A 197529-nucleotide genomic window follows, 5' to 3' on the forward strand; every position below is an offset into this window, starting at 1 on the left:
CAGCCGGGCACAGATGGCACTGGCCGAGTCCGAGATCGCCGCGGGCCGCCACGCCGAGTGGCCGATGGTGCTGGGCGCGCTCCCCCACGTCGCCGACGCATCCCGCATCGATGACGCCGACCGGCGCCCGCTGTGGACCTATGTCCACGTACCCAACAATTCGACGCGGGACATGGCCACGGTGGTCACCGACATCTTCGAACGATTCGCCCCGGGCTTCCGCGATCTGGTGGTCGGGGTCCGCAGCGTGCCCGCGTCGCGGATGGACGAGCACAACGCCAACCTGGTCGGCGGCGATATCGGTGTGGGGGGCAACAACATGGCCAGCGCGCTGCTGGGGCCCACTCCACGGTTCGACCCGTGGACCACCCCGATCCCCAAGGCCTACCTGTGCTCGTCGGCCACTCCGCCGGGTGGTGGCGTGCACGGGATGGCCGGGTTCTACGCCGCCCGCACCGTGCTCAAACGCGAGTTCGGTATGCGGGATCTGCCTAAGCTGGCACCATGACCACTCCTGCACCCAAGGTCGCCGTCATCTACTACTCCGCGACCGGCCACGGCACGCACATGGCTCAGCGGGTCACCGCCACCGCCGAGGCCGCAGGTGCCGAGGTGCGGTTGCGGCCCGTCGCCGAGACCGCCGATCCAGAGTCCTTCGCTCACAATCCGGCCTGGACCGCGAATTACGAAGCCACCAAGGATCAACCGAGCGCCACCGGTGACGACATCGTCTGGGCAGACGCGGTGATCTTCGGCTCCCCCACCCGATTCGGTTCTGTCGCTTCGCAATTGCGCGCATTCCTCGATTCGCTCGGCGGCCTGTGGTCACAAGGCAAGCTCGCCGACAAGGTCTACGCCGGGTTCACCTCGACCAACACCGCGCATGGCGGGCAGGAGACCACGCTGCTGACGCTCTACGTGACGTTGATGCACTGGGGCGGGATCATCGTCCCGCCGGGCTACACCGATCCGCTCAAATTCGTCGACGGCAACCCGTACGGCGCCAGCCTGCTGGCCAACCACGACAACATCAGCGAGTTCGACGACACCACCTACGACGCGCTGGATCACCTTGCCCGGCGGGTCGTCAGTGTGGCGGCGCGACTGGGTTCGTAGCCGCCGACGGCTGGGGCCGGGAAAACTGCTGCGCTGCAGCACTGCCGAGGCCGCTTAGATTTGATGCGTGAACTTTGGGGGCGTCGCACGGTTGGTGGGATCAGTCCCACACCTGGATCCGGTCATGAAGTTGTTCGCGGTGGGCGACCTGGAGCTCTATCACGTGAGCCCGCCGCTGCACGGGTACAACGTCGTCGCCGCCGCGCAGACGATGTGGGCCATGCGAGCGCAGTGCATCTACCCGGACGGCCGCATCGAGCCGCCGGAGCCCGACGACCCGGTGTCGACCGAGCTGTTCGGCGTCGTCGGTGAGGGCCTGCAGATCGACAGCACCGAGAAGCTTCCCGGCAGCGCCGAAGGTAGAAATGTGGCCCGCACGCTCGCGGCGATCGGCTACCGAATCGTCTAGAAACGCCGAAAGGCCAGTTACTGCACGCTTTTAGTGATTCGCGTGCAATAACTGGCCAGTGAACGCAGCAGTTATGCCGTTTCGGTGATCGGCCGGTCGACCCAGCTCATCAGGTCGCGCAGCTTCTTGCCGGTGACCTCGATCGGGTGCTCGGCGTTGGCCTTGCGAAGACCTTCGAGCTCCTTGTTGCCGCCCTCGACGTTGGCGACCAGGCGCTTGACGAAGGTGCCGTCCTGGATGTCGGTCAGGATGTCGCGCATGCGCTGCTTGGTGTCGGCGTCGATGACCCGCGGACCCGACAGGTAGCCGCCGAACTCCGCGGTGTCGGACACCGAGTAGTTCATGCGGGCGATGCCGCCCTCGTACATCAGGTCGACGATGAGCTTGAGCTCGTGCAGCACCTCGAAGTAGGCCATCTCCGGGGCGTAGCCCGCCTCGACCATGACCTCGAAGCCGGCCTTGACCAGCTCTTCGGTGCCACCGCAGAGCACGGCCTGCTCGCCGAACAGGTCGGTCTCGGTCTCTTCCTTGAAGGTGGTCTTGATGACGCCGGCGCGGGCACCGCCGATCGCGGCGGCGTACGAGAGCGCCAGGGCCTGGCCCTCGCCCTTCGGGTCCTGGTCGACGGCGATCAGGCAGGGCACACCCTTGCCGTCGACGAACTGGCGACGCACCAGGTGGCCGGGCCCCTTGGGGGCGACCATGCCGACGGTGACGTTGGCCGGAGCCTTGATCAGACCGAAGTGGATGTTGAGGCCGTGGCCGAAGAACAGCGCGTTGCCGTCCTCAAGGTTGGGCTCGATGTCGTTCTTGAAGATCTCGGCCTGCGCGGTGTCGGGCGCGAGCACCATGATCACGTCGGCCCACTTGGCGACCTCTGCGGGGGTGCCGACCTCGAGGCCCTGCTCTTCGACCTTGACGCGGGACTTCGAGCCCTCTTTCAGGCCGACCTTGACCTGGACACCCGAATCGCGCAGCGACAGCGAATGCGCGTGCCCCTGGCTGCCGTAGCCGATGACGGCGACCTTGCGACCCTGGATGATCGACAGGTCCGCGTCGGCGTCGTAAAACATCTCAACTGCCATGCGAAATTTTCCTTCTCTTTCTAGCTCTACAGCCGACTAACGCTACTTGACGTGCTTACTTCACTGCGCTGATACCACGGGGTCCGCGCGAGACCGACACCATGCCGGACTGTGCGATCTCACGGATACCGTAGGGCTCCAGGACCCGCAGCAGGGCCTCCAGCTTTTCCGAGGTCCCGGTGGCCTCGACGGTCAGGGACTCGGTCGAAACGTCAACCACCTTGGCGCGGAACAGGTTCACCGCTTCGATGACCTGACCGCGGTTGCTCGCGTCGGCGCGCACCTTGATCAGGGCGAGTTCGCGGGAGACCGAGCTGTCGTCCTCCTGCTCGACGATCTTGATCACATTGACCAGCTTGTTGAGCTGCTTGGTGATTTGCTCCAGCGGCGATTCCTCGACACTGACGACGATCGTCATCCGCGACATGTGCTTCTGCTCGGTGGCACCCACAGCCAGGGACTGGATGTTGTAGCCACGACGGGAGAACAGTGTGGCCACCCGGGCGAGGACACCGGGTTTGTCCTCGACCAGCACCGAAAGCGTGTGGGTGGGCGTGGTGTTGCTCATCAGGCGTGCCCCTCGGCGTCGTTTTCGTCGAACAGCGGCCGGATGTCCCGAGCTGCCATGATCTCGTCGTTGCTGGTGCCGGCGGCGACCATCGGCCACACCTGCGCATCGGCACCGACGATGAAGTCGATGACCACCGGGCGGTCGTTGATCGCCCGGGCCTGGTTGATGACGTCCTCGACGTCCTCGGCCCGCTCGCAGCGCAGCCCGACGCAGCCCAGCGCCTCGGCCAGCTTGACGAAGTCCGGGATCCGACGCGAGTGCGTGGCCAGATCGGTCTGGCTGTAGCGCTGGTCGTAGAACAGCGTCTGCCACTGCCGCACCATGCCCAGGTTGCCGTTGTTGATCAACGCCACCTTGATCGGTGCGCCCTCGATGGCACAGGTGGCCAGCTCCTGGTTGGTCATCTGGAAGCAGCCGTCACCGTCGATGGCCCACACCTCGGCCTCGGGGCGGGCGAACTTGGCGCCCATGGCCGCCGGGACGGCGAAGCCCATGGTGCCAAGGCCACCGGAGTTCAGCCACGTCTTGGGGTTCTCGTACTTGACGAACTGCGCGGCCCACATCTGGTGCTGGCCGACCCCGGCGACATAGACCGCCTCGGGTCCGGCGATCTGACCCAGCTTCTCGATGACGTACTCGGGGCTGAGGCTGCCATCGCTCTGCGGGCCGTAGCTCAGCGGGTAGGTCGACTTCAGTCCGGACAGGTACTCCCACCAGCCGTCCAATTTCAATGCGGCACTGGTCGTTCCATCGCGGCGCAGCACCTCGATCAGATCGGTGATGACGGCCTTCACGTCACCCACGATGGGGACGTCGGCGTGCCGGTTCTTGCCGATCTCGGCGGGGTCGATGTCGGCGTGGATCACCTTCGCCTCAGGGGCGAACGAGGACAGCTGACCGGTGACCCGGTCGTCGAACCGAGTGCCAAGAGCGATCAGCAGGTCGCTCTTCTGCAACGCACCCACCGCGGCCACGGTGCCGTGCATGCCCGGCATCCCCAGGTGCTGCGGGTGGCTGTCCGGGAACGCGCCGCGGGCCATGAGCGTGGTGACGACCGGGATGCCGGTCAGCTCGGCCAGCTCGAGCAGTTCAGCGCTGGCCTCACCACGGATCACACCACCACCGACGTAGAGCACCGGCTTGTGCGCCGCGGCGATCAGCTTGGCGGCCTCACGCACCTGGCGGCTGTGCGGCTTGGTGTTCGGCTTGTACCCGGGCAGGTCCATCTGCGGCGGCCAGGAGAAGGTGCACTGGGCCTGCAGGATGTCCTTGGGAACGTCGACGAGCACCGCGCCCGGGCGCCCCGAGCTGGCGATGTAGAAGGCCTCGGCCATCACCTGGGCGATGTCGTCACCGTTGCGCACCAGGAAGTTGTGCTTGGTGATCGGCATGGTCATGCCGGTGATGTCGGCTTCCTGGAAGGCGTCGGTGCCGATCAGGCTGCGGCCCACCTGCCCGGTGATGGCCACCACGGGGATGGAGTCCATCTGGGCGTCGGCCAGCGGGGTGATCAGGTTGGTCGCGCCGGGGCCGGAGGTAGCCATCATCACGCCGACCTTGCCCGTGGCGTGGGCATAGCCGCTGGCGGCGTGGCCGGCGCCCTGCTCATGGCGGACCAGCACGTGGCGCAGCTTCTGCGAGTCGAACAGCGGATCGTAGACCGGCAGCACGGCGCCACCGGGGATCCCGAAGACGACGTCGACGCCGAGCTCTTCCAGCGACCGGACGACCGCCTGGGCGCCGGTGAGCTGCTGCGGTGCAACCCGGTTGGGCTGTCCCGAATCTGATTTGGCGGTGGTTGCGCCGTTGGCAGGCGCGGTTCCCGACCGGGCTGGCGGTCGCGTTGTCGGTGCGCTCACGATGTCCTCTTCACGGTCTGCTTCACATTCCTCTTCAGGAAGTTTCAATTTTTCATTGATTACGGCGCGCTTGTGGGCAAATAAAAAACCCCCGTCAGCCGGTAGCTGTACGAGGGTGGCGCGTCGATGCGGTTGGCTATGCCCGGCAGAGGGCCAGCGCGGCATCAACGCGCCAACCAATTACTACGAGCAATCCGGGGTTCTGCATAGCACCCGACGGTAGCTGCCGTACAGGTTAAAGGTCAAATTGGTTCCGCTGAGCGCCGGACGCCCGGTGACGCCGGCGGGGCCGCCCGCCGGGTGGTGCAAGGATGAACCTGTGAGCGCACGATCGGCAACCGCCCCTGTCGTAATCCGGATATCGCCCATGGCGCACCTGGCAGTCGGATTCCTGACGCTCGGCCTGCTGACGCTGGTCCTGAGCAATCCGACCTGGTTCTCGGTGCTGCTGGTGATCCCGATTGCGTTGTCGGCGGCCATCATTCGGTACCGCACGACCGCCGATGCCGACACCGTCACAGCGCGGTCGCTGACGCGCAGCCGCACCGTGTCGTGGACCGAGATCAAGGGATTGCGGTTCGACCGGTCCTCTTGGGCGATCGCAGATTTGAGCGACGGTACGGACCTGCGCCTGCCTGCCGTGACGTTCGCAACACTGCCGTTGCTCACCGAGGTGAGCGGCGGCCGCGTACCGAATCCGTACGCCTGACGGTTCAAACGACGTTCAGCGCCGCCTCAACCCAGCGGGTTGCCGCCGTTGAGCAACACCCAGATGGCGATGCCGCCGGCCACGCCGAGCACCAGGGCCACGAAGGAACCCACGAAGGGGCGTCGGGCCCAGCCGCGGCCGGCGTCGAATCCGTAGCGGCCCGGCCCGGTCAGGATGATCGCGGCTGCGGCGACGACGACGATCATCCGGTATTCGGTGCCGTCGGTGATGACTTCCGCGAGGCGGGCCTGCTCATGCGCCGCCATCGCGGTGGCCAGCACCCCGTTGATCAGGTAGGCCAGTGCGCCGGCCGCCGCGATCGGGGTGAACAACCCGAGGACCAGCAGCACACCTGCGGCGATCTGCCCGCCGGTGGCGGCATAGGTCAGGATGTCGGCGTTCTTGAAGCCCATCTCGTCCAGCGACGAGTTGAACCCGTCCAGCCCTGGGCCGCCCCACCAGCCGAAGGCCTTCTGCAGGCCGTGGATGATCATCAGCCCGCCCAGCGCGACGCGCAGGATCAGCAGGCCGAGGTCCTGGGTGCCGCGTCGGCCGGCCGCCCGGACCCGGTCGTCGATGAAGTCGTCGCGTTCGATCTCGGCCGGTTCGGCTGAGAACGGGGCCATGGGGGCCGGCCCGCCGGATTGCACGTACGGCAGTGGCTCGGGGTCGGAGACCAGGCTGAATGCGGACTGGTCGCCGGCTTTCGAATCGTAGCGGGGAATGGCGGTGGTCTCGAAGTCGCCGCCGTAGTTTTCCGACGGCAGGTCGTCTTCGGGGTCGACCAGGCTGGCCCCGGCCGGCCTGGCGGAATCGTCCGAGTAACCCGGTCGTTGCCAGGCTTGTGGGTCCTGTGGGTGGCTGGTCACAGCTGCCAGGGTAAGTGCAAGTTCGGTCCGATCCGGGTATTTACCCCGGCGCTTCCGCCTGGTATCGACCTGCTACGGATCCGACGCGCGGTCCCGACGTGGCGCGCACCGCCGAGCGATCCGTAATCTGGCGGCATGAAATCGCGCCGGCTGATGGGGGTGGCCGCCGTTCTGTGTGCCGCGATGCTTGTCGGGTCGGGCTGTGCCCGGTTCGACGCGGCCCAGTCCGAACCTTTCACCACCGAGCCCAAGATGGCACCGGGGCCGACCACCACACCACCGCCGCCGCCGCCGCTGCCGGCCAAGCCGTTCCCCAAGGAATGCAAGGCGACAGGTGTCATGCAGGGCTGCCTCGACAGCACCAGCGGTCTGATCATGCTGCCCGACAGCCAGTCAGCCCTGGTCGCCGAGCGGCTCACCGGCGCGGTCAAGCAGGTGTCGGTGAAGGCCGAGCCGAAGGTCAAGGTGACGATCCCCGTCGATCCGTCCGGCGACGGCGGACTGATGGACATCGTGCTGTCGCCGACCTACGGCCAGGACCGTCTGATGTACGCCTATGTCAGCACTCCGACGGACAACCGCGTGATCCGCATCGCCGACGGCGACGTGCCGAAACCCATCCTCACCGGCATTCCGAAGGGTGCCACCGGCAACATGGGGGCGCTGACGTTCACAAGCAAGACCACCCTGCTGGTGCAGACGGGCGATGCGGGCGACCCGGCATTGGCCGCCGATCCCGCATCGCTGGCAGGCAAGGTACTGCGCATCGAACAGCCCACCACCGTCAACCAGGCCCCGGTCACCACAGCGCTCAGCGGCCTGGGTGGCGCGGGCGGAATGTGTGTCGATTCGTCGGACGGCTCGCTCTACGTCACCGACCGCACCCCGAGCGCCGATCGACTGCAGCGCATCACCAAGGATTCTAATATTTCCACGGTGTGGACCTGGCCGGACCGGCCGGGCGTCGCCGGGTGCGCCGCCTTGGAGGGCACGGTGTTGGTGAACCTGGTCAACGTCAAGAAGACCGTCGCCGTACGCCTGGCGCCCGATACCGGCGCGGTCACCGGTGACCCGGAGGTGGTCCGGGAGAACGTGCGCGGTCATGCCTGGGCGTTGCAGCTCTCCCCCGACGGCAACGTGTGGGGCGCAACCGTGAACCGGACCGCCGGAGATGCCGAGAACTTCGACGACGTCGTCTTCCCGCTCTTCCCGCAGGGCGGCGGCTTCCCGCGCAGCAATGCTGACAACACCTAGGACACAAGACATTTCGGCCTAGATCGACTCCCCGGCCCGGACCGGGACCGGCAGCGTCAATCGGCTGATATGAATACAACGCCCACAATGTGCCCTTAGAAATGGTTCGCCTATCACGTACCATTACCCGGGTGCCTGACCGCCAGCGCCGCAGATACGCACCGCGGCTACCGCGTGAAGAGCGGCGCGAGCAACTGCTGGACGCAGCTTTGACGGTGCTCCACGATTGCCCCCTGCACGAGCTGACCATGGAGGGGGTCGCTGAGGCCGGTGGCGTCGGCAAACCCGTTCTCTATACCGCGTTTCGGACCCGCACCGAACTGGTGGCTGCGTTGCTCGTCCGGGAGCACCAGCGGGGCCTGAGCCAGGTCCTGACCACCCTGCCCGAGAATCTGTCGGTAACCGGACCGGCAGATGCCTACACGGCGACGGTCACCGGTTTCCTACGCTGCGTGCTGGAGAATCCGGCCCGCTGGCGGCTCATCCTCACCGAACCCGACACCGCGCCGCGGGATGTCCACGCAGCGGTCCGCAACGCCCGCAACCAGATCCTCGCGGAGCTCAAGCAAATGGCAAAGGCGGGCATAGCCGTGGATCCCCGGCTGTCCGCACTGGATCCCGAGCTTCTCGGCCACACCTTGCTGTCGTTCGCGGAGATGCTCGGCCGCCTCGCCGTGCACGACCCGGCCAGCTACCCACGCGAACGGCTCGAGCAATATGCCGCCGCCGCGATGACGATGTTCGCCGGCGCCGTCAAGTAACGCGCGGTTACCCGCTCTGGCCGCAAGCGGCCAGCACCAGCTCGCGTACCCGGGCCGCGTCGGCAGAACCCTTGGTCGCCTTCATCACCGCACCGACAATCGCCCCGGCGGCCTGGACCTTGCCACCGCGGATCTTGTCCGCGACGTCGGGCTGAGCCTCGAGCGCTTTATCAACGGCAGCCTGGATCACCGAGTCGTCGCGCACGAGCGCCAGCCCACGGTCGGCCATCACCTGCTCGGGTTCGCCCTCGCCGGCCAACACTCCCTCGATGACCTGTCGGGCCAGTTTGTTGGACAGCTTGCCCTCGTCGACGAGCTTGACCACGACGGCCACCTGGGCCGGGGTGATCGGCAATGTCTCGAGCTCGACCTCGGATTCGTTCGCCTTCTGCACCAGGAAGTTGCCCCACCAGGCGCGGGCGGCCTCGCTGGAGGCGCCGTGGGAGACGGTGGCTGCCACCAACTCCACCGCACCGGCGTTGACCAGGTCACGCATCACCTCGTCGGAGATGCCCCAGTCCTGCTGAATCCGCTTGCGCGCCAACCACGGCAGCTCGGGGATGGTCTGACGCAGGCGTTCGACGAGCGCTGCGTCGGGGGCGACAGGCTCGAGGTCGGGCTCGGGGAAGTACCGGTAGTCCTGCGCGGTCTCCTTGCTGCGGCCCGGAGAGGTGTAGCCGTCCTCGTGGAAATGCCGCGTCTCCTGGGTGACCGTGCCACCGGAATTGAGAACCGCTGCCTGGCGGCGCATCTCATACCGGACGGCGACCTCGACGCTCTTGAGCGAGTTCACGTTCTTGGTCTCGGTACGGGTGCCGAACTCGGTGGCCCCGACCGGCTTCAGTGACAGGTTCGAGTCGCACCGCATCGACCCCTGATCCATCCGGACATCCGATACACCCAAGCCACGCAACAGATCTCGCAGCGCGGTCACATAGGCGCGGGCGATCTCCGGTGCCCGTGCCCCGGTGCCCTCGATCGGCCTGGTGACAATCTCGATCAACGGAACACCGGCACGGTTGAAATCGGCGAGCGAGGTCGTCGCACCCGCGATACGGCCGGTGTCGCTACCCAGATGGGTCAGCTTGCCGGTGTCCTCCTCCATGTGCGCACGCTCGATCTCGACGCGGAAGGTGGTGCCATCGTCGAGCGGCACGTCGAGGTATCCGTCGATCGCGATCGGCTCGTCGTACTGCGAGATCTGGTAGTTCTTCGGCTGGTCGGGGTAGAAGTAGTTCTTCCGAGCGAACCGGCCCCACGGCGCGATGTCGCAGTTGAGCGCGAGGCCGATCCGGATCGCCGACTCGACCGCCGCCTCGTTGAGCACCGGCAGCGACCCGGGCAGCCCCAGGCACACCGGGCAGACCAGGGTGTTCGGCTCGGCACCGAACCGGTTGGCGCAGCCGCAGAACATCTTGGTGGCCGTGGACAGCTCGACGTGAACCTCCATACCCATCACGGGCTCATAGGTGGCGATGACGTCGTCGTAGTCAACGAGTTCGGCGGTAGCGACAGACATGGTGTCGATCCTAATGGGGCCGTTTCAGGCCAGTCCGGGGTGGACGCCGGGGATCAGGCCGGCCGCGGCCGACAACCGGCGCAGCAGGTGGCGCAGCGCGGTGCGTTCGTCGTCGGACAGTGACGCCGTCACCTCGTCCTCAAGTGCACGACCTGCGGAGTCCAGGGCTGGGACCAACTCGCGCGCCCGCCCGGTCAGAGATACGGCGAATGCCCGCCGGTCATCGGGATGCGCCCGGCGTTCGACGAGGCCCTCGGCCTCCAGCGTATCGATCAGCGCGACCATGACATTGCGGTGCAGCCCAAGGCGTTCGCAGAGCTCGCGCTGCGACTGCCCGTCGACACCGGCGAGTGCCAGCAGAACCGCGGTGGCCCTGGGATGCAGACCCAACGGCTCCAGCTTCGCTCTGAAGCCATCGGCCACATATGCGCCGAGTTGGGACAGCAGGAACGGGATGCGCTCGTCGAGAGCGGACACACCGGACGGTTCCTCAACCATGCCGCCGACACTAGCACTGTTAGTGATTGTCATATAACGTGATTGTCACTATTAGTGACTAATTGGGAGGCAACATGCGAATCGCCATCTTTGGCGCCAACGGGGCAACCGGACGTCTGCTCACCCGCCGGGCCCTCGACGCCGGGCACGACGTCGTGGCGGTCACCCGCCACCCCGAGGCGTTCCCCGTCACCGGCGCCGCACTCACCGTGGCCGAGGCCGACGTGCGGGACGCGGACGCGGTCGCCGCCGCCGTCGACGGCGCTGACGCAGTCCTGTCCACCCTGGGCGTCACGTTCACGATGGATCCCGTCGACACCTACTCGATCGGCGTGAGCAACATCGTCACCGCGATGCACCGGACCGGGGTCGAGAGGTTGGCCGTCGTGAGTTCGACCGCGATCGCCGACTATCCCGGCCGCACCGCTACGCCGTTCGCGCTGCGCCTGGTCCAGCCCGTCATCAGCCGCATCTTCGGCAGGACCCTCTACGCCGACATGCGTCGCATGGAAGAGGTCGTGACCGCCAGCGGACTGGACTGGACGATCGTGCGGCCGTCCGGCCTGTTCGACCTGCCGAACGTCACCGATTACATTGCCGGCCAGTGCGACCCGGTGGGCGCGTTCACGTCGCGCACCGACCTTGCCGACTACCTGCTGAAGCTGGCCGATTCACCGGAAACCGGTGCGACCGTGACGGTTTCGACGACTGTAGACACGCCGTCCATGTGGCAACTGTTACGCCGCGAAGCGCTCAAGAGCGCATGACGTTCCCGCGCGCGCTCAGCCGAAGAACTCGGCGGCGTCGTCGTAACGGGACTGCGGTACCAGTTTGAGGTGGCGGGTCGCATCGGCCAGCGGTACCCGGCCGATGTCCTGCCCCTGCAACGACACCATCATCCCGAACTCGCCGGCATGCGCGGCGTCGGCCGCGTTCACACCGAACCGGGTGGCCAGCACGCGGTCATAAGCCGTCGGGGTACCGCCGCGCTGGACGTGGCCGAGGACCGTGACGCGTACATCCTTTTTGATGCGCTTCTCCACCTCGAGCGCCAATTGCTGTGCCACACCGGTGAATTTCTCATGCCCGAACTCGTCCATGCCGCCCTGACGCAGTTGCATGGTGCCCTCGGCCGGCTTCGCCCCCTCTGCCACCACGCAGATGAAGTGTGACGATCCGTGCTGGAACCGCTTCTTGACCAGCCGGCACACTTCCTCGACATCGAAGGGCTGCTCGGGGATCAGGGTCATGTGCGCGCCCGACGCCAGCCCGGCGTTGAGCGCGATCCAGCCGGCATGCCGGCCCATCACCTCGACCAGCATGACGCGCTGGTGGGATTCGGCGGTGCTGTGCAGCCGGTCGATGGCCTCGGTTGCCACCTGCAGCGCCGTGTCGTGACCGAAAGTCACGTCCGTGCAGTCGATGTCGTTGTCGATGGTCTTGGGCACCCCCACCACCGGGACGTTCTCCTCGGACAACCAGTGCGCGGCGGTCAGAGTGCCTTCACCCCCGATCGGGATCAACACGTCGATCCCGTTGTCTTCGAGGGTCTGCTTGATCTGATCCAGGCCCGCCCGCAGCTTGTCGGGGTTGACCCGCGCGGTGCCCAGCATGGTTCCGCCCTTGGCCAACAACCGGTCATTGCGATCATCGTTGGCCAATTGGATTCGGCGATCCTCCAACAACCCTCGCCAGCCGTCGAGGAATCCGACCACCGACGAGCCGTAGCGCTGGTCGCAGGTACGCACCACCGCCCGGATCACCGCGTTCAGGCCAGGACAATCACCGCCGCCGGTGAGAACTCCGATGCGCATGGCCCCATCTTGCCCTCCGGCGACCGTTTCAGTGGGCCGAGCAGACGCACAATTGCACGAGACACACGATTTTCATGTGACTCTGCGTCTGCTCGCCGGGAATTACAGAGCGCTGGGCAACGGGCCGCGGGCGGCCTCGTAGGCCGCGCCGACGCGGTACAGCCGGTCATCGGCCAGGGCCGGCGCCATGATCTGCAGACCGACCGGCAGGCCGTCGTCGGGCGACAGCCCCGAGGGCACCGACATGCCACAGTGGCCGGCCAGGTTCAACGGCAACGTGCACAGGTCGAACAGGTACATGGCCAACGGATCGTCGACCTTCTCCCCCAGCCGGAATGCAGTGGTCGGCGTCGCCGGCGACACCAGGACGTCCACGCTCTGGTAAGCCTGCTCCAGGTCGCGGGCGATCAGGGTCCGCACCTTCTGCGCCTGGTTGTAGTAGGCGTCGTAGTAGCCCGCCGACAACGCGTAGGTACCGATCATGATCCGGCGCTTGACCTCCGGCCCGAACCCGGCGGCCCGGGTCAACGCCATGACCTCCTCGGCGCTGTGCGTGCCGTCATCACCGACCCGCAGCCCGAATCGCATCGCGTCGAACCGTGCCAGGTTGCTCGACACCTCCGACGGCAGGATGAGGTAGTAGGCGTCCATCGCATGGTCGAAGTGCGGGCAGTCGACCTCGCTGACCTCGGCGCCGAGCGCGGTCAGTTGGGCGACTGCGGCATTGAACGACTCCAGCACGCCGGGCTGGTAACCCTCGCCCCGCAACTGCTTGACAACACCGACACGCACGCCCTTGAGATCGCCTGCCGCACCGGCCCGGGCGGCACCGACCACGTCGGGCACCGGGGCGTCGACGGAGGTGGAATCGCGGGGATCGTGGCCGGCGATCACCTGGTGCAGCAGCGCGGTGTCGAGCACCGTGCGCGCACACGGACCGCCCTGATCCAGCGACGACGCGCAGGCGATCAGGCCGTAGCGTGAGACCGTGCCGTATGTCGGCTTGACGCCGACGGTCGCGGTCAGCGCGGCCGGCTGACGGATCGATCCGCCGGTGTCGGTGCCGATCGCCAGCGGAGCCTGGTACGCGGCCAGTGCCGCAGCGCTACCGCCGCCCGACCCGCCGGGTACCCGCTCGGTGTTCCACGGGTTACGGGTCGGTCCGTAGGCCGAATTCTCGGTCGACGATCCCATGGCGAATTCGTCCATGTTCGTCTTGCCGAGGATCGGGATGCCCGCTGCGCGCAGCTTGGCGGTGACGGTCGCGTCGTACGGTGCGCGCCAGCCTTCGAGGATCTTGGATCCCGCGGTGGTCGGCATGTCGGTGGCGGTGAAGACGTCCTTGAGCGCCAGCGGAACCCCGGCCAGCGGCGAGGGCAGCGTCTCGCCCGCGGCCACGGCCGCGTCGATCCGGGCCGCGGTGGCGAGCGCCGAATCGGCCGCCACATGCAGAAAGGCGTTGAATCGCTCGTCGGTCTCGGCAATCTGGTCCAGGTGGGCCCGGGTCACCTCGGTCGAGGAGACCTCCTTGGCCGCGATCTGGGCACCCAGGGTCGCCGCATCGCGACGGGTCAGCTCACTCATGCTCGTCATTCACCCTCTCCGAGAATCCGCGGCACGGCGAAGCGGCCGTCTTCGGCGCGCGGCGCCGCGGCCAGCGCCTCCTCCTGCGTCAGGCACGGCTCGACGACGTCAGGGCGACTGACATTCACGTCCTTCAGCGGGTTGCCCGTCGCCTCCACGCCGGTGACGTCGACGGACTGGATCTGGCTGACATGGCCGAGGATGGCATCCAGCTGGCCGGCGAAACTGTCCAGTTCGTCGTCGGTCAGCGCCAGACGCGCCAGACGCGCCAGATGGGCAACCTCGTCTCGGGAGATCTTCGACACGACAAAGCAGCCTAGTCAAAGCACCAGAGGTGTCATACAGCGGCAGCACCCGCCGCTGTGTGGCGCTAGAGCGTGCGCGTGACCGCCACGACTTTGAATGTCGCCGACTTCATTTTTTCAACAGTCGATTTGTCATGGACCGACCCGAACGCAGTTCGTTTCTGGATGGCATGCGGCCCAAGGAGAGCTCCTGCACCCGAGTCCGTGGCGATCTGGACGCCACTGCTGTCGAATGCACCGAGCGTCACGAAGAAGCTGCGTGTCCGGTCAGTTTTATTGGTCAGCGTGAGGGACAACTTGGGTGATCCGGACGGGGTGACGGAGACCTCGCCGAAATCGACCTGCAGCTCATTCGCGAGAACGTCTTCGAGGTTTTCATTCATGAACTCCTCGCCACCGAGCTCAGCAGAGGGACCTGCCGCATCGGACTTGGTTGTCGGCGTCGTGAGTGCCGGTGCCACGAGCATGACAACGCTGACCGCGACCGCGAGTGCGGATATCACCGTGCCCGTAACGGCCGGTAGCGGGTGGGCCGCGGCAGTGCGGAGCAGGGCGACGATGCCTGCGGCAACGCCGATACCGGCCACGACGGTGGCCGCCGGAACCAGTGAGAACAACGCCAGCGCCATGCCGATCAATCCGGCGATGGTCGCGGCAGCCGACCACAGGTGCGGTGTGCTGCCACCGGAGCTCGGACCTGTGGGTGCCGCGGGAATCGGTGTGGCGGTGTACATCGTCTACCTCTCAGAGACCTGGTGTCGTGACATCGATAACCCGGAAGTTGGCGCCCTTGAGCTCGTCGGCTCGTTCCTTGCTCACCGGCCCGGTGAACATCTCGATGTCTTGCGAAGCACCCGGAACCAAATGCAAGACAGTCCGGTCGGCCTGGATCTGATTGTTGGAGTCGCCCTCATAGGCTCCGATCGACAACGAGAATTGTCCGCCGGTTGCCGACCTACTCGTCACCTTCACCTTCAATCGGTTGTTCACGACTCGATCCGCGTAGCCGTCGGAGGCGGGTTGGAACTCAAACTCATAGTTACCGATTTCGACGTCAAGGCCGTCGCCGGCCGCTGATACGACCTCGGACCCGCCGTAGACGAACCCCATACCGATGGCGATGGCGATGGCGATGGCGGACAAACCGCCGCCGAGAACCGATGGAACCACCGATTCGTCGTGTACGCGTTCCCGCCGCAGCCATCCGATGGCGGCGGCAATGATCCCGAAGACACCGGCAACCGCACCCACCCAGCCCGCCGGTGGCGGCGCGAAGGCCAGTCCTATTCCGCAGGCGCCGACCACCAGGGAGACCAGCGGCCACCTTCGCCGCCATCCGGTCCCGGCGCTCCGCGCACGGGGCGCTGCGCCGTACCCGGCCATCGGGACTCCGTAATCCGGGGTCAACTGCGGTGCCCCACCGCCGTACATAGATGGGGGTGCGGCGTAACCCCACGATGGACCACCACCGGAATTCGGGGCCCCGGGCGTGGGTGGGAACTGTTGCCCGCCAAAGCCACCCGCCGACGGCGGATAGTCGGGCGGAGTGCCCCACGGATCTGGCCCGGTCATCGGATCGGCTCCCCACAGTGCATGAACGTCTCGTCTCGGCTATTTCGGTTCACGGGAACTCGCCTCGATCACTCGGAAGGTCGCGTTCTTGATCTGGTCGTAGTCCACGGGACTCTTGGAACCGTCAAAAGCCTTGGTTTTCTTCGTCTGTCCAGCGTTCAGCGTTTCCTCGATCGAAGACGTCGCCAATTGGGTGGTTCCTTCGAAGGCCCCGATCAGCACATAGAACGTCCGTGCTTCTGTCAGGCGATTCGTCACGGTGACCGACAACTCACCTTTCCCGCTCGACATCACAAAGTCTCCGACTGCCACCTCGAGCTGGTCGGCGAGCACGTTTTGTGTGTTCGCTCGGTCTGCTCGCGGGGCCGCCGTCTGCGCTGGGGGCGTCTCGACCCCATCGCCCGAACCTGAATAGACGAGGGTCATGACGATGCCCATGATGAGGGCGAGCGCCGAGGTGGCAGTGCCGATCGCAGCAAGAGTCGGCCCGTCGGTTCCCCGTCGTACCAGAGCAACGATTCCGACTGTCAGTCCGGCGATACCGGCCACCGACGCAACCAACCCGACGTAATAGGGCACAAACGCCAGTAGTAGTGCACCGACACCCACGATCACCGAAATGATCGCGAGTACCGATGTGGCACCGTGGGTTTGCTGCGGAGCGGGCGATACCGGTTGGCCGGTTTGTCCGAGGATGTTCGGCGGATGCGCGCCGAATCCGCTTCCGAATTCAGGCGGTTGCCCGCCGAATGGTCCCGTCACGTCAGACCTCCCTGCTCCGGGCGGCGACGACCTTGAACTCTGCCGACTTGAGCTTCTCGGCGACTGCAGGATCGGTTTCGAAAGTGAAGTACTCCACCGTGGTGGTGGCGTCGCCTTCCAACGTCCCCGGATTTCCGCCCTTACTGAAGAAGGTGCCACCAATCTGGGTGCGCTCGTCGACGAATGCTCCGATGTCGACCCCGAAGTCGCGAGCAGTGCTCGTCTTGTTATGGAACGTGACCGGTATTTTGTTGCTCCACACCTTGTTAGCGCCGCCGTCGAGCGTGTACTCGAACGCCCCGAACGTGACGTCGAGTTCGTCGCGCAAGACAGTGTTGGTCGCGCCACTCTCATCCGCCCCTGCTGACGAGGCGGGTGAGCTCCCGCTGGGCGAATTGACGTGAACCAGAACGGAACTCACCGTAAGAACAACGGCAACACCCGCGGCCACCACACCGGAAATCGCCAGTGCCGGAACCTGTTCCCGATCGCGACCAGCCTGGCGTATACCGACGATCCCCGCAGCAAGACCCGCCAAGCCGATGACGGCCCCGATCAGGCCGAGCCAGAACGGGGCGTCGCTGTAGAACGGGACCAACACGAGTGCTACGCCGATGATTCCGATCACCACGGACAGGATCGGCCACAGCTCACCGGCCGAGTCGGCTCGCGGCGACAACGGCTGACCGATCGGCGGCGGTGCTGCCAACCCAGCATCGGGATACCCGTGCTGTTGTCCATGGGCCTGGCCACCCGCCGCGAACGGATCACCGAACGGCGAATCGAACCCGCCGCCAGGCGGTTGCTGCCCGAAACCGGTCATCGCATATCCCTCCACATGCTCAGTAAGGCGAGCAACTTGCCTTGGTCACTTCGAATGTCCCGGTCCGCAACCGATCTGCGTCCTCGCGTTTGATGCTGCTCTGGCCCAGACTGAAGATGTTCTCGCGAGCGGTGGTTCCAGGATTGAGCCTCATGTCCAGCAGGTATCCACCCCGGATCTCGGCTCCCGCACCGTCGACCGCCCGTACGGTGAAGCGGCACGTGCGGGGGATGTCGCGCTTGCTGACCACCGTCATCTCGGCCACCGGATCCCGCACAATAAAGTCGCCGCCGTCGTCGCTGTACGGGCCGAAGCTGACGTCGACTTCGTCTTTGAGGACCGATTGGATGTCGTAGTTGTTCTCCGGGATCACCGTCGCCGGGGCCAACTTCTTCGAGGTCGTTGTCGTGGGGGCTGCGGATGCCGGTGCCGGTGCCGGCGTCCGATACACGATGAAGAACATCACCGCGGCAAGGGCCATCGCCAGCACCGACACCACGATTCCGGTGATCGCGCTGCCCGCGCCGCGCCCGTCGCGCTGTGCTGCCTGCAGGCCCAAGACGCCCGCGACGATGCCGAAGATCCCGACGGGTATCGCCACAAATCCGATACCGGCGGGAAAGAGCGCGACGGCCAAGGCGCAGATCCCGACGACCAACGCAATCAAGGGCCAACGGGACCCCGCTGTCGGTGGTGGCTGCGAGGTATCCGGCGGTGTACCGAACGGCTGCAATGGGCTTCCGAATGTGCCGTTGTCGGCGGGCCAACCGCTTCCCCACTGCGTCATCGCGCGACGAGCCCCCCGATCACGGTGAAAGTTACCTGTGAACACCCCTGCGCGAGCATCGTAACCGGGCCTGGCCTGGGGAGCTGACACCAATTTCCCCTCGGCTCGGCCCGCGTCGCGACGTCGCCCGGCGGCCTACCGGCATGCCCTGAGACTCCCCCTGTGCAACAGTGATGCGTGTGCCTTCGTATCTGCTCCGGGTCCAGCTAGAGGACCGACCAGGCAGCCTCGGCTCGCTCGCCGTGGCGCTCGGGTCGGTCGGCGCCGACATCCTGTCCCTCGACGTCGTCGAGCGTGGAACCGGCTACGCCATCGACGATCTGGTCGTCGACCTGCCGCAGGGTTCGATGCCCGACAGCTTGATCACCGCCGCCGAAAACCTGTCCGGCGTCTATGTCGACAGCATCCGGCCCCATACCGGGCTGCTGGAGGCGCACCGCGAACTTGAATTGATCGACCACGTCGCGGCGGCCCGTTCGAAGGCACAGCGGCTGCAGGTGCTCGCCGAAGAAGCGCCACGAGTTCTGCGGGTCGGCTGGTGCACGGTGGTCCGGTCCAATGGTGACACAGTGGAACGGGTCGCCGCGAGCCACGGCGCACCCGAGACCCAGGCACAGTCGGCGCCGTGGCTGCCGTTGGAACGGGCTTCGACGCTCAACGGCACCGAGCCATGGGTGCCACAGGTCTGGAGTGACATGGACACCACGCTGGCCGCCGCGCCACTGGGCGACCACAACACCGCGATCCTGTTGGGCCGCCCAGGTGGTCCGGGTTTCCGGCCGTCGGAGGTGGCGCGGTTGGGTTACCTGGCCGGGATCGTCGCGACGATCCTGCGCTGAACCGGACTAACCTTCGTCGGCCGTGGCCTCGTCGGCGGCCGGCGGACCTTCCGCGAGCAGCGTGCGGAAGCCGTCCTCGTCCAGGATCGGGACCCCGAGTTCGACGGCCTTGTCGTACTTGGATCCGGGCGCGTCCCCGGCGACCACGTACGCGGTTTTCTTCGACACCGAGCTGGCGGCCTTGCCGCCGCGGCTGATGATGGCCTCCTTGGCCTCGTCGCGGGAGAACCCGGGCAGTGAGCCCGTCACCACGATCGACAGGCCTTCCAGCGTGCGCTCGATGCTCGCGTCGCGCTCGTCGGCCATCCGGACCCCGGCGTCACGCCACTTGTCGACGATGGCGCGGTGCCAGTCGACGGTGAACCAGTCGACTACCGCGGCGGCGATGGTCGGGCCCACGCCTTCCACCGCGGCGAGCTGTTCCTCGGAGGCCGCGACGATGGCGTCGAGGCTGGCGAACTCCGTGGCCAATGCACGTGCGGCGGTGGGACCGACATGTCGGATCGACAAGGCCACCAGCACCCGCCACAACGGCTGGGCCTTGGCCTTGTCGAGATTGGCCAGCAGGCGCTTGCCGTTGGCCGACAGTTCGCCGGCCTTCGTGGTGAACAGCTCGGTGCGCAGCAACTGGTCGGCGGTCAAAGTAAAGAGATCGCCCTCGTCGGCGATCACCCCGGCCTGCAACAGCGCGGTGGCGGCCTCGTAGCCGAGCCCCTCGATGTCGAACGCGCCGCGGCCCGCGACGTGAAACACCCTCTCCCGCAACTGCGCCGGGCAACTGCGGGTGTTCGGGCAGCGGATGTCGGCGTCGCCCTCCTTGGCCGGGGCCAACACGGTGCCGCATTCGGGGCAATTGGTCGGCATGACGAACGCATGCTCGGATCCGTCCCGCAGGTCGACCACCGGGCCGAGCACCTCGGGGATGACGTCGCCGGCCTTGCGGATCACCACGGTGTCGCCGATCAGCACGCCCTTGCGCTGAACTTCGGTCGCGTTGTGCAGTGTGGCCAACCCGACAGTTGAGCCGGCCACCTTGACAGGCTCCATGTAGGCGAACGGTGTGACCCGGCCGGTCCGCCCCACGCTCACCCGGATGTCGAGCAGCTTCGTGGTGGCCTCTTCCGGTGGGTATTTGTAGGCCACCGCCCAGCGAGGGGCGCGCGAGGTCGATCCGAGCCGACGTTGCAGCGCCACCTCGTCGACCTTGACGACCAGGCCGTCGATCTCGTGGTCGACGTCATGGCGGTGCTCGCCCCAGTACGCGATCCGCTCGGCGACCGCGGCGACTCCGGACACCTTGGCCGTGTGTGCGGACACCGGCAGGCCCCACTGGCCCAGCGCCCGGTAGGCGTCGTGCAACGACGCAGGGCTGAAGCCTTCGGTATGGCCCAACCCGTGACAGATCATCCGCAACCGGCGGCGCGCCGTGACCGCAGGATTCTTCTGGCGCAGCGAGCCCGCTGCACTGTTTCGTGGGTTGGCGAAGGGCGGCTTACCCTCGGCGACCAATCCGGCGTTGAGCTCATCGAAGTCGGCGACCCGGAAGAACACCTCGCCACGTACTTCCAGCACTGCGGGCACCGGGAACTCGTCGGAGGCCATCAGCTGCTCGGGGATGTCGGTGATGGTGCGGGCGTTGAGTGTCACGTCCTCACCGCTGCGCCCGTCACCGCGGGTGGCGGCCCGAACCAGCCGCCCATTGCGGTAGACGAGTGCGAGCGCGACGCCGTCGATCTTGAGTTCGCACAGGTAGTGCGCGGCATCGCCCGTCTCCCCGCTGATCCGGGCTGCCCAGGCCGACAGCTCGTCGGAATCGAACACGTTGTCCAGGGACAGCATCCGTTCGAGGTGCTCGGCCGGGGCGAATTCGGTGGCGAACCCGGCGCCACCGACCAGCTGGGTCGGGGAATCGGGTGTTCGCAGCTCGGGGTGGTCGGATTCCAGCGCCTGCAGCTCCCGCAGCATGGTGTCGAATTCGGCGTCCGAGACGATCGGCGCATCCTTGACGTAGTAGCGGAACTGGTGACCACGCACCTCGTCGGCAAGCTCCTGCCAACGCCGTCGCAGGTCGGCATCGGGCTGTTCGGGCAGCACGGCGTCGGTATCCACGGGCGGCTTCTCACTCACCCTGAGCAGGCTAGTCGAGTGCGCCGACAGCTCAGGGCAGCGGCAACCGGCGGAACTTCACGATGTCGTGCCAGCGGTTCCCGGTGGCATCGCAGAACTCGAAGTCATCGGCTTCCACCAGCTCACGTAGCTCGGCCACACTCAGGCGGTCCGGGTCAGGGAACCCTTCCCGGAATATCAGCAGCGCACCGGGTTTGAGGATCCGGTGCAAGGACCGGATGCACCCTCGCCTGTCCGATATCTCACCGAACGACGAAGCCAGGAATGCCACGTCGAAACTGTCGTCATAGAACGGGAGCTCTCCGTCGGCATCGCCCATGTGGAAGCTGACGTTGTAGCACTCGGCGCGGTCCAGGGCGCTGCGGGATTTATCCAGCATCTCCAGTTGAATGTCCAACAGGTCCAGCCGGCCCCGGGGCAGGTTGCGGGCGATCGCGACGCTGAAATATCCGGGGCCCGGCCCGATTTCGAGCACCCGCTCGAACCCGGTCAGCTCGAGCCGTTTGACTGCACGGTCGTCATCGCCGCTGAGTCGCCGCAACGGATTGTTCAAGAAGTAGGCAGCCCGATGGGGATACGGATACCTACCCGTCCGGCGGGTTTGCCGGGTCAGGGAATCCAACCAAGTCGTGGGCATGTCCACCTTCCTACTCGATAAGGCAAGGCTAGCCTAACAATCAATTCTGGAAGTCCTCACCTACCGCTACCCTGTCGACATGCCGCACCCGATCATGTTCAGCGACGACGACTTGGGCCTGGCCGAACTCCGCACAATTGCCCTGGGATTTCCCGAGGCATTCGAGAAGATCTCGTGGGGACGCCCGGTGTTCTGCGCGCCGAAGATGTTCGCCATGTACGGCGGGAACGTCAAACCCGAGCGCCGCGGCGAGATGGTGCCGTACCCACATTCTCTGCTGATCAAGGTGGACGAGAGCGACCGTCGGGCACTCGAACAGGACAGCCGCTTCTTCTTCCCGGCCTACATGGGCCCCTTCGGCTGGCTCGGTCTGGACTTCACTGCGGCGAAGGTGGATTGGAGCGAGGTCCGCGAACTCATCGACGCCTCGTTCCGCCTGGTCGCCTCACGCCGCCTCATCAAACAACTCGACGAGAACTGATCGGAAACAGCCATGAGTTTCGCCAGCCCATTCCCCGACGTCGACCTGCCGACCGTCAGCGTCTACGACTACCTGTTCGCCGACATGTCGCCGGCCGACGCGGACCGGATCGCCTTGGTGGATGCCAAGTCCGGTACCGAAACCAGCTACGGCGATCTGGTCAGCCGGATCGACGCATTCGCCGGAGGGTTGGCGGCCCGCGGGATCGGTGTCGGTGACGTGGTGGCACTGCTGTCCCCCAACAGTTCGGATTTCGCGATCGCGTTCCACGGCATCCTGCGCGCCGGGGCCACCGCCACCACCGTCAACGCACTGTTCACGGCACGGGACATCACCAAGCAGCTCAAGGATTCGAAGGCCCGCCTGCTGGTCACGGTGAGCGCGCTGCAACCCCAGGCCCTTGAGGGAGCACTGGGAGCCGGCCTCACCGAGGACCAGGTGGTGGTACTCGACGGCGCCGGACTCGGCGCCGACGGCCCGGCGCCCGAGGTGAGCTTCGATCCGGCCACCCATCTCGCGGCGCTCCCCTACAGCTCGGGCACCACGGCCAACCCCAAGGGTGTCATGCTCACCCACGCCAACCTGACCGCCAACGTCGCTCAGATCCGCCCGTTGCAGGGTTTGACCTCCGATGACCGGCTGTTGGCCGTGCTGCCGTTCTTCCACATCTACGGCATGACGGTGCTGCTCAACGCCGCCCTGCATGCGCGCGCCCAACTGGTCATCATGCCGTCGTTCGATCTCGGCGAATTTCTGGGCAACATCGCGAACCGCCGGTGCACCTTCGTCTACATCGCCCCGCCGGTGGCCGTCGCACTGGCCAAGCACCCGCTGGTCGATTCCTACGACCTGTCCTCGTTGCGGGCCGTCCTCTCCGGTGCGGCCTCCCTCGACGCCGATCTGGGTCGCGCGGTCGCAGATCGATTGAGCTGCACGGTGTCTCAGGGCTACGGCATGAGCGAGTTGAGTCCGGTCAGCCACATCACCCCGCACGACGGTGGACTGGCTGCGGTGGGCACGGTGGCTCCGCTCGACTCGTGCGGCTGGACCGTCCCCAACGGCGTGAGCAAGCTGGTCGACCCCGACACCGGTAAGGAAATCGAGATCCCCGCAGAGGGTTTGAGCGAAACCGGCGAACTCTGGTTCAAGGGCCCCAACGTGATGGCCGGCTACCTCAACAACGAAGCGGCCACGCAGGAGACCATCGACGCCGACGGCTTCCTGCACACTGGAGATCTGGCGCAGGTCGATTCCGCCGGCTGTGTCTACGTCGTCGACCGGCTGAAGGAACTCATCAAGTACAAGGGCTACCAGGTGCCGCCGGCCGAATTGGAGGCCGTGCTGCTGGGCCACCCCGGCATAGCCGATGCCGCGGTGATCGGGGTCCAGGACAAGGAATCCGGCGAGGAAGTGCCGAAAGCCTTTGTGGTCAAACAGCCTGCATCCGAATTGAGCGCCGACGAGGTGATGGCGTTCGTCGCCGGTCTGGTGGCTCCCTACAAGAAGGTGCGCCAGGTCGAATTCATCGACGCAATCCCCAAGTCGTCGGCCGGCAAGATCCTGCGCCGGGAACTCCGCGGCGGCTAGACCACTTTGTCACGCCAGAGTGGCACTCGGCATCGACAGCCACGCTGGCGTGACAACGGGCGTGCGAGACGTTCGCTACTCCTCGACGTAGGCCCGCAGGCGGTCGATCGCGCCGTCCCAGCGCTGCGACAGCGCTGTCAGGTAGTCGCTGGCCTGCACCAGCGGCTCGGGCTGGATCCGCCAGATGCGTTCGCGGCCCATGCGGTCGCTGGTCACCAATCCCACCGCCTCCAGCAGCAGCAAGTGCTTGGTCGCGGCCTGACGCGTCACCGGAATCACTTGCGTCAGTTGCACTGTCGAACAGGGCCCGCCCTCGCACAGGCGGGTGACGATGCGCAACCGGTTGGGATCGCCGAGCGCATCGAACAGCGGTGCGCGGTCGGCGACGGCGCCCGTCACACCGGCTCACCGAGTGCGAGGTATTTCCGCACCATCTCGGTCTGGTGGGCCCAGCCATCGCTGTTGGCCTCGAAGGCCGACCTCCGCCGCGCCTCGGGGATCGCGTCGAATCCGGATTCGACGATGCGCAACAACACGCCGCCCTCGGATTCGGTCAAGGTGAACTCCACGAGCGTCGTGGGCGCCTCGGGCTCGCGGGAGCCCGGTTCGACGGCGTAGGGATGCCAGCGGTAAGCCAACCGGTGCGGCGCCTCCACCGCCACGATGTGCCAGGCGTCGGCCTCCCCGGCGTAGGGCTCCTGCATCGCGGCGACATCCTCGTCGACCTCGGTCAGGGTCATCACCCCGTTGACCGATTTCCCGGCGACGAACGGCCCGTCGAAGTGCACGCCGAACCAGCGGCCGAACTCCTCCGAATTGCTGATGGCCCGCCAGACCCGGTCCAGCGGCGCCTTGAGCAGAACTTCCTTTTCGATCCGGTCGGTACTCATATGCAACCTTTCAGTTGCTTCTCAGCGTAGGAGCATCCGCACTCACACGCAACCTTTTGGTTGCTTTTTTCAGATCGCGTCCGGATCTTCGGCGAAGGCATCCGCTGCCTTCTGCGCGAGTTCCACCGCTGTGCGCGCCCACTTCGCGGTGGCGCCGGCCAGCCCACAGGCCGGCGTGATGCCGATCCGGTCACGAAGGACCGGCCTGCCGAAACCGAGTCGGTCCGTCAGCGCCGCGGCCGCCTTGGCGACCTCTTCGGCCGAGGGCCTGCCCTCGGGAGCTGTCGAGGGCACCACCCCGAGCAACACGGTCCGGCCCGAGTCGACGAACTCCCCGATTCCGTCCAGATCAGCGGGCGTCAAGGTCGAAACATCGACCGAGACGGCGTGAACAGCACTGCGCAACAACGCCTTCCATGGCAGATCGGGCGCACAGCTGTGCAGCGCGACTTCCGACCCGGTCGCAGCCACGCACGCGTCGAGCAGGTTCATCGCCAGCGGCTCGTCCACCGGATGCACGGGGGTGAAACTCGTGACCCCGGACAGCCGCCCCGCCAGCGCAGCGGGCAGTGACGGCTCGTCCAACTGGACCACCACCGGGGTTTCCAACCGCCGGGCCACCTCGGCCCGGTGAACCGCCAAACCCTCGGAGAGGGACGCCGAAAGGTCCCGCAGCGCACCGTGATCGGTGATGGCGCGATGTCCGTTGGGCAGCTCCAGCTGAGCCGCCAGCGTGATCGGGCCCGAAGCCTGCACCTTCACCGCACGCCCACTACCCCGCAGTCCGGCGCGCTCCCACGCTTCCTCGAGCGCGTCGATGTCCTCACCGAGCAGGCTCACCGCTCGGCGCAGCGCAGCGCTACGCCCCGGGGCGATGCGGTACCCGCGCGGCACGGTGTCGATACCGATGTCGACCAGCAGGGCCCCGGCCCGACCGATCAGATCGGCACCGATCCCCCTGGCCGGCAGCTCTACGAGGTGCGACAGGGAGTGCAGCTCACCTACGACGACTTCTGCGGCAGTCCGCGCCTCTGTCCCCGGCCAGGAACCGACACCGGTCGCTGTGGCGAAAACACTCACGCGCGTGCGATGGTCGCGCTGGCGATGACCTCGTCGCCCTCGGCATCGGGTCGGTACAGCACCACCGTCTGCCCGGGAGCGACGCCGCGCAGCGGCGCCCGCAGGGACAACACCAACCTGCCGTCGCACAGCTCGGCCACCGCGTCGGTGATGCCGCCGTGCGCGCGCACCTGGATCTGGCATTCCACCGGTCCGTCCAGCGGGGTCCCGCTGGTGAATACCGGCTTGTCGCCGAACAACTCCCGCACCTCGAGATCCTCGGCAGGTCCGACCCGCACCGTGCCCGTCTCGGCATCGATCGCGGTGACATACCGCGGTCGGCCATCGGCTCCCGGTCCCGGAATACCCAGGCCCTTGCGCTGGCCGATCGTGAAACCGTGCACGCCTTCGTGTTCGGCGAGTACCGTGCCGTCGTTGTCGAGCACCGCTCCGGGCCTGATGCCGATACGTGCGCCCAGGAACGCCTGGGTGTCCCCCGACGGAATGAAGCAGATGTCATGACTGTCAGGCTTTTTCGCGACTGCCAGGCCGCGCTCGGCGGCCTCGGCCCGGATCTGCGGCTTGGGCGTGTCACCGATCGGGAAGACCGCATGTGCCAACTGCTCGGCCGTCAGCACACCCAGTACATAGGACTGGTCCTTGTCGGCATCGACGGCGCGCCGCAATCGGCCGTCCTCCAGCCGCGCGTAGTGACCGGTGGCCACCGCATCGAAACCGAGAGCCAGGGCGCGGGCCGCCAGCGCGGAGAACTTGATCCGCTCATTGCACCGGACGCAGGGGTTGGGGGTCTCGCCGCGGGCGTAGGACTCGACGAAGTCGTCGATCACGTCATCCTTGAACCTGTCGGCGAAATCCCATACATAGAACGGGATGTCGAGGATGTCTGCCACCCGGCGGGCATCGCCCGCGTCTTCCTTGGAGCAGCATCCCCGCGATCCGGTGCGCAAAGTGCCGGGCGCCGACGAGAGCGCCATGTGCACTCCGACGACATCGTGTCCGGCGTCGACCATGCGGGCTGCGGCCACCGAGGAATCCACGCCACCGCTCATTGCGACCAGGACTCTCATGAGAAGGTCCTCCCCGCACTGGCCAGTGCCGCCTGCCGGGCTCGCTCGACCGCCGCGGGCAGTACGTCCAGCACCGCATCGACGTCGGCGTCGGTGCTGGTGTGCCCCAAGGAGAACCGCAGTGATCCTCGCGCGGTGGCCGGGTCGGCACCCATCGCGATCAGAACATGTGACGGCTGCGCCACGCCGGCTGTACACGCCGAGCCGGTGGAGCATTCGACGCCCTTGGCGTCGAGCAGCATCAGCAGCGAATCACCTTCGCAGCCACGGAAGGTGAAGTGTGTGTTGGCGGGCAACCGGCCGGCTCCGCGGGGCCCGTTCAGGTAGGTGTCCTCGATCATGGACAGCACGCCCTCGATCAGCCTGTCCCGCAACGCCTGCACCCGCGAGCTGTGGTCGGACAGCCCCCCGATCGCCACCTCGGCCGCCGCGGCCATCGCCACGGCACCGGCCACATCCGGGGTCCCGGAGCGTACGTCGCGCTCCTGACCGCCACCGTGCAGCAGCGGCACGCAGGCGGTGTCCCGACGCAGGACCAGCGCGCCGATGCCCATCGGGCCGCCGAACTTGTGGGCGGCCACGCTCATGGCCGCCAATCCGGTCTCGCCGAAATCGACGGGGACCTGGCCGACGGCCTGAATGGCGTCGCTGTGCATCGGGATTTCGAACTCGGCCGCGATGGAAGCCAGTTCGGCGATCGGCATGATCGTGCCGACCTCGTTGTTGGCCCACATGATGCTGACCAGCGCAACGTCAGCGGGTCCGTCACCGGCCTCGAGCGCCGAGCGCAGTGACTCGGGTGTGACGACGCCCTCGGCGTCGACCGGGAGCCAGGTCACCTCGGCGTCCTCATGGTCGACGAGCCACTGCACGGCATCGAGAACCGCATGATGCTCGACGGCGGTCGTGACGATGCGGCGCCGCTTCGGCTCGGCATCGCGGCGGGCCCAGTAGATGCCTTTGACGGCCAGGTTGTCGCTCTCGGTGCCACCGGCGGTGAAGATCAACTCCGACGGCCGGCAGCCCAGCAGGCGGGCCAGCGTCTCGCGGGCCTCCTCCATCCGGCGCCGTGCCAGGCGCCCTGAACCGTGCAGCGAGGAGGCGTTGCCCACACTCGACAGCGCAGCCGTCATCGCGTCGATGGCGGCTGGGTGCATCGGGGTGGTGGCGGCGTGATCGAGATAGACCGGCCTGCCCGCGGAGGAGCTCATAACCTCTCCAGGATAGCCGCTGGCAGGCGACCCGCCCTCCAGCCGCCTCAGGCCACCAGAATGTGCGCGGGAGCTCCAGGAAGCTCCTGGTGGCCCCGCACCACTGCCTCGCAGCGTCCGGCCAGCACCCGCCGGTCTTCTCCGGGCAGCTGCAGCGACCCGACGTGGACATGGCACACCGTGCGACGCGCGGTGATGACCCGCCGCACCGACCGCAACAGGGTGTCCTCGCCCACGAAGGCCGGGATCGTCGACGGGCGGCCGTCGCGGTGACGGTAGTCCAGCCGCAGCGGCTGCACCGGGCGGGCCGCATCGATCGCGGCCTGGAACATCGCCGGCCGGAACGGTCCGTACGCCAGCCCGCACCAGGTGGTGCCCTCCGGGAAGGCCACCACGGTATGTCCGGCCCGCAGACGTTCGGCCACGGTGTCGACCACCGCGGGCAGCCGGCGCAGGCTGCCCCGGTCGATCGGGATCACCTTCATCACCCGGGCCAGCCGGCCCAGCGCGGGCCATTCGACCAGATCCGCACGCGCCACGAAGGAGCCGGGCAGCACCGACCCGACCGTGAAGATGTCCAGCCAGGACACGTGACCGGTGACCACGAGCACCCCTTGCAGATTACGAATAGGGCCGCCCGACAAGGCGATTCGCACTCCGAAGCAACGCAGCATCAGCCGACAGTAGAACCGCTGCAGGTGCCAGCGTCCGGGCATCGGCACTGCCAGCAGAACCGCCCCCGGGAACAGGACAACCGCCATGACAACCCGCACCGTGGTGCGTACCCACACCACGAGCCGCCTTCCGGCGTCCGCACCGTCTACGTGCACACAGCTGGAGTCACACGACGCCCTGGGCAGCCATGGGTGCTGGACGTTCGCGGCGGTCACGACGCGTCCCCGGCCACCCCGCCGGCCATGTCGGCGGCCGCCGAGACCGAGCGCAGGCGCTTGAGGTAGCGGACGTCCGCGCGGCGCTTGTCCAGTAGGGCCGGGAAATCCCCCACCCCGAAGTCGGGGTCGTGGGCAGGTTCCCCGCATACCTGCGCACCGAGCCGCAGATAGCCGCGCATCAGGGGCGGCACCGTGGTCCGCGACGGCGGGTCGATGTCGTCGAGTCCTCTGCCGTCGAGCACCACCGGCCGGTACGGGTACACGGTGTGCTCGGCGGGGGCCGCGTGGCGGCGCCGCACGAAGTCGCGGACTCCGCGGATCTGGGTTCCGGGCGGCCCGTCGGCGTTACCTGCAACCGGAACCGATACGCAGCCGGTCACGTAGTCGTACCCGGAACGGTCGAGGTAGGCCAGGATGCCTGCCCACATCAGCAGGACGACGGCCCCGTTGCGGTGATCGGTGCGCACCACGGCGCGGCCCATCTCGACCAGGGACGGCCGCAGCGCGTCGAGACCGCGTACATCGAATTCGGTGGCGGTGTACAGCCCGCCCGCGGCGATGGCGCCCGGTGGCGGCAGCATCCGGTAGCAACCCACCAGCTCGCCGGTGCGGTCCTCCCGGACCAGCAGGTGGTCGCAGTGCTCGTCGAATCGGTCGGCGTCACGTCCATCGGTGGTCCCGGCCAGAGCGAACCCGGGTTCGGAGGTGAACACGTCGTGCCGGAGCCGCTGGGCGGCTTCGATGAGGTCGGGGTCGGCGGACAACAGCAGGGTGTAGCGCGGCGCATCGGGCGTCGCACTGTCGGCGTGATCAGCGGCGATGAGTACAGATGCAGTGCTCATACCGAGCACGGTCGCCCAGCCGGGTCTCCAGACGGCATCGCCCGTATGACATGTCTGTGAGCGCCAGGTGACGTTTTGTGCTGCGATCAGGCGTCGAGGAACACCACGTTCTCGGTGATCGGATCGCGGGGTGTGTCCAGGTGGTTGGCCGGAAAGTCCGGGTCGGCATAGCCGATCGACACCCCGCACAGGACCGTCAGCTCGTCGGGGATACCGAGTTGTTCACGCAGCACATCCGGATAGAACGAGATCGACACCTGCACGCAACTGCCGATACCCCGTTCGTTCAACGCCAACAGCAGGGTCTGCAGGAACATCCCGACGCCGAGCGCGTCGACGTTCGTGAAATCGCGATGCATGCAGAACACCCCGGCGACCGGGGCGTGGAAGAACTCCCAGTTCCGCCGCTGGGCCGCCCAGCGGCCCTCGGCGTCGTCGCGGGCGATCCCCATGGCTCCGTAGACCAGGGCGCCGCTCTCCCTGCGCCGGTGCGCGAACTGAGGCGGCAGGCCCGCGGAGCCGATCGCCGGCGGGGCCGCATCGACCGCGGTGAGCAGCGCGTCGACCAATCGGACGCGCTGCTCACCGGTGGCGAAGAAGACGTGCCAGGGCTGCGTGTTGGAGTTCGACGGTGCCCGCATCGCCAGCGCGAGTGCCTCGTCGAGCAGTTCTCGCGGAACGGGCTTGTCCGGCAAGAACATCCGTGACGACCGCCGCGACCGGACGACGTCTCCGAACTCGGCCATCAGCGCACTCGCCGGTCCTTGCGGGCCTCGAGTTCGTCGTCCTCGACGATGACGAGCATTGGTTCGCCGGGCACACACAGCATGTTGACGAGGAACCGCAGTGGAACGTCGTCGCGATTGTTGGCATCCGAGTAGTGGATGACGTCACCGCCGGGCTCCCAGAAGGCCTCCCCCGCCTTGACCACGCGCGGTGCCTCACCCTCCAACTCGAACAGCATCTCGCCCTCGAGGACGTAGCCGAAGGCAGGTCCGGCTGGGTGCCGGTGCGGCGGTGCGCCGGGTGAACCCGCCGGCCACTCGATGATCGTCGTCATCACTTCGGCGTTCGGCGGGATGAACGGTGGTGTCACGCTGGCGATCACGGTCATCGCATCGTGCAGGGCCTTTTCCTGCTCCGCGGTCACAGGCATGTCAGTGAGCCCCGCTCCATGCGGCCCAACGGGTTTCACCGAGAATCCCGTCGTCACCGGTGACCAGGCTGTTGTCGTCGACCGCGGTACCGAAGTACTTTGCCTGCGGATCGACCACGACCGGCTTGTCGTCGCCCTGCTTGGCAAGCACCGCACGCGCCATGTCGGCGAACGAGAATTTGTCGGGCCCACCGATGTTGACGATCCCGTTGAGCGGAGCGCCCTGAGCGACTTTCGCGACCTCACCGGCGACGTCGTCGACCGAGATCAGCTGGATCCGCGCATCGGGGACCCGCACCTCGTCACCCACCACCAGCGATCCCGTGATGGCCTCGGCGAACTCCTGGAACTGCGTGGCCCGCACGATCGAGTACGGCAGTCCGGATTCGGTGATGTTCTTCTCCTGGGCCACCTTGGCCCGCATGTAGCCGCTGTCCGGGAGTCCGTCGGTCCCCACGATCGACAACGCCACGTAGTGCCCGACACCGGTCTCCTTCGCGGCGGTCACCAGGTTGCGCGAGGACGTCGTGAAGAAGTCCAGCACCGGGCCGTCCTCGAACGAGGGCGAGTTGACCACGTCGACGAGTGCGTCGGCGCCGCTGAGAGCCTCAGCGAGGCCCTCGCCGGTGAGGACATTGGCGCCCGACGAAAGGGAGGCCGCGACCACGTCGTGTCCGGCTTCGGTGAGCAACCGCACCACCCGCGAGCCGATCTGCCCGCTGGCACCTATGACTGTGATTTTCATTGTGCGAATCCTTTTCTCTGGCGTGCTGACAGAACCAACACTGGCACCGCATGCCGAGATCCAAACCCTGGAAAGTCCGTAGTCGGTCGCCTGGCCCACCGCCGCCTTGTCACGCGAGAGTGGCTCTCGGGCTCGAGCGCCACTCCAGCGTGACACTCGGCACGCGTTGTGGGCGCCGATTGCGCCACACCGTTTCGCCAGACCGTTTCGCCACATCATTGCCCCCACACAGCACAGAACCCCGGCGCACCAGGTGCACCGGGGTTCTGCGTTGACAGCTTGGGGGAACTAGCCCTTACGCGCCTTGACCGCCTCGGTCAGCTGCGGGCTGACCTTGAACAGGTCACCGACGATGCCGAGGTCGGCGATCTCGAAGATCGGAGCTTCCTCGTCCTTGTTCACCGCGATGATCGTCTTCGACGTCTGCATGCCGGCACGGTGCTGGATCGCACCGGAGATGCCCAGCGCGATGTACAGCTGCGGCGACACGGTCTTACCGGTCTGGCCGACCTGGAACTGACCCGGGTAGTAACCCGAGTCGACCGCGGCACGGGAGGCACCCACGGCACCGCCCAGCGAGTCGGCCAGCTCCTCGACGACCGAGAAGCTCTCGGCGCTGCCGACACCACGGCCACCGGCGACCACAACGCTGGCCTCGGTGAGCTCGGGGCGGTCGCCGGCGACGGCGGGCTCGCGCTTGGTGATCTTGGTCGCGTTCTCGGCCTGGGCCGGGACCTCGACGTTGACGACCTCGCCGGCACCGTCGGCCGGGGCGGCCTCGACGGCACCCGGGCGCACCGTGATCACCGGGGTGTCACTGGTGACCTGGGCCTCGACGGTGAAGGCACCACCGAAGATGCTGTGGACGCCCACTGCACCTTCGCGGACCTCGACGACGTCGACGAGCAGGCCCGAGCCGATACGCGCGGCCAGGCGGGCGGCAATTTCCTTGCCGTCTGCGGTGGCGGCGACGATCACGCCGGCAGGGGCGGCCGACTCGGCCAGCCCGGCGAGCACGTCGACGACGGGGGTGACCAGGTAGCTCTCCGCGTCGTCAGACTCGGCGACGTAGATCTTGGCCGCGCCGGCGGCCTTCAGGCCGTCGACCAGCGGAGCAGCGGTGCCGGGCTTGCCCACCACGACGGCGGCAGGCTCACCCAGCGCGCGGGCGGCGGTGATGAGCTCGGCGCTGACCTTCTTCAATGCACCTTCGGAGTGCTCAGCGAGCACAAGTACTTCAGCCATGAGTTCTCGTTATGTCTTTCTGCTAGATCAGCTTTTGCGCGACCAGGTACTCGGCGATCTTGGTGCCGCCTTCGCCTTCGTCGGTCACCTTTTCACCGGCGGTCTTCGGCGGCTTCGGGGTCGAAGACAGCACCTTGGAACCGGCATTGGCAACGCCGACCTCATCGGCTTCCACGCCGATCTCGGCGAGGGTGAGCACGGTGACTTCCTTCTTCTTCGCGGCCATGATGCCCTTGAAGGAGGGGAAGCGGGGCTCGTTGATCTTCTCGTTGACGCTGACCACGGCCGGCAGCGAGGCCTCGAGGCTGAAGACGCCCTCGTCGGTCTCACGCTCGGCCGTGACCTTGCCGCCCTCGACGGTCAGCTTGCGCACGTGGGTGAGCTGCGGCAGACCGAGGTACTCGGCGATCACGGCCGGGACCGCTCCGCCGACACCGTCGGTGGCCTCGTTACCGGCGATGACCAGCTCGGTGCCCTCGATGGTGCCCAGCGCGCGGGCCAGGGCCCAGCCCGTCTGGATCACGTCCGAGCCGTGCAGGCCGTCGTCCTTGAGGTGCACAGCCTTGTCGGCACCCATCGACAGCGCCTTGCGGATCGCCTCGGTGGCGCGCTCCGGACCGGCGGTCAGCACGGTGACGGTGCTGTCTCCACCCTCACGCTCCTTGATCAACAGCGCCTCTTCCACGGCGCGCTCGTTGATCTCGTCGAGCACGGCGTCGGCAGCCTCGCGGTCGAGGGTGAAATCGCCGTCGGACAGCTTGCGCTCCGACCAAGTGTCTGGGACCTGTTTGATCAGGACCACGATGTTCGTCATGACTCTGGTTCGTCCTCCTCGATGAGACCGGTGGCCCGGGCTCATATCACGTTCTGAGCAACTAGCACCATGTTACCGGTCGGTAACTTTTAGTGGTTCGCAGGAACACCATAGCTGGTCGGAGTTTGTATTCCGGCCTCCCCTACCACACCTCCGGGGTGAGGGAACCGTTGGTCGAATCGCTACCGACCCTTCAACCTGGGTAAGCCTGGGTTAGCCTGCCTTCCAATGAGCGCATTCGTTGGCGATCCGGATCACGCCCTACCCCTGACCGGCGAGCGGACCATCCCCGGCCTGGCCGAGGAGAACTACTGGTTTCGCCGACATGAGGTGGTGTATCAGCGATTGGCCGGGCGGTGCGTCGATCGCGAGGTCCTCGAGGCGGGCTGCGGCGAGGGTTACGGAGCCGATCTGATCGCCGATGTGGCTCGCCGAGTCGTGGCACTGGATTACGACGAGGCGACCGTGGCACACGTGCGGGCCCGCTACCCCCGAGTCGACATCAAGCACGGCAACCTCGCCGAGCTGCCGCTGGCCGACGAGTCGGTGGACGTCGTGGTGAACTTCCAGGTGATCGAGCACCTCTGGGACCAGGCGCAGTTCGTCTCCGAATGCTTCCGAGTGCTGCGCCCGGGCGGCGTTTTCCTGGTGTCCACTCCCAACCGCATCACCTTCTCCCCCGGACGCGACACCCCGCTCAACCCGTTCCACACCCGTGAACTCAACGGCGCCGAGTTGACCGAGCTACTGCAGGACGCCGGATTCACGGTCGAGTCGATGCTCGGGGTCTTTCACGGTGCCGGGCTCGCCGAGCTCGACGCCCGGCACGGTGGCTCGATCATCGAGGCTCAGGTACAGCGCGCGGTGGCCGACGCGGAGTGGCCCGAGCAACTGCTCGCCGACGTCGCGGCGGTGAGCATCGACGATTTCGACCTGACCTCCGCCGACGAGCGCAACATTGACGACAGCCTCGATCTGGTGGCAATCGCGGTGCGGCCGTGACCTCGAATCCCGACCCCGAACCGGTACCCCGGCCAAATGTCGCCGGCGACCCGGCTCCGGGCCTGTTCACGCTCGTCCTCCACACCCACCTCCCCTGGCTGGCCCATCACGGACGGTGGCCGGTCGGCGAGGAGTGGCTGTATCAGTCCTGGGCGGCGGCATACCTGCCGTTGATGCGGGTGCTGCGCGGCCTGGCCGCCGAGGACCGCAGCCACCTGCTCACCCTCGGTATGACGCCGGTGGTCACCGCCCAGCTCGATGACCCTTACTGCCTCACCGGGATGCATCACTGGCTGTCCAACTGGCAGCTGCGCGCCCAGGAGGCGACGACGCTGCGCGAGCCAGAAGGTTTGCGGCAGTTCGGGATTCGCGAGTACGCCGAGGCCGGCGCGGCCATCGAGGAATTCACCACCCATTGGCGGCACGGCGCCAGCGGACTGTTGCGCCAACTGATCGACGCCGAGACCATCGAACTGCTCGGCGGCCCGCTCTCGCACCCGTTCCAGCCGCTGCTCAACCCGCGGCTGCGCGAGTTCGCGCTACGCGAAGGCCTGGCCGACGCGCAGCAGCGCTTCGGGCACACCCCCGCCGGCATCTGGGCGCCGGAGTGTGCGTACGCGCCCGGCATGGAAACCGGTTACGCCGCAGCCGGTGTCGGCCATTTCATGGTGGACGGTCCGTCCCTGCACGGCGACACCGCGCTGGGCCGGCCCGTCGGCGAGTCCGACGTGGTGGCGTTCGGCCGCGACCTGCAGGTCAGCTACCGGGTGTGGTCGCCCAAGTCGGGGTATCCCGGTCACGCCGCCTACCGCGATTTCCACACCTACGACCACACCACGGGCCTCAAACCCTCCCGGGTGACCGGTCGCAACGTCCCGTCCGAGGAGAAGGCGCCCTACGATCCGCAGCGCGCCGACCGGGCGATCGACGAGCACGTCGCCGACTTCGTCGGGGTGGTCCGCCGCCGCCTGATCAGCGAGAGCGAACGGCTCGGCCGGCCGACACACGTGGTGGCCGCGTTCGACACCGAACTGTTCGGGCACTGGTGGTACGAGGGTCCGGAGTGGCTGGGCCGGGTACTGCGGGCCCTGCCCGAGGCCGGCGTCCGGGTGGGCACCCTCGCCGACGCCAAGGCCCAGGGTTTCGTCGGCGCTCCGGTCGAATTGCCGCCCAGCTCTTGGGGTTCGGGCAAGAACTGGCAGGTCTGGAACGGCGAGAAGGTGGCCGATCTGGTGCAACTCAACAGCGAGGTGGTCGACGGCGCCCTGAGCACCGTCGACAAGGCGCTCACCCAGCACGCCGCGGTCGGTGCACCCACCGCGCGTGACCGGGTGGCCGATCAGATCCTGCGGGAGACCCTGTTGACGGTCTCCAGCGACTGGCCGTTCATGGTGAGCAAGGATTCGGCGGCCGAGTACGCGCGCTACCGCGCTCACCTGCACGCCCACGCGACCCGCGAGATCTCGGACGCTCTGGCCTCGGGTCGTCGCGACCATGCCGAGCGCCTCGCCGACGGCTGGAACAAGGCCGACGGCCTGTTCGGCGCCCTCGACGCCCGGCGTCTGCCAAAATGACCACCAGCTCGAGCGTGCGTGTCTGCCGCTCGACACCCCGCCAAACCTCAGCATTGTGCGCACGCTCGCACCGGCACGAAGGCACGCAGTCATGAAGATCCTGATGGTGTCATGGGAATACCCGCCCGTCGTCGTCGGCGGTCTGGGCCGGCATGTGCACCACCTGGCCACCGCGCTGGCCGAAGCCGGTCACGAGGTCGTGGTGCTCAGCCGCAGGCCCACCGACACCGACCCGAGCACCCACCCGTCGACCGACGAGCTCAGTGAGGGCGTGCGGGTGGTCGCCGCCGCACAGGACCCGCACGAGTTCGAGTTCGGTACGGACATGATGGCCTGGACCCTCGCCATGGGGCATGCGATGGTGCGCACCGGCCTTGCCGTCAAAGACTATTCGGGCGACCGCTGGGTACCCGACCTCGTGCACGCCCACGACTGGCTGGTCGCCCATCCCGCCATCGCTCTGGCCGAATATTTCGATGTACCACTGGTTTCCACGATCCACGCCACCGAGGCCGGCCGGCACTCCGGGTGGGTATCCGGGCCGATCAGCCGCCAGGTGCACGCGGTGGAATCCTGGCTCGTGCGCGAATCCGATTCGCTGATCACATGTTCGGCGTCGATGAGCGACGAGATCTCCGAGCTGTTCGGACCCGAGCTGTCCGAGATCCGGGTTATCCGCAACGGGATCGACGCCGACCTCTGGCCGTTTGCGCCCCGCCGCCCCCGTCAGGGTCCACCCGAGCTGCTCTACCTCGGCCGCCTTGAATACGAGAAGGGTGTGCACGACGCGATTGCCGCCCTCCCCCGCATCCGCCGCGCACATCCGGGCACCACACTGACCATCGCCGGTGACGGCACCCAGCAGCAGTGGCTCGTGGAGCAGGCCCGAAAGCACAAGGTGCTCAAGGCGACGCGCTTCGTCGGACGGCTCGGCCACGAGGAATTGCTGCAGGCCCTGCAGGCGGCCGACGCCGCCGTGCTGCCCAGCCACTACGAGCCGTTCGGCATCGTGGCGCTGGAGGCCGCGGCCACCGGCACCCCGCTGGTGACCTCCAACGTCGGCGGGCTGGGCGAAGCGGTGATCGACGGCCAGACCGGAATGTCCTTCGCGCCAAGGGATGTGGTGGGGTTGGCCGCAGCGGTCCGCGCGGTACTCGACGATCCCGAGGCCGCGCAGCACCGGGCGATTGCCGCACGCGAGCGGCTCAGCGCCGACTTCGACTGGCACACCGTGGCCGCCGAGACCAGCCAGGTCTATCTGGCCGCCAAACGCGCCGAACGCGAACCGCATCCGCGTCGGCCGATCGTCGAGCACGCGCTCCCCGACCGCTGATTCGACCGGCATCGAATCAATCCGCACCTAGCGTGCGGATATGGCACCACAACGATCTGCCGTCCTCACGCTGATCGCGGCGTATCTCGGGCTGTTCATCGGCCTGGTCGACGCCAACGCAGTCAACCTGGCGCTGCCCGCCATCGGCGGTGACCTGGGCGGCGGGATGACCGGCGCGCAATGGACCATCGACGCCTACAACGTGACATTCGCAGCGTTCCTGCTCACCGCGGGCTCCCTCGGTGACCGGTTCAGCCGGCGCTGCATGCTCCGCATCGGACTGATCACCTTCGCCACAGCCTCGGCGGCCTGCGCGCTGGCTCCGTCACTGACCTGGCTCGTGCTGGCGCGGGCGGCGCAGGGAGCCGGTGCGGCCATGATGCTGCCGCAGGGCCTGGCCATCGCCGCCGCGGCGTTTCCGGACTCCCGCGGCCGGGCCCGCGCCACCGCGGCGTGGGCGATGGCCGCGGCGAGCAGCACCGCGCTGGGTCCACTGCTGGGCGGAGCGCTGGCCGAAACCGTAGGTTGGCGCTGGATCTTCTGGGTCAACGTGCCGGTCTGTGCGCTGGCGTTGGCCGCCAGTGTCACGCATCTGCCCGATTCCCATGATCCGAACGCCGCGCGCATCGATCTGTCGGGCCAGCTCCTGGCCGTGGTGGCGCTCGGGGCGGCAACTCTGGTCCTGGTCGAGGGGCATGACTGGCGCTGGCCGCAGACGGTCGCGGTCGCCGCGATCGCCCTGGCCGCGGTCGGCGGGTTCCTGGCCACCCAGCGGCGCAACCCACACCCGATGCTCCCGCTGGATCTGTTCGCCGGCCGCCGACTGGTGGGCGCCCTGCTGGCGACCTTCACCATGACGTTCGGCATCTACGGGCTGCTGCTGGTGAACAGCTTTGCCTTCCAACAACTCCGCGGCTTCAGTGCGTTGGAGACCGCGGCGTGGTTCCTGCCGATGGCGCTCGTCTACCTGGCGCTGATACCCGCGGTCAACGCACTGGCCCGCCGCACCGGCCCACGTCTTCCGATGGCGGCCGGACTGGTGTTGATGGCGACGGGTTCACTGCTGTACGCCGCAGCGGGGCCGCACGCCGCGATCGGATGGCTGGAACTGTCCTTCGTGCTGGCCGGTGCCGGGCTGGCCCTCAACACCGGCCCGGCGGTGACACTGGCCATGGCCGCGATCCCGGTGCGGCGGGCAGGTCTGGCCGCGGGCGTGGTGAATCTGTCCCGGCTGCTGGGTATCACTGTCGGTGTCGCGGTGTTGGGTAGTGCCATGACCGTCGTCGGCGGCGCCGCGGGTGTGCGCACCGCGCTGTTGCTCGGTGCGCTGTGCCAGTTGGCGGGTGCGGTGCTGGCCCTGCGGCTGACGCGGCACACACCGGCGCCCACGGTCGCCATCGGGAAGGAGTCCTGCCATGCGTGAGGCGCAGGAGTTGGCCGGAGCAACCGAGGTGGACATCGCCGCGGTGGCCGCGCTGCTGGCCGACCCGGCCCGTTGCAAGGTGCTGCTCGCGCTCGACGACGGCCGTGCCCTTCCGGCCGGTGTGCTGGCCGAGGAAGCCGGCATCAGCCGTCCCACGGCCAGCAGTCATCTCGCGAAGTTGACCGACGCCGGCCTGCTTACCGTTCGCACCCAGGGACGGCATCGGTATTACCGGTTGGCCAGTCCCGAGGTCGGCGCGCTCATCGAGCAGCTCGGCCGGCTGGCACCGGCCCGTCCGGTCACCTCGCTGCGGGAAGGGACCCGCGCGGCGCGGCTACGCTCGGCCCGCACCTGTTACGACCACATCGCCGGCCGGCTCGGTGTGCAGCTCATGGGCAGTCTGTTGGAGCGGGGCGTGCTCGCCGGAGGGGACGGGTGGTTTCACCCCGGTGGCACCGACCGGTTGAGCAGCCCCGGCCACGACGTGGATTACCAGCTCACCGACGACGGCCGTGACCTGTTGCGGCAGATGGGCGTCGAACTTCCCACCGGCCCAAGGCCATTGGTGCGTTATTGCGTCGATTGGACCGAACAGCGTCACCATGTCGCCGGCGGGCTGGGCCGCGCGCTTCTGGATAATTTCCTGGCCGCGGACTGGCTGCGTCGCACACCGCGTCACCGCGCACTCACCGTGACCGGCTCCGGCCGCGCTGCCCTGAGCAAACAATTCGACATCGACTGGACGGGTTGACGCACGCGTTCGAGAATCGCCGAACCCCTGTCGGTCGCGGTGTCCACCAAGCACAATCGAGCCGTGACCCCCACCCGGAGACACCTACGCAAGGCTTGCGCTGCACTCGTCGGTGCAGCTCTCTCACTCGGTCTGGCGGCGCCGGCAGCCGGCGAACCCAGCGGCGCCACGCCCAGCCTGCCCGCCTTCGCGCCCCATCCCTCGGACTGGGCGCCGAACTACACGGTGTTCCCGTACAACCTGTGGCAGGTCCGCGTCACTCCCGAGCAGATCGACGCCCAGCGCGACTCCTGCCAGTGGTTCAACGCCCAGTACGGCACTTTGATGACGCAGATCGTAGGTTTCCAGAATTTCCTGGGCGGGCAGCACGATTATTGGACCGCGCCCGGTGTGCAGGCTGCCGGCGACGCCGTGAGGGCCAACGTCGACCAGTCGGCGGCTTTCCTGGATCCCCGCGCCCACACCCTGTACATCACCAATTACCCAGACCAGAGCCAGTATTCACCGCTGTACAACGGTGACTCGATCTATCACCTGTGGTACCAGCTGACCCAGATCAGCGACAAGATCGCCAAGCAGCAGCCGTCCGGCGTCATCAACGCCAACGTCGCCACGGCCAATGTCTACGGGAACGTGATCCGCGACTCCGGGGTGTGCAACGGGGCGTGAGCCGCCTCAGTTGCTGTTGGCGGCCTTCTTACGCTCGATGTCGGCCAGTGCGGCGGCGAGTTCGGCACGCTCGGCGGCCGACGTCTCCCAGTCCAGCTTGCGGTTCTTGACCACCTTGGCCGGGGCACCCACGGCAATCGAGTAATCCGGGATCTCACCCTTGACCACGGCGTGGGCACCCAGCACGCATCCGCGACCCACCGAGGTGTTGCGCAGGATGGTGACCTTTGCGGCGATCCAGGTGTCCGGTCCGATGCGCACCGGGCCCTTGATGATGCCCTGGTCCTTGATCGGCATGTCGATGTTGTCCATCTTGTGGTCGAAGTCGCACACGTAGCACCAGTCGGCCATCAGCGCGGAGTCGCCGAGCTCGATGTCGAGGTAGGTGTTGATCACGTTGTCGCGGCCCAGCACGACCTTGTCGCCGATACGCAGCGAACCTTCGTGGCAGCGGATCGTGTTCTTGTCGCCGATGTGGACCCAGCGACCGATCTCCATCTGCGCGAGTTCCGGGGTGCACTGGATCTCCACACCCTTGCCGAGAAACACCATGCCGCGGGTGATGATGTGCGGGTTGGCCAGCTTGAACTTCAACAGCCGCCAGTACCGCACCAGGTACCACGGCGTGTACGCGCGGTTGTCGATGACCCATTTCAGCGACGCTTTCGTCAGGAAATCGGCCTGGCGCGGATCACGTAGCCGGGAGCCCCGCCAGCGTTTGTGAATCGGGGCGCCCCACATCGTCGTCATGGCCGGACAGCCTACTTGAGCACTTCCGACGGCTTCCGGGTCCTGCGCCGCTACGCAGTCGCGTTACCCTCACCTGGGTCACAATTACGCGCGCCCTGCGTGTTCGGCGACGAAAGGACATCGTGTTCCGGCGATACCTTGCACTGGCGGTCGCGGTGCTGCTCACGGGCCTGCTCGCCGGTTGCGAGAACACCGATTCATGGGTGGACGCAAAGGCCGCACAGGGGTGGTCAGCACAGTACGGAGACGCCGCCAACAGCAGCTACATCCGATCTCGTGGTCCCGAAGCGCTCCGGCTGGAGTGGAGCCGGTCCGTCAAGGGTGAGCTGGCGGCCCAGGTGGCGCTGAGTTCGGATGGCCGCCTGGCCGTGAACGCGCAGACCGCCGGTGGTTGTTCGTTGATGGTGTGGGAGGCCGACAACAACGCCCGCCAGCGCTGGTGTACGCGACTGGTCCTCGGCGGTGGCTGGTCCAGTCCCCTGTTCGACGGGTTCGACAACGTCTACGTCGGCCAGCCCGGCACCATCTTGTCCTTCCCTCCTACCCAGTGGATCCGCTGGCGCCAGCCGGTGATTGGCATGCCGACCACGCCCAGGCTTCTCGATGACGGCCAGCTGCTGGTGGTCACCCATCTGGGTCAGGTGCTGGTGTTCGACGGGCATCGCGGCACGGTCGAGGGCACGCCGCTGGACCTGGTCTCCGGTGTGGACCCGACTGATTCGCAGCGCGGTCTCGGCGATTGCCAACCGGCCCGGTCCCGCTGCCCGGTGGCGGCCGCACCGGCGTTCTCGCATGAGGCCGGCCTCGTGGTGCTCAGTGTGTGGCAGCCCGGCGCCGAGGCGCCCGTGCTGATGGGTTTGCGCTACCACCCCGGCGAGAAGACATTGCTGACGCAGGAATGGACGAGCACCGCCGTGGACCGCGGGCCGCTGGCCAGCCCGGTGCTGTCGGCCGACGGCTCGACGGTGTACGTCAACGGCCGTGACCAGAAGCTGTGGGCGCTCAACTCCGCCGACGGCTCCGCCAAATGGTCGGTGCCGCTGAGCTATCTGGCGCAGACCCCGCCTTCGGTGTCACCGGACGGACTGATCGTTGCCGGCGGCGGGCCGGAGGCCAAGCTGACCGCGGTGCGAGACGCCGGCGATCACGGCGAGGCGGCCTGGACGCGTGACGACGTCGTTCCGCTGACCACGTCGAGCCGCGCGGACGGGGTGGGTTACACGGTGGCCCGGGAGGGCGGACACGGCCAGACGCTGTTGGTGTTCGACACCGGCGACGGGCACACCCTCAACAGTTATCCCGTGCCCGAGGCCACGGGCTGGCCGGTCGGCGTGTCGATCGGGCACGACCACCGGATCGTCACCGCCACCAGTGACGGTCAGGTGTACGGGTTCGCGCCGGCCTGATCGGCGCTCAGGCCAGCAGCGCCGCCACCGCTGAGCGCGGGACGTTGGCCTGGCTGGCGCCGGCGGCCTCGGGCAGCAGTTCGCCCTGGCCGAAGAAGAAGATCACCGAATCGTCGGTGATCGCGAAGTTCTGATAGTGCGCGGGGTCCAGGCCGACGGCCGGCGTGATGGCCTGTTCGACGCCGGACTGCTTCTGTAGTTCGCGCTGCACGATCGGGAAGATGACGTCCAGCGGCTTGGATCCCGGCTTGAACAAGGTGTCGAAGGTGATCGGCGCCCGAGTGGCCACGTTGTAGTTGAACGTCTTGTACCAGGTCTGTGGGTGGGCGCCGCCGACGTTCTGATAGACCTCGAACACCAGGCTCTGGGTGTGCGGTGGGGTCCCCGAGCTGTACGCGGTGCCCTTGGCGTCCAGGACGTAGGGCTGATCGCGTGAGCCGGGCATGCCCGAGACGTTGACGAAACCGTCACGGGTCTGGATCAGGTATCCGGCGACGGCCTGTTGATCGGGATAGTCGACCGGGAACGTGTAATCCAGTGTGTAGGTGGCGTTGGCGGTGTGCACCTGACAGGTCTGGTCACCGTCGACGGTGCCGCCGAGGTCGACACAGGCCGACTGCGCAGCCGCCACGGGCATGCCGAGCCAGCCGAGCAGCGCACCGGCCGCCAGCAGCGCTGTCACATGGGAAATTCGCATCGTCAGTCGTCCTCGCAGGCGATCAACTCACACCGGTGGATCCACCGGCGTGTTTCGTTCAGGGTACGTGCCAGTCATCGAGACGGGCGACAAATGAATGCCGTTGCCCGACTGGCCGCTCCGGAGCCGAGGCGGGCGATCACCACCGCCAGGCGCTCGGTGCCACGCAACCGCATCCGCTTCCGGAGCACGTCGGGGTCGATGTCCACCCCGCGGATCAGGATTTCCAGCGCTCCTACCGACCGTGCCGCCAGTGCGGACCGGAGCCGACGTTCCTGGAATTGCAGCTGTTCCAGGACCTCGAAACCTCGTACCCCGGCGGGCAACTCGTCACCGGACAGGTAGGCGATGTCGGGGTCGAGCTGCCACAGGCCGTGCCGGGCCGCGTAATGGCGCACCAACCCCGCGCGCACGACCGCACCATCGGGGTCGACGATCCAGCGGCCTGCCTCGGCGACGGGACAGTCGTCCGGTTGGGCGTCGGTGAGCTCCTCACCGGTCTCGAGCATGCTGGCCCGCCTCCGCACCCCGGGCGCGGTCAGCCCGGGTGACCACAGGCAGGCCTCCCGTACGCTGCCGCCCACCGAGGTCACCTCGATCTCCCCGGTGAAGCCCATCTTGGTGAGCTCGTCGAAATCGATTCCCGGAGCGCACTTCACCACCAGGTCCCGGCCGGCGTAAACGTCCAGGACCGCATCGAGCGCCGGGGTGTAGGCCCGCGGGTCGAAACGGCGCCGTCCGCCGGCGCGGCGGGCCGGGTCGATGATCACCACCGTGTCGTGGGTGACGGGCACCAGCGCGTCGGCGCGGCAGAGGTCGACGCCTTCGGCGTTGTGCGCGGCCATCGCCAACCGCACCGGATCGAGGTCGCTTCCGAGCAGCTGCGCTGCGCAATCACGCAGTGCCACAAGCTCACTGCCAATCGAACAGGTGGCGTCATGAACCCGGGCGCCGGTCAGCCTTCGAGCCCGGTGGACGGCAACGGGTGCGGCCGTGGCCTGTTGCAGTGCTTCGTCGGTGAACAACCACCGGTCCGGGTCGGTGAACTTGGCCTGCGCACGCCTGCGCAGCTGCACGGTTTCCACGAGCACCGCCGCGTGGTCACCGAACTGCGCTCGGACAGAGGCGATGTCACTGACCAGGCTGGCTCCGGTGAGGCGGCGCTCGGCCACCTCACCCAGGGCCTGCTCCCCCGCCTCCGAGCGCAGATATGCGACGGCTCCGATATCAAACAGCGGGCGGCCTCAATCTACTGTCGGCTTAACCCCGGTGACCATCACGTTGTAGAACCAGCCCTTGGGCACCACGCGGCGCCAGACGTTGGAGTCGACCCAGCTCAGCGTGGTCCAGCTGTTGAACGCGAACTTGGCCCAGCCCCAGCCCAGACGCCCCGGCGGCACCGCGGCCTCGAAGGTGCGGACCGGCCAGCCGAGCATCGCCGCGGTGAATTCCTCGCTGGCGGTACGAACTTCGACAGCGCCGGCGTTCGAGGCCATCCGCTCCAGATCGGCCGGGTCGAACGTGTGCAGGTCGACGACTGCTTCCAACGCCGCGGCGCGGGAGGACTCGTCAAGTTCGGCCTGCGGGCGCCGCCATTCGCTCAGCCACGGCAGCTTGGTCAGGTTGGTGGTGGCGTGCCAGGTCAAGGTCGACAGCTCACGCGCGTACTTGTTGCCGACCGTGGTGGGCTCACCGGCGAACACGAAACGGCCGCCGGGCTTGAGCACCCGGACCACCTCGCGCAGCGAGAGTTCGACATCAGGGATGTGATGCAGCACGGCGTGCCCGACCACCAGGTCGAAGGTGTTGTCCTCGTACGGGATGCCCTCGGCGTCGGCGACGCGCCCGTCGATGTCCAGGCCGAGTGACTGACCGTTGCGGGTCGCAACCTTGACCATGCCCGGGGACAGGTCGGTGACCGAACCGCGGCGCGCCACCCCGGACTGGACCAGGTTGAGCAGGAAGAACCCGGTACCGCAGCCCAGCTCGAGGGCCCGGTCATACGGCAGCTCACGCTGCTCGGCCTCGGGCACGATGGCATCGAACCGGCCACGGGCATAGTCGATACACCGCTGGTCGTAGGAGATCGACCACTTCTCGTCGTAGGTTTCGGCTTCCCAGTCGTGGTAGAGCACCTGCGCGAGCTTGCTGTCGTGCATCGCGGCTTCGACCTGCTCGGCCGTGGCGTGCGGGTTAGGAGTCGGCATGCCGGCAATATCGGCGTCGGTGCCGGAATCCTTGATGTCAGTCATGCAGGGCAGCCTAACTGCCCGGGTCGAGTCGGCGTCAGGGCCGGTCCACCACTTTGTCGACGGCGGCCTTGGCCGCGGCCAACACGTCCACGGGATGGTCCACGAATCGCCGCGCCCAGGCCAGCGCCTCGTCGTAGACGTGGTCGGGCGCCACCATCTGGTCGATCAACCCGAGCTCCAGCGCCTCCTCGGCACCGACGAAACGTCCGCTGAAAACCAGCTCTTTGGCCTTGCTGGCGCCGATCGTCTGGGCCAGCCGTGCCCCGCCCCCGGCGCGGGGCGCCAGTCCGGCCAGGATCTCGGTCGCCCCGAACTTGACGTTGTCGCCGCTCACGCGCCAGTCCGCAGCCATCGCCAGGGTCATCCCGCTGCCCAGTGCATAACCGGTGATCGCTGCCACGGTGGGTTTGGGGATGGCGGCCACAGCCTCGACGCACTGGCGCAGCGCCGTGTCCGCGGCAGCCGCCTCGGCCGCGTTCAGCGTGCGCAGCTCGGGTACGTCGTCGCCGGCGCAGAAGATCTCGTGACCGCCGAACAGGATCACCACGGAGATGTCGGTGCGCTCACCCAGCTCGTGGGCGGCCGCAACGATCTCGCGGTACATCTGCCGGGTCAGGGCGTTGGTCGGGGGCCGCGACAACATCAGGGTTCCGACGCCGTCCTGCTCCGGCGTCACCCCGGCGATCACGCTGACGAACTCGTTCACCGACTTGCGTCTCCGGCAGTCGCCCCGCCCCGGCCGAGCGGCGCCCGGTGGTTCCTGGCGGCGTTGTAGCGACCGCTGTCGAAGAACTCGATCTGCCAGCTGCCCTCACCGAGGGACAGGTTGGGTTCGATGGGGGCGATCTTGCGCTCACTGGCGAGCACGTCGGCGACGGACCGGCCGGCCAGCGAATTCAGCTGGGTCCAGGTCGGTGGCAGCAGGAACGTGTTGCCCTGCTCGAAGTCGTCGAGGCCGGCCTGCGGAGTGCTCCAGAAGGCCCGGTCGGTTTCGGTGTTCTCCCCGTCGGCCCGCTGCCCCTCGGGCAGTGCACCGACGAAGAAGAAGGTGTCGTAGCGGCGGGTGCGCTCCTCTTTCGGGGTGACCCAGTTGTCCCACGGCCGCAGCAGGTCGGCTCGCAGCACGAGCTTCTCGTCGCGCAGGAAGTCGGCGAAGGACAGCGAGTGGTTGGCCAGGGCGGCGCGTGCATCGCCGTAGACGGAGGCATCGCTGACGATCCCGTCCGGGTCGTTGGAGGGCCCGGCGAACAGGACCCCGGACTCCTCGAAGGTCTCGCGGGCCGCGGCGCACACCAGTGCCTCGGCCAGCCCGGTGTCAACCCCGAGCCGTTGTGCCCACCAGTCCGGTTCGGGTCCGAACCAGGCGATGTCGGCATTGCGGTCGCGGTCGTCGACTCCCCCGCCTGGGAACACCATCACGCCGGCGACGAACTCCATCGCCGCGTGCCTGCGCATCATGAAGACTTCGATCGATTCGGCGGCGTCGCGGACCAGCATCACCGTGGCCGCCGGGCGCGGCACCAGTGGGTCGGTCGTTGTGCTCATTCTCGCCTCCTATGAGCCGCCCGGCTCCTGGTTCGCCGGGCGAAGTAACGCCCGTCGATCACGTCCAGTGCGATCGACTGGCCGAACGCCTTGGACAGGTTCTCAGCAGTCAACACCTCGGTCAGCAGACCCGAGGCAACCGCCTTGCCTTCCGAGAGGATCAGCGCGTGGCTGAAACCGACCGGAATCTCCTCGACATGATGGGTGACCAGCACCATGGCCGGCGCATCGGGGTCGGCGGCCAGGTCGGTCAACCGGGCTACCAGCTCTTCACGGCCGCCGAGATCGAGGCCGGCCGCGGGCTCGTCGAGGAGCAGTAGTTCGGGGTCGGTCATCAGCGACCGGGCGATCAGGACCCGTTTGCGTTCGCCTTCGGACAGTGTTCCGTAGGTCCGCTCGGCGAGGTGTTCGGCACCGACGCTTTCCAGCATGTCGACGGCCTGGGCGTAGTCGATGTCCTCGTAGTTCTCGCGCCAGCGGCCCAGCACGGCGTAGCCGGCCGACACCACCAGGTCACGCACGACCTCGTCGTCGGGGATCCGCAGGGACAACGCCGAGCTGCTGAGTCCGACGCGAGCGCGCAGATCGGACATGTCGGTTCGGCCAAGGCGTTCCCCGAGCACGTACGCGGTGCCCGACGAGGGGTATTCGGTGGCTGCCGCGATTCGCAGCAGCGAGGTCTTGCCTGCACCGTTGGGGCCGATAACCACCCAGCGTTCGTCGAGTTCGACGGTCCACGTGATCGGCCCGACGAGCGTGTTGCCGCCTCGCCGCAGGCTCACCCTGGCGAAGTCGATCAACAGGTCGGGGTCGGTTCCGTCTCCGTCATCGGTGATTGTCGAGTCGGTGCGTTCCCCTGCGGCCACTCGCTCATCGTAGTGACCGGCTCCCGATCCGCTCGGGCACGTCCGCCGCTGAAATCGTGGAACAACAGTGACCGTGGTGTCAGCCGCAGGAACAGCTGCACGAGCGGCCCGATCCCGAAGGCATAGACGAGGGTGCCGATCCCGACGGTGCCGCCCATCAGCGCGCCCACGGCCAGTACGGTCGCCTCAATCCCGGTGCGCACCAGCCGCACCGACAATCCGGTGCGCGCGACCAGCCCGGTCATCAGACCGTCTCGGGGTCCGGGGCCGAGGCCGGCGCCGATATAGAGCACGGTGCTGATGGCGTTGAGCACCACGGCACCGATCATCATGGCGATGCGCACCGGCAACGCCGACGGCGCCGGAAGTACCGCGAGGGCGGCATCGACGGTGAGCGCGATGACGATGACGTTGGCGACGGTCCCGATTCCGGGCCGGTTGCGCAGCGGGATCCAGGCCAGCAGGACCACCACACCGACGACGGCGGAGGCCATGCCGAGCGACAGTGGCGTGTGCCGGGTGATTCCCTGGTGGAAGACGTCCCACGGATCGAGTCCGAGCCCGGCGCGCACCATCACGGCCATCGACACGCCGTAGCCGCACAGTCCGATCAGGAGCAGCGCACCGCGGGTGAACGCCGTCCTCATGCGTGGTCAGGGAATCGGACGCGGATCGCGTCGAGCTCACTACGCACCCGGCGGGCGTCCACATCGCGGTCCCCGGCGTAGTTGTCGGGATCGTGCAGACGGCGCAGATTCTCTGCCAATCGGGAAATCCAGTTCCGTGCCATGCAGCCATGATCTCGGCGATGTGGCTTGTCCATCAATAGCCAGTTAGACCATACTGGCCTCATTATGTCAGCAGATATGGCAACCAGAGCCCTTGATGTGGACCTCTTGGCCCGCGAACTAGGCAACTGGCGTACCTCCAGCCAAAGTGGACCCGCCTACCTCGGCCTGGCCGATGCGATCCGGCTGCTGATCGTGGACGGCCGCGTTCCGGTCGGGTCACGCATTCCCTCCGAGCGGGCACTCGCCGAGACCCTGCGGGTGTCACGCACCACGGTCACCGCGGCCTTCGCCCAGCTGCGTGACGACGGTTATCTGCACGCCCGCCGCGGAGCCCGCAGCGTCACCGCGCTGCCCACCGCAGGTCACATCCAGACCGAGGCCACCACGCCGACGGTCAGCCTGGCCGCCGCCGCGCTCTCCGCGCCGGGCACCGCCGTGTTGGAAGCCTTCGCCGACGCCGCCCGCGACATCGCGCCGTATCTGCGCGAGCCCGGTCACGAACTTATGGGCGTCGGCCCCCTGCGTGCGGCCATCGCCGAAAGGTATTGCAGCAGAGGGCTACCCACCGAACCGAACCAGATCATGGTGACCAGCGGCGCCCAGCACGCCATCGGTCTGATCCTGGCCAGCCACACTCAGCCCGGGGACCGGGTACTCGTCGAGCAGCCGACGTATCACGGTGCGCTGTCGGCGATCTCGACTGCCGGGGCGCGGGCGGTTCCGGTCGCGCTCACCGAGGACGGCTGGGAACTCGACGCCGTACAGGCCGCGTTGCGTCAGCTTGCGCCCAGCCTGGCCTACCTGGTTCCCGACAGCCACAACCCCACCGGGTTCACCATGCCCGCCGCTGAGCGAAAGCGGTTGGGACAGATCATTTCCGATACGCGCACCCGCACCATCGTCGACGAATCGATCGCCGACATGTGGATCGACGAGGCGCCGCCCGAGCCGCTGGCCGCCTCGGTGCCCCGTAATGATCTGGTGCTGACCATCGGCTCGATGTCGAAATCGTTCTGGGGTGGCCTGCGGGTCGGCTGGATCCGCGCCGAGCGAGGAACTCTGGCCACCATCGCGGCGATCCGGCCTTCGGTGGACCTGGGTACCCCGATCCTCGAACAACTCGCCGCGGCCAAACTCCTCGCGATGCGTGCCGAGGTACTTCCGGAACGCCGCGAGATCATCCGCGCCCGTCGGGAATTCCTGGTGGCCCTGTTGGCCCGAGAGCTGCCGGACTGGCAGCCGGGGCACGGCCGTGGGGGGATGTCACTGTGGGTGAAGCTGCCCGCGCCGATGAGCACCGCGTTGTCGGCCGCCGCGATGCGGCTGGGTCTGGATGTGCCCGCAGGCCCGCGGTTCGGCGTGGACGGCACGTTGGAGCGGTTCGTCCGGCTGCCCTATGCGCTGCCGGAACCTGAACTCGAAGAGGCCGTGCACCTGCTGGTGCGCGCCTGGCACAGCATCACCGGCACGCTCGGCGCGCAACCTCAGACGTTGGTGGTCTAGTCAGGCGATTCAGGGCTGCTGCGACATTGCGTAGCAGGTGCTGTAGTGCTCGATGGTGCAGGGAATCCCGTTCACCGTCGGCAGCTCGCCGGGCCGGTTCGTGATGTTGGTTCCCCCGGCGCTGGGCGCCATCACCGGCGGTGCCACCGCGCCCATCCCGCCGCCGGACGAACCGGCCACGCACACGCCCTCGAACTTTGTCTGCACCGTTCCCGACGGGCATCGCTTGGCCTCGGCCGGGGCCGCAACCGCCAACTGACCCAGGACCGCCGCAACGGCGAACACGCCAACCACAACCGTGTGCTTCAAGTTCGCCATGCCCCACACCCTACTTCAGGGGTGAGCCGGCGGTCAGTCCTCGGGGATCTCGACGCGACGCAACACGCCGTCCTGGGCATCGGCAGCTTCGATCTCGCCGCGGGTGACGCCGAGGATGAACAGCACGGTGTCCAGATAGGGATGGCTCAGCGACGCGTCGGCAACCTCACGCAGTGCCGGTTTGGCGTTGAAGGCGACACCGAGGCCGGCAGCCGCCAGCATGTCGATGTCGTTGGCCCCGTCGCCCACAGCCACGGTCTGCTCCATGGGGACGCCGACCTGCTGCGCGAAATCGCGCAGCGCCTTGGCTTTTCCTGGCCGGTCGATGACCTGACCGATGACCCGCCCGGTCAGCTTGCCGTCGACGACCTCCAGTTCATTGGCGGCCACGTAGTCGAGCATGAGTTCATGCGCGAGCGGTTCGATGACCTGGCGGAAGCCGCCCGACACGACGCCGCAGTGGAAACCGAGTCGCCGCAGGGTCCGGATGGTGGTCCGGGCGCCGGGCGTCAGCTCGACCTGCTCGGCGACATCGTCGAGGACCGACGCGGGCAGGCCCGCCAATGTCGCCACCCGGCGGTGCAGCGATTCGGCGAAATCGAGCTCGCCGCGCATCGCAGCTTCGGTGACGGCGGCCACCTGGGCTTCCATCCCGGCCCGGGCGGCCAGCATCTCGATGACCTCACCCTGGATCAAGGTGGAGTCCACGTCGAAGACGATGAGCCGCTTGGCCCGACGGGCCAGGCTGTAATCCTCCAGCGCGATGTCGACGCCTTCGTCGACGGCCACCTGGGCCAGTGCGGTTTGCAGCTGGCTGTACGCCGCCCCCGCCGGCACCGAGACGCGAAGCTCCAGACCGGTCACCGGGTAGTCGGACACCCCACGGATCGTGTCGATGTTGACGCCCAGACCCGCCACGGCGCGGGCCACCACGCTGAACGCCTCAGCTGTGATCGGACGCCCCAGCACCACGATCGTGTGCGTGGACGGCTCGCGCATGACGGGCATGTCGTCGCTGCGCTCGATCGTCACGTCCAGACCGAGGCCGTGAATGGCCGTCTCGACATCGTCGCGCAGCGACTCCCCGGCAACCGTCTCGATCGGCGCCGCGACCAGCACACCGAGGGTGAGCCGGCCGCGGACCACGACCTGTTCGACGTTGCGCAGTTCCACCTGATGGCGGGCGAGCACCTCGAACAGTGCCGAGGTGACGCCGGGCTGATCGACTCCCGTGACGGTGATCAATACCGACGAGCGCTCGCGTGGAGCACCGTTCATCGAGTCACCTTCGACGTGCTCTCCCCCGGATGCCGCCACCCGTCAGCTGGAGCGGTCCGCAGACTCGAGCTCTGGGTGATGCGCACGGCCCACGTGAGCCTCGGCGCGCATCCGCTCGACCATGTGCGGGTAGTGCAGCTCGAACGCCGGGCGCTCCGAACGGATCCGGGGCAGCTCGGTGAAGTTGTGCCGCGGCGGCGGGCAGGAGGTAGCCCACTCCAGCGAGTTGCCGTAACCCCACGGGTCGTCGACCGTCACCGGCTCGCCGTAGCGCCAGCTCTTGAACACGTTCCACACGAACGGCAACGTCGAGATGCCCAGGATGAAGGCACCGATCGTGGAGATCACATTGAGCGTGGTGAAACCGTCGGACGGCAGGTAGTCGGCGTAGCGACGCGGCATGCCCTCGTCACCGACCCAGTGCTGCACCAGGAAGGTGGTGTGGAAGCCGATGAAGGTCAGCCAGAAGTGCAGCTTGCCCAGGCGTTCGTCGAGCAGCCGGCCGGTCATCTTCGGGAACCAGAAGTAAATGCCCGCGTAGGTGGCGAACACGATGGTGCCGAACAGCACGTAGTGGAAGTGCGCGATGACGAAGTAGCTGTCGGTGACGTGGAAGTCGATCGGCGGGCTGGCCAGCAGCACACCGGACAGGCCACCGAGCAGGAAGGTGATCAGGAAGCCGACCGAGAACAGCATCGGCGTCTCGAACGTCAGCTGGCCCTTCCACATCGTGCCGATCCAGTTGAAGAACTTGATGCCGGTCGGGACGGCGATCAGGAACGTCATGAAGGAGAAGAACGGCAGCAGGACGGCGCCGGTGGCGTACATGTGGTGTGCCCACACGGCCACGGACAGGGCGGCGATGCTGATGGTGGCGTAGATCAGCGTGGTGTAACCGAAGATCGGCTTGCGGCTGAACACCGGGAAGATCTCGGACACGATGCCGAAGAACGGCAGCGCGATGATGTACACCTCGGGGTGGCCGAAGAACCAGAACAGGTGCTGCCACAACAGGACGCCGCCGTTGGCCGGGTCGTAGATGTGGGCGCCCAGGTGGCGGTCGGCGGCCAGGCCGAACAGCGCGGCGGTCAGGATCGGGAAGGCGATCAGGACCAGGATCGAGGTCACCAGGATGTTCCAGGTGAACACCGGCATCCGGAACATCGTCATACCGGGCGCACGCATGCAGACCACGGTCGTGACCATGTTGACGCCACCGAGGATGGTGCCAAGACCACCGACGGCGAGACCCAGGATCCAGAGGTCACCACCGGCACCCGGCGAGTGAATGGCATCGGTCAGCGGCGAGTAGGCCGTCCAACCGAAGTCCGCGGCACCGCCGGGGGTGATGAAGCCGCCCATGGCGATCAGCGCACCGAACAGGAACAGCCAGAACGACAGGGCGTTCAGCCGCGGGAACGCCACGTCGGGCGCACCTATCTGCAGCGGGAGCACCAGGTTGGCGAACCCGAACACGATCGGGGTGGCGTAGAACAGCAGCATCACCGTGCCGTGCATGGTGAACAGCTGGTTGAACTGCTCATTGCTCAGGAACTGCAACCCGGGCATCGCCAGCTCCGTACGCATGAACAGAGCCATCAGACCGCCGATGAAGAAGAAGGCGAAGCAGACGACGCAGTACATGATGCCGATCAGCTTGTGATCGGTCGTCGTGATGAGCTTGTAGATCAGGTTGCCCTTGGGGCCCATCCGTTCCGGAAAAGGACGACGTGCCTCGAGTTCTCCGATTGGGGGCGCTTCGGCTACCAAGAGATCCTCCAAAGATTCGTCGGGAAATCCCGCATATCGACCTGAATCCTAACGCTCCCGAAGGCTTGAGCGCCCCTGGGTCCTACAAACTGTCGTACTGAGTCGCCCCGCGGAGTCACGACTTTCGACGGCGAGGCCCTGACCAGCGGCAAAGCTGTGAATGTTACGGTCGGCCGGTGCTGATGAACCGACCCCGCGCCGCAGTCGCGGTGATCGCTGCGGCCGCGACACTCGCCAGTGGATGCGGTTCGGCGGAGCAGACGTCGCAGTCGCAGACGTCGATCTCTACCAGCGTCACCAAGATCGCCGATTCCGGCGTGCTGGGGAATCAGCGCAAGCCCGACGAGTCCTGCGCGGCCGAGCCCGCCGCCGCCGATCAATCGGCGCGGGAGGTCCGCAACGCGCGCGCCGAGGGCGGTGACATCCCGGAGTCCACCGAGGTACGCGGCGACCCTCAGCGCATCGTCGCGCTGTCCGGCGACCAACTGGACGCGTTGTGCGCACTGGGCCTGCAGTCCCGAATCGTCGCCGCTGCCCTCCCGGAGGGTTCGTCCGAGCAACCCTCTTACCTGGGTGGCGTGGTCCACGGGGTGGCGCCGGCCGGTTCCCGGAACGCGCCGGACCTGGATGCCGTCAAGGCGGCCGACCCGGATCTGATCCTGGGCTCGGCGGCGCTCACGCCGGCGTCCTTCGGCGCGCTGTCGGCCATCGCCCCGACGGTGTTCACGGGTGCCCCGGGCGCCGCCTGGCGGGACACGTTGCGCGCGGTGGGTGCGGCAACGGGTCGCGCTGACGCCGCTGCTGACCTGATCGGGAAGTTCGACGACGCCGCCCGCGACACCGGCGCGAAGAACGACGCCGCACACTTCCAAGCTTCGGTGGTGCAGCTGACCGAGAACAGCGTCCGGGTGTACGGGGCCGACACCTTCCCCGGCAGCGTGCTCGCCGCGGTGGGATTGGATCGCCCTGCCGCGCAACGATTCACCGACAAGCCCTACGAGGAGCTCGGTACCACCGACCCCGATTACCGCAGCGCCGACGCCGACATCGTCTACGTCTCGTTCACCTCCGCGGCCGCTCGGGAGAACGCGCCCAAGATTCTCCAGAGCACGGCGTGGCGCGACTTGTCTGCGGCCAAGGACAACCGGGTGTTCGTGGTGAACAACGAGGTCTGGCAGACCGGGCAGAACATCGTTGCCGCCCGCGGCATCCTCGACGACCTGCGCTGGGTCAACGCACCGATCAACTAATCTCACCAACGTGTTCCACGTCCTCACCACCACGTACACCCAACCCGCCGACGTCGTCGACCAGACCCGTCCCGCCCACCTCGCGTGGCTCGAGGAGGAGGTCGCCGCAGGTCGCGTCGTGCTGGCGGGGCGTCTGGAATCGGCGACCGGCGCCGTGCTGATCACCGGAGACCTCAGCGAAGAAGAGGTCGAGGACGTGATCGCGCGCGATCCGTACACCCTGGCCGGCCTGATCCGCTGCGAGCGGGTCTCCTTCAACGGGTCCTTCCGCGCACCCGGGCTGTGATCCCTTCCGGTGGTGAGCCGGGAGATATGTCACAGGCGATAGCGGGATTACCGCTGCCGCCCGCGTCGTTGCATGCTGCGGACTGCCGTCACAGGCAGTGATCAGTTAACCGGACTAATCTTTCCGGGATACGTACAGACGACGAGCAAAGAGGGCTTTGATGAGCACTGTTTACGCCTATGCCGCCAACTCGGCGACCGAACCGCTGGCCAAGACCACCATCACCCGCCGCGAGGTAGGGCCGCACGACGTGGCCTTCGACATCCACTTCGCCGGCATCTGTCACTCCGACATCCACACGGTGAAGGGCGAATGGGGCACTCCGAATTACCCCGTGGTCGCCGGGCACGAGATCGCCGGTGTGGTCACCGAGGTTGGTTCCGACGTCACCAAGTACAAGGTCGGCGACCATGTCGGCGTCGGCTGTTTCGTCGACTCCTGCCGGGAGTGCGACAACTGCAAGGCCGGTCTTGAGCAGTACTGCACCGGCAGCGGCATGATCGGCACCTACAACGCGACCGGGCGCGACGGCACCCCCACCTACGGCGGGTACAGCGGCGCGATCGTGGTCGACGAGAACTACGTCCTGCGTATCCCCGACAGCATCCCGCTGGACAAGGCCGCTCCCCTGCTGTGCGCGGGCGTCACCTTGTTCTCGCCCCTGCGCCACTGGAACGCCGGGCCGGGCAAGAAGATCGCCGTGATCGGCCTCGGCGGACTGGGCCACATGGGCGTCAAGCTCGCGCACGCGATGGGCGCGCACGTCACCGTGCTGTCGCAGTCGCTGAAGAAGATGGAAGACGGCCTCCGACTGGGCGCCGACGAGTACTACGCGACGAGCGACCCGGACACCTTCCGCAAGCTGGCCGGTCAGTTCGATCTGATCCTCAACACCGTGTCGGCGAATCTGGACCTCGGCGCCTACCTGGGCCTGCTCAAGACCGACGGGACCCTGGTCGAACTGGGCGCGCCGGAAAAGCCGCTGGTGGTGCCGTTCTTCCCGCTGGGCGCCTACCGCCGCAGCCTGTCCGGTTCGATGATCGGCGGAATCCCGGAGACCCAGGAGATGCTCGACTTCTGCGCCGAGCACAACGTGACCCCCGAGATCGAGATCATCCAGCCCGATTACATCAACGAGGCCTACGAGCGCGTGCTCGCCAGTGACGTGCGGTACCGCTTCGTGATCGATACCGCCTCGCTGCGCGGCTGAGTCGGCATTTCGTCAACGCCGCGGATTGCGGTCACCTGGTGACCGCAATCCGCGGCGTTGTGCGTTATCGGGCCTCTGGGTCCTGATCGGTGCCGGACTGCAGTTCGACACCGGCCAGCGGCCAGCCCGCGGCGGCCAATTTTGCCGCCACCCGCGCGATGTTCTCCGGGCCGGCGTCGTGGTCGGTGACTTCGGCGATGAACTCCGCGATGTCGTCGCGGTCGATGGGATGGTCGATGTCGGCAGGCGCTGCGGCCTCGGCGAGGTTGCGTACCACCTCGGCCACCTGCTCCTCGGTGAGCGGGGTGGCCCGCAGCAGTGCGAGCAACGGCACCCGGTCGGTGCCCGGGACCCCTTCCGGGTAGCCGGCACGCAGCCAGTTCAGAACCGAGATCAGCAACGACTTGGTTGACACCCGGTAAGTTTCGCGGCTCCCCGGCCAACCCACCACTGGACGCGCCGACAGTTGGCAGGGCATTCATTCGTGATTCACCACCAAAAGCAATCCCGCTGAGCGCAACCGGTGACCCTCCCCCAGCGCCCGGGCATCCTCGGCACAGTGACTCGTGTGATCCGCTTCAACGCCTTCGACATGAACTGCGTCGCCCATCAGTCCCCGGGACTGTGGCGCCATCCGAAGGATCAGTCCTGGCGCTACAAGGACATCACCTACTGGACCGAACTCGCGAAGTTGTTGGAACGCGGGCGTTTTGACGGCCTGTTCATCGCCGACGTGCTGGGCACCTACGACGTGTACGGGGCCAGTGATGAAGCGGCGATCCGCCAGGCCGCGCAGATCCCGGTGGGCGACCCGATGCTGCTGGTGTCGGCGATGGCACTCGTGACCGAGAACCTGGGCTTCGGCATCACCACGGGAACGGGATTCGAGCATCCGTATCCCTTCGCGCGGCGGATGTCGACACTGGATCACCTGACCAATGGTCGGGTCGGGTGGAACGTCGTCACCGGGTATCTCCCTGCTGCGGCGCGCAATATGGGCCAGACCGATCAGCCGGCGCACGATGCGCGCTACGACCACGCGGACGAGTACCTCGAAGTTCTCTACAAGTTGTGGGAGGGCTCCTGGGAGGACGGTGCGGTGGTGCGCGACGCCGAACGCGGCGTCTTCACCGACCCGGCCAAGGTGCACCACATCGGTCACTCCGGAACGCATTTCAGCGTCCCCGGGGTGCATCTGGCCGAACCGTCGCTGCAGCGAACCCCGGTCATCTACCAGGCCGGCTCTTCGCCGCGCGGGGTCCGCTTCGCTGCCGAGAACGCCGAAGCCATCTTCACCGCAGCTCCCACCAAAGCGATTCTGCGCGAGACGGTTTCCACAATCCGTGCCGAGCTCGAGTTGGCCGGCCGCGACCCGTACTCTGCGAAGATCTTCAACCTGACCACCATCATCACCGGCGAGACCGACGAGGAGGCCCACGCCAGGCACGCGGAGTATCTCGCCTACGGCGATCCCGAGGGCGCGCTGGTGTTCATGTCCGGGTGGATGGGTGTGGACCTGGCCCGCTACGGTCTCGACGAGCCGATCGGCAATGTCGATTCCAACGCAATTCTGTCCGCGGTCAAGGCATTTCAGTCCGCATCTGACAAGGGTGGCGAGTGGAACGTACGCGATATCGCCGAATGGGGTGAGATCGGCGGCATGGGACCGCGCATCGTCGGGTCGGGCGTGCACGTCGCCGACACCCTGCAGGAGTGGGTCGATGAGACCGACGTCGACGGCTTCAACCTGGCGTATGCGATCACGCCGGGGTCGTTCGTCGAGTTCATCGACCACGTCGTACCCGAGCTCACCGCGCGCGGCGCCTATCAGACGGACTATGCCCCGGGCACCCTGCGCAACAAGCTACTGGGCAACGGTGACCGCCTGGCCGAGGAACACCGCGGCGCCAGTTACCGTGTGGGCGGTCGGAATTCGACGATCACCGAGCGCCCTTCTACCCTGCCGTCCTCGTCGGCGTCGACGGCTGCCCAGCCCGCCCGGGGCCGGTAGGCTCGCCGCTCAGCGTGGGCCCTCCAACCCGCCGAGCAGACGCGAAAGCACCCAAAATCGGCCATTTACGGGCACTTTCGCGTCTGCTCGCCCGGAAAACTCTAGCGCGGGGCAGCCTGGACTGACGTCGGCTGCTTCTCCAACGTCGACACCGGCAATCGGGTCTCTTCCACACCGGGGGTGTTGAGCTGACCGGCCAGCCACGGCAGGGCGGCGCCCAGGGCGTTGGCCGCGAATACCCAGTCGTGGCGACCCGGCGCGGTTTGCACCGAGCACGTGATCGCTGCGGCGCGGGCTGCGTCGCACAGCGTGGTCGCGGCGACATCCTGGCCCTCCGGATTGGCCGTGGGGTCATGCGTGACGCCGCCGTGGTGCGGCACCTCGAACCACGCCGTCACATCGGAGTACGGACCGTGTTTCTGCATGATGGTGACCGGGTCGTAAGCCGCCCAGGCGTCGGCGTCGCCACCGAACAGACGGTTGATCGTCTGCGTCTTGTCCCCCGCGTTCGGGCGCAGGTCACCGGCGATGTCGACGAATGACCGGAACATGTCGGGATGCATCAGAGTGAGATCCACCGCGCAGGTGCCGCCCATCGACCAGCCCGCGATCCCCCAACCATCGCGGTCAGAGCGCACCCCGAAGTTCGAGATCAGGTAAGGCACAACATCCTTGGTGAGGTGGTCGGCGGCATTGCCCCGGCTTCCGTTGACGCACTCGGTGTCGTTCGCAAACGATCCGGTGGCATCGACGAACACGAACACCGGAGCGTTGCCGCCATGCGCAGCCGAGAATCCGTCGAGGATGCCCAGCACATTGCCGGAGCGAAGCCAATCGGCCGGGGTGTTCAGTTGCGAGCCGATCATCATGATCGTCGGAAGTTCGGGCGGCGGAGTGCTGGCGAACCACGCCGGCGGGAGGTAGACGAGTTCCGTGCGGTGGTTGAACCCGGAAGCATGCGAATCGATGGTCACCGGGACCAGGACGCCGCTGGGTGGCCTGAAGTGCGCCAGCTGCATCTTCGTCACGGTCAGGCGGTCTGTCTGCCCGGGCAGCGGACTCGAGGTCAGCTGCTTCCACATGCCGTCCACCGTCGGGAAGTATCCGACCCACATGTTGAGCGTCAGCCCGCATGCCAGCGCGCACACGCCCATCGCGGCTACCGATGCGGTACGGCGCCACCATCGCGCAGTCACCCAACCCGCCACGGCGACACCGAATGCCAGGGCGGTCAACGCGATCCAGACCCACAATTCTGGTGGTCCGGCGTTGCCTGCCACTCCGATCGAGTCGATGTACCAGTACGTCACACCCGCCAACACAGCTGACGCAAGCACCAGTGCGGGCAACAACCGGGTGCGCCATCGCGGCGTGCGCCAGCCCACGGCGGCTCCCAGTAGCAACGCAGCGATCAGCTGAACGACAACCGGGAACCAGCCGTGGATCAGCGAGATCTGCGCAATGAGCTGGTGCATCAGCTCTCTTGATATCAGCGCCAGCTGTCAGCTCACTGGAGGGATGCTGAGTGAGCGGCACCCGCACCGGCGGTATCTCCCTGCGTCCCAGGATGTCGCGTCTTAAGGTGACGTGATGCGCATGAGAATTCCGTTGGCCCTGATTGGCGTGGCGGTCGCCGCCGGCGTCGGTTGCCCCGGCATCGCTGCAGCAGACCCGCCGCCACCTCCACCCCCGCCGCCACTCGATCTCAACGCGCTGACGCCGGTGAAGCCGTCAGACTTCGCGATGCACAACGGCGAGTACTACGCGTTCGCGGTGCCTGGCGATATCGCGTGCGCGATCGGTCGCGGATCAGGCAAATACGGCTGCAGCGGGCCACTGCCCGCAGCGCCGGACGGGGCCAACGCGGTGACCGGCGCACAACAGGGACCGCCCACGTTCATGAATGACAACCGGCCGCTGTTCATCTTCGACGGGTTACCCAATCGGTTGCTGCCCGGATCGCGCATCAGTTTCCGCAATGTGACTTGCGGGACCGACGGCACGGTGACGGTGTGCAGCAACTCCTTTGACGGGGCCGGGTTCGTCCTCAGTCCCGGCGGCAGCTATGTCCTCGACGTGAACAACCCACTGCTGCTCAACACCGGCGAGGGCCGCAACCCGTACGCCAACTAGCTAGAAGTCCCAGTCCTCGTCTTCGGTGTTGACGGCCTTGCCGATCACGTAGCTCGAACCCGAGCCCGAGAAGAAGTCGTGGTTCTCGTCGGCGTTCGGTGACAGCGCGGACAGGATCGCCGGATTCACGTCGGTCTCGTCCTTGGGGAACAGCGCCTCGTAGCCGAGGTTCATCAGCGCCTTGTTGGCGTTGTAACGCAGGAACTTCTTGACGTCCTCGGTCAGCCCGACCTCGTCGTAGAGATCCTGGGTGTATTCGACCTCGTTGTCGTAGAGCTCGAAGAGCAGCTCATAGGTGTAATCCTTGAGCTCCGTACGCTTTTCCTCGTCGAGCAGGGCCAGCCCGCGCTGGTACTTGTAGCCGATGTAGTAGCCGTGTACGGCCTCGTCGCGGATGATCAGCCGGATCATGTCGGCGGTGTTGGTCAGCTTGGCCCGGCTCGACCAGTACATCGGCAGGTAAAAGCCCGAGTAGAACAGGAAGCTCTCCAGCAGTGTGGACGCCACCTTGCGCTTGAGCGGTTCGTCACCCTTGTAGTACTGCATGACGATCTCGGCCTTGCGCTGCAGGTTCGGGTTTTCCTCCGACCAGCGGAACGCGTCGTCGATCTCGGCCGTCGAGCACAGCGTGGAGAAGATGTTGCTGTAGCTGCGGGCGTGCACCGACTCCATGAAGGCGATGTTGGTGTAGACGGCTTCCTCGTGCGGGGTGAGCGCATCGGGGATCAGGCTGACCGCGCCGACCGTGCCCTGGATGGTGTCCAGCAGCGTCAGACCGGTGAACACCCGCATGGTGAGCTGCTTCTCGTGCGCGGTGAGGGTGCCCCACGACGGGATGTCGTTGGACACCGGCACCTTCTCCGGCAACCAGAAATTACCGGTGAGCCGATCCCAGACCTCGGCGTCCTTCTCATCCTGGAGACGGTTCCAGTTGATCGCTGAGACACGGTCGATCAGCTTCATGCCTTCGCTCACCAGAACCCCATTTCACCAGGTTGTTTTGTTTGCCGGACGGCACCCACGACACTACCCCTGGGGCTAAGCCCCAGCGGGGACCCCAGTATCTAGTGTTTTCGTGTCGCTCGCCTCATGGATGAAGTCGAACTCCGCAGGATCCAGCTTGCGCGTTGCCAGCCAGTACTGCCAGGTCATGCCGCTCCACAGGGTCCGATTGACTCCGTGAGCGTCCATGTACCAGCTCCGGCAACCTCCGGTATTGAACACGGTGTCGGCCAGATCGTGCTGCAGCTCGGCATTGAACGCGGCCTGGGCAGCGGGATTGGGCGAGAGCGCCTGGGCCCCGGCGTGGTCGACGGCGGCGATCGCCTGGCCGACGTAGCGGATCTGCGATTCGATCATGAACACCACCGAGTTGTGACCCAGTGCGGTGTTCGGCCCGAGCAGGAAGAACAAGTTCGGCATACCGGACACCGCGATGCCGCGGTGGGCTGACATCCCCTCGCGGTTCCAACGGTCCACCAGGTCCTCACCGCCGGCGCCCTTGATGTCGACGTAGGTGTAGGAGTCGGTGACGTGGAAGCCGGTCGCCCACACGACCACGTCCGCCGGATGCTCGACACCGTCGGCGGTGACGATGCCGGTCGGCGTCATCCGCGTGATCGACTCGGTGATCACCTGGGTCTTGGGATTGGCGATCCCTCGGTAGTACTTGTCGGAGTTGAGGATTCGCTTACACCCGGCGCGGTAGCTGGGAGTGAGTTTGCGGCGCAGTTCAGGATCCTTGATGCTGCGATTGATGTTGTAGCGGCCCATCGCCTCGCCGATCTTGAGCAGCCGCGGTTGCTGCGTCATGGCGAAGCCGACGCCCTCGTGGATCCAGTAGATGGCGGCACGCATGGCCGCGCGGGTGCCGGGCACATAGCTGAACACGCGCCGAATCCATTGCGGGAACTTGTTGTTCACCCGCGGCATCACCCAGGCCGGGGTGCGCTGGTAGAGGTGCAGCTCGGCGACGTCCTTGACGATCTCGGGCACGATCTGAATGGCGCTGGCGCCGGTGCCGATCACTGCGACCCGCTTGCCGGTGAGGTCGACGCTGTGGTCCCACTCCGCGGAATGGAAAGCCGCACCGGCAAAATCCTCGCGTCCCTCGATGTCGGGGATCTGCGGGATGTGCAGGCCACCGGCTCCGGACACCAGGAACTGTGCGATGAACTCCTGGCCGGTGTCGCTGAACACGTGCCAGCGCAGTTCCTGCTCATCCCAGTGCGCGCGGTCCACATGGGTGTTGAACCGGGTGTACCGGCGCAGCCCGTACTTGTTGGCCACGCCCAGCAGGTACTCCTGAATCTCGGGCTGGAACGACCACATGTGGCTCCAGTCCGCCTTCGGCTCGAAGGAGAACGAGTACATGTGCGAGGGGATGTCGCAGGCACATCCCGGGTAGGTGTTGTCGCGCCAGGTCCCACCGAACTCGTCGGCCTTCTCCAGGACGAGGAAGTCGACGCCTCGGCGTTGCAGTTCGATCGCCATCCCCATCCCCGAGAACCCACTGCCGATGATCAGGGCGCGGGTGTGGATGGGTTGCTGACCCTGTGAGGGTTGGGCAGCCGTCATAGCTCAGGTCCTTTTCTGGGAACGGCGGTACCGGATAGTTCCCAGTTTCCGGCCCCGCGACGCCGCTGTCAAAGAAATGATCAGCTGGCGTGCTGGCGGCGCTGGACACCTTCATGCAGCGGGAGGTCCGGGTCGATCCAGATGCCGAGCAGTTCACAGGTGCCGTTGATGGAACCGACCATGATGGTGGTCAGGTGGTTGACGAACTCCTCGGCCGGCATCCGACGCGGGCTGTCCTCATCGGTGCCCAGCCACCAGTCCGTGGCCGACGCGCACGCACCGAACGTGGCGAATGCCGCCAGTTCGATCGCGGCCCCGTCCAGTTCCATCTCGCGCAGTTCGTTGGAGAACATGTCGGCCATCGCCAGGGTGATGCCGCGGCCCTCGTTGAGTGCGCGCATCGTCGATTCGCTCTGTTCGGCGAACCGGCCCTGGATCAGGAACCGCAACACGTTGGGGTGCTCATCGACCAGCAGCACGTACTGCTCGACGCTGCGCCGGATGACCTCCCGGGCCGGGTCGGCACCGAGGTTGATCGCCGGGAAGATCGCCGACCACAGCATGTCGCGCAGTCGCTCGCCGATGGCCTGGAACAGATCGGATTTGTCGGCGAAATGGCGGTAGATCTTGGGCTTGGCAGTACCGGCCTCTTCGGCGATCTCGCGCAGGCTGACCTCGGGTCCCAACCGGTCGATCGCCCGGAACGAGGCGTCGACGATCTCCGACCGCACCTTCTTACGGTGCTCACGCCAGCGCTCGCTACGGGCATCAACCTTGACGCCCGGCCCATCGCTGGAATGTGATCTCGACGTTCGCCGCACGCGATCACTGTACCTGTCCTGATAGCGCTGACCTGCCCAGACCGCCCTACAACACGCGGTTTTGCCGTTTGACCCGGGCGTTCGCCCGTCACGCCGCCGACAGCCGGCTTGGGTACTATCGCAGCCACAGTCAACCGATGAGACGAGGCTCATGACGCAGCGATACGACCTGGTCATAGCAGGTGGCGGCCCATCAGGGTCCGCCGCGGCGTGGCAGGCCGCTCAGACCGGCGCGAAGGTGCTGGTCCTCGACAAAGCGGAGTTCCCCCGCGACAAGCCGTGTGGCGATGGACTCACCGCGCGTGCGGTGAGTTATCTGCAGAAGATGGGCCTGGCCGACGAGGTGGCCAAGTTCCATCGGGTCAACAAGGTGACCGTATTCAGCCCCAGCGAGTGGGAACTGTCCTTCCCGCGCCGTCCCGGCATGCCTGACCACGGCCACACTGTGAGCCGCACCGAACTCGACACGCTGCTGCTGAAGCACGCCGAGTCGACGGGCGCCGAGGTCCGCCAGGGCGCCGAGGTTTCCGGGCCTGAATTCGATGCCAAGGGCCGCGTGGTCGGCGTGGTGCTCAAGAGCGGTGAGAAGGTCTACGGCGACGCGGTGATCGCGGCCGACGGCGCCTACTCCCCCATCAAGCGGGCCCTCAAGATCGACTCGGAGTACAACGGGTACTCGGCCATCGCGATCCGATCCGAGATGCACGCCAACCGTCCCGATTCGGACGCGTTCGAGATCTACCTCAAGCTGTTGTTCCAGGGCGATCAGCTGCCCGGCTACGGCTGGGTCTTCCCGATGGGCGGCGGCCGGTTCAACATCGGCCTGGGTTACGTGAATAGCTACAAGAATTGGCAGTCGATCAACGCCACCCAGTTCCTCGGCGACTTCCTGCGGACCCTGCCCGCCGAATGGGAACTGCCGCCGATCGAGGAACTCAAGAAGAACAAGAGTGTGCGGGCCTGGCGATTGCCGATGGGCTTCACGGCGTGGCCGCCGTGGCGTCCGGGCGTGCTGTTCGTCGGGGACTCGCTGGGCGCCGGCAAGCCGGTGTCCGGTGCGGGTATCTCCAAGGCGCTCGAGTCCGGTCTGACCGCAGGCGAGTGCGCGATCGCCGCGCTAACCAACGGCGGGCCCGACGACTTCACGAACTACGAGCAGCGGATGCGCGCGGCGTGGGGTCGTGAGTACCGACGCGGCCGCTTCTTCAACAAGCTGGCCGGGATGCCTGCGGTCGCGGGTGCGGGTCTGAAGGCGTTGGACAACCACACCTTCCGTGACCTCCTGCTCAAGTCGCTGTACAAGAAGGCGCAGAGCCCGCAGCACACCTGACCGTTAGACCGAGAGTGAAGTCCCTGCGAAGAATCTGCCGATCTTCGCAGGGACTTTCTTTCTTTGGGGCTGATGGGTTTTCGGTCAGCGCGGACTCAGATCGCCGACGGTGAATCGCGAAACCGCCTGCTTGATGGCGGCGACCATCGCTCGACTGCCGGTGTGCCCGGAGTCCTCGATGACCACCAGCTCGGCCGCCGGCCAGGCCTGGGCGAGTTCCCACGCGGTGCGGAGCGGCGCGGACAGATCGAGGCGACCGTGAATCAACACAGCGGGAATCCCGGTCAGTCGGTGGGCATTTCGCAGTAGCTGTCCGTCCTCGAGCCATGCGTGACGGGCGAAATAGTGGGTGCAGATGCGCACGAAGGCGAGCTTGGCCGCATCCGGCCGCGCACCGTATTGTCCGGGCGATCCCTGTGTCTCATGCGCAATCGCGGCGTCCTCCCATTCGCACCAATCACGCGCAGCCTGGTCGCGCACCGCCGCGTCTGGGTGCTCCATCAGCACCCGATAGGCCTCGACCAGATCGCCGTCGCGCAGGTGTTCGGGAGCCCCGGCGCGGAACCTTTCCCACTCCATCGGCAGCAACAGACGCAAACCGCCGTAGAGCCAGTCGATTTCACCGGGACGAGTCATGGTCACCCCGACCAGAACAATGCCCTCCACCCGTTCGGGATGGCGCTCGGCGTAGGCCAAGATGAGCGTGGACGCCCACGAACCGCCATACAGCAGCCAACGCTGTACTCCCAGATAGGTGCGAAGCGCTTCCATATCGGCGATGAGATGTTCGGTGGTGTTGTGCGCCATATCGGTCGCCGGGTCGGCGGCACTCGGCAGGCTGTCACCGCAGCCACGCTGATCAAACGACACGATCTGGAACACCGTGTCGTCGAACGTCCGGTGCGCGGTGCGCGACCGGCCACTACCGGGTCCGCCGTGCACGATCAACACCGTGCGGCCGGCAGGATTTCCCCGTGTCTCCCAATACATGCGATTGCCGTCGCCGACATCGAGCAGTCCGGAACGTCGCGGCTCGGGAGCCGCCGATTGCCTCTCCCCCATAGACCATCACGCTAATGGACGGGATCAGCGACTCGACCCCACCGCGCTGCACCCGCACAGTGGCTAGCGTGCCATCGTGCATCGGCGGGGTCGTCTCGGCAGGAACTCCGCGTCGGCCGTGCCGCTCGGCGCGCTCGCGTTTGCCACCGCCTGCTCGCACGGTCCCCGACTGGCCATGCTCGCCTATTGAAGCGACTTCGTCCCGAAAGCCGTTGGGTCCGGCGATGGCTCGGGATCTCCTTCGTCATCCCAGTCGCGACAGTATGGGCACCAAGGCCGGAGCCGGTGATGCACCAATTCCGCATAGGCAAGCATGAATACCCACAACGACTGGGGAACGTACGGCAACTGGGACTCGGTGGGGAGCAGACGAGCGATGAACATCGGGGCGAAGGTCAGCACCAGCAGAACCAGAATTGCGAGTGGAGTCATGGTGAAGTGCGAGAAACGCAGAATCATCTTCTGGCGCTGGGCCCGTACCGGCGCGTCGGCGGGAACATCTCTCATGCAGCGAATGCACATGCGCCCCGAAGCGTGATGAAGCAGCGTGATCATCGAACCGACCACAAACACCACCATGACGGCGTAGCCGACGTTGACGAGTAAGCCGAACCAAACCGCCACCCTGGCCACCACCGCGGCAATGAGCAGATAGGGCAGCCGGTGAGCCACTGCCTCAAACCACCTGCGCGGTGAGCCTTCGGGCACGGCAGCCGAGGTCATTCGATGCTCGATTCCACGAGGTTGACAGCGCTCAACCACCGATTGCGCCGACTCTGAAGGAACATGAGGGCAACGCTAGGGCCGGGGTCTGACACGCGAGTTCGGCCCGCGTCGTCGAGCAGGTAGAAATTTGCCGTCATTCCGACGCGGGATGAATTCACTTCGAGTAAATTGACGCTGCCTTTAATACTTGACACCAGAGAAGGACCCCGATGACCGCTGGCGCCATTGGCCGCAAGCTCCTCTTACTCGGATTGGCAACGGCCTTCGGCGCAACGATGTACGCGCCCGTCGCCAATGCCGAGATTCCGCCGAACTGCGAGAAGCGCCCATGGGGCTTCCTGGGTTCGCAAACACGTCAAATTTGCGACGAACCTCTCCGTCCGGACGGGTCCTGGACACGGCACCGACTCATCGGAGTCCCCCGCCACTATCAGAATCCGACCAGCAGCTGCTCGAACTCCTATTTCGGCACCAACTGCACCTACTACCCCGGCGGCTGGGTCGAAGACCAAGTCGCGAACAACGACACCTACGAAGTGCGTGCCGACACCATTCCTCCCGACGAACCCGGGCACATGCCCGACCCCGTGCCCGCGCCACCGGCACCCCCAGAACCGCCTGCGCCACCGGCACAGGCGGAAATGCCCTAGCGCTGGACCCACGCGTCGAATCAATCCGACTGTGGCCATACGCTTTTCGGCCGGGCCGGCAACTTGCGCGCCCGGCAGCATCTACCCTTCTGGATAGAACAGGAACAGCACACAACCCACGGCGGACTGCGGTACGTGCCACGACCCGGCCGGGGCGTGCAGGAATGTGCCCGCGACGTAGTCGTTGACGCCATCGTTGAACACTCCGGAGACCACGTAGACCTCTTCGGGACCGGGGTCATGCAGATCTTCGCCCGCCCAGACCGCTCCCGGCGCGATGGTGGTGACGGCTGCTTTGGCACCGTTGGCGCCCTGCCAGAGCGGTTGGACAGTGATTCCGGGAAAGACTTCGATCGGTTCGACGTCTGCAGCCGACTTCCAGACATATCCAGGCGCGTTGGGACCGAACGACGAAACATCACCGTTAATGGTCATGTGTGCGGCAACCTTGCGCACCGCCTCACAATTCCCGGTACGTCAGCGTCGACCGCGTTTGGCCGGACCTGGCTTACGGGCCACCTTGCCCGCAGCGGCGCGAGCGGCCTGCTTGGCGAGGGTCTTCTCTCGGGCGGTGCGTTTTGGCGCCGGCTGGGATTGCCCCCGCGATGAGCCGGGTTTGCGGCCGCGCACGATCCCGATGAACTCCTCGACCAATTCCGGTTGCGGACCTTCCCGGAAACCCAGCGCCACAGGGCAACTGGGGGCGTCGGCGATCGGCCGGTACGTGAGGTCCTTGCGGTGATACAGGCGCGCCAGGGACTGCGGAACGACGAGCGCCCCCATCCCGGCGGCGACGAGCTCTATCGCATCCTTGGTGGTCTCGGGTCGGTGATCGACGACAACGCCGGGAGCATTCGCCCAGTCGACGACGTGATCGAGCGGCACCAGGACAGGTTCGTCGTCGAGGTCGGCCGCGGTGATCTCGTCGGCGGCGGTGAGAAGGTGATCGATCGGCACCACCGCCACCGTCGTCTCTTCGTAGAGAGGAATGATGGCCAGCCCGGATGTGTCAGCCGACGGCCGGAGCAACACCACGTCGACGGTGCCTTCCCGCACTGCGGCGGCGGCGTCTGCCGCGGTGACGGCGCACAACTGCAGTGGCACCCCCGGGTGGCGCTCCGCCCAGATCCGCGCCCACTTCGCGGGCGTCCCACCGGGGACATACCCGAGGGTCAGGGACTGCGGGGTCACCGCCTCAGGTTACCGATACGCTCATTGCATGAGCAGGCCGAACGCGCAGTCCATGAAACCCGCCACCGCGGCGAAGAAACTGGACGTCTACTTGCCCGCGACACCTGCCGAGTTCCAGGAGAACGCGATCACCCGCGCCGAGCTCGCCGCTCTGCAGGACGACCCGCCCCAGTGGCTCAAGGATCTCCGCAAGAACGGTCCACACCCGAAGAATCTCGTGGCAGCCAAGCTGGGCATCTCGATCGCCGGTCTCGCGCGCGGCGCGGTCGGGGATGCGCTGACCACCGAGCAGATCAATCAGCTGCTCGAGGAGAACCCGGAGTGGCTGGTCGCCGAACGGGAGAGCTACCAGAGCGTGCTGCGCGAGCAGCGCCGTATCAAGGCCCTGCACACGGATCAGGCCCGCGAAGGCTGACGGCGCTGCCACGTGCCGCCACCGCCGCAAAGAGCGCGCCACGCGGAACTGAGCTGAAATCGCAGCGGTTTTCGGAATGTCACATCGACAAGCCTGGCGGCGACGAAACGCTGCACCCTGGATCGGACGAACTGTCTGGACCGCGTGGGCCGAAGACGATGACGCACATGATGCACTCCGAACGGAAGCACCAGCACCAGATGCCTGACACTCCAAACCCTCCGCTGGGCATTGCCACGTTCAACGTCAACGGAATCCGGGCGGCACGCCGTCGCGGCTTCGACGCCTGGCTCGCCGGGCGGGGGCTCGACGTGGTGGCCCTGCAGGAGTTGCGCTGCCCACGCGAGGAGGTCGGCGCGTTCGACGGTTATCGCGCGGCAATCGACTGCGGCTCGATCCCGGGCCGCAACGGTGTCGCGATCCTGACGCGCGAGGCACCGTCGGATGTGCGGACCTGGGTCTCGCATCCGCCGCGCAGCCGGGGCCTCGGGGCCCATGCGGGCGAGGGCCGGTACCTCGAGGTAGACCTCGCGGACGTTCCCCTCACCGTGGCGTGCCTCTACCTGCCGAAGGGCGGCCTACCCGCGCACTTGCAGCGGCCCGGCACCATGCGCGATACGCCTGACGGCGGCGCCAAGTACGACCGGAAGATGCGCTTCCTCGGAGCGTTCGCGCGCGAGCTGAGCCGGAACCGCCGGGCGGCGCTCGATGCGGGTCGCGAGTTCCTGCTGCTCGGAGACCTGAACCTCGCTCATCTTCCGCACGACGTGACCAATTGGCGGCCCGCACAGAAGATGGAGGGCTTTCTCCCCGAGGAACGCGCCTGGCTGGACAGACAGATCGGGCCGCGCACGCTTGTCGACGTGGTGCGGACGCTGCACGGCGACCGCCCCGGGCCGCTGTCCTGGTGGAGTTGGGCCGGCGAGTCGTTCGTCAAGGACGTGGGCTGGCGCATCGATCACCACCTGGCCACGCCGCGGCTGGCGCGGACCGCCGTGTCGGTGACCGTCGACAAGGAACCCGAACCCGGCGCGCGGCTGTCTGACCACGCGCCCGTCGTCGTGCGGTACGCCTTCGCCTGAGCCGCCGGTTACCGAGCCCCGCGCACACTGAGCAGCGTGAGGGCCGCAGCCACCTCGATCGGGTTGCCGAGCACGCCCGCGAGAGCTGACTCAGGCAAACTTCGGACATGGACGAGACGTCACGGGCCACGTACGCAGTCGACAGCGGCGACCCGCAATACGCCGGCACGATCTACACCCTGCACGAGCTCGATGACGGCTCGGTACTGGTGTCTCTCGAATACGCCGACGGCAGCGCCCTCGAAGCCGGCTACCTCTACGCGGAGGAGATCGACGGCCTCAGCGAGAGCGAGTTGCTCGCGGAGATCGACCAGGCGATCCGGGCCGCCGGCCTACCTGCGCGCGGCGATACCGTGACACCCAGCTGACAGAACCTCATGGGGACGAGGCGTCACCGCTGCATCTCCGCAGCGATCTCGTCGGCCGACACCGGCTGCCGATCCCACGCCTCCAGCGACACGCAGATCGATCGCTTTCCCGACCGTGGCTCATCGGAGTGGGTGTGTCCGTGGATCAACCACATCCCGAGGTTCGGCAACTGATATTGATCGAAGCTTCTGCGCGAGAGCCTGTCCGGAACGTCGACGTACGGGAAGTGGCTGAGCATCACGCCCTCTCCACCCACCTTCGTCCGCGCCACCTGCTGCACGCTCGCGAACACCGCGGCGTAGGCGGCGAAATGCTTCTGAGCGCCCCGGTACATCGGATGCACCGGATCGTGATTGCCGGTCACGAGGTGCATCGGTACGTGCAATGTGCTCAGCTGCGCCAGAGCTGATTCCATCGACGCCACCCCACCGGCGCAGATGTCACCGAGCACCCACAACGTGTCCTGTTTCGGATCGAGCCGGTACAGCGACGCCATCACCGCGGCGTCGTGCGCTGCCACCGTGTCGAACCCGCGCAAGCCCGCCAGCTTCGGGTGCGCGAGGTGCAGGTCGGCGGTGAAAAAATCCACACGCGGACGGTAGCGGGCCAGCCCGACACGTCGCGACCGGGTTTTGTCCCTCTGCTAGCGGTCGAACATGTCGCTGACGCGATCGAAGAAGCGATCCATGCGCTGTTCCAGTCGAGTCCCTTTCCCCCACTTCTCCCATGCGTAGATCAGACCGAATATGGCGGCGACGATCCCGAACACCAGAGCCGTGACAAGGACGGCCTCGACGGTTGTCGACATCGGAACATGATCTCCGACACCGTCGCTCAACACCATCCGCCGACCTGGTATCTGCGTCAGACTCCCTTGCTGCCGGGACCGGCACCCCCACCCGAATTGCCTTACTGACGCATCCGTCGGTGGGGCATGATGGCGCGATGAACTCGCGGTGGTGGAGGCTGTTCGATCGGACCCTGTACCAGCTGCGCTGGATCGGTCCGCCCGCATATCTGGGGCTTGCCCTCTACATGGGCTGGATCGGGATTGAGTTCATTTCGGACGCCACCCTATCCACCCAGCTACTCGGGTGGGGGTTTCTAGCGGTTGGTCTCTGGTCCTTGCGACAGTCCTACAAGGAGTTTCGGGAGGCCCGGGATGCCGAGCCGCCGGCGTGGCTACCCGACCTACCCGACCCGGACCAGGCCGATAGGCCCGCGTGGCGGCACCCGCTCACACCGGAGTTGCGGGAACAACTTCTGACGACGTTCGCCTTGCTGGTGGCTGCCGGGATCCTCGACCCTGACGAGATGCCCGATGAGGAGGTCGTCGAGTGCGCCGAACACATGGACGTGTTCGAAGACATGGGCATCTACTCCGTGATGAGGGTTCTGGAAATGCTGGGGGACGAACGGGACCCACCGCTTCGCCACCTGGCGTTCTTCACCACCCATGCGGAGTTCTACGAGGACGATGCCTTCGGGATCGTGCGCGAGTTTGCCCGCATCAGCGGATATGACGGTCCGTTGCGCCAGATCCGGTGCGATATGACCGGCGATTGGCAGAGTCCCAGCTTGACCCCCGTCCCTAACGCCGTCATCGAATTCGAGATGGGCAAGGCCCGATACTCGCTGCCCTTCACCACGTACGCCAAGTACCTGCCCGACGGGCTGATCGAACAATTGGCACCGATCTTCGCCCCCTCCGAAAGTATGGGACGTTTCTATGTCTCGTGGGTCGTCGACGATATGGACATCACATTCACAACCCCGGGGCAGATCGAGGAGTTCAACGCCGCCCTTGGACCGGAACCGTCCTGGGTGCCGATCTGATCGAGCGTGTCAGCCGGGCAACTAACTGCTAGCGCCGAATGGCCAGTTATCACACGCATTTTCGAGAATGGCGCGCGACAACTGGCCATTCGAAAGCGCTACGCCTCGGGCAACGGGAACGTCGCGTGCAACGACGTTCCGCCGACGCCGCTGCGCCTGCAGCTCGTCGCCGAGTCGCATCCAGGCCTCCGCCAAACACGGCCCCAGGACGGGGTTGTCCTCGGACGTAGATGGTCAACGATACCGGCGACGGTCCGCTCCTGGACCTAGCTGGTACGGCGGACGCTACCTGCTGAATTGCAGCTAGCCGGAATACCGAATAGGCGTCAGCGGTGAGGACATCAGCGCGCTCAAGAGCGACTGTTGATTCAGTCCAAAACGGGCGAACACCAAAGGAGAAGACCATGAAATCTGCAGCCAAATACGTCGCACCGTGGTTGGCCATCGCCGCAATCGGTGGCGCGATCGTTCTCGCGCCCATCGCCAGCGCCAACACCGATCCACTCGTGCCGTACGGCACCAACCCGCAGGTGCACTCCTCCCTCGGATACCACGTCTCGAATCACGACGAGGCGAACACCACGAACGGGCAGGTCGACCTGCCGTTCTGAGCGGCGTGACCGTCGGCGTCCCGCCCACGTTCTCGAGCATCTCCCTATCCAGCTGACCAGGGCGCGCAGACCGTTGCGCAGTCGTCGCCCTGGTCAGCTGAAAGGTGCTTGAACACACCGAGATTGACGACCGTAGAGGAAAGGCACATCATGACGCTCACACAAACTCCGACGCACGCCGCGAGCTGCGAGCCTGGCGGCCAAACACACACTGATGGCAGCCATCTCGTCGTCGATGCGCTCAAGTTGAACAACGTCGACACCATCTACGGATTGGTCGGCATTCCGATCACCGACCTGGCACGCACTGCACAGTCCTCAGGAATCCGCTACATCGGATTCCGCCACGAAAGCGATGCCGCCCATGCGGCGTCCGCCGCGGGGTTCCTCACGAGGAAACCCGGTGTGTGTCTGACCGTCTCCGGACCGGGGTTTCTCAACGGCCTGGTCGCACTGGCGAACGCAACGACGAACTGTTTCCCCGTCGTGCAGATTTCGGGCTCCAGCGAGCGCCACATCGTCGACCTCAAACGTGGTGACTACGAAGAACTCGACCAGATCGCCGCGGCGGAACGGTTCGCGAAAGCGGCCTATCGCGTCGACCGCGCCGAAGACATCGGCCGAGGGATTGCCCGCGCGATCCGCACCGCGATCTCGGGCCGGCCGGGAGGTGTGTATCTGGACATCCCGGCTGCCGTGCTGGGCGAGATCATCGATGCCGATCGGGGCGCTTCATCGCTGTGGCGCCTGGTCGACCCCGCTCCACGGCAGATTCCGGCACCGGACGCGGCGGTGCGCGCTGTCGGGCTGCTTGCCGACGCACAGCGACCGTTGGTAGTGCTGGGCAAGGGTGCGGCATACGCACAGGCGGACAACGAGATTCGACAGTTCCTCGAAGGCACCCACCTACCGTTCCTCCCGATGTCGATGGCCAAGGGCATACTCCCCGACGACCATCCTCAATGTGTTGCGACGGCGCGTTCGCTGGCGCTCCGCGAAGCGGATGTCATCCTTCTTGCCGGCGCCCGGCTGAACTGGCTACTCGGCCACGGTGAGGCGCCGCAGTGGAACCCTGATGCCAAGTTCATCCAGATCGACATCGAGGCCACCGAGTTCGACAGCAACCAGCCGATCGCCGCGCCGCTCGCGGGCGACATCGGCTCGGTGATGCAAGCGCTGACCGAACACAACCGCGGCAAGATCCGGGCACCCGAATCATGGCGACGGGAATTGGCGGCCAGATCAGCCCAGAACCGGGCCAGGATGTCGCAGCGACTCGACACCAATCTGCTGCCGATGGAGTTTTACGGCGCACTTCACACGATCCGCGACGTACTGCATTCATACCCCCTGGCATACGTGGTGAACGAAGGGGCGAACACACTCGACATCGCACGCAACGTCATCGATATGCGGCGCCCACGCCATCGCCTGGACAGCGGCACCTGGGGAGTCATGGGCATCGGCATGGGTTACGCGATCGCCGCGGCTGTCGAGACGGGCGATCCTGTGGTGGCGATCGAGGGCGACAGTGCCTTCGGATTCTCCGCCATGGAGTTGGAAACGATCTGCCGCTACGGACTTCCGATCGTCGTCGTGGTGTTCAACAACGGCGGGATCTACAAGGGCGACGAAGTCAACAGCGTCTCGGCCGATCCCGCACCAACCGCACTGACGGTCGGAACTCACCACGAAAAGCTCATCGAGGCGTTCGGCGGCGATGGCTACCGCGCCACCACCCCGGCCGAACTCAAGACGGCTCTCGACACGGCCCTGACCGCCAGGCGTCCGGCACTGATCGACTGCGTGATCGACCCGACCGCAGGTACCGAGAGCGGCCATCTGACAAACCTCAATCCCAGGGGCGTCGGACAAGCATGAGTTCGTCGCCGCCGTACGGACATTCGCGAGAAGCACAGACAGGACATCCTCATGAATCAACTACCTCTGGGTGGCATAAGAGTCATCGATTTCACCGGAGTGCAGGCAGGCCCGGCGTGTACCCAGATGATGGCGTGGTTGGGCGCCGAAGTGCTCAAGGTCGAGCGGCCTGACGGTGGCGATATCACCCGCCGGCAGCTGCGTGACCGCCCCGAGGTCGACTCGTTGTACTTCACACAGCTCAACAGCAACAAGCGCTCCTTGACCGTCAACACCAAAACGTCGGAAGGCAGAGCGGTGATGGAGCAGCTGATCCGTGGCGCCGACGTGCTCGTCGAGAACTTCGCCCCGGGGGCAATGGACCGAATGGGCCTGGGCTGGGAGCATATCCACGAGCTCAACCCCAGGCTGATCTTCGGTTCCATCAAAGGATTCAACGACGAATCCCCTTGGGCCGATCTGAAGACGTACGAGAGCGTCGCGCAGTGCGCCGGAGGCGCCGCCTCGACCACCGGATTCTGGGACGGCCCGCCGACGGTGAGCGGAGCCGCCGTCGGGGACAGCAATACTGGCATGCACTTGTTGATCGGCATATTCGCCGCACTGATGAGTCGGGCCAAAACCGGTGTGGGTCAGAAGGTTTCAGTGTCGATGCAAGATTCGGTGCTCAACCTGTGCCGGGTTAAGCTGCGTGACCAGATGCGGCTGGAGGAGCTGGGCTACCTCGAGGAATACCCGCAGTACCCACGCGGAACCTTCGGCGACACCGTGCCTCGCGGCGGGAACGCCAGCGGCGGAGGGCAGGCCGGCTGGATGCTGAAGTGCAAGGGTTGGGAGACAGACCCCAACGCATACTTGTATTTCACGATTCAGGAACAGAATTGGGCGCGCACATGCGCGGCAGTCGAGCACCCCGAGTGGGTCGACGACCCGGCATACTCCAGCGCGGCGGCCCGTCAACTGCACATCTTCGAGATCTTCGATGAGATCGAGACCTGGTTGTCCGACAAGACCAAATACGAAGCCCTCGAGATTCTCCATCGCTACGGGGTGCCGTGTGCGCCGGTGTTGAGCATGAAAGAAATCGCTCACGATCCCGCGCTCAGGAGCAGCGGCAGCATCGTAGAGGTGGCGCACAAGGAACGCGGTAGCTACTTGACCGTGGGCAGCCCGGTCAAGTTCTCCGGGTTTACCCCTGAGATCACCGCGTCGCCGTTGCTCGGCGAGCACACCGATGACATCTTGACTGATCTCGGATACGACTCGGACGCCATCGCCACCATGCACGCCAATGGTGTCGTGTGAACGCTCGTGCCGACCACGCCGGCGGCGCGGCCCCGGGCCCCTGTCAGCGACGAATCGTCACAACATGCAGCTGACGCAACCCTCCACCTCAGTGCCCTCCAAGGCCATCTGACGCAACCGGATGTAGTACAACGTCTTGATTCCCTTGCGCCAGGCGTAGATCTGCGCCTTGTTGACCTCGCGGGTGGTGGCGGTGTCCTTGAAGAACAACGTCAGGCTCAGCCCTTGGTCCACGTGCTGGGTGGCTGCGGCATAGGTGTCGATGATCTTTTCGTAGCCGATCTCGTACGCGTCCTGGTAGTACTCCAGGTTGTCGTTGGTCAGATACGGCGCCGGGTAGTAAACCCGACCGATCTTGCCTTCCTTGCGGATCTCGATCTTGCTCGCCACCGGGTGGATCGAGGATGTCGAGTGGTTGATGTACGAGATCGACCCGGTCGGCGGGACGGCCTGCAGGTTCTGGTTGTAGATTCCGTGCTTCTGCACCGACTCCTTCAACTGCTTCCAGTCGTCCTGCGTCGGGATGTGGATCTCCGCATCGGCGAAGATCTGCCGGACCTTGTCGGTGGCCGGCTCCCACACCTGATCGGTGTACTTGTCGAAGAACTCCCCCGACGCGTACTTCGAGTCCTCGAACCCACCGAAGCTCGTACCGCGTTCAATCGCAATCAGATTCGATGCCCGCAATGCGTGGAACAGCACGGTGTAGAAGTAGATGTTGGTGAAGTCGATGCCTTCTTCGGAGCCGTAGTGGATCCGCTCACGGGCCAGATACCCGTGCAGGTTCATCTGCCCCAGGCCGATCGCGTGCGAGCTGTTGTTGCCCTGCTCGATCGACGGCACCGACCAGATGTGGGTCTGATCGCTCACCGCGGTCAGGGCCCGGATCGCCACCTCGATGGACTGCGCGAAGTCCGGTGAATCCATGGTCTTGGCGATGTTCATCGACCCGAGGTTGCACGAGATGTCCTTGCCCACCTTGGAGTAGGACAGATCGTCGTTGAATTCCGAGGCGGTCGAGACCTGCAGGATCTCCGAGCACAGGTTGGAGTGGGTGATCTTGCCGGCGATCGGATTCGCCCGGTTCACCGTGTCCTCGTACATGATGTACGGGTAGCCCGACTCGAACTGCAGCTCGGCCAGCGTCTGGAAGAACTCGCGCGCCTTGATCTTCGTCTTGCGGATGCGCGCGTCGTCGACCATCTCGTAGTACTTCTCGGTCACCGAGATGTCGGCGAACGGGACGCCGTAGACCTTCTCGACGTCGTACGGCGAGAAGAGGTACATGTCCTCGTTCTTCTTGGCCAACTCGAAGGTGATGTCCGGGATCACGACACCGAGCGAGAGCGTCTTGATCCGGATCTTCTCGTCGGCGTTCTCACGCTTGGTGTCGAGGAACCGGTAGATGTCGGGGTGGTGCGCGTGCAGGTACACCGCACCGGCACCCTGGCGGGCGCCGAGCTGGTTGGCGTAGGAGAACGAGTCCTCCAGCAGCTTCATGATCGGGATTACGCCCGAGCTCTGGTTCTCGATGTTCTTGATCGGGGCGCCGTGCTCACGAATGTTGGTCAGCAGCAAGGCGACTCCGCCGCCGCGCTTGGACAGCTGCAGGGCCGAGTTGATCGAGCGCCCGATGGACTCCATGTTGTCCTCGATGCGCAGCAGGAAGCAGGACACCGGCTCGCCGCGCTGCTTCTTGCCCGAGTTGAGGAACGTCGGGGTGGCCGGCTGGAAGCGGCCGTCGATGATCTCGTCGACGAGCTTCTCTGCCAGCACCGTGTCACCGGCAGCCAGGGTCAGCGCCACCATGACGACGCGATCTTCGAAACGCTCGAGGTAGCGCTTCCCGTCGAAGGTCTTGAGCGTGTAGGAGGTGTAGTACTTGAACGCACCGAGGAAGGTCGGGAACCGGAACTTCTTGGCGTAGGCCCGATCGAGCAGGCTCTTGACGAAGTTGCGGCTGTACTGATCGAGCACCTCGCGCTCGTAGTACTCCTTCTCGATCAGGTAATCGAGCTTCTCGTCCTGACTATGGAAGAACACCGTGTTCTGGTTGACGTGCTGCAGGAAGTACTCCCGCGCAGCCCGCACATCCTTGTCGAACTGAATCTTGCCGTCGGCGTCGTACAGATTCAGCATCGCGTTGAGCGCGTGGTAATCAGTCTCTCCGGGCAGGGTGTGCCCGGGAGCGGTTACAGGCTCTGCAGCTGTGACGGTTGGTGGCACGTCTGGTCCTTCCAAAAGTCTTTCAACCCCGCACGGACAGCCTCGACATCGTCCGGGGTTCCCATGAGTTCGAAGCGATACAGGTACGGCACGCCGCATTTGCGCGAGACAACATTGCCCGCGTACGCGAACTCCGCACCGAAGTTGTTGTTGCCCGCGGCGATGACGCCGCGGATCAACGACCGGTTGTGTTCATTGTTCAGAAAGGCGATGACCTGCTTGGGGACGTAGCCACCGTTGTCGATGTCGGGAGTGGCACGGCCGCCACCGTAGGTGGGCAGGACCAGAACGTAGGGCTCGTCCACCTCGATGCGGCCATGCAGCGGGATCCGGGTGACGCGATCTTCGGGCCATCCCAGCTTCTGGACGAAGCGGTGGGTGTTCTCCGAGACGCTGGAGAAGTAGACGAGATGGCTCATTGTGTCCTCCGTCCTTCCCCCGTGGTGGTGATGCCTTCCGTTACGCGGTCGCCGCGACCGTGCTCAGTGCCTTGATCCGATCAGGACGGAAGCCCGACCAGTGGTCGTTACCGGCCACCACAACGGGGGCCTGCAGGTAACCGAGTGCCATGACGTAGTCACGGGCCTCGCTGTCGAGGGTGATGTCGACCTTCTCGAACTCGATGCCCTGCTTCTCCAACGCCTTGTAGGTGGCGTTGCACTGCACGCATGCGGGCTTGGTGTACACGGTGACGGTCATCTTCGGTACGGCTCCTCTTGCGGAAAGTGAAAAAACTAGACAGGTGACTGGCAACTGATCGGGTCTTACGTTTCGCTTAAGTTCAGCGACCTTCGGGCCGCCAAAATTCCTGCCGGTCGAAGCCGCTCTCCGGCTGGTCTTGAAACCGACTCGGCCGGATTCGCTGCGCTCCGGCCGGCTCCCGAACTGTGGTGGCCTGTCGGTCTCACAGACACTACACCTAGTGGCCGACAGTTCGAAGCCATACAACATGTTCTGAATAACATTTCTGAAATTCCCTGGTCGTAAGCTTGCCAGCAACCACGTTCACGGCGTGTCGTACCCGACTTGACAGACCGTGTCGCGCCGCGGCCCTAGATGTACCACCAGCCACCGACAAGTCTGGCCGCCACACAGCGCGAGGCCCCCCTAATAGCAAAGCCGCCGGCCGGGTCGGAACGACCCAGCCGGCGGCAAGATTTTGCCGGAAAGCGGCGCAAACGGCAAAACGCGAAGACGACCCCTCAACCAACCTCGGTTGTGAGCTTGCTCACAATGTCGCGCAGCGTCTCTGCCACCTCGGCGTTCTCCCTGGGGTGCTTACCGTCGAGCGATTTGGACGGCACCGACAGCTTCAGATCTTCGACCACGCGCGGCCCGGCGATGCCGAAGGATTTACGAGTCTCGTCGTGCGCCCACACACCGCCGTACTGCCCCAGCGCCGCCCCGACGACCGCCAGCGGCTTGTCCTTGAGCGCGCCGTTTCCGAACGGGCGCGACAGCCAATCGATGGCGTTCTTCAACACGCCGGGGATGCTGCCGTTGTATTCGGGGGTGACGACGAGCGCGGCGTCGGCGTCGCCGGCCGCCGCCCGCAGGGCCACCACCGGCTCGGCCACCTCGGCGGTGTCGATGTCCTCGTTGTAGAAGGGCAGCTCCCCCAGCCGATCAAAGATGCGCAGCTCCACTCCGTCGGGCGCCTGCTCCACCGCCAGTTCGGCGATCTGCCGGTTGACCGACGCCGCCCGCAAGCTCCCTACCAACACCAGCACCTTGATATCGGCCATGTTCACGCTCCTTCTATTCGACTCGCTCGATTCTCGCAACGATCAACCGGACTGTGGTCCGATTAATTCCGGCTGAGTTAAAGTTCAGTGGTGGCAGCCTCCGACCGCCCGACCCGGCTCATGGGCATCGACCCGGCGCCACAGGAACGCGGCCCAGGGCGTGTCGATGCCGCCCGGAACCGCGCCCTTATTCTCGACGCCGCGCGCCGGCTCATCGCCGAACGCGGCCCCGACGCGGTCAGTACCGACGATATCGCGGTCGAGGCCGGCGTCGGGAAGGGAACGGTGTTCCGCAGGTTCGGCAGCCGGGCCGGTCTGATGATGGTCCTGCTCGACGAGGACGAGACCGCCGAGCAGGACGCCTTCATGTTCGGCCCACCTCCGCTGGGCCCCGGCGCACCCCCGTTGGAACGGCTGCTGGCCTACGGCGCGGACCGCCTCCGATTCGTCCACAGTCATCGGGCGCTGCTGTCGGACGCCATCCGTGATCCCGCGCTGCGCTTCTCGGGCCCGTTCACGCTGCACCGCACCCACGTCCGAATGCTGCTCGAAACCGCCGGCACCACAGGTGATCTCGATGCCCAAACCGATGCCCTGATCGCACTTCTGAACCCCGATTACCTGGAGCACCAACTGTCCGCCGGGCGCAGCCTCGACCACCTGACGACTGCCTGGCAGGACACCGCCCGCAAGTTGTGTGGCCACTAGCACCATGACCGCCTGGGTGCTGCATGTCGACCTGGACCAGTTTCTGGCCTCGGTCGAGTTGCGGCGCCACCCTGAACTCCAAGGCCTGCCGGTCATCGTCGGCGGCAGCGGCGATCCCACCGAACCCCGCAAGGTGGTCACCTGCGCGTCATACGAGGCGCGTGAATTCGGGGTGCACGCCGGGATGCCGCTGCGCACCGCGGCGCGCAGGTGCCCGGACGCCACCTTCCTGCCGTCGGACCCCGATGCCTACGACGCGGCCTCCGAACAGGTCATGGGTCTGCTGCGCGATCTCGGCCACCCGCTGGAGGTGTGGGGCTGGGACGAGGCCTATCTGGGCGCCGACGTCAACGACCCGGTCGAGTTGGCCGAGCGGATCCGCACGGTGATCGCCGCCGAGACCGGTTTGTCCTGCTCGGTGGGTATCAGCGACAACAAGCAACGCGCGAAGGTGGCGACCGGCCTGGCCAAACCTGCGGGCGTCTACCTGCTCACCGAGGCCAACTGGATGTCGGTGATGGGTGACCGTCCGACCGATGCGCTGTGGGGTGTCGGCCCCAAGACCACCAAAAAGCTTGCCGCGCTGGGCATCACCACGGTGGCGGATCTGGCCGCCACCGATGCCACAGTGCTCACCTCGGCCTTCGGGCCCAGTACCGGGCTGTGGATCCTGTTGCTGGCCAAGGGCGGCGGCGATACCGAGGTGAGCTCCGAGCCCTGGGTTCCACGGTCACGCAGCCACGTCATCACCTTCGCCGAGGACCTCACCGAGCGCGGTGAGATGGACGACGCGATCCGCGAGTTGACCCGGCGGACCCTCGACGAGGTGGTGGAGCAGGGCCGAATCGTCACTCGAGTGGCCGTCACGGTGCGTACCAGCACCTTCTACACCCGCACCAAGATCCGCAAGCTGGCCACACCGAGCACCGACGCCGACGCGATCACCGACACCGCGCTGGCGGTATTCGACCAGTTCGAGCTGGACCGACCGATCCGGCTGTTGGGTGTTCGGCTGGAACTGTCCATGGACGGGATTCCCACCGGCCCGGTTGTCACAGCAGACCAATAGCCTCGAACCCATGCTGCAGACCATCGCTGTTCGGGGCTACCGCTCGCTGCGGGAGGTGATCCTGCCGCTGACCGAGCTCACCGTGGTCACCGGCGCCAACGGCACCGGAAAGTCCTCCATCTATCGGGCGCTGAGGCTACTGGCGGACTGTGGGCGGGGCCAGGTGATCGGCTCACTGGCCCGCGAGGGCGGCCTGCAGTCGGTCTTGTGGGCGGGCCCCGAACAACCGAACGAGCAGACCCAGGGCACTGTCCGGACCCGCCCGGTTTCACTCGAACTCGGCTTCTCCGCAGACGATTTCGGTTACCTGGTGGATCTGGGCCTGCCGCAGATGGCCGGGTCGGGTGGCGAGCCGTCAGCTTTCGCCCAGGATCCCGAGATCAAACGTGAGGTGGTCTTCGCCGGGCCGGTGCTGCGTCCGGCCTCGACGCTGGTGAGCCGCACCCGTGAGTACGCCGAGGTGGCCGCGCAATCGGGCCGGGGTTTCGATGAGCTGACCCGCTCGTTGCCTTCCTACCGCAGCGTGCTCGCCGAATACGCACACCCGGACGCGCTGCCGGAACTGTCGGCCGTCTCGGACCGGTTGCGTGACTGGCGGTTCTACGACGGGTTCCGGGTCGATGCCGCCGCACCTGCCCGCCAACCCCATGTGGGTACGCGCACCCCGGTGCTCTCCGACGACGGCTCGGATCTGGCCGCGGCGGTTCAGACGATCATCGAGACGACTTTCGACGATCTGGCCCGTGCAGTGGCCGACGCTTTCGACGGGGCCACCATCTCCGTGGCGGTCAACGACGGGCTGTTCGATCTGCAGTTGCGTCAGCGCGGCATGCTGCGGCCGTTACGTGCTGCCGAATTATCGGACGGCACACTGCGTTTCCTACTCTGGGCAACAGCACTGGCCAGCCCCCGTCCCCCGTCACTCATGGTGCTCAACGAGCCGGAGACCTCGCTGCATCCCGATCTGGTCCGGCCGCTGGCCGCCCTCATCACGTCCGCAGCCAAACAGTCCCAGGTGGTCGTGGTGACGCATTCGCGCGCTCTACTGGACTTCCTGGAGACCACGCCGGCGGCCGATGAGCAGCGGAGCACCGCGATCGAGATAGAGCTCTACAAGCAATGGGGTGAGACGAAGGTGGACGGGTTCGGCATGCTCAACACCCCCTCGTGGCACTGGGGAAAACGCTAGCGCTGCACGGACTTCGGCCGTAGTGCTCGACTGAAGAGCACATTGACCTGCCGCATGGCCACACTGTAGGGCCACCACGCGATGCGCTTGAAGGCGTACAGGGCGCGGATGTCGACCGACGTGTAGATCAAAAACCGGTTGCGCGTCATCCCGGCCAGGATCTTGTCGGCCGCCTTCTCCGCCGAGATGGCGTGGCCGGCGAACCGGTCCACCCATTTCTGCACGTTCGGATCTTCCCGGTCCACACCGGCGATCTGAACCGTCTGGACCAGACCGGTTTTCACCGCTCCCGGCACCACCACCGACACCCCGATCCGATGCCGCGCCAGGTCGAAACGCAGCACTTCACTCAGTCCGCGCAGCCCGTACTTGCTCGCGCTGTATGCGCTGTGCCAGGGCAACGCCACGATGCCGGCGGCAGAGGACACGTTCACCAGGTGCCCGCCGCGGCGAGCCTGCACCATCGGCGGCAGGAAAGTCTCGATCACGTGGATCGGACCCATCAGGTTGACGTCGATCATCGAGCGCCAGTGTTGGTGGGTGAGTTGGTCGACGGTCCCCCAGGCCGATACCCCGGCGATGTTCATGACCACGTCCATCGACGCATGTGCGGCGTGGATGTCGGCGCCGAATGCCGCCACCTGGTCGTAGTCGGAGATGTCCAGCGCTCTGTGCGCGGGCACCTCGGCGCCGAGCGCCTTGGCGTCGGCGACGGTCTGGGCCAACCCGACCTCATCGCGGTCGGTCAGGTACAACTCGGCACCCCGGGCCGCCAGAGCAAGGGCGGTAGCCCGTCCGATGCCGCTGGCTGCGCCGGTGATCAAGCACTTTTTCCCCGAAAAGTCCGCCCGGGCGTTACCCGCGGTATCACTCCCCATAGCGGTGACCTTACCTGTGGCGCTAAGCGTCCTGGCCGCCCCACAGTGCGTTGAGCCACAGTCGCTCGACCACGTCGAGCGCACGGGCCGGGTCGGTTCCCCGCCCGACGAAGGCGGAGTCGTGCGAAAGCGTCATCGCCGTGGTCGCGACCAGGGTGCGGACCAGGGCTGGGAGGTCGTCCGAGATCGGACGGGCACCGGCGTCTTGTTCGACCAGGCCCACGATCTGGTCGATCACGGCGTCCTCGTAGTCGTTCATCAAGTCCCGGATCTGGGCGTCGGTGTTCTGCGCGACGGTGCAGGCCGACATGATCGGATCGTTGGTGGCGAACACGGTGGCCGCGCTTCCGACCATCCGCTTGGCGAAGGCGGCAGGAGTTTCACCGGCGTCGCGGGGCGCGTAGTTGTGGGTCAACGCGGCGAGTTGTTCCATCGCGTCGGACACGATCACTGCCAGCACCGCGTACTTCGAATCGAAGTAGAAGTAGAAGCCCGACCGGGCCACCCCGGCGCGTTCACTGATGGTGCTCACCGACAAATCGGCGAACGACTGCTCCTCGAGCAGTTCCCGCACAGCCGTCACGATGGCCTCGCGTTGCCGGTCACCACGGCTGCGACGGGCCTGCGGACGCCCGGTGGAGCCATTGCTGCTCCCCGGTATCGATTCGGCGGTCATGGCATTAGACCTTTGCATCCACGACGCGCCAGTTCAAAACTTGACATGCGTCAAGTCTGACAGTCAGGATGGCCTCAAGTGGTGACATCGACCACACTTCGTCGGACTTTGTTGGTCAGGAGCGGCCCATGACAACCATCAGCACCCCGCATTACCTGCTCGATCAGGCCAAGCGTCGGTTCACCCCGACGCCCAACACGTTGCCGGGAATGGGCGCGCTGGAAAAGCGCCTCAAGGCCAAGGAGTGGGACCAGTTCGTCTTCGCCGAACCGCCCGCCGGCAGCGGCCTCAAGCCGATCATGGGCGACTCCGGTTTGCCGATCATCGGCCACATGATCGAGATCTTCCGTGGCGGTCCCGACTTCATCCTGGAGCAGTACCGCAAGAACGGCCCGCTCTACTACGCGCAGTCCCCCGCCCTGTCCTCGGTGATGGCGCTCGGTCCCGACGCCACCCAGGCGGTCTTCTCCAACCGCAACAAGGATTTCTCCCAGCGGGCCTGGGATCCGGTGATCGGCCCGTTCTTCGAAGGCGGCCTGATGTTGCTCGACTTCGACGAGCACATGTTCCATCGCCGGATCATGCAGGAGGCGTTCACCCGCACCAGGCTGACCGGCTACATCTCGCACATCGACTCGGTCGCCTCGGCCGTGTTGGCGAATGACTGGGTGGCCAACGACCCTCGGTTCCTGTTCCACCCGGCGATCAAGGAACTCACGCTCGACATCGCCTCCGAGGTGTTCATGGGCGTCCCCGCGGGCACCGACCGCGCGCTGGTCACCACGATCAACAACGCGTTCACCACCACCACGCGGGCGGGCAACGCGATCGTGCGGACGTCGGTGCCGCCGCTGAAATGGTGGCGCGGCATCCAGGCCCGCAAGACCCTCGAGGACTACTTCGCCAGCCGCATCGGCGAGAAGCGCCAGTCGGAGAGCACCGACATGTTCAGCGTGCTGTGTCACTCCGCCGACGAGGACGGCCAGACCTTCACCGACGACCAGATCATCAGCCACATGATCTTCCTCATGATGGCCGCGCATGACACGTCCACCTCGACGATGACGACAATGGCCTATCACCTGGCGGCCAATCCCGAATGGCAGGAACGCCTGCGCGACGACTCCGCGCGCATCGGTGACGGACCGCTGGACTTCGAGACGCTGGACAAGCTGGAAACCTACGACCTGGTGATCAACGAGTCACTGCGGATGATGACGCCGCTGCCGTTCAACTTCCGCGAGGCCGTGCGCGACACCGAGCTGCTGGGCTACTTCATCCCGGCCGGCACGAGCGTGGTCACGTGGCCGTCGATCAACCACCGGCTGCCTGAGCTGTGGACCGACCCGGACAAGTTCGACCCGGACCGCTTCGCCGAGCCGCGCAGCGAGCACAAGAGTCACCGGTATGCGTTCGCGCCGTTCGGTGGCGGCGCCCACAAGTGCATCGGCATGGTGTTCGGCCAGTTGGAGATCAAGACCGTGATGCACCGGCTGCTGCGCCGCTACAAGCTGGAGCTCGCCAGCCCGGGCTATCAGCCGCGCTACGACTACGGCGGCATGCCGGTCCCGATCGACGGCATGCCGATCGTGCTGCGCCCGCTGCACTGAGGCATTTCGACGGCCCGTTGGCCAGTTGTTGCACGCGTCCGACGTATCGCCGTGCAATAACTGGCCATTCGGCGTTCCAGGCGTCTAACGTCGCGACATGACCGCCGACGAAGTCAAGGAGGCATCGACGCCACGCGCGACCGATCGCGCCGGCGATACCTCGCCGTTCGCCCTCGGATTGCTGCTGAGGCGGGCCCACTGGCATGCGTCGGCCGTGATGTCGGAGGCACTTGCACCCCTCGGCATCGAGATGCGCCATTTCGCGGTCCTGCTCGAGCTCGTCAATCACGGCCCGACAGAACAACGGGATCTCGTAGAGGCCACCGGGTCCGACAAGTCGGCGATCATGCGAGTCATCGACGACCTGGAACACAAGGGCCTGGCGGTGCGCAAACCGGTTCCGGGTGACCGGCGGGTGCGGGCGGTTGAGGTCACCCCGAAAGGCCTGGAGCTTTTCGATGCCGCACATGTGGCGGCACGGCCGCTGGCCGAACGCCTGGTCGCCGCGATGCCGCCAGGCGACGTCGACCAACTGAAAGAACTCCTCATCCGGCTGAGCCCGCCACCGGAGCCGTAGTCAACCTCACGCAACCACACCGGGAATAATTCGTGCCAATATCGTCTTGAATGAGATAGTCGCAAACGCGACAATCTATCCGGGAGGCACGCCATGATTGACGTCTACGACGCGGTCACCAGCCGACGGGCGGTACGCGGATTCACTGATCAGCCCGTCCCCACCGAGGTTCTACAGCGTGTGCTGACGGCAGCCGCCTGGTCACCGTCCGGCTCGAACATCCAGCCCTGGCACATCTACGTGGTAACCGGAGCTCCGCTGGCCGAGCTCAAGAAACGGGCCACTGAACGCGTGGCCAACGGCGAGCCCTGGGACGAGCGGGAGTACGAGATGTACCCCACCGACATGAAAGCGCTCTACGGCGACCGTCGCGCGGCCTTCGGCAAGGAGCGCTACAGCGCCCTCGGCATTGTCCGCGACGACTGGGATGGCCGCCAACGCGCCGCGATCGCCAACTGGGACTGCTTCGGCGCGCCGGCCGCGCTGTTCTGCTACATCGACCGTGATCTGGGCCCCGCACAGTGGGCGGATCTCGGGATGTACCTGCAGACCGTCATGCTGCTGCTACGTGCCGAAGGACTTCACAGCTGTCCTCAGATGGCGTGGTCTCAAGTCCGCGGCACCGTCGCCGACGTCCTGTCCCCTCCGCCTGAACTAATCCTGTTCTGCGGCATGTCCATTGGCTATGAGGACCCCACCGTCCCCTACGTTCGGACAGGCCGCGCGCCACTGGACGAAACGGTCACCGTCGTCGACGGCTAATTCGCTCAGGCCGCCATCAGCCGATTGGCGCACGCGATCACCGCGGACAGGGCCGACTGCACCGGGTCGTCGGACAGTCCCACGGCCCATCGGCGGTGCAGGCCGTCGCAGCCTTCGATGAAGGTGGCGGTCTGTCCCGCGGCGGGCAGTTGGTGAAACGAGGTGGTCTCGACGCTGACGCCGCGGTCATGCAGCATCGCGGTCAGTGCCGCCACCGGCCCACTGGCCGCCATGGTCGAGGTGGCGATTTCGTCGCCGATGGCAAGCGTCGCCCGGTAGCTGCGGGCCTGCGGGCCGAGGCGACTGCCTGTCGAGCGCTCATCGGCGCAACTGAAGTGCCCTAGTCGCAGTGGGCCCGCCGACGGCGAATATTCGCCCAGGAACTGCTCCCAGGATGTCGACTCGCCCGCGTCGCGGAGGTCACGCGGCAACGGGGTGGAGAAGTGGGCCGAGAATGACATCGGATCACCCGATTGCGGTGCCTGTGAAGTGAGATACATGTGCCGGTCTTCTCTTGCTCAGAGGAAGTGACCGACGAAGTAGCGAACGACCCACAGCGGGGGGTCGGTCTGATCAGACCCCGCTGCGGGTTGCTACTACAAGTCGCCTTGGCACGTTGGCGATGCTAGACGCACCCTGTCCGGTCACGCAAACACTTTCCGACTACGTAGTCTCGGCGGGGTGGATGGCTCATGAGCGTCGGTGAGATCGTCCTGCTCGTGGTGGCCGGTATCGGCGGCGGACTCACCGGCAGCATCGCGGGGCTGGCCTCGGTGGCCACCTATCCCGCTCTCCTGCTGATCGGATTGCCTCCGGTCACCGCGAATGTGACCAACACCGTGGCGTTGGTGTTCAACGGCGTGGGTTCGGTGCTGGGGTCCCGGCCCGAACTGGCCGGGCAGCGAGCCTGGATCAAGCGGATCATCCCGATCGCCATTGCCGGCGGGGCGGTCGGCGCGGCACTGCTGCTGTGCACCCCAGCCGAGGGCTTCGAGAGGGTGGTCCCGTTCCTGCTGGCGTTCGCGTCGGTGGCGATCCTGCTGCCGCGTGGTCGTCAGCGGGAGACGCGGGTGGCCAACCATCGCGACCATCGGATCAAGGTCGCCCTGGAAGCCGGGGCGATCTTCTTGATCACGATCTACGGCGGCTATTTCGGCGCGGCGGCCGGCGTGCTGCTGCTGGCCCTGCTGCTCCGTACCGGAGGTGCGTCGCTGGCACATGCCAATGCCGCCAAGAACGTGATCCTCGGTGTCGCCAATGCGGTTGCTGCGGTCGCGTTCATCGTGGTGGCGCCGGTGTACTGGCCGGCGGTGGTGCCGTTGGGCGCCGGGTGTCTGATCGGCTCACGGCTGGGCCCGGTGATCGTGCGGCATGCGCCGGCCACCCCGCTGCGGTTCCTGATCGGCGCGGCGGGCGTGGCCCTTGCCGTCAAGCTCGCGCTGGACACGTACTGATTTTCTAGCGCGAGCAGGCACGTAGGTACGCGAGAACGCGCAATTCCGGGTACCGCCGCGTCTGCTCGCCGAAGAAGCTCAGCCGAACGGGTTGTCCCCCTTGGCGACCCGCGTTCCCAGGGTCAGCAGGTTCTCCGCCGAAGCGTGCAGTTGTTCACCGGCGTCACGGCTGGCCCGGCCTGCCAGGTATCGCGACCAGGTGCCCTCGATGACGATCCCGAGTTTGAAACAGGCCAGCGCCACATACCAATCCAGCCGGTCGGTCTGTCGGCCTCCGGCCGCCCGGTACGCCTCGATCAGTTCACTGCGGTGAGCCAGTCCGCCGAGCGCGGCCAGTGCCGAGCCCGCGTTGATCGGATTGGGATCGTCGGGCCAGCACACGAGCATCCACCCGAGATCGAGCAGCGGATCGCCGATCGTGCACATCTCCCAATCGATGAACGCAGCCAGTTCAGGGGTCTCCCGGCGCAGCAGGACGTTGTTGAGATGCGCGTCGCCGTGCATGATCCCGGGTTCGGCGTCGGACGGGCGGTTGTCCTCCAGCCACTGCGCCAGATCACCCACGCCCGTCAACGACTCGGGTGAGTAGTGCTCGTGGCGGTAGCTGTCGAGCAGTCCCAGGAACTGCGGAACCTGGCGGGCCAGAAATGATCCCGGCCGGCGGATCGCGGCGAGCTCGCTGTTCTCCCAGGCGACATTGCCCAGCTCCGCCAGACTCCCGGCGTAGGACAGCCCGACCCGATAGCGCAGGTCGGCGTCGTCGCGGTAGGCGTCACTCACCTCTGTGCCGGGGTTGAACCCGTCGACCTCTTCCATCAGGTAGAACACCACGCCGATCACGTCGAGATCGGTGCAGGCGGCGATGAATCCCGGATGCGGTACCGCCGATCCGGCCAGCGTCCGCAGTACGGCGATCTCCCGCAGCATGGTCTTGTCGCTCGTCGGGCGTGGGTGTAATGGAGGGCGCCGCAAGACCATTCGACGACCGTCGACGCACATGCCCACCACGATGTTCTGGGTTCCGCCGGTCAGCGGGGCCACGTCGGTCAGCGTCGTGCCGATCCGCTGCTCTCGCAGCCAGCGCCCGATGGCGTCTTGATCGGCAGCACTGAGCGTCGGTAATTCCTGTACGTCGTCGGGCATGCAGCCATGGTGCCAGCTGCCCGCTCCGGTCAGTGCGTATTCGCCACCGTCAGCAGGTATTCCCACGGCATCGCCGAACCGGTGAGGAACCTGTCCCCGAGCGCAGCGATCTCCGCGTCCAGTGCCGCGACCCGGTCGGCGTCGGCGGCGATGGCCCGGTAGGCCGAAATCGTCGGACCGTAGTTGGCCTTGAAGTGGTCGCGGAACGCGGCGCCGTCTGGGAACAACACGACGTCCAGTTCCCGCCTTTCACAGGTCAACTCGCCGACCTGTTCGCCCAGCAGTGCGCGCAGGTACTGCTCGTCGCCCCACCGCGGCGGCGGGGACACACCGGCAGGCGGCGCGGGCACGTACGGCTTCATAGTGGCGAACAACTGGCCGATGAATCCCTCTGGCGTCCAGGAGATCAGGCCGATCCGTCCGCCCGGGCGCGTCACGCGCAGCAGTTCATCCGCGGCCTGCTGATGGTGCGGGGCGAACATCACCCCGATACAAGAAAGGACCGTGTCGAACGAATCGTCGGCATAGGGCAATGCCTCGGCGTTGCCTTCGGCCCAGTCGATGGTCAACCCGGCCTCCGCAGTCAACCGGCGTCCCTCTTCGACAAGTTCCGGACAAAGGTCGCTGGCAGTCACCCGCGCGCCTGTCGCAGCGGCGGGGATGGCGACGTTGCCGGTCCCCGCGGCCACGTCGAGTACGCGGTCACCGGGCCCGATGCCACTGGCGTCGACCAGGACAGGCCCCAGTGGACGCACGATGTTCGCGGCGATCGCTGCGTAGTCACCCAGCGCCCACAGCGCCCGGTGTTTGGCCTCAAGTTCCCTGTCGGTGGTCGTGATGTTCATGGCGGGCTCCTCTCGCGGCGTGGCTTCATCGTCATCCCATCCGGCCCGGACATTCCAGTACCAGATCTGTAGCGGACCGGGTTCTGGATCTGTACTGGCTTCGACGCTCCGACAGCGGTGTACTTAGAAAGCTGCGTACTGTCCGGGGAGGAAGACCGCCGATGTCGACGTATGGCCAGTTCTGTCCAGTGGCCAAGGCCATGGAATTGCTCGATGAACGCTGGACCTTGCTGGTGGTCCGGGAACTGCTGCGAGGCAGCGCGCACTTCAACGACCTGCGTCGCGGTGTGCCGAAGATGTCTCCTGCGCTGTTGTCCAAGCGGCTGAAGTCGCTGACCCGCGCCGGGGTAATCGAGCGTTCCGAGATAGAAGGGCGGACGAGCTATTCGCTGACCCCGTGCGGGCAGGAACTCGCCGGTGTGGTCGACGCGCTCGGCTCGTGGGGCGTGCGGTGGATCGGTGAACTCGGCGAGCAGGATCTCGACCCGCACCTGCTGATGTGGGACATGCGCCGCACCATTCCCATCGAAGAGTGGCCGCGGTCGCGCACCACGATCGCGTTCGTCCTCGACGGAGTGGCGCCCAAGGCCTCGAGGTGGTGGCTGACGGTGAACGACGGGCAGGCCGACGTGTGCGATTTCGACCCCGGCTACGAGGTCGCCGGGACCGTGCAGACCGACCTGCGCACGCTGGTCGAGATCTGGCGCGGCGATGTCGGCTGGGCCCGCGCGGTACTCGACGGCAGTGTCGCGTTGTCGGGTTCCGCCGACGTACGCCGGGCCATCCCGAGATGGCTGGGCCAGAGCACGGCCGCGGCGATTCCCCGGCCGGCCTGAGCCATCAGTCCAGGATGCGACGGGCGACGTTGGTGGTGACCAGGTCCAGGAGTTCGTCGGCGCGCCCAGCCAGAATGGTGCGAATTGCATAGAGCGAGAAGCCCTTTGCCTGTTCGACGGTGATCGCCGGCGGTATCGACAGCTCCTGACGTGCGGTATGCACGTCGACGAGCGCGGGGCCGTCATGAGCGAAGGCGTCGGTCAGGGCCCGTTCCAACTCACCCGGTTCGGTGACACGGCGGCCGAACATGCCCATGGCCTGGGCCACCGCGGCGAAGTCCGGGTTGACCAGGTCGGTGCCGAACGTGACGATGCCCGCGGCCTTCATCTCCAGCTCGACGAAGTTCAGCGACGAGTTGTTGAACACGATCAGCTTCACCGGCAGCTTGTTCTGGCTCAGCGTGACAAGCTCGCCGAACAACATGGTCAGTCCACCGTCCCCGGCCAAGGCCACCACCTGCCGGCCCGGGAACGCGGTCTGCGCACCGATGGCGTGCGGCAGCGCGTTGGCCATGGTGCCGTGGTTGAAAGAACCGATCAGCCTGCGCCGGCCGTTCATGGTCACGTACCGGGCCGCCCACACCACCGGTGACCCGACGTCACAGGTGAACACCGCATCCTCGGAGGCCAACCGGTTGGCCAGTGCAGCAACATATTCCGGGCGGATCGGGGTCTTGTCACGATCGTTGACGGCCAACGAGTCGAGCGTGGCGCGGGTCTTGCGGTAGTGGCGTAGCGACCGGTCGAGGTGCTCGCGAGTGGTCTTGGGTCGCAACAGCGGTTGCAGTGCAGCCAGGGTGTCGGCGACACTGCCGCGCAGCCCGAGATCGATCGGGGTGCGCCGGCCGAGATTGCGGCCGCGGATGTCGACCTGGATGACGGTGGCGGCCTCGGGATAGAACTGCTGATAGGGAAAGTCCGTGCCAAGCATCAACAGCGTGTCGGCCTCTTTGATGGCCTTGTACCCGGAGGCGAAACCGAGCAGCCCCGTCATGCCGACGTCGAACGGGTTGTCGTACTCGATGAATTCCTTGCCGCGCAACGCATGGACGATCGGCGCCTGCAGCGTGGCGGCCAGCTCGATCAGGGCATCATGCGAACCGGCCACGCCCGCGCCGCCCAGGATCGTGACGCGCTCTGCGGCGTTGAGAATGTCGGCGGCTCGACGCACCGACTCGTCATCGGGACGCACGATCGATCTTGTCGGCCGCACCGGGCAGGTCGCCCAGGCGGTCTCCCCCGTGCGCTGCAGGAAGATCTCGCCGGGGATGACGACGACGGCGACCCCGTTGTCCTCGACGGCCGCTCGCATCGCCATCTCCAGGATGCGCGGCGCCATCTCGGGGGTGCTGACCAGTTCGCAGTAGACGCTGCACTCGCGGAAGAGGTCCTGCGGGTGGGTTTCCTGGAAGTACTCCGACCCGATCTCGGTGCGTGGGATGTGGGCGGCGATGGCCAGCACCGGGACCCGGCTGCGCTGGGCGTCGAACAGCCCGTTGATCAAGTGCAGATTGCCCGGGCCGCAACTGCCCGCACACACCGCCAGCTGGCCGGTCAGCGCGGCGTCGGCGGCCGCGGCGAACGCGGCGGTCTCCTCGTGGCGGACGTGCTGCCAGCTGATCTCGCCGCTGCGCCGGATGGCGTCGGTGAATCCGTTGAGACTGTCACCGGGAAGTCCGTAGACCCGCCGTACCCCGCTCAACGACAGTGCGGAGATGACTTGGTCTGCGATCGTCGCCATGACGCCTCCCGGTATGCGATTCCCGGCGTGATCGGTGACGCTGAGCGCCATCGATCACGCCGGAATTCACTCTACTTGGGGGCGAAGCGCTGGCCGGCGTCCAAGCGCAGGCACTGGCCGTTGAGCATCGGGTTCTCGGCGATCGCCACGGCGAGCTTGGCGTACTCCTCGGGCTTGCCCAGACGCTTGGGGAACGCGGCGTCCTTGGTGAGCACCGCGGCGAACTCGTCGGGGATACCTTCGGTCAGGCCGGTGGCGAACAGGCTCGGTGCAATGGCGAGCACGCGGATACCCAGGCTGCCCAGGTCGCGCGCCATGGTCAGGCACATCCCGGCGATGGCAGCCTTGGACGCGGTGTAGGCGACCTGGCCGATCTGGCCCTCGAACGCCGCGATGGAGGCGGTGTTGATGATGACGCCGCGCTCTTCGGCCTCTTCGTCGACGGGTTCGTTCTTGCTCATGTGCCAGGCGGCGAGCCGGCTGATGTTGAACGTGCCGATCAGGTTGAGGTCAATGGTGGAGCGGAACGAATCCAGGCTGTGCGGACCGTCCTTCTTGATGGTGCGCTCGCCGATGCCGCCACCTGCGGTGGTCACGATGATGTGCAGACCACCCAGTGCCGCGACAGCCTCTTCCAGCACCTTCTCGGTGCCGTCGAAGTCGGTGACGTCGACCGCGAAGAACGAACCGCCGATCGCGTCGGCCACTTCCTGGCCCTTGGACTGCGGCCGGTCCAGTACAGCCACGCTGGCGCCGCGCTTGGCCAGTGCCTCAGCGGTCGCGCGGCCGAAGCCCGACGCGCCGCCGACGACGATAGCCTTCTTGCCTTCGATCTCCATCTAGCTTCCTTTCCAAAAATGACCGAAATCGTAAAGCAACCTATCCCATCAACCCTTCCCGTAAGCCTTTCGGGTTCGATGTGCTGGTTCCCTGGGCCACCCTTTGCACCGCGAGCGTGCGGGTTTGTCCCCCGACACGCCGCATTTCGTCGACGCGCGCCGCACGTTCGCCGTCGTTGACCGTGCGTAAATCCCTCGACGCCGCCTCCGAGACCGCATAGGTTCGCCTGCCATGACCCCGGCAGAGCTTTGGCGCGACCGTCTCCGCGAATCCCTGCTGTCGGCACGCAAGGCCCGCGACACCAACCGCACCGCCGCGATCCGGTCGGCGTTGAGCGCCATCGACAACGCCGAGACACCGCAGGCCGATCAGACCGATACCCGCATCGGCGGAGCGATCGCCGGCGCGGTGTCGGGCGTCGGCTCCACGGAGGTGGCGCGCCGAGTTCTCAGCGACGACGAGGTGCGCGACCTCCTCCGGGCCGAGATCGATGAACGGCTTTCGGCGGCAAGCGGATACATCGCGAACGGGCATCACGAACGGGCGTCGGAGCTGCAATCGCAGGCCGCTGTCCTGGCCCAGGTTCTCGGCCAACCGCCGGAGGGTGTCTGAGCTCCGTGGCACGCTGAAGGCGTGTTGCTCGCTGACGTCGCCGCCGCATCCGCCGACATCGCGGCCGCCTCGGCGCGACTGGCCAAGATCGAACGTATCGCTGCACTGCTGTCGGTGGCCGCCACGCAGGGGCACGCCCGCACGGTGGCGGTCACGGTGTCCTGGTTGTCCGGGGAACTCCCCCAACGCCAGATCGGTGTCGGCTGGGCCGCTCTGCGCTCACTGCCGGCGCCGGCGGAGGTCCCCACGTTGACCATCAGCAGCGTCGACACCGCATTCACCGACATCAAAGGAATCGCGGGCAAGGGCTCTCAGTCGCTGCGCGCCGATTCGGTGCGCGACCTTTTCGCGGCGGCCACCGACACAGAGCAGACGTTCCTCCGGAGGCTCCTTGGCGGCGAGTTGCGTCAGGGCGCCCTGGCAGGCGTGATGGCGGACGCGGTGGCCCGTGCATCCGGCATCCCGGCGGTCGAGGTCCGGCGTGCGGCCATGCTGGCCGGTGACCTACCAGCGGTGGCCGCGGCGGCGCTCACCGGTGGCCGGGCCGCCCTGGCCGAGTTCAGTTTGCAGGTCGGCCGTCCGGTCGGGCCGATGCTCGCACAGACCGCCACCGGTGTCGTCGACGCGCTCGAACGGCTCGGCGGTACAGCGGTTCTGGAGGCCAAGCTGGACGGCGCGCGCGTACAGATCCACCGCAGCGGCTCGGAGGTCTCGATCTATACCCGCAGCCTCGACGACGTCACCCACCGACTGCCCGAGGTGGTCGCGGCGGCACTGGCCCTGCAGGCCACCGATCTGATCGCCGACGCGGAGGCCATCGCGCTGCGGGCCGACGGGCGCCCACAGCCGTTTCAGGTCACCGCCGCCCGGTTCGGCCGCAAGAACGCAACTGACCTCGAACCGCTGTCGGTGTTCTTCTTCGATCTGTTGCACATCGATGGCAAGGATCTGCTCGACCTGCCCACCGGGCAGCGGCTGACCGCACTCGATGCGCTGGTACCTCAGGACCGGCGCGTCGACCGCGTCGTCACCTCAGACGGCGCGGTCGCGCAGGACTTCCTGGACCGCACCCTGGCCGCCGGCCATGAGGGCGTGATGGCGAAGTCGCCGACGGCACCGTATGAGGCCGGCCGTCGCGGCGCAGGCTGGCTCAAGGTCAAACCGGTGCACACCCTGGACCTGGTGGTGCTGGCAGTGGAATGGGGGTCGGGCCGACGCACCGGCAAGCTGTCCAACATCCATCTGGGCGCACGTGATCCGGACACCGGTGGATTCGTGATGCTGGGCAAGACTTTCAAGGGCATGACCGACGCGGTGCTGGCATGGCAGACCGAGCGCTTCCGGGAACTGCAGGTCGACGACGACGGCTGGGTAGTCACCGTCCGGCCCGAGCAGGTCGTCGAGATCGCCTTCGACGGCGTCCAGCGCTCGAGCCGTTACCCGGGCGGTGTCGCGCTGCGGTTCGCCAGGGTCCTGCGCTATCGAGACGACAAAACCCCGGGCGAAGCCGACACGATCGACACCGTGCGCGCATTCCTCACCTGACGCGGCGCCGTTCACCTCGTTAGGGTGCGGAAACCGGGATTCGATGCCGTCCTGTTTGGCTCGATGAAAAGATCACACCCGACGCGTATGACACTGGGCGAGCAAGGAGAGACCGTGGCAACACCAGATGCCCCACCGGCGGATCGCATCGAGGACCACGACGGCGACATCACCTACATCCGCACCGACAAAGATCTTCCGCCGGTGGCGATCGTCGACCGCTCTCCGATCACCGTCAAACACAAGGCGATCTTCGCGGCGGTCGCGGTTCTCGGCGCAGTGGCCTGGGCGGTCATCGCCTTCTTCCGCGGTGAGACCGTGAACGCGGTCTGGTTCGTGATCGCCGCGATCTGCACCTACGTGATCGGATTCCGGTTCTACGCCCGGCTGATCGAGATGAAGATTGTTCGGCCTCGCGACGACAATGCCACTCCGGCTGAGCTTTTCGAGAACGGCACCGACTACATGCCGACCGACAGGCGCGTGTTGTTCGGTCATCACTTCGCCGCGATCGCCGGAGCGGGCCCGCTGGTCGGCCCGGTGCTGGCCATGCAGATGGGCTATCTGCCCGGGACCATCTGGATCATCATCGGCGCGGTGGTGGCCGGCTGCGTCCAGGACTACCTGGTGCTGTCCATCTCGGTGCGCCGCCGCGGCCGCTCGCTGGGGCAGATGGCACGCGACGAGCTCGGCCTGGTCGGTGGCGTGGCCGCGATCGTCGGCGTGCTGGTGATCATGGTGATCCTGTTGGCGGTGCTGGCCCTGGTCGTGGTCAACGCGCTCGCCGAGAGTCCCTGGGGCGTGTTTTCGATCGCGATGACGATTCCGATCGCCATCTTCATGGGTCTGTATCTGCGCTTCTTCCGCCCCGGCCGCGTGTCGGAGGTGTCCCTGATCGGCGTCGCACTGTTGCTGCTCGCGGTGATCTCCGGAGGTTGGGTGGCCGAAACCGACTGGGGTGCTGACTGGTTCACGCTCTCCAAGGTCACCCTCTCGTGGTGCATCATCATCTACGGCCTGGCCGCTTCGGTGTTGCCGGTGTGGTTCCTGCTGGCCCCGCGCGATTACCTGTCGACGTTCATGAAGGTCGGCACCATTGCCCTGCTGGCCATCGGCATACTGATCGCGCGCCCGGTGATGCAGGCACCGGCGATTTCGCAGTTCGCCGCCAGCGGCACCGGCCCGGTGTTCGCCGGCTCGTTGTTCCCGTTCCTGTTCATCACCATCGCCTGCGGTGCACTGTCGGGCTTCCACGCGCTGATCTCCTCGGGCACCACGCCCAAGTTGCTGGAGAAGGAAAGCCAGATGCGGCTGATCGGCTACGGCGGCATGCTCACCGAGTCGTTCGTCGCGATCATGGCCCTCATCACCGCGGCGATCCTCAACCAGCACCTGTACTTCGCGATCAACGCGCCGACGGCGGCCACCGGCACCACCGCACAGACCGCGGCCGATTACGTCAACGGCCTTGGCCTGTCCGGTCAGCCGATCACTGCGCAGGAGATCACCGCAGCCGCCGATGGCGTCGGCGAGCAGTCGATCGTGTCGCGCACCGGCGGCGCTCCCACCCTGGCCTTCGGCATGTCCGAGGTGCTCCACCAGGTGTTCGGTGGAGAGAGCCTCAAGGCGTTCTGGTACCACTTCGCGATCATGTTCGAGGCGTTGTTCATCCTCACCACCGTCGACGCCGGCACCCGGGTGGCCCGGTTCATGCTGTCCGACGGCCTCGGCAATCTCGGTGGGCCGCTGAAGAAGTTGCGCGATCCCAGCTGGCGCGTCGGAGCGTGGGCCTGCTCGATCATCGTGGTCGCCGCGTGGGGTTCCATCCTGCTGATGGGTGTGACAGATCCGCTGGGCGGCATCAACACCTTGTTCCCGCTGTTCGGCATCGCGAACCAGCTGCTGGCCGCGATCGCATTGACGGTGGTCACCGTCGTGGTGATCAAACGCGGCTTGGTGAAGTGGGCCTGGATACCGGGGCTTCCGTTGTTGTGGGATCTGACGGTGACGATGACGGCATCGTGGCAGAAGATCTTCTCCGCCGACCCGAAAGTCGGTTACTGGAAGCAGCATTCGCAGTACGTCGCGGCCCAGGAGGCTGGAAAGTCGACGTTCGGCGCAGCGAAGACCCCCGATCAGATCGACGCCGTCATCCGCAACACCTTCATCCAGGGCACGTTGTCGATCGTCTTCGCCGTGCTGGTGCTGATCGTGTTCATCGCGGGTGTGGTGATGGCGCTGCAGGCGCTGCGCGGCGCCGCGAGGCCGCTGGCCGTGGATGAGGAGGTGCCGTCGCGCATCTTCGCACCCTCGGGACTGATACCCACCCAGGTTGAGAAGGAGGTGCAGAAGCAGTGGGACGCCTTACCCGGAGCACACGCCAGGCCGCACGCCACATCGGCTGGTACTGGTCAACATTGATGGGTGACAACCACTACCGGCGCTACGTAGCGCATCGGGAGCGGACGCATCCGGACGAACCGGTGCTGTCCGAGCGCGACTACTGGAAGATGCGGCACCGCAACACCGAGGCCAATCCCGGCGCACGCTGCTGCTGAGTCGGCGAATCTGCTGATCGCCTGGCCTGAACCTGCCACGCCCGGCTAAACTGTCGTCCATACGGTAAGGCCGTCGTGAATGGAGCGCGTTTCGTGAATAAAGACGACATGATCCTGATCAGCGTGGACGATCACATCGTCGAACCACCTGACATGTTCAAGAACCACCTGCCCAAGAAATACGCCGACGAGGCACCACGCCTGGTGCACAACCCCGACGGCAGCGACACCTGGCAGTTCCGCGACATCGTGATCCCCAATGTCGCGCTGAACGCGGTCGCCGGCCGGCCCAAGGAGGAGTACGGTCTGGAGCCCCAGGGTCTCGATGAGATCCGCAAGGGCTGCTACAACGTCGACGAGCGCGTCAAGGACATGAATGCCGGGGGCATCCTCGGCTCGATCTGCTTCCCGTCCTTCCCCGGCTTCGCCGGCCGCCTGTTCGCCACCGAGGATCCCGAGTTCTCCCTGGCCCTGGTCCAGGCCTACAACGACTGGCACATCGACGAATGGTGCGGCGCCTATCCGGCCCGCTTCATCCCGATGGCGATTCCGGTGATCTGGGATGCCGAGTTGTGCGCCGCCGAGGTGCGGCGCGTGTCCAAGAAGGGCGTGCATGCCCTGACGTTCACCGAGAATCCGGCGGCCATGGGATACCCCAGCTTCCACGACGACTACTGGACGCCACTGTGGAAGGCGTTGTGCGACACCAACACCGTGCTGAACGTGCACATCGGGTCTTCGGGCAAGCTGGCCATCACCGCCCCGGACGCACCACTGGACGTGATGATCACCTTGCAGCCGATGAACATCGTGCAGGCCGCGGCGGATCTGTTGTGGTCCAAGCCCATCAAGGATTACCCGGATCTCAAGGTCGGACTGTCCGAGGGCGGCACCGGCTGGATTCCGTATTTCCTGGAGCGCGTCGACCGCACCTACGAGATGCACTCGACGTGGACCCATCAGAACTTCGGCGGCAAGCTGCCCAGCGAGGTGTTCCGCGAGCACTTCCTGACCTGCTTCATCTCCGACCCGGTGGGTGTGGCCCTGCGTGACAAGATCGGCGTCGACAACATCTGCTGGGAGGCCGACTACCCGCACAGCGATTCGATGTGGCCGGGCGCGCCCGAAGAGCTGTGGGACGTGCTGACCGAGAACAACGTGCCTGACGACGAGATCAACAAGATGACCCACGAGAACGCCATGCGGTGGTACTCGTTCGATCCGTTCAGCCACATCCCGCGCGAGCAGGCCACGGTCGGGGCTCTGCGCAAAGCCGCTGAGGGCCATGATGTTTCGATCCAGGCCTTGAGCCATCACGAGCAGGGCTCCCGCGGCGACGCATTGCACGCCGCGGCGCGGGGAAACTCGGGTTCCGACTAGGGCCCGTTTTCCCGCGAGCAGACACAAAACTGCCGCTTTTCATGCGAAAAGGGGCAGTTTTGTGTCTGCTCGGCGTGGCTAGCGCAGCGAGTACCGCACCGGCAGGTGCTTGAGACCGCCCACGAACGTGGTGGCCATGTGCTGCGGTTCGCCGGCGAGTTCTGCGGAGCGCAGCCTCGGCAGCAGTTCGGAGAAGAAGCTGTTGATCTCCAGCCGGGCCAGTGCGGCACCGAGGCAGAAATGCACACCGTAGCCGAACGCGATGTGTTTGTTGGGATCTCGCCCGACGTCGAAGCGGAACGGATCGACGAAGACGTCCTCGTCACGGTTGCCCGAGACATACGACAGCAGCACCGACTCGCCCTTGGCGATGCGTACACCGCGAATCTCGTAGTCCTGTTGCGCGGTACGCATGAACTCCTTGACCGGTGTCGTCCACCGGACCATCTCCTCGACCGCCAGCGGCATCAGACTCATGTCGTTCTGCAGCCGGGCCAGCTGGTCGGGATTCTGCAGCAGCGCGTGCATACCGCCGGAAATGCTGGCACTGCTGGTGTCGTGGCCGGCAGCGGCGATGATCGCGTAATAGGAAACCGTGTCGATATCGGACAGCGGCTCCCCGTCCAGCGTGGCGTTGGCGATCGTCGAGGCCAGGTCGTCGGTCGGATTCGCCCGACGCGAGGCGGTCAGCTCGGTGAAGTACTGGAACATCTCGAGCAGCGCCATGCCCTGCTCTTCCATGCTGGTGCCGCGCTTGAACTCGTCGTCGTCGCTGCCGAACAGTTCCTGTGTGAGCTTGAGCATGAACGCGAAGTCGGACTCGGGCACACCGAGCAGCGTCATGATCATGTACAGCGGATAATTCACGGCTACCTGCTGCACGAAATCGCATTCCGGTCCTTCGTCGACCATTCTGTCGACGAACCGCTTGGCCAGTTCATCGGCGCGATCCTTCAACGCGCGCATGGCCTTTGGCCGAAACCAGTTGGCTCCGATGGCCCGCAGATCGCGGTGCAGCGGATCGTCCGTGTGGATCAACGTCCGGATGCCGATCGCGGCCTGCTGCTCGTCGCCCTCGCGGGTGACCAGCACCGGGCGCGGAGAGTTGGTGAAGATGTCGTTGGCACGCTCGATCTCCATGATGTCCGCATGCTTGGTGATCGCCCAGAAGGGGGCATAGTCGGGCACCTCGACCCAGGACACTGGGGCGTTGGCTCGGAGGTGGGTCAGGTCCGCGTGAAGAGTCACCTCGTCGGCGTACGCCGACGGGTTGGCGAACATCTTGGCGATATCGTCAATGGTGCGGACGGTCATACTTTGCTCCTCACTGGCGGGCATTCGCGAAACTCCTGCAACACCGCGTTGACAGTTTCCGGGGATACAGCGGCGGGAAAGCCGGGCAGCACGCGGTCGATGACGCCGTCGCAGCGGCGCCGCAGTGCGGCGGCCAATTCGGGGATCGGTGCCACCACGGCGAACGTGGCGAGCACCTCGTCGTCGATGAGCTCGCCCATCGCGTCCCACTGGCCATCCAGCGAGAGCCGGTGCAGTTCGGTGTGCAGATCACCCCAGCCGTGCAGGTCCAAGACTTTGCGGTAGGCCGGCGTCGAGCCGTAGAACGCGAGTTGTTTGCGGGTGGCGACCGACGCCGCGGCCATCTCCCGTTCGTCGGCGCCGGTGACGACGAAGACCGGGCAAGACAGCTCGAAGTCACGACGGTCGCGCCCGGCGCGGTCCATTCCGCGCTGCAACGCGACCGTGGTCACCTCGTCCAGATACCGCCGCGTGGTGAACGCGTGCGCCAGCAGTCCGTCGGCCACCTCACCGCACACCTCGGTCATCAGTTCACCGACAGCGGCCAGGAACACCTTGGGGAACGGCAGCGTCGACGGTTCCGGGGTGAACATCGGCGTCATGATCTTGTGGGTGTAGAACTCGCCCTCGAACCTCAACTTGGTGCCGTCACGCCAACATTGCCAAATCGCGTGCAGCGCTTCGATGTACTCGCGCATGCGGCGCGCCGGGTGACTCCACGGCATGCTGAAACGCTTCTCGATGTGCGGCTGGATCTGGGTGCCCAGGCCAAGGATGAAGCGTCCGCCCGAGTAGGTCTGCAGATCCCAACCCAGCTGAGCCATGGTCATCGGATTGCGCGCGAAAGCCACCGCGATGCTGGTGCCGATCTGGATCCGTTCGGTGTGCTCGGCCGCGAGCGCGAGCGGCAGGAACGGGTCGTGGTTGATCTCGCCGGTCCAACATCCGTCGTAACCGCTGGCCTCGAGCTCACGTGCGATGTCCGGGACATCGGCCAACCGACTGGGGACGCCTCGATCGATCTTGACGTCGCGGGGAACTGGGTCGCTCATCGGCGGCTCGCACCTTTGCCAGCTTCTTCGATCATGCACAAACACCCCACCTGATCGACGCTACAGTAAGCAATTCAGTATGGTCAACGGCGGTACGCTGAGGCCCCTAGGGCACTGCGCAACAAGTGAGGACAGTGGCATGACAAGGACGCCGGCATGACGAACGACCCGGAGTGGAAGGAAACGCTCGAGGACCTGGCTCGTCGACGCGAGCACACCCACGGCATGGGTGGTCCCGAGCGGTTGGCCAAGCACCACGGCAAGGGCAAGCTCGACGCCCGTGCGCGGATCGCGCGGCTGCTGGATCCCGGCACTTTTCAGGAGTTCGGGACGCTGGTCGGGGGCGACATCGCCGCCGATGGCCTCGTCGCCGGTGCGGGCCGCATCGACGGCACACCGGTGATGGTGGGGGCCGAGGACTTCACCACGCTGGCCGGCAGTATCGGCCCGGGCGGAAACGCCAAACGGTATCGACTCGCCGAGTTGGCCTTGCGCAACAAGATTCCACTCGTGATGTTGTTGGAGGGCGCAGGTTTCCGCCCCAGCGGCGAGCACTACGGACGGACCCCGACCGATCTGATCGCCCAGGCGAAATGCTCGGGAAAGGTGCCCACCGTATCGGCGATCCTCGGTCCGTCCGCCGGCCATGGTGCCCTGGTGGCCCCGGTGTGCGACTTCAGCATCATGAGCCATCAGGGAGCGATCTTCACCGCCGGGCCGCCTGTGGTGAAAGAGTCCACCGGAGAGGACATTTCGAAGGAGGATCTCGGCGGCCCGAACGTGGCACTGGCCAGCGGTGTGATTCATAACTACGCCGAGGACGACGAGACGGTCATCGACGATATCCGGCGCTACCTGTCGTATTTCCCGTCCAGTGCATGGTCATACCCGCCGACGCGGCTTGCCGACGACACCGCAGACCCGAGGCTCACCCCGGAGATTCTCGATATCGTGTCCCGCGACAACCGCCAGATCTACGACATGCGCGCGGTGATCGACGAGATCTTCGACCGGCCCGATTGGTTCGAGGTCCAGCCGAAATTCGGCCGCGCGATCATCTGTGCTCTCGCCCATCTGGGCGGTTATCCGGTCGCGGTGGTGGCAAACCAGCCACAGGTGATGGCCGGTTCGATCGATGCCGATGCCGCCGACAAGGCAGCCCATTTCATCACCGTGGCCGACTCGTTCCACCTGCCGATCGTGTTCCTCGCCGACAATCCCGGCATGCTGCCGGGCAGCCAGTCCGAACGCAGCGGCGTGCTGCGCAGCGGAGCGCGGATGTTCGCCGCCCAGACTGCCGCCACCACCCTCAAACTGCACGTGACATTGCGTAAGGCCTTCGGCTTCGGCTCGATGGTGATGTCGCTGCTGGGCTTCGACGACCAGGTCGCGACGTTCGCCTATCCCGGCGCGACGATGGGTGCGATGGGTGCGGCGGCGCTCAGCGCCGCCACCCATGCCGGCGAGGATTACACCGAGGTGCTCAAGCGGATGGAACTCGAGGCATCGTTCCGGTCAGCAGGCCACCTCGGTTTCGACGAGCTCATCTCCCCCGAGGAGACCCGCAATGCCCTGTTGGTCACCCTGCAGCACGGCATCTTCAGCCGTCAAGCAGTCGCGGAACCGGTGTCGCGCACCGTGATCACGCCGTAACGCCTTCCGCGAGAAGTCCCCCGCTTGCGGGGGACTTCTCGCGGGTCAAACCTTGGTGGCGCGGTACTCCGTGACGATCGGCTCGAGCTCGTCCGGGGTGGCCCCGTGCATGATCACGGCATCGGCACCGTAGTCGAATTCCTTGCGGATGCGGTCCACGCATTGGCTCGCCGATCCGGTGGCCGACGGCTCCAACCACTCGTCGGGGATCAGCGTGGCGATGTGCTCGATCTGCTCGGCGCTGGCCTTGTGGTCGATGCCGCCCGGTATCGAGGTGACGACGGAGTCTTCCCGGAAGCGTTGCAGCACTGCCGGATCCCAGCCGTTGGTGCTCACCAACAGGTCGCCGTAGCCCTGCAGGTAGGTGGCGAGCCGGGCCACGGTCTTCTTCAGGCGCAGTTCCTCGGGCAGGTGATCGCCCACGGTGGCGAAGCACGACCACACCCGCACACTGTCGGGGTCGCGGCCGGCCTGCTCGGCGGCGTCTTTGACGGTCCTGACCGCGCGTTGCAGCGTCTCGGGGGTGAAGTAGGTGTGCAGGATGACGTCGTCGAACTCCCGCCCACCCAGCGCCAGTGTCTGCGGACCGAAGGCCACGATCGCCAACCGGATGTCCTCGTTGAAGTCGGGGTCGAGGAACAGCACCTGATACTTGCCGATCGGGCCGTCGTGATTGAACACAACCTCGCCGTGCCACAGCTTGCGCATGACCTGTGCGAAGTCCTCCATCTGCGCGGTGGTCACCGCGGGAACCCCGAACGCGTTGTACATGGTCGCCACGCCGCGCCCGATGCCCAACGTGAATCGGCCCCGGGACAACCGGTGCATCGTGGTGGCCCACGATCCGGTGATCAGGGGGTGTCGAGTGTTGTGATTGGTTGCCGCCGTGGCGATCTGCATCCGATCGGTTACCGCACAGGCAGCGCCGACGAGCGAGGAGGCTTCCTTGACGTTCCACCGCTCCGAGATGAATGCGGTGCCGAAGCCGAGTTCCTCGCCGCGGCGCGCCTCGTCCATCAACGTGGCCGGGCCTTCACCGCCTGCACCGGCAAGCAGGTAGTAACCGAGTTCGTCCAGGAATCGGTCGGTCATTTCGGCTCCTCGCGCAAGCGCTCGTCGGTCATACCCAAACTCCTTGTTTGTAACCACAGTTCCACACTTCGGTGATCCGGCCGTCGACCACCCGGAAGATCTCCATGCTGCTGACCGTCATGGCGTTACCGTCAGGAAACGTCATCGGGGATTCATAAACGATCGCCACGTGCTCGCCGTCGTCACCGGCGACGACCAGGTTGAGGTCGAACCGGATCGTGTCGAACATCGCCCAGTGTTCGATCACCCTGTTCACCGCCTCTTCGTGGGTGAGCACCTTCGCCTCGCCTACATCGTGGCGGGTGACGGTCTCTCCCAACAGTTCATCGGCAAGGGCGAAGTCCTTCTCGTTCCAGACCACCCAGTTGTACTGTTCGACCACTTCGCGCGCAGTGCGAACAGTCACGCGAACACCTCAAGGGCGTCGATGTCTTCGATCGCCGCGACAGCCCGGTCGATGAGGGTCAGGCACAGCTGCCGGGACCGTTCGGGCGCGACATCCCAGGTGAGCAGGGCGACCACCGGCATGTACAGCAGCAGCGCGGTCGCGAGACGGTAATGCCGCCACGCCTCGTCGAACGTGTACCCGTCAACCTGGCTGACGTACTCACGCACCAGCTCCTCGTCCCGGCCGCGACGCACCTCGGTCGGCAGACCCTGGCTGACCAGATACGCGATATCGGCCGCACCCGCGCCGCGGACCGTCAGCTGAAAGTCGACCACCTTGAGAGCATCTTCGCGAAAGAACATGTTGTCAGCCCGGATATCTCCGTGCAGCAGCATGTTTCGGTCCGCGAGCGCGGTAAGCGCGGCGGGTGCGAGATCGGCGAACCGCTCGGCGAACGCGGCGGTGGCTGCAGGCACCGGCCGGCGCGTGTGGTCCCGGTAGAGCTGCCAACCAGGAGCAAAGGCGGGTAGGAACAAGTCCCGGGTCAACGTGCTGTCAATGCTCGGGAATTCCTGCAGTACAGCCTCATCGACGTCGGCCGACCAGGTGTGCAGGCCGGCCAACTGCTGGATACAGAGTTGGGCGCGCGGTAGCGACAGCCCGGCCAGGTGGTCAGCGTTCTCCCAGTCCCGCAGATCTTCGAGCACGAGCACGAAGTCGGGTCCCGACATGCGAGCGACGTGGCAGTGCGGCGTTGCGATGGGCGCATCTGGCGCGACATGCCGGTAGAAGTACAGTTCGCGGTGGTAACCCCCAAGCATCTCCATGCCGCCACGCGCCAACGAGTCGGCGGGCAGTTTGACGATCAAAGTCTCTGGAACATCATCGGATCCGTTCAGATGGATCCGGTACAGCGCAGCGGAGAAGCCGGTGTCCAGCGCGATCCGCTCGGCCCGCACTGCCGTCACCTTCGTGCCCAGCGCCTCGGTCAACCAGGACGCGGTCACCTCCTCGATGCCCTTGGGCACCGGTCCGGAAACCGGCACTGCGACTGATGTCATCGTCGACCTCCGCACACAAATTTGACGCTGAACAACTAAGTTAGTTGTCGACCGTCTAATATGCAAGGGTGCCTTCCCCAGCGCAGGGCCTCACCCAGCCGGAGCGCGTGGAACAGTCCTCGCGTCGGCTGCTGCAGGCTGCCGCTGAGTTGATCGTCGAAAAGGGCTGGGAAGCAACGACTGCCGCTGAGATCGGACGACGAGCCGGGTACAGCCGGGCCATGGTGCACGCCCGCTACGGCAGCAAGGACGCCATCCTCGACGCCTTCCAGGAGGTGTACGTGGCGCGCCTGAACCCAGATCCCGAACCGGGCGCCACCGGGCTGCAGCAGGTGCTCGCGCATTTCCACCGCGTGCAGGAAATTCATGCCGAGGATGCCGCGGTGACAAGGGCCATGTTCGTGTCGGCATTCGAAGCGGTGAAAACCACGTCGCCGCTGCGCGACGGGGTGCGCGCACAGTTGGCCGGGGCAGCCGTCAAGATCGAAGCCGGGCTACGCACCGGTATCGCCGACGGTTCACTGCGCCCCGACATCGACGTCGACATGGCGTCGCGGGACATCACCGGATCGATCTTCGGGATCGCGTTCCAGTGGGTGGTCCTGCCCGAGGACCACGATCTCGACCACGAGATCGACTGCGTACGGGCCCGGATCACGTCAAGCTACGGTCGTTAAGAACCGCTCGGTCGCATCCTGCACCGCACCGGAGAACAGGTGCCCCACATGGCTTCCGTCGTGCCAGTAGAGTTCGCCGCCCCATTGCTCGTGCATGGCCAGGGCCGAACTGCGCATTGCCATCCGGTCATGCCAGGCGCCCACGATCAGACGCCGCTCGGCACACGGTCGGGTACGCAGCGGGTCGATCACGGAGGTCATCGCCGCCACCGTGGCTGACTGCAACTGGCGCGCCGACTGCTGCCCCGCCGATCCCCAGCGTCCCAGGTGCATCCCGATCATCGTGTTGAGGCCGAGGATCGGCGTGTACAGCGCCACCGCGTCCACCCGAGCGTCGAGATGCGACACCAGCGCCGCCGCCGCGCTGCCCAGCGACAAGCCGGCCACCGCGATCGACGACGCCTGTGGTTCCAGCCAACCGATCAGCGCCCGCACCTCCGACACCGCCCGCATCATGCCGGCCACGTTGGCCAGCGGATCCCGAGCCGGATACTCCGGCCAGGACCGGCGCCGCGGCCCGTGCCCCGGCTGCACGGGTAAGGCGACGTTGAAGCCGAGGTCCCTCAGACGACGCACCCGGGCAACGAGGAGGTCCATCGGGTCGCCCTGGCCCGCCCCGTGCACCCAGATCAGCCAGGGTCGCGCGTCGTCTCCACTCCGGTACAGCCGCGCTCTTGCCGTGGCGACGCCACCGTGCCCGTCGGCCAGCACCGAGGCGGGCAGGGCGGGTTCGTGGTCGAAGACCAGTTCCTCGAACGTCAGCGCACCGAACCTACGTGGCCGGATGTGTTTGACCTGCAGAGCATCTGGCTTCGGGTGCGCCGCGTCGATACCGAGTAAGCCGAGTTGGTCGGCTGCCCACTGGTATTCGCCCAGTGGACGGGGAAGCTCCGGCGGTGGACCGGTCAGCGTCATACCGGTGACGACGAGCTCGTCGAGAGTGACCTCACCGAGTTGACGAAGGCCGTTGACCGACAATGGATTCCATTGCCCGGCCAGCGCGCCCACCGAGCGCGGCACCACGCCACCCAGCTCCCACGCGATCCGGACGGCCCTATGCAACGGTGAATCCCGTATACCCGTCAGCGGCTATCTGGTCACAGCGGCGACGGTATTCGGGGATGCCCGCAGTGTAGCCGAGATACATCCGCTTCTTACCGGGCACGTTGCCGCCGTTGTACCAGGAGTTGCAGCTCGGATCCATCAGCACCGTGGGCTCCACGAGCGCCGTGGTGTGCTCGACCCATTCGTCCTGCGCCTGCGGCGTCGCCTCGATGCTCCGGCGCCCATTGGACCTCAGGTACCCGATGCAGTCCGCGATCCACTCCACATGCTGCTCCAGTGCTGCTACGAAGTTCGTTGCCGCCGAGGGACTTCCCGGTCCCTGGATGGTGAACAGGTTCGGGAACCCGGCCACCGCCACGCCCAGATAAGACAGTGCGCCCGCCTTGGACCAGTACTCCCCCAGCACCATGCCGTCGCGACCCCGCACGTCGATCCGGCTCAACGCCCCGGTCATGGCGTCGAATCCCGTGGCATACACGATCACATCGAGATCGAAGTCACCCTGTTCGGTGGAGATCCCGGTCGCCGTCACCTCACGAATGGCGCCCTTGCGCAGATCGACCAGCGTGACGTTGTCACGGTTGTACGTCTCGTAGTAGCCCTGGTCGATGATGGGCCGCTTGCACGCGAACGGATGGCTCGGTGTCAGCGACGCCGCGGTCTGCGGATCTGAGACGATGCGGGCCACGGCTTGCCCGTAGAGCTCGGTGGCCATCCGGTTGGCGTCGATGTCGAAGAAGACATCACCCCAGTTGAGCGCGCCCATCACGCCGTGTTCCTCGACCGCGCGTCGTTTCTCCTCGGGTGAAGCGGATTTCACCGGCGGTCGGACCAGCATCTCGAGCAGCACCGAGAAGGCGCTGAGCCGCGCCGCCCCGACCGGATGTTCCCGCTGCGCAGCGCGGATGGCCGCATAGTCAGCCTTGAGCGCGTCGAGATCCCCAGGTTCGAAGGACCGGACCTGCCACGGCAGCGTGAACGCCGGGGACCGCTGGAACACCGCGAGATGTTCACACTGCCCCGCCACCACCGGTATCAGCTGCACACCGGTGGAGCCGGTGCCGATCACCCCGACCCGCTTGCCGGTGAGGTCGACACCCTCGCGCGGCCAGCGGCTCGTATACAGCGAGGTGCCGGTGAATCGGGCCATCCCGGGGATGTCGGGTTCCAGTGGCACCGAGAGGATTCCGGTGGCGGCGACCACGAACGGTGTGCGTAGAACCTGGCCTTCGGCGGTGGTGACCGTCCACTGCGCGGCGCCTTCGTCGAAGGTCATGGCCACGACCTCGGTACCGAAGGCGATGTCACGGCGAAGGTCCAGCCGGTCGGCGACGAAGTTCAGGTACGCCTCGATTTCAGGCTGCGCCGGCATCGTCTCCGTCCACACCCACTCCTGCTGGATCTCCTCGCTGAAGCTGTAGGAGTATTCGATGCTCTCGATGTCGCAGCGGGCGCCCGGGTACCGGTTGACCAGCCAGGTGCCGCCGACGTCATCCGCCTTCTCCAGGACCCGCACCCGCAGGCCCTGATCTCGTAGGCGATGTAGTGCATACAAGCCGGAGAATCCGGCGCCGACGACGATCACATCGAAATCTGTGGCGCTCACAAGTCGATGACCTTTTCGTTGCGGCTCTTCCGGTCGACGTAGAACTGTGCTGCCCGGCTGATCGATTCGGCGGTAGGAGCGGGCTTCCAACCCAGATCGCGGGCAGCCTTCCCGTGATCGGCCGGCGAGGTCAGCCACATCAGCCGCGCCGCCGTAAGGTTCATCGGGAAGTCGGTGCCGAACAATCGATTCGACATACCGGCCAACCACCCGAAGGCATAGAGCGGAGCCATCGGTATTCCGAATCTGGGCGGTCGGGCACCGACCGCCTCCGCGGCCGTGGTGAACATTTCCCGTTGGGACATATACCTTTCGGAGACGATGTAGCGCTCGCCGATCCGGCCCCGTTCCGCGGCCCGAATGAGAGCATCGGCAGCGTCGTCTATTCCGACCACCTCCGAGCCCACGCCTCTGACGTAGACCGGCAACTGTCCGAACGCCGCCATTGCGACGAGCGCACCCTGCCTGGGCTGCCAGTCAGGCGGACCGTACGGGTTGGACACGCACATCGCCACGGCCGGCAGCCCACGCTCGCGCACGTACGACAGCACCAGATCTTCAGCCCGACGGCGGGATTCGATGTAGGGGCCGCCCTTACCTGCCCAGTTGAACGGGGTGTCCTCGTCGACGGTTGCCCCGTCGTCACCGACGGCGATCGTGCCGATGGTACTGAGGAACACGAAACGCTGCAGGTCCGCATTTACCGCGACGTCCAGGACATTGCGCAGGCCCTCGACGTTCGTATTGAAAAGTGGCGTGGGATCAGCCAGATGTGCGCGGGTGTCGACGACGCAGTAGAACACCACGTCGCGGTCGGCCATCGCAGCCGTCACCGCCTCGGTGTCGAAGATGTCTCCGTAGCAGCGTTCTACCTCGACGCCCTCGATACCCTTCGTCGAACTGCTCCGTCGCAGCAGTACCCGCACGTCGTCACCGCGCTCGACAAGCTGGCGGGTGACACAGGCACCCACGTTTCCGCTCGCGCCCATGACCAGTACTTTTCGCCGGCGATCCATCACCACTCCATCCGAATCGGTAATTGGCGATCGATGTTACGGTAACGCTTTCAGTAGCGTCCCGAGAATGGGTCAGAAACGGGGAGATCGATGAAGTACACCCTGGAATACCCCAGCGAGCTGCCCACCGCACCTGACGATTTCCTGCAACCCGAGGCCATCCGCGCGGTAGCCACCCAGGCTGAAGCGGCGGGGTTCTCGGCGATCGCGTTGAGCGAGCATCCGGCCCCCTCGGTCAAGTGGCGGAACAACGGGGGCCACAACACACTCGACCCGATCGCCGCGCTGAGCTTCATGGCGGCAGCCACCTCGCACATCCGGTTGATGACCAACCTCTACGTGCTCCCCTTCCGGAACCCGTACCTGTCAGCCAAGGCACTGGGCAGCCTGGACCTGATCTCCGGTGGCCGACTCATCGCGGGCGTCGGTGCGGGCTACCTGCGATCCGAGTTCTCGGCAGTGGGCGTGGACATCGACCGTCGCGCCGAACTGCTCGACGAAGCGTTGGCGGCGCTGCGTTCCATCTGGACGGATCCCGAAACACCGTTTTCCGGACAGGATTTCGGGGCGGTCGGACCCGTTGCGCTGCAGCGCACGGCTCAGCAGCCCCATCCCCCGCTCTGGATCGGCGGGAACGGCGCCGCCGCGATCCGGCGTGTGGTCGAGCACGGCAACGGATGGATGCCCATCATCACCGCGGCAGGCATGGCGTCGACCATGCGGACCACCGCCATCGAGAACGCCGACCAGTTCGGCACCGCCGTACAGCGCTTGCGCGAGCGACTCGCCGATGCCGGTCGTGACCCGTCGTCCGCCGACATCCAGGTGGTGTGTCCACACACCGATCTGGACGACGCGACCTCGCTGCGCCACGCGCAGGAGGTTCTTGCCGAGCTCGCCGGCCACGGCGCCACCTGGGCCGTGGTGCACGTGGACGGCAGCAGCCCGGCCGCCGCGCTCGACTACATCAAGGCGTTTGGCGAGGCGATGAATCTCGTTGCCGACCAGGGTGTCTCGGGTGCACGCAGGTAACACCACGGCAGTGCTCGGCCAGATAATTCGCCACAGCGTTACTCACGCGGACGATTCACCGCCTAGCCGGTCTTGAACTTCAGCAAGGTACGGGTTAGGTGCAGACTGGTGATCTGCCATGTGCCGTCACGCTTTTCGTAGGTCTCATGGTAGTGGCCGGCCCCGTGCAACTCATTGCCGTCGGCGAAAAACAACATGTCCTCCATGGCCCAGATACCCGTTGCCGTCGTGTCGGAGGTCAGCATGATCTCCGGGGTGTGGCAATGGTGCACTGTCGCCGCATTCTCGACGCCGCCCCACACCACCGGAAAGAACTCATCGAAGCTCTTCAGCGGAGGCGCCGTCTGCGGATCGGCGCCGCCGGTCGAGACGGCCATGTCGAGTGTCACCACGACGTCGTCGACGAACAATGCGCGCCAGGCGTCGATGTCCTTGGTGTCCAGAAACCGGCAGTAGCGGGCCTTGAGCTGCTTGATCGCCTCGATGTCGTCGGACAACGGGTCACCTCCTGATCGACTGCGGCGAACTATACGGTAAGCACCTCAGTTACGATCCGTGGCCGGTCGTCCCCGAATCAGCCGCGCTCGAGAGCCGACCCCCACGCGGCGAGAGTTCCGGCGACCGTGCTTGTTTCAGGGGAGTCGGGGTGCCAAGCAGATATCTGGATGGCGATGGGTACGAAGCTGGCGCCCTCGTACTCAGGCACTGCCGAATACGCCTGCACCTTTCCTTCCTGGATCAGCGGAGAGATGACGTTGTTGTCGATCTCCGCCTTGGCCGCGGTGAAGCCCACCGGCACGTACACCACGTTCTGGTCGAAGTCTCCTCCACCGAATTCGGCAGGCAAGAGCAGCATTAGCTCCAATTGGCCTTGCGCATAGAGCTCCTCGGCCTTCTGCACAGAATCGACCATTGAGAAATCCGGACCCACGCCTACCCCTAACCATGCCCTGAAAAACATGAACGACATTCATCATTGACGTTCCAACCCTAGGCGCTCCCCGGGTCGGCCTGAGACGGGAATTTTTCGGGTTGGACACGCACGTCGTCGTCCGGCGCTTCCGGTGCAGAAATGGATACTGTAATGTCTTCCGTACGTATCGCGCGAGCAGTGAAACGGGAGGCAGCGGGCCATGAAAGTGCCGTTCACCTGGAAGGTCACCGGCTGGTTCATGATCGGCTGGTCGGCTGAGTACGAGGTCGGCGATGTGAAGGCACTGAAGTACTTCGGTGAGGACCTCGCCGCCTACCGCGACGAGTCCGGCGAGCTGCATGTGCTGGAAGCCCACTGCAAGCATCTGGGTGCCCACATCGGTCACGGCGGCAAGGTCGTCGGTGACTGCGTCGAGTGTCCGTTCCACGGCTGGCGGTGGGGCCCCGAAGGCAACAACACCTACATCCCGTATCAACCCGACAAGCCGAACCGTGGCCTGCGACTGCGGTCCTACCCGGTCAAGGAGCAGTACGGCTGCATCTTCATGTGGTACCAGCCCGAGGGCAAGGAACCGCAGTGGGAACTGCCCGACATCTTCCACAAGTTCCCGCAGTTCGACACCGACCCGAATGCGTACTACCGGCCATACCCGGAGTTCTCCAGCCGGGCCGACGCGATCCCGGTCCATCCACAGATCGTGGCTGAAAATGGGCCCGACAGTTCACATTTCCGCTATGTTCACGGTGCGACGGTCACGCCGGTGTGCCTGCACTGGGAGCATGTCGACGAGGAATGGCGGTTCCTGACCGGCTGGCCCGACGCCCGCAGCGACGATCCAGACAAGATGGCGCTGCGGATTCACAGCCACTTCTCCGGCCTCGGCTTCGCAATGAGCGCCTTCGAGGGGTCGTCGAACCACCGGTTGATCTTCGCCTGCACCCCGGTCGACGACGATGTGTCTGACATGTTCTATTCGATCTGGTGGCCGAAGGTTCCGGGCGAGACCTCCGATGTTCCTCCCGAGCAGGTGCGGGCAAAGGTCGAGAAGCAGTTCCTCAAGACCGTGTGGGAGGACTGCGACATCTGGCGCTACCAGAAGTACGTCGAGCATCCGCCACTCGCCAAGATCGACGCGAAACCGTATATGGCCATGCGTAAGTGGGCGACCCAGTTTTACGAGGTGCCTCCGGTCGAGAACGCTGTCGCCGGCGTATGAGACCCGATCTGAAAGAACTGGTCGCACCCGAGCACACCGCGATCGTCACCCAGGAATGCCAGGGCGCTGTGGTCGGTCCCGACGCGGGGTTGGCCGCCCTCGCCGACGAGGCGCGCCGGGAGGCGCTGCCCAACATCGCCAGGCTGCTACCGGCGGCGCGGGCCGCCTCGGCCCGAGTGGTGCACTGTCTGGTGCAACGACGCCCGGACGGGTTGGGCTCCAACCACAACGCCAAGATCTTCGCCATCGGCCGCAACGACGTCGGCATCCTGCCCGGCACGCCCGGCGCCACCCTTCTTCCCGAGTTCGGCCCGGAGCCAGAAGATCTCGTCCTGTCCCGCTGGCACGGTCTGGGACCGATGGGCGGCACCGACCTGGACGCCGTTCTTCGCAACCTCGGCGTGAGCACCATCGTGGCCGTCGGTGTCTCGGTGAACATCGCGATCATCAACCTGGTGATGGACGCGGTCAACGCCGGATACCGGGTGGTGCTGCCGCGCGATGCGGTGGCCGGAATTCCGACGGCCTATGCCGACGCGGTCATCGACAACACCTTGTCCCTGCTCGCTACCGTCACCACGACCGACGACCTGCTGCACGCCTGGCAGCGCTGACCGCTCAAGAGGAGAAGCCCGTGCAGTTCACCGTTCCGGCTATCGCGGAGGCCGTCGCCACCGCCATCGGAGATCGTCCGCTGATCGTCCAGGGCGACCGGCGGTTCACCTACCGCCAGATCGTGGACCGCTCGAATCGCCTGGCGGCGTATCTGCATTCACGCGGTTTGGGTGCACAGACCGAACGTGGCGCACTGGCCGGTCACGAGGTGGGCCAGGATCTGCTGGGGATCTACGCTTACAACGGACCCGAGTTCGTCGAATCCCTGCTCGGCTCCTTCCGGGCTCGCGTCGCCCCGTTCAACGTCAACTACCGCTACGTCAAGAACGAACTGCAGTACCTGCTGGCCGACTCCGGTGCATCCGCGCTGGTGTACCACTCCGCGTTCGCACCACGGGTCGCCGAGGTTCTGCCCGACCTGCCGGCATTGCGGGTGCTGATCCAGATCGCCGACGGCTCTGGCAACGAGCTGCTCGACGGCGCAGTGGATTACGACTCCATCGTCGCCGAGGACGCTTCGGCAGAGGTGCCCGCCGAGCCTTGCCCGGACGACCTCTACGTGCTCTACACCGGCGGTACGACCGGAATGCCCAAGGGCGTGTTGTGGCGCCAGCACGACATCTTCATGACCGCATTCGGCGGACGCAACATGGTGACCGGCGAGAAAGCGCAGTCCGTCGAGGAGATCGTCGGGCGTGCAGTCGACAATCCGGGCACCAAGCTGATGATCCTGCCGCCGCTGATCCATGGTGCGGCCCAGTGGGCCGCGATGACCGCGATCACCACGGGACAGACGCTGGTGTTTCCAGCCGTGGTGGATCGCTTCGACGCCGGCGACGTGGTGCGCACCATCGAACGCGAGCAGGTGCTGGTGGCGACGGTTGTGGGTGACGCGATGGCACGCCCCCTGCTGGATGCGATCAAGTCAGGGGCTGCGGACGTGTCATCTCTGTCCGTCGTGGCCAACGGCGGTGCGCAACTCACCCCTTACGTCAAACAGCAACTCATCGATGCCAAGGCCAATCTCATCGTCGTCGACGGCGTGGGTTCGTCGGAGACGGGTGCCCAGATGAGCCACATGTCGGCCCCGGGGGCGGTGTCGACCGGCACCTTCAACGCCGGACCCGATACCTGTGTGGTGACCGAGGATTTCACCGCAGTCCTGCCCGCCGGTCACGACGGGCTGGGCTGGCTGGCGCAGCGCGGGTTCGTGCCGCTGGGATACAAGGGCGACGCCGCCAAGACAGCGGCGACGTTCCCGGTGATCGACGGCGTGCGTTATGCGACGCCTGGCGATCGGGCCCGCCATCTGGACAGCGGCGCGATCGAGCTGCTCGGCCGCGATTCGGTGACCATCAACTCCGGGGGCGAGAAGATCTTTGCCGAGGAGGTCGAATCCGCGATTGCCTCGCACCCGGCGGTGCGCGACGTGGTGGTCACGGGACGTCCAAGTGAACGTTGGGGCCAGGAAGTGGTGGCCGTCGTGGCACTCGCCGAGGGTGCTGAGACCGCAGCCGACGAGTTGATCCGGCACGCCGAATCCTCGATCGCCCGCTACAAGCTGCCCAAAGCCGTGGTGTTCCGCCCCGTCATCGAACGCAGCCCCGCCGGCAAAGCCGACTACCGCTGGGCGCGTGAGCAGGCGGTCAGCGAAACTTCTTGAGCCGGGCGGCGGTTCGGCTGCGGGCCCGCCGCAGCATGAGGTCGGTGCTGACCCGCATCGAGGTGCTGAACGGCTTGGCCGCCTGACCCGTGACGCTGAACGGCAGGTCGTTGCCCACCACCGAACGGTAGTGACTGAACGTATCGAAGCCGGCCTTACCGTGATAGGCGCCCGTCCCGCTGTGCCCGACTCCGCCGAACGGGGCGTCGGACGGGATCATGTGCGCGGCAAAGTCATTGCGGGCAACGCCGCCGCTGCGGGTATGGCTCACGAAATGCCGGAAGTCGGCATCGTCCGGCCCGAACCAGTAGGCCACCAACGGGGACGGGTTGGTGTTGATGTGGCGGACGGCCTCGTCGAGTGCCGAGTACCCGCGCACCACCAGTACCGGCCCGAACACTTCTTCGCTCGCGATCCGCATCCGGTCGTCGACGTCACGCACGATGGTCGGGGCGATCTTGCGCGAGCCCGGATCGGGCAGCACCTCACCCGCGGGCACGACGGAGTCGATCCGGGCGCCCTGGGCGCGGGCGTCGGCGATCAACCCCACGACCCGGTCGAAGTTGGCCTGGTTCACCGACGAGCAGTAGTCGGGATTGCCAACGATGCTGGGGAACAGGTTGCTCAAGGTTCTCCGTGCGACCTCGACGAACCGGTCCACTTGCGCATCGGGTACGAAGACATAGTCCGGGCACACGCACACCTGGCCACCATTGACCATGCGCGCCTGGGCGATTCGGCTTGCCGCCCGTTCCAGATCAGCGCCGGGGGCCACCACCACCGGGTTCTTGCCGCCCAGCTCCAGCGTGACGGGGACGAGGTTGTCGGAGGCGGCCCGGGCGACGAGCTTCCCGATCGAAGGCGAACCGGTGAAGAACAGATGATCGAACGGGAGGCCGGCGAACGCCGCAGCCACCTCCGGCCCGCCGGTGACCACCTGCAGCTCGGTCGCGTCGAAGTACTTCGGCACGGTGGTCGCCATCAGTTCGGCGGTGCGCGGAGTGACCTCGGACATCTTGATCATCACCCGGTTGCCCGCAGCGAACGCCGCGGCCGCCGGCAACACCGTCAACTGGATGGGGAAATTCCACGGTCCGATCACCCCGACCACACCGAGCGGGCTGGGAAGCACCTCGGCACGCAAGCCCGCGAAGCGCGTCGCTCGAAGCAGCTTCGTCGCGCGCATCCACTGCGGCACGTGCGCCCTGGTGTGTTCGACGACCGAGAGCATGCCGAGAATCTCGGAGAGAAACGCCGCCGACCGTGACCTCGACCCGTAATCGGCAGCAGTGGCAGCGACGAAGCCCTCGGAGTTGTCCAGGACCATCGCGAGCAGCCGGTCGATGCGGTTGCGGCGCAACGCGACATCGGGCGGACCGTCGGCGACGAATGACCGACGCTGGGCCGCCAGCAGCTCCTCCAGGTCGTCGCGCTGCGACTGCACTGCCGCACGCTCCTCGATCGCGCTCATCGAATCCGTCTCCTCGCCAGGGGCACGCATGACATCTCCCGGAGATCCTTCCGGGAAGGCTAACGGTAGCACTCCACCGACAGGTCGAAGACGATTGTCCAACCAGCCCGAATTGTTTACAGTCATGCTTACTGTCGTTCATTCGGTGAAGGGTTGGGGCATGTCGGAAACCGCACGCAGAATCGTCGTCGTCGGAGCCGGATCCGGGATCGGAGCGGCAACCGCGGCGCACTTCTTCGGCCGCGGCGACCACGTGCTCGCGGTGGATCTCCGCCCGAATGACACTCCGGCTTCCGAACACGCCACCTGCGACCTCCGCGATGCCGCCGACATCACCCGGCTACTGGGCGAGATCGGCGACGGCTGGGACCTGCTGGCGCACGTCGCAGGCGTACCGGGCACCGCGCCGGCCGCCGATGTTCTCAAGGTCAACTATCTCGGCATGCGACTCATGACCGAAGGGATGCTGCCGCTGTTGCGCCACGGCGGCTCGGTCGTCACCGTTGCGTCGACCGCGGCACTGGGTTGGCAGCAGCGCATCGACATCCTCGACGGACTTCTCGAACTCACCGACGGCGACTCGGTGGCGCAATGGCAGACCGGGCAGGATCCGGATTTTCCCGTCTACACGACCTCCAAGCAGGCCGCGATCCTGTTCGTCAAGCGGGTGGCCGGACCGGCCTGGAGCAAGTACGGGGTGCGGGTCAACACGGTCAGTCCGGGCCCGGTCGAGACGCCGATCCTGTCCGACTTCGAGCAGACCATGGGCAAGGACGTCCTGGACCTCGTGCGGGCCACCGTGGGCCGGCACGCCACTGTCGACGATGTGGTTCCACTGATCGCCTTCCTCGCCTCCCCCGAGGCACGTTGGATCAATGGTCAGGACATCCAGGTCGACGCCGGCTTCATCGCCGCGATGAGCAACGGTGCCCCGATCGCACTCTGAGCGCCGCACGGATTCAGTTACTGTAAGATTTACAGTAATATGCATCAGAGTGATCGGTCGACGCCGACAGGTGGGGTGAGCTGTGGATAGTCAAGTGCAGGATTTCGCGGGTGAGGAATCCGTCGTCGACACGGCCACCCTGCTGCGCGATCCGTATCCGATCTTCGCGCGGCACCGAGCCAAGCACGGCGTGTTCCGCGGCTCGGTGATGGACTGGTCCAAGACACCGGAATCCCTTCTGCCGGAACACCAATTCGCCGCGGTGTCGTACGAAGCGGTCAACACCGTGTTCCGGGACGGCAAGTCCTTCAACTCGAAGATCTACGACAACACCATCGGGCTGTTCATCGGCCCCACCATCCTGGCCATGGAGGGCAAGACCCACCGGGACCATCGCAACCTGGTCTCGGCGGCGTTCAAGTCACGGTCCCTGCAGCGGTGGGAACCCGAGATCGTCCGTCCGATCTGCGAGGCGCTGGTCGATGAGTTCATCGAAGCCGGCAGTGCCGATCTGGTGCGCGACTTCACCTTCGAGTTCCCCACCCGGGTGATCTCCAAGCTGCTCGGCCTGCCTGAGGAAGACCTGCCCTGGTTCCGGCAACGCGCCGTCGAACTGATCAGCTACACGGTGAAGTGGAAGCGCGCGTTCGAAGCCTCCGCGGCGCTGAAGGACTATTTCCTGACCCAGATCGAGCTGCGCCGGTCCGAGCCCACCGACGACATCATCGGTGACCTGGTCACCGCGGAGATCGACGGCGAGAAGCTGACCGACGAGGCGATCTACTCATTCCTCCGGTTGCTTCTACCGGCCGGGCTGGAGACCACCTATCGGTCCTCGGGCAATCTGATCTATCTGCTCCTCACCCACCCCGACCAGTTCGCCGCGGTGCAGGCCGACCACGAGTTGATCGGTCAGGCCATCGAGGAGGGGCTGCGCTATGAAACCCCGCTCACCACAGTGCAACGGTCGACCACCCGGGACACCGAACTCGACGGTGTGGCACTGCCCGCCGGCGCTGTGATCGACGTCTGCATGGGATCGGCCAACCGCGACGAGAACCGCTGGGAACGGCCCGAGGAGTTCGACATCTTCCGGAAGCGGGTGCCACACATCACCTTTGCCGCCGGTGAACACACCTGCATGGGTCTGCACCTGGCCCGGATGGAAACCCGCGTAGCCATGGAGAGCCTGCTGTCGCGGGTGCACAACCTCGAGCTGATTACCGACGACGATCCGCACATCTTCGGTCAGCCGTTCCGCTCCCCCACGGCCATTCCTGTCACGTTCGAGCCGATCCGCTAGAAGGGGTTGCTGCCATGGTCAGGCCCGCGGGCACCAGCGGTCGCCGGCGCCGCGAACGCGGGTCGATCAGTGTCGACGAAATCGTCCGTGGCGCATTTGAAATCGCCGACGAGGTATCGATCGACAACCTCAGCATGCCGCAGCTGGCCCGCCATCTCGATGTGGGTGTCACGAGCATCTACTGGTACTTTCGCCGCAAGGATGAGCTGCTCGACGCGATGACCGAACGCGTCCTGATCGACTACGACATGAGCGTGTTGTCCATCGAGGCCGGCACCTGGCGGGAATCCCTGCGCGCGCATGCGCACCGCATGCGCGAGATGTTCACGACCAATCCGATTGTGTGCGATCTGATCCTGATTCGCGGCACCCGCGGAATTCCCGCAGCACGCACCGCGCTGGAGAAGATCGAACAGCCGGTGGCCGCCCTGGTGACGGCCGGACTCACTGCCAGGCAGGCATTCGACACATATACGGCCATCTCGGTACTGGTGCGGAGTTCGGCTGTGCTGCAACGGCTACAGAGCCGTACCGACGAGGTCCAGTTCCCCCGTGAGTACTGGGAGCAGGTGATCGATGCCGAGTCGATGCCGTTGATCGCCTCGATCCCCGGACAGGGCTACCGGATCGGTATGGCCGACGATGGAAACTTCGACCACATTCTCGACAGCATCCTCGATCGTGCCGAGTTCCTTTGCCGAGCAGACGCGTAGGTAACGCAAAACGCGCGATCTCGGGTACTTTCGCGTCTGCTCGCGGAAAGGGCTAGCCACGCGGCAGACGCCAGCCGATGGTCTTGGTCTCGGTGTACTGCGCGAACCCCTCGATGCCGCACTGTCTTCCGACACCGCTGTTCTTGTACCCGCCAAATGGCGCGTCGGCGCCGTAGTACATGCCACCGTTCACACCGATGGCCCCGGTACGGATCCGTCGGGCGATCGCCATCCCGCGCTCGGGTGACGCCGACATGACCGCCCCGGCCAGTCCGAACGCACTGTCGTTGGCGATCCGTACCGCCTCGTCGTCATCGTCGAACGGCAGCATCACCAGTACCGGTCCGAACACCTCGTCCTGGGCGATGGCCGAGCCCGGGTCGGCCCCGACGATGACGGTGGGTGCGACGAAGTGCCCGTCGCGCAGGTGATCTGCCAGCCCGGCGGGTTCACCCCCACCCACCACGATCTCGGCGCCGTCACGCCGGGCGCCCTCGATCGCTTCGAGCACGCGCTGCTTGGCCGCGGCGGTGATCAGCGGACCGACCAACGTCGTCGGCAGTGCCGGGTCGCCCACCGGGACCGCACCGAATGCCATCGTGACATTCGCGACCGCCTCGTCGAACAGGCTGCGGTGCACCAGCATCCGGGTGTTGGCCGCGCAGGCCTGCCCGGCATGCACGCACGCCCCGATGGCGCCGGGGATGATGTGGCCGGGCTTGGCGTCGTCCAGCACGATCATCGCGGACTTGCCACCGAGTTCGAGGAAGGTGCGCTTCATGGTGTCGGCGCCGACCCGCATCAGATGCCTGCCGACAGCCGTCGACCCGGTGAACGACACCATGTCGACACGAGGATCGGTGCCCAACAGTCCGGCCACCTCGTTGGACGGTGTCGGCACCACGTTGACGACGCCGGGCGGCATGTCGGTGCGCTCGGAGATCAGCCGGCCCAGCCGGGTGGCGTTCCACGGCGTGTTCGGATCGGGTTTGAGCACCACGGTGTTGCCCGCGGCCAGCGCTGGGCCGAGCTTGTTGAGGATCACCTCGATCGGGAAGTTGGACGGGGTGATCGCGGCGACCACACCGACCGGCTCTTTGACCACGGTGCGGGCATTGCGCTCACCGAACAGCCCACCGCCGTCGAGCGTGCGCTCCCATTCGAACTCGTCGATCACCCGGGCCGGGTAGCGCAGCGCGTCGGCCAGCGGCCAGTCGAGCTGGGCATTCTGCGTGGTCATCGCCGGGCAACCGACCTCTGCGATCAATTCCTCACGCAGGTCATCTTTTTCGGCTTCGATGGCTTCCTGCAACTGGCCCAGCACGCGCTGCCGCAAGCCCCGGTTGGTGCTCCAGTCGGATTCGTCGAATGCACGCCGAGCGGCGCCGATCGCGGCGTCCATGTCCTGCGCACCACCGGCCGCCGTCGTCCCCAGCACCAGACCCGTGGCCGGGCTGAGGTTGTCGAATTCGGCTCCGGACGCCGCGGCCAAAAGCTGACCGTCGATCAGCATCCGCTTTTCGGCCCGGCCCGCAGCGCGCCGACCGACCTCCACGCTGGTGACGGCCTGCTCCACGACTTCACTCACGCGGACAACTGTAACACTTACAGTAGAGTACCCAGTCGCCGAAACCGCATTCCAGCAGAGAAAGTGCGAGTAGCGGCCTGCCGGAATGCCGTTTCGGCGGAGGTACGGGTCAACAGGTCGGTTCCACCTGCACCGGCACACCCGTCAGCCAAGACATACCAGCCAGCGCCTCGACATCGGCGGGATCGCTCGACATGAGCTGGTTGACGTTGGCACCGCCGGCCTGATTGGCGATCCGCCAGCGACCAGTTCCCTTGTGGCCCCATCCGTGCGGTATCGCCACGGTGCCGCGCACGATGTCGTCGGTGAGCGCCAACTCGATGTCGATCTGGCCGTACGGTGAACGCACCCGTACCTCGTCACCGTCTGCCAGGCGACGGGCGGCAGCATCCGCGGTATGCATGAGGGCTCGTTGAATCCTCTTGCCACGCATCAGCAATGGCGAATTGTGCAACCAGGAGTTCTCCGAACGCGGTTCGCGCATCCCGATCACGCGCAGTGGGTAGCCGTCGGGCGCCGCGCGCCGCGACATCGCGGTGATCTCCGATGCGATGTCCTCGTGCGCGAGCCGTATCCGGCCCTTCGGATACACCACAACCTCACCGAGCACCCCGGTCCGGATGTTCGGTGCCACCACCACCCCGTGCGGATGCTGTTCGGCCAGGCGGCGGAATGTCAGCCCGCCGCGGCGCAGCCCGAAACGGTCACCGCCATCGGCCATCCGGATCATCATGTCGATCATCGACCGTGGACTGAGCCGCCTGCCCCGTCGTACGGCTCGCCTGGCGGCCAGCCGAAGCGCAACGAAAACCGGTGTGCGCACCTTCATCCGGCCGATCAGGTCGACCACGATGTCCCACTCCGTGCGGGCCTGACCGCGTGGCGCCACCACCGCGTCGGTCACCTGGCGGAACGGGGTGGCCTGGAACATCTGGAAAGTGACGGCGAAGTCGTCGCGCTCGTACATCGTCGTTACCGGCAGCACGTAATCACAGTGCGCGGTGGTCTCGTTGACGTAGAGGTCCAGCCCGACGGAAAGGTCTGTCGCCTCCAACGCGTCTTCCAACTCCACGCCGTTGGGGACCGACAGCACCGGGTTCCCCGCACCGATGAACATCGCCCTGACCTGTCGCCGGCCGGGCGTCGTGATCTCCTTGGCCATGAACGCCGCAGGCTCGGCGCCGATGACCAACGGCAGGCCGCCGATCCGAGTGCGCTTGGTGCGGTAGCTCCGGCGCAACGAGACACCCATCGCCATCGAACCCCACTTCTGGCCGGGGATACCCAGGGTGCTGAACACACTGCCGCCGGGCACGTCGAGGTTTCCCGCCACGAGATTGACCGCGTCCAGCAGATACGTGGTCAGCGTGCCGTTGCGTCCGACGCACGTGCCCAGCCTGCCGTATACGGCGGCCCGTTCCGTGGCCGCGAGCTCGCGTGCCAACGTACGCACCGTCTCGGGCTCGATACCGGTATGGCCTTGGGTGTGTTCCGGGGTGAACACCGTGCACTGCTCACGCAGCCAATCCAATCCGTCAGCCTGGACCCGGGCCCTGCCGCTGACCAACCCCTCCTCGAAGAGCACCTGCAGGATCGACAGGAGCAGGTATGCATCCGCATCCGGAGTGATCCCGAGCCATTCGAACTGGGCGGCGGTCTCGCTGCGCCGGGGATCGACCACCACCACCCGTCCACCCCGCTTGACGATGTCGTGCATGCGGTCCTTGATCCGCGGTGCGGTCAGGAAACTTCCATGGGACACCACCGGATTCGCGCCGAGCATGATCAGCAGCTCGGTCCGCACCAGGTCCGGTATCGGCACCGGGAACGGTGCTCCGTAGAGGAACTGGTTGGCCAACAGGCGACTGCTGGTGTCCTGGGTCGAGGAGCTGAAGAAGTGGCTGTCGCCGCCGATGCCCTTGGCGAACGTCATCGCGGCGAACAGGTGTGAGTAGCTGAAGGCCGCGGGGTTGCCCATGTACCAGGCCAACGCTCCGGAACCGTGCCTGCGGTGGATCTGGGTGAGCCTGGCGGCGATGTCGTCGAGCGCAGCATCCCAGCTCACCGGTTCGAATCCGTCCCCGGTGCGCTTCAGCGGAGTGGTCACCCGGTCCGGGTCGTTGACCACCTCGGTGAACGCGATGCCTTTCTGACAGGCGAATCCCGCCGACAGCGGATGGTCCTTGTCGGGCCGTAGGGCGGTCAGTCGGCCGTCTTCGACGGTGGCGATCATGCCGCACAGCGGCTCGCAGATCCGGCAGAACGTGGGCTTGTTCTCGGCCTTGGACTCGACCTGACTCTCGGTCACTTGGTCTACGTTACTGTAAGAGTTACAGTTGCTAGACATTTTGGCCGAACACGGAGGAATCGGACTCATGCAGAAGGCCCTCGCGCCGGACATCTCGACCTGGCCCGACGCCGAACCCCAGCTGATCGGCAGCCGTTGCACCGACTGCGCGGCCACCACCTTCCCCGCCCAGGCCCGCTGCCCCAAGTGCTCCGGCGGCAACACCGAACAAGCCCTACTGCCCCGACGCGGCACCGTCATCGCCTGGACCACCCAGGGCTTCCCACCCGGCGCCCCCTACAAAGGCCCCACCGGTAAGAACTTCGTGCCCTTCGGCGTCGGCCTCGTCGAGCTCGCCGATGACACCGGACCCGTCATCCGCGTCGAAGGACGACTCACCGAAAACGACCCCGCCAAACTGCAATTCGGCATGGACGTCGAACTCACCATGATCCCGTTCACCACCGATGAAGATGGCAACGAAGTTGTCACCTTCGCCTTCCAGCCGGTGTAGAGAGGCAACAACATGACCAACGATGTAGCCATCATCGGCGTCGGCATTCACCCGTTCGGCCGCTTCGAGGGCAAGTCCGCGATGGCGATGGGTGTGGACGCCATCTTCGCCGCTGTCGCGGACGCCGGAGTGGACTGGAAGGACGTCGGCGCTGCCACCGGTGGCAGCTGGACCGTCGCCAACCCGGACGCCATCGTCGGGATGGTCGGACTGTCCGGCATTCCGTTCACCAACGTGTTCAATGCGTGCGCGACGGCAGCCAGCGCCACCAAGGCCTGCGCCGACGGCATCCGGCTCGGGGACTACGACATCGGCATCGCCGTCGGTCTGGACAAGCACCCCCGCGGCGCGTTCACCGAAGACCCGTCACTGGTCGGGATGCCCAGCTGGTACGCCGAGAACGGCCAGTATCTGACCACCCAGTTCTTCGGCATGAAGGCCAACCGTTACCTGCACGAGCACAACATCTCCCAGCGCACGCTGGCCAAGGTGGCCAACAAGAACTTCCGCAACGGTGCACTGAACCCGAACGCGTTCCGGCGCAAGCCGATCAGCGAGGACGACATCCTCAACTCGACGATGCTCAACTACCCGCTCACGCAATACATGTTCTGCGCCCCCGACGAAGGCGCGGCCGCGGTGGTCATGTGCCGCGCCGACATCGCCCATCGCTACACCGACAAGCCGGTCTATCTCAAGGCCGTCGAAGTCCGGACCCGCCGCTACGGTGCCTACGAGGTCAACACCACCTGCGCGCCAGTCGAGGAGGATGTGGCGCCGACGGTGTACGCCGCCCGCGCCGCGTTCGAGAAGGCCGGGGTGGCACCCGAAGACGTCGACGTCGTGCAACTGCAGGACACCGATGCCGGTGCGGAGATCATCCACATGGCCGAATGCGGCTTCTGCGCCGACGGCGACCAGGAGAAGCTGCTGGCCGACGGCGCCACCGAGATCGGCGGATCGCTGCCGGTCAACACCGACGGCGGCCTGATCGCCAACGGCGAGCCCATCGGCGCCTCCGGGTTGCGCCAGATCCACGAACTGGTGCGCCAGCTGCGCGGCGAGGCCGGCGACCGGCAGGTGCCCGGCAACCCGCGCGTCGGTTTCGCCCAGCTCTACGGCGCACCCGGCACCGCCGGCGCCACTGTCCTGACGCTCTGACTTTCATGGCCGAGCAGACACAAAACTGCACATTTTCCGGCCGAAATGGGCAGTTTTGTGTCTGCTCGCGGGAGAAAAGGAACCACCAACATGCCTGAGAATTCCTCTGAACAGTTCAGGGACGCACCGATTTTCGATGCCGACCAGCATATGTACGAGAACGGGGACGCACTGACCAAGTTCCTGCCCGAGAAGTACAGCCGCGCCGTGCAGTACGCGCAGTTCGGCAGGCAGACCCGGGTGGTGATCAACAACCGGGTCACCGACTTCATCCCCAACCCGACGTTCGAGCGCGTCGCCGCACCGGGCGCGCACGAGAAGTTCTTCGCCGGCGAGAACACCGAAGGCCTGACGCTGCGCGAGATGCAGGGCAAGGCCATCGACGCGCCCGAGGCCACCCGCAACCCGGAAGACCGGGTCAAGGAACTGGATCGGCAGGGCGTGGTCGAGGCGCTGAACTACCCCACTCTGGGCAGCCTGGTCGAGCACTCCAGTGCCGATGACCCACAGCTGACGCTGGCCATCGTCCACGCTCTCAACGAGTGGATCTTCGAACACTGGGGCTTCAACCACGCCGACCGGGTGTTCTCCACACCAATCATCAACCTGTCCGAAGTCGATGCAGCGCAACGGGAACTGGAGTGGATCCTCGAGCACGACGGCAAGGTCGCGTTGATCAAACCGGGGCCGGTCAACGGCCTGCATGGCTGGCGCTCCCCCGCCCTGCCGGAGTTCGATCCGTTCTGGCGCGACGTCGAGGCCGCCGACCTGCCCATCGTCCTGCATGCCAGCTATCCCCCACTCGATGATTACGTTAACAAGTGGGAGCCGCCGTACACCCAGAATTTCATGGCGCAGAGCGCATTCCGCTGGATGGTGTTGGGTCACCGGGAGATCGCCGACATGCTGACGGCGCTGATCTGCCACGGCACCCTGACCCGGTTCCCGAAGCTGAGGATCGCCAGCGTCGAGAACGGCAGCAGCTGGATCTTCCCGCTGTTCCACGATTTTGCGGACCTCTACAAGAAGATGCCGCAGAACTTCCCCGAACATCCGCATGATGTGTTCCGGCGCAACATCTGGGTCAGCCCGTTCTGGGAGGGCTGCGTGTCCGATGTGGTGGAAACGGTCGGATGGGACAAGGTGCTGTTTGGCTCGGACTATCCGCATCCCGAAGGATTGGCCGAACCCAAGGGTTTCTGGAAGTACGCCGAGGGCATGGACATCCGGCGCACATACGACTTCATGGGCGACAACGCCCGGCGGTTCATGGGCCTGCCGATCGCCAACCCCGACCCGGGTGCGGTCAAGCCCCCTGCATTCACCACGGCCTGAGCAAGTTTTGCCGGGATCTTGTACCGGTTCCAACCGAACCTGTTGCCGTCCGGTCAGACGCTGCCCTCGGACAACGGCGGAAGCGGCTGGGCGTCTGCCGGATTGAGGGCGTCGAGCATCAAACTCAGGTAACGCCTGCGTAGTTGCGGCGGCTGGTCGAGCGCCACCGAGGCGGCAGTGACCATGGCCACGAAGGTCGGGACGTCGTCGACCGTGAGGTCGGCGCGCAGATCGCCGGAGGCCTGCCCCTGCGTCACCAACGCCTCCAGCAGATCACGCTTTCGGTTGAACAATCTGGCAGTCAGCACGGTGAGGTGGTCCAGCGAGGGCAGCAGCGGACGCTGGAGATACATCAGTTCGGCAAGCCGTTCGATCACATCGATGAAGGCCTCACGTGGGGCGTCGCTGTCGATGAGCGCGAGGATCACCGGCTCGACCTCGGTGGCGAATGCGTCCTCGTACACGGCCGCCGCCAGCGCCTGCCGGTTCGGGAAGTGGCGGTACAGCGTCGCATTGCCGACGCCCGCGTGCCCGGCGATCTGCGTCAACGTCGCTGCCGCACCGCGCGCGGCGAAGACCTCGCGAGCAGCCGCGACGATACGGCTCTCATTGGCATAGGCGTCGGTACGACGGCGGCTGGTACGAGCAGGCATATCCGTTCCGGGGGGACGTGGCGCAGGTCATGTTCGTGCACCGGGGATGGGCTTCGCAACAAACGATAGCTGACTCCCATATTGAGAGCCTACTCTCACTTATATGTCCACCTATCTGTACCGGCTGGGGCGCTTTGCGTTCGGTCGTCCATGGCTCGTGATCGGCGGCTGGCTTGCCCTGATCGCCGTGGTGTCGGGACTGCTCGTGACCAATCCACCGAGGATCTCGAACGAGATGCGCATCAACGGCACACCTGCCCAGGAGGTCATCGACGACCTGGCGCAGCGCATGCCCGAATCCTCGGGCGGACAGGGGCTCATTGCCTTTGCCGTCCCGACGGGCCAGCGCATCGACGACCACGACAACAGCGCCGCAGTGCTGCGCGCTGTCGACTCCATTTCGCGGTCCGAGCACGTGCTCGACCCCCGCGCACTGGCCCAGGCCGAGTTGGCCAAGGGACCGGCCAGCCCCACCCTGACCGCCTCGGCGGCCATCGCACGGTCCGAGGTGCCGGCTGTTGCCGGACCTGACGCCCCGCACCCGATGATGGTCAACGGCCAACCCGTGCCCGGTGTGCTGGTGTCTGCTGACGGCGTCGCGGCCCTGTACCAGTTCCAATTCGACAAGCAGACCGCGGAATTGCCGTCGGGCACCGTCGAGCACACGGTGACCGCTGCACGCGACGCGGTCTCGGGCACAGGGATCGACGTGCTGCCCTCGGCAAGCATGGTCGAGATGCCCGAAATCGTCGGTGCCGGCGAGGTCATCGGCCTGGCCGTCGCCGCCCTGGTCCTGGTTGTCACCCTCGGCTCACTGGTTGCCGCCGGGCTGCCCCTGGCCACCGCGCTGAGCTCGGTAGCCGTGGGTGTCGGCGGAACATTCCTGTTCTCGCACCTGGTCAACATGCAGTCGATGACAGCCGTACTGGCATTGATGCTCGGCCTCGCCGTCGGCATCGACTACGCGATGTTCATCGTCAACCGACAGCGGCGGCTGATCATCGACCAGGGTCTCAGTGCCGGCGAGGCGGCCGGGCGGGCGCTTGGAACTGCCGGTAGCGCAGTCATTTTCGCGGGAACGACGGTGGTGATCGCGCTGGTGGCGCTGACCGTGGTCGGCATCTCGCTGCTCACCCCGATGGCGTTGGCCGCCGCGGCCACTGTGGTCGTTGCCGTGATCGCAGCGCTCACGCTGCTACCCGCCCTGCTCGGTCTGGTCGGCGAGCGCATCTGTTCGGACAAGACCCGGCGCGCGCAGTCCACCGAGAAGGGCACCAATCACCGTTTCGCGACTGCCTGGGTCGGCGCGGTCCTGCGGCACCGGGTGCCAGTCGCCGTCGGGGGTGTGGTGATCGCCGCGCTGCTCGCGCTGCCGGCCCTCAACATGTCGATGGGTCTGCCCGCCGGTTCCAGCTACAACCAGGGCACACCTCAACGCGAGAGCTATGACCTGGTCTCCACCCACTACGGCGAGGGCTACAACGGGCCGCTGATCGTAGTGGCCGAACCCGCGGCGGGCAATGGCAAGCTCACCATCGCCGACCTCGTGGACACCAACAACGACCTGCGCCGACTGAGCGGCGTCGAATCGGTCAGTCTGCAAAAGGTCAGCGACAACGAGGAATTCGCGCTGTTTTCGGTGGTGCCCGACACCGGGCCAACCGATGATGCCACCGCCCAACTGGTCCGCGACATCCGCGCACACGCCGGCCCGCTGACCGAACTGCACAACGTCGACCTCGGCGTCACCGGTATCACCGCGATGGGCGTCGACACCACCGATCGCCTCGCCGAAGCCGTACCGCTCTACGTCGGCGTGGTCGTCGGCCTGTCACTGCTGGTGCTGCTGGTCGTGTTCCGGTCGATCGCGATACCGGTCAAGGCGACCGTCGGATTCCTGCTCAGCGTGCTGGCCACGTTCGGGGCCACCACCGCATTGTTCCAATGGGGTTGGTTCCAACAGCTGTTCGGCTTGAGCGCGACGGGGCCGATCCTGAGCCTGCTCCCGATCATCGTGATCGGGGTGCTCTACGGCCTTGCGATGGACTACCAGGTGTTCCTGGTGTCGTCGATGAAGGAGGCCCATGTGCACGGGCACCGCGGCGATGACGCGGTGTCACATGGGTTCACCCAGGCCAGCCGGGTCGTGGTGGCCGCCGCAGTGATCATGATGTCGGTGTTCGCGGGGTTCGTGTTCAACGGCGATCCCATGATCAAGCAGATCGGTTTCGCGCTGGCGTTCGGGGTGTTGATCGACGCGTTCGTGGTGCGGATGGCGATCGTGCCTGCCGTGATGTCGATGCTCGGCGACAAGGCCTGGTGGCTTCCCAAGCGGCTGGAGCGCTTCCTGCCCAACCTGGACATCGAGGGCGACCAGCTCAACAAGCAGTTGGCCGAGGTCTGATCCCCTCCGATCCCCTCCGCCGAAACGGCATTCCAGAAGGAAAAGTGCGAGTAAAGCCCTGCTGGAATGCCGTTTCGGCGCTGGAGCTGGACCAGTCAGGAAGCCTTCGCCTTGGGCGCCGAGTAGTTCGGCTTGCCCAGGCCCAGCACGTGCTGGGCGATCATGTTGCGGAACACCTCGAGCGTGCCGCCGTAGATGCCGACCAAGGGCGCGAACCGGTACACGTACTCACTGCGGTCATCGGCTCCCCCGTCGGCCCCGATCGGCAGTGCGGCCACTGATCCGGCGATGTCCATCAGATCCGGGGCGATGTCGCGCATGGTCTGAGCCAACGCCACTCGGCCGAAAATGCTGGGCGACGACAGTGACGCCTCCAGACGAGCCACACTGCGCCCCAGTCGATATGCGACCGATCCATCGTCAACCGCGACGTGACCACTGGCATCGGGAGTACCCACCAGCGCGGCCACGTTGTCTGCCGCCTCGGCCATGAATCCGGCCTGATGCATCATGATCGCGACATCGGCCAGACCATCATCGGCGGCCGCGACCGCCCCGTGCTCGGCGTCGAGAGGCTCCCGGACCACCGTCCAGCCGCCGTTCACATCACCGAGCCGGTACTTGTCGTCGACCCGCACATCGGAGTAGTAGACGATGTTCGTGCGGTCACCGTCGATCGTTCGGATGCCCTGGATCTCGATACCGTCGGAGTCCAGGGGCACCAGGAACATGGTGAGGCTCTTGTGTTTCGGCGCGCCCGGATCGGTGTTGGTGATCAGGAAGACGTACTGGCAGTTGTGCGCGCCGGTGGTGAACATCTTCGATCCATTGATCACCCATTGGTCGCCGTCCCGCACCGCGCGGGTCTTACACGTCGCGACATCGGAGCCGCCCTCGGGTTCGGTGTAGCCCAGGCACATCCGGACGGTGCCGTCGTACACCCCGCGCAGCACGTTGTCACGGATCTCCGGGGCGGCGAACTTTGAGACGGAACGAGCGATCATGATCGTCGTTCCCCAGGTCACCCACGGCACCTCGGCCCGGCGCTTCTCCAGCTGCCAGATCCGCGACTGCACCCGGGTGAACCCACCATCGGCTTCGGACTTGAACTCCTTCTCCAGGTACCCGGCCGCGCCGAGGGCCAGATGGACGCCCTCGTCGAAGTTGTCACCGGTCTCGCGGTCCCGCCGGATGACCTCCTCGGTCACGACACTCGAAAGGAACTCGCGCACCTCGGTGCGGAATGCCTCGTCCTCAGCGGACAGTTCGACTGTTGAGAAATCCATATCTAAACCTTGCTTTCACGAGCCGAGACGATCTGAGCGATGTGCACCGCGGTGGCACCCGGGTCACCGCCTGCCAGCGCCCAACCGCGCGCCCGCACCAGGTACGCGGTGGCCGCCGCCTCCGCCGACACCCCGAGTCCGCCCTGTACATGCACCGCCATGGTGGCAGCCTTGGCGGCCTCCTCGGCCATGAAGACGAATGCAGAAGGAGCCAGCTCCGGCCGCTCGTCCGGCTCGTTGTCGAGGAACCACGCCGCCCGACGCGCCAGGCCGCGCCCGCTCTGAACCGTGATCGCGATGTTGGCCAACGGATGCGAAATGCCTTGCAGCGTCCCGATCGGTACCCCGAGGGTGTACCGGGACTTGGCGAACTCGGCGGCGATCGTCATGGTCTCCTCGACCAGACCCACCAGCGCCGCCGCGGTCAGAAGACGCCATTCATCCAGCGCCCGTTGATATTCCGCCAGGGCATCGGCACCACTGGCCAGCACGACGCGGGTGTCTGCGGCGGCTGGATCCACCCACGCCATCGGCAGCTTGCCGATGTTGTCGACCCGGGCAGGCCGCGTGGAGAATTCCAGCTTCACCACATCCTGTCCGTCGCGGACGACGATGTGGTCGGCGATCGATCCGATCGGGATCAGCCGGGCGCCGCTCGGCGCCACCTGCTGCGGATCGAGCCCGACGATCTGGGTGCCCTGCACGATCTCTTCGGACTCGCATGCTCCCAGCCGGGCCAGCAACCGCGCCGCGACAACATGGTCGATCCACGGCACGGGCGCCAGCGAGCGGCCGAGTTCCTCTGCCACCAAGGTCAGGTCCACCAGGGTCGCCCCGTCACCGCCGACGGATTCCGGGAGTGCCATCGTGGTGGCGCCCATGGCGCACAACCGTTCCCACAGACTCTTGTCGAAACCCGAAGGCTCGGCGGCACGCACGGCCTCGATGTCGGAGTGCGTCTTGAAGAACTGCCGGTACGCGGTCTGCAGGTCGACATGGTCCTCGGTCAGGCTGTAATCCAGCCTGCGCAGTTCGTAGCGGTCCATCCGTGCTCCTTTCTCGGCTTCGCCGAGGGCGTCCTAGTCGTCTCTGCCGAAGAAGAACTCCGCGGCATTGTTGTAGAGGTAGTTGTCCAGCACATCGGCAGGCAGGTCGAGCGCCAGTGCCTCGGGAACGACGCGCTGCATGCGCAACACCGGGAAATCCGAGGCGAAGATGACCTTGCCTTTCCCCCGGGTCCGCATGAAGTGCAGCAGTGACTCCGGCAACCGCTTGGGTGACCAGGCCGACGTCATCAGCCGCAGGTTCTGGTATTTGATCAGCATCCGGATCGCGATGTCCCACCACGGATCTGCGCCGTGGATCATGCACAGCTTCAACTCCGGGAACCGAACGCACACGCGGTCGAGGTGGATGGGGTTCTGCACCTCGCCCGGAATCGGCGGGCCGGGAATACCGGTGTTGACGCACAGCGGCAGTTCCATCTCGGCGCACTTGGTGTAGAGCGGGTAGTACACCGCATCGCTCGGCGGGTACTGCCCGTCTCCCCAGAAGCTGGGTCCGACAACGGTATAGGCGACCGGAAGGTCGGCCACGACGGCTGCGAGTTCACGCAACGCCGGGATGGGCCGCAACAGGTTGACCCCGCCCATCGCCAACGCGAAGCGGTCGGGTTGGGCCTCGACGAACTTTCGCGCCGTCACCGACGGTTTGGCCAGGGAATCCATCAGGATGGCCTTCTGCACACCATGGGTGTCCATCTCGTCGAGCAGCTCCGACAGGTCGATGGGGTCGTACATCGACTGCGGGCCCTTGAAATAATCGTCGCGCACCTTCTTCATGAAGGTCGGCTGGTTCTCCGTCTCGCCGAAATGCACGTTGGCCAGACAGTCGATCACCCGATTCTCTGTGCGTGTCATGCCTTGATCTCCGCCTGTTCCGAGGCCAGGCCCTTGGCCCAGCGATAGTCGGCCTTGCCGTTGCCGAGTCTGCGAATCTCCTCGACGAACAGCACGTCCTTGGGAAGTTTGAACCGGGCCAGCCGGGTGGCGCAGTGCTCCCGGAGGGCATCGGCGGCGACCGCGTCGCGAACAGCCACCAGGGCCACGATCTCTTCACCCCACCGCTCACTGGGCCGGCCCACCGCCAGCGCATCGACTACCAGCGGATGCGCGCGCAGCACTTCCTCGATCTCCTCGACGAACACCTTCTCTCCACCGGTGTTGACCACCAACGAATCCCGGCCCAACAGGCGCAGGGTGCCGTCGGCGTCGAGCGAGGCGCGGTCACCCGAGACCACCACCCGTTCGCCGGCCACCTCGGGGAAGGTCTTCCCCGTCGCCGCTTCGTCGTTGAAGTAGCCGAGCGGGATTCGGCCGTTACGTGCCACCCAGCCCACCTCGGTGTCGCCGGGATCCAGGAACCGGGAGTAGTCGTCGGCCAGGACCAAACCTCCGGCCCGCAGCTGGAAGGTCTCGGCGGTGGGGGTTTCGCGTTGGGTGTGGCCGAAGCCCATGTTGCCGGTCTCCGAAGAGCCGAACCCGTTGATGATGGTGATCTGCGGGATGTGTTCCAACAGCGCGCGTTGATGTTTCGGGTTGGTTGCCGCCCCACCCGTGCCGATCGCGAACATCGACGAGAGGTCATAGGATCGCCGGCCCAGCTCCTCGACGATCGGCGCAGCATACGCGTCGCCCACCATCGTCATCAGCCCGATCTTCTCCCGCTGCGCGGTTTCGAGCACGGAGCGCGGGTCGAAGCGTGGCTTGGTGTCGTGCAGCACCACGGTCTGACCGGACAGCAGGCCGGAGAACGCGGTCCACATCCCGGCGGCATGCATCAACGGCGATACCGCGAACCACGGCGGGCCCGCGTTGACCACCTTGTCGTGGATCTCGCTCACCTGCTCGTGGTCGGCACCGTTCATCGAGGACACGTAGATGTCGCCCTGCCGCCACATCACCCCTTTGGGACGCCCGGTCGTACCGCCCGTACAGACCATGAGCAGATCGTCCGGGGAACCCAGCGGCGTGGTGTCGGTATCACCTTGCGCCAGAGCGTCTTCCAACGTGACCGACCCGGGTAGCTCGGTGCCGTCGCCGTCGTCGACCGAGATGAGCAGTTCGGCTTGCAGCGCTTCATCCCCCAGTGCAGAAGCGAACTTGGCACCCAAGGAGCGGTGGTAGATCACCGCCCGTGGCTTCAGGTACGCCAGCAGGTCGGCCACCTCGCCCGGCGAGTAGTAGTAGTTGACGTTCACCGGGACGGTGCGCGCTTTGAGACAGCCGATCACCATCTCGGGATACAGGTCGTTGTGCATGACGAGCGCGACCACGTCCTGGCCGCATTCCCAGCGGTTCAGGTCGCCACGTTCGCGGTGCGCGCCCAATCCGCGCGAGGCCAGAAAGTTGGCCAGCCGACTGGTCCGGTCAGCTCCCTGCGCGAAGGTGGTGCGACGAGTGCCGCACACCGTCATCTCCCGGTCAGGTACCGCCTCGGCAATCGCGTCGACGACGGCGCCGATCGTCCATTCGGCCATGGCGGCGGCTAGACCGACACCAGGCCTGCGACGCCGGGCGCAGTCCGGGTCGGGTCGCCGAGTAGTTCGAGGGCGTTGTCGCGCATCACTTTCCGAGTGTCTTCGAGACTGAACTCGGGGAACTGTGGGATGTCCGCGGTGAAGGTGGTCGGATCGGCCAGACCCTCGCCGTGTGGCCAGTCCGACCCGAACAGGATCTTGTCCACCCCGATGGTGGCGGCGAGCAGCTTTACGTCGTCCTCGTAGTACGGCGCGATCCAGACGTTGTTGCGCAACTGCTCGACCGGATCCTCCTTGAAGTGGTACGGCGCATTGTTGGCGGCCTTCTTCAACCGCTTGATCAGCCGGTAGACGAAGTAGGAGCCGTTCTCGATGCTGCACACTTTGAGCTTGGGATGCCGGGTGAACACCTGGTGCACGATCATCGAGGCCATGGTGTCGTGGATGGCGCGGTCATCCATGATCACCATGTCGAGCGGATCACGCCGGCCGAATCCCTTGAATACCCCACTGCCGCCCCACAACGCCGGGACCGCCATGTAGCCGGAGTCCGACAGGTGGAAGACGACGGCGACGCCGGCCTCGGCCAACCGGGCCCACACCGGATCATGCAACGGATCACCGAGGGAGCGCGGCCTGACCGCGCCCGGCACCGGGGCCGGGCGCACACACACCAGCTTGGCGCCCCGGCTGATCACGAACTCGACTTCGTCTACTGCCTTTTCGGGATCGGCGAGCGAGATGATGGGTGCCGATACGAAGCGGCCGTCAGGCCGATCAAACCCCCAGTCCTCATCGAGCCACAGGTTGAAGGCGTGCACCGAGGCCATGGTGGCCTCGATGTCGTGCTTGAGCCCCTCCTCCACACCGCAGGCGAAAGTCGGCAACATGAACACGGTTTCGAGGCGCTGCCGGTCCAGCACCTTCACCCGGGCATCGCGATTCTGATACTCGGGATGCTCGGAGAGCCGGTCGACCTTCATCAGGGAAGCGGGGTCGACGCCCTCGGGAATTTCTCCCCGGAACAGCAGATCCAGGCAACCCGGTTCGATGATCGGGTCGAAGGTCGGGTTGGGGATGAAGTGGTTGACGGTTCCGCCCATCACGGCCAGGGTCCGCTTGCCGTCCTGCACCATCTGCACCCCACGGCTCCGGAACTCCTTGGGCAAGTGCCGGGTGAACGCGTCGGTCGGTTCGTAGTAATGGTTGTCGACATCGACGGCCAGGTAGGGCAGACGCTCTGGGGTGTCGGTCATGTCATCAACCTTCTTTCAGCGGCGGGAAGTTCGGGGGTCGTTTCTCGAAGAACGCGGTGATGCCCTCGACGAGATCGGGCCGCACCATGGATTCGTGCATCAGGGTCTCGGCGCGGGCACTGACATCGCGCACGTCGTCGTGGGCGTCACCGTAGAGCTGACGTTTGATGACGGCCATCGAGGCCGGTGAACAGTTGCGCGCCAGATCTTCGGCGTACTCCAGCGCCCGGCTCAGCAGATCCTCCGGCGCCACAACCTCTTTCACCAAACCGAGCGCCACGGCCTCCTCGGCGAAGAAGGTGCGTCCGCTCAGCAGCAGGTCCGCCGACGCACCCCAGCCGGCCAGCCTCGGCAGGATCCAGGTGATGCCGTACTCGCCGATCAGCCCCCGGCGCGGGAAGGCAGTGGCGAATTTCGCACCGGCAGCCGCGAACCGGACATCGCACATCAGTGCGTGCGTGAGCCCGATGCCGACGCACGCCCCGTTGATGGCAGCGATGACGGGCTTGCGCAGTTCGGTCAGGAAATGCGGGTGGCGTTCGCCGACGATCTTGCTGACATCGGTGTCTTCGTTGATGCTGGCGCCGAGATCCTGCATGGCGCCCATGTATGCGCCCGCGCAGAATCCGCGGCCGCTCCCGGTCAGCACGATCACCCGGACCGCCGGGTCGGCTTCGGCGCGATCGAAACTCGCGTAGACGCCGGCCGAGATGTCCGCGCCCCAGGAGTTCAACCGATCGGGACGGTTGAGGGTGATGACGGCAACCCCGCCGTCGGTCACCTCGTAGAGAACAGCCTCGGTTCCGACACTGTCAGCGACCGTCATCCGCCGATACCTCCCCGATGCCACACCAGCCGTTCAGACATACATACTGTATACCTATCGGTAGTGCATTCCGCAAGCTCGGCGTTGGTGCCGCGACCTGCACAAAGACGGTTCAGGAATCGATCAAACCGAGCTTGCGATAAGCGGTCTCGATCTGGGCCTTGGCCGCATCCGGCAACAATTCCTGGGGCGGACGGGAATGCGGGTACTCGCCGACAGGCAATCCCAGCACCGAGGCCGCGTGTTTGAACGCGCCGGCCCAATGGGTGAAATAGTCGGCCCGACCCGGATAACAGGTGAACCAGGAACCCATGTCCAGGCCGAACTGGTCCAATCCGGACTCCCGGCCGAAGTCCATCGCCTCGATGAGCCGGTCGGCGTACACGAGGTCCCAGTACTCGGTGAAGATGCGGCGTTGCGGCGTCTCGTAGAGGTATCCGGCAGTACCCAACTGGGCCGGGCAGACGATGCCCTCACGCAACCAGCCGGCCCGGTACACCGTGGTGTCGCACTCCCAGACCGCCAGGTACGGCACCAGCTCGTGTAGCCGACGGCTCGCGGCCGGCCGGAAGGCGCCCTCCTTGGTGGCGCACACCGCCGGGATCGCCTCGGCGATCCGGGCGCTCTCGTCCGGTGCCAGGACATAGCCCGAGGACGGGGAATTGAACATGCCCAGGGCGATATCCGTGCGTTCGGCGATGTAGGAGAAAAAGCGAAGGACGCCCTCCCCTGCGTGCGCCTCCATCATGGGGGTCTGGATGTAGACGATGTCGGCGCCCGCATGTTGTGCGTGCAGCGTGAGCTCCAGACAGTCCTTGGCCGACGTGGCCGCGGTGCAGGCCTGCACGACCACACCCGGGTTGGCGCGGCGCCCCTCGTCGATCGCCACCTCGAGCAGCCGCTTACGCTCGGCGAGAGTCAGCGCCCAGAACTCGGCCAAACCACTGGTACACCAGAGCATCTGATGACCGAGGTCGCCGACGCAGTAGCGCACCAGGTGCCGGTAGGCATCCCAGTCGATGTCGTCGCCATCGGTTCCGCAGAACGGGGTGTAGAGCGAGTCACCGATCCCCCGCAAGGCTGAGCGAGCCCAGTCCCGCGCTTCGGCTGCCGTTGCCATACCGCCCCCTAGATAAAGTCCGATCCGCCGTCCACGTTGACGTTGGCCCCGGTCATGTACGAGTTGCGCTTGGACGCCAAAAAGGCTGCGACGGGACCGATTTCACCAGGAAGGCCGGCACGCGGCAGGTGGGCCGGATGTCCGAAATGCTCATCGATGGCCGCCATCAACGCATACGGATCGTTGCCGTCGACACCAACCGTGTCGGCCCAGCCTCGCAGCGCTTCCGAGGAGATGCTGCCCGGCGAGACCACGTTGACCATGATCTCGTCCTTGGCCAACAACAGCGATAGATTCTTGGACACGCTGTTCAGCGCCGCCTTTGCCGCCGTGTAAGCCGGCAGCCGAGTGCTCTGCCGCTGGACCGAATGCGCGGAGAAATTGACGACGCGAGCCCATTCGGCGTTGCGCAGCAACGGCAATGCCGCCCGTACGCAGCGCACCATGCCCATCAGACCGGTGTCGAATGCGTCCCGCCACTGGTCGTCGGTCAGCTCTTCGAAGTTGCCCGCAGCACCCGGGCCGACCGTGTTGATCAACGCGTTCAGCTCACCCCACCGGTCGCCGACCTCGGCGAAAGCCTGCTCGACTTGGGAGCTGTCCGAGGTGTCGGCGACGATCCCGACCGCCTCCGGCGATCCCAGCCGACCCAGCTCGGTTGCGGCAGCATCGAGTACGTCCTGGGACCGACCGACGATCGCTATGCGCGCGCCGTCCTCGGCCAGGCACTGGGCGGTTGCGAAACCCATCCCACGGCCACCGCCCACGACAACGGTGGCCGCACCTGCGAAACCGAGATCCATGGCCAGTTACTCCCCGGTCGCTTCGCTCCTGCCCGCCGGTCTCAGGAACCCGTCCAATTGGGCGCCCGCTTCTCGGCGAAGGCGATCGCCCCCTCCTTGGCGTCATTGGAGGAGAACACCGGTCCGAGCAGTTCGCCCTGCTTCTTCCACATCTCGTCGGCCGACCACTCCGAGGATGAAGCGATGATCTCCTTGGTCACGGCCACGGCCAAGGGGCCATTGGCGGTGATTCGATCGGCGAGTTCCAGGGCACCGTCGAGTGCCTCACCGGGCTCGGTCAACTTGTTGACGAAACCCCACGCGGCGGCTTCCTCGGCAGTGAAGCTGTCGCCGGTGAGGGCGAGTTCCATCGCCTTCTGGTACGGAATGCGCTGGTGCAGTCGCAGCAGTCCACCGCCGCCTGCCACGAGACCCCGCTTGACCTCGGGGATACCGAATTTGGCGACCTTGGAGGCGACCACGAGGTCGGTCGCCAGAACCAGCTCGGTACCACCGGCGAGCGCGAACCCCTCGACCGCGGCGATCAGTGGCTTGCGCGGCGGGCGCTCGGTGAAGCCGGCGCCGCGACCGGGCACGTAGGGCAGTTCCCCCGATGCGAACGCCTTGAGGTCCATGCCGGCGCAGAAGTTTCCGCCCGCGCCGGTCAGGACGGCCACCGACAGTTCTGGGGTGTCGTCGAGTTCGTCCATGGCATCGGCGAGGCCCTGGACCACCGCGAGATTGAACGCGTTGCGTGCTTCCGGACGATTGATCGTGATGATGAGCGTGCGACCCCGACGCTCCCGCAGAACTACTTCCGACACCAACTGCCCCTTCGCTTGCGGCCCAATTACCCGGAAAAGCCTACTATAGGGGTTACAGTAAAAAGCCGGAACCCCGTCCAATACCTCCGAGCGACGCCTCGGCGCCCACTGTGGACGGCAGCAACAGAGAGGCTACCGGTAAGCTCGACAGCGACAAGACCCCGCGACACGCGCACATTGGCGCAGTTCAGGTGGTGGCCGGCGGTAAATTCACCTGCGATTGACCCGCGCCACAGGACGGCTTGAGCAAGATCGATTTCGATGGAGGTGCCCGCAGTGGCAAAGCAACCGACCGCTGAGAAACGTCAACGGCGCGAACGCGGGTCCATCAATCCCGAAGACATCATCAAGGGTGCATTCGAACTCGCCGAGCAGGTGTCGATCGACAACCTCAGCATGCCGCTCTTGGGCAAACATCTCGGCGTCGGCGTCACCAGCATCTACTGGTACTTCCGCAAGAAGGATGACCTGCTCAACGCGATGACCGACCGCGCACTCCGCGAGTTCGTGGTCGCCACTCCTTACGTCGAAGCGAAGGACTGGCGCGAGTCGTTGGCCAACCACGCCAGGACCATGCGAAAAGCCTTCATGGGCAACCCGATTCTGTGTGATCTCATTCTCATTCGCTCCGCCCTGAGCCCGCGTGCCGCACGCCTCGGCGTGCAAGAGATGGAGACCGCGATCTCCGGCCTGGTGGAGGCCGGATTGCCAGTCGAGGACGCCTTCGACACCTATTCGGCCGTCTCCGTACACGTGCGCGGCTCGGTGGTGCTGCACCGCCTCTACGAAAAGAACCGGGCCAACGACAACGCACCGGGCGACTACGAAGAGACCATGGTCATCGACCCGGAAGTGACGCCTCTGCTCGCACAGGTCACCACCGAGGGACACCGCATCGGCGCGGCCGACGAGAAGAACTTCGAGTACGGCCTTGAGTGCATCCTCGACCACGCGGCCGCACGGATCGCACAACCGACGGCGACCAAGTCCAAGCGCAAATAAGCGCAACCTTCACCTGAGCCGAAGTCGCCCCTGGCACTCCGGCCACTTCCGTGCGCCACCAATCCGGAATTCCGTTCGCGGCCGGGCGATTTCGCGTACCCACCGCTTCCCGGTGAGCCGGCACCCAGCTCACCGGGCCCGTGACGTCATCGCCGATTGTTACATTGACAAATGTAACAGTCTGTGGTGACGTAACCCTCGTGACCGCAGTTGCCTCACCCGACCTGCCGGCTGTGCCCAGTGGCCGTTCCCTGCGCGCCGTCGTCGCGGCCGCCACCACCCGGTGGACGTTGGGCTGCCTCACCGGCGTGATCCCGATGAACCGTCCGGGAGTGTGGTTCTCCCGCGGACTGATCGCCACCATCATGGGGACGTTGGGATCGATGCCCGACGGCACCAGGGTCATCCCGGTCCGCCGGCCCGGACTGCGCGGCGAATGGGTGATCGGCCCGGGCGTGAAGTTCGGCACGCGCGCCGGCTATTACATCCACGGCAGCGCCTACGTGATCTGTTCGGCACACACGCACCGCAAGCTGGTGGCACGGCTTTCCCAGGCCACCGGCATCCCGTTCTTCTCGGTCGACTACCGTCTGGCTCCCGAACACCGATTCCCGGCCGCCGCCGACGACGTCGAAGCGGGCTATCGGTGGTTACTCGCGCAGGGATATTCGGCATCGGACGTCGTGATCGGCGCGGACTCCGCGGGTGGCCACCTGACCTGCGACCTGCTGCTCCAGCACGCCGACGAACCCGGTTTCCAGCCCGCCGGAGTCGTGCTGTTCTCCCCTCTGATCGACCTCACCATGGCACTCGCGCTCCAGCAGGAACAGGTGCGCCGTGATCCGGCGATGTCGGCGACGGCGGCGCGGCAGTTGGTCGGGCTGTACACGGCGGCACAGAACCCGGACCAGCCGCGGCTGCGCCTCGACTTCGAGAAGGCGGATCGCCTGCCACCCATGCTGATCCAGGTCGGCGAGTTCGAAATGCTCAGCGCGGACGCGCGCTACCTCGATACCGAGGTCACCCGGAACGGAGGGGTGAGCACCCTCGAGGTCTGGCCCGCCATGGTGCACGTTTTCCAGGCACTGCCCCGGCTGGCGCCCGAAGCAGCGACGGCGCTGCGGCGGGCGGCGGGGTTCTTCTCCGCCGTGCTCGCGGACGACCGACCCGATACCCAGATGGAGGTGTGCTGATGTTCGGAATCGACATGCTGCTCAACGCTTTTCGTGGCGATCGGCGTTGCACCGATGCGAAGGCGGTCGTGACCGGCGCAGGTAGCGGCATCGGGCGGTCGTTCGCCCTTGAGCTCGCCCGGAGGGGTGGCGAGGTCATCTGTGCCGATATCGATTCCGACCGGGCCGACGAGACGGTGGCACTGATCGAGGAACTCCGCACCGGGAAGGGCCACGCCGTGGTCTGCGACGTATCCGATCGCAGCGCAGTCGAGCAGTTGGCCAAGCAGGCCGCCAGTGTTTTCGGCGGTCCACCGACCCTGGTGATCAACAACGCCGGCGTCGGCGTCGGCGGCAAGCCCGTCGGCGCCATCGGATTCGAGGACTGGGACTGGGCGCTCGGAATCAACCTGTGGGGTGTGGTGTACGGGTGTGAGGTCTTCACGCCGATCCTGCGCGAGGCCGGCCGAGGCGGGATCATCAACGTGGCCTCGGCAGCGGGATTTGCTGCGGCACCGTCGATGGCGCCGTACAACGTCTCCAAAGCGGGCGTCATGTCGCTGTCGGAGACACTGGCCGCCGAGCTCGCGGGCACGGGTGTCGCGGTGACAGTGCTGTGCCCGACCTTCGTGAAGACCAACGTCTTTCAGGACGGCCGCATCACCCCCGGCTCGATGAACCTCAGCCAGCAACTGGCCCGGTGGACCGGGCTGTCTCCCGAGAACGTCGCAGCCCGCACCTTGGACGCGCACGACAGCGGCCGCCTGTACGTGGTGCCCCAGATCGACGCCACTGTCATCTGGCACCTGAAGCGGCACTTCCCCGGTCTCTACGTCCGGGGCGCCGGACTGCTCGGCCGAGTTCTCCCCAAAGACTGAACCCTTCCCGACACCCGCTCTACCGAAAGGACGCACCATGGCGATGGATCTCGACAACATGCTGCAGATGATCAAAGACCGGCAATGGGCTCTGATCGACATCGACTGGGACGCACCGGGAGCCGAGCTGATCGAACCCGAACTGCACGCCAAGCTCAAGCCGTTCATGACCGACCTGATGTGGATCGAGAACGTCGGCGCCCGCGGCTTTGCCGCGCTGGCGAAGAAGGCACCGAATCCGACGCTCAAGAGCATCTACGAGCATTTCCACGCCGAGGAACAGAAGCACGCCAATGCCGAACTCGCCTTGATGCGCAGGTGGGGCATGCTCGAGGACGACGAGATCCCACCGCCGAACGTCAACGTCCAGTTGGTCATCAACTGGCTCGACAAGCATTCCGACGGAATGGGTCTGACGTTCCTCGGCACCGTCATCCCCATGCTCGAGGTCGCGCTGGACGGGGCATTGATCAAGTTCATCACCGACGAGGTCAAAGATCCGGTGGCACAGGAGGTGTTCAAGCGGATCAACTCCGACGAGTCCCGGCACCTGGCCGTCGACTTCGAGGTGATGGACATCCTCGGGCATGCCGATATGCGCAAGCTGCTGATCGAGCTGGTGGGCGGCTGGATCAAGCCCACATTCCTGGTCGGAGTGCTCAGCTACTTCCCGCTGCTGAACAAGATGCGCGACAACATCGTCGAGATGGGTGTCAACGAGGACCGGCTGTACCAGGCGATGCGCAGGTTCCAAAGCGTCGGCGAACGCAGCGAATTCGCCCGCCGATTGCCGATGTACCGAATCATCTCGTGGCAGAGCCGCAAGGTGATCGACCGGACCTCCAAGTACCACTGGCTGGCCGATTCACTGGTCAAGATCACCGGGATGATCCCGATGTCGTTGGTCGAGAACACCCCCACCTGGTCGCAGGAACTGACCTACGAACCCGTCGCCTGAAGGAAGCCCTGACATGACTTCTTCATCCATCTCCGTTGCCATCATCGGTGCCGGATTCGCCGGAATCGGCGCCGCCATCCGGCTCAAGGCCGAGGGCGTCGAGGATTTCGTGATATTCGAGCGCGATTCCCGAGTCGGAGGAACCTGGCGCGACAATACCTATCCCGGTGCGGCGTGCGACATTCCGTCCCGGCTGTATTCGTATAGTTTCGCTGCCAACCCGGACTGGTCACACACGTACTCCGGCAGTGCCGAGATCCTGGAGTACATCGACGGCATGGTCGAGTCGTCCGGCCTCGCCCCGACGATCCGGTTCGGGCACACCGTCGTCGGTATCTCCTACGACGCGGAGGCCGGCGAGTGGACCGTCGCCCTCGAAGGCCGCGAACCGGTACGGGCCCGAAGTGTGATCGTCGCTGCCGGTCCGCTGGCCAACGCCAGCTTCCCGAACATCCCCGGGATCGACACCTACGAGGGCCACAAGATCCACAGCGCCCGGTGGGATCACGACTACGACTTCACCGACAAACGGGTCGCGGTCGTCGGGACCGGTGCCAGCGGCGTGCAGATCGTGCCCGAACTGGTGAAGACGGCGAAGACGGTCAAAGTCTTTCAGCGGACCCCCGGGTGGGTACTGCCGCGGATCAACACTCCCACCAGTGGCCGGCTGAAGCGCCTCTACCGCAACCTCCCGGTGACCCAGAGCCTGATGAGAAGCGCCTGGTACTGGGGACACGAGTCGGTTGCCCTCGGCGTCGTCTGGGACACCCCGTTCACCCGGCTGGTCGAGGCGGTCAGCAGCGCCAATCTCCGTCTGCAGGTGAAGGATCCGTGGTTGCGGCGCCAGCTGACGCCGGATTTCTCCGCCGGATGCAAGCGGCTCCTGATGACCAGCGAGTACTACCCCGCCTTACAGGCCGACAACTGCAAGCTGGTCACCTGGCCCATCGCTCGGCTGTCCCCCAACGGGATTCGCACCGTCGAGGGCATCGAGCACCAATTCGACTGCATCGTGTTCGCCACCGGGTTCGATGTCTGCAAGACCGGTACCCCGTTCCCGATCACCGGCATCGACGGCCGTGAGCTCGCCGCCGAATGGAGCCGCGGCGCCTACGCGTACCGCAGCGTCGCGGTATCGGGTTATCCCAACCTGTACTTCACCTTCGGACCGAACTCCGGCCCCGGACACAGTTCGGCACTGGTGTACATGGAGGCTCAGATCAACTACATCGTCGAGGCGATCTCGACGCTTCTGCGGTACGACTGGAAATCGCTGGATGTCCGTATCGAGGCCCAGAACCGGTACAACGAGGACATCCAACGGCGCCTGGGCTCCACCACCTGGAACTCCGGTTGCCAGAGCTGGTATCTGACCGAGGACGGTTTCAACGCGACCATGTATCCGGGGTTCGCCACCCAATACGTCAATCAGCTGAAGACGGTGAACCTGCACGACTACAGGATCACTGCGCGTCGCGACAACGAGACCGCGGCGGGCCGCGACATGAGCCCCCTGGCGCAGGTCAGCGGCAGCCCCGCGGCCACCGGATAGGATTCCGGGGTGACCGAGTATCGGATTGACGACCTCGCTCGGGAGGCGGGGACGACGACCCGGAACGTTCGCGTCTACCAGGACAACGGGCTCCTGCCCCGGCCCCAGCGTCGGGGCCGGGTGGCCATCTACACCGATCGCCACCTGCGCCAGCTGCGCGCGATCACCCGGTTGCTCAGTGAGGGCTTCACGCTCAAGCACATCATGAAATTCCTGACCGGGTTGCAGCCCGGACAGAACCTCGTCGATGTGCTGGATCTGTCCGACCTCGAAGAATTGGTCACCGCACCGTGGTCGCACCCGCAGCCACGCACCATGTCCCTCGAGGAGCTGGAAGGACGGCTCGGCGACCTGGACACATCGATGCTGCGCCGGCTGACCAACCACGGAATGATCGCGCCGACGGCCGATGCGAATATCTACTCGGTCCCCGATGTACGGCTCATCGATGACTTCGGCTCACTCGTATCCCGCGGAATGCCGCTGGAGATACTTCTGGAAACCAGCACCGCGGTCGACAAGAAGCTCGACGCCGCCGCCCGTGAGCTGACCCGCGGCGGTCATACCGAAGTTGTCCGCCAGCGGGGTCCGGGCTGGCTGCCCACCAATGATGCCGAGCTCGCTTGGGCCGCCGACCTGGTGGACACCATGCGGAGGGCCGCCAGACGACTTGCGCATGCCAGCCTGGACCGCGCCTTCGACGAAGCTGTTCGTGCCGAGTTGCACGAGTATCAGGCAGCAGGCAAGGCCGAGGCCGAATCCGGCCCGGAGACCGCTGCCGAACCTGAGCCAGACGGGGAGACCACGCCGGATCGCCCCCGCCGGGCTCAGGTCAAGCGATCTAAACCTCGATGACGACCGCGCCGCCCTGGCCGCCACCCGCGCACATCGCGGCGACGCCGATGCCGCCACCACGGCGCTGCAATTCGTAGACGAGCGTGGTGACCATGCGGGCACCGGAAGCGGCGATCGGATGGCCGAGGCTGCAGCCGCTGCCGGAGAAGTTCACCAGCTCCTCGTCGAGCCCGTACTTGCGCACCGCGGCGATCGGCACCGAGGCGAACGCCTCGTTGATCTCCCACAGCGCCACATCCGAGGGCTTGAGTCCGGCCCGGCCGAGGACCTTGCCGATCACCTCGACGCCGCCGAGACCCGTGTCCTTGGCGGGCACGCCGACCGCGCCCCAGGCCCTGACGGTGGCCAGCACATTGAGGTTCTCCGCGGCCGCATAGTCGTCACCGACCAGCGCGACAGCAGCGGCAGCGTCGTTGGTGCCGCTGCTGTTGCCCGCGGTGATGGAGAATCCTTCGATCTCCGGGTGCAGGACCTTGAGTTCGGCGAGCTTCTCGGCGGTGGTGCCGCGGCGAGGATGCTCGTCGACGCTGAACTCGATGACCGACCCGTCGGGTTGGTTCACCTTCAGCGGCACGATCTCGTCGAGGAACTTGCCCGCGTCGATGGCGGCGATGGCGCGCTGGTGCGACCGCGCGGCCCAGGCATCCATGTCCTCGCGGGTGATCCCGGCGGCCTGTGCGGTGTTCCAGCCGACCGTGATCGACATGTCGCGCATGGGTGCGTCCGGGGTCTCGACGTGCGTCGGGGTCATCCACGGCTCGATGAACTCGATCTCGGGCCCGAACCCGGGCACCCGCCACTTCATCAGCGGCGACGAGGACAGCGACTGCACACCGCCGGCCACCAGGACCCGCTCCATGCCGGAGCCGATCTGGGCCGACGCATTACCGATGGCGGTGAGCGACCCCGCACAGTGCCGGTTGACGGCCTGGCCGGGCACCGACTCCCAGCCCAGCGCGTCGGCGGCGTAGCGCGCGATATCGCCGCCGCCGTAATTGGATTCGGCGAAGATCAGGTCGTCGATCGCCTCCGGGGCGATGCCGGCGCGACGCACGACCTCGGGCAGGACGGTGGTGATCAGGGTTTCCGGCGGGGTGTTGACCAGGGTCCCTTTGAAGGAACGGCCGATCGCTGTGCGGGCAGCGCCCACGATGACGGGTGTTGGCATGGTTCCACCTTTACGCTATATCGTGTTTCTGTAACGGTATCAGGACGGGTTTCTACTGCGGTTCGGGGACGTGGAAATGCTCGTCGCGCAGGCGGAACGCTTCCTTCGTGCCATGCTGCGCGCGGGTCTTGACGAAGTTGAACTCACCTGGCGAAAACTGCAGGTTGGTGCCGTAGGCATGGAAGATGTAGCTGGCCACCTCCTCGCCCTGGTAGGCCTGACTCTGCTCGACGAGCCGGAACGCCTCCTTGGCGATCACCACCCCGTCGGCGGGCATCTTGGCCGCCTTGGCCGCCCAGTACTGCGCCCGCGCCGTCACCTGGTCGGCATCGCAGGTGTCGGTGAAGATGCCGAGGTGCTCGATCGAGCCGGCCTCGACGATGTCCCCGGTAAGAAGCATCCGCCGGGCCAGCACCGGACCGAGGCGGTGAAAGAACATGTGCAGGCTGCCGAGGGCGGGGCCGAGGAACCGCGTCGCGGGCATCCCGATCTTGGTGTCACGGGCGATCACCGAGATGTCGGTCATCAACGCCATCTCGAACCCCCCGCCAAGCGCGTAGCCGCTGATCTCGCCCACCGTGACCTTCGGGAAGCCCATGAAGTTGTGGTAGAAGCCAAACGACTTGCGGTCCACCGTGAGTCGGCGCCGCTGGCTCGGACGGGACTTCTTGGGCGCGGAAGGACCTTCAGCTCCAGCCCTCTGCTCTTCGCGCGAGCGCTCATCGCCATACCAGCCGTAGGCATTGTTCATGTCCGCACCCGTGCTGAACACGCCCTCCGCACCGCGCAGCAGCACCACGGTCAGGTCGTCGTCGTCCGCCACGATGTCGAGGTAACGGGCCACCTCGTCGCGCATCGCCGCGTCATAGGAGTTGCGCTGCCTGGGATTGTTCAGCGTGATGGTGGCGATGCGGTGGTCCGCATCGACCTCGAACAGCACCCGGTCATCTGTCATGCGAAATCAACCTCGCTTCAATGGTTTTGTCGTTACCGGCGGCCAGCGTGGTGCGCCGGGCGGCGGTGAGATGGTCGGCCGCGAGCTTGGTGGCCCGCGCCGAATTGCCGTCGGCGATCGCATCCAACAACCGCTGGTGATCGCGCAGCGCGGCCCTCATGGTCTTCTCGGACATGCCGGCGCCGTCTTCCCCGGTCCACACCGACGATTCGTGCGTCGACCAGATCAACTCCAGCGAGCCGATGAGCAGGATCATCGGCTCGTTGCCGCATCGGGACACCAGGGCTTCGTGGAACCTCCGGGCGTTCGGCACGTACTGCGAGGTGTCCTCGAACTGTGCTGCCTGAAGGTCGATCTCGGCCTGCAGGTAAGGCACCACCTCGGTGGCACGGTCCTCTCGGTCCGCACACATGCCCGCACAGATCGGTTCGAGACGCAGCAGCGCCTCACTCACATCGGCGGGCGTGGCAGCGCGGGTCTGCAGCACCATGCCGATCATGTGGGCGGTGCGGTCAGCCGAGGGCATCTGCACCACGGCACCGCCGACGTTTCCGCGGCGCACCGAGATCAACCCGTCCGTCTCCAGCAGATGGATCGCCTCACGCAACGCGGGCGGGCTGACCCCGAACTCCTGGAACAGGCTCTCCTGGGTGGGAAGGATGTCACCCTCACGCAGGCGGCCGGACAGGATGTCGTCGCGCAGTTTGGACGCCACGATCTCGGCAACCCGAGGCTGCCGGATGCGCCGTACGCGTCCTTCCATCAACGACCTTTCCTTGCTAACTTGTACAAGATAGTAACCGCATCGCCTACTGTATGGGCAACTGTATGGATTCGGAAAGGCTGGTTTCCAGGTGACTGACGGTTCGGTGACCACGTCCCGTGCGGACGCCACCCTGCGCATCACGCTCGACCGTCCGGCGCGGCGTAACTCGTTGAGCCATCAGATGATCGACGATCTGGTCGCGACCCTGTCGGCAGCCGCACACGACGATTCACTGCGCGCCGTCGCCATCACCGGCGCGGCGGAAAACTTCTGCGCCGGAGCCGACTGGGTCGCCACCAACAGCACCGGACAACGGCCCCGTACCGGTGACCTGGTCCGGCGGATCCCGCACACCGCGCACCGGATCATCGAGCTGGTGTCCACCATCCAGCTACCGGTGGTATGCGCAGTGCGGGGCTGGGCGGTCGGCCTGGGCTGCAACCTGGCCCTCGCCGCCGACTTCACCATCGCCGAGGACGGGGCGACGTTCTGGGAACCGTTCATGAACCGGGGATTCACCCCCGACTCGGGGGCGACCTGGCTGCTGCCACGACTGGCGGGGGTGGCCCGGGCCAAGCGCATGCTGCTGCTCGGTGAGAAGGTCAACGGATCACAGGCGGCCGACTGGGGACTGATCCACAGCGCGGTGCCCGCCGACGAGTTGGATACGGCGGTCGATTCGCTATTGGCACGCCTGGCGGCCGGGCCGACCGTCGCGATCGGACTGGCCAAACAGGCCATTGCCTACGGCCAGCACGCCACCCTGACCCAGTCCATGAACCAAGAATTGTCCAACCTGGAACTCTCCTGCCGTACAGGCGATTTCAAAGAAGGCCTGGCTGCGTTCCGGGAACACCGCGATCCCGACTTCACCGGGCGATAAGAGGAATCGATGACAGATTACGAGACCATCAAATACGAGGTGGACGGCCACAAGGCCACCATCACCCTGAATCGGCCCGACGCGCTCAATGCGTTGTCCCCGCACATGATCACCGAACTGCGGGCCGCCTACACCGAAGCCGAGAACGACGACGACGTCTGGCTGATGATCGTCACCGCGACCGGTCGGGCCTTCTGCACCGGCGCCGACGTCAAGGAGATCCCCGGCGACGGAAAGGTCGTCAACGAACGCCCCTACCTGTCCACGTACGAACAGTGGGAGGCGCCGCAGGAGGGAACTCCGCCGTTTCGCACCATGGCCAAGCCTGTCGTGGTGGCCATCAACGGAATCTGCTGCGGCGCCGGACTGGACTGGGTCACCACCGGCGACATCGTGATCGCCTCGGACAAGGCGACGTTCTTCGACCCGCACGTCAGCATCGGTCTGGTCGCCGCCCGCGAAATGGTGCGCCTGGCCCGTGCCCTCCCCCGATCGGTGGCGCTGCGGATGGCACTGATGGGCAAGCACGAGCGCATGACCGTCGAGCGTGCGTACGAACTCGGGTTGATCACCGAGATCGTCGAGCACGACAAACTGCTGGAACGTGCCCACGAGATCGCCGACACCGTGTGTCTCAATGCCCCACTGGCGGTCCGAGGAACCCGACTGGCCATTCACAAGACCCTGGATCTGCCGCTGCACGAAGGAGAGATCCTGGCCGAGACGTTCCGCGAGCGGGTGGTCCGCACCGAAGACGCGCTCGAAGGACCGCGGGCCTTCGTCGAGAAGCGCAAGCCCAACTGGCAGGCACGGTAACGGGCGATGGAGACACTGCTCCTCGACTTCGACCACGAATCCCGGGTGGCCACGCTCACGCTGAACCGCCCCGAGGCCCTGAACTCGTTCAACCGCGCCATGTGCCACGAGATGCGCGACGCGTGGCATGCAATCAAGGACGACGAAGGCATCAACGCGGTGGTGCTACGGGCTGCCGGCGACCGGGCTTTCAGCGCCGGGCTGGACGTGAAATCAAGCTACGGACAGCCCGAGATCGTCTGGAACCACGAGGATCCCGGTGAACTGCTCAGCCCCAAGTGGCAGAAGATGTGGAAGCCGGTGGTCTGCGCGGTGCAGGGCATGTGCACCGCCGGGGCGCTGTACTTCGTCAACGAGGCCGACATCGTGATCTGCTCCCAGGAGGCCACCTTCTTCGATTCTCATGTCAGCGCCGGACTGGTCTCGGCGCTGGAGCCGATCGGCCTGATGCGCCGGGTCGGTCTCGGCGATACGTTGCGGATGGCGTTGATGGGCAACGACGAACGGGTAAGCGCCGAGACAGCACTGCGCATCGGACTGGTCACCGAAGTGGTAGCGAGAGATCAGCTGTGGGACCGCGCACACGAGATCGCCGCCACGATCGCGGCGAAACCGCCGACTGCCACCCAGGGCACGGTGAAGGCCATCTGGGAGTCCCTGGACAAGCCGTACCGTGCCGCGATGGACCAGGGCCTCATCTATACGCGACTGGGCAATCCGATCGCCAAGGCCGAGTTGTGCGAGCGTCCCATGCCCAAGACACAGCCCCGGACCCGCTGATGCCCCACCCGCTTTCACGGCGCATCGACGACGTACTCGATCTCGACCCGGCCGCACCGGCCATCCAGTACGACGGCCAGTGGTTCACCTGGGGACAGGTCGCGACGCTCGCGCGGGGCATCGGTGCATCGACAGCCGGCACCCGCGTCGGCATCCTCCTGCGCAACCAACCCGCCCACGTGGCAGCGCTACTCGGGGTGCTGGCCTCCGGCGGCACCGTCGTGGTGATCAATCCCTCCCGCGGCGACGAGCGCACCCGGGCCGACATCGAGACACTCAACCTGCCGGTACTCGTAGGCCTGGCCGAGGACATCGCCGCGCTGGCCTCACCCTCCCCCACGACGACGACCGTGACGATCCGCGATCTCGACACCGCGCCAGGGGTGGTTACCGCCCCGGATCCGGCGCACGACGCCGGGCGTCCGGGGGTGGCGGTGTGGATGTTGACCAGCGGCACCACCGGCCCTCCCAAACGCGTGGACCTGACGTACGACATGCTCACCCGCAGCGTCATCGGCCGCGATCCCGAAAACTCCCCGGCACCAACCGAACTGCGACGCGGGGTGGCCATCGTCAACTCGCCTTTGGTCCACGTCGGCGGCGTGTTCCGGGTCTTGTTGTGCATCGCCGAGGCACGGCCATTCGTGCTGCTGCCCAAGTTCGAGCTCCAACGCTGGGCCGACGCCGTGCGCGAGCACCAGCCGCGAGCGGTGTCACTGGTGCCGGCCGCACTGCGCATGGTGCTGCACTCCGACCTCACCCGCGACGACCTCGCCGGCATCCGCGCAGTCACCTCCGGCACCGCCCCGCTGTCGGCCGACGATGCCGATGCGTTCACCGAGAAGTTCGGCATCCCGGTGCTGACCTCGTACGCCGCGACCGAGTTCGGTGGCGGGGTGGCGAGCTGGACGCTGGCCGACCACCAGAAACACTGGAAGGACAAGCGGGGCAGTGTCGGCCGCGCCAATCCGGGGGCCCGGCTGCGCGTCGTCGACGAGGACGGCACCCCGCTGGGGTCCGATGAGAAGGGGCTGTTGGAGGTCAAACCGGCGCAGCTCGACGCCGACGCGGACTGGATACGAACCACCGACCTGGCCCGCATCGATGCCGACGGATTCGTCTGGATACTCGGCCGCGCCGACCAGGCCATCATCCGCGGTGGATTCAAAGTGATGCCCGACGACGTGCGCACCGCCCTGGAGAGCCACCCCGCCGTGCGCGGCGCCGCGGTGATCGGCATTCCCGACGAGCGCCTCGGTGAGACGCCGGTAGCCATGGTGGAACTGCGCACGCCTGCCCCCTCGGCAGAACTCACCGATTATCTGCAGGGACGGCTGGCGCGGTACGAGATCCCCACCAGGATCGCGATTGTCGACACCATCCCGCGTACGCCGTCGGGCAAGGCCGACCTGGGTGCCGTCCGCGAGCACTTCGCCACCGGTGGCTGACACGCTGGCCGCTATGCTCGCCGGACTGCGCGGCCGGGGTGCTCATCCCCTGCTGATCTGCGACAACAGCCGGATCAGCTACGCAGAAGCCGAGAGCCGTTCTGCCTCGGCGGCTCGAGGCCTGATCCAGCTGGGGGCCGGCAAGGGCACACATATCGGGCTGCTCTATCCCAACGGGGTCGACTTCGTGGTGGCCATGCTGGCCGCGGCGCGAATCGGCGCCGTCGTGGTGCCGTACTCCACGTTTCTCACCGCAGCCGAGCTGGAGACCCAACTGCGCGACAGCGATACCTCGATCCTGCTGTCGGCACGCTCCTACCGCAATCACGACTATGCGCAACGGCTTTCCGGTATCGACGGCCCGTGCCTGCGACACGTGTTGTTCGAGATGCCCCACGCCGATGTTCCGGCACTGGCCGAATTCGAAGACGACGTCGACGGCTGCGACCCGCTGGCCATTGTCTACACCTCAGGCTCGACCGGGCCGCCGAAAGGGGCCGTGCATACTCACGCATCGCTGATCGGCCATCAACGCAACCTCAACACGATCCGTGGGCTGACGAGCTCTGATCGGCTCTTCTGCAATTCACCGTTCTTCTGGATCGGAGGTTTCGCGTTCGGTCTGCTGGCCACCATGTCCGCCGGTGCCACCCTGATCTGTTCGAACGCCACCGACCCGGCGCTCACCCTCGACCTCATCGAGGCCGAGAGACCCACTGTCACCAATGGTTTCGTCGCCGGGATCGCACATCTCACGCACCACCCGAGCTACGCCGGCCGGCAGTTCACGGCCCGCCGCGGCAACCTCTATCCGATCATGGCGCCGGATGTCCGTCCGCGGGATCCCGAGCTACGCCACAACATGCTCGGCATGACGGAGTCCGGCAGCGTCGTGCTGCTCGACGGCGACGAGACCGATCAACCCGAGCGCCGACGCGGCAGCTACGGCAGGCCGGCGCCCGGGTTCGAGACCAAGCTGCTCGAGACGGGCGAACTATGTATCCGCGGCCCGCACATGATGCAGGGCTACCACGGACGCAGCAGAGAGGACTGTTTCGACCCCGACGGCTGGTTCCACACCGGAGACCTGGTGCGCGTGGACCGGGACGGATACTTCTACTTCCTCGGTCGCGCGGGCTCGATGATCAAGACGGCGGGTGCCAATGTGACACCTGGAGAGGTGGAAAAAGCCCTCGCGACATTGGGGTTCACCGCGCACGTGCTCGGCCTTCCCGACGCCGTGCGCGGTCAGACCGTCGCCGCCGTGATCGTCACCGACACGCCGGTTGACTTCGACGCGATGCGTAGGGCGCTGCGCGACATGTTGTCGGCGTACAAAATTCCGCGGGAATTCGCAGTCTGCCCACCCGCCGAGCTGCCGACGCTTTCCAGTGGCAAGGTCGATATGCCGGCGTTGGCGGGGCTGTTCGATGCCTGACTCTCTGCCTGACTCGATGCCGGACACCGTCGATGCGCTGCTGCGTCACCGTGCGCCGTCCACCAAACCCATGGTGATCGATCCGGACACCCGCATTAGTTACGCCGAGCTCGACACCAGCACTCGGAAGCTGGCGGCCGGGCTGATGACGGCCGGGGTCGCCAAGGGGTCCCGGGTCGGTCTGATCATGCCCAACTCGACGGACTGGGTACGGATTGCCATGGCAATCACCAGAATCGGGGCGATCCTCGTCCCGTTGAGCACACTACTGACCAGCCAGGAACTCACGGCCCAGTTGCGGACCGCCTCCGTGCAGTACCTGATCGCCATCGAACAGTTCCGCGGCCGCCGTTACCCACACGGTCCGGTGCCGTCGCTGCGCCACACGTGGACTCCCGAGGACGTCCTCGCTTTCACCGGCACCGCACCGTTGCCACCGGTACGGCCCAGCGACCCACTCGTCGTCATGTTCACCTCGGGCAGCAGTGGCGCACCGAAAGGCGTCGTCCACTCCCATGCAAACGCCTTGGCTGCGGTCCGTTCCGGGCTCGGTGCGCGGTGCATCACCGCCGAGACACGCCTTTACCTGCCGATGCCGTTCTTCTGGGTGGGCGGTTTCGGTGCAGGCATCCTGTCGGCGCTGGTGGCCGGGGCCACCCTGGTGACCGAGCCTGTTCCCCACCCCGAAGCCACCTTGGAACTCCTTCGGCGTGAACAGGTTACGTTGTTCCGCGGATGGCCCGGGCAGGCCGAATCTCTCGCTCGTCATCCCGCGAGCGCCGACCTCTCGACGCTACGGCCGGGCAGCCTGGAGGCCCTGCTCCCGGTGCACCTGCGTGCTGAGCCCGGCGCGCGGGCGTCGCTGTTCGGGATGACCGAATCGTTCGGGCCGTACTGTGGCTACCCGGCAGATGCCGACATGCCCCGCTCCGCGTGGGGCAGCTGCGGTAAACCGTTCCCGGGAATGGACATTCGCATCGTCGACACCGCTTCCGGCACACCACAACCCGCGGGCGTCACCGGCGAGATCCAGATCCGCGGGCGGCATGTCATGCGTGGAATCTGCCGCCGCAGCCGCGAGGAAGTCTTCACGCCCGACGGTTACTACCCCACCGGAGATCTGGGCTACCTCGATGGCGACGGGTTCCTGTTCTACCGCGGCCGCTCCGATGACATGTTCAAAGTCAGCGGCGCCTCGGTGTATCCGAGTGAAGTACAGCGGGAGCTTCGGTCTCTTCCCGGAGTCCGAACCGCTCATGTCGTGAATGTTCCCGATGGTCAGACCAATCAGGTCGGGACAGTACTCGTCGGCGACAGCCTCGCGGCCGATTCGCTACGCACCGCCGCACGGGACGTACTGAGTCCGTTCAAGGTGCCCACGCTGTGGCTGCTGTTGGACGACGAAGATGCCGTGCCGCGCGGAGCCACGGGAAAGATCGACAATGCCGCACTACGCGCCATGTTGAGGGAAGGTAACCGACGATGAAAACCAAAGGTGCCCTTGTATGGGACTTCGGTCAACCGTGGTCGATCGAGGAGATCGAGATCGGCGACCCCCGCACAGGCGAGGTCAAGGTGGCTTTGGAAACCGCGGGGCTGTGCCACTCCGACCATCACTTGATGACCGGAGACATCCCGATGGCCGACTTTCCGATCCTGGGTGGGCATGAAGGTGCCGGAGTGATCGTGGAGGTGGGGCCCGAAACCGAGGGTCTAGCGGTCGGCGACCACGTGGTGATGTCCTTCATCCCTTCCTGCGGAACCTGCCCGGCTTGCCAGGTTGGCCTGCGCAATCTGTGCGACCTCGGGATGGGACTACTCGCGGGCGCTTCGGTCTCCGACGGGTCATTCCGCATACAGACCAATGGGAAGAACGTGATTCCCATGTCACTGCTCGGCACCTTCGCTCCATACGTCGTCGTGCATCGGACGTCGGTGGTGAAGATCGACCCGGCAATCCCCTTCGAGGTGGCCTGTTTGGTGGGGTGTGGGGTGACCACCGGGTACGGTTCGGCAGTACGCAGCGCGGACGTCCGGCCGGGCGAGGACGTAGCGGTCATCGGCATCGGCGGTGTCGGTGTCGCAGCCCTGCAGGGTTCGGCGATCGCCGGCGCCCGCCGCATATTCGCCGTCGACCCGGTCGAATGGAAGCGGGACCAGGCACTCAAATTCGGTGCGCGCGAGTGCTACCCGGACGTAGCGGCTGCCTTGACCGGAGTGGCCGAAGCGACCGGCGGCCGCATGTGCCACAAGGTCATTGTGACCGTTGGCCGTACCGAGGGGCGAGATGTGGAGTCGTGGATGCGGCTCACGGCCAAAGGTGGTACGTGTGTGCTCACTGCGATGGGCAATGTGGTCGATTCCGACACCACATTGAACCTGGCCGGCCTGACCCTGCTACAGAAGAGCCTGCAAGGAAGCCTGTTCGGCGGCGGCAACCCGCAGTTCGACATTCCTGAACTGCTCGCCCTCTATCAGCTGGGCAAGTTGAACCTCGACGACATGGTGACCCGCGAGTACCGCCTCGATCAAATCAACGAGGCCTACCGCGACATGTTGGAGGGGCGCAACATCCGCGGTGTCATCCGCTACACCGAGGCTGACCGATGACCGCTGACATCTTCGAACTTTTTCAGCTGATCGGATACCGCGATGCCGCGGGCGCGGACGATGAGGCGGTGGTCGAGCTCCCAGTGGCCCCGCACGTGATCAACACCAACGGCGGATTGCAGGGCGGTCTGCTGGCCACCCTCGTCGACACCGCGGCCGGGAAGCTGGCAATGCGGCGACTGCCACCGGGTCACAGTGTCGTGACGTCGGACCTCAGCCTGCGCTACCTACGACCGGTCACCGACGGCGCCGCCCGAGCGGTGGCACGAATTGTCCACGCCGGCAAACGATCCATGGTGGTGCAAGTCGAGATCCGCGCAATGCCCGATGATGACCTGGCTGTCATCGCCACGGTCAGTTTCGCGATGATCCGGGCACGGACCTGAATCGCGGCTCCGCACTAACGCCGCCACCGCTGGTCCCACGGGGCCAGCAGCAGTCGGCACGCGTACCGCACATCGGCGACCGCGTTGTCCGTGTCGAGTTGCCCTGCAGTGGCCCAGGTCAGGATGCCGTACATGCACTGCTCGACCATCCTGGTCAGTCGATGATCCTCGGCAGTGGGTTCGGCAATCCCTGCCTCGGCCAGGATCCGTTCCCGCATGGACAGATCGGCAGGCGCATCGGCAGAGGACCGAATAGCGTTGATGGAAACCAGCATTGCCCTGGCCAACGACGGCTGTGCCAGCAACCGCTCGGCGGCGTCCCCCAGGAAGTCGCATACCGCTGCCACCGGATCGTCTGGAATACCACCCGATTCCGGCATCGACCGAATGGATGCATTGAGCGATGCGGCATAGAGGTGATGCTTGGTCGGGTAATAGCGATAGAGCGTGCCGAGAGCGACCCCGGCCTCGGCGGCGATGTCGGACATCTGCACTCGCTCGAGCCCGTGCACCGCCCCCAACCGGTCCGCGGCCCGAAGAATCGCGGCGATGCGCGCCTGCTGGCGAGGCGTCGACGCCTGCCCGGGTTTCCGGGGTGTTCCGATGCGCGCCATCCGGACGAACTCCTCGCAAAACTAGAATTGCTTCTAGAAATCAGTACGCAGTGATGCTACAACAGACTGGTGATCGAAGAAGACTCCCAACTCGACGCGACGGCGTTCGATGCGCAGAAGTACGGCCCGTGGGCCGTCATCACCGGCGGCTCGGAAGGGGTCGGTAGATCCTTCGCGCTACGACTCGCCGCGGCGGGAGTGAATCTGCTTCTGGTCGCCCGCAAGCCCGGGCCGCTGGCAGAGTGCGCCGAACTCTGCCGCGCCCGCGGGGTCGAGGTCCGTACCCTGAGCACTGATCTCGCGGAGCCGTCCTCGGCCGGCGCCGTGGCAGAAGCAGTTGGGGACGTCGAGGTGGGCCTGCTGGTCCACAATGCCGGCGCCAACACCCACAGCGCACGGTTTCTCGACGGTCACCTCCCCGCGTTTCAGCGGGTCATCGACTTGAACATCACCACCCCGCTGGCCCTGGTCCACCATTTCGGGGCGGCGATGCGCAGCCGTCGCCGCGGGGGCATCCTGCTCGTCGGATCGATGGCCGGATACCTCGGCTCGAACCGGCACACGGTCTATGGCGGCGTCAAGGCCTTCGGCAGGATCTTCGCCGAGAGCCTCTGGCTGGAGTTGCGGGACGACAACGTCGACGTGCTCGAGCTCGTCCTGGGCGTGACCCGCACCCCGGCGATGGACCGGGTCGGACTCAACTTCGACGTTCCAGGAATGGTGGTGTCCGAGCCTGACGACGTCGCCGGCGAAGGTCTCGCCGCGCTCGGCCAGGGCCCCGTGCACGTCGTGTCGCGACACGCGAAAGTCGCTCATGCCCACAATGATCCGGACCGCGCCGCCACCATCCTGCGTACCGACAAGATGATGCGGCAGCTGATGGGATCGAAAGAGGGGTCCGCACAGTGAAGCTCGGGCTCTCCACCCCCGTCGTGATGCAACACCCCGGTGAGTTCTCCCCGTGGGAAACGACCGCCGGCCCCGACGAGTTGTCGTTGATCGCCGAGAAAGCAGAAGCCCTGGGGTTTCACCACATCACCTGTGCAGAGCACACCGGCATCCCCGCCTCAGCGGCGGCGGTGCGCGGGGCGGTGTACTGGGACCCGCTGGCCACGCTGTCCTTCCTGGCCGCCAGGACTCGACGGATCCGACTGGTCACCGCCGTTGTGGTGCTTCCGTACCACCACCCGGTCGCGCTGGCCAAGAGCTACGGGACTCTCGACCGGCTCAGCGGCGGGCGAGTCGTCCTCGGCGTCGGGGTCGGATCGCTCACCGAGGAGTTCGAGTTGCTCGGTGCCCCATGGGAAGGGCGTGGGGCCGCCGCGGACCGCGACATCGCCAGGCTGCGTGCCGCGTGGGGACAGCCGGTGGTCGACGGGTTCGCCATCGAACCACATGCCACCAGCACCGATCTCACGATCTGGGTGGGCGGACGCACCAAGCGCTCGCTGCGCCGAGCCGTCGAGTTGGGCAACGGCTGGATGCCTTTCGGATTGCCGCCGGATACGATCGCCGACTTCCTCGCGCAACGGCGCCCGCCGGCAAATTTCGATGTCGTGCTGTCCCCGGGGGTGCCGCTGGACCCGCAAGGCGATCCGAGCAGCACCCACGCTCGGCTGAGCCGGTTGCGCGACGTCGGGGCCACGATCGCCAACTGCACACTGCAGGCCCGCAGCGCCGAGCATTTCTGCGATCAGCTCGAAGCCCTGCACACCATCGGCACCGGACTATGACTGATCCCTTCGAATCCCGGCTGCACGACCTGGAGCGGCGACTGCAGGAGCTGACCGACCAGGTCGAGGTGACGCAGCTGATCGCCTCCTACGGTCCCCTCGTCGACGCCGGTGCCGCCGATGACGTCGCGGCGTTATGGAGCAAGGACGGCGGCTACGACGTCGAAGGCTGGCAGATGCGCAGTCGCGCCGACGTGGCCGCCATGGTGAACTCGGATGCGCATCAAACGCTCATCTCGCGCGGTGCCTGTCACTTTCTCGGTCCGGCTCGGGTCACCGTCGACGGCAATACCGCGGAGGCGGTGTGCGAATCGCTGCTCGTGGTGCACCGCGACGGAAAGTGGATCGTCGCACGCGCCGGCGCCAACCACTTCACGCTGCGTCGCATCGACGGCCGGTGGCAGATCGAGCGCCGCACCACCCGGGCACTGAACGGAAGCCCGGAGTCGCGCGAACTGCTGCGCTAGACGATCGCGTTCGCCCGGAGCTGCGCGATCTGCGTTGCGTCGTAGCCGATCTCGACCAGTACCTCGTCGGTGTGCTCGCCCAGCAGCGGGGCGCGCCGTCGGATCGTGCCGGGCGTCGCCGACATCCGGAACGGTGTTTCGATGATCGGCACGTCCCGGGAGGCCCCGGGGAACGGCATCCGTTGGAGGTAGCCCATGGCCTGCACATGCGGGTCATCGAGGACATCCTGGGTGGAATGCAACGGGGCAGCAGGCATTTTCGCCTTCTCCAGCAGCTCCAGCACCTGCGCCTTGGTCTTGTCGGCGCACCAGTCGGACATGATGTCGTTGAGGATGTCGCCGTTGGCCCAGCGGATGTCGTCGTTGGCGAATCGTGGATCGTCGAACAGTTCCTCGCGGCCCACGAGTCGGCACCAGCGTTTGAACATGGGCTGTCCGGCGACCTGCAGCAGAACCCATTGATCGTCAGCGGTGCGATACAGGTCGCACGGCGCGACCGACGCACCCTTGTTGCCCATCCTGGGCTTGTCGACCTGCAGCAGTTCGCGCTCGATCAAGAACGCGTTCGACAGCATCAGCGCGGTCGGTAGTAGGGCACCCTCGACGTGCTGTCCCTCGCCCGTCTTGTCACGGTGATACAGCGCCATCATGACGCCGATCGCCAAGGTCAGCGCGGTCCCGAAATCCGCGTAGGGCACCACCGTTCGGATCGGCAGGTCAGGTAGACCCTGCCGGTAGACCGCACCCGACATCACCTGCCCGGCCCCGTCGAAACCGATCTTGTCGCTGTACGGGCCGCCCTCGCCGTATGCGGTGGCGCTGGCCAGGATGATGTCGGGTTTGACCGCCTTGAGGGTCTCGTAATCTAGTCCGCTGGCCCGCATCCCGGCCGCCGGCATGTTGGCGATCACGATGTCGGCCTGCGCCACCAGACGTCGGGTGATCTCGGCGCCCTCGGCCGTGGTGGAGTCGAGCGTCAACGACCGCTTGTTGCGGTTGCACTGCAGGAAGGTGCCGCCCTCGCCGCCCTCGGTGACGGCCTGCACCCAACGGTCTTCCCCGCCTTCACGTTTCTCCACCCGCAGCACATCCGCGCCCATGTCGGCCAGGATCGCGCTGCACCACGGTGCGGCAATGAAGCGGCCGTAGTCGAGAACCCGTATCCCGTCGAGAACCCCTGCCATGCGCCCACCCTTCTCTCGGCGAACAGACGCAAACTCGCACATTTTTGCACCGAAATGTGCGAGTTTGCGTCTGCTCGCGGATCAATTTGCTACTCCAGCACGCCCAGCCGGTCGAGGTGATCGCTCAACGGCCTGGAGGCCGCACACAGGTGCTCGGCCATGGCGTCGCGGGCCGCATCCCCGTCGCGCGCCTTGAGCGCGGCCAGGATCCGGCGATGGTCATGAGTGGACTGCTCGGGCCAGCCCTCGACCGTCGGATAGACCGATTCCAGTGCATACCGGGTGATCTGGGACATCAGCTGCGCCAGCTTGGGCGATTCGGCTGCCCGGTTGACGCCGCGATGGAACGCGTGGTTGAGCCGGACCGCCGCCTCATGATCGTTGTCCGTGTAGGCGACCTCCAGCTCCCGCTGGATTCGGTCGAGGTCGTCGAGTTGACCGTCGGTGATCTGGCCGGCGGCGCGTGACGCCAACTGCCCGCCGATGTGGGCCTGCACCCCGGCCACGTCGTCGATGTCCCGACGGGTGACCGGCAGGACCAGGAACCCACGCCGGGGCTGCTGCTTCAGCAGCCCCTCGGTGCGCAGGCCGAACAACGCCTCGCGCACCGGCGTCACGCTGATCCCCAGTTCGGCTGCGAGCTGTTCGAGCCGGATGTAGTTCCCCGCCGGGTACGTGCCGTCGAAGATCCGCCGTCGAATCAACCGGGCCACATCCTCGGCCAGCTGTGGGCGCGCAGCGAAATCGGGTATGGACACGGTTCAGACCCGATAGTCGGAGAGCAGCCGCTTGCTGATGATGTTCTTCTGGATCTCGCTGGTGCCCTCACCGATCAGCAGGAACGGCGCGTCCCGCATGAGCCGCTCGATCTCGTATTCCTTGGAATATCCATAACCGCCGTGGATCCGGAAGCTCTGCTGGGTGACCTCCGAGCAGAACTCACTGGCGAGGTACTTGGCCATACCGGCGGCCACGTCATTGCGTTCACCGGAGTCCTTCAGCCGGGCGGCGTTGACCATCATCAGATGCGCAGCCTCGACTTTGGTTGCCATCTCTGCCAATTGGAACGCCACCGCCTGGTGCTCGGCGATCGGCTTGCCGAACGTCTCGCGCTGCTGGGCGTAGCGCACCGCCAGCTCGAAGGCACGGATACCCACACCGCAGGCCCGCGCGGACACGTTCACGCGACCAACCTCGACGCCGTCCATCATCTGGAAGAAGCCCTGACCAGTGACGCCGCCGAGAACGTCGTCGGCACTGGCCCGGTAGCCGTCGAAGATCAGCTCAGTGGTGTCGATCCCCTTGTAGCCGAGCTTGTCGAGCTTGCCCGGGATGGTCAGCCCGGGAACCACTTCACCGAAGCCGGTGGGCTTTTCGACCAGGAAGGCCGTCAAGTTGCGGTGCGGTTTGTCGGCACCCTCGTCGGTGCGCACCAGCGCGGCCACCAGGGTGGAACTACCACCGTTGGTCAGCCACATCTTCTGACCGTCGATCGTGTACGTGCCGTCGTCGTTCTTCTTGGCCCGGGTCCGGATCGCCGCCACGTCGGAGCCCAATTCGGGCTCGGACATCGAGAATGCCCCGCGGGTCTCACCGGTGGCCATGCGCGGCAGGAACTTCTGCTTCTGGGCATCGGTTCCGTGCTGCCGGATCATGTACGCGACGATGAAGTGGGTGTTGATCACCCCGGACACGCTCATCCAGCCGCGAGCCAGCTCCTCGACGCACAGCGCGTAGGTGAGCAGCGACTCGCCGAGCCCGCCGTACTCCTCGGGGATCATCAGCCCGAACAGGCCCATGTCCTTCATCTGGTCGACGATGGCCTGCGGGTAGGTGTCGGAGTGTTCGAGCTCCTGCGCGGTCGGGATGACCTCCTTGTCGACGAATTGCCTGACCGTCGAGACGATCTCGGTCTGGAACTCGGTGAGCCCCAGGGTTTGTGCAAGTCTGGTCATGGGGTCACCCTTTCGAACACAGCGGCCAGCCCCTGGCCACCGCCGATGCACATGGTCTCCAACCCGTAGCGGGCCGAACGCCGGTCCAGTTCCCGCGCCAATGTGGCGAGCATCCGCCCGCCGGTCGCGCCGACAGGGTGTCCCAGCGAGATCCCGGATCCCCGGACGTTGGTGCGCTCGAAGTCGGACTCGCCGAACTTCCATTCCTTCATCACGGCCAGCGCCTGCGCGGCGAACGCCTCGTTCAGTTCGATCAGATCGATGTCGCTGAGCTGCAGGTCGGCCTTGGCCAAGGCCACCTCGGTGGCCGGCACCGGGCCGATACCCATGACGTTGGGCGCGACGCCCGCCGATCCCCACGACACCATCCGCACGAGTGGCCGCAGACCCAGCTCGGCGGCCTTCTCCGGGGTGGTCACGATGCACATGGACGCGGCATCGTTCTGACCGCTGGAGTTGCCCGCGGTCACGGTGGATTCCGGATCCTGCTTGAGCAGAACGGGTTTGAGCTTGGCCAGGGCCTCGACCGTGGTGTCGGCGCGCGGATGCTCATCGGTGTCGATGACGGTCTCGCCTTTGCGAGAGTGCACGGTGACGGGAATGATCTCCTCGGCCAGCACCCCGGACTCCTGTGCCGCCACCGCGCTGCGATGGGAACGCACCGCGAGCTCGTCCTGCTCAGTGCGGGTGATGCCGTACTCACGCCGCAGGTTTTCGGCGGTCTCCAGCATTCCGCCCGGCACCGGGTAGAACTGCCCACCGGCGGTCGTGCGTCCGCGTGCGAGCCCGTCATGGATCTGCACGCCGCTGCGGGCCCCGCCCCAACGCATGTCGGTCGAGTAGAACGCGACGTTGCTCATACTTTCGGCGCCACCGGCCACCACAAGATCGTTGTCCCCGCTGCGCACCTGCAGGCAGGCCTGGATCACGGCCTGCAGCCCGGAACCGCATCGTCGGTCCACCTGCATGCCGGGAACCGTCACGGGCAGACCGGCATCGAGCGCGACGACCCGTCCGATGGCCGGCGCCTCGCTGTTGGGATAGCAGTGGCCCAGAATCACGTCCTGCACCTGCTCCGGTGCCACACCCGTGCGTTCCAACAGTCCCTTCAGCGCGACGACACCGAGGTCGACGGCGGACAGGGATGCGAACATGCCGCCGTAGCGGCCGATCGGAGTGCGGACCGGTTCGCAGATAACCGCGTCGCGGGTCATACGTGCCGACCCCCGGTCACCTCGAGCACGGTGCCCGTCATGTACGACGACAGATCGCTGGCCAAGAACAGCGCGACCTTGGCCACCTCGTCGGGTTCACCGGCGCGGCCCATCGGGATCTCGGCCAGCTTCTGATCCCAGATCCGTTGCGGCATGGCCTCGGTCATCGCCGACCGGATGAGACCGGGCTGGATCGCGTTGACCCGCACCCCCAGGTGCGCGAGCTCCTTGGCCGACGCCTTGGTCATCCCGACGATGCCGGCCTTGGCCGCCGAATAGTTGGTCTGGCCGACCAGGCCGACCTTGCCCGAGATCGAGGACATGTTGACGATCGCGCCACGCTTGTTCTCGCGCATGATCGCCGCAGCCGACTTGGTGCCGTTCCAGGTGCCCTTCAGGTGCACCGCGATGACCTGGTCGAACTGCTCCTCGGTCATCTTGCGCAGCGTCGCGTCGCGCGTGATGCCGGCGTTGTTGACCATGATGTCGAGCCCGCCGAACCGCTCGACAGCGGCCTGCACGAGGGCCTCGACCTCAGCACCTGAGGTCACGTCACACCGCACCGCGGTCGCGACCTCGGGCCCGCCGAGTTCCTGGGCGGCGGCCTCGGTGGCCTCAAGGTTGACGTCGCCGAGTACCACCCGGGCACCCTCGCCGATGAAGCGTTTCGCGATGGCCAGGCCCAGACCCTGGGCACCGCCTGTCACCACTGCAGTCTGACCGGTCAGCAACGACACCTGATCACCTAACTTTCGATCGCGGGGGCTCTGTCTGGCCCAGATCATATTTCATATACGATATTGGAGATTCATCGCCCCCGCGGATTCCGCGCGACGAAATGGAGCTCACCTGTGACCACGACCGCGGCCACTTCCGAAGTCAGCGACGAGGACTTCGCCGAGATCCTGGCGCAGACCCGCAGCTTCATCCGCTCCGCCGTGGTGCCCCGCGAGAACGAGATCCTGGCCACCGACCAGGTACCCGACGATCTCCGTGACCAGGCCAAGAAAATGGGGCTGTTCGGCTACGCGATCCCCCAGCAATGGGGTGGCCTAGGCCTGAATCTGGCCCAAGATGTCGAACTGGCAATGGAATTCGGCTACACGTCGCTGGCATTGCGGTCGATGTTCGGCACCAACAACGGTATCGCCGGCCAGGTCCTGGTGGGTTTCGGCACCGACGAGCAGAAGTCCCGGTGGCTGGAGGGCATCGCCTCCGGCGATGTCGTCGCCTCGTTCGCCCTGACCGAGCCCGGCGCCGGATCCAACCCGGCGGGCCTGCGCACCAAGGCCGTTCGTGACGGGGACGACTGGGTGATCGACGGCCAGAAGCGGTTCATCACCAACGCGCCCACCGCGAATCTGTTCGTCGTGTTCGCCCGTACTCGCCCCGCCGATGCCGATGGCCCCGGCATCGCTGTGTTCCTGGTACCCGCGGACGCGGCCGGCGTCGAAGTCGGGGCCAAGGACGCAAAGATGGGCCAGGAGGGCGCCTGGACCGCCGACGTCACCTTCGACGCGGTCCGGGTGCCGAACAGCGCACTCGTCGGCGGTAGCGAGGATGTCGGCTACCGCGCCGCGATGACCTCCCTGGCCCGCGGCCGGGTCCACATCGCGGCGCTCGCGGTCGGGTCCGCTCAACGCGCGCTCGACGAGTCAGTGGCCTACGCCGCCGCGGCCACCCAGGGTGGCCAGCCGATCGGCAGCTTCCAGTTGGTGCAGGCGATGATCGCCGACCAGCAGACGGGAGTGATGGCCGGACGCGCCTTGGTGCGCGACGCCGCCGCCAAGTGGGTGTCCGGCGAGGACCGCCGCATCGCCCCGTCGGCGGCGAAGCTGTTCTGCACCGAAATGGCAGGTAACGTCGCCGATCTCGCGGTGCAGGTCCACGGCGGCACCGGCTACATGCGCGAGGTCCCGGTCGAGCGCATCTACCGCGAGGTCCGGCTGCTGCGTCTGTATGAAGGCACCAGTGAGATCCAGCGACTCATCATCGGCGGCGGCCTGGTCAAGGCCGCCCAACGCCAGCTCTGAAACCACCCACCCACAAGGAGAATTCATGACCGAGAGGCTCGCCGGAAAGGTCGCCTTCATCACCGGAGCTGCCCGTGGGCAGGGCCGCGCGCACGCGGTTCGGATGGCCAAAGAGGGTGCCGACATCATCGCCGTCGACATCGCCGGTCCGCTGCCTCCGAGCGTGCCCTACGACTCGGCCACCCCTGAGGATCTGACCGAAACCGTCCGCCTCGTGGAGGCCACCGGCAAGCGCATCATTGCCACCGCCGCCGACACCCGTGACCACGACGCCCTGCGGGAAATCGTCGGCAAAGGCGTCGCGGAGTTCGGCAGGCTCGACATCATCGTGGCCAACGCGGGCATCACCGTCCCCGAGCCCTGGAACGAGACCACCCCCGAGTCATTCCGTGACGTCATGGACATCAACGTCACCGGAACCTGGAACACCGTGATGGCCGGTGCCCAGCACATCATCGACGGCGGCCGCGGCGGGTCGATCATCCTGATCAGCTCAGCTGCCGGCATCAAGATGCAGCCGTTCATGGTGCATTACACCGCCAGCAAGCACGCGGTCGCCGGCATGGCCCGGGCATTCGCCGCAGAGCTGGGCAAGCACAAGATCCGCGTCAACAGCCTGCACCCGGGTGCGGTCAACACCCCGATGGGCACCGGCGACATGCTGGCCGCGCTCAACCGGGCCAATGACACCAACCCCGGCCTGATGCAGATGGTGACGCCGTTCCTGCCGGATTACATCGCCGAACCCGAGGACATCGCCGATGCCGCGATCTGGCTGGCGAGCGACGAGTCACGGTATGTCACCGCCAGTCGGGTCGCCGTCGATCTGGGCTCCACCCAGTTCTAGGCCGGCATGACCAGCCCGACAAGCACGGACTTCGCCGACAGGCTGGCCACCGGGCTGACGGCGTACGGTGACCGGCCGTTCATCGAATTCGCCCGAAAATGGTACTTGGGCAATCAGATCACGCAGTTCATCGAGCAGATCTCGACCGCATTGGACGAGGCCGGGGTGCTGCCGGGCGAACCGGTCGGCATCGTCGTGCGTAACCGGATTGCCCACGCGGCGACGATCCTCGGGTTCATCGCGACGCGACGCCCGGTGGCGATGATCTACTCCTATCAATCCGCCACCGCGATCGCCCGGGACGTCGAGAAACTGGCACTGCCGGGGGTACTCGCCGATGTCGATGACTGGACACCGGAGCTGCATGGCGCGGTGGCCTCGTCGGGCTCGGCCGGCCTCGTGCTGTCCAGCGATCCGCTGCGGGTCGGGGTGACGGCGACGCGGCAGCCCGGCAGCCGACACGACCCGACGCTGGAAAAGTCCGGCCTGCACATCCTGACCAGTGGCACCACCGGTCCGCCCAAACGAATCCCGGTCGCCACCAACGTGCTTGAGCACACCGTGCTGAGCATGACGATCGGTGCGGGCACCGAAGTGGTCGGAGCCGACACCCCACCAGCCTTGGTGTACTGGCCGTTCGGCAGCATCGGAGTCTGCCAGTTGCTGGCCGCGCCGTGCTCCGGCAAGCGCATGGTGTTGCTGGAGAAGTTCAGCGTCCCCGAATGGGTCGATGCGATCAAGACCTACCAAATCACCCGTGCGGGTGTGCAGCCCGCGATCCTGCGCATGCTGCTACAGGCCGACGTTCCGCGCGAGGACCTGGCGTCGTTGGAGGGACTCTCGGGCGGCTCCGGACCATTGGAGCCGGAATTGCGGGCCGAGTTCGAGGGGCGCTACGGGATCCCCTTGCTGTGGGCCTATGGGGCAACCGAATTCGCCGGATCGGTATGCAGCTGGACACCTGAGCTGCATCGCCGCTACGGCGCGGACAAACCCGACAGCGTCGGCCGGCCCCTTCCCGGCGTGCGGGTCCGCATCGTCGACCCGGACACCGCCGCCGAAGTGCCCGCCGGGACCATCGGTGTGCTCGAAGCCGCCGTCGCCATCATCGGTCCGGACTGGGTACGCACCACGGACCTGGCGTCGATGGACGAGGACGGATTCGTCATGCTCCACGGGCGTGGCGACGGCGCGATCAACCGCGGCGGCTTCAAGATCCTGCCGGAAACGGTTCGGCGGGTTCTGATCTCACATCCCAGTGTGCTCGACGCCTGCGTCGTGGGAGTTCCGGACGCCCGCCTGGGCGCGGTTCCGTTCGCCGCGGTCGAGCTACGCCGGGATGCCCCGACACCCACCGAGGCCGAGCTGAAAGACCTGGTGCGCGAGGAACTACCCAGCCATCACGTGCCGGTGGCCGTGGCGGTGGTCGATGCACTCCCCCGCAATGCCGCCCTCAAGGTGCGGCCGGCCGACGTCGCGGCGCTGTACCGCACCTAACATCGCCCCGCGAGCAGACACATATGTACCCGATTTGGCCCGCCGGCGGGTACCTAAGTGTCTGCTCGCAAGGAGAGGTGAGCGGTCAGGAATCTCAGCTGATCCTCGGCGGCGGTGTCGAACCAGTCGTGCCCCGGCCACACGTCGAAGTGATCGCACGGATAGTGATGGACCTGAGCCCTGGCCTGGACCGCCGTCTTCATCACAGAGTTGGCCGGCACGAACCGGTCGAAGTCCGCGATCTGAATCAGCACAGGGCATTTCAGCGCCTTGGCCGCAGCACTGGTGCGGATCTGCACCAGCTCCATGCCGATGGCCGAATCGACTTCGTTGCGCCACGTCGGCCCGGCGATCGCACTGTAGCTTTCGTAGGCCCCGTCGAGGGCGAGCGCGCCCGCCTCCCCCGGCTTGGCCGCCAGCGGCATCAGCGTCGGCTGCCGGCCCGCCGCCACGGCCACGCGACTCTTCACACCGGCCAGGGTCCAGCGCAATGCCGACGCGACGTCGCGATGCGCCACGGCCGCGCGGCTGGCAGCCAGCCCGCTGGTCAACGGAGTCATGCCGATCACCGCAGCCACATCAGTGCACTGCGCGGCGACCCGCAGCACGTGGCTGCCCGAGAACGACGACCCCCACAGCACGACCCGCCGACGGTCCACACCCGGCAGTTGTTGGGCCGCCGCGATGGCGGCGCCGTAATCCGCCATCTGACGTTCGACCGAAACGCTCTGCCGTGGTATGCCTTCAGAGGCGCCGAAGCCCCGGTAATCGAAGGCCACCACATCCAGGCCGGCCGCGCTGAAGCGTTCGGCGAAGGGCTGCAGGCCGGAGTCCTTGGTGCCACCGAAGCCGTGCGCCATCACCACGACCGGTCTGCCCTCCGGTCCGGCGAAGCCGTCGCCTCCAGCCTGGAAGTGCCACGCACTGCACTGGTCACCGGCCGAGTGGAACGTCAACTCTGCGTACGTCATGCGATCACCCCAGCGGTCACGCCGCCACCGTCTGCCGCACGCTTGGCTCCCGCGGGTAGTTCGCGCACCCGGATGTCGTGCTCGTAATAGAAGTAGTCCACCTGCTGGGTGTGCCGGGGCCGGTCCGTGCAATGTCCGGCGTGCAGTTGCTGATCGGCGTCGATCACCCGTTCCATCTCGGCCACTGACGGCAGGGCGTAACGCCCGACCGCGTAGGCCGCGAGCAGTCGCGACTGGCACTCGACGAACGGGAACAACGTCGGAATCGCCTGGGCGAAACCCATGAACACCAGATCACCGATACCCGGCTTGAACATCCGCTTGTAGAGCCGGATGTGGTTGCCGGGCGCATCGACGACGTCGGGGTCGAAAAAGGGGAAGGTGATGTTGTAGCCCGTCGCGTAGACGATCACGTCGAAGACGTCACTGGTCCCGTCCTCGAAATGCACAGTGTCACCGTCCAAACGGGAAACATTCGGCTTCGGAACGACATCGCCGGACCCGAGTCGTAACGGCAACTCGACCGACTGGGTCGGGTGCGCTTCGAACAGCTTGTGGTTCGGGGCCGGCAGCCCGTACATGGTCGGATCAGTGCCGAGCATCGGCCCGATCAACTGGACCATCTTGCGCTGCCACGACAACGGCAGGTAGGGATTGGTGCGGAAGTATTTGTCACCCGGTTGTCCCGCAATGTATTTCGGCACGATCCAGGCGCTCGATCGGGTGGACAACGTCACCTGGTTCTGCAGCGATTTGGACGACAACTCGACGGTGATGTCGGCGGCACTGTTCCCGATGCCCACCACCAGGATCCGTTTGCCGGTCAGCTCGAGTGGTTCTTTCGGGTCGATGTAGTGGTGCGAGTGGATCTGCTCACCGGTGAAGGTTCCGGGGAACTCCGGCAGTCGGGGGTCCCAGTGGTGGCCGTTGGCGACGACGAGCAGATCGAACTCGCGGCGGGCGCCGGCCTGATCCTCGATCTCCCAGCCGCCCCCGTCGACCCGTTTCGCGTGCACCACCCCGTTGCCGAACTCGATGTTCTCCAACAGCCCGAAGGCATTCGCATAGGCGTCCAGATAGGCCTTGATGTCGGAGTGGTGCGGGAACGACGGGAAGTGCTCGGGGATCGGAAAATCCTTGAACGACAACCGATGCTTGCTGGTGTCGATGTGCAGCGAGCGGTACGCGCTGCTGTGGCCGTTCGGATTGCCGAAGGCCCAGTTTCCACCGATGCGGTCCGACGTCTCGAACGTGGTGTACGGGACCCGGTAGTCCTTCAGCATCTTTCCGGCGGTGAGCCCGCTGATACCCGAGCCGATGATCGCGGTCCGCGGCAGTGAACGCTGCAATACAGTGCTCCTTCACATTGTGATGCAGAACACTAGCAGCGGCCTTTGACGGGCGTCAATGAATTCTGACAACTGTCAGAAACCCCGCGAGCAGACGCTTATGTACCCGAAATAGCCAGTTGGCGGGTACGGCAGCGTCTGCTCGGCGAGGAAATGTCAGCGGGGCAGTAACTCAGCCGATGAAGCGGACGATCGACTCGGCGACCGCGGCGGGCTTCTCGGAGCCCTCGATCTCGACGGTCACCGTCATGGTGGCCTGCACCGCACCGTCGAGCTGCGCGACGTCGGAGATCGCCGCCCGCGCCCGCACGTTGGCCCCGACCCGCACCGGCGTGATGAACCGAACCTTGTTGTAGCCGTAGTTGACCGCCAACTTCACATTGTCGACGCGGTACAGCTGATGGGTGAAGTGCGGCAACAACGACAGGGTCAGCAGGCCGTGCGCAATGGTGCCGCCGAACGGTCCACCGGCCGCCTTCTCGGGATCGACGTGAATCCACTGATGGTCGTCGGTCGCATCGGCGAATAGATTCACCCGCTCCTGGGTGATCTCCATCCAGTCCGTCGGGCCGAGCTCGCTACCCGCTGCCGCCACGAACTCGTCAAGACCATTGAAGATTTTCACGCTCACTCCTCCCGACCCGTGGTCAGAAGACCACGGTCTGATTCCCGAACCGGATTACGCGGTCCTCACAGTGCCACAGCACCGCCCGCGACAACACCAGGCGTTCGACATCGGCGCCCAGCCGCTGTAGGTCACCAACCGAATGCCGGTGGTCCACCCGCACCACATCCTGCTCGATGATCGGCCCTTCATCGAGGTCACCGGTCACGTAATGCGCTGTCGCACCGACCAACTTGACCCCACGCTCCTTGGCCCTGCGGTAAGGCGCCGCACCGATGAATGCCGGCAGGAACGAGTGATGGATGTTGATCAGCGGGCAGCCCACAGCATCGAGGAATTCGGGCGTCAGGATCTGCATGTACCGCGCGAGCACCACCAGATCGACGTTGCCACGCAACAACTCCAGCAGCCGTTGCTCAGCCTCGGTGCGGTTCTCCCGGGTCGCCGGGACATAGAGGAACGGCACTCCGAACGCGCGGACCTGATCGGCGAGGTCGGGATGGTTCGAGATGACCATGACCACCGACATGTCGAGCTCACCGCGCCGGTTGCGCCACAACAAGTCCAGCAGACAGTGGTCCTCGCGGGAAGCCATCAGTGCCACACGCTTGGGTTTGGAGGCCTCTGTGAGGCGGAAGTCCATCTCGAACGGCTCGGCCACCCGTTGCCGGAAGTCACGCTCGAGTTCGTCGCGCACCGCCGCCAGGCCCGGCAGATGGAAGATCGTGCGCTGGATGAAGGTGCCGCCGGTCTGTTCGGTGGAGTGCTGATCCAGCGACACGATGTTGGCGCCGGCACCGGTGAGGAAGCCGCTGATCGCCGAAACCAGACCGGGCCTGTCCGCGCAACGCAGCAACAGCCGACCGACATCCTGAGCCGGCAGGGCGCTGGTTTTCGGATACTCCTGTGTCATCGACACCAGAATCTCATCTCGGCACTCCGGGCCGACACACAACCCACCAATGCGCGACCGAACCGAATGGCCCGGAGCCCCGCCGAGTCGGTCGCCATTCACCGCGATGGTCAATCGCACTAAGGACTGGCTGTGAAGGGTCACAGCAAAAGCGTGCGGCGCCGCCCCGAGACCACGCATTCGGCATCGTCGTCAATTCAAGATTTTTGCCACGTTCGCCCGTAAGGCACATATTCGGCATAAATGTCGATTGCTGAATTTGCCAAAATTGCATGTACCGGTGAGTTAATCGGTGCTGCGCCCGCAGAATTCACCCCGGCACTGGACAAGATTTCTCAGCTCGCTGGAATTCCACTACGCGGCGGCGCAATACTCATCACACGTATTCGCAACACCGTGCTGCACACACAAATCAGCCGTCCCGTCGGAAGGCACGGCTGACCGACGAAATGGATTCCAGATGACCGCTCCCCAACTCGATGACGTCGCCCGCCGCTGCGTGACATTGGACGAGAGCCCAACCTGGTGGGACCCCGACAGCGAGTGCACGATCGTCGTGGCCCGCCCGCCGGCCGAGCGCAAACTGTGGGACGAATATGTCCGCGGCGCCTGCTCCAACTACCGCAAACATGCAGTGGAGCAAGCGTTGGACCTGAAAGCCCTACGGACGGGCGACGATACGGCGCTGTTCTGTGTCGGGATCAACAGCTCGGGCAATGTGGTCGGCGGTCTGCGGGCCAAGGGGCCGTATCGGAGCGTCGACGAAAGCCACGCCATCGTCGAATGGAGCGGACAGCCCGCACTCGACGCCGTGCGCAAGATGATCGCCGACCGTCTGCCGTTCGGAGTGGTCGAGATGAAGACCGCCTGGGTGTGTGACGACCCAGAGCAGAGCCGCGCACTCACCGATACGCTGGCGCGTATGCCGCTGCATGCCATGACACTGTTGGACATTCAGTTCGGTATGGCCACCGCCGCCGCCTATGTGCTGAAACGCTGGCTGTCCTCCGGCGGCGTGCTGGCTGCGAAAATCCCGGCGACACCGTATCCCGACGAGCGATACCAGACCAAGATGATGTGGTGGGACAGCACCACTTTCGCCAACCACGCCGATCCGGGACAGCTGTCACGCTACTTCGCCGAAGCACAGCGAATCGGCGCGTACCCCCGAACCGGCGGAATCGACGCCGTTACCGCTGCCGGGACGAGACGATGACCGCAGAAAGCCCCAAGGAAAGCGCCCACACAGACATCGGGAATTCCGAATTGAGTGAATACAACGACCTCGATCAATATCGAGCGATCTTCGTCGACGGCGACGGCGATTCGAGCAGCACGCTCGACCAGCTGCGCCGGGATCCGCGAATCACGGTCATCGACGAATGCGGCCAACAACAGGCTGCGCTCCGCACGCTCGTGCCTACGGTCGAACAGGAAATGCTCGAGGAGCCGACCAGGTGGGCGTACTACCCGTGGCGGCGATGCCTGGTTCACCTCCTGGGACCGGCCGCGTTCAACCGGCTACGCCTGGACCGCAACCGCAACCTCATCAGTGCCGATGAGCAGCAGCGGTTGTCACGCCTGAAAATCGGAGTCGTCGGCCTCAGCGTCGGCCACGCCATCGCCCACAACCTCGCGGTCGAGGGCCTCTGCGGCGAGATTCGACTCACCGACTTCGACGAACTCGAGTTGGCGAACCTCAACCGGGTCCCCGGCACCGTGTTCGACCTGGGCTTGAACAAGGCCGTGGTGGCCGCGCGCCGGATCGCCGAGATCGACCCGTACATCAGGGTTCGCATCGATCGCAACGGCGCGGTGGCCGAGTCGATCGACGACTACCTGCGCGGCCTCGACGTCGTCGTCGAGGAATGCGACTCGCTGGACGCGAAAGTTCTTGTCCGCGAGGCTGCCCGGGCCCGGAGACTGCCGGTGCTGATGACCACCGGGGATCGTGGGCTGCTCGACGTCGAGCGGTTCGACCTGGATTCCGCGCGCCCGATCCTGCACGGTCTGCTCGGCGACGTCGCGGCGCGCGACCTGGCCGGGCTCAGCAGCAAGGACAAGGTGCCGCATGTTCTGCGAATCCTCGACGCGCCTGAGCTGTCACCCCGGATGGCGGCGTCGCTGGTGGAGGTCGGCAAGACGCTGAGCACCTGGCCTCAACTCGCCGCGGAAGTGGTACTCGGGGCGACCGTCGTCGCCAACGCCGTGCGACGCATCGGCCTGGGTGAGCCGATGCCGTCGGGGCGGGTGCGCGTCGATATCGCCGACGCTCTCGACCGCATCGGCGATCCGCTGCGCGACGCGTCAGCGGCCCCACCCCCATCCGTCCCCGCGCCGACGCCACCCCGACCGACGGGGATGGCGGACATCCTGACCGAGGCGGCATCCCGCGCCCCCTCGGGCGGCAACGTCCAACCGTGGCACATCGAAGCGAGCGACGACCGGATCAACCTGCGGCTGGCGACGAAATACACCACGGCGATGGATGTCGGGTACCGCGGCAGTGCGGTGGCGCTGGGCGCCGCGGCGTTCAATGCCCGAGTCGCCGCGGCAGCTCACGGCCTGGCCGGGCACGTGCGGTGGTCCCGCGGCGACGAGGGCACCCCCCTGTACGGGATCGCGGAGTTCACCCCCGGCGACACACCTGAGCTGGCCGAACTCTACGAACCGATGCTGGCCCGAGAGACCAATCGGCTGCGAGGCACGTCGGCACCGATCTCCGTCGAGGTGCTCGACGCCCTGCGGGCTGCCGCCAGCGGCGAAGGTGCCGATCTGAGGGTCCTGGACACCCCTTCCGAGATCGAAACCGCCGCAGGCATACTCGCCAAGGCCGACCGGATCCGCTATCTGACCCCCACGCTGCACCGGGAGATGATGTCGGAACTGCGCTGGCCCGGCGATCCAGCACCCGATACCGGTATCGAGGTCACGACGCTCGGGTTGGATTCGGGCGACATGGTGGTGCTGGACATCCTGCGCCGGCCCGAGGTCATGGCGAAGTTGTCGGACTGGAACGCCGGGGTGGCCCTCGGCGACGACACCTACGAACGGGTCACCTCGAGCTCGGCGCTGGCGGTCGTCTCGGTCCGTGGCCGCCGGCTGACCGACTACGCCCAGGCCGGGTCGGCGGTCGAGGCTGTCTGGGTCGGCGCCCAACGCCACGGGCTGGCGGTCCAACCGGTGTCTCCGGTGTTCCTCTATGCCCATGACGACCGGGACCGCCAGACACTCTCGCCCGACCACGCCGGCACCCTGCGCGACCTGCAGTACGCTTTTCGCAGGTTGACCGGTACCGCGCGCGACGAATCACAGGCGCTGGTGCTCAGGTTGTCCTACGCGCCGCGTCCGACCGTACGCAGCAGACGGCGAGCCCGACCGGGTTCGGCGCCACAGTACGGCTGAGAGCCGGGTGCAGAGGTATATGCGGAGGTATCTGGTGCCAGGCAGCCTCGAACTGCTCGTCACGTCGGTCGCTACCCAGCTGATGGCGGTCGACGCCGCGACCTCGGTTTCGGTGAGCCAACAGGTGCTGGCCGAGCTGGTCTCGTTCTTCGATGTGGACGTGAGCTTCCTGCGTCACAACGATCACCAGGCGCACGCGACTCGGCTCGTGGCCGAGTGGCCGCCGCGCCCGCAGGACACACCGACCGACCCGATCGCGGTCATCCACTTCGCCGATGCCGACCCGGTGTTCGCGATGGCCGAGCACCTCAAGGAACCGGCGGTGTTCCGGCCGGAGCCGGCCACCGACGACTATCAGCGCACGATCGAGGCGGGACGCCACATCCCCAGCACCTCGATGGCCTGTGTGCCGCTGCTGTCCGGGGACATCACCACCGGGGTGCTGGGATTCGTCAAGTTCGGCGACCGCGAGTGGCTGCCCGCCGAGCTCAACGCACTCAAAGCGATCGCCTCGCTGTTCGCGCAGGTGCAGGCCCGCATCGAGGCCGAGGACCGGCTACGGTACCTCGCGGATCACGACCACCTCACCGGGCTGCACAACCGCAGGGCACTCATGGCCCACCTGGAGGCCCGGCTGGCTCCGGGCCAGCCCGGCCCGGTCGTGGTGATGTTCTTCGACCTGGACCGGTTGAAGGCGATCAACGACTACCTGGGCCATACCGCCGGTGATGCCTTCATCAGCATCCTGGCCGAGCGGCTACAGCGCGGCGACGACTCGCCCAAGCTCATCGCGCGACTGGGCGGTGACGAGTTCGTCGTGGTCCCCGCGGCGTCGATGACCGCCGAGGCCGCCACCGCTCTGGCCTACCGACTCCAGTCGGTGCTTCGTGAACGGGTCACCATCGACGGCGAGATGCTCACCCGGACGGTCAGCATCGGTCTGGCCGAAGGTATGCCGGGCCGGGACTCCACCTCCGATCTGCTCAACCGGGCCGATCACGCGGTGCTTACCGCGAAGAACTCCGGCGGCAACCGGGTAACGGTGTTCTCCGATGCGATGGCGATGGAGATCGACTTCCGCAACGACATCGAGTTGCACCTGCAGAGTGTGATCGAGAGCGGCGCGCTCGTTCTGCACTACCTGCCCGAGATCGACATGCGGACCGGCGAGGTGCTGGCCGCCGAGGCCCTGGTCCGCTGGCAGCACCCGACGCGAGGCCTGCTGTCCCCCGACTCGTTCATCGGCGTGGCCGAATCCATAAATCTGGCAGGCGAGTTGGGACGCTGGGTACTCCGGAATGCCTGTGCGGAGTTCGCCCGGTGGCGGTCCAACGGCGTCGGCCGCAACATCGTGCTGCGCATCAACGTGTCGCCGGTGCAGCTGGTGACCGACGGGTTCGTCGATTCGGTGGCCGGCGTGATGAAGGAGTTCCGCCTGCCCCGCGGGTCGGTCTGTCTGGAGATCACCGAGAGCATCGTGGTGCAGGACATCGAAACCACCCGTTCGACACTGACTGGACTGCACAAGGTCGGCGTGCAGGTGGCCATCGATGACTTCGGCACCGGCTACAGCGCGCTGTCACTGTTGAAGTCCCTGCCGGTGGACACCCTCAAGATCGACCGCAGCTTTGTCGCCGGCCTGGGTTCGGACCCGGGCGACCTACCCATCGTGCGTGCGGTGATCGCGCTCGCCGGGGCTTTCGGCCTACAACTGGTGGCCGAGGGGGTGGAGACCGAGCGGGCCGCGCTGACGCTGTTGCGCCACGGCTGCTACCGCGCGCAGGGCTTCTTGTTGTCCAAGCCGATTCTCGGCCACGAGATGGCCGCGTTACTGGCCAAAGGGCGGGTACCGGTGCATTTCTCGGCCGCGCCGCGCAGGTGAGCGACCCGACTCACGCTTGGAGTCGTGCACCCGACCGGAGTTGCAGTAGCCCGATCCCGATCCCGATCCGTCCCGCTCGAGCTCCAGCAGTTCGACCCGGCCGAATCTGCTCGCGCGGTAGCCGACCAGGCCTACCTGCACGAGCTTGCCCGGTTCGATGAGCTGATCGGCCGCCGAGGTCGCGGCAGGATGAGGTTCGGTCGAGACGGCAACTCCGTGGCGGGCCCGCAGGGCCAACGGTCCGTCTGCGGTGTCGATCACCGCGCCCAGTATCTCGCCCTCCTCGAACACGAGGCGCTGAAGCGTGCCGTTATCCGCGGCCGGGATCTCCCGGTCGCGGGCCTGCGCCGACAACCAGTCACCGAGCACCGCGGTGGTGTCCGCGGGCGTCGTGGTCTCCAGTGCGCCCAGCATCTTGACCTGAATCTCCTCGCCGGTGCCGGAGCGCATCGAGGTGGTGCCCCGGTCCGCCAACCGCGTGTAGAGCACGCCGTAGGGAGAGGTCAGGCAACGCTGCGCCCAGTCCTGCAGCCGAGCACCGTAGAACGGCGCGATCCGGCCACGTCCGGAAACCGGGGTCCATTCACTGATTGCCCGGACGGTCAGCGCGCTGTCGCACTCGGTGTCGACGAGCGGCGTCAGGTCCGCCGACAGGGCGTCGAAGTACTCGCGGGTCTCGGGATCGTCGATACCCACACCCAGCCACGGTGTCTCCGGTCCGGGCGTGACCGATCGAGGATCTCCCGGACGCACGATATGCACGTCAAGGCCGGCATCCGCCGCGGCAACGGCAGCGGCCAACGCCCCGAAGCCCGAGCCACAGCAAACGACGTCGACTTCGTCATCCCACATCGGCTAGTGACACTCCGCCTGAACCACGGGGTGCATCATCAAGATCGAATTATCTTGGTAGGCACCAGAAATTAAGGTCGCCATGGCCCGCACCGGGATTCGAGGGGGATTGCCGGTGCAGGCCATGGCAACGTTTCCAGGATAGCCCTTGGCTACTGCCGACCGCCAAATGGTGGCGCTCGCCACAGCGCCCGCGACCGTGGCATGTGCCACCGCCGGGCGGGCAACCCGCGACGAACCAAGAGTTATCACCCTACGCACGATACATACCTTTAGAATGTTATGCACGTACGGTGAAGACTTTGAGTCTGCTGGCGGTGGGATGAAATCAGAACGCTGCCGCCGGCCGATCAGAGTCAGGAAGGCCCCGTGGTGACTGAGCAGCTCGACCGGCGAGCAGAGCTGACGCGCCTCCAGATCCTGCAGGCGGCGGCGCGACAGTTCGCGCACACGCCCTACAGCTTGGTCAGTCTCGACGACATTCTCGCCGACGCGAACGTCACCAAGGGCGCGCTGTATTTCCATTTCCGGTCCAAGCACGCACTGGCGGTCTCGATCGTCGAGCACCGGACACAGCGGGCCCAGAAGGCGGTGGAGGACGTCCTCGCCCGGAACCTGTCCGGAGCCGAGACCTTGATCGACCTCTCGGGCCTGGTTGCCGCCGAGGACATCGGTGACCCGGTGGCTCGGGCCTGCCTGAACCTCGTCGAGTCCATCGGCCGGACCGACGACGTGGGGCCGCGGGTTCTCAACGAATGGGTGCAAGGCTTCGCCGGCATCGCCAAACGAGCCATCGGCGAAGGCGATTTCACGGCCGACACCGACCCCGAAGCGGTTGCCCGCTTGCTGGTTTCGATATACCTGGGCGTGCGCCAGACCAGTGACCTCGACGATCCACCGCGGTTCCTCACCGACCTCGAGCACAGCTGGCGGCTGGCGATGCCCGGGTTCGTCGAGCCAGAGCGGCTCGGCTACCTGCAACAGTTCATCCGGCGTCGCACCGCAGTGGGCATCAAAAAAGTGGCGCCGCTGCACCCCCGTACCAAATGATAGGAACGCCACAATGGCACGCCAGGCTCGATCGGAGCTGACCCGGCAGAAGATCATCACCGCCGCGGTCGACCTGTTCAGCGAGCACGGCTATCCCGCGACCGGGCTCGGCGACATCATCACGCGGGCCGAGATGACCAAGGGTGCGCTGTACTACCACTTCGATTCCAAGGAGTCCCTGGCCGAGGCAATCATCAGCGAGGGCGGCACCGCCATGTTGACCGCGTTCCGCGTCATCGCCGAATCCTCTTCGCCGGCTTTGGAAAACACCATCCACGGGTTGTTCGTCGTGGCCGACTTCACCCGTTCGGACAAGGTCGCCCAGATCGGCATGCAGCTGCTGCGAACGTTCAGCGGCATCCACGTCGCCGCCACCCGGGTGTACACGAGCTGGCTCGACGAGCTCACTCAACAGTTGACCCAGGCCGCCGAGGAAGGTGACCTACGCGAGAACCTGGATGTCGCGAGCGCCGCCGAGGTGATCCTGGGCTCCATGCTGGGCGCGGAGGCGCTCTCGCGCGCCACCACGGGCACCGAACTCCGTGAACGCGTGGCCCGTACGTGGGATCTGCTGCTGCCCGCGATCGTCAGCCGGGAGTCGCTGGACTACTTCCGCGAATTCCTGGCACGCGAGTCGCTCCGGCGGGCGAAGGCCGCGGGATAGCCCTAGAGCTCGTCGACCCACAACTGCTCGGTGAGGTCCTCGAACGTCGCCAAAGCCACCGGATCGTCGCCGCGCAGCAGCGCCGATTTGCTCATCCGTGCCCGCACGATCGACCCGTCGCGATGGACGAGCTCCACGAGCAGCCCGGCGTTGGCCCGCATCACCGAGACCGCGGACTCGTCGGCGGGCAGCGAATGGAAGACCTCAGCAAACGGCATGTTCTTGACCGCATCGGCGTCGCGACCGACCATCTCGCCGAAGGCACTGTTGGCGAAGAGGATGGTGCCGTCTTCGGCGATCGCCAACACCGGCACCGGGAATCTCTCCAGCACCACCAGGGCAGGCAGGTTCTGCAGCAGTGCCATCGGAGATTGAGGGTCCTGACCGCTCTGGCGACGCTCCACGCCCTCGATTATCGCCTGTGACCTGGGCCGGGCACCACCGCCGGCCAGCGACCTGGCGGTGTCGCCCCGCGCCGGCGGTCGAGCGTCGAGCGGGGTGGTGTGCGTCACTTGATTAACTAGGTTTACTCTGTGGAGCGACACCAGTAGTAAGGGGCAGGCATGGACCTGAAGTGGTCGACCAGCGACCAGGAATTCCGCGACGAAGTTCGCGACTTTCTCGCCAAGAATCTGACTCCCGAACTCCGCCGCGCAGGCCAGTTGATGACCAGCGTGTATGCCGATCACGACGCCAGCATGGCCTGGCAGAAGATCCTCCACGAGCGGGGCTGGGCCGCCCCGGCTTGGCCGGTCGAACACGGCGGCTGTGATTGGAGCCTGACCCAGCACTACATCTTCAGCCGCGAATCGACCCTCGCCGGCGCCCCGTCGCTGTCACCCATGGGCATCCGCATGGTGGCCCACGCCATCATCAAATTCGGCACGCAGGCCCAGAAGGACTTCTTCCTTCCCGGCATCCTGACCGGTGAGGTGTTCTTCTGCCAGGGTTACTCCGAGCCCGAGGCCGGCTCGGACCTGGCCGCCCTGTCGATGGCAGCGGTGCCTGACGGAGACGACCTGGTGTGCACCGGCAGCAAGATCTGGACCACCCACGCCCAGGAAGCGAACTGGATGTTCGCCCTGGTGCGCACCACCCGCGGCGCCAAGAAGCAGCAGGGCATCACCTTCGTGCTGATCGACATGACCTCGCCCGGCATCGAAATCCGCCCGCTGGTCATGACTTCCGGCGAAGAGGTACAAAACCAGGTCTTCTTCGACGAGGTTCGGGTGCCGAAGGCCAATGTGATCGGCACGATCGACGACGGCTGGACCGTGGCCAAATACCTGCTGGAGTTCGAGCGCGGCGGCGGCGCCAACGCGCCGGCGTTGCAGGTGCTGGGTGATGAGATCTCAGCGGTCGCCACCGAAATGCCCGGACCGACCGGTGGTCGGCTGATCGACGACCCGGCCTTCAGCCGCCGGCTTGCCGACGCCCGGCTCCGCACCGACGTGCTGGAAATCCTGGAGTACCAGGTGCTGGCGGCGGTGGCCGAGGGCGGCCATCCCGGCACCGCGTCGTCGATGCTCAAGGTTCTGAGCACCGAACTGAGCCAGACCCTGACCGAGCTGTCGATGGAGGCCGCCGGCCCGCTGGCCCGCGCCTACCAACCGCACGCCACGTTCCCGGGCGGGCCGGTGGCCGAGTACGAACCTCCCGCCGACGGCTATCACAGCGGAGCGCCGTGGCAGGCGGTCGCCCCACTGCGCTACTTCAACGACCGGGCCGGCTCGATCTACGCCGGTAGCAACGAAATTCAGCGAAACATCCTCGCCAAGGCAGAACTGGGGCTCTAGATGGACTTCAACCTGACCAACGAACAGGAACTGCTGCGCGACGGGCTGACCAAGTTTCTGTCCAGCCGCTACGACCTGGCATCGAGCCGGGCCGCCGCCAAGACCGGCCCCGGCTGGCAGCCCGAGATCTGGCGGGGTTTTGCCGATGAGCTCGGCATCCTGGGCGCCACCCTGCCCGAGGAAGCCGGCGGCATCGGTGGTGGCCCGGTCGAAACCATGGTCATCGCCGAGGCTTTGGGCCACGCCCTGGTGATCGAACCGTTCGTGGACACCGTGGTGGTGGCCGGTGGCCTGCTGCACCGGTCCGGCGACACGGCCGCCGCGGCCCTGCTCGAGGAGATCGTGGCGGGTTCGGCCATCGTCGCGCTGGCCGCCACCGAGCCGGCTTCCGGAGACAACTGGCGCGACGTGTCCACCACCGCACGGCGCGACGGCGACGAGTGGGTGCTCAACGGCGCCAAGGTGATGGCCGTGGACGCACCGCTCGCGACCCACCTGCTGGTGACCGCACGTACCTCGGGGGAACGTGCGGACGCCGACGGAATCTCGCTCTTTCTGATCGATATCCCTCCGTTGACAACAGGTTTCACCGCGCACCCGTACCGCACGGTGGACGACCGCCGGGCATCGGACCTGACATTCTCCGACGTCCGGTTGCCCGCCTCTGCATTGCTGGGGACCGAGGGACAGGCCTGGTCGTCACTGGACCTGGCTCGGGACGAGGGCGCGGCGGCCGTGTGCGCCGAGGCCGTCGGCGGAATGCGCAAGGTGCTGGCCGACACGGTCGAGTACTGCAAACAACGCCAGCAGTTCGGTCTTCCCATCGGCAGCTTCCAGGCGCTGCAGCACCGGATGGTCGACATGCACATGGAGGTCGAACAGGCTTCGGCGGCGGTCTATCTCGCCGTACTGAACCTCGATGCCGAACCCGCGCAACGGGCCAAGGCGGTATCGGCAGCCAAGGCCACCATCGGACGGGCCGCCCGTTTCGTCGGGCAGAACGCGGTGCAGCTCCACGGGGGCATGGGCATGACCGAGGAACTCGCGATCGGTCATTACTTCAAGCGGCTCACCGCGGTGCAGTACGAGTTCGGTTCCACGGACTACCACGTGGGCCGTTACGCGCAGCTGACGCGGCCGTAGCGCTTCACCGGGTGCTGATGGCCCGGGCCACGCCCCGCATCAGCACCCGGACGGCCGTGTGCCGGGGCCCGTAGTCTGGACCAGGTGAGTGTGCGGGGCTGGCTGCTGCTGGGCGCCATGAGCATCATCTGGGGCATCCCGTACCTGCTGATCAAGATTGCCGTCGAAGGCGTGTCGGTGCCAGTGCTGGTCTTGGCCCGCACTGCTGTCGGTGCCGCCGTTCTCTTACCGCTGGTGATGTCGCGGGCCGCGTGGGCGCCGGTGTTACGGCACTGGCGGCCCGTGTTGGCGTTCGCGTTCTTCGAGATCATCGCGGCGTGGTTCCTGCTCACGGATGCCGAACGCCACCTGAGCAGCTCGCTGACCGGCCTGCTGATCGCCACCGCCCCGATCATCGCCGCGGTTCTCGACCGGCTGACCGGCGGAGAACGGTTGAGCGCCAAGCGGATCACGGGACTAGGGATCGGCCTGTCCGGTGTGGCGGTGCTGGCCGGGCCCGGCCTCACCGGAGGGCATGGCTGGCCGATCGCCGAAGTGCTGCTGGTGGCAACCTGTTACGCCATCGCGCCGCTGATCGCCGCACGCTACCTGGGCGAGGTGCCCACCCTTCCGCTCACGGCAGCATGTCTGACGATCGCGGCGCTGATCTACACCACGCCGGCATTGATGACCTGGCCCGACCACATGCCGTCGCGGCAGGTGCTGATCGCGCTGGCCACACTCGCCGTGGTCTGCACCGCGCTGGCATTCGTGGTGTTCTTCGCATTGATCCGTGAGGTCGGAGGCGCACGGGCGTTGGTGTTCACCTACGTCAACCCGGCCGTCGCGCTGGCCGCCGGCGTCGTTGTTCTGGGCGAACCGCTGACCGTCTACAACGTGGCCGGGCTGGCGCTGATCCTCGCCGGGTCGGTCCTCGCAACCCGCACACCCCGCGACCCCGATCCGCAGGTCGAGGCCGAAGTCAGCCGCGCAGGCCCGCGCTGAGCATCTCCTCGATCGACACGAACTTCACCCGAGGCCGCGCCGCCTGCACGCCGCGGTCACGTTCGGCGGCGTCGATCGCACGCCATCCCGGCCACCCGACCGGCTCGGCTCCCCGGGCGGCCAACAGCACATCGAGCGACTCACGGTCCTCGACGTCACGGGCCAACAGGCCGGCATCGAAATCCGCCCACAACTGGGCCACGGTCTGCTCGGCACACAACCGGTTCGTGCCGATCACCCCACGCGGTCCGCGTTTGATCCAGCCGGTCACGTAGGTGCCGGGCACGACACGGCCCGAGTCGTTGGGCACGGTCCCGGAGTCCTCGTCGTAGGGCAGCCCGGAGACCGGCAGACCGCGATAGCCGATCGACCGCAGGATCAGCGACGTCTCGATCACCTCGGTGCCATGGGCCTCGCTGCTGACCTCCAACCCCTCGGCACGGTCGGGTCCGTGGATGGCGATCGGGGTTGTGCCGAAGCGGAACACCACGCGCTTGTGTCCGGGAGTCGGGCTGCGCTGTGCGTATTCGCGTGCGATGGCGAGCTTGAACGAGGTCTCGACGTCGTCGTGTTCGTCATCGGCAGGTAGGTCCTGCGGGTCCACGATGACGTCGACACCGTCGAGATGCCCCAACGCCAGGAACTCACCCGCCGAGAACGCGGCGTGGCCGATGTCACGACGCGCCAGGATCACCACTTCCCGGATTACGCTGTCGGCCAACGCATCCAGGGTGTGCTGGGCGATATCGGTGGCGGCCAGCGCGGTCCTGTCCATCAACAGCACCCGGGCGACGTCGAGGGCGACGTTGCCGTTGCCGACGATGACCGCCCGCTCGCCCGACAGGTCGAACTGGTGCGCGGCGTGGTCGGGATGGCCGTTGTACCAACCGACGAACTCGGCGGCCGCGTGATTGCCGATCAGGTCCTCGCCGTCGATGCCCAGTCGCCGGCTGGTCGCCGCGCCCACCGCGTAGATCACCGCGTGGTGATGGGCCAGGAGCTCGTCGTGGTTGACGGTACGGCCGACCTCGACGTTGAAATGGCTCGCGAACCGTGGGTTGGTGAACGCCCGCTCGAAGATCGCGACGACCGACTTGGTGTGTTGGTGATCGGGGGCCACCCCCGCGCGAATCAAACCGAACGGCGTGGGCAGGCGTTCGAACAGGTTGATCTCCACCCCGTCCACATCGATCAGCTCGGCTGCGGCGTAGCAGGCGGCCGGACCCGATCCGACGATCGCCACCCGCAACGATCCCGCCTCGACCCGAGCACGAGATGGTGTTGCCGGAACGGTCACCGGCTCGAGCGGGTGGCGCTCGAAGTAGGCCGCGTTGAGGTCCTTGAACCGCTGCAGTTCGCCGGGAAGGTCCTCTTCGTAGTGGATCGCGCCGACCGGGCACTCCTCGAAGCAGGCCCCACAGTCGATGCACGATTCCGGATCGATGTAGAGCATCTCGGCCGACGCGGAATCCAGCCCACCCTCGGCCGGGCGGATGCAGTCCACCGGGCACACCGGTACACAGCTGGCGTCCTTGCAGCAGTTCTGCGTGATCACGTAAGCCATCGGACCTCCCCTTTCAATCTGGGCAAATCATACTGGACACCTGTCCGATTTATCGACTCGAAAGCCTCGTTCACGCGTTAGTCGGTGCTCGATCTGCGTGAATGGCAATCCTGAAAATATGTAAATACCGGCAGTTTCACCGAATGATTGCCATTCGCGGCACGGCTCTATATCTTGGACACATGTCCAGGCCAGAGGTGGCTACCGTCACCCGCCTACACGACGCGCAGGGTCAGCGCACCCGCACGCAACGCCGCGTCTTCGGAGCGGCGACACAACTTCTCGACGCGCACAACGACGTCTCGGTGCCCGCACTGGCGGCCCGCGCGAAGATGGCGCCCGCAGCGCTCTACGCGCATTTCCCATCCATCGAGGTGGTGTTCGCCGAGCTCTACCTCGACCGGGTGATTCAGCTGCCGCTCGACATCGATCCCGCGGCCAGCACCACCAGCCGGGTCACCGAGCAGCTCACCGCTCTCACACTGTTGATGGCCGATGAGCCTCGGTTGGCGCGGGCCTGCACGCAGGCGCTGATGAGCACCGACGACGATGTGGTCGATGACGTACGTGGGCGGATTGCCGTTGAGATCACGCGCCGGATCTCGACGGCATTGGGCGCCGGGGCCTGGCCCGAGGTACTTGCCACCTTGGAAGCGGTCTTCTGGGGCGCACTGTTGCAGGCACAGTCAGGCGCGATGAGCTACCGGCAGATGGCCCGCCAGCTCGAGACCATGATCTCGCTGATCGTCCCCGGGAGCTGAGCCTGCGGCACGCGCATCTCAGGCCATCGCGGCCAACCAGCCCCGGTACTCCGTGATGTCGCGTCCGTGTGTGGGAGCGGTGTGGTCACAACCGAATCCGGTGATCCAGCGACCGTCGTCGAGCTCCACGTTCCCGAGCAACATCGGCGCGGGTAGCTCGGCCAGAAACTCGCCGAGTGCAGCCGGGGACAACAACCATCGTTCTCCGATGATGGCCGCTCCGCCGTCCTCAACCCGGGTCAAACCCGGTTTGGGCGGAACCGTGTCGAGGGCGTAGAGACGGTAGTGCGGTGCCGTGGTGATGGGCCCGGCCCAGCGGGCACCCCGCCCGGTGAGCTGATGTTCCAGCGGCTGCCCGCGCAGATGCGCGCCAAACACCGCAAGTTCGGCCAGTGGGGCGCCGCCCGTCTCGGGCCACGTCTCCGCCGACGGGGTGTCGAGGAACCGGGCTGCCAGATCGGCGATGACGCCGTCGTGGAAACCCTGCGCCAACAGGGTGATTCCGAACTGGGCACCGTCGGATACGGTGCCGGCGGGAATCGAGATGGCGCACATGTCGAACAGGTTGCAGAAGTTGGTGTACCGCCCCATCCGGGAATTCACCGCGACCGGGTCAGCCGCGACTTCGTCGATGCGCGGATGCTCGGGAGCGGTCGGCACCATGAGTGCGTGACAGCCCTCAAGCTGCGCCAAGGCTGTGCGACGCAACTCCTCGACCCGCCGCCGGTCACGCAGCAGGTCCGCGGCCGAATATGCGCCAGCCGCAGTGATGATCGCGGCCACCGTCGGATCCAACTCCGCGCCAGGACCTGCCGTGCTCACGAACTCCCCCACCGCATCCCACCGTTCAGCGACCAGGGCGCCGTTGTAGAGAAGGCCGGCTGCGGCGAAGAAGTCGTCCATCGGGATCGGAACCGTCTCGAATCCGGAGTCCTTCGCCTGGCGTACGGCGGCGTCGAAGGCGGCCTGCCAGGCGTCGTCGAGCCCGGTCAACGTATCCGGTATCGCAATTCTGGGCGTCACCGGCGCGGCGAAGGGAACGTCGGCCGGCCACTGGCGTTGCGGCGCAATGGCACTCATCACGGCCATTGCTGATTGGGCCGTCGCCAGGTCAGCAGCGAAGATCGTCACACAGTCATAGCTCGCACACGCCGGGACGACGCCCTCGGTGGAGACGAGGTCGACCGTGGCTTTGATCCCGACGATGCCCTGCAATCCGGCCGGAACGCGACCTGACCCGGCGGTGTCGGTGCCGATCGCAATGTCGGCGAACCCGAGCGCGACGGCCACCGCGGAACCGGAACTCGATCCGCCGGAGATGTAGTCCGGCCGGCGGGAATCCCGTACGGCGCCATAGGGACTGCGGGTCCCCACCAATCCGGTGGCGAACTGGTCGAGATTGGTCTTACCGATGACGACAGCACCGGCGGCCTTGAGAGCGGTCACCGCCGGTGCGTCGGCATCGGGAATATAGCTGAAGTCTGGGCACGCCGCAGTGGTCGGGATCCCGGCGACGTCAACGTTGTCCTTGACCGCCAGCACCAGCCCCGCCAGTGGGCCGTCGGCGGCAAGCGCCGTGCGGTAATCGTTGTCCACGTCGGCCTGCGGACGTAGGTGGATGAACACCTCGTCCCGTCCACTGGCTTCGATGTTCCGGTAGATCTCGGCAATCTTGCTCACGCAGACTCCTTCCGTACGAATTCTCCTGCCGCCGCCCAACGCTCGCGCTCCTCGGCGCGAGCCGCTTCCATCTTCGCGCGGGTTGCGGCGATGTCGTCGGCATTGGCGGCCAGGAACTGCTCGTGCTCGGCAAGCGAGAATGTTCCATCGGTGATCTCGACATGACCGCGACCGGCGGCCATGTCGGCGCGTAGATCCAGCAGTTCCTCGGCCGATACCGGATACCACTGGATCCGGTCGAAAAAGCGCAACAGCCATGGGTGTTCGGGATCGAATCCCTGAGCGACCAGCGGGTGCCGGTGATTCCAGATCTGCGTGGTGCGGCCGACGAACTGGTAACCGCCGGGCCCCTCCATACCGTAGATGCACAGGTATGCCCCGCCGATGCCGACCGCATTCTCCGGAGTCCAGGTCCGGGCCGGATTGTATTTGGTGGTCACCAGGCGGTGACGCGGATCCAGCGGTGTGGCGACCGGAGCACCCAGATACACGTCGCCGAGACCGAGCACCAGATAGTCGGCGTCGTAGACAATTCGGTGCACATCATCGACCGAGTCCAATCCGTTCATCCGCCGGATGAACTCGATGTTCCACGGGCACCACGGCGCATCGGCGCGCACGCCGTGCATATAGCGTTCGATCGCCTCGCGGGTCGACGGATCGTCCCAGCTCAGCGGCAACCGGACGGTGCGACTGGGCACCACGAGATCCTGCGCGGCAGGCAGCGAGGCTTCGAGCTCGGTGAGCAGCGGCACCAAAGCCGACTGTGACAGCCGGGCCGGGTCCACCTTGACCTGCAGGGAACGGATCCCGGGCGTTAGGTCGATGAGTCCGTCAGGCCGGTGCTGCTCCAGCGCGTGGTGCAGAGCGTGGGCACGGGCCCGCAATGCCAGATCCAGCCGCATCTCGCCGTACTCGACCAGGATGTTGTCGTCCCCGATCCGGCGATAGGTGACGTTCGTCGTGCCATCCGAGGATGTTGTGCCGGCAATGATTCCGTCGTCCTCGTCACCACCGGCAGAGAAGACCGCAGGAATCGACGCGCGGCGCGCAGGTCCGAAGGTGGCCGGCGCGGGAGCCGCCGTCGCCTTCACCGGGACGAACCGGATGGTGGCGCCGGGAGCGAGTTGGCCCAGCTTCCAGCGGTCGGCGGCGGTGACGGTGACCGGACAGACGAAACCGCCGAGGCTCGGACCGTCCGGGCCCAGCAGGATTGGGGTGTCTCCCGTGAAGTCGAGCGAACCCACCGAATAGGCGTTGTCGTGGATGTTCGACGGATGCAGGCCGGCTTCCCCGCCGTCAGGGCGGGCCCATTCCGGCTTCGGTCCGATCAACCGGACGCCGGTGCGGTCGGAGTTGAAGTGTACCTCGTAGTCGTGGTTGAGCAGTGTGTCGATGTCGTTGCGCGTGAAGAACTCCGGCGCCGAGTGCGGGCCGACGGTCACCGCGATGTACCAGTGGCCGGCGATGGCCGGTTGCTCCTCGGACAGGATGCGCCGACGCGTACCTACCGGCGTATCCGCGGTTTCCAACTTGTCCCCCACCGCCAGGACCCGTCCCTCGTGGCCGCCGAACCGGCCAAGGGTGAATGTCGAAGCGCTGCCCAGGTATTCATCGGCCTGTAGACCGCCGGCCATCGCGATGTAGATCCGCAGGCCCGGACCGTCGACCATTCCCACGTCGAGCACCTGACCGGCCTCGACCAGGACCGGCACCCACTGCGGTACCCGGGCGCCGTCGATACCGACCGGTGCGGGTGCACCCGTCACACACACCCAGGTATCGGTGTCGAAGCGCAGCGCCGGTCCGCCCATGGTGGCTTCCAGACCGGGTGCACCCTCAGCGTTGCCCACCGCAATGTTGGCCAGCCGGAAGGACACATCGTCCATGGGCCCCGACGGGGGTACACCGATCTGCCAGTACCCGCTGCGCCCCGGCCAATCCTGGATCGTGGTGGCCATGCCGGGCCGGATCACCTCGATCGCGGTCATGGGCGCGTCACCACCATGCGCACTGCCGTGGGGGCGAATCCGTTGCACGGATTGTTGATCTGTGGGCAGTTCGACACCAGCACCAGCGTGTCGATCTCGGCGCGCAGCGACACGGTCTTACCCGGGGCGGACAACCCGTCGACGATGCCCAGCGAGCCATCGGGATCAACCGGGACGTTCATGAAAAAGTTGATGTTGCTGACGATGTCGGCCTTGGTCAGTCCCCACCGGGCGCCTTCGCCGACAAAGTTCTCCACGCAGGCGTGCTGGTGTTTGGTGTGGTGGCCGTAGCGCAGCGTGTTGGATTCCTGCGAGCAGGCCCCGCCGAGGGTGTCGTGGTTGCCGACCTCGTCGTCGATGATGGTCAGCATCGGTGCACCGTCACTGTCGCGCAGCACCGACCCGGTGGTCAGGAAAATGTTGCCCTGGGCCGCGATCGTGGCCGGTGCGCTGTAGCGCACCGTGCGGTCGGCCGCGCCATAGAACAAAGTGTCCACGGCCTGGTTGCCGTGCAGGTCGACGATGGTCAGCACGTCTCCGGCGCGCACGACCTTGGACCACGGAGCGCGAGGAGCGACAATCTCGTCGACGATGGTGTGGGTGGCGGTGAGGGTCATCGGGCACTCCAGACGTCTTCGGAATTCAGGTAGGCGCGTTGGTATTCGGGGTCACGGTCGGCCACGGTGGCGCCGATCTCGGCCAGGTCGCCCGGTGCGGACCAGGCCAGCACCTCCAGCGATCCGACGGTGAACTGTGCAGCCGGATCGAGTGGATGGGCGGTGTTGGCGATCGCCACGATCAGTGGCAGATGGGTGATCAGTTCGACTGCGGCGCCGGCGCCGGCCGAACCGGTGGACACCAACGTGCCGTCGAGATCGACCCGCACGCCGTGGAAGAACGACAGGCTGGGCGCGACGTCACGGCGGGTCAGCCCGTTCTTCAGGGCGGCGAGAGCGAGCAGTTCACGCCCGGCGGGACTGGCCGATTCCACCTCGCCCGCGCCGTATTTGGCCGTATTGCCGGTCAGGGTGCTGGTGCCGCACAGGGCGTCGTGGTGACCGGATGTGTCCGACACCAGCGTGGCCAGCACCCGTCCCTGGTCGCTGAGCAGGGGATGACCCGCCGAAAGATAGGCCTGCCACGGCACTTTCACGGTGTCGGCGACGTTGAGCCGCTCCCATGGTGCGTCGGCCCGCCACAGCAGCAGGTGAGCGCATGCGGTGCCGTCCAGATCGCGTAGGCGCAGCCGGGTGCCACGGGCCAGCACCTTGCTGGTGTAGCGGCCGCCGGGAACTGTTTCAGCCCAGGTCAATTGCTCGGGTGCCACGTTCTGCGGCGGTGTGGGCCACGCCGAGGCCGGCACGACCGGCATCGAATCGGTGATTGTCCCGGCCTGGGCCCGAGCATGGTCGCGGGCTCCGGCGGTGGTCGCTGTAGTCATCCTCAGGCTCCGATCGTGACGGGTTTGGGGTGGGTCTTGCCCCGCGGGAAGCACAGGGCGCCGAGGACTATCGCGGCCGCGATGCTCAGGGGTCCGGCCCACTGCAGGATCGGCATGTCCCCGGCGGGATTGAAGATCTCGGCTCGAGGCCAGCCGAGGTTGACGATCATCACCGTGCCGTAGAGGACGGCCAGGACGTTGACCGCGATGCCGAACTTGCCGAGCGAGAACAGCGGCAAGCCTTCGGCGTCCACCTGATTGCGCTGGGCGGGCCAGCCTTTGATGCGGCGATACAGCAGCGGCGCGGTCACCAACAGGTAGGCCAGGTAGATCAGGATGATGCAGACACTGGCCAGCGTCGCGAAGATCGCCGAGTTGCCGACGTTGACCAGCAGCACCCCGATGCACAGCAGACCGATGAGCACCGACGGCCAGATCGGTGTGCCGGTGTGGCTGTTGACCCGAGACAGGATCGACGAAGCCGGCAGCCGCCCGTCGCGGGCCATCGAGAACATCAGCCGTGAGGCGGCGGTCTGAATTGCCAAGGTACAGATGGTGATCGCGATGCAGACATCGACCAGCAGCACCGTCCCCCACGGTGAGGACAACACGGTGTCGAGCACGTACGGCAGGCCTTCGGTCGCCAGGCGTCCGTCGGTCAGGCTGGGGGCCGCCATCAGGGCGCCCAGGATCATCAGACCACCGCCGAGTGCCGAGACGGACAGCGCCATCCTGATGGTCCGGGGTGCGACGCGCCGGGGATTGCGGGTCTCCTCGGCAAGCTCACCGGCCGAGCCGAAGCCGACCATGACGTAGGCCGCCATCAGCCCGCTCATGATCCAGGCCCAGACGTAGCCGGGTTGCCCGCCGGCGTGACCGGTGTCGAACACGACCTGCGGACCGCGCTGGGCATGGGTGAAGAACACCCCGATGACGGCGATGACGCCGACGATCTCGCAGATCACCCCCGCACTGTTCACCCGCGACATCCATTTGACGCCAAGGCAATTGATCGTCGTGGTGAGCACCAGCAGGACGGTGCCGAGCAGCACGGCGTTGGCCGCTCCGCTCGGTGAGGTCAATGCCGGGTCCTCGCCGATGATCTGGAAGCCGGACCAGATGGTGGGCAGCACCACCTGCAGCGCGATCGCCGCGGCCGAGGCGGTGACGATCTGCGCCAGGATCATGAACCAGCCGCCGAACCAGCCGATCACCTCGCCACCCATCCGGCGGGACCACTGATAGATGGCACCCGAGATCGGATAACGCGCGGCCAACTCGGCAAAGCACAGCGCCACCAGAAACTGTCCGAGGAACACCGCAGGCCAGGTCCAGAAGAACGCAGGACCGCCGAAGCCGAACCCGAGTCCGAACAGCTGGAAGATCGTCGTCAGGATGGATACGAACGAGAAGCCCGCGGCGAAGGATTCGAACTTGCCGAGCCGACGGTGCAACTGCTGGTCGTAACCAAACTCGGCGAGGTCGTCATGGTCGCCGAAACGGCCGGACACATCAGGTCCCGCGGTAGCGCTGCTGGTCATAGGCGTTTCTCTCAGGCTCTGGGGCGGTGCCGCCAGCTTCTTAACTGTCACTCGATAGATAAGCCTCTCGGCATGACCGAGCTGTCACCCGCGTGTTTCGTTCATGTAGCGAGCGGTAAGCATTGCGTTGCCGAAACCTCACCGGGCCGGTGTCCTGTCACAATCACCGACATGGCTGTGGCAGCGCTGGACCATGCCTGCCGGCGCATTGCGTCGGCGGACAACGAGCACGACCTGGTGACAGCCGGTGCCCAGGCCCGCGACGCGGTGCTCAAGGTGATCGACGCGCGGGTCGGCGCGGCGTCGGTCGCCGCGGCGTGGTCGTCCGTCATCCGCGCGGCGCTGTCCACCGCGGCGCGGCTGGTCGCCCCCGGGCTCGACTGGTATGCGTCGGGCAGCGTCGGCCGCGGAGACGCACTTCCCGGATCCGACCTGGAAACCCTCGTGGTCCGCAGCTCCGACGTCACGCCGGATTCGGCCCTGGCCCAGGCAGCGCACGTGCATGAACTGCTGGGTTGTTGCGGGTTCCGTGCCGACGACAACGGCGCGGTCGCCTCCCGGGTGCGGTTCAACCGCACCGCCCAGGACTGGGGAACCGGGATCGGCGGGTGGGCCGCGGACCCGTCCGCCGACCGGGGTGTCGTGATGATCGGCCTGCTGGCCGACGCCGTCCCCGTCGGCCCAGCTGTCGGCGACAGCACCGACCTGCGCGAACAAGCGGGTATCGCTGTCCGGGCGCAACCTACGGCGCTGGCGGCGATGCTGCAGGACGCCACATTTGCCCGTGCCTACATCCCGTCCCGGTTGCGCACACTGACGTCCGTCGATGTCCGGGTCGACATCAAACATGCCGCCGTCGACCCTGTGGTCCGGATCGCGCGCTGGGCCGCCCTCAGTTGCGGCTCCGACGCGCTGCTCACCGCCGATCGCATTGGTGCGGCCGCAGGCACCCGCTACCTCGATCCCGACGACGCCAGGGCACTGGCCAAATGTCACGCGATCGGGTCCAGCATCCGCTGGCGGGCCCGGGCCGCATGCTGGGACCCTGCCGACTCCGACGACCGCAGCGATGAACATGTCGAACTCTCGGATCTGTCACCCCAGGACCGCACCGCTCTGCGCAGCATCGGCCGCGAACTCACCGGCGTGCGACGCAAACTCGACTATCTGGCGTCGACCTCGACATTCTCCGCATGGTGAACGGGGCCGGGCGTCACACCATGGCGACTGGGAACGACAGTCGAGCCCGTCCGTTGGTCTTTCTCGATACCGAGACCACCGGACTTCACAGACGCCGACGACCGTGGGAGATCGCGATCATTCGTCGAAATCTCGACGTCCACGAACGCCTGTTGCTGTGTGTGGACGTCGCCGATCTTGACCTGGCAAATGCCGATCCAGCAGGCCTGAAGATCAGTGGGTTTCACAGACGCCACCCGCAAGTTCGGCTCGGACCCAGGCACTACCCCCGGGTGTTCGGTGCGAGCGCAGCCGCCGCGGCCGTACAGCAGTGGACTGCCGGCGCAACAATCATCGGAGTGGTACCCAGATTCGATACAGAATGCCTCGCTGACATGCTCGCACGGCACGACCTGGAACCCGCGTGGCAACCCCACCCCGTAGATGTGATCGCACTTGCCAGAGCCGCCGTCGAGACGAACGGAGGGCAGCCCGATCCCGACTTCATCACTCTGTCAAGGCAATGCGGCGTGAAGCCACCGACGCCAACCCAGCGGCATACCGCTCTCGCGGACGCCCGGTGGGCGATGCGCTGGTACGACAAACTCACCGACGGTTAGCACGCTCGCCCTGGCCGTGGCAGACCATTCTAGTAACAGCCAGTCTTCTTGATGTGTGGTCGCGGTGAAAGGTCAGCGCTAGCGCACGAGCTACCCGCGCGTGCCTGGGAATAGCCAGTGCCCGGAGCCTGTCGCGGTGTTCGGCTTCAGCGAATCAGCGTGGGCATCGCGGACCAGCCTCGCACCGCGGCGGTCTCCGACGGTTTGGCGTTGGCCCAGTCGACGTTCCACTCGGGGAAGCGTTTGAGGATCTCTTCCAACGCGATGCGCCCCTCGAGGCGGGCCAGCGCGTTGCCCATGCAGAAGTGCGTGCCTGCACCGAACGTCATGTGAGACTTCTGTTCCCGGTGGATGTCGAAGACGTCGCCGTCGGGGGCGAACCGCCGATGGTCGCGGTTGGCCGCGCCGACCAGCATGAGCATCGCCGAGCCCGCCGCAACGGTCTGCCCGTAGTACTCGACATCGCGGGTGACGTAGCGGGCGATCTGCAGTGCCGGCGGCTCCCAGCGCAGGATCTCCTCGATCGCCTGGGGGATG

General features: G+C 66.1%; 197 protein-coding genes (1 of these 197 cut by a window edge). 90 read left to right on the top strand and 107 right to left on the bottom strand.

All coding sequences use genetic code 11. The features are described 5' to 3' along the window. From AC4ELS_RS09035 to AC4ELS_RS09045, 3 genes are all read left to right on the top strand, one after another. On the top strand, positions 1 to 508 hold the end of the coding sequence (locus tag AC4ELS_RS09035) for a phytoene desaturase family protein (protein WP_499046825.1). Its footprint begins 923 nt before the window's first position; only the last 508 of its 1431 coding nucleotides appear in the window; its start codon lies beyond the left edge, outside the window; the stop codon is at positions 506 to 508. After that, positions 505 to 1116, top strand: a complete 612-nt coding sequence (gene wrbA, locus AC4ELS_RS09040) for an NAD(P)H:quinone oxidoreductase (protein WP_064881909.1) — start codon at positions 505 to 507, stop codon at positions 1114 to 1116. The genes AC4ELS_RS09035 and wrbA overlap by 4 nt, the downstream gene beginning before the upstream one ends. Before the next feature lie 67 nt (positions 1117 to 1183). After that, positions 1184 to 1525 (top strand): hypothetical protein, encoded by a 342-nt coding sequence (locus tag AC4ELS_RS09045; RefSeq protein ID WP_448446903.1) that lies wholly within the window; start codon positions 1184 to 1186, stop codon positions 1523 to 1525. Between the two features lie 71 nt (positions 1526 to 1596). Here AC4ELS_RS09045 and ilvC read toward each other — a convergent pair whose 3' ends face one another. From ilvC to AC4ELS_RS09060, 3 genes are read right to left on the bottom strand one after another with little or no spacing between them, the layout of a single operon-like run. Beyond that, on the bottom strand, positions 1597 to 2610 hold the full coding sequence (ilvC, locus tag AC4ELS_RS09050; RefSeq protein ID WP_064881915.1) for a ketol-acid reductoisomerase: 1014 nt from the start codon (positions 2608 to 2610) through the stop codon (positions 1597 to 1599). 55 nt (positions 2611 to 2665) lie between these two features. Then, complete coding sequence (ilvN, locus tag AC4ELS_RS09055; RefSeq protein ID WP_055112725.1) at positions 2666 to 3178, bottom strand: acetolactate synthase small subunit; 513 nt, start codon at positions 3176 to 3178, stop codon at positions 2666 to 2668. Further along, positions 3178 to 5040 carry an acetolactate synthase large subunit gene (locus tag AC4ELS_RS09060; RefSeq protein WP_064931348.1) on the bottom strand — a complete coding sequence of 621 codons (1863 nt, stop codon included), beginning with the start codon at positions 5038 to 5040 and terminating at the stop codon, positions 3178 to 3180. The genes ilvN and AC4ELS_RS09060 overlap by 1 nt, the downstream gene beginning before the upstream one ends. Positions 5041 to 5407: 367 nt before the next feature. Between AC4ELS_RS09060 and AC4ELS_RS09065 the strand changes: the two genes are divergently transcribed. Further along, positions 5408 to 5749: a PH domain-containing protein gene (locus tag AC4ELS_RS09065; protein ID WP_064881916.1), complete on the top strand. Its 342-nt coding sequence runs from the start codon at positions 5408 to 5410 to the stop codon at positions 5747 to 5749. 26 nt (positions 5750 to 5775) lie between these two features. On the opposite strand, the gene AC4ELS_RS09070 is transcribed toward AC4ELS_RS09065, so the two are convergent. Beyond that, complete coding sequence (locus AC4ELS_RS09070; protein ID WP_064881917.1) at positions 5776 to 6618, bottom strand: DoxX family protein; 843 nt, start codon at positions 6616 to 6618, stop codon at positions 5776 to 5778. 135 nt (positions 6619 to 6753) lie between these two features. Here AC4ELS_RS09070 and AC4ELS_RS09075 point away from each other — a divergent pair, with 135 nt between their 5' ends. After that, positions 6754 to 7872, top strand: coding sequence for a PQQ-dependent sugar dehydrogenase (locus AC4ELS_RS09075; RefSeq protein ID WP_499046829.1), 1119 nt, complete (start codon positions 6754 to 6756; stop codon positions 7870 to 7872). A 101-nt stretch (positions 7873 to 7973) separates the two neighbouring features. Beyond that, positions 7974 to 8633: a TetR/AcrR family transcriptional regulator gene (locus AC4ELS_RS09080; protein ID WP_064960699.1), complete on the top strand. Its 660-nt coding sequence runs from the start codon at positions 7974 to 7976 to the stop codon at positions 8631 to 8633. A gap of 7 nt (positions 8634 to 8640) precedes the next feature. On the opposite strand, the gene gatB is transcribed toward AC4ELS_RS09080, so the two are convergent. Together gatB and AC4ELS_RS09090 are read right to left on the bottom strand one after the other, a co-directional pair. Then, on the bottom strand, positions 8641 to 10152 hold the full coding sequence (gene gatB, locus AC4ELS_RS09085; protein WP_448446908.1) for an Asp-tRNA(Asn)/Glu-tRNA(Gln) amidotransferase subunit GatB: 1512 nt from the start codon (positions 10150 to 10152) through the stop codon (positions 8641 to 8643). A 24-nt stretch (positions 10153 to 10176) separates the two neighbouring features. Further along, positions 10177 to 10650 carry a MarR family winged helix-turn-helix transcriptional regulator gene (locus AC4ELS_RS09090; protein ID WP_448446910.1) on the bottom strand — a complete coding sequence of 158 codons (474 nt, stop codon included), beginning with the start codon at positions 10648 to 10650 and terminating at the stop codon, positions 10177 to 10179. A 74-nt stretch (positions 10651 to 10724) separates the two neighbouring features. Between AC4ELS_RS09090 and AC4ELS_RS09095 the strand changes: the two genes are divergently transcribed. After that, positions 10725 to 11417, top strand: coding sequence for an NAD(P)-dependent oxidoreductase (locus tag AC4ELS_RS09095; RefSeq protein ID WP_064881985.1), 693 nt, complete (start codon positions 10725 to 10727; stop codon positions 11415 to 11417). A gap of 15 nt (positions 11418 to 11432) precedes the next feature. On the opposite strand, the gene AC4ELS_RS09100 is transcribed toward AC4ELS_RS09095, so the two are convergent. From AC4ELS_RS09100 to AC4ELS_RS09135, 8 genes are all read right to left on the bottom strand, one after another. After that, on the bottom strand, positions 11433 to 12464 hold the full coding sequence (locus tag AC4ELS_RS09100) for an ATP-dependent 6-phosphofructokinase (protein WP_064881925.1): 1032 nt from the start codon (positions 12462 to 12464) through the stop codon (positions 11433 to 11435). A gap of 102 nt (positions 12465 to 12566) precedes the next feature. Further along, positions 12567 to 14048, bottom strand: coding sequence for an Asp-tRNA(Asn)/Glu-tRNA(Gln) amidotransferase subunit GatA (gene gatA / locus AC4ELS_RS09105; protein WP_064881987.1), 1482 nt, complete (start codon positions 14046 to 14048; stop codon positions 12567 to 12569). A gap of 5 nt (positions 14049 to 14053) precedes the next feature. Further along, entirely contained in the window at positions 14054 to 14353 is a 300-nt protein-coding gene (gatC, locus tag AC4ELS_RS09110; protein ID WP_064881926.1) for an Asp-tRNA(Asn)/Glu-tRNA(Gln) amidotransferase subunit GatC, read from the bottom strand. A 65-nt stretch (positions 14354 to 14418) separates the two neighbouring features. Continuing rightward, a complete protein-coding gene (locus AC4ELS_RS09115) occupies positions 14419 to 14991 on the bottom strand; it encodes a hypothetical protein (protein ID WP_131811635.1) in 573 nt (190 codons plus the stop codon). Between the two features lie 106 nt (positions 14992 to 15097). Then, complete coding sequence (locus AC4ELS_RS09120) at positions 15098 to 15925, bottom strand: hypothetical protein (protein WP_499046831.1); 828 nt, start codon at positions 15923 to 15925, stop codon at positions 15098 to 15100. Positions 15926 to 15964: 39 nt separating this feature from the next. Beyond that, positions 15965 to 16540: a hypothetical protein gene (locus AC4ELS_RS09125; protein ID WP_448446915.1), complete on the bottom strand. Its 576-nt coding sequence runs from the start codon at positions 16538 to 16540 to the stop codon at positions 15965 to 15967. A 148-nt stretch (positions 16541 to 16688) separates the two neighbouring features. Beyond that, positions 16689 to 17510 (bottom strand): hypothetical protein, encoded by an 822-nt coding sequence (locus AC4ELS_RS09130; RefSeq protein ID WP_499046834.1) that lies wholly within the window; start codon positions 17508 to 17510, stop codon positions 16689 to 16691. Positions 17511 to 17529: 19 nt separating this feature from the next. After that, the gene (locus AC4ELS_RS09135) at positions 17530 to 18297 is read right to left on the bottom strand and encodes a DUF4190 domain-containing protein (RefSeq protein ID WP_448446918.1); all 768 of its coding nucleotides are present in this window, start codon (positions 18295 to 18297) and stop codon (positions 17530 to 17532) included. Between the two features lie 179 nt (positions 18298 to 18476). Between AC4ELS_RS09135 and AC4ELS_RS09140 the strand changes: the two genes are divergently transcribed. Then, positions 18477 to 19136 (top strand): ACT domain-containing protein, encoded by a 660-nt coding sequence (locus AC4ELS_RS09140; RefSeq protein ID WP_499046836.1) that lies wholly within the window; start codon positions 18477 to 18479, stop codon positions 19134 to 19136. Positions 19137 to 19142: 6 nt separating this feature from the next. Here AC4ELS_RS09140 and ligA read toward each other — a convergent pair whose 3' ends face one another. Next, positions 19143 to 21227: an NAD-dependent DNA ligase LigA gene (gene ligA, locus AC4ELS_RS09145; RefSeq protein ID WP_499047004.1), complete on the bottom strand. Its 2085-nt coding sequence runs from the start codon at positions 21225 to 21227 to the stop codon at positions 19143 to 19145. A gap of 67 nt (positions 21228 to 21294) precedes the next feature. Beyond that, positions 21295 to 21885 carry a class I SAM-dependent methyltransferase gene (locus tag AC4ELS_RS09150; RefSeq protein ID WP_499047006.1) on the bottom strand — a complete coding sequence of 197 codons (591 nt, stop codon included), beginning with the start codon at positions 21883 to 21885 and terminating at the stop codon, positions 21295 to 21297. A gap of 94 nt (positions 21886 to 21979) precedes the next feature. Between AC4ELS_RS09150 and AC4ELS_RS09155 the strand changes: the two genes are divergently transcribed. Continuing rightward, on the top strand, positions 21980 to 22381 hold the full coding sequence (locus AC4ELS_RS09155) for an MmcQ/YjbR family DNA-binding protein (protein WP_499046838.1): 402 nt from the start codon (positions 21980 to 21982) through the stop codon (positions 22379 to 22381). A gap of 12 nt (positions 22382 to 22393) precedes the next feature. After that, the gene (locus AC4ELS_RS09160; RefSeq protein WP_499046841.1) at positions 22394 to 23968 is read left to right on the top strand and encodes a 4-coumarate--CoA ligase family protein; all 1575 of its coding nucleotides are present in this window, start codon (positions 22394 to 22396) and stop codon (positions 23966 to 23968) included. 75 nt (positions 23969 to 24043) lie between these two features. On the opposite strand, the gene AC4ELS_RS09165 is transcribed toward AC4ELS_RS09160, so the two are convergent. The 12 genes from AC4ELS_RS09165 to AC4ELS_RS09220 form a co-directional block, all read right to left on the bottom strand. After that, positions 24044 to 24367 (bottom strand): ArsR/SmtB family transcription factor, encoded by a 324-nt coding sequence (locus AC4ELS_RS09165; protein ID WP_499046844.1) that lies wholly within the window; start codon positions 24365 to 24367, stop codon positions 24044 to 24046. Further along, the gene (locus AC4ELS_RS09170; RefSeq protein WP_499046846.1) at positions 24364 to 24858 is read right to left on the bottom strand and encodes an SRPBCC family protein; all 495 of its coding nucleotides are present in this window, start codon (positions 24856 to 24858) and stop codon (positions 24364 to 24366) included. Before AC4ELS_RS09170 ends, AC4ELS_RS09165 begins: the two co-directional genes overlap by 4 nt. Positions 24859 to 24927: 69 nt before the next feature. Further along, positions 24928 to 25938, bottom strand: coding sequence for a uroporphyrinogen decarboxylase/cobalamine-independent methonine synthase family protein (locus AC4ELS_RS09175; protein WP_064960711.1), 1011 nt, complete (start codon positions 25936 to 25938; stop codon positions 24928 to 24930). Next, positions 25935 to 27005, bottom strand: a complete 1071-nt coding sequence (mnmA, locus tag AC4ELS_RS09180) for a tRNA 2-thiouridine(34) synthase MnmA (RefSeq protein WP_498883022.1) — start codon at positions 27003 to 27005, stop codon at positions 25935 to 25937. The genes AC4ELS_RS09175 and mnmA overlap by 4 nt, the downstream gene beginning before the upstream one ends. Next, the gene (locus tag AC4ELS_RS09185) at positions 27002 to 28216 is read right to left on the bottom strand and encodes a cysteine desulfurase family protein (RefSeq protein WP_498883024.1); all 1215 of its coding nucleotides are present in this window, start codon (positions 28214 to 28216) and stop codon (positions 27002 to 27004) included. Before AC4ELS_RS09185 ends, mnmA begins: the two co-directional genes overlap by 4 nt. Before the next feature lie 47 nt (positions 28217 to 28263). After that, entirely contained in the window at positions 28264 to 29106 is an 843-nt protein-coding gene (locus AC4ELS_RS09190; RefSeq protein ID WP_064881949.1) for a lysophospholipid acyltransferase family protein, read from the bottom strand. Further along, on the bottom strand, positions 29103 to 29951 hold the full coding sequence (locus AC4ELS_RS09195) for a GNAT family N-acetyltransferase (RefSeq protein WP_064881951.1): 849 nt from the start codon (positions 29949 to 29951) through the stop codon (positions 29103 to 29105). Before AC4ELS_RS09195 ends, AC4ELS_RS09190 begins: the two co-directional genes overlap by 4 nt. Positions 29952 to 30037: 86 nt before the next feature. Then, the gene (locus AC4ELS_RS09200; protein WP_499046849.1) at positions 30038 to 30697 is read right to left on the bottom strand and encodes a nitroreductase; all 660 of its coding nucleotides are present in this window, start codon (positions 30695 to 30697) and stop codon (positions 30038 to 30040) included. Continuing rightward, positions 30697 to 31107: a cupin domain-containing protein gene (locus AC4ELS_RS09205; RefSeq protein ID WP_064881955.1), complete on the bottom strand. Its 411-nt coding sequence runs from the start codon at positions 31105 to 31107 to the stop codon at positions 30697 to 30699. Before AC4ELS_RS09205 ends, AC4ELS_RS09200 begins: the two co-directional genes overlap by 1 nt. 1 nt (position 31108) lies before the next feature. Continuing rightward, positions 31109 to 31852, bottom strand: coding sequence for an SDR family oxidoreductase (locus AC4ELS_RS09210; RefSeq protein WP_064881957.1), 744 nt, complete (start codon positions 31850 to 31852; stop codon positions 31109 to 31111). 288 nt (positions 31853 to 32140) lie between these two features. Next, positions 32141 to 33097, bottom strand: coding sequence for an electron transfer flavoprotein subunit alpha/FixB family protein (locus AC4ELS_RS09215; RefSeq protein ID WP_064881960.1), 957 nt, complete (start codon positions 33095 to 33097; stop codon positions 32141 to 32143). 22 nt (positions 33098 to 33119) lie between these two features. Further along, positions 33120 to 33911, bottom strand: a complete 792-nt coding sequence (locus AC4ELS_RS09220; RefSeq protein WP_055112679.1) for an electron transfer flavoprotein subunit beta/FixA family protein — start codon at positions 33909 to 33911, stop codon at positions 33120 to 33122. 228 nt (positions 33912 to 34139) lie between these two features. On the opposite strand from AC4ELS_RS09220, the gene AC4ELS_RS09225 reads away from it, so the two are divergent. From AC4ELS_RS09225 to AC4ELS_RS09250, 6 genes are all read left to right on the top strand, one after another. Continuing rightward, a complete protein-coding gene (locus AC4ELS_RS09225) occupies positions 34140 to 34913 on the top strand; it encodes a class I SAM-dependent methyltransferase (protein ID WP_499046851.1) in 774 nt (257 codons plus the stop codon). Continuing rightward, on the top strand, positions 34910 to 36487 hold the full coding sequence (locus tag AC4ELS_RS09230; RefSeq protein ID WP_499046853.1) for a 1,4-alpha-glucan branching protein domain-containing protein: 1578 nt from the start codon (positions 34910 to 34912) through the stop codon (positions 36485 to 36487). Before AC4ELS_RS09225 ends, AC4ELS_RS09230 begins: the two co-directional genes overlap by 4 nt. 91 nt (positions 36488 to 36578) lie before the next feature. Further along, a complete protein-coding gene (locus tag AC4ELS_RS09235) occupies positions 36579 to 37820 on the top strand; it encodes a glycosyltransferase family 4 protein (protein WP_064881965.1) in 1242 nt (413 codons plus the stop codon). A gap of 40 nt (positions 37821 to 37860) precedes the next feature. Then, the gene (locus AC4ELS_RS09240; protein WP_448446943.1) at positions 37861 to 39243 is read left to right on the top strand and encodes an MFS transporter; all 1383 of its coding nucleotides are present in this window, start codon (positions 37861 to 37863) and stop codon (positions 39241 to 39243) included. Further along, positions 39236 to 39994 (top strand): ArsR/SmtB family transcription factor, encoded by a 759-nt coding sequence (locus tag AC4ELS_RS09245; protein WP_448446945.1) that lies wholly within the window; start codon positions 39236 to 39238, stop codon positions 39992 to 39994. Before AC4ELS_RS09240 ends, AC4ELS_RS09245 begins: the two co-directional genes overlap by 8 nt. A gap of 63 nt (positions 39995 to 40057) precedes the next feature. Then, positions 40058 to 40663, top strand: a complete 606-nt coding sequence (locus AC4ELS_RS09250) for a hypothetical protein (RefSeq protein WP_448446947.1) — start codon at positions 40058 to 40060, stop codon at positions 40661 to 40663. Between the two features lie 6 nt (positions 40664 to 40669). Here the strand turns inward: AC4ELS_RS09250 and AC4ELS_RS09255 are convergent, their stop codons facing one another. Beyond that, on the bottom strand, positions 40670 to 41413 hold the full coding sequence (locus AC4ELS_RS09255) for an acyltransferase (protein ID WP_029111445.1): 744 nt from the start codon (positions 41411 to 41413) through the stop codon (positions 40670 to 40672). A 122-nt stretch (positions 41414 to 41535) separates the two neighbouring features. Here AC4ELS_RS09255 and AC4ELS_RS09260 point away from each other — a divergent pair, with 122 nt between their 5' ends. Continuing rightward, on the top strand, positions 41536 to 42819 hold the full coding sequence (locus AC4ELS_RS09260; RefSeq protein WP_448446949.1) for a BamB-related PQQ repeat family beta-propellar protein: 1284 nt from the start codon (positions 41536 to 41538) through the stop codon (positions 42817 to 42819). 7 nt (positions 42820 to 42826) lie between these two features. On the opposite strand, the gene AC4ELS_RS09265 is transcribed toward AC4ELS_RS09260, so the two are convergent. From AC4ELS_RS09265 to AC4ELS_RS09300, 8 genes are all read right to left on the bottom strand, one after another. Next, the gene (locus AC4ELS_RS09265) at positions 42827 to 43516 is read right to left on the bottom strand and encodes an esterase (protein ID WP_088305396.1); all 690 of its coding nucleotides are present in this window, start codon (positions 43514 to 43516) and stop codon (positions 42827 to 42829) included. A gap of 74 nt (positions 43517 to 43590) precedes the next feature. Next, positions 43591 to 44751, bottom strand: a complete 1161-nt coding sequence (locus tag AC4ELS_RS09270) for a THUMP-like domain-containing protein (protein ID WP_064960718.1) — start codon at positions 44749 to 44751, stop codon at positions 43591 to 43593. 9 nt (positions 44752 to 44760) lie between these two features. After that, on the bottom strand, positions 44761 to 45723 hold the full coding sequence (locus AC4ELS_RS09275; protein ID WP_499047010.1) for a class I SAM-dependent methyltransferase: 963 nt from the start codon (positions 45721 to 45723) through the stop codon (positions 44761 to 44763). Positions 45724 to 45802: 79 nt separating this feature from the next. Next, the gene (locus tag AC4ELS_RS09280; RefSeq protein ID WP_055112667.1) at positions 45803 to 46474 is read right to left on the bottom strand and encodes an enoyl-CoA hydratase; all 672 of its coding nucleotides are present in this window, start codon (positions 46472 to 46474) and stop codon (positions 45803 to 45805) included. Further along, entirely contained in the window at positions 46471 to 47313 is an 843-nt protein-coding gene (locus tag AC4ELS_RS09285; protein WP_499046857.1) for an NUDIX hydrolase, read from the bottom strand. The genes AC4ELS_RS09280 and AC4ELS_RS09285 overlap by 4 nt, the downstream gene beginning before the upstream one ends. Next, a complete protein-coding gene (locus tag AC4ELS_RS09290; RefSeq protein ID WP_499046860.1) occupies positions 47310 to 48179 on the bottom strand; it encodes an ABC transporter ATP-binding protein in 870 nt (289 codons plus the stop codon). Before AC4ELS_RS09290 ends, AC4ELS_RS09285 begins: the two co-directional genes overlap by 4 nt. After that, a complete protein-coding gene (yczE, locus tag AC4ELS_RS09295; protein WP_448446955.1) occupies positions 48110 to 48826 on the bottom strand; it encodes a membrane protein YczE in 717 nt (238 codons plus the stop codon). Before yczE ends, AC4ELS_RS09290 begins: the two co-directional genes overlap by 70 nt. After that, entirely contained in the window at positions 48823 to 48969 is a 147-nt protein-coding gene (locus AC4ELS_RS09300) for a hypothetical protein (protein WP_165609220.1), read from the bottom strand. Before AC4ELS_RS09300 ends, yczE begins: the two co-directional genes overlap by 4 nt. Before the next feature lie 76 nt (positions 48970 to 49045). Between AC4ELS_RS09300 and yczR the strand changes: the two genes are divergently transcribed. After that, positions 49046 to 50473 (top strand): MocR-like transcription factor YczR, encoded by a 1428-nt coding sequence (gene yczR / locus AC4ELS_RS09305; RefSeq protein ID WP_448446957.1) that lies wholly within the window; start codon positions 49046 to 49048, stop codon positions 50471 to 50473. Between the two features lie 9 nt (positions 50474 to 50482). On the opposite strand, the gene AC4ELS_RS09310 is transcribed toward yczR, so the two are convergent. The 3 genes from AC4ELS_RS09310 to ctaD are packed head-to-tail and all read right to left on the bottom strand — an operon-like array spanning position 50483 to position 53839. Continuing rightward, complete coding sequence (locus AC4ELS_RS09310) at positions 50483 to 50791, bottom strand: hypothetical protein (RefSeq protein ID WP_055112661.1); 309 nt, start codon at positions 50789 to 50791, stop codon at positions 50483 to 50485. Between the two features lie 33 nt (positions 50792 to 50824). Beyond that, positions 50825 to 52069 (bottom strand): phosphoserine phosphatase SerB, encoded by a 1245-nt coding sequence (gene serB, locus AC4ELS_RS09315; RefSeq protein ID WP_064960723.1) that lies wholly within the window; start codon positions 52067 to 52069, stop codon positions 50825 to 50827. Positions 52070 to 52111: 42 nt separating this feature from the next. Further along, positions 52112 to 53839 (bottom strand): aa3-type cytochrome oxidase subunit I, encoded by a 1728-nt coding sequence (ctaD, locus tag AC4ELS_RS09320; RefSeq protein WP_055119923.1) that lies wholly within the window; start codon positions 53837 to 53839, stop codon positions 52112 to 52114. A gap of 176 nt (positions 53840 to 54015) precedes the next feature. Between ctaD and AC4ELS_RS09325 the strand changes: the two genes are divergently transcribed. The 3 genes from AC4ELS_RS09325 to AC4ELS_RS09335 all read left to right on the top strand — a co-directional run bounded on the left by AC4ELS_RS09325 (position 54016) and on the right by AC4ELS_RS09335 (position 56585). Beyond that, positions 54016 to 55089 carry an iron-siderophore ABC transporter substrate-binding protein gene (locus AC4ELS_RS09325; RefSeq protein ID WP_064879831.1) on the top strand — a complete coding sequence of 358 codons (1074 nt, stop codon included), beginning with the start codon at positions 54016 to 54018 and terminating at the stop codon, positions 55087 to 55089. A 10-nt stretch (positions 55090 to 55099) separates the two neighbouring features. Beyond that, positions 55100 to 55375, top strand: a complete 276-nt coding sequence (locus AC4ELS_RS09330; protein ID WP_064879829.1) for a YciI family protein — start codon at positions 55100 to 55102, stop codon at positions 55373 to 55375. A gap of 160 nt (positions 55376 to 55535) precedes the next feature. Then, complete coding sequence (locus AC4ELS_RS09335; RefSeq protein WP_064879827.1) at positions 55536 to 56585, top strand: NAD(P)-dependent alcohol dehydrogenase; 1050 nt, start codon at positions 55536 to 55538, stop codon at positions 56583 to 56585. Between the two features lie 64 nt (positions 56586 to 56649). Here AC4ELS_RS09335 and AC4ELS_RS09340 read toward each other — a convergent pair whose 3' ends face one another. Further along, on the bottom strand, positions 56650 to 57000 hold the full coding sequence (locus AC4ELS_RS09340) for a DUF3349 domain-containing protein (RefSeq protein WP_064959181.1): 351 nt from the start codon (positions 56998 to 57000) through the stop codon (positions 56650 to 56652). A gap of 144 nt (positions 57001 to 57144) precedes the next feature. Here AC4ELS_RS09340 and AC4ELS_RS09345 point away from each other — a divergent pair, with 144 nt between their 5' ends. Further along, a complete protein-coding gene (locus AC4ELS_RS09345) occupies positions 57145 to 58596 on the top strand; it encodes an LLM class flavin-dependent oxidoreductase (RefSeq protein ID WP_498883033.1) in 1452 nt (483 codons plus the stop codon). A gap of 101 nt (positions 58597 to 58697) precedes the next feature. On the opposite strand, the gene AC4ELS_RS09350 is transcribed toward AC4ELS_RS09345, so the two are convergent. Continuing rightward, complete coding sequence (locus AC4ELS_RS09350) at positions 58698 to 60071, bottom strand: alpha/beta hydrolase (RefSeq protein WP_064880725.1); 1374 nt, start codon at positions 60069 to 60071, stop codon at positions 58698 to 58700. Between the two features lie 115 nt (positions 60072 to 60186). On the opposite strand from AC4ELS_RS09350, the gene AC4ELS_RS09355 reads away from it, so the two are divergent. Further along, complete coding sequence (locus AC4ELS_RS09355) at positions 60187 to 60729, top strand: hypothetical protein (protein WP_236734687.1); 543 nt, start codon at positions 60187 to 60189, stop codon at positions 60727 to 60729. Here AC4ELS_RS09355 and nrdF read toward each other — a convergent pair whose 3' ends face one another. The 3 genes from nrdF to AC4ELS_RS09370 all read right to left on the bottom strand — a co-directional run bounded on the left by nrdF (position 60730) and on the right by AC4ELS_RS09370 (position 64127). Beyond that, positions 60730 to 61692, bottom strand: a complete 963-nt coding sequence (nrdF, locus tag AC4ELS_RS09360; protein WP_055119916.1) for a class 1b ribonucleoside-diphosphate reductase subunit beta — start codon at positions 61690 to 61692, stop codon at positions 60730 to 60732. Between the two features lie 75 nt (positions 61693 to 61767). Beyond that, positions 61768 to 63306, bottom strand: coding sequence for a flavin-containing monooxygenase (locus AC4ELS_RS09365; protein ID WP_499046865.1), 1539 nt, complete (start codon positions 63304 to 63306; stop codon positions 61768 to 61770). An 80-nt stretch (positions 63307 to 63386) separates the two neighbouring features. After that, positions 63387 to 64127: a TetR/AcrR family transcriptional regulator gene (locus tag AC4ELS_RS09370; protein ID WP_039318236.1), complete on the bottom strand. Its 741-nt coding sequence runs from the start codon at positions 64125 to 64127 to the stop codon at positions 63387 to 63389. A 151-nt stretch (positions 64128 to 64278) separates the two neighbouring features. Between AC4ELS_RS09370 and AC4ELS_RS09375 the strand changes: the two genes are divergently transcribed. After that, positions 64279 to 65457 carry a geranylgeranyl reductase family protein gene (locus AC4ELS_RS09375; RefSeq protein ID WP_064880731.1) on the top strand — a complete coding sequence of 393 codons (1179 nt, stop codon included), beginning with the start codon at positions 64279 to 64281 and terminating at the stop codon, positions 65455 to 65457. A gap of 84 nt (positions 65458 to 65541) precedes the next feature. Here AC4ELS_RS09375 and pip read toward each other — a convergent pair whose 3' ends face one another. Further along, on the bottom strand, positions 65542 to 66519 hold the full coding sequence (gene pip, locus AC4ELS_RS09380; protein ID WP_498883036.1) for a prolyl aminopeptidase: 978 nt from the start codon (positions 66517 to 66519) through the stop codon (positions 65542 to 65544). Between the two features lie 183 nt (positions 66520 to 66702). Then, positions 66703 to 67242 carry a hypothetical protein gene (locus AC4ELS_RS09385; protein ID WP_498883037.1) on the bottom strand — a complete coding sequence of 180 codons (540 nt, stop codon included), beginning with the start codon at positions 67240 to 67242 and terminating at the stop codon, positions 66703 to 66705. A 212-nt stretch (positions 67243 to 67454) separates the two neighbouring features. On the opposite strand from AC4ELS_RS09385, the gene AC4ELS_RS09390 reads away from it, so the two are divergent. Further along, complete coding sequence (locus tag AC4ELS_RS09390; protein ID WP_498883038.1) at positions 67455 to 67895, top strand: CDGP domain-containing protein; 441 nt, start codon at positions 67455 to 67457, stop codon at positions 67893 to 67895. An 81-nt stretch (positions 67896 to 67976) separates the two neighbouring features. On the opposite strand, the gene AC4ELS_RS09395 is transcribed toward AC4ELS_RS09390, so the two are convergent. Together AC4ELS_RS09395 and AC4ELS_RS09400 are read right to left on the bottom strand one after the other, a co-directional pair. Continuing rightward, positions 67977 to 68330 carry a cupin domain-containing protein gene (locus AC4ELS_RS09395; protein ID WP_498883039.1) on the bottom strand — a complete coding sequence of 118 codons (354 nt, stop codon included), beginning with the start codon at positions 68328 to 68330 and terminating at the stop codon, positions 67977 to 67979. A 42-nt stretch (positions 68331 to 68372) separates the two neighbouring features. Beyond that, positions 68373 to 69086, bottom strand: a complete 714-nt coding sequence (locus AC4ELS_RS09400; protein WP_499046868.1) for a LysR family substrate-binding domain-containing protein — start codon at positions 69084 to 69086, stop codon at positions 68373 to 68375. 28 nt (positions 69087 to 69114) lie between these two features. Between AC4ELS_RS09400 and AC4ELS_RS09405 the strand changes: the two genes are divergently transcribed. From AC4ELS_RS09405 to AC4ELS_RS09415, 3 genes are all read left to right on the top strand, one after another. Further along, the gene (locus AC4ELS_RS09405) at positions 69115 to 69501 is read left to right on the top strand and encodes a DUF5997 family protein (RefSeq protein WP_064880759.1); all 387 of its coding nucleotides are present in this window, start codon (positions 69115 to 69117) and stop codon (positions 69499 to 69501) included. 200 nt (positions 69502 to 69701) lie between these two features. Then, positions 69702 to 70583 carry an exodeoxyribonuclease III gene (locus AC4ELS_RS09410; protein WP_499046870.1) on the top strand — a complete coding sequence of 294 codons (882 nt, stop codon included), beginning with the start codon at positions 69702 to 69704 and terminating at the stop codon, positions 70581 to 70583. 107 nt (positions 70584 to 70690) lie between these two features. After that, complete coding sequence (locus AC4ELS_RS09415; protein WP_499046872.1) at positions 70691 to 70951, top strand: hypothetical protein; 261 nt, start codon at positions 70691 to 70693, stop codon at positions 70949 to 70951. 23 nt (positions 70952 to 70974) lie between these two features. Here the strand turns inward: AC4ELS_RS09415 and AC4ELS_RS09420 are convergent, their stop codons facing one another. Both AC4ELS_RS09420 and AC4ELS_RS09425 read right to left on the bottom strand, forming a co-directional pair. Beyond that, a complete protein-coding gene (locus tag AC4ELS_RS09420) occupies positions 70975 to 71541 on the bottom strand; it encodes a metallophosphoesterase family protein (protein ID WP_499046874.1) in 567 nt (188 codons plus the stop codon). Between the two features lie 54 nt (positions 71542 to 71595). Next, positions 71596 to 71760, bottom strand: coding sequence for a hypothetical protein (locus AC4ELS_RS09425; protein ID WP_463790187.1), 165 nt, complete (start codon positions 71758 to 71760; stop codon positions 71596 to 71598). 137 nt (positions 71761 to 71897) lie between these two features. Between AC4ELS_RS09425 and AC4ELS_RS09430 the strand changes: the two genes are divergently transcribed. The 4 genes from AC4ELS_RS09430 (at position 71898) to frc (ending at position 76585) form a co-directional block, all read left to right on the top strand. Further along, on the top strand, positions 71898 to 72788 hold the full coding sequence (locus tag AC4ELS_RS09430) for a hypothetical protein (RefSeq protein ID WP_499046876.1): 891 nt from the start codon (positions 71898 to 71900) through the stop codon (positions 72786 to 72788). Positions 72789 to 73192: 404 nt separating this feature from the next. Beyond that, a complete protein-coding gene (locus AC4ELS_RS09435; protein ID WP_064959191.1) occupies positions 73193 to 73399 on the top strand; it encodes a hypothetical protein in 207 nt (68 codons plus the stop codon). A gap of 150 nt (positions 73400 to 73549) precedes the next feature. After that, the gene (gene oxc / locus AC4ELS_RS09440) at positions 73550 to 75280 is read left to right on the top strand and encodes an oxalyl-CoA decarboxylase (RefSeq protein ID WP_499046878.1); all 1731 of its coding nucleotides are present in this window, start codon (positions 73550 to 73552) and stop codon (positions 75278 to 75280) included. Between the two features lie 51 nt (positions 75281 to 75331). Continuing rightward, entirely contained in the window at positions 75332 to 76585 is a 1254-nt protein-coding gene (frc, locus tag AC4ELS_RS09445) for a formyl-CoA transferase (RefSeq protein WP_499046881.1), read from the top strand. A 57-nt stretch (positions 76586 to 76642) separates the two neighbouring features. On the opposite strand, the gene nrdE is transcribed toward frc, so the two are convergent. From nrdE to AC4ELS_RS09465, 4 genes are all read right to left on the bottom strand, one after another. Further along, positions 76643 to 78811 carry a class 1b ribonucleoside-diphosphate reductase subunit alpha gene (gene nrdE, locus AC4ELS_RS09450; RefSeq protein ID WP_448448650.1) on the bottom strand — a complete coding sequence of 723 codons (2169 nt, stop codon included), beginning with the start codon at positions 78809 to 78811 and terminating at the stop codon, positions 76643 to 76645. Continuing rightward, a complete protein-coding gene (gene nrdI, locus AC4ELS_RS09455; RefSeq protein ID WP_055112586.1) occupies positions 78778 to 79230 on the bottom strand; it encodes a class Ib ribonucleoside-diphosphate reductase assembly flavoprotein NrdI in 453 nt (150 codons plus the stop codon). The genes nrdE and nrdI overlap by 34 nt, the downstream gene beginning before the upstream one ends. Positions 79231 to 79270: 40 nt before the next feature. Further along, entirely contained in the window at positions 79271 to 79510 is a 240-nt protein-coding gene (locus tag AC4ELS_RS09460; protein ID WP_055112584.1) for a redoxin NrdH, read from the bottom strand. A gap of 503 nt (positions 79511 to 80013) precedes the next feature. Further along, positions 80014 to 80556, bottom strand: coding sequence for an NAD(P)H-dependent oxidoreductase (locus tag AC4ELS_RS09465; RefSeq protein ID WP_055119915.1), 543 nt, complete (start codon positions 80554 to 80556; stop codon positions 80014 to 80016). 90 nt (positions 80557 to 80646) lie between these two features. Here AC4ELS_RS09465 and AC4ELS_RS09470 point away from each other — a divergent pair, with 90 nt between their 5' ends. From AC4ELS_RS09470 to AC4ELS_RS09480, 3 genes are read left to right on the top strand one after another with little or no spacing between them, the layout of a single operon-like run. Further along, a complete protein-coding gene (locus tag AC4ELS_RS09470) occupies positions 80647 to 81264 on the top strand; it encodes a TetR/AcrR family transcriptional regulator (RefSeq protein ID WP_082941589.1) in 618 nt (205 codons plus the stop codon). A 4-nt stretch (positions 81265 to 81268) separates the two neighbouring features. Next, positions 81269 to 82333 (top strand): DNA polymerase IV, encoded by a 1065-nt coding sequence (locus AC4ELS_RS09475; RefSeq protein WP_499046883.1) that lies wholly within the window; start codon positions 81269 to 81271, stop codon positions 82331 to 82333. A 10-nt stretch (positions 82334 to 82343) separates the two neighbouring features. Further along, a complete protein-coding gene (locus AC4ELS_RS09480; RefSeq protein ID WP_064880786.1) occupies positions 82344 to 83522 on the top strand; it encodes an AAA family ATPase in 1179 nt (392 codons plus the stop codon). Here AC4ELS_RS09480 and AC4ELS_RS09485 read toward each other — a convergent pair. Continuing rightward, entirely contained in the window at positions 83519 to 84400 is an 882-nt protein-coding gene (locus tag AC4ELS_RS09485) for an SDR family oxidoreductase (RefSeq protein ID WP_064880788.1), read from the bottom strand. The two genes, AC4ELS_RS09480 and AC4ELS_RS09485, sit on opposite strands and share 4 nt — an antisense overlap. 22 nt (positions 84401 to 84422) lie before the next feature. Further along, entirely contained in the window at positions 84423 to 85076 is a 654-nt protein-coding gene (locus AC4ELS_RS09490; RefSeq protein WP_055112575.1) for a TetR/AcrR family transcriptional regulator, read from the bottom strand. Between the two features lie 128 nt (positions 85077 to 85204). Between AC4ELS_RS09490 and AC4ELS_RS09495 the strand changes: the two genes are divergently transcribed. From AC4ELS_RS09495 to AC4ELS_RS09505, 3 genes are all read left to right on the top strand, one after another. Further along, positions 85205 to 86686: a cytochrome P450 gene (locus AC4ELS_RS09495; RefSeq protein ID WP_448448645.1), complete on the top strand. Its 1482-nt coding sequence runs from the start codon at positions 85205 to 85207 to the stop codon at positions 86684 to 86686. Between the two features lie 97 nt (positions 86687 to 86783). After that, positions 86784 to 87263 (top strand): MarR family winged helix-turn-helix transcriptional regulator, encoded by a 480-nt coding sequence (locus AC4ELS_RS09500; protein WP_064959198.1) that lies wholly within the window; start codon positions 86784 to 86786, stop codon positions 87261 to 87263. A gap of 96 nt (positions 87264 to 87359) precedes the next feature. Next, complete coding sequence (locus tag AC4ELS_RS09505) at positions 87360 to 88025, top strand: nitroreductase (RefSeq protein ID WP_207549048.1); 666 nt, start codon at positions 87360 to 87362, stop codon at positions 88023 to 88025. Positions 88026 to 88030: 5 nt separating this feature from the next. Here AC4ELS_RS09505 and AC4ELS_RS09510 read toward each other — a convergent pair whose 3' ends face one another. Continuing rightward, positions 88031 to 88486 (bottom strand): 2-isopropylmalate synthase, encoded by a 456-nt coding sequence (locus tag AC4ELS_RS09510; protein ID WP_254358765.1) that lies wholly within the window; start codon positions 88484 to 88486, stop codon positions 88031 to 88033. A 231-nt stretch (positions 88487 to 88717) separates the two neighbouring features. On the opposite strand from AC4ELS_RS09510, the gene AC4ELS_RS09515 reads away from it, so the two are divergent. Then, a complete protein-coding gene (locus AC4ELS_RS09515) occupies positions 88718 to 89479 on the top strand; it encodes a sulfite exporter TauE/SafE family protein (protein WP_064880798.1) in 762 nt (253 codons plus the stop codon). Between the two features lie 78 nt (positions 89480 to 89557). On the opposite strand, the gene AC4ELS_RS09520 is transcribed toward AC4ELS_RS09515, so the two are convergent. Together AC4ELS_RS09520 and AC4ELS_RS09525 are read right to left on the bottom strand one after the other, a co-directional pair. Next, positions 89558 to 90622, bottom strand: a complete 1065-nt coding sequence (locus AC4ELS_RS09520) for a phosphotransferase family protein (RefSeq protein WP_448448643.1) — start codon at positions 90620 to 90622, stop codon at positions 89558 to 89560. Positions 90623 to 90651: 29 nt separating this feature from the next. Then, positions 90652 to 91467, bottom strand: a complete 816-nt coding sequence (locus tag AC4ELS_RS09525) for a class I SAM-dependent methyltransferase (RefSeq protein ID WP_448448641.1) — start codon at positions 91465 to 91467, stop codon at positions 90652 to 90654. Between the two features lie 161 nt (positions 91468 to 91628). Here AC4ELS_RS09525 and AC4ELS_RS09530 point away from each other — a divergent pair, with 161 nt between their 5' ends. Then, on the top strand, positions 91629 to 92303 hold the full coding sequence (locus tag AC4ELS_RS09530) for a winged helix-turn-helix transcriptional regulator (protein ID WP_064959203.1): 675 nt from the start codon (positions 91629 to 91631) through the stop codon (positions 92301 to 92303). A 4-nt stretch (positions 92304 to 92307) separates the two neighbouring features. Here the strand turns inward: AC4ELS_RS09530 and poxB are convergent, their stop codons facing one another. Beyond that, positions 92308 to 94044, bottom strand: a complete 1737-nt coding sequence (poxB, locus tag AC4ELS_RS09535; RefSeq protein WP_448448640.1) for a ubiquinone-dependent pyruvate dehydrogenase — start codon at positions 94042 to 94044, stop codon at positions 92308 to 92310. Between the two features lie 71 nt (positions 94045 to 94115). Next, positions 94116 to 94883, bottom strand: a complete 768-nt coding sequence (locus tag AC4ELS_RS09540; protein WP_055112536.1) for an SDR family NAD(P)-dependent oxidoreductase — start codon at positions 94881 to 94883, stop codon at positions 94116 to 94118. Between the two features lie 232 nt (positions 94884 to 95115). Here AC4ELS_RS09540 and AC4ELS_RS09545 point away from each other — a divergent pair, with 232 nt between their 5' ends. The 5 genes from AC4ELS_RS09545 to AC4ELS_RS09565 all read left to right on the top strand — a co-directional run bounded on the left by AC4ELS_RS09545 (position 95116) and on the right by AC4ELS_RS09565 (position 100979). Then, positions 95116 to 95496 (top strand): GatB/YqeY domain-containing protein, encoded by a 381-nt coding sequence (locus AC4ELS_RS09545; RefSeq protein ID WP_064880810.1) that lies wholly within the window; start codon positions 95116 to 95118, stop codon positions 95494 to 95496. Positions 95497 to 95517: 21 nt separating this feature from the next. Continuing rightward, positions 95518 to 97041, top strand: a complete 1524-nt coding sequence (locus AC4ELS_RS09550) for an ATP-dependent DNA ligase (protein WP_448448638.1) — start codon at positions 95518 to 95520, stop codon at positions 97039 to 97041. Positions 97042 to 97155: 114 nt separating this feature from the next. After that, positions 97156 to 99462: a carbon starvation CstA family protein gene (locus AC4ELS_RS09555; protein ID WP_064959210.1), complete on the top strand. Its 2307-nt coding sequence runs from the start codon at positions 97156 to 97158 to the stop codon at positions 99460 to 99462. After that, complete coding sequence (locus AC4ELS_RS09560; RefSeq protein WP_276028699.1) at positions 99462 to 99599, top strand: CstA-like transporter-associated (seleno)protein; 138 nt, start codon at positions 99462 to 99464, stop codon at positions 99597 to 99599. The genes AC4ELS_RS09555 and AC4ELS_RS09560 overlap by 1 nt, the downstream gene beginning before the upstream one ends. Before the next feature lie 93 nt (positions 99600 to 99692). Continuing rightward, a complete protein-coding gene (locus tag AC4ELS_RS09565; RefSeq protein WP_499046894.1) occupies positions 99693 to 100979 on the top strand; it encodes an amidohydrolase family protein in 1287 nt (428 codons plus the stop codon). A gap of 78 nt (positions 100980 to 101057) precedes the next feature. Here AC4ELS_RS09565 and AC4ELS_RS09570 read toward each other — a convergent pair whose 3' ends face one another. Beyond that, entirely contained in the window at positions 101058 to 102293 is a 1236-nt protein-coding gene (locus AC4ELS_RS09570; protein ID WP_064887815.1) for a cytochrome P450, read from the bottom strand. Further along, a complete protein-coding gene (locus tag AC4ELS_RS09575) occupies positions 102290 to 103345 on the bottom strand; it encodes an LLM class F420-dependent oxidoreductase (RefSeq protein WP_448448634.1) in 1056 nt (351 codons plus the stop codon). The genes AC4ELS_RS09570 and AC4ELS_RS09575 overlap by 4 nt, the downstream gene beginning before the upstream one ends. A 156-nt stretch (positions 103346 to 103501) precedes the next feature. Between AC4ELS_RS09575 and AC4ELS_RS09580 the strand changes: the two genes are divergently transcribed. After that, entirely contained in the window at positions 103502 to 104998 is a 1497-nt protein-coding gene (locus tag AC4ELS_RS09580; protein ID WP_064887811.1) for an acyl-CoA carboxylase subunit beta, read from the top strand. Positions 104999 to 105043: 45 nt separating this feature from the next. Here the strand turns inward: AC4ELS_RS09580 and AC4ELS_RS09585 are convergent, their stop codons facing one another. From AC4ELS_RS09585 to AC4ELS_RS09595, 3 genes are read right to left on the bottom strand one after another with little or no spacing between them, the layout of a single operon-like run. Beyond that, the gene (locus AC4ELS_RS09585) at positions 105044 to 106090 is read right to left on the bottom strand and encodes a TIGR03857 family LLM class F420-dependent oxidoreductase (protein ID WP_499046897.1); all 1047 of its coding nucleotides are present in this window, start codon (positions 106088 to 106090) and stop codon (positions 105044 to 105046) included. 28 nt (positions 106091 to 106118) lie between these two features. Then, positions 106119 to 106496 (bottom strand): nuclear transport factor 2 family protein, encoded by a 378-nt coding sequence (locus AC4ELS_RS09590; RefSeq protein WP_064957742.1) that lies wholly within the window; start codon positions 106494 to 106496, stop codon positions 106119 to 106121. After that, entirely contained in the window at positions 106493 to 107539 is a 1047-nt protein-coding gene (locus tag AC4ELS_RS09595) for a phosphotransferase (RefSeq protein ID WP_499046900.1), read from the bottom strand. Before AC4ELS_RS09595 ends, AC4ELS_RS09590 begins: the two co-directional genes overlap by 4 nt. 68 nt (positions 107540 to 107607) lie before the next feature. Between AC4ELS_RS09595 and AC4ELS_RS09600 the strand changes: the two genes are divergently transcribed. After that, a complete protein-coding gene (locus AC4ELS_RS09600; protein ID WP_499046902.1) occupies positions 107608 to 108216 on the top strand; it encodes a TetR/AcrR family transcriptional regulator in 609 nt (202 codons plus the stop codon). Here the strand turns inward: AC4ELS_RS09600 and AC4ELS_RS09605 are convergent. The 3 genes from AC4ELS_RS09605 to AC4ELS_RS09615 are packed head-to-tail and all read right to left on the bottom strand — an operon-like array spanning position 108199 to position 111903. Beyond that, a complete protein-coding gene (locus AC4ELS_RS09605) occupies positions 108199 to 109278 on the bottom strand; it encodes an alpha/beta hydrolase (RefSeq protein ID WP_498883544.1) in 1080 nt (359 codons plus the stop codon). The genes AC4ELS_RS09600 and AC4ELS_RS09605 overlap by 18 nt on opposite strands. Further along, positions 109271 to 110887 carry a flavin-containing monooxygenase gene (locus AC4ELS_RS09610; RefSeq protein WP_499046905.1) on the bottom strand — a complete coding sequence of 539 codons (1617 nt, stop codon included), beginning with the start codon at positions 110885 to 110887 and terminating at the stop codon, positions 109271 to 109273. The genes AC4ELS_RS09605 and AC4ELS_RS09610 overlap by 8 nt, the downstream gene beginning before the upstream one ends. After that, positions 110884 to 111903: an NAD-dependent epimerase/dehydratase family protein gene (locus tag AC4ELS_RS09615; RefSeq protein WP_498883540.1), complete on the bottom strand. Its 1020-nt coding sequence runs from the start codon at positions 111901 to 111903 to the stop codon at positions 110884 to 110886. The genes AC4ELS_RS09610 and AC4ELS_RS09615 overlap by 4 nt, the downstream gene beginning before the upstream one ends. A 90-nt stretch (positions 111904 to 111993) precedes the next feature. Between AC4ELS_RS09615 and AC4ELS_RS09620 the strand changes: the two genes are divergently transcribed. Next, on the top strand, positions 111994 to 112935 hold the full coding sequence (locus AC4ELS_RS09620; RefSeq protein WP_499046907.1) for an LLM class F420-dependent oxidoreductase: 942 nt from the start codon (positions 111994 to 111996) through the stop codon (positions 112933 to 112935). Between the two features lie 62 nt (positions 112936 to 112997). Here the strand turns inward: AC4ELS_RS09620 and AC4ELS_RS09625 are convergent, their stop codons facing one another. Next, a complete protein-coding gene (locus AC4ELS_RS09625) occupies positions 112998 to 113432 on the bottom strand; it encodes a nuclear transport factor 2 family protein (RefSeq protein ID WP_064887793.1) in 435 nt (144 codons plus the stop codon). Between the two features lie 77 nt (positions 113433 to 113509). Then, on the bottom strand, positions 113510 to 113848 hold the full coding sequence (locus AC4ELS_RS09630) for a hypothetical protein (RefSeq protein ID WP_499046908.1): 339 nt from the start codon (positions 113846 to 113848) through the stop codon (positions 113510 to 113512). A 220-nt stretch (positions 113849 to 114068) separates the two neighbouring features. Between AC4ELS_RS09630 and AC4ELS_RS09635 the strand changes: the two genes are divergently transcribed. Genes AC4ELS_RS09635 through mig form a run of 3 tightly spaced genes read left to right on the top strand, consistent with a single transcriptional unit; the run spans position 114069 to position 117363 of the window. Further along, positions 114069 to 115085 carry a Rieske 2Fe-2S domain-containing protein gene (locus AC4ELS_RS09635; RefSeq protein WP_499046911.1) on the top strand — a complete coding sequence of 339 codons (1017 nt, stop codon included), beginning with the start codon at positions 114069 to 114071 and terminating at the stop codon, positions 115083 to 115085. Beyond that, positions 115082 to 115699 carry a cysteine hydrolase family protein gene (locus tag AC4ELS_RS09640; protein WP_499046914.1) on the top strand — a complete coding sequence of 206 codons (618 nt, stop codon included), beginning with the start codon at positions 115082 to 115084 and terminating at the stop codon, positions 115697 to 115699. The genes AC4ELS_RS09635 and AC4ELS_RS09640 overlap by 4 nt, the downstream gene beginning before the upstream one ends. Positions 115700 to 115719: 20 nt before the next feature. After that, positions 115720 to 117363, top strand: a complete 1644-nt coding sequence (gene mig, locus AC4ELS_RS09645; protein ID WP_498883533.1) for a medium-chain acyl-CoA ligase Mig — start codon at positions 115720 to 115722, stop codon at positions 117361 to 117363. On the opposite strand, the gene AC4ELS_RS09650 is transcribed toward mig, so the two are convergent. Then, complete coding sequence (locus AC4ELS_RS09650) at positions 117347 to 118834, bottom strand: aldehyde dehydrogenase family protein (RefSeq protein WP_064957782.1); 1488 nt, start codon at positions 118832 to 118834, stop codon at positions 117347 to 117349. The two genes, mig and AC4ELS_RS09650, sit on opposite strands and share 17 nt — an antisense overlap. A 160-nt stretch (positions 118835 to 118994) precedes the next feature. Here AC4ELS_RS09650 and AC4ELS_RS09655 point away from each other — a divergent pair, with 160 nt between their 5' ends. The 3 genes from AC4ELS_RS09655 (at position 118995) to AC4ELS_RS09665 (ending at position 121796) form a co-directional block, all read left to right on the top strand. Then, entirely contained in the window at positions 118995 to 119780 is a 786-nt protein-coding gene (locus tag AC4ELS_RS09655; RefSeq protein ID WP_498883532.1) for an SDR family oxidoreductase, read from the top strand. 82 nt (positions 119781 to 119862) lie between these two features. Then, positions 119863 to 121083, top strand: a complete 1221-nt coding sequence (locus AC4ELS_RS09660; RefSeq protein ID WP_064957749.1) for a cytochrome P450 — start codon at positions 119863 to 119865, stop codon at positions 121081 to 121083. Between the two features lie 14 nt (positions 121084 to 121097). Beyond that, the gene (locus tag AC4ELS_RS09665) at positions 121098 to 121796 is read left to right on the top strand and encodes a TetR family transcriptional regulator (RefSeq protein WP_498883529.1); all 699 of its coding nucleotides are present in this window, start codon (positions 121098 to 121100) and stop codon (positions 121794 to 121796) included. A 52-nt stretch (positions 121797 to 121848) separates the two neighbouring features. Here the strand turns inward: AC4ELS_RS09665 and AC4ELS_RS09670 are convergent, their stop codons facing one another. Continuing rightward, positions 121849 to 123384 carry an aldehyde dehydrogenase family protein gene (locus AC4ELS_RS09670; RefSeq protein ID WP_499046918.1) on the bottom strand — a complete coding sequence of 512 codons (1536 nt, stop codon included), beginning with the start codon at positions 123382 to 123384 and terminating at the stop codon, positions 121849 to 121851. 109 nt (positions 123385 to 123493) lie between these two features. Next, complete coding sequence (locus tag AC4ELS_RS09675) at positions 123494 to 125731, bottom strand: molybdopterin-containing oxidoreductase family protein (protein ID WP_499046920.1); 2238 nt, start codon at positions 125729 to 125731, stop codon at positions 123494 to 123496. A 28-nt stretch (positions 125732 to 125759) separates the two neighbouring features. Here AC4ELS_RS09675 and AC4ELS_RS09680 point away from each other — a divergent pair, with 28 nt between their 5' ends. From AC4ELS_RS09680 to AC4ELS_RS09690, 3 genes are all read left to right on the top strand, one after another. Then, positions 125760 to 126185, top strand: a complete 426-nt coding sequence (locus tag AC4ELS_RS09680) for a Zn-ribbon domain-containing OB-fold protein (protein WP_498883523.1) — start codon at positions 125760 to 125762, stop codon at positions 126183 to 126185. Between the two features lie 12 nt (positions 126186 to 126197). Continuing rightward, the gene (locus tag AC4ELS_RS09685; protein ID WP_064886208.1) at positions 126198 to 127346 is read left to right on the top strand and encodes a thiolase family protein; all 1149 of its coding nucleotides are present in this window, start codon (positions 126198 to 126200) and stop codon (positions 127344 to 127346) included. A gap of 90 nt (positions 127347 to 127436) precedes the next feature. Then, positions 127437 to 128681 carry an amidohydrolase family protein gene (locus AC4ELS_RS09690; RefSeq protein WP_499046923.1) on the top strand — a complete coding sequence of 415 codons (1245 nt, stop codon included), beginning with the start codon at positions 127437 to 127439 and terminating at the stop codon, positions 128679 to 128681. A gap of 53 nt (positions 128682 to 128734) precedes the next feature. Here AC4ELS_RS09690 and AC4ELS_RS09695 read toward each other — a convergent pair whose 3' ends face one another. Next, positions 128735 to 129334, bottom strand: a complete 600-nt coding sequence (locus AC4ELS_RS09695) for a TetR/AcrR family transcriptional regulator (protein WP_499046925.1) — start codon at positions 129332 to 129334, stop codon at positions 128735 to 128737. 103 nt (positions 129335 to 129437) lie between these two features. Here AC4ELS_RS09695 and AC4ELS_RS09700 point away from each other — a divergent pair, with 103 nt between their 5' ends. Then, positions 129438 to 131738, top strand: coding sequence for an MMPL family transporter (locus AC4ELS_RS09700; RefSeq protein WP_499046927.1), 2301 nt, complete (start codon positions 129438 to 129440; stop codon positions 131736 to 131738). A gap of 95 nt (positions 131739 to 131833) precedes the next feature. On the opposite strand, the gene AC4ELS_RS09705 is transcribed toward AC4ELS_RS09700, so the two are convergent. From AC4ELS_RS09705 to AC4ELS_RS09745, 9 genes are all read right to left on the bottom strand, one after another. Further along, on the bottom strand, positions 131834 to 133024 hold the full coding sequence (locus tag AC4ELS_RS09705; protein WP_499046929.1) for an acyl-CoA dehydrogenase family protein: 1191 nt from the start codon (positions 133022 to 133024) through the stop codon (positions 131834 to 131836). Between the two features lie 2 nt (positions 133025 to 133026). Then, positions 133027 to 134070 carry an acyl-CoA dehydrogenase family protein gene (locus AC4ELS_RS09710; RefSeq protein WP_499046932.1) on the bottom strand — a complete coding sequence of 348 codons (1044 nt, stop codon included), beginning with the start codon at positions 134068 to 134070 and terminating at the stop codon, positions 133027 to 133029. A gap of 33 nt (positions 134071 to 134103) precedes the next feature. Beyond that, positions 134104 to 134943 (bottom strand): amidohydrolase family protein, encoded by an 840-nt coding sequence (locus AC4ELS_RS09715; protein ID WP_499046934.1) that lies wholly within the window; start codon positions 134941 to 134943, stop codon positions 134104 to 134106. Further along, entirely contained in the window at positions 134940 to 136562 is a 1623-nt protein-coding gene (locus AC4ELS_RS09720; protein ID WP_499046936.1) for an acyl-CoA synthetase, read from the bottom strand. Before AC4ELS_RS09720 ends, AC4ELS_RS09715 begins: the two co-directional genes overlap by 4 nt. A gap of 8 nt (positions 136563 to 136570) precedes the next feature. Beyond that, positions 136571 to 137818 (bottom strand): amidohydrolase family protein, encoded by a 1248-nt coding sequence (locus AC4ELS_RS09725; RefSeq protein WP_499046939.1) that lies wholly within the window; start codon positions 137816 to 137818, stop codon positions 136571 to 136573. A 4-nt stretch (positions 137819 to 137822) separates the two neighbouring features. Continuing rightward, positions 137823 to 138644, bottom strand: a complete 822-nt coding sequence (locus tag AC4ELS_RS09730; protein WP_499046942.1) for an enoyl-CoA hydratase — start codon at positions 138642 to 138644, stop codon at positions 137823 to 137825. A 112-nt stretch (positions 138645 to 138756) separates the two neighbouring features. After that, on the bottom strand, positions 138757 to 139764 hold the full coding sequence (locus AC4ELS_RS09735; protein WP_499046945.1) for a dihydrodipicolinate synthase family protein: 1008 nt from the start codon (positions 139762 to 139764) through the stop codon (positions 138757 to 138759). A gap of 8 nt (positions 139765 to 139772) precedes the next feature. Next, positions 139773 to 140567 (bottom strand): SDR family NAD(P)-dependent oxidoreductase, encoded by a 795-nt coding sequence (locus tag AC4ELS_RS09740; RefSeq protein ID WP_064886199.1) that lies wholly within the window; start codon positions 140565 to 140567, stop codon positions 139773 to 139775. 41 nt (positions 140568 to 140608) lie between these two features. Next, positions 140609 to 141370 carry a crotonase/enoyl-CoA hydratase family protein gene (locus AC4ELS_RS09745; RefSeq protein WP_003881296.1) on the bottom strand — a complete coding sequence of 254 codons (762 nt, stop codon included), beginning with the start codon at positions 141368 to 141370 and terminating at the stop codon, positions 140609 to 140611. Between the two features lie 261 nt (positions 141371 to 141631). Between AC4ELS_RS09745 and AC4ELS_RS09750 the strand changes: the two genes are divergently transcribed. From AC4ELS_RS09750 to AC4ELS_RS09775, 6 genes are all read left to right on the top strand, one after another. After that, entirely contained in the window at positions 141632 to 142372 is a 741-nt protein-coding gene (locus AC4ELS_RS09750; protein ID WP_179964497.1) for a TetR/AcrR family transcriptional regulator, read from the top strand. A gap of 200 nt (positions 142373 to 142572) precedes the next feature. Continuing rightward, positions 142573 to 143565, top strand: coding sequence for an alpha/beta hydrolase (locus tag AC4ELS_RS09755; RefSeq protein ID WP_499046947.1), 993 nt, complete (start codon positions 142573 to 142575; stop codon positions 143563 to 143565). Then, on the top strand, positions 143565 to 144422 hold the full coding sequence (locus tag AC4ELS_RS09760; RefSeq protein WP_499046949.1) for an SDR family NAD(P)-dependent oxidoreductase: 858 nt from the start codon (positions 143565 to 143567) through the stop codon (positions 144420 to 144422). Before AC4ELS_RS09755 ends, AC4ELS_RS09760 begins: the two co-directional genes overlap by 1 nt. A 37-nt stretch (positions 144423 to 144459) precedes the next feature. Beyond that, positions 144460 to 145380: a hypothetical protein gene (locus tag AC4ELS_RS09765; protein ID WP_064886197.1), complete on the top strand. Its 921-nt coding sequence runs from the start codon at positions 144460 to 144462 to the stop codon at positions 145378 to 145380. Between the two features lie 13 nt (positions 145381 to 145393). After that, positions 145394 to 146932 (top strand): flavin-containing monooxygenase, encoded by a 1539-nt coding sequence (locus AC4ELS_RS09770; RefSeq protein WP_499046951.1) that lies wholly within the window; start codon positions 145394 to 145396, stop codon positions 146930 to 146932. Positions 146933 to 146941: 9 nt separating this feature from the next. Then, positions 146942 to 147787, top strand: coding sequence for a MerR family transcriptional regulator (locus tag AC4ELS_RS09775; protein WP_499046953.1), 846 nt, complete (start codon positions 146942 to 146944; stop codon positions 147785 to 147787). Here the strand turns inward: AC4ELS_RS09775 and AC4ELS_RS09780 are convergent. The 3 genes from AC4ELS_RS09780 to AC4ELS_RS09790 are packed head-to-tail and all read right to left on the bottom strand — an operon-like array spanning position 147774 to position 150673. Then, positions 147774 to 148955: a thiolase family protein gene (locus AC4ELS_RS09780; protein WP_064886194.1), complete on the bottom strand. Its 1182-nt coding sequence runs from the start codon at positions 148953 to 148955 to the stop codon at positions 147774 to 147776. The genes AC4ELS_RS09775 and AC4ELS_RS09780 overlap by 14 nt on opposite strands. Before the next feature lie 52 nt (positions 148956 to 149007). After that, positions 149008 to 149910, bottom strand: a complete 903-nt coding sequence (locus AC4ELS_RS09785; protein WP_499046955.1) for an enoyl-CoA hydratase/isomerase family protein — start codon at positions 149908 to 149910, stop codon at positions 149008 to 149010. Beyond that, positions 149900 to 150673, bottom strand: a complete 774-nt coding sequence (locus AC4ELS_RS09790; protein ID WP_499046957.1) for a FadR/GntR family transcriptional regulator — start codon at positions 150671 to 150673, stop codon at positions 149900 to 149902. The genes AC4ELS_RS09785 and AC4ELS_RS09790 overlap by 11 nt, the downstream gene beginning before the upstream one ends. Before the next feature lie 91 nt (positions 150674 to 150764). Here AC4ELS_RS09790 and AC4ELS_RS09795 point away from each other — a divergent pair, with 91 nt between their 5' ends. From AC4ELS_RS09795 to AC4ELS_RS09830, 8 genes are read left to right on the top strand one after another with little or no spacing between them, the layout of a single operon-like run. Then, positions 150765 to 151559 carry an enoyl-CoA hydratase/isomerase family protein gene (locus tag AC4ELS_RS09795; RefSeq protein ID WP_448442920.1) on the top strand — a complete coding sequence of 265 codons (795 nt, stop codon included), beginning with the start codon at positions 150765 to 150767 and terminating at the stop codon, positions 151557 to 151559. A gap of 9 nt (positions 151560 to 151568) precedes the next feature. Beyond that, a complete protein-coding gene (locus tag AC4ELS_RS09800; protein WP_448442918.1) occupies positions 151569 to 152375 on the top strand; it encodes an enoyl-CoA hydratase/isomerase family protein in 807 nt (268 codons plus the stop codon). A gap of 6 nt (positions 152376 to 152381) precedes the next feature. Beyond that, positions 152382 to 153155 carry an enoyl-CoA hydratase/isomerase family protein gene (locus tag AC4ELS_RS09805; protein ID WP_499046959.1) on the top strand — a complete coding sequence of 258 codons (774 nt, stop codon included), beginning with the start codon at positions 152382 to 152384 and terminating at the stop codon, positions 153153 to 153155. Continuing rightward, positions 153155 to 154603 (top strand): class I adenylate-forming enzyme family protein, encoded by a 1449-nt coding sequence (locus AC4ELS_RS09810; protein WP_499046962.1) that lies wholly within the window; start codon positions 153155 to 153157, stop codon positions 154601 to 154603. The genes AC4ELS_RS09805 and AC4ELS_RS09810 overlap by 1 nt, the downstream gene beginning before the upstream one ends. Before the next feature lie 13 nt (positions 154604 to 154616). Then, positions 154617 to 156041: a class I adenylate-forming enzyme family protein gene (locus AC4ELS_RS09815; protein WP_499046964.1), complete on the top strand. Its 1425-nt coding sequence runs from the start codon at positions 154617 to 154619 to the stop codon at positions 156039 to 156041. Positions 156042 to 156057: 16 nt separating this feature from the next. Further along, positions 156058 to 157527 (top strand): class I adenylate-forming enzyme family protein, encoded by a 1470-nt coding sequence (locus tag AC4ELS_RS09820; protein WP_448443001.1) that lies wholly within the window; start codon positions 156058 to 156060, stop codon positions 157525 to 157527. Further along, a complete protein-coding gene (locus AC4ELS_RS09825; protein ID WP_448442911.1) occupies positions 157524 to 158651 on the top strand; it encodes an NDMA-dependent alcohol dehydrogenase in 1128 nt (375 codons plus the stop codon). The genes AC4ELS_RS09820 and AC4ELS_RS09825 overlap by 4 nt, the downstream gene beginning before the upstream one ends. Beyond that, positions 158648 to 159037, top strand: a complete 390-nt coding sequence (locus tag AC4ELS_RS09830) for a PaaI family thioesterase (RefSeq protein WP_448442909.1) — start codon at positions 158648 to 158650, stop codon at positions 159035 to 159037. Before AC4ELS_RS09825 ends, AC4ELS_RS09830 begins: the two co-directional genes overlap by 4 nt. A 14-nt stretch (positions 159038 to 159051) precedes the next feature. Here the strand turns inward: AC4ELS_RS09830 and AC4ELS_RS09835 are convergent, their stop codons facing one another. Beyond that, positions 159052 to 159651 carry a TetR/AcrR family transcriptional regulator gene (locus AC4ELS_RS09835; protein WP_064886179.1) on the bottom strand — a complete coding sequence of 200 codons (600 nt, stop codon included), beginning with the start codon at positions 159649 to 159651 and terminating at the stop codon, positions 159052 to 159054. A 69-nt stretch (positions 159652 to 159720) separates the two neighbouring features. Here AC4ELS_RS09835 and AC4ELS_RS09840 point away from each other — a divergent pair, with 69 nt between their 5' ends. The 3 genes from AC4ELS_RS09840 to AC4ELS_RS09850 are packed head-to-tail and all read left to right on the top strand — an operon-like array spanning position 159721 to position 161851. Beyond that, positions 159721 to 160560 carry an SDR family NAD(P)-dependent oxidoreductase gene (locus tag AC4ELS_RS09840; protein ID WP_499046966.1) on the top strand — a complete coding sequence of 280 codons (840 nt, stop codon included), beginning with the start codon at positions 159721 to 159723 and terminating at the stop codon, positions 160558 to 160560. Then, a complete protein-coding gene (locus AC4ELS_RS09845) occupies positions 160557 to 161384 on the top strand; it encodes a TIGR03619 family F420-dependent LLM class oxidoreductase (protein ID WP_499046968.1) in 828 nt (275 codons plus the stop codon). The genes AC4ELS_RS09840 and AC4ELS_RS09845 overlap by 4 nt, the downstream gene beginning before the upstream one ends. Beyond that, positions 161381 to 161851, top strand: a complete 471-nt coding sequence (locus AC4ELS_RS09850; RefSeq protein WP_064886173.1) for a nuclear transport factor 2 family protein — start codon at positions 161381 to 161383, stop codon at positions 161849 to 161851. Before AC4ELS_RS09845 ends, AC4ELS_RS09850 begins: the two co-directional genes overlap by 4 nt. On the opposite strand, the gene AC4ELS_RS09855 is transcribed toward AC4ELS_RS09850, so the two are convergent. From AC4ELS_RS09855 to fabG, 5 genes are all read right to left on the bottom strand, one after another. Continuing rightward, a complete protein-coding gene (locus tag AC4ELS_RS09855) occupies positions 161848 to 163035 on the bottom strand; it encodes a CaiB/BaiF CoA transferase family protein (RefSeq protein WP_064886172.1) in 1188 nt (395 codons plus the stop codon). The genes AC4ELS_RS09850 and AC4ELS_RS09855 overlap by 4 nt on opposite strands. A gap of 89 nt (positions 163036 to 163124) precedes the next feature. Beyond that, a complete protein-coding gene (locus AC4ELS_RS09860) occupies positions 163125 to 163793 on the bottom strand; it encodes a GntR family transcriptional regulator (RefSeq protein WP_064886171.1) in 669 nt (222 codons plus the stop codon). 3 nt (positions 163794 to 163796) lie between these two features. Beyond that, positions 163797 to 164990 (bottom strand): acyl-CoA dehydrogenase family protein, encoded by a 1194-nt coding sequence (locus AC4ELS_RS09865; RefSeq protein WP_036439653.1) that lies wholly within the window; start codon positions 164988 to 164990, stop codon positions 163797 to 163799. Next, on the bottom strand, positions 164987 to 166204 hold the full coding sequence (locus AC4ELS_RS09870) for an acetyl-CoA C-acetyltransferase (RefSeq protein WP_448442897.1): 1218 nt from the start codon (positions 166202 to 166204) through the stop codon (positions 164987 to 164989). Before AC4ELS_RS09870 ends, AC4ELS_RS09865 begins: the two co-directional genes overlap by 4 nt. After that, positions 166201 to 166989, bottom strand: a complete 789-nt coding sequence (fabG, locus tag AC4ELS_RS09875) for a 3-oxoacyl-ACP reductase FabG (protein WP_064886168.1) — start codon at positions 166987 to 166989, stop codon at positions 166201 to 166203. Before fabG ends, AC4ELS_RS09870 begins: the two co-directional genes overlap by 4 nt. A gap of 66 nt (positions 166990 to 167055) precedes the next feature. Here fabG and AC4ELS_RS09880 point away from each other — a divergent pair, with 66 nt between their 5' ends. From AC4ELS_RS09880 to AC4ELS_RS09890, 3 genes are read left to right on the top strand one after another with little or no spacing between them, the layout of a single operon-like run. Then, positions 167056 to 168237, top strand: a complete 1182-nt coding sequence (locus tag AC4ELS_RS09880) for an acyl-CoA dehydrogenase family protein (RefSeq protein ID WP_499046972.1) — start codon at positions 167056 to 167058, stop codon at positions 168235 to 168237. Between the two features lie 25 nt (positions 168238 to 168262). Continuing rightward, a complete protein-coding gene (locus AC4ELS_RS09885) occupies positions 168263 to 169084 on the top strand; it encodes a mycofactocin-coupled SDR family oxidoreductase (RefSeq protein ID WP_090434121.1) in 822 nt (273 codons plus the stop codon). 6 nt (positions 169085 to 169090) lie between these two features. Further along, positions 169091 to 170581, top strand: a complete 1491-nt coding sequence (locus AC4ELS_RS09890; protein ID WP_499046974.1) for an ANL family adenylate-forming protein — start codon at positions 169091 to 169093, stop codon at positions 170579 to 170581. Positions 170582 to 170634: 53 nt separating this feature from the next. Here AC4ELS_RS09890 and AC4ELS_RS09895 read toward each other — a convergent pair whose 3' ends face one another. The 4 genes from AC4ELS_RS09895 to purU form a co-directional block, all read right to left on the bottom strand. Beyond that, positions 170635 to 171552, bottom strand: coding sequence for an alpha/beta hydrolase (locus AC4ELS_RS09895; protein WP_499046976.1), 918 nt, complete (start codon positions 171550 to 171552; stop codon positions 170635 to 170637). Continuing rightward, a complete protein-coding gene (locus AC4ELS_RS09900; RefSeq protein ID WP_499046978.1) occupies positions 171549 to 172901 on the bottom strand; it encodes a flavin-containing monooxygenase in 1353 nt (450 codons plus the stop codon). Before AC4ELS_RS09900 ends, AC4ELS_RS09895 begins: the two co-directional genes overlap by 4 nt. 172 nt (positions 172902 to 173073) lie before the next feature. After that, positions 173074 to 173526, bottom strand: coding sequence for a MaoC family dehydratase (locus AC4ELS_RS09905; RefSeq protein ID WP_055119889.1), 453 nt, complete (start codon positions 173524 to 173526; stop codon positions 173074 to 173076). Between the two features lie 22 nt (positions 173527 to 173548). Beyond that, positions 173549 to 174439, bottom strand: coding sequence for a formyltetrahydrofolate deformylase (gene purU / locus AC4ELS_RS09910; RefSeq protein ID WP_448442886.1), 891 nt, complete (start codon positions 174437 to 174439; stop codon positions 173549 to 173551). 243 nt (positions 174440 to 174682) lie between these two features. Here purU and AC4ELS_RS09915 point away from each other — a divergent pair, with 243 nt between their 5' ends. From AC4ELS_RS09915 to AC4ELS_RS09930, 4 genes are read left to right on the top strand one after another with little or no spacing between them, the layout of a single operon-like run. Beyond that, positions 174683 to 174880, top strand: a complete 198-nt coding sequence (locus AC4ELS_RS09915; protein WP_131811563.1) for a hypothetical protein — start codon at positions 174683 to 174685, stop codon at positions 174878 to 174880. 19 nt (positions 174881 to 174899) lie between these two features. Next, complete coding sequence (locus AC4ELS_RS09920; RefSeq protein WP_064957777.1) at positions 174900 to 175655, top strand: hypothetical protein; 756 nt, start codon at positions 174900 to 174902, stop codon at positions 175653 to 175655. Continuing rightward, a complete protein-coding gene (locus AC4ELS_RS09925) occupies positions 175652 to 177844 on the top strand; it encodes an Rv1355c family protein (RefSeq protein ID WP_499046980.1) in 2193 nt (730 codons plus the stop codon). Before AC4ELS_RS09920 ends, AC4ELS_RS09925 begins: the two co-directional genes overlap by 4 nt. A gap of 19 nt (positions 177845 to 177863) precedes the next feature. After that, positions 177864 to 179726 carry a putative bifunctional diguanylate cyclase/phosphodiesterase gene (locus tag AC4ELS_RS09930; protein WP_064879128.1) on the top strand — a complete coding sequence of 621 codons (1863 nt, stop codon included), beginning with the start codon at positions 177864 to 177866 and terminating at the stop codon, positions 179724 to 179726. Here AC4ELS_RS09930 and AC4ELS_RS09935 read toward each other — a convergent pair. After that, a complete protein-coding gene (locus AC4ELS_RS09935; RefSeq protein WP_499046982.1) occupies positions 179673 to 180578 on the bottom strand; it encodes an FAD-binding protein in 906 nt (301 codons plus the stop codon). The two genes, AC4ELS_RS09930 and AC4ELS_RS09935, sit on opposite strands and share 54 nt — an antisense overlap. Positions 180579 to 180947: 369 nt before the next feature. Here AC4ELS_RS09935 and AC4ELS_RS09940 point away from each other — a divergent pair, with 369 nt between their 5' ends. After that, a complete protein-coding gene (locus AC4ELS_RS09940) occupies positions 180948 to 181628 on the top strand; it encodes a TetR family transcriptional regulator (protein ID WP_088305047.1) in 681 nt (226 codons plus the stop codon). A 13-nt stretch (positions 181629 to 181641) separates the two neighbouring features. Continuing rightward, complete coding sequence (locus tag AC4ELS_RS09945; protein WP_463790119.1) at positions 181642 to 182292, top strand: ScbR family autoregulator-binding transcription factor; 651 nt, start codon at positions 181642 to 181644, stop codon at positions 182290 to 182292. A gap of 2 nt (positions 182293 to 182294) precedes the next feature. Here AC4ELS_RS09945 and AC4ELS_RS09950 read toward each other — a convergent pair whose 3' ends face one another. After that, positions 182295 to 182657, bottom strand: coding sequence for a PAS domain S-box protein (locus AC4ELS_RS09950; protein WP_207549021.1), 363 nt, complete (start codon positions 182655 to 182657; stop codon positions 182295 to 182297). A 198-nt stretch (positions 182658 to 182855) separates the two neighbouring features. Here AC4ELS_RS09950 and AC4ELS_RS09955 point away from each other — a divergent pair, with 198 nt between their 5' ends. From AC4ELS_RS09955 to AC4ELS_RS09965, 3 genes are all read left to right on the top strand, one after another. After that, entirely contained in the window at positions 182856 to 184088 is a 1233-nt protein-coding gene (locus tag AC4ELS_RS09955; RefSeq protein WP_498883493.1) for an acyl-CoA dehydrogenase family protein, read from the top strand. Beyond that, positions 184089 to 185231 carry an acyl-CoA dehydrogenase family protein gene (locus AC4ELS_RS09960; RefSeq protein ID WP_498883492.1) on the top strand — a complete coding sequence of 381 codons (1143 nt, stop codon included), beginning with the start codon at positions 184089 to 184091 and terminating at the stop codon, positions 185229 to 185231. Between the two features lie 84 nt (positions 185232 to 185315). Continuing rightward, positions 185316 to 186215, top strand: a complete 900-nt coding sequence (locus AC4ELS_RS09965; protein ID WP_448442870.1) for a DMT family transporter — start codon at positions 185316 to 185318, stop codon at positions 186213 to 186215. Here the strand turns inward: AC4ELS_RS09965 and AC4ELS_RS09970 are convergent. Continuing rightward, positions 186193 to 187779, bottom strand: a complete 1587-nt coding sequence (locus AC4ELS_RS09970) for an FAD-dependent oxidoreductase (RefSeq protein WP_448442868.1) — start codon at positions 187777 to 187779, stop codon at positions 186193 to 186195. The two genes, AC4ELS_RS09965 and AC4ELS_RS09970, sit on opposite strands and share 23 nt — an antisense overlap. Before the next feature lie 182 nt (positions 187780 to 187961). On the opposite strand from AC4ELS_RS09970, the gene AC4ELS_RS09975 reads away from it, so the two are divergent. Continuing rightward, positions 187962 to 188540 (top strand): TetR family transcriptional regulator, encoded by a 579-nt coding sequence (locus tag AC4ELS_RS09975; protein WP_448442866.1) that lies wholly within the window; start codon positions 187962 to 187964, stop codon positions 188538 to 188540. A gap of 18 nt (positions 188541 to 188558) precedes the next feature. On the opposite strand, the gene atzF is transcribed toward AC4ELS_RS09975, so the two are convergent. The 5 genes from atzF to AC4ELS_RS10000 are packed head-to-tail and all read right to left on the bottom strand — an operon-like array spanning position 188559 to position 195193. Then, positions 188559 to 190220 carry an allophanate hydrolase gene (gene atzF, locus AC4ELS_RS09980; protein WP_499046985.1) on the bottom strand — a complete coding sequence of 554 codons (1662 nt, stop codon included), beginning with the start codon at positions 190218 to 190220 and terminating at the stop codon, positions 188559 to 188561. After that, positions 190217 to 192211, bottom strand: a complete 1995-nt coding sequence (locus tag AC4ELS_RS09985; protein WP_463805847.1) for a 5-oxoprolinase/urea amidolyase family protein — start codon at positions 192209 to 192211, stop codon at positions 190217 to 190219. Before AC4ELS_RS09985 ends, atzF begins: the two co-directional genes overlap by 4 nt. Beyond that, a complete protein-coding gene (locus AC4ELS_RS09990) occupies positions 192208 to 192828 on the bottom strand; it encodes an urea amidolyase associated protein UAAP2 (protein ID WP_064879105.1) in 621 nt (206 codons plus the stop codon). Before AC4ELS_RS09990 ends, AC4ELS_RS09985 begins: the two co-directional genes overlap by 4 nt. Continuing rightward, positions 192825 to 193652 (bottom strand): urea amidolyase associated protein UAAP1, encoded by an 828-nt coding sequence (locus AC4ELS_RS09995; RefSeq protein ID WP_463805845.1) that lies wholly within the window; start codon positions 193650 to 193652, stop codon positions 192825 to 192827. Before AC4ELS_RS09995 ends, AC4ELS_RS09990 begins: the two co-directional genes overlap by 4 nt. 2 nt (positions 193653 to 193654) lie before the next feature. Continuing rightward, positions 193655 to 195193, bottom strand: coding sequence for an amino acid permease (locus AC4ELS_RS10000; RefSeq protein WP_064879101.1), 1539 nt, complete (start codon positions 195191 to 195193; stop codon positions 193655 to 193657). 171 nt (positions 195194 to 195364) lie between these two features. Here AC4ELS_RS10000 and AC4ELS_RS10005 point away from each other — a divergent pair, with 171 nt between their 5' ends. Both AC4ELS_RS10005 and AC4ELS_RS10010 read left to right on the top strand, forming a co-directional pair. Then, complete coding sequence (locus AC4ELS_RS10005) at positions 195365 to 196393, top strand: putative nucleotidyltransferase substrate binding domain-containing protein (protein ID WP_499046989.1); 1029 nt, start codon at positions 195365 to 195367, stop codon at positions 196391 to 196393. A 20-nt stretch (positions 196394 to 196413) separates the two neighbouring features. Then, on the top strand, positions 196414 to 196992 hold the full coding sequence (locus tag AC4ELS_RS10010; RefSeq protein WP_499046992.1) for a hypothetical protein: 579 nt from the start codon (positions 196414 to 196416) through the stop codon (positions 196990 to 196992). A 146-nt stretch (positions 196993 to 197138) separates the two neighbouring features. On the opposite strand, the gene AC4ELS_RS10015 is transcribed toward AC4ELS_RS10010, so the two are convergent. Then, positions 197139 to 197529, bottom strand: a 391-nt coding sequence (locus AC4ELS_RS10015; RefSeq protein WP_499046994.1) for a cytochrome P450, incomplete at its 5' end; no start/stop codon positions are given.

Source organism: Mycobacterium shunyiense (assembly GCF_058270035.1).

What these genes read in the sequence shown, in the direction of transcription:
- AC4ELS_RS09740 (WP_064886199.1), bottom strand. Translation starts at nt 140,567, where the DNA reads ATGGATCTCGGTTTCGCAGGTGCGGCCACCGTTGTCGTGGGCGGTGGC.
- AC4ELS_RS09895 (WP_499046976.1), bottom strand. Translation starts at nt 171,552, where the DNA reads ATGACGTACGCAGAGTTGACGTTCCACTCGGCCGGTGACCAGTGCAGT.
- AC4ELS_RS09690 (WP_499046923.1), top strand. Translation starts at nt 127,437, where the DNA reads ATGCCTGAGAATTCCTCTGAACAGTTCAGGGACGCACCGATTTTCGAT.
- AC4ELS_RS09720 (WP_499046936.1), bottom strand. Translation starts at nt 136,562, where the DNA reads ATGGCCGAATGGACGATCGGCGCCGTCGTCGACGCGATTGCCGAGGCG.
- AC4ELS_RS09620 (WP_499046907.1), top strand. Translation starts at nt 111,994, where the DNA reads ATGAAGTACACCCTGGAATACCCCAGCGAGCTGCCCACCGCACCTGAC.
- AC4ELS_RS09835 (WP_064886179.1), bottom strand. Translation starts at nt 159,651, where the DNA reads ATGGCGCGCATCGGAACACCCCGGAAACCCGGGCAGGCGTCGACGCCT.
- AC4ELS_RS09885 (WP_090434121.1), top strand. Translation starts at nt 168,263, where the DNA reads ATGACCGAGAGGCTCGCCGGAAAGGTCGCCTTCATCACCGGAGCTGCC.
- AC4ELS_RS09615 (WP_498883540.1), bottom strand. Translation starts at nt 111,903, where the DNA reads ATGGATCGCCGGCGAAAAGTACTGGTCATGGGCGCGAGCGGAAACGTG.
- AC4ELS_RS09490 (WP_055112575.1), bottom strand. Translation starts at nt 85,076, where the DNA reads ATGACCGCCGAATCGATACCGGGGAGCAGCAATGGCTCCACCGGGCGT.
- ilvC (WP_064881915.1), bottom strand. Translation starts at nt 2,610, where the DNA reads ATGGCAGTTGAGATGTTTTACGACGCCGACGCGGACCTGTCGATCATC.
- AC4ELS_RS09640 (WP_499046914.1), top strand. Translation starts at nt 115,082, where the DNA reads ATGAGACCCGATCTGAAAGAACTGGTCGCACCCGAGCACACCGCGATC.
- AC4ELS_RS09805 (WP_499046959.1), top strand. Translation starts at nt 152,382, where the DNA reads ATGGAGACACTGCTCCTCGACTTCGACCACGAATCCCGGGTGGCCACG.
- AC4ELS_RS09665 (WP_498883529.1), top strand. Translation starts at nt 121,098, where the DNA reads ATGGTCAGGCCCGCGGGCACCAGCGGTCGCCGGCGCCGCGAACGCGGG.
- AC4ELS_RS09725 (WP_499046939.1), bottom strand. Translation starts at nt 137,818, where the DNA reads ATGACCGACACCCCAGAGCGTCTGCCCTACCTGGCCGTCGATGTCGAC.
- mnmA (WP_498883022.1), bottom strand. Translation starts at nt 27,005, where the DNA reads ATGAGAGTCCTGGTCGCAATGAGCGGTGGCGTGGATTCCTCGGTGGCC.
- AC4ELS_RS09090 (WP_448446910.1), bottom strand. Translation starts at nt 10,650, where the DNA reads ATGGTTGAGGAACCGTCCGGTGTGTCCGCTCTCGACGAGCGCATCCCG.
- AC4ELS_RS09915 (WP_131811563.1), top strand. Translation starts at nt 174,683, where the DNA reads ATGTCGATTGCTGAATTTGCCAAAATTGCATGTACCGGTGAGTTAATC.
- AC4ELS_RS09215 (WP_064881960.1), bottom strand. Translation starts at nt 33,097, where the DNA reads ATGGCTGAAGTACTTGTGCTCGCTGAGCACTCCGAAGGTGCATTGAAG.
- AC4ELS_RS09985 (WP_463805847.1), bottom strand. Translation starts at nt 192,211, where the DNA reads ATGACCGCGATCGAGGTGATCCGGCCCGGCATGGCCACCACGATCCAG.
- AC4ELS_RS09075 (WP_499046829.1), top strand. Translation starts at nt 6,754, where the DNA reads ATGAAATCGCGCCGGCTGATGGGGGTGGCCGCCGTTCTGTGTGCCGCG.
- nrdI (WP_055112586.1), bottom strand. Translation starts at nt 79,230, where the DNA reads ATGAGCCATCTCGTCTACTTCTCCAGCGTCTCGGAGAACACCCACCGC.
- AC4ELS_RS09300 (WP_165609220.1), bottom strand. Translation starts at nt 48,969, where the DNA reads ATGGCACGGAACTGGATTTCCCGATTGGCAGAGAATCTGCGCCGTCTG.
- AC4ELS_RS09350 (WP_064880725.1), bottom strand. Translation starts at nt 60,071, where the DNA reads ATGCACCAGCTCATTGCGCAGATCTCGCTGATCCACGGCTGGTTCCCG.
- AC4ELS_RS09830 (WP_448442909.1), top strand. Translation starts at nt 158,648, where the DNA reads ATGACCGCTGACATCTTCGAACTTTTTCAGCTGATCGGATACCGCGAT.
- AC4ELS_RS09530 (WP_064959203.1), top strand. Translation starts at nt 91,629, where the DNA reads ATGTCGACGTATGGCCAGTTCTGTCCAGTGGCCAAGGCCATGGAATTG.
- AC4ELS_RS09810 (WP_499046962.1), top strand. Translation starts at nt 153,155, where the DNA reads ATGCCCCACCCGCTTTCACGGCGCATCGACGACGTACTCGATCTCGAC.
- purU (WP_448442886.1), bottom strand. Translation starts at nt 174,439, where the DNA reads ATGACACAGGAGTATCCGAAAACCAGCGCCCTGCCGGCTCAGGATGTC.
- gatB (WP_448446908.1), bottom strand. Translation starts at nt 10,152, where the DNA reads ATGTCTGTCGCTACCGCCGAACTCGTTGACTACGACGACGTCATCGCC.
- AC4ELS_RS09430 (WP_499046876.1), top strand. Translation starts at nt 71,898, where the DNA reads ATGAACTCGCGGTGGTGGAGGCTGTTCGATCGGACCCTGTACCAGCTG.
- AC4ELS_RS09520 (WP_448448643.1), bottom strand. Translation starts at nt 90,622, where the DNA reads ATGCCCGACGACGTACAGGAATTACCGACGCTCAGTGCTGCCGATCAA.
- AC4ELS_RS09095 (WP_064881985.1), top strand. Translation starts at nt 10,725, where the DNA reads ATGCGAATCGCCATCTTTGGCGCCAACGGGGCAACCGGACGTCTGCTC.
- AC4ELS_RS09525 (WP_448448641.1), bottom strand. Translation starts at nt 91,467, where the DNA reads ATGAACATCACGACCACCGACAGGGAACTTGAGGCCAAACACCGGGCG.
- AC4ELS_RS09390 (WP_498883038.1), top strand. Translation starts at nt 67,455, where the DNA reads ATGACCGCTGGCGCCATTGGCCGCAAGCTCCTCTTACTCGGATTGGCA.
- AC4ELS_RS09890 (WP_499046974.1), top strand. Translation starts at nt 169,091, where the DNA reads ATGACCAGCCCGACAAGCACGGACTTCGCCGACAGGCTGGCCACCGGG.
- oxc (WP_499046878.1), top strand. Translation starts at nt 73,550, where the DNA reads ATGACGCTCACACAAACTCCGACGCACGCCGCGAGCTGCGAGCCTGGC.
- gatA (WP_064881987.1), bottom strand. Translation starts at nt 14,048, where the DNA reads ATGAGTGAGCTGACCCGTCGCGATGCGGCGACCCTGGGTGCCCAGATC.
- AC4ELS_RS09970 (WP_448442868.1), bottom strand. Translation starts at nt 187,779, where the DNA reads ATGGCTTACGTGATCACGCAGAACTGCTGCAAGGACGCCAGCTGTGTA.
- AC4ELS_RS09245 (WP_448446945.1), top strand. Translation starts at nt 39,236, where the DNA reads ATGCGTGAGGCGCAGGAGTTGGCCGGAGCAACCGAGGTGGACATCGCC.
- AC4ELS_RS09820 (WP_448443001.1), top strand. Translation starts at nt 156,058, where the DNA reads ATGCCGGACACCGTCGATGCGCTGCTGCGTCACCGTGCGCCGTCCACC.
- AC4ELS_RS09675 (WP_499046920.1), bottom strand. Translation starts at nt 125,731, where the DNA reads ATGTCTAGCAACTGTAACTCTTACAGTAACGTAGACCAAGTGACCGAG.
- AC4ELS_RS09780 (WP_064886194.1), bottom strand. Translation starts at nt 148,955, where the DNA reads ATGCCAACACCCGTCATCGTGGGCGCTGCCCGCACAGCGATCGGCCGT.
- AC4ELS_RS09205 (WP_064881955.1), bottom strand. Translation starts at nt 31,107, where the DNA reads ATGCCTGTGACCGCGGAGCAGGAAAAGGCCCTGCACGATGCGATGACC.
- AC4ELS_RS09235 (WP_064881965.1), top strand. Translation starts at nt 36,579, where the DNA reads ATGAAGATCCTGATGGTGTCATGGGAATACCCGCCCGTCGTCGTCGGC.
- AC4ELS_RS09410 (WP_499046870.1), top strand. Translation starts at nt 69,702, where the DNA reads ATGCCTGACACTCCAAACCCTCCGCTGGGCATTGCCACGTTCAACGTC.
- AC4ELS_RS09800 (WP_448442918.1), top strand. Translation starts at nt 151,569, where the DNA reads ATGACAGATTACGAGACCATCAAATACGAGGTGGACGGCCACAAGGCC.
- AC4ELS_RS09650 (WP_064957782.1), bottom strand. Translation starts at nt 118,834, where the DNA reads ATGAGCGCGATCGAGGAGCGTGCGGCAGTGCAGTCGCAGCGCGACGAC.
- AC4ELS_RS09220 (WP_055112679.1), bottom strand. Translation starts at nt 33,911, where the DNA reads ATGACGAACATCGTGGTCCTGATCAAACAGGTCCCAGACACTTGGTCG.
- AC4ELS_RS09700 (WP_499046927.1), top strand. Translation starts at nt 129,438, where the DNA reads ATGTCCACCTATCTGTACCGGCTGGGGCGCTTTGCGTTCGGTCGTCCA.
- wrbA (WP_064881909.1), top strand. Translation starts at nt 505, where the DNA reads ATGACCACTCCTGCACCCAAGGTCGCCGTCATCTACTACTCCGCGACC.
- AC4ELS_RS10010 (WP_499046992.1), top strand. Translation starts at nt 196,414, where the DNA reads ATGGCGACTGGGAACGACAGTCGAGCCCGTCCGTTGGTCTTTCTCGAT.
- AC4ELS_RS09680 (WP_498883523.1), top strand. Translation starts at nt 125,760, where the DNA reads ATGCAGAAGGCCCTCGCGCCGGACATCTCGACCTGGCCCGACGCCGAA.
- AC4ELS_RS09655 (WP_498883532.1), top strand. Translation starts at nt 118,995, where the DNA reads ATGTCGGAAACCGCACGCAGAATCGTCGTCGTCGGAGCCGGATCCGGG.
- fabG (WP_064886168.1), bottom strand. Translation starts at nt 166,989, where the DNA reads ATGATCTGGGCCAGACAGAGCCCCCGCGATCGAAAGTTAGGTGATCAG.
- AC4ELS_RS09365 (WP_499046865.1), bottom strand. Translation starts at nt 63,306, where the DNA reads ATGACGGCTGCCCAACCCTCACAGGGTCAGCAACCCATCCACACCCGC.
- AC4ELS_RS09395 (WP_498883039.1), bottom strand. Translation starts at nt 68,330, where the DNA reads ATGACCATTAACGGTGATGTTTCGTCGTTCGGTCCCAACGCGCCTGGA.
- AC4ELS_RS09695 (WP_499046925.1), bottom strand. Translation starts at nt 129,334, where the DNA reads ATGCCTGCTCGTACCAGCCGCCGTCGTACCGACGCCTATGCCAATGAG.
- AC4ELS_RS10005 (WP_499046989.1), top strand. Translation starts at nt 195,365, where the DNA reads ATGGCTGTGGCAGCGCTGGACCATGCCTGCCGGCGCATTGCGTCGGCG.
- AC4ELS_RS09540 (WP_055112536.1), bottom strand. Translation starts at nt 94,883, where the DNA reads ATGGAGATCGAAGGCAAGAAGGCTATCGTCGTCGGCGGCGCGTCGGGC.
- AC4ELS_RS09955 (WP_498883493.1), top strand. Translation starts at nt 182,856, where the DNA reads ATGGACCTGAAGTGGTCGACCAGCGACCAGGAATTCCGCGACGAAGTT.
- AC4ELS_RS09495 (WP_448448645.1), top strand. Translation starts at nt 85,205, where the DNA reads ATGACAACCATCAGCACCCCGCATTACCTGCTCGATCAGGCCAAGCGT.
- AC4ELS_RS09790 (WP_499046957.1), bottom strand. Translation starts at nt 150,673, where the DNA reads ATGGAAGGACGCGTACGGCGCATCCGGCAGCCTCGGGTTGCCGAGATC.
- AC4ELS_RS09405 (WP_064880759.1), top strand. Translation starts at nt 69,115, where the DNA reads ATGAGCAGGCCGAACGCGCAGTCCATGAAACCCGCCACCGCGGCGAAG.
- AC4ELS_RS09460 (WP_055112584.1), bottom strand. Translation starts at nt 79,510, where the DNA reads ATGACCGTCACCGTGTACACCAAGCCCGCATGCGTGCAGTGCAACGCC.
- AC4ELS_RS09100 (WP_064881925.1), bottom strand. Translation starts at nt 12,464, where the DNA reads ATGCGCATCGGAGTTCTCACCGGCGGCGGTGATTGTCCTGGCCTGAAC.
- AC4ELS_RS09710 (WP_499046932.1), bottom strand. Translation starts at nt 134,070, where the DNA reads ATGGACCGCTACGAACTGCGCAGGCTGGATTACAGCCTGACCGAGGAC.
- nrdF (WP_055119916.1), bottom strand. Translation starts at nt 61,692, where the DNA reads ATGAAGCTGATCGACCGTGTCTCAGCGATCAACTGGAACCGTCTCCAG.
- yczE (WP_448446955.1), bottom strand. Translation starts at nt 48,826, where the DNA reads ATGAGGACGGCGTTCACCCGCGGTGCGCTGCTCCTGATCGGACTGTGC.
- AC4ELS_RS09135 (WP_448446918.1), bottom strand. Translation starts at nt 18,297, where the DNA reads ATGACGCAGTGGGGAAGCGGTTGGCCCGCCGACAACGGCACATTCGGA.
- AC4ELS_RS09575 (WP_448448634.1), bottom strand. Translation starts at nt 103,345, where the DNA reads ATGAGCGACCCAGTTCCCCGCGACGTCAAGATCGATCGAGGCGTCCCC.
- AC4ELS_RS09415 (WP_499046872.1), top strand. Translation starts at nt 70,691, where the DNA reads ATGGACGAGACGTCACGGGCCACGTACGCAGTCGACAGCGGCGACCCG.
- AC4ELS_RS09925 (WP_499046980.1), top strand. Translation starts at nt 175,652, where the DNA reads ATGACCGCAGAAAGCCCCAAGGAAAGCGCCCACACAGACATCGGGAAT.
- AC4ELS_RS09485 (WP_064880788.1), bottom strand. Translation starts at nt 84,400, where the DNA reads ATGGGGAGTGATACCGCGGGTAACGCCCGGGCGGACTTTTCGGGGAAA.
- AC4ELS_RS09770 (WP_499046951.1), top strand. Translation starts at nt 145,394, where the DNA reads ATGACTTCTTCATCCATCTCCGTTGCCATCATCGGTGCCGGATTCGCC.
- AC4ELS_RS09195 (WP_064881951.1), bottom strand. Translation starts at nt 29,951, where the DNA reads ATGAGCACTGCATCTGTACTCATCGCCGCTGATCACGCCGACAGTGCG.
- AC4ELS_RS09560 (WP_276028699.1), top strand. Translation starts at nt 99,462, where the DNA reads ATGGGTGACAACCACTACCGGCGCTACGTAGCGCATCGGGAGCGGACG.
- pip (WP_498883036.1), bottom strand. Translation starts at nt 66,519, where the DNA reads ATGGGGGAGAGGCAATCGGCGGCTCCCGAGCCGCGACGTTCCGGACTG.
- serB (WP_064960723.1), bottom strand. Translation starts at nt 52,069, where the DNA reads ATGAACGGTGCTCCACGCGAGCGCTCGTCGGTATTGATCACCGTCACG.
- AC4ELS_RS09240 (WP_448446943.1), top strand. Translation starts at nt 37,861, where the DNA reads ATGGCACCACAACGATCTGCCGTCCTCACGCTGATCGCGGCGTATCTC.
- AC4ELS_RS09705 (WP_499046929.1), bottom strand. Translation starts at nt 133,024, where the DNA reads ATGGATTTCTCAACAGTCGAACTGTCCGCTGAGGACGAGGCATTCCGC.
- AC4ELS_RS09510 (WP_254358765.1), bottom strand. Translation starts at nt 88,486, where the DNA reads ATGTCATTCTCGGCCCACTTCTCCACCCCGTTGCCGCGTGACCTCCGC.
- ilvN (WP_055112725.1), bottom strand. Translation starts at nt 3,178, where the DNA reads ATGAGCAACACCACGCCCACCCACACGCTTTCGGTGCTGGTCGAGGAC.
- AC4ELS_RS09975 (WP_448442866.1), top strand. Translation starts at nt 187,962, where the DNA reads ATGTCCAGGCCAGAGGTGGCTACCGTCACCCGCCTACACGACGCGCAG.
- AC4ELS_RS09765 (WP_064886197.1), top strand. Translation starts at nt 144,460, where the DNA reads ATGGCGATGGATCTCGACAACATGCTGCAGATGATCAAAGACCGGCAA.
- AC4ELS_RS09595 (WP_499046900.1), bottom strand. Translation starts at nt 107,539, where the DNA reads ATGACATCAGTCGCAGTGCCGGTTTCCGGACCGGTGCCCAAGGGCATC.
- AC4ELS_RS09465 (WP_055119915.1), bottom strand. Translation starts at nt 80,556, where the DNA reads ATGGCCGATATCAAGGTGCTGGTGTTGGTAGGGAGCTTGCGGGCGGCG.
- AC4ELS_RS09960 (WP_498883492.1), top strand. Translation starts at nt 184,089, where the DNA reads ATGGACTTCAACCTGACCAACGAACAGGAACTGCTGCGCGACGGGCTG.
- poxB (WP_448448640.1), bottom strand. Translation starts at nt 94,044, where the DNA reads ATGGCGACGATCGCAGACCAAGTCATCTCCGCACTGTCGTTGAGCGGG.
- AC4ELS_RS09945 (WP_463790119.1), top strand. Translation starts at nt 181,642, where the DNA reads ATGGCACGCCAGGCTCGATCGGAGCTGACCCGGCAGAAGATCATCACC.
- AC4ELS_RS09155 (WP_499046838.1), top strand. Translation starts at nt 21,980, where the DNA reads ATGCCGCACCCGATCATGTTCAGCGACGACGACTTGGGCCTGGCCGAA.
- AC4ELS_RS09760 (WP_499046949.1), top strand. Translation starts at nt 143,565, where the DNA reads ATGTTCGGAATCGACATGCTGCTCAACGCTTTTCGTGGCGATCGGCGT.
- AC4ELS_RS09585 (WP_499046897.1), bottom strand. Translation starts at nt 106,090, where the DNA reads ATGACCGACCGATTCCTGGACGAACTCGGTTACTACCTGCTTGCCGGT.
- AC4ELS_RS09275 (WP_499047010.1), bottom strand. Translation starts at nt 45,723, where the DNA reads ATGCCGACTCCTAACCCGCACGCCACGGCCGAGCAGGTCGAAGCCGCG.
- AC4ELS_RS09870 (WP_448442897.1), bottom strand. Translation starts at nt 166,204, where the DNA reads ATGACCCGCGACGCGGTTATCTGCGAACCGGTCCGCACTCCGATCGGC.
- AC4ELS_RS09475 (WP_499046883.1), top strand. Translation starts at nt 81,269, where the DNA reads ATGACCGCCTGGGTGCTGCATGTCGACCTGGACCAGTTTCTGGCCTCG.
- AC4ELS_RS09480 (WP_064880786.1), top strand. Translation starts at nt 82,344, where the DNA reads ATGCTGCAGACCATCGCTGTTCGGGGCTACCGCTCGCTGCGGGAGGTG.
- AC4ELS_RS09825 (WP_448442911.1), top strand. Translation starts at nt 157,524, where the DNA reads ATGAAAACCAAAGGTGCCCTTGTATGGGACTTCGGTCAACCGTGGTCG.
- AC4ELS_RS09930 (WP_064879128.1), top strand. Translation starts at nt 177,864, where the DNA reads ATGCGGAGGTATCTGGTGCCAGGCAGCCTCGAACTGCTCGTCACGTCG.
- AC4ELS_RS10000 (WP_064879101.1), bottom strand. Translation starts at nt 195,193, where the DNA reads ATGACCAGCAGCGCTACCGCGGGACCTGATGTGTCCGGCCGTTTCGGC.
- AC4ELS_RS09750 (WP_179964497.1), top strand. Translation starts at nt 141,632, where the DNA reads ATGGAGGTGCCCGCAGTGGCAAAGCAACCGACCGCTGAGAAACGTCAA.
- AC4ELS_RS09785 (WP_499046955.1), bottom strand. Translation starts at nt 149,910, where the DNA reads ATGACAGATGACCGGGTGCTGTTCGAGGTCGATGCGGACCACCGCATC.
- AC4ELS_RS09735 (WP_499046945.1), bottom strand. Translation starts at nt 139,764, where the DNA reads ATGGCAACGGCAGCCGAAGCGCGGGACTGGGCTCGCTCAGCCTTGCGG.
- AC4ELS_RS09160 (WP_499046841.1), top strand. Translation starts at nt 22,394, where the DNA reads ATGAGTTTCGCCAGCCCATTCCCCGACGTCGACCTGCCGACCGTCAGC.
- AC4ELS_RS09210 (WP_064881957.1), bottom strand. Translation starts at nt 31,852, where the DNA reads ATGAAAATCACAGTCATAGGTGCCAGCGGGCAGATCGGCTCGCGGGTG.
- AC4ELS_RS09170 (WP_499046846.1), bottom strand. Translation starts at nt 24,858, where the DNA reads ATGAGTACCGACCGGATCGAAAAGGAAGTTCTGCTCAAGGCGCCGCTG.
- AC4ELS_RS09545 (WP_064880810.1), top strand. Translation starts at nt 95,116, where the DNA reads ATGACCCCGGCAGAGCTTTGGCGCGACCGTCTCCGCGAATCCCTGCTG.
- AC4ELS_RS09515 (WP_064880798.1), top strand. Translation starts at nt 88,718, where the DNA reads ATGAGCGTCGGTGAGATCGTCCTGCTCGTGGTGGCCGGTATCGGCGGC.
- AC4ELS_RS09120 (WP_499046831.1), bottom strand. Translation starts at nt 15,925, where the DNA reads ATGACCGGGCCAGATCCGTGGGGCACTCCGCCCGACTATCCGCCGTCG.
- AC4ELS_RS09080 (WP_064960699.1), top strand. Translation starts at nt 7,974, where the DNA reads ATGGTTCGCCTATCACGTACCATTACCCGGGTGCCTGACCGCCAGCGC.
- AC4ELS_RS09635 (WP_499046911.1), top strand. Translation starts at nt 114,069, where the DNA reads ATGAAAGTGCCGTTCACCTGGAAGGTCACCGGCTGGTTCATGATCGGC.
- AC4ELS_RS09200 (WP_499046849.1), bottom strand. Translation starts at nt 30,697, where the DNA reads ATGGCCGAGTTCGGAGACGTCGTCCGGTCGCGGCGGTCGTCACGGATG.
- AC4ELS_RS09990 (WP_064879105.1), bottom strand. Translation starts at nt 192,828, where the DNA reads ATGACCCTCACCGCCACCCACACCATCGTCGACGAGATTGTCGCTCCT.
- frc (WP_499046881.1), top strand. Translation starts at nt 75,332, where the DNA reads ATGAATCAACTACCTCTGGGTGGCATAAGAGTCATCGATTTCACCGGA.
- AC4ELS_RS09185 (WP_498883024.1), bottom strand. Translation starts at nt 28,216, where the DNA reads ATGAGCTCCTCCGCGGGCAGGCCGGTCTATCTCGATCACGCCGCCACC.
- AC4ELS_RS09335 (WP_064879827.1), top strand. Translation starts at nt 55,536, where the DNA reads ATGAGCACTGTTTACGCCTATGCCGCCAACTCGGCGACCGAACCGCTG.
- AC4ELS_RS09255 (WP_029111445.1), bottom strand. Translation starts at nt 41,413, where the DNA reads ATGACGACGATGTGGGGCGCCCCGATTCACAAACGCTGGCGGGGCTCC.
- AC4ELS_RS09855 (WP_064886172.1), bottom strand. Translation starts at nt 163,035, where the DNA reads ATGGCAGGGGTTCTCGACGGGATACGGGTTCTCGACTACGGCCGCTTC.
- AC4ELS_RS09425 (WP_463790187.1), bottom strand. Translation starts at nt 71,760, where the DNA reads ATGTCGACAACCGTCGAGGCCGTCCTTGTCACGGCTCTGGTGTTCGGG.
- AC4ELS_RS09685 (WP_064886208.1), top strand. Translation starts at nt 126,198, where the DNA reads ATGACCAACGATGTAGCCATCATCGGCGTCGGCATTCACCCGTTCGGC.
- AC4ELS_RS09130 (WP_499046834.1), bottom strand. Translation starts at nt 17,510, where the DNA reads ATGACCGGTTTCGGGCAGCAACCGCCTGGCGGCGGGTTCGATTCGCCG.
- yczR (WP_448446957.1), top strand. Translation starts at nt 49,046, where the DNA reads ATGGCAACCAGAGCCCTTGATGTGGACCTCTTGGCCCGCGAACTAGGC.
- AC4ELS_RS09580 (WP_064887811.1), top strand. Translation starts at nt 103,502, where the DNA reads ATGACGAACGACCCGGAGTGGAAGGAAACGCTCGAGGACCTGGCTCGT.
- AC4ELS_RS09310 (WP_055112661.1), bottom strand. Translation starts at nt 50,791, where the DNA reads ATGGCGAACTTGAAGCACACGGTTGTGGTTGGCGTGTTCGCCGTTGCG.
- AC4ELS_RS09265 (WP_088305396.1), bottom strand. Translation starts at nt 43,516, where the DNA reads ATGCGAATTTCCCATGTGACAGCGCTGCTGGCGGCCGGTGCGCTGCTC.
- AC4ELS_RS09375 (WP_064880731.1), top strand. Translation starts at nt 64,279, where the DNA reads ATGACGCAGCGATACGACCTGGTCATAGCAGGTGGCGGCCCATCAGGG.
- AC4ELS_RS09865 (WP_036439653.1), bottom strand. Translation starts at nt 164,990, where the DNA reads ATGACCAGACTTGCACAAACCCTGGGGCTCACCGAGTTCCAGACCGAG.
- AC4ELS_RS09995 (WP_463805845.1), bottom strand. Translation starts at nt 193,652, where the DNA reads ATGACTACAGCGACCACCGCCGGAGCCCGCGACCATGCTCGGGCCCAG.
- AC4ELS_RS09570 (WP_064887815.1), bottom strand. Translation starts at nt 102,293, where the DNA reads ATGACCGTCCGCACCATTGACGATATCGCCAAGATGTTCGCCAACCCG.
- AC4ELS_RS09850 (WP_064886173.1), top strand. Translation starts at nt 161,381, where the DNA reads ATGACTGATCCCTTCGAATCCCGGCTGCACGACCTGGAGCGGCGACTG.
- AC4ELS_RS09950 (WP_207549021.1), bottom strand. Translation starts at nt 182,657, where the DNA reads ATGGCACTGCTGCAGAACCTGCCTGCCCTGGTGGTGCTGGAGAGATTC.
- AC4ELS_RS09920 (WP_064957777.1), top strand. Translation starts at nt 174,900, where the DNA reads ATGACCGCTCCCCAACTCGATGACGTCGCCCGCCGCTGCGTGACATTG.
- AC4ELS_RS09715 (WP_499046934.1), bottom strand. Translation starts at nt 134,943, where the DNA reads ATGACACGCACAGAGAATCGGGTGATCGACTGTCTGGCCAACGTGCAT.
- AC4ELS_RS09815 (WP_499046964.1), top strand. Translation starts at nt 154,617, where the DNA reads ATGCTCGCCGGACTGCGCGGCCGGGGTGCTCATCCCCTGCTGATCTGC.
- AC4ELS_RS09355 (WP_236734687.1), top strand. Translation starts at nt 60,187, where the DNA reads ATGCGCATGAGAATTCCGTTGGCCCTGATTGGCGTGGCGGTCGCCGCC.
- AC4ELS_RS09435 (WP_064959191.1), top strand. Translation starts at nt 73,193, where the DNA reads ATGAAATCTGCAGCCAAATACGTCGCACCGTGGTTGGCCATCGCCGCA.
- AC4ELS_RS09385 (WP_498883037.1), bottom strand. Translation starts at nt 67,242, where the DNA reads ATGACCTCGGCTGCCGTGCCCGAAGGCTCACCGCGCAGGTGGTTTGAG.
- AC4ELS_RS09225 (WP_499046851.1), top strand. Translation starts at nt 34,140, where the DNA reads ATGAGCGCATTCGTTGGCGATCCGGATCACGCCCTACCCCTGACCGGC.
- AC4ELS_RS09730 (WP_499046942.1), bottom strand. Translation starts at nt 138,644, where the DNA reads ATGACGGTCGCTGACAGTGTCGGAACCGAGGCTGTTCTCTACGAGGTG.
- AC4ELS_RS09630 (WP_499046908.1), bottom strand. Translation starts at nt 113,848, where the DNA reads ATGGTCGATTCTGTGCAGAAGGCCGAGGAGCTCTATGCGCAAGGCCAA.
- AC4ELS_RS09065 (WP_064881916.1), top strand. Translation starts at nt 5,408, where the DNA reads ATGGCGCACCTGGCAGTCGGATTCCTGACGCTCGGCCTGCTGACGCTG.
- AC4ELS_RS09285 (WP_499046857.1), bottom strand. Translation starts at nt 47,313, where the DNA reads ATGAGCACAACGACCGACCCACTGGTGCCGCGCCCGGCGGCCACGGTG.
- AC4ELS_RS09935 (WP_499046982.1), bottom strand. Translation starts at nt 180,578, where the DNA reads ATGTGGGATGACGAAGTCGACGTCGTTTGCTGTGGCTCGGGCTTCGGG.
- AC4ELS_RS09500 (WP_064959198.1), top strand. Translation starts at nt 86,784, where the DNA reads ATGACCGCCGACGAAGTCAAGGAGGCATCGACGCCACGCGCGACCGAT.